186 protein-coding genes and 1 pseudogene (1 of these 187 running past the window's edge) are annotated in these 203,600 nt (G+C 62.5%); 90 read left to right on the top strand and 97 right to left on the bottom strand.

Features of this window, described 5'->3' with window-relative positions:
- Together HT585_RS17675 and HT585_RS17670 are read left to right on the top strand one after the other, a co-directional pair.
- Positions 1 to 1,196 (top strand): calcium-binding protein (locus HT585_RS17675; protein WP_176354141.1); only part of this gene is annotated, 1,196 nt, incomplete at its 5' end.
- 46 nt (positions 1,197 to 1,242) lie between these two features.
- On the top strand, positions 1,243 to 2,568 hold the full coding sequence (locus tag HT585_RS17670; protein WP_176354140.1) for an HlyD family type I secretion periplasmic adaptor subunit: 1,326 nt from the start codon (positions 1,243 to 1,245) through the stop codon (positions 2,566 to 2,568).
- A gap of 117 nt (positions 2,569 to 2,685) precedes the next feature.
- On the opposite strand, the gene HT585_RS17665 is transcribed toward HT585_RS17670, so the two are convergent.
- Positions 2,686 to 2,922: a sulfurtransferase TusA family protein gene (locus tag HT585_RS17665; protein ID WP_176354139.1), complete on the bottom strand. Its 237-nt coding sequence runs from the start codon at positions 2,920 to 2,922 to the stop codon at positions 2,686 to 2,688.
- A gap of 113 nt (positions 2,923 to 3,035) precedes the next feature.
- On the opposite strand from HT585_RS17665, the gene HT585_RS17660 reads away from it, so the two are divergent.
- Entirely contained in the window at positions 3,036 to 3,197 is a 162-nt protein-coding gene (locus HT585_RS17660) for a helix-turn-helix transcriptional regulator (protein WP_176354138.1), read from the top strand.
- A gap of 54 nt (positions 3,198 to 3,251) precedes the next feature.
- Here HT585_RS17660 and HT585_RS17655 read toward each other — a convergent pair whose 3' ends face one another.
- Positions 3,252 to 4,484, bottom strand: coding sequence for a benzoate/H(+) symporter BenE family transporter (locus HT585_RS17655; protein ID WP_176354137.1), 1,233 nt, complete (start codon positions 4,482 to 4,484; stop codon positions 3,252 to 3,254).
- Between the two features lie 112 nt (positions 4,485 to 4,596).
- Between HT585_RS17655 and pdxR (HT585_RS17650) the strand changes: the two genes are divergently transcribed.
- The 3 genes from pdxR (HT585_RS17650) (at position 4,597) to HT585_RS17640 (ending at position 13,830) form a co-directional block, all read left to right on the top strand.
- Positions 4,597 to 6,087 (top strand): MocR-like pyridoxine biosynthesis transcription factor PdxR, encoded by a 1,491-nt coding sequence (gene pdxR / locus HT585_RS17650; RefSeq protein WP_176354136.1) that lies wholly within the window; start codon positions 4,597 to 4,599, stop codon positions 6,085 to 6,087.
- A 510-nt stretch (positions 6,088 to 6,597) separates the two neighbouring features.
- The gene (locus HT585_RS17645) at positions 6,598 to 7,581 is read left to right on the top strand and encodes an AraC-like ligand-binding domain-containing protein (RefSeq protein WP_176354135.1); all 984 of its coding nucleotides are present in this window, start codon (positions 6,598 to 6,600) and stop codon (positions 7,579 to 7,581) included.
- A gap of 183 nt (positions 7,582 to 7,764) precedes the next feature.
- A complete protein-coding gene (locus tag HT585_RS17640; RefSeq protein ID WP_176354134.1) occupies positions 7,765 to 13,830 on the top strand; it encodes a putative Ig domain-containing protein in 6,066 nt (2,021 codons plus the stop codon).
- A gap of 36 nt (positions 13,831 to 13,866) precedes the next feature.
- Here the strand turns inward: HT585_RS17640 and HT585_RS17635 are convergent, their stop codons facing one another.
- Entirely contained in the window at positions 13,867 to 14,805 is a 939-nt protein-coding gene (locus HT585_RS17635) for an AraC family transcriptional regulator (RefSeq protein WP_176354133.1), read from the bottom strand.
- Positions 14,806 to 14,927: 122 nt separating this feature from the next.
- On the opposite strand from HT585_RS17635, the gene HT585_RS17630 reads away from it, so the two are divergent.
- Positions 14,928 to 16,115 carry an MFS transporter gene (locus HT585_RS17630; protein WP_343214018.1) on the top strand — a complete coding sequence of 396 codons (1,188 nt, stop codon included), beginning with the start codon at positions 14,928 to 14,930 and terminating at the stop codon, positions 16,113 to 16,115.
- Between the two features lie 121 nt (positions 16,116 to 16,236).
- Here the strand turns inward: HT585_RS17630 and HT585_RS17625 are convergent, their stop codons facing one another.
- Positions 16,237 to 16,854, bottom strand: coding sequence for a cysteine hydrolase family protein (locus HT585_RS17625; protein ID WP_176354131.1), 618 nt, complete (start codon positions 16,852 to 16,854; stop codon positions 16,237 to 16,239).
- A 126-nt stretch (positions 16,855 to 16,980) separates the two neighbouring features.
- On the opposite strand from HT585_RS17625, the gene HT585_RS17620 reads away from it, so the two are divergent.
- The gene (locus tag HT585_RS17620; protein ID WP_176354130.1) at positions 16,981 to 18,009 is read left to right on the top strand and encodes a GlxA family transcriptional regulator; all 1,029 of its coding nucleotides are present in this window, start codon (positions 16,981 to 16,983) and stop codon (positions 18,007 to 18,009) included.
- A 144-nt stretch (positions 18,010 to 18,153) separates the two neighbouring features.
- Here HT585_RS17620 and HT585_RS17615 read toward each other — a convergent pair whose 3' ends face one another.
- Entirely contained in the window at positions 18,154 to 19,431 is a 1,278-nt protein-coding gene (locus HT585_RS17615; RefSeq protein WP_176354129.1) for a DUF2254 domain-containing protein, read from the bottom strand.
- Positions 19,432 to 19,760: 329 nt separating this feature from the next.
- On the opposite strand from HT585_RS17615, the gene HT585_RS17610 reads away from it, so the two are divergent.
- A complete protein-coding gene (locus tag HT585_RS17610) occupies positions 19,761 to 20,783 on the top strand; it encodes an LLM class flavin-dependent oxidoreductase (RefSeq protein WP_176354128.1) in 1,023 nt (340 codons plus the stop codon).
- 132 nt (positions 20,784 to 20,915) lie between these two features.
- On the opposite strand, the gene HT585_RS17605 is transcribed toward HT585_RS17610, so the two are convergent.
- Positions 20,916 to 21,347, bottom strand: a complete 432-nt coding sequence (locus HT585_RS17605; RefSeq protein WP_176354127.1) for an OsmC family protein — start codon at positions 21,345 to 21,347, stop codon at positions 20,916 to 20,918.
- 242 nt (positions 21,348 to 21,589) lie between these two features.
- On the opposite strand from HT585_RS17605, the gene HT585_RS17600 reads away from it, so the two are divergent.
- Together HT585_RS17600 and HT585_RS17595 are read left to right on the top strand one after the other, a co-directional pair.
- Positions 21,590 to 22,948, top strand: a complete 1,359-nt coding sequence (locus tag HT585_RS17600) for a cation:dicarboxylate symporter family transporter (protein ID WP_176354126.1) — start codon at positions 21,590 to 21,592, stop codon at positions 22,946 to 22,948.
- A gap of 595 nt (positions 22,949 to 23,543) precedes the next feature.
- On the top strand, positions 23,544 to 23,990 hold the full coding sequence (locus tag HT585_RS17595; RefSeq protein ID WP_176354125.1) for a GNAT family N-acetyltransferase: 447 nt from the start codon (positions 23,544 to 23,546) through the stop codon (positions 23,988 to 23,990).
- Positions 23,991 to 24,155: 165 nt separating this feature from the next.
- Here the strand turns inward: HT585_RS17595 and HT585_RS17590 are convergent, their stop codons facing one another.
- Positions 24,156 to 24,374 carry a hypothetical protein gene (locus HT585_RS17590; protein ID WP_173421179.1) on the bottom strand — a complete coding sequence of 73 codons (219 nt, stop codon included), beginning with the start codon at positions 24,372 to 24,374 and terminating at the stop codon, positions 24,156 to 24,158.
- A gap of 32 nt (positions 24,375 to 24,406) precedes the next feature.
- Positions 24,407 to 26,356 carry a hypothetical protein gene (locus tag HT585_RS17585; protein ID WP_176354124.1) on the bottom strand — a complete coding sequence of 650 codons (1,950 nt, stop codon included), beginning with the start codon at positions 26,354 to 26,356 and terminating at the stop codon, positions 24,407 to 24,409.
- A gap of 392 nt (positions 26,357 to 26,748) precedes the next feature.
- On the opposite strand from HT585_RS17585, the gene HT585_RS17580 reads away from it, so the two are divergent.
- Together HT585_RS17580 and HT585_RS17575 are read left to right on the top strand one after the other, a co-directional pair.
- Entirely contained in the window at positions 26,749 to 27,249 is a 501-nt protein-coding gene (locus HT585_RS17580) for a response regulator transcription factor (RefSeq protein WP_176354123.1), read from the top strand.
- Between the two features lie 27 nt (positions 27,250 to 27,276).
- Positions 27,277 to 27,525, top strand: coding sequence for a helix-turn-helix domain-containing protein (locus tag HT585_RS17575; protein ID WP_343214017.1), 249 nt, complete (start codon positions 27,277 to 27,279; stop codon positions 27,523 to 27,525).
- Positions 27,526 to 27,557: 32 nt separating this feature from the next.
- On the opposite strand, the gene HT585_RS17570 is transcribed toward HT585_RS17575, so the two are convergent.
- The gene (locus HT585_RS17570; RefSeq protein WP_246707721.1) at positions 27,558 to 27,893 is read right to left on the bottom strand and encodes a hypothetical protein; all 336 of its coding nucleotides are present in this window, start codon (positions 27,891 to 27,893) and stop codon (positions 27,558 to 27,560) included.
- 226 nt (positions 27,894 to 28,119) lie between these two features.
- Between HT585_RS17570 and HT585_RS17565 the strand changes: the two genes are divergently transcribed.
- Positions 28,120 to 28,557, top strand: coding sequence for a hypothetical protein (locus HT585_RS17565; protein ID WP_176354121.1), 438 nt, complete (start codon positions 28,120 to 28,122; stop codon positions 28,555 to 28,557).
- A 191-nt stretch (positions 28,558 to 28,748) separates the two neighbouring features.
- Here the strand turns inward: HT585_RS17565 and HT585_RS17560 are convergent, their stop codons facing one another.
- From HT585_RS17560 to HT585_RS17525, 8 genes are all read right to left on the bottom strand, one after another.
- Positions 28,749 to 29,963: a CaiB/BaiF CoA transferase family protein gene (locus tag HT585_RS17560; protein ID WP_176354120.1), complete on the bottom strand. Its 1,215-nt coding sequence runs from the start codon at positions 29,961 to 29,963 to the stop codon at positions 28,749 to 28,751.
- Positions 29,960 to 31,015 (bottom strand): ABC transporter ATP-binding protein, encoded by a 1,056-nt coding sequence (locus tag HT585_RS17555; protein WP_176354119.1) that lies wholly within the window; start codon positions 31,013 to 31,015, stop codon positions 29,960 to 29,962. The genes HT585_RS17560 and HT585_RS17555 overlap by 4 nt, the downstream gene beginning before the upstream one ends.
- Positions 31,016 to 31,100: 85 nt before the next feature.
- Positions 31,101 to 33,209 (bottom strand): ADP-ribosylglycohydrolase family protein, encoded by a 2,109-nt coding sequence (locus HT585_RS17550; protein ID WP_246707720.1) that lies wholly within the window; start codon positions 33,207 to 33,209, stop codon positions 31,101 to 31,103.
- Positions 33,210 to 33,226: 17 nt separating this feature from the next.
- Positions 33,227 to 34,411, bottom strand: a complete 1,185-nt coding sequence (locus tag HT585_RS17545; RefSeq protein ID WP_176354118.1) for an ADP-ribosylglycohydrolase family protein — start codon at positions 34,409 to 34,411, stop codon at positions 33,227 to 33,229.
- Positions 34,398 to 35,822, bottom strand: coding sequence for an extracellular solute-binding protein (locus tag HT585_RS17540; RefSeq protein ID WP_246707719.1), 1,425 nt, complete (start codon positions 35,820 to 35,822; stop codon positions 34,398 to 34,400). Before HT585_RS17540 ends, HT585_RS17545 begins: the two co-directional genes overlap by 14 nt.
- A gap of 46 nt (positions 35,823 to 35,868) precedes the next feature.
- Positions 35,869 to 36,765, bottom strand: a complete 897-nt coding sequence (locus tag HT585_RS17535) for a carbohydrate ABC transporter permease (protein ID WP_053247821.1) — start codon at positions 36,763 to 36,765, stop codon at positions 35,869 to 35,871.
- Positions 36,765 to 37,742: an ABC transporter permease gene (locus HT585_RS17530; protein ID WP_176354117.1), complete on the bottom strand. Its 978-nt coding sequence runs from the start codon at positions 37,740 to 37,742 to the stop codon at positions 36,765 to 36,767. The genes HT585_RS17535 and HT585_RS17530 overlap by 1 nt, the downstream gene beginning before the upstream one ends.
- Before the next feature lie 3 nt (positions 37,743 to 37,745).
- On the bottom strand, positions 37,746 to 38,792 hold the full coding sequence (locus HT585_RS17525; protein ID WP_176354116.1) for a LacI family DNA-binding transcriptional regulator: 1,047 nt from the start codon (positions 38,790 to 38,792) through the stop codon (positions 37,746 to 37,748).
- Between the two features lie 687 nt (positions 38,793 to 39,479).
- Here HT585_RS17525 and HT585_RS17520 point away from each other — a divergent pair.
- From HT585_RS17520 to HT585_RS17440, 17 genes are all read left to right on the top strand, one after another.
- Entirely contained in the window at positions 39,480 to 40,298 is an 819-nt protein-coding gene (locus tag HT585_RS17520) for a hypothetical protein (protein WP_176354115.1), read from the top strand.
- Between the two features lie 61 nt (positions 40,299 to 40,359).
- The gene (gene nspC / locus HT585_RS17515; RefSeq protein WP_176354114.1) at positions 40,360 to 41,457 is read left to right on the top strand and encodes a carboxynorspermidine decarboxylase; all 1,098 of its coding nucleotides are present in this window, start codon (positions 40,360 to 40,362) and stop codon (positions 41,455 to 41,457) included.
- A gap of 64 nt (positions 41,458 to 41,521) precedes the next feature.
- Complete coding sequence (locus tag HT585_RS17510) at positions 41,522 to 42,763, top strand: saccharopine dehydrogenase family protein (protein WP_176354113.1); 1,242 nt, start codon at positions 41,522 to 41,524, stop codon at positions 42,761 to 42,763.
- 301 nt (positions 42,764 to 43,064) lie between these two features.
- On the top strand, positions 43,065 to 44,390 hold the full coding sequence (locus tag HT585_RS17505) for an ABC transporter substrate-binding protein (RefSeq protein WP_176354112.1): 1,326 nt from the start codon (positions 43,065 to 43,067) through the stop codon (positions 44,388 to 44,390).
- Between the two features lie 96 nt (positions 44,391 to 44,486).
- Positions 44,487 to 45,443 carry a carbohydrate ABC transporter permease gene (locus HT585_RS17500; protein ID WP_176354111.1) on the top strand — a complete coding sequence of 319 codons (957 nt, stop codon included), beginning with the start codon at positions 44,487 to 44,489 and terminating at the stop codon, positions 45,441 to 45,443.
- The gene (locus tag HT585_RS17495) at positions 45,440 to 46,393 is read left to right on the top strand and encodes a carbohydrate ABC transporter permease (protein WP_176354110.1); all 954 of its coding nucleotides are present in this window, start codon (positions 45,440 to 45,442) and stop codon (positions 46,391 to 46,393) included. The genes HT585_RS17500 and HT585_RS17495 overlap by 4 nt, the downstream gene beginning before the upstream one ends.
- Positions 46,390 to 46,602 carry a hypothetical protein gene (locus tag HT585_RS17490; protein WP_176354109.1) on the top strand — a complete coding sequence of 71 codons (213 nt, stop codon included), beginning with the start codon at positions 46,390 to 46,392 and terminating at the stop codon, positions 46,600 to 46,602. Before HT585_RS17495 ends, HT585_RS17490 begins: the two co-directional genes overlap by 4 nt.
- A 3-nt stretch (positions 46,603 to 46,605) precedes the next feature.
- The gene (locus tag HT585_RS17485; protein ID WP_176354108.1) at positions 46,606 to 47,703 is read left to right on the top strand and encodes an ABC transporter ATP-binding protein; all 1,098 of its coding nucleotides are present in this window, start codon (positions 46,606 to 46,608) and stop codon (positions 47,701 to 47,703) included.
- On the top strand, positions 47,696 to 48,703 hold the full coding sequence (locus tag HT585_RS17480) for an ABC transporter ATP-binding protein (RefSeq protein WP_176354107.1): 1,008 nt from the start codon (positions 47,696 to 47,698) through the stop codon (positions 48,701 to 48,703). Before HT585_RS17485 ends, HT585_RS17480 begins: the two co-directional genes overlap by 8 nt.
- Before the next feature lie 55 nt (positions 48,704 to 48,758).
- Positions 48,759 to 50,399 carry a dihydroxyacetone kinase subunit DhaK gene (locus HT585_RS17475; protein ID WP_176354106.1) on the top strand — a complete coding sequence of 547 codons (1,641 nt, stop codon included), beginning with the start codon at positions 48,759 to 48,761 and terminating at the stop codon, positions 50,397 to 50,399.
- A 27-nt stretch (positions 50,400 to 50,426) separates the two neighbouring features.
- Positions 50,427 to 51,041, top strand: a complete 615-nt coding sequence (gene dhaL / locus HT585_RS17470; RefSeq protein WP_176354105.1) for a dihydroxyacetone kinase subunit DhaL — start codon at positions 50,427 to 50,429, stop codon at positions 51,039 to 51,041.
- On the top strand, positions 51,038 to 51,436 hold the full coding sequence (gene dhaM / locus HT585_RS17465) for a dihydroxyacetone kinase phosphoryl donor subunit DhaM (RefSeq protein ID WP_176354104.1): 399 nt from the start codon (positions 51,038 to 51,040) through the stop codon (positions 51,434 to 51,436). The genes dhaL and dhaM overlap by 4 nt, the downstream gene beginning before the upstream one ends.
- Positions 51,436 to 51,777, top strand: coding sequence for an HPr family phosphocarrier protein (locus HT585_RS17460; protein WP_176354103.1), 342 nt, complete (start codon positions 51,436 to 51,438; stop codon positions 51,775 to 51,777). The genes dhaM and HT585_RS17460 overlap by 1 nt, the downstream gene beginning before the upstream one ends.
- Positions 51,761 to 53,353, top strand: a complete 1,593-nt coding sequence (locus HT585_RS17455; protein WP_176354102.1) for a putative PEP-binding protein — start codon at positions 51,761 to 51,763, stop codon at positions 53,351 to 53,353. Before HT585_RS17460 ends, HT585_RS17455 begins: the two co-directional genes overlap by 17 nt.
- 1 nt (position 53,354) lies before the next feature.
- Positions 53,355 to 53,765 (top strand): hypothetical protein, encoded by a 411-nt coding sequence (locus HT585_RS17450; RefSeq protein ID WP_176354101.1) that lies wholly within the window; start codon positions 53,355 to 53,357, stop codon positions 53,763 to 53,765.
- A 60-nt stretch (positions 53,766 to 53,825) separates the two neighbouring features.
- Positions 53,826 to 54,818, top strand: a complete 993-nt coding sequence (locus tag HT585_RS17445) for a dihydroxyacetone kinase subunit DhaK (RefSeq protein ID WP_176354100.1) — start codon at positions 53,826 to 53,828, stop codon at positions 54,816 to 54,818.
- A 169-nt stretch (positions 54,819 to 54,987) separates the two neighbouring features.
- On the top strand, positions 54,988 to 55,380 hold the full coding sequence (locus HT585_RS17440) for a hypothetical protein (RefSeq protein WP_176354099.1): 393 nt from the start codon (positions 54,988 to 54,990) through the stop codon (positions 55,378 to 55,380).
- Between the two features lie 106 nt (positions 55,381 to 55,486).
- On the opposite strand, the gene HT585_RS17435 is transcribed toward HT585_RS17440, so the two are convergent.
- The gene (locus tag HT585_RS17435; protein WP_176354098.1) at positions 55,487 to 56,395 is read right to left on the bottom strand and encodes a LysR family transcriptional regulator; all 909 of its coding nucleotides are present in this window, start codon (positions 56,393 to 56,395) and stop codon (positions 55,487 to 55,489) included.
- 164 nt (positions 56,396 to 56,559) lie between these two features.
- Between HT585_RS17435 and HT585_RS17430 the strand changes: the two genes are divergently transcribed.
- Together HT585_RS17430 and pepT are read left to right on the top strand one after the other, a co-directional pair.
- Entirely contained in the window at positions 56,560 to 58,101 is a 1,542-nt protein-coding gene (locus HT585_RS17430; protein ID WP_425513754.1) for an MFS transporter, read from the top strand.
- 137 nt (positions 58,102 to 58,238) lie between these two features.
- Positions 58,239 to 59,471: a peptidase T gene (gene pepT / locus HT585_RS17425; protein ID WP_176354096.1), complete on the top strand. Its 1,233-nt coding sequence runs from the start codon at positions 58,239 to 58,241 to the stop codon at positions 59,469 to 59,471.
- 130 nt (positions 59,472 to 59,601) lie between these two features.
- Here the strand turns inward: pepT and abc-f are convergent, their stop codons facing one another.
- The 20 genes from abc-f to HT585_RS17325 all read right to left on the bottom strand — a co-directional run bounded on the left by abc-f (position 59,602) and on the right by HT585_RS17325 (position 83,333).
- A complete protein-coding gene (abc-f, locus tag HT585_RS17420) occupies positions 59,602 to 61,224 on the bottom strand; it encodes a ribosomal protection-like ABC-F family protein (protein WP_176354095.1) in 1,623 nt (540 codons plus the stop codon).
- Positions 61,225 to 61,368: 144 nt separating this feature from the next.
- Entirely contained in the window at positions 61,369 to 63,399 is a 2,031-nt protein-coding gene (locus tag HT585_RS17415) for a beta-N-acetylhexosaminidase (protein WP_425513753.1), read from the bottom strand.
- An 11-nt stretch (positions 63,400 to 63,410) separates the two neighbouring features.
- Entirely contained in the window at positions 63,411 to 63,887 is a 477-nt protein-coding gene (locus tag HT585_RS17410; RefSeq protein WP_176354093.1) for a GNAT family N-acetyltransferase, read from the bottom strand.
- A 346-nt stretch (positions 63,888 to 64,233) separates the two neighbouring features.
- Positions 64,234 to 65,589 (bottom strand): aspartate aminotransferase family protein, encoded by a 1,356-nt coding sequence (locus HT585_RS17405; RefSeq protein ID WP_176354092.1) that lies wholly within the window; start codon positions 65,587 to 65,589, stop codon positions 64,234 to 64,236.
- Between the two features lie 22 nt (positions 65,590 to 65,611).
- Positions 65,612 to 66,055, bottom strand: coding sequence for a GNAT family N-acetyltransferase (locus tag HT585_RS17400; protein WP_176354091.1), 444 nt, complete (start codon positions 66,053 to 66,055; stop codon positions 65,612 to 65,614).
- A gap of 54 nt (positions 66,056 to 66,109) precedes the next feature.
- Positions 66,110 to 68,065, bottom strand: coding sequence for a hydantoinase B/oxoprolinase family protein (locus tag HT585_RS17395; protein ID WP_176354090.1), 1,956 nt, complete (start codon positions 68,063 to 68,065; stop codon positions 66,110 to 66,112).
- A complete protein-coding gene (locus HT585_RS17390; protein ID WP_176354089.1) occupies positions 68,058 to 70,097 on the bottom strand; it encodes a hydantoinase/oxoprolinase family protein in 2,040 nt (679 codons plus the stop codon). Before HT585_RS17390 ends, HT585_RS17395 begins: the two co-directional genes overlap by 8 nt.
- Before the next feature lie 107 nt (positions 70,098 to 70,204).
- Entirely contained in the window at positions 70,205 to 71,176 is a 972-nt protein-coding gene (locus tag HT585_RS17385) for an AraC-like ligand-binding domain-containing protein (RefSeq protein ID WP_176354088.1), read from the bottom strand.
- A 214-nt stretch (positions 71,177 to 71,390) separates the two neighbouring features.
- On the bottom strand, positions 71,391 to 72,758 hold the full coding sequence (locus HT585_RS17380) for an amidase (protein ID WP_176354087.1): 1,368 nt from the start codon (positions 72,756 to 72,758) through the stop codon (positions 71,391 to 71,393).
- An 11-nt stretch (positions 72,759 to 72,769) separates the two neighbouring features.
- Positions 72,770 to 73,990 (bottom strand): ABC transporter substrate-binding protein, encoded by a 1,221-nt coding sequence (locus tag HT585_RS17375; RefSeq protein WP_176354086.1) that lies wholly within the window; start codon positions 73,988 to 73,990, stop codon positions 72,770 to 72,772.
- Positions 73,990 to 75,066 carry a CobW family GTP-binding protein gene (locus tag HT585_RS17370; protein ID WP_176354085.1) on the bottom strand — a complete coding sequence of 359 codons (1,077 nt, stop codon included), beginning with the start codon at positions 75,064 to 75,066 and terminating at the stop codon, positions 73,990 to 73,992. The genes HT585_RS17375 and HT585_RS17370 overlap by 1 nt, the downstream gene beginning before the upstream one ends.
- Positions 75,059 to 75,391 carry a hypothetical protein gene (locus tag HT585_RS17365; RefSeq protein WP_176354084.1) on the bottom strand — a complete coding sequence of 111 codons (333 nt, stop codon included), beginning with the start codon at positions 75,389 to 75,391 and terminating at the stop codon, positions 75,059 to 75,061. The genes HT585_RS17370 and HT585_RS17365 overlap by 8 nt, the downstream gene beginning before the upstream one ends.
- 61 nt (positions 75,392 to 75,452) lie before the next feature.
- Positions 75,453 to 76,334, bottom strand: coding sequence for a polysaccharide deacetylase family protein (locus HT585_RS17360; protein ID WP_176354083.1), 882 nt, complete (start codon positions 76,332 to 76,334; stop codon positions 75,453 to 75,455).
- 34 nt (positions 76,335 to 76,368) lie between these two features.
- A complete protein-coding gene (locus HT585_RS17355; RefSeq protein WP_176354082.1) occupies positions 76,369 to 77,475 on the bottom strand; it encodes an ABC transporter ATP-binding protein in 1,107 nt (368 codons plus the stop codon).
- 125 nt (positions 77,476 to 77,600) lie between these two features.
- Entirely contained in the window at positions 77,601 to 78,833 is a 1,233-nt protein-coding gene (locus HT585_RS17350; RefSeq protein WP_176354081.1) for an ABC transporter substrate-binding protein, read from the bottom strand.
- Positions 78,834 to 78,911: 78 nt separating this feature from the next.
- Positions 78,912 to 79,685, bottom strand: a complete 774-nt coding sequence (locus HT585_RS17345) for an SDR family NAD(P)-dependent oxidoreductase (protein WP_176354080.1) — start codon at positions 79,683 to 79,685, stop codon at positions 78,912 to 78,914.
- Between the two features lie 14 nt (positions 79,686 to 79,699).
- A complete protein-coding gene (locus HT585_RS17340; RefSeq protein WP_176354079.1) occupies positions 79,700 to 80,449 on the bottom strand; it encodes an SDR family NAD(P)-dependent oxidoreductase in 750 nt (249 codons plus the stop codon).
- Positions 80,449 to 81,294: an ABC transporter permease gene (locus tag HT585_RS17335; protein ID WP_077501675.1), complete on the bottom strand. Its 846-nt coding sequence runs from the start codon at positions 81,292 to 81,294 to the stop codon at positions 80,449 to 80,451. The genes HT585_RS17340 and HT585_RS17335 overlap by 1 nt, the downstream gene beginning before the upstream one ends.
- A 2-nt stretch (positions 81,295 to 81,296) precedes the next feature.
- Entirely contained in the window at positions 81,297 to 82,187 is an 891-nt protein-coding gene (locus HT585_RS17330) for an ABC transporter permease (protein WP_425513763.1), read from the bottom strand.
- A gap of 69 nt (positions 82,188 to 82,256) precedes the next feature.
- On the bottom strand, positions 82,257 to 83,333 hold the full coding sequence (locus tag HT585_RS17325) for an ABC transporter ATP-binding protein (RefSeq protein WP_176354077.1): 1,077 nt from the start codon (positions 83,331 to 83,333) through the stop codon (positions 82,257 to 82,259).
- A 576-nt stretch (positions 83,334 to 83,909) separates the two neighbouring features.
- On the opposite strand from HT585_RS17325, the gene HT585_RS17320 reads away from it, so the two are divergent.
- On the top strand, positions 83,910 to 84,920 hold the full coding sequence (locus HT585_RS17320) for a GntR family transcriptional regulator (protein WP_176354076.1): 1,011 nt from the start codon (positions 83,910 to 83,912) through the stop codon (positions 84,918 to 84,920).
- 93 nt (positions 84,921 to 85,013) lie between these two features.
- On the opposite strand, the gene HT585_RS17315 is transcribed toward HT585_RS17320, so the two are convergent.
- From HT585_RS17315 to HT585_RS17295, 5 genes are read right to left on the bottom strand one after another with little or no spacing between them, the layout of a single operon-like run.
- On the bottom strand, positions 85,014 to 85,985 hold the full coding sequence (locus HT585_RS17315) for a 5-oxoprolinase subunit C family protein (RefSeq protein WP_176354075.1): 972 nt from the start codon (positions 85,983 to 85,985) through the stop codon (positions 85,014 to 85,016).
- A complete protein-coding gene (locus HT585_RS17310; protein WP_176354074.1) occupies positions 85,975 to 86,850 on the bottom strand; it encodes a 5-oxoprolinase subunit B family protein in 876 nt (291 codons plus the stop codon). Before HT585_RS17310 ends, HT585_RS17315 begins: the two co-directional genes overlap by 11 nt.
- The gene (locus HT585_RS17305; protein ID WP_176354073.1) at positions 86,850 to 88,235 is read right to left on the bottom strand and encodes an acetyl-CoA carboxylase biotin carboxylase subunit; all 1,386 of its coding nucleotides are present in this window, start codon (positions 88,233 to 88,235) and stop codon (positions 86,850 to 86,852) included. Before HT585_RS17305 ends, HT585_RS17310 begins: the two co-directional genes overlap by 1 nt.
- Positions 88,232 to 88,474: an acetyl-CoA carboxylase gene (locus HT585_RS17300; protein WP_176354072.1), complete on the bottom strand. Its 243-nt coding sequence runs from the start codon at positions 88,472 to 88,474 to the stop codon at positions 88,232 to 88,234. Before HT585_RS17300 ends, HT585_RS17305 begins: the two co-directional genes overlap by 4 nt.
- Positions 88,475 to 88,490: 16 nt before the next feature.
- Complete coding sequence (locus tag HT585_RS17295) at positions 88,491 to 89,267, bottom strand: 5-oxoprolinase subunit PxpA (protein ID WP_176354071.1); 777 nt, start codon at positions 89,265 to 89,267, stop codon at positions 88,491 to 88,493.
- Between the two features lie 287 nt (positions 89,268 to 89,554).
- Here HT585_RS17295 and HT585_RS17290 point away from each other — a divergent pair, with 287 nt between their 5' ends.
- Complete coding sequence (locus tag HT585_RS17290) at positions 89,555 to 90,481, top strand: LysR family transcriptional regulator (RefSeq protein ID WP_176354070.1); 927 nt, start codon at positions 89,555 to 89,557, stop codon at positions 90,479 to 90,481.
- Positions 90,482 to 90,505: 24 nt separating this feature from the next.
- Here HT585_RS17290 and proC read toward each other — a convergent pair whose 3' ends face one another.
- Genes proC through HT585_RS17260 form a run of 6 tightly spaced genes read right to left on the bottom strand, consistent with a single transcriptional unit; the run spans position 90,506 to position 97,688 of the window.
- A complete protein-coding gene (proC, locus tag HT585_RS17285) occupies positions 90,506 to 91,327 on the bottom strand; it encodes a pyrroline-5-carboxylate reductase (protein WP_176354069.1) in 822 nt (273 codons plus the stop codon).
- A gap of 48 nt (positions 91,328 to 91,375) precedes the next feature.
- Complete coding sequence (locus HT585_RS17280; protein ID WP_176354068.1) at positions 91,376 to 92,908, bottom strand: AMP-binding protein; 1,533 nt, start codon at positions 92,906 to 92,908, stop codon at positions 91,376 to 91,378.
- A gap of 21 nt (positions 92,909 to 92,929) precedes the next feature.
- A complete protein-coding gene (locus HT585_RS17275; protein WP_176354067.1) occupies positions 92,930 to 94,696 on the bottom strand; it encodes an ABC transporter permease subunit in 1,767 nt (588 codons plus the stop codon).
- The gene (locus HT585_RS17270) at positions 94,693 to 95,772 is read right to left on the bottom strand and encodes an ABC transporter ATP-binding protein (RefSeq protein WP_176354066.1); all 1,080 of its coding nucleotides are present in this window, start codon (positions 95,770 to 95,772) and stop codon (positions 94,693 to 94,695) included. The genes HT585_RS17275 and HT585_RS17270 overlap by 4 nt, the downstream gene beginning before the upstream one ends.
- 11 nt (positions 95,773 to 95,783) lie before the next feature.
- Positions 95,784 to 96,860, bottom strand: coding sequence for a polyamine ABC transporter substrate-binding protein (locus HT585_RS17265; RefSeq protein ID WP_176354065.1), 1,077 nt, complete (start codon positions 96,858 to 96,860; stop codon positions 95,784 to 95,786).
- A 57-nt stretch (positions 96,861 to 96,917) separates the two neighbouring features.
- Positions 96,918 to 97,688: an enoyl-CoA hydratase/isomerase family protein gene (locus tag HT585_RS17260; RefSeq protein ID WP_176354064.1), complete on the bottom strand. Its 771-nt coding sequence runs from the start codon at positions 97,686 to 97,688 to the stop codon at positions 96,918 to 96,920.
- A gap of 148 nt (positions 97,689 to 97,836) precedes the next feature.
- Between HT585_RS17260 and HT585_RS17255 the strand changes: the two genes are divergently transcribed.
- Complete coding sequence (locus tag HT585_RS17255; protein WP_176354063.1) at positions 97,837 to 98,661, top strand: IclR family transcriptional regulator; 825 nt, start codon at positions 97,837 to 97,839, stop codon at positions 98,659 to 98,661.
- A gap of 352 nt (positions 98,662 to 99,013) precedes the next feature.
- Complete coding sequence (locus HT585_RS17250) at positions 99,014 to 100,168, top strand: amidohydrolase (protein WP_176354062.1); 1,155 nt, start codon at positions 99,014 to 99,016, stop codon at positions 100,166 to 100,168.
- Between the two features lie 313 nt (positions 100,169 to 100,481).
- Here HT585_RS17250 and HT585_RS17245 read toward each other — a convergent pair whose 3' ends face one another.
- From HT585_RS17245 to repA, 5 genes are all read right to left on the bottom strand, one after another.
- Positions 100,482 to 101,636 carry an RHE_PE00001 family protein gene (locus HT585_RS17245; RefSeq protein ID WP_176354061.1) on the bottom strand — a complete coding sequence of 385 codons (1,155 nt, stop codon included), beginning with the start codon at positions 101,634 to 101,636 and terminating at the stop codon, positions 100,482 to 100,484.
- A gap of 1,969 nt (positions 101,637 to 103,605) precedes the next feature.
- A complete protein-coding gene (locus HT585_RS17240; protein ID WP_210270438.1) occupies positions 103,606 to 103,947 on the bottom strand; it encodes a hypothetical protein in 342 nt (113 codons plus the stop codon).
- Positions 103,948 to 104,406: 459 nt separating this feature from the next.
- Complete coding sequence (gene repC / locus HT585_RS17235) at positions 104,407 to 105,702, bottom strand: plasmid replication protein RepC (RefSeq protein WP_176354060.1); 1,296 nt, start codon at positions 105,700 to 105,702, stop codon at positions 104,407 to 104,409.
- Between the two features lie 155 nt (positions 105,703 to 105,857).
- Entirely contained in the window at positions 105,858 to 106,853 is a 996-nt protein-coding gene (repB, locus tag HT585_RS17230) for a plasmid partitioning protein RepB (protein ID WP_176354059.1), read from the bottom strand.
- Between the two features lie 3 nt (positions 106,854 to 106,856).
- On the bottom strand, positions 106,857 to 108,053 hold the full coding sequence (repA, locus tag HT585_RS17225) for a plasmid partitioning protein RepA (RefSeq protein ID WP_176354058.1): 1,197 nt from the start codon (positions 108,051 to 108,053) through the stop codon (positions 106,857 to 106,859).
- Positions 108,054 to 108,471: 418 nt separating this feature from the next.
- Here repA and HT585_RS17220 point away from each other — a divergent pair, with 418 nt between their 5' ends.
- Positions 108,472 to 108,651 carry a hypothetical protein gene (locus tag HT585_RS17220; RefSeq protein WP_176354057.1) on the top strand — a complete coding sequence of 60 codons (180 nt, stop codon included), beginning with the start codon at positions 108,472 to 108,474 and terminating at the stop codon, positions 108,649 to 108,651.
- Between the two features lie 428 nt (positions 108,652 to 109,079).
- Here HT585_RS17220 and HT585_RS17215 read toward each other — a convergent pair whose 3' ends face one another.
- Entirely contained in the window at positions 109,080 to 109,310 is a 231-nt protein-coding gene (locus HT585_RS17215; protein WP_176354056.1) for a hypothetical protein, read from the bottom strand.
- Between HT585_RS17215 and hutC the strand changes: the two genes are divergently transcribed.
- The gene (gene hutC / locus HT585_RS17210) at positions 109,221 to 109,976 is read left to right on the top strand and encodes a histidine utilization transcriptional repressor HutC (RefSeq protein ID WP_176354229.1); all 756 of its coding nucleotides are present in this window, start codon (positions 109,221 to 109,223) and stop codon (positions 109,974 to 109,976) included. The two genes, HT585_RS17215 and hutC, sit on opposite strands and share 90 nt — an antisense overlap.
- 169 nt (positions 109,977 to 110,145) lie before the next feature.
- Positions 110,146 to 110,808, top strand: coding sequence for an alpha/beta hydrolase family protein (locus HT585_RS17205; protein WP_246707718.1), 663 nt, complete (start codon positions 110,146 to 110,148; stop codon positions 110,806 to 110,808).
- A 46-nt stretch (positions 110,809 to 110,854) separates the two neighbouring features.
- On the opposite strand, the gene HT585_RS17200 is transcribed toward HT585_RS17205, so the two are convergent.
- The 5 genes from HT585_RS17200 to HT585_RS31765 form a co-directional block, all read right to left on the bottom strand.
- Positions 110,855 to 112,096, bottom strand: a complete 1,242-nt coding sequence (locus HT585_RS17200; RefSeq protein ID WP_176354055.1) for an adenylate/guanylate cyclase domain-containing protein — start codon at positions 112,094 to 112,096, stop codon at positions 110,855 to 110,857.
- Positions 112,097 to 112,287: 191 nt separating this feature from the next.
- On the bottom strand, positions 112,288 to 113,757 hold the full coding sequence (locus HT585_RS17195) for a sensor histidine kinase (protein ID WP_176354054.1): 1,470 nt from the start codon (positions 113,755 to 113,757) through the stop codon (positions 112,288 to 112,290).
- Entirely contained in the window at positions 113,754 to 114,428 is a 675-nt protein-coding gene (locus HT585_RS17190) for a response regulator (RefSeq protein ID WP_173421255.1), read from the bottom strand. The genes HT585_RS17195 and HT585_RS17190 overlap by 4 nt, the downstream gene beginning before the upstream one ends.
- Positions 114,429 to 114,515: 87 nt before the next feature.
- Complete coding sequence (locus HT585_RS17185) at positions 114,516 to 114,899, bottom strand: hypothetical protein (protein ID WP_176354053.1); 384 nt, start codon at positions 114,897 to 114,899, stop codon at positions 114,516 to 114,518.
- 97 nt (positions 114,900 to 114,996) lie between these two features.
- A complete protein-coding gene (locus HT585_RS31765; protein ID WP_246707717.1) occupies positions 114,997 to 115,476 on the bottom strand; it encodes a hypothetical protein in 480 nt (159 codons plus the stop codon).
- Between the two features lie 364 nt (positions 115,477 to 115,840).
- Between HT585_RS31765 and HT585_RS17175 the strand changes: the two genes are divergently transcribed.
- The 10 genes from HT585_RS17175 to HT585_RS17130 all read left to right on the top strand — a co-directional run bounded on the left by HT585_RS17175 (position 115,841) and on the right by HT585_RS17130 (position 128,073).
- Entirely contained in the window at positions 115,841 to 116,365 is a 525-nt protein-coding gene (locus HT585_RS17175) for an RNA polymerase sigma factor (RefSeq protein WP_176354052.1), read from the top strand.
- Positions 116,362 to 117,354 (top strand): FecR family protein, encoded by a 993-nt coding sequence (locus HT585_RS17170; protein WP_176354051.1) that lies wholly within the window; start codon positions 116,362 to 116,364, stop codon positions 117,352 to 117,354. Before HT585_RS17175 ends, HT585_RS17170 begins: the two co-directional genes overlap by 4 nt.
- Before the next feature lie 93 nt (positions 117,355 to 117,447).
- Positions 117,448 to 119,940 (top strand): TonB-dependent receptor, encoded by a 2,493-nt coding sequence (locus HT585_RS17165; protein WP_246707715.1) that lies wholly within the window; start codon positions 117,448 to 117,450, stop codon positions 119,938 to 119,940.
- A gap of 314 nt (positions 119,941 to 120,254) precedes the next feature.
- Positions 120,255 to 121,391 carry a transporter substrate-binding protein gene (locus HT585_RS17160; RefSeq protein ID WP_176354225.1) on the top strand — a complete coding sequence of 379 codons (1,137 nt, stop codon included), beginning with the start codon at positions 120,255 to 120,257 and terminating at the stop codon, positions 121,389 to 121,391.
- Positions 121,388 to 121,969, top strand: coding sequence for an ANTAR domain-containing response regulator (locus HT585_RS17155; RefSeq protein WP_176354050.1), 582 nt, complete (start codon positions 121,388 to 121,390; stop codon positions 121,967 to 121,969). The genes HT585_RS17160 and HT585_RS17155 overlap by 4 nt, the downstream gene beginning before the upstream one ends.
- The gene (locus tag HT585_RS17150; protein WP_176354049.1) at positions 121,969 to 122,817 is read left to right on the top strand and encodes an ABC transporter permease; all 849 of its coding nucleotides are present in this window, start codon (positions 121,969 to 121,971) and stop codon (positions 122,815 to 122,817) included. The genes HT585_RS17155 and HT585_RS17150 overlap by 1 nt, the downstream gene beginning before the upstream one ends.
- A 1-nt stretch (position 122,818) precedes the next feature.
- Positions 122,819 to 123,739: an ABC transporter permease gene (locus HT585_RS17145; protein ID WP_176354048.1), complete on the top strand. Its 921-nt coding sequence runs from the start codon at positions 122,819 to 122,821 to the stop codon at positions 123,737 to 123,739.
- A 30-nt stretch (positions 123,740 to 123,769) separates the two neighbouring features.
- Positions 123,770 to 125,389: an ABC transporter substrate-binding protein gene (locus HT585_RS17140; RefSeq protein WP_176354047.1), complete on the top strand. Its 1,620-nt coding sequence runs from the start codon at positions 123,770 to 123,772 to the stop codon at positions 125,387 to 125,389.
- 60 nt (positions 125,390 to 125,449) lie between these two features.
- A complete protein-coding gene (locus tag HT585_RS17135; RefSeq protein ID WP_176354046.1) occupies positions 125,450 to 126,394 on the top strand; it encodes an acetamidase/formamidase family protein in 945 nt (314 codons plus the stop codon).
- The gene (locus tag HT585_RS17130) at positions 126,391 to 128,073 is read left to right on the top strand and encodes a dipeptide ABC transporter ATP-binding protein (protein ID WP_176354045.1); all 1,683 of its coding nucleotides are present in this window, start codon (positions 126,391 to 126,393) and stop codon (positions 128,071 to 128,073) included. Before HT585_RS17135 ends, HT585_RS17130 begins: the two co-directional genes overlap by 4 nt.
- A gap of 407 nt (positions 128,074 to 128,480) precedes the next feature.
- Here HT585_RS17130 and HT585_RS17125 read toward each other — a convergent pair whose 3' ends face one another.
- The 6 genes from HT585_RS17125 to HT585_RS17100 form a co-directional block, all read right to left on the bottom strand.
- On the bottom strand, positions 128,481 to 128,687 hold the full coding sequence (locus HT585_RS17125; protein ID WP_176354044.1) for a hypothetical protein: 207 nt from the start codon (positions 128,685 to 128,687) through the stop codon (positions 128,481 to 128,483).
- Between the two features lie 236 nt (positions 128,688 to 128,923).
- On the bottom strand, positions 128,924 to 129,421 hold the full coding sequence (locus tag HT585_RS17120; protein WP_176354043.1) for a DUF1801 domain-containing protein: 498 nt from the start codon (positions 129,419 to 129,421) through the stop codon (positions 128,924 to 128,926).
- A gap of 14 nt (positions 129,422 to 129,435) precedes the next feature.
- Entirely contained in the window at positions 129,436 to 129,645 is a 210-nt protein-coding gene (locus HT585_RS17115; RefSeq protein WP_176354042.1) for a hypothetical protein, read from the bottom strand.
- A 76-nt stretch (positions 129,646 to 129,721) separates the two neighbouring features.
- Positions 129,722 to 130,132, bottom strand: a complete 411-nt coding sequence (locus tag HT585_RS17110) for an SRPBCC family protein (RefSeq protein ID WP_176354041.1) — start codon at positions 130,130 to 130,132, stop codon at positions 129,722 to 129,724.
- Positions 130,129 to 130,452: an ArsR/SmtB family transcription factor gene (locus HT585_RS17105; protein ID WP_176354040.1), complete on the bottom strand. Its 324-nt coding sequence runs from the start codon at positions 130,450 to 130,452 to the stop codon at positions 130,129 to 130,131. Before HT585_RS17105 ends, HT585_RS17110 begins: the two co-directional genes overlap by 4 nt.
- 180 nt (positions 130,453 to 130,632) lie before the next feature.
- The gene (locus HT585_RS17100) at positions 130,633 to 131,037 is read right to left on the bottom strand and encodes a VOC family protein (RefSeq protein ID WP_176354039.1); all 405 of its coding nucleotides are present in this window, start codon (positions 131,035 to 131,037) and stop codon (positions 130,633 to 130,635) included.
- Between the two features lie 186 nt (positions 131,038 to 131,223).
- Here HT585_RS17100 and HT585_RS17095 point away from each other — a divergent pair, with 186 nt between their 5' ends.
- A complete protein-coding gene (locus HT585_RS17095) occupies positions 131,224 to 131,982 on the top strand; it encodes an APH(3'') family aminoglycoside O-phosphotransferase (protein ID WP_176354224.1) in 759 nt (252 codons plus the stop codon).
- Positions 131,983 to 132,143: 161 nt separating this feature from the next.
- Here the strand turns inward: HT585_RS17095 and HT585_RS17090 are convergent, their stop codons facing one another.
- From HT585_RS17090 to HT585_RS32205, 4 genes are all read right to left on the bottom strand, one after another.
- Positions 132,144 to 132,404 carry a DUF1127 domain-containing protein gene (locus HT585_RS17090; protein ID WP_246707710.1) on the bottom strand — a complete coding sequence of 87 codons (261 nt, stop codon included), beginning with the start codon at positions 132,402 to 132,404 and terminating at the stop codon, positions 132,144 to 132,146.
- Positions 132,405 to 132,967: 563 nt separating this feature from the next.
- On the bottom strand, positions 132,968 to 133,456 hold the full coding sequence (locus HT585_RS17085) for a GlcG/HbpS family heme-binding protein (protein ID WP_176354038.1): 489 nt from the start codon (positions 133,454 to 133,456) through the stop codon (positions 132,968 to 132,970).
- A gap of 117 nt (positions 133,457 to 133,573) precedes the next feature.
- Complete coding sequence (locus HT585_RS17080; protein ID WP_176354037.1) at positions 133,574 to 134,173, bottom strand: response regulator; 600 nt, start codon at positions 134,171 to 134,173, stop codon at positions 133,574 to 133,576.
- The gene (locus HT585_RS32205; RefSeq protein WP_176354036.1) at positions 134,170 to 135,777 is read right to left on the bottom strand and encodes an ATP-binding protein; all 1,608 of its coding nucleotides are present in this window, start codon (positions 135,775 to 135,777) and stop codon (positions 134,170 to 134,172) included. Before HT585_RS32205 ends, HT585_RS17080 begins: the two co-directional genes overlap by 4 nt.
- 367 nt (positions 135,778 to 136,144) lie before the next feature.
- Here HT585_RS32205 and HT585_RS17070 point away from each other — a divergent pair, with 367 nt between their 5' ends.
- Complete coding sequence (locus tag HT585_RS17070; protein ID WP_176354035.1) at positions 136,145 to 136,450, top strand: hypothetical protein; 306 nt, start codon at positions 136,145 to 136,147, stop codon at positions 136,448 to 136,450.
- A gap of 56 nt (positions 136,451 to 136,506) precedes the next feature.
- On the opposite strand, the gene HT585_RS17065 is transcribed toward HT585_RS17070, so the two are convergent.
- From HT585_RS17065 to uxuA, 3 genes are all read right to left on the bottom strand, one after another.
- The gene (locus HT585_RS17065) at positions 136,507 to 137,028 is read right to left on the bottom strand and encodes a ribonuclease H family protein (RefSeq protein ID WP_246707784.1); all 522 of its coding nucleotides are present in this window, start codon (positions 137,026 to 137,028) and stop codon (positions 136,507 to 136,509) included.
- Between the two features lie 75 nt (positions 137,029 to 137,103).
- Positions 137,104 to 137,796 (bottom strand): RraA family protein, encoded by a 693-nt coding sequence (locus HT585_RS17060; protein ID WP_176354033.1) that lies wholly within the window; start codon positions 137,794 to 137,796, stop codon positions 137,104 to 137,106.
- Positions 137,793 to 138,998 (bottom strand): mannonate dehydratase, encoded by a 1,206-nt coding sequence (gene uxuA / locus HT585_RS17055; RefSeq protein ID WP_176354223.1) that lies wholly within the window; start codon positions 138,996 to 138,998, stop codon positions 137,793 to 137,795. Before uxuA ends, HT585_RS17060 begins: the two co-directional genes overlap by 4 nt.
- A gap of 206 nt (positions 138,999 to 139,204) precedes the next feature.
- Here uxuA and HT585_RS17050 point away from each other — a divergent pair, with 206 nt between their 5' ends.
- From HT585_RS17050 to HT585_RS17015, 8 genes are all read left to right on the top strand, one after another.
- Positions 139,205 to 139,960: an FCD domain-containing protein gene (locus tag HT585_RS17050; protein ID WP_176354032.1), complete on the top strand. Its 756-nt coding sequence runs from the start codon at positions 139,205 to 139,207 to the stop codon at positions 139,958 to 139,960.
- Between the two features lie 92 nt (positions 139,961 to 140,052).
- On the top strand, positions 140,053 to 141,018 hold the full coding sequence (locus HT585_RS17045; protein WP_176354031.1) for a substrate-binding domain-containing protein: 966 nt from the start codon (positions 140,053 to 140,055) through the stop codon (positions 141,016 to 141,018).
- A gap of 61 nt (positions 141,019 to 141,079) precedes the next feature.
- The gene (locus HT585_RS17040; protein WP_176354030.1) at positions 141,080 to 142,615 is read left to right on the top strand and encodes a sugar ABC transporter ATP-binding protein; all 1,536 of its coding nucleotides are present in this window, start codon (positions 141,080 to 141,082) and stop codon (positions 142,613 to 142,615) included.
- Positions 142,612 to 143,604 (top strand): ABC transporter permease, encoded by a 993-nt coding sequence (locus HT585_RS17035; protein WP_176354029.1) that lies wholly within the window; start codon positions 142,612 to 142,614, stop codon positions 143,602 to 143,604. The genes HT585_RS17040 and HT585_RS17035 overlap by 4 nt, the downstream gene beginning before the upstream one ends.
- 18 nt (positions 143,605 to 143,622) lie before the next feature.
- Positions 143,623 to 144,408 carry an SDR family NAD(P)-dependent oxidoreductase gene (locus tag HT585_RS17030; protein ID WP_176354028.1) on the top strand — a complete coding sequence of 262 codons (786 nt, stop codon included), beginning with the start codon at positions 143,623 to 143,625 and terminating at the stop codon, positions 144,406 to 144,408.
- A 20-nt stretch (positions 144,409 to 144,428) separates the two neighbouring features.
- Positions 144,429 to 145,547 (top strand): mannonate dehydratase, encoded by a 1,119-nt coding sequence (locus tag HT585_RS17025; RefSeq protein WP_176354027.1) that lies wholly within the window; start codon positions 144,429 to 144,431, stop codon positions 145,545 to 145,547.
- Between the two features lie 9 nt (positions 145,548 to 145,556).
- Positions 145,557 to 146,459, top strand: coding sequence for an SMP-30/gluconolactonase/LRE family protein (locus HT585_RS17020; protein WP_176354026.1), 903 nt, complete (start codon positions 145,557 to 145,559; stop codon positions 146,457 to 146,459).
- 47 nt (positions 146,460 to 146,506) lie between these two features.
- Positions 146,507 to 147,475 (top strand): hypothetical protein, encoded by a 969-nt coding sequence (locus HT585_RS17015; protein WP_343214014.1) that lies wholly within the window; start codon positions 146,507 to 146,509, stop codon positions 147,473 to 147,475.
- A 98-nt stretch (positions 147,476 to 147,573) separates the two neighbouring features.
- Here HT585_RS17015 and HT585_RS17010 read toward each other — a convergent pair whose 3' ends face one another.
- The 7 genes from HT585_RS17010 to HT585_RS16980 form a co-directional block, all read right to left on the bottom strand.
- Entirely contained in the window at positions 147,574 to 148,281 is a 708-nt protein-coding gene (locus tag HT585_RS17010) for a response regulator transcription factor (protein ID WP_176354025.1), read from the bottom strand.
- A gap of 200 nt (positions 148,282 to 148,481) precedes the next feature.
- A complete protein-coding gene (locus HT585_RS17005) occupies positions 148,482 to 149,072 on the bottom strand; it encodes a 3'-5' exonuclease (RefSeq protein ID WP_176354024.1) in 591 nt (196 codons plus the stop codon).
- Positions 149,073 to 149,350: 278 nt separating this feature from the next.
- Positions 149,351 to 150,118 (bottom strand): DUF899 domain-containing protein, encoded by a 768-nt coding sequence (locus HT585_RS17000; RefSeq protein WP_176354023.1) that lies wholly within the window; start codon positions 150,116 to 150,118, stop codon positions 149,351 to 149,353.
- A 163-nt stretch (positions 150,119 to 150,281) separates the two neighbouring features.
- On the bottom strand, positions 150,282 to 151,055 hold the full coding sequence (locus HT585_RS16995) for a MurR/RpiR family transcriptional regulator (protein ID WP_210270435.1): 774 nt from the start codon (positions 151,053 to 151,055) through the stop codon (positions 150,282 to 150,284).
- Positions 151,056 to 151,219: 164 nt separating this feature from the next.
- Positions 151,220 to 151,996: a sulfite exporter TauE/SafE family protein gene (locus HT585_RS16990; protein WP_176354021.1), complete on the bottom strand. Its 777-nt coding sequence runs from the start codon at positions 151,994 to 151,996 to the stop codon at positions 151,220 to 151,222.
- A 97-nt stretch (positions 151,997 to 152,093) separates the two neighbouring features.
- Positions 152,094 to 152,915 carry an MBL fold metallo-hydrolase gene (locus HT585_RS16985; RefSeq protein ID WP_343214013.1) on the bottom strand — a complete coding sequence of 274 codons (822 nt, stop codon included), beginning with the start codon at positions 152,913 to 152,915 and terminating at the stop codon, positions 152,094 to 152,096.
- A 60-nt stretch (positions 152,916 to 152,975) separates the two neighbouring features.
- Positions 152,976 to 154,457: an aminotransferase class V-fold PLP-dependent enzyme gene (locus HT585_RS16980; RefSeq protein WP_425513752.1), complete on the bottom strand. Its 1,482-nt coding sequence runs from the start codon at positions 154,455 to 154,457 to the stop codon at positions 152,976 to 152,978.
- 95 nt (positions 154,458 to 154,552) lie between these two features.
- Here HT585_RS16980 and HT585_RS16975 point away from each other — a divergent pair, with 95 nt between their 5' ends.
- The gene (locus HT585_RS16975; RefSeq protein ID WP_176354019.1) at positions 154,553 to 155,038 is read left to right on the top strand and encodes an Lrp/AsnC family transcriptional regulator; all 486 of its coding nucleotides are present in this window, start codon (positions 154,553 to 154,555) and stop codon (positions 155,036 to 155,038) included.
- 60 nt (positions 155,039 to 155,098) lie between these two features.
- On the opposite strand, the gene HT585_RS16970 is transcribed toward HT585_RS16975, so the two are convergent.
- Positions 155,099 to 156,007, bottom strand: a complete 909-nt coding sequence (locus HT585_RS16970; RefSeq protein ID WP_176354018.1) for a LysR family transcriptional regulator — start codon at positions 156,005 to 156,007, stop codon at positions 155,099 to 155,101.
- Positions 156,008 to 156,118: 111 nt separating this feature from the next.
- On the opposite strand from HT585_RS16970, the gene ilvD reads away from it, so the two are divergent.
- The 3 genes from ilvD to HT585_RS16955 all read left to right on the top strand — a co-directional run bounded on the left by ilvD (position 156,119) and on the right by HT585_RS16955 (position 163,454).
- Positions 156,119 to 157,792, top strand: a complete 1,674-nt coding sequence (gene ilvD, locus HT585_RS16965) for a dihydroxy-acid dehydratase (protein ID WP_176354017.1) — start codon at positions 156,119 to 156,121, stop codon at positions 157,790 to 157,792.
- Positions 157,793 to 158,187: 395 nt separating this feature from the next.
- Positions 158,188 to 162,519, top strand: coding sequence for a cadherin-like beta sandwich domain-containing protein (locus tag HT585_RS16960; RefSeq protein ID WP_246707783.1), 4,332 nt, complete (start codon positions 158,188 to 158,190; stop codon positions 162,517 to 162,519).
- 530 nt (positions 162,520 to 163,049) lie between these two features.
- Positions 163,050 to 163,454 carry a ribosomal maturation YjgA family protein gene (locus HT585_RS16955; protein WP_176354015.1) on the top strand — a complete coding sequence of 135 codons (405 nt, stop codon included), beginning with the start codon at positions 163,050 to 163,052 and terminating at the stop codon, positions 163,452 to 163,454.
- On the opposite strand, the gene HT585_RS16950 is transcribed toward HT585_RS16955, so the two are convergent.
- The gene (locus tag HT585_RS16950; protein ID WP_176354014.1) at positions 163,455 to 164,036 is read right to left on the bottom strand and encodes a TetR/AcrR family transcriptional regulator; all 582 of its coding nucleotides are present in this window, start codon (positions 164,034 to 164,036) and stop codon (positions 163,455 to 163,457) included.
- Positions 164,037 to 164,166: 130 nt separating this feature from the next.
- Here HT585_RS16950 and HT585_RS16945 point away from each other — a divergent pair, with 130 nt between their 5' ends.
- Positions 164,167 to 165,372 (top strand): MFS transporter, encoded by a 1,206-nt coding sequence (locus HT585_RS16945; protein WP_176354013.1) that lies wholly within the window; start codon positions 164,167 to 164,169, stop codon positions 165,370 to 165,372.
- A 175-nt stretch (positions 165,373 to 165,547) separates the two neighbouring features.
- Here the strand turns inward: HT585_RS16945 and HT585_RS16940 are convergent, their stop codons facing one another.
- The 4 genes from HT585_RS16940 to HT585_RS16925 all read right to left on the bottom strand — a co-directional run bounded on the left by HT585_RS16940 (position 165,548) and on the right by HT585_RS16925 (position 169,148).
- Entirely contained in the window at positions 165,548 to 165,787 is a 240-nt protein-coding gene (locus HT585_RS16940; protein WP_176354012.1) for a tautomerase family protein, read from the bottom strand.
- Positions 165,788 to 165,898: 111 nt separating this feature from the next.
- Positions 165,899 to 166,612, bottom strand: a complete 714-nt coding sequence (locus HT585_RS16935) for an SDR family NAD(P)-dependent oxidoreductase (RefSeq protein WP_176354011.1) — start codon at positions 166,610 to 166,612, stop codon at positions 165,899 to 165,901.
- Positions 166,613 to 166,752: 140 nt separating this feature from the next.
- Positions 166,753 to 167,685 (bottom strand): LysR family transcriptional regulator, encoded by a 933-nt coding sequence (locus HT585_RS16930; RefSeq protein ID WP_176354010.1) that lies wholly within the window; start codon positions 167,683 to 167,685, stop codon positions 166,753 to 166,755.
- Between the two features lie 140 nt (positions 167,686 to 167,825).
- Positions 167,826 to 169,148 (bottom strand): MFS transporter, encoded by a 1,323-nt coding sequence (locus tag HT585_RS16925; RefSeq protein ID WP_176354009.1) that lies wholly within the window; start codon positions 169,146 to 169,148, stop codon positions 167,826 to 167,828.
- Between the two features lie 264 nt (positions 169,149 to 169,412).
- Here HT585_RS16925 and cyoA point away from each other — a divergent pair, with 264 nt between their 5' ends.
- Genes cyoA through HT585_RS16900 form a run of 5 tightly spaced genes read left to right on the top strand, consistent with a single transcriptional unit; the run spans position 169,413 to position 174,433 of the window.
- Positions 169,413 to 170,606: a ubiquinol oxidase subunit II gene (cyoA, locus tag HT585_RS16920; RefSeq protein WP_176354008.1), complete on the top strand. Its 1,194-nt coding sequence runs from the start codon at positions 169,413 to 169,415 to the stop codon at positions 170,604 to 170,606.
- A 31-nt stretch (positions 170,607 to 170,637) separates the two neighbouring features.
- Positions 170,638 to 172,641 carry a cytochrome o ubiquinol oxidase subunit I gene (cyoB, locus tag HT585_RS16915; protein ID WP_176354007.1) on the top strand — a complete coding sequence of 668 codons (2,004 nt, stop codon included), beginning with the start codon at positions 170,638 to 170,640 and terminating at the stop codon, positions 172,639 to 172,641.
- Between the two features lies 1 nt (position 172,642).
- Complete coding sequence (cyoC, locus tag HT585_RS16910) at positions 172,643 to 173,266, top strand: cytochrome o ubiquinol oxidase subunit III (RefSeq protein ID WP_176354006.1); 624 nt, start codon at positions 172,643 to 172,645, stop codon at positions 173,264 to 173,266.
- Positions 173,263 to 173,670 carry a cytochrome o ubiquinol oxidase subunit IV gene (gene cyoD, locus HT585_RS16905; RefSeq protein ID WP_176354005.1) on the top strand — a complete coding sequence of 136 codons (408 nt, stop codon included), beginning with the start codon at positions 173,263 to 173,265 and terminating at the stop codon, positions 173,668 to 173,670. Before cyoC ends, cyoD begins: the two co-directional genes overlap by 4 nt.
- A gap of 22 nt (positions 173,671 to 173,692) precedes the next feature.
- Positions 173,693 to 174,433, top strand: coding sequence for an SURF1 family protein (locus HT585_RS16900; protein WP_176354004.1), 741 nt, complete (start codon positions 173,693 to 173,695; stop codon positions 174,431 to 174,433).
- A 43-nt stretch (positions 174,434 to 174,476) separates the two neighbouring features.
- Here HT585_RS16900 and HT585_RS16895 read toward each other — a convergent pair whose 3' ends face one another.
- Both HT585_RS16895 and HT585_RS16890 read right to left on the bottom strand, forming a co-directional pair.
- Positions 174,477 to 175,046: a class I SAM-dependent methyltransferase gene (locus tag HT585_RS16895; RefSeq protein WP_176354003.1), complete on the bottom strand. Its 570-nt coding sequence runs from the start codon at positions 175,044 to 175,046 to the stop codon at positions 174,477 to 174,479.
- Positions 175,047 to 175,103: 57 nt separating this feature from the next.
- Positions 175,104 to 175,730, bottom strand: a complete 627-nt coding sequence (locus HT585_RS16890) for a Crp/Fnr family transcriptional regulator (protein ID WP_176354002.1) — start codon at positions 175,728 to 175,730, stop codon at positions 175,104 to 175,106.
- Positions 175,731 to 175,781: 51 nt separating this feature from the next.
- On the opposite strand from HT585_RS16890, the gene HT585_RS16885 reads away from it, so the two are divergent.
- Positions 175,782 to 176,498 (top strand): SDR family NAD(P)-dependent oxidoreductase, encoded by a 717-nt coding sequence (locus HT585_RS16885; RefSeq protein WP_176354001.1) that lies wholly within the window; start codon positions 175,782 to 175,784, stop codon positions 176,496 to 176,498.
- A gap of 290 nt (positions 176,499 to 176,788) precedes the next feature.
- Here the strand turns inward: HT585_RS16885 and HT585_RS16880 are convergent, their stop codons facing one another.
- Together HT585_RS16880 and HT585_RS16875 are read right to left on the bottom strand one after the other, a co-directional pair.
- Complete coding sequence (locus HT585_RS16880; protein ID WP_176354000.1) at positions 176,789 to 177,139, bottom strand: hypothetical protein; 351 nt, start codon at positions 177,137 to 177,139, stop codon at positions 176,789 to 176,791.
- Positions 177,140 to 177,498: 359 nt separating this feature from the next.
- A complete protein-coding gene (locus HT585_RS16875; RefSeq protein WP_176353999.1) occupies positions 177,499 to 177,837 on the bottom strand; it encodes a hypothetical protein in 339 nt (112 codons plus the stop codon).
- 351 nt (positions 177,838 to 178,188) lie between these two features.
- On the opposite strand from HT585_RS16875, the gene minC reads away from it, so the two are divergent.
- The 4 genes from minC (at position 178,189) to HT585_RS16855 (ending at position 181,281) form a co-directional block, all read left to right on the top strand.
- Positions 178,189 to 178,932: a septum site-determining protein MinC gene (gene minC / locus HT585_RS16870; protein WP_176353998.1), complete on the top strand. Its 744-nt coding sequence runs from the start codon at positions 178,189 to 178,191 to the stop codon at positions 178,930 to 178,932.
- 32 nt (positions 178,933 to 178,964) lie between these two features.
- Positions 178,965 to 179,780 carry a septum site-determining protein MinD gene (gene minD, locus HT585_RS16865; RefSeq protein ID WP_077501525.1) on the top strand — a complete coding sequence of 272 codons (816 nt, stop codon included), beginning with the start codon at positions 178,965 to 178,967 and terminating at the stop codon, positions 179,778 to 179,780.
- Entirely contained in the window at positions 179,777 to 180,040 is a 264-nt protein-coding gene (gene minE, locus HT585_RS16860; protein ID WP_077501524.1) for a cell division topological specificity factor MinE, read from the top strand. The genes minD and minE overlap by 4 nt, the downstream gene beginning before the upstream one ends.
- 140 nt (positions 180,041 to 180,180) lie before the next feature.
- Positions 180,181 to 181,281, top strand: a complete 1,101-nt coding sequence (locus HT585_RS16855) for an NAD(P)/FAD-dependent oxidoreductase (RefSeq protein WP_176353997.1) — start codon at positions 180,181 to 180,183, stop codon at positions 181,279 to 181,281.
- On the opposite strand, the gene pdxR (HT585_RS16850) is transcribed toward HT585_RS16855, so the two are convergent.
- Complete coding sequence (pdxR, locus tag HT585_RS16850; RefSeq protein WP_246707709.1) at positions 181,278 to 182,771, bottom strand: MocR-like pyridoxine biosynthesis transcription factor PdxR; 1,494 nt, start codon at positions 182,769 to 182,771, stop codon at positions 181,278 to 181,280. The two genes, HT585_RS16855 and pdxR (HT585_RS16850), sit on opposite strands and share 4 nt — an antisense overlap.
- Before the next feature lie 74 nt (positions 182,772 to 182,845).
- Between pdxR (HT585_RS16850) and HT585_RS16845 the strand changes: the two genes are divergently transcribed.
- The 4 genes from HT585_RS16845 (at position 182,846) to HT585_RS16830 (ending at position 185,809) form a co-directional block, all read left to right on the top strand.
- A complete protein-coding gene (locus HT585_RS16845) occupies positions 182,846 to 183,484 on the top strand; it encodes an FMN-binding negative transcriptional regulator (protein ID WP_176353996.1) in 639 nt (212 codons plus the stop codon).
- Positions 183,485 to 183,493: 9 nt separating this feature from the next.
- Positions 183,494 to 184,057 carry a GNAT family N-acetyltransferase gene (locus HT585_RS16840; protein WP_176353995.1) on the top strand — a complete coding sequence of 188 codons (564 nt, stop codon included), beginning with the start codon at positions 183,494 to 183,496 and terminating at the stop codon, positions 184,055 to 184,057.
- 130 nt (positions 184,058 to 184,187) lie between these two features.
- Positions 184,188 to 185,330 (top strand): Acg family FMN-binding oxidoreductase, encoded by a 1,143-nt coding sequence (locus tag HT585_RS16835; protein WP_176353994.1) that lies wholly within the window; start codon positions 184,188 to 184,190, stop codon positions 185,328 to 185,330.
- Between the two features lie 20 nt (positions 185,331 to 185,350).
- A complete protein-coding gene (locus HT585_RS16830) occupies positions 185,351 to 185,809 on the top strand; it encodes a MarR family winged helix-turn-helix transcriptional regulator (protein ID WP_176353993.1) in 459 nt (152 codons plus the stop codon).
- A 21-nt stretch (positions 185,810 to 185,830) separates the two neighbouring features.
- Here HT585_RS16830 and HT585_RS16825 read toward each other — a convergent pair whose 3' ends face one another.
- On the bottom strand, positions 185,831 to 186,733 hold the full coding sequence (locus HT585_RS16825) for a LysR family transcriptional regulator (protein WP_176353992.1): 903 nt from the start codon (positions 186,731 to 186,733) through the stop codon (positions 185,831 to 185,833).
- A 194-nt stretch (positions 186,734 to 186,927) separates the two neighbouring features.
- Here HT585_RS16825 and HT585_RS32200 point away from each other — a divergent pair, with 194 nt between their 5' ends.
- Positions 186,928 to 188,655 carry an amidohydrolase family protein gene (locus tag HT585_RS32200; protein ID WP_176353991.1) on the top strand — a complete coding sequence of 576 codons (1,728 nt, stop codon included), beginning with the start codon at positions 186,928 to 186,930 and terminating at the stop codon, positions 188,653 to 188,655.
- A 163-nt stretch (positions 188,656 to 188,818) separates the two neighbouring features.
- Positions 188,819 to 189,529: a YczE/YyaS/YitT family protein gene (locus tag HT585_RS16815; protein WP_176353990.1), complete on the top strand. Its 711-nt coding sequence runs from the start codon at positions 188,819 to 188,821 to the stop codon at positions 189,527 to 189,529.
- Positions 189,530 to 189,601: 72 nt separating this feature from the next.
- On the opposite strand, the gene HT585_RS16810 is transcribed toward HT585_RS16815, so the two are convergent.
- The 3 genes from HT585_RS16810 to HT585_RS16800 all read right to left on the bottom strand — a co-directional run bounded on the left by HT585_RS16810 (position 189,602) and on the right by HT585_RS16800 (position 192,906).
- The gene (locus HT585_RS16810; RefSeq protein WP_176353989.1) at positions 189,602 to 189,988 is read right to left on the bottom strand and encodes a YciI family protein; all 387 of its coding nucleotides are present in this window, start codon (positions 189,986 to 189,988) and stop codon (positions 189,602 to 189,604) included.
- A gap of 105 nt (positions 189,989 to 190,093) precedes the next feature.
- Positions 190,094 to 191,053 carry an HD-GYP domain-containing protein gene (locus tag HT585_RS16805; RefSeq protein WP_176353988.1) on the bottom strand — a complete coding sequence of 320 codons (960 nt, stop codon included), beginning with the start codon at positions 191,051 to 191,053 and terminating at the stop codon, positions 190,094 to 190,096.
- 62 nt (positions 191,054 to 191,115) lie between these two features.
- The gene (locus HT585_RS16800) at positions 191,116 to 192,906 is read right to left on the bottom strand and encodes a methyl-accepting chemotaxis protein (protein WP_176353987.1); all 1,791 of its coding nucleotides are present in this window, start codon (positions 192,904 to 192,906) and stop codon (positions 191,116 to 191,118) included.
- 333 nt (positions 192,907 to 193,239) lie between these two features.
- On the opposite strand from HT585_RS16800, the pseudogene HT585_RS16795 reads away from it, so the two are divergent.
- Together HT585_RS16795 and HT585_RS16790 are read left to right on the top strand one after the other, a co-directional pair.
- A pseudogene (locus tag HT585_RS16795) lies at positions 193,240 to 193,374 on the top strand (MOFRL family protein); the annotation flags it as partial.
- Positions 193,375 to 193,489: 115 nt separating this feature from the next.
- Complete coding sequence (locus HT585_RS16790) at positions 193,490 to 193,663, top strand: hypothetical protein (protein ID WP_176353986.1); 174 nt, start codon at positions 193,490 to 193,492, stop codon at positions 193,661 to 193,663.
- Between the two features lie 127 nt (positions 193,664 to 193,790).
- On the opposite strand, the gene HT585_RS16785 is transcribed toward HT585_RS16790, so the two are convergent.
- On the bottom strand, positions 193,791 to 194,741 hold the full coding sequence (locus HT585_RS16785) for an alpha/beta fold hydrolase (protein WP_343214011.1): 951 nt from the start codon (positions 194,739 to 194,741) through the stop codon (positions 193,791 to 193,793).
- A gap of 235 nt (positions 194,742 to 194,976) precedes the next feature.
- On the opposite strand from HT585_RS16785, the gene HT585_RS16780 reads away from it, so the two are divergent.
- From HT585_RS16780 to HT585_RS16750, 7 genes are all read left to right on the top strand, one after another.
- Positions 194,977 to 196,191 (top strand): ROK family protein, encoded by a 1,215-nt coding sequence (locus HT585_RS16780; protein ID WP_176353985.1) that lies wholly within the window; start codon positions 194,977 to 194,979, stop codon positions 196,189 to 196,191.
- A complete protein-coding gene (locus HT585_RS16775; RefSeq protein ID WP_176353984.1) occupies positions 196,188 to 197,447 on the top strand; it encodes a M20 family metallopeptidase in 1,260 nt (419 codons plus the stop codon). The genes HT585_RS16780 and HT585_RS16775 overlap by 4 nt, the downstream gene beginning before the upstream one ends.
- A 35-nt stretch (positions 197,448 to 197,482) precedes the next feature.
- The gene (locus HT585_RS16770) at positions 197,483 to 198,541 is read left to right on the top strand and encodes a substrate-binding domain-containing protein (protein WP_210270431.1); all 1,059 of its coding nucleotides are present in this window, start codon (positions 197,483 to 197,485) and stop codon (positions 198,539 to 198,541) included.
- A 65-nt stretch (positions 198,542 to 198,606) separates the two neighbouring features.
- The gene (locus tag HT585_RS16765) at positions 198,607 to 199,671 is read left to right on the top strand and encodes a substrate-binding domain-containing protein (protein WP_246707707.1); all 1,065 of its coding nucleotides are present in this window, start codon (positions 198,607 to 198,609) and stop codon (positions 199,669 to 199,671) included.
- 51 nt (positions 199,672 to 199,722) lie between these two features.
- Positions 199,723 to 200,700, top strand: a complete 978-nt coding sequence (locus HT585_RS16760) for an ABC transporter permease (protein ID WP_176353983.1) — start codon at positions 199,723 to 199,725, stop codon at positions 200,698 to 200,700.
- Positions 200,701 to 200,713: 13 nt separating this feature from the next.
- Complete coding sequence (locus HT585_RS16755) at positions 200,714 to 201,913, top strand: alanine racemase (RefSeq protein WP_176353982.1); 1,200 nt, start codon at positions 200,714 to 200,716, stop codon at positions 201,911 to 201,913.
- A 10-nt stretch (positions 201,914 to 201,923) separates the two neighbouring features.
- Complete coding sequence (locus HT585_RS16750; RefSeq protein WP_176353981.1) at positions 201,924 to 202,685, top strand: ATP-binding cassette domain-containing protein; 762 nt, start codon at positions 201,924 to 201,926, stop codon at positions 202,683 to 202,685.
- Positions 202,686 to 202,898: 213 nt separating this feature from the next.
- On the opposite strand, the gene HT585_RS16745 is transcribed toward HT585_RS16750, so the two are convergent.
- On the bottom strand, positions 202,899 to 203,600 hold the 3' portion of the coding sequence (locus HT585_RS16745) for a sugar ABC transporter substrate-binding protein (RefSeq protein ID WP_176353980.1). The gene runs 231 nt beyond the window's last position; only the last 702 of its 933 coding nucleotides appear in the window; the start codon falls outside the window, past its right edge; the stop codon is at positions 202,899 to 202,901.

The following is a 203,600-nucleotide window of genomic DNA, read 5'->3' as shown; positions in this document are numbered from 1 at the left end:
ACCTCGAAGCCGGCACGGCGTCAGGCGAAGAGATCGGCTCCGACACGCTCGACAGCATCGAGGCGGTCATCGCCGGCGCCGGTGACGACCAGATCTCCGGCGACAGCCAGAACAACACCCTCATCGGCAATGACGGCGACGACACCATCGACGGGCGCGACGGCAACGACACGCTGGCCGGCGGAAACGGAAACGATACCGTCAAAGGCGGAAACGGAAACGACACCGTCCTCGTTCAGGCCCGCGCCGACGACAGCGGTGGCGATGATGGCGATCACGCGGATGACGACGGAGACGACATCTATTGCGGTGGTGACGGCATCGACACCCTCGACATGTCGAGCCTCATCCAGACCGTTCTGGCCGATATCGAGGCCGGCATCGCAGAAGGCGAGGAGATCGGCGAGGATCGCATCGAGGGTTTCGAAATCATCCTCGGCGGGCGGGGCGACGACAGGATTTCCGGCGGGCGCGGCGACGATCTGCTGGCCGGCGGCTGGGGCGAGGACCGGCTGCGCGGCCGCGACGGCGACGACATTCTCGTCGGGGGGGCCGGGGACGACGAATTGGAGGGCGACGACGGGAACGACACGTTCCTCGTCATCGTCGTCCCCGGCTCCGATGATGGCGACGACGAGATCGACGGAGACGACGGCCGCGACACCTACGACGCTTCGGCAGCGATGCAGGCCGTGGTGATCGACCTCGACCGTGGCACGGCCGAAGGGGTCGAGATCGGCTCGGACCTTTTGACCTCGATCGAAGGTGCTGTCGGCGGCAAGGGCGACGACGTGCTCGTCGCCGGCAATGCCGTCAACTTCCTCGCCGGCGGCGACGGCGCCGACATCTTCGTCTTCCGCACGACCGCGTCGCTGGCCAATGACGGCAGCGGCCGCGACGAGATCCGCGACTTTGAGGTCGGCGACCGCGTCGACCTGTCGAAGATCGCCGAAGCCATCGGCGGGCTCGTCTTCGACGGACTGCTGGAGGACGGGCAAGCACGGGAGGTGCACCAGATCACCTTCTATCACGAGACCTTCGGCGACGGCGAGCGCACGGTCGTTCGCGCCGTCGTCGACCTCGAACGCGATGAGGATCTGCAGTTCCTGATCGCCGGCCGTCACGAGCTCACCGAACAGGACTTTATCCTGGCAGCAACCGAAAACCCGGCGGACCAGTCGAGAGACACCGTCTGAACAACCACAGAACCCAGTCGTCACGCGTTATCGGGAGAAGAAGACCATGAAGACCACGGACAAGAGCACGACAGAGGCGGCCGCCATGACAGTCCCACCGCCGGAAAAACCGCAGTTCGGCATCACCTCGCGCATCGCCGTGTCGGCGATCTTTGCCGCCACTCTGGTGTTCGGCGTCGGCGGCTGGGCCGCCCAGGCGAAGCTGTCGGGCGCCGTCATCACCCAGGGCCAGGTCGCCGTCTCCCAGCAGGTCAAGCTGATCCAGCACCGCGACGGCGGCATCGTCTCGGCCATCCCCGTCAAGAACGGCACCCATGTCCGGAAGGGCGACGTGCTGCTGCAGCTCGACGAGACCCAGACCCGGGTCGAGCTGTCGATCGTGCGCGGCCAGCTGCAGCAGTTCTACGCCATGCGCGCCCGGCTGACGGCCGAACGCGACGGCGACGCCAAAGTCTCCTTCGGCGAGTTCGATATTCCAGAGGTGCTCAAAGCCAGCGAAGTGAAGCTGTTCGAGGCCAATCGCCGGATGATCACCAGCCAGGAAGAGCAGATGCGGCTGCAGATCGGCCAGTTCGAGGAACAGATCCGTGGCCTCAAGGCCCAGACCGGTTCCAGCGACAAGGAGAAGGAGATCGTCGAGAAGGAGATCACCAAGCTCGATACGCTTCTGAAGAGCGGCCTGGTGCCGGTCTCCGAACATCGCGACCTGTTGCGCCAGATGGCCCGCATCGACGGCTCCAAGGGGGAACTGCTGGCGCGCATCGCCGAGGCGCTCGGCCAGATCAGCGAGCTGCGCATCAAGCTGATGTCGATCGACCAGAACAACCGCAAGGAAACGCAAGGGCAGATCGTCGGGCTTGAGGCCAAGATCGCCGAACTGACGGAACGGGCGGTGGCGGCAAAGGACCGGCTGTCGCGCATGGAAGTGCGCGCCCCCGTCGACGGTCTCGTCTATGACCTGCAGGTCCACACCATCGGCGGCATCATCGCGCCCGGTGCCACGGCCATGTCGATCGTGCCCGAGGGCGAGGACCTGACGGTGGAGATCCGCATCCCGCCTGTCGACATCGACCGCATCGCGCCCGGCCAGAAGAGCCGCATGCGCTTTACCGTCTTCAACCAGCGAACGACCCCCGAACTCGACGGCCGCATCGACGTCATCGCCGCCGCCACCACGCTCGACCGCAACACCGGACAGCCGTTCTATCTCGCAACCGTCGAGATCACCGAACCGCTCGCCAAGCTCGGCGGCCGCAAGCTCATGCCCGGTATGCCCGTCGAAGTCTTCGTCCAGACCGACGAGAGAACCGCGATCTCATACCTCACGAAACCATTCACAGACCAGATGCTCAGGGCATTCCGCGAGGAGTGAAGGAAGGGCGTCGATCGGAAGCAGATAAAAGGGATGAAGCCGATAGCTCGGCTTCATCCCTGTTCCTTGACGCGCGGGCGCTGTCAGTCTGGAGGAGAGCCGACGGCGCCTTGTGCTTCAGGCGCCCTTGCGGATCAGGAAGCGGTGACCGCCCTCAGCGGCGCAAGCCGCCTCGAGGCTATGGCCGTCCTCCCGGCAGAAATGCGGGATATCGATCACTGCCATCGGATCGGTCGTCTCAATCTCGAGCAGTGCGCCTGCGGCCATGGAGGCGATGCGCTTGCGGGCCTTCAAAACGGGAAGGGGGCACTTAAGCCCCCTGAGGTCGTAGACCGTCTTTCCTTCGTCAGGCATCAATTGCCCCAGATCTTCCAGAACGGGCGCTTCTTCTGCGGTTCTTCCACCGCAATGGGTGCTTCGGTCGTTGGCGCGACGCCCGCTTCGCAGATCGGGAGGCGGGACGCCCGATGCAGCAGAACAGCATCTTCCTGCTCTCATCCAACTTCAATCGCGAGTTCAGGCGCGTGACCGGCATGAACCCGACCGAGTGGCGGGCAAAGCGCACGGCTCGCCCCGCTGAAGCGGCCGAGTTAGCGCAAATGGTCGACGATCGACTTGCGACGTCATGAGGACGGTTGCACGCCACATGGGTATGGATTGAGCTGGTGAAAGCCGGCACGACATCACTCGGCCGCACCCTCGATGGCAACCCGTTTGCCACCGTCTCGACGCGGCAGGCGGCCGTTCAGCACGATGGACGCGACAACACCGATCACGAGCCCCCAGAACGCGCCGCCGATCCCGAGCAGGCTGATGTTCGCGGCCGAAGCGAGGAAGGTAATCAACGCTGCCTCACGCGATTTCGGATCGGCCAAGGCACCGGCGAGACTGCCGCCGATCGTGCCCAGCAGCGCAAGCCCGGCCAAGGTGGTGATAAAAGTTGCCGGCAATGCCATGAACACCGCCGCAAGCGTCACGCCGAACACGCCGACAAGAACGTAAGAGAGGCCCGCTGCGATCCCCGCCACCCAACGCTTGGTCGGCTCTTCGTGCGCCTCCTTGCCGGTCGCGATTGCCGCGGTGATGGCCGCAATGTTGAAGGCGTGAGAACCGAATGGCGCCATGACAAGCGAACCCAGGCCCGTTACCGTCAAGACCGGGTTGGCGCTGGTCTTGAAGCCATCGTTGCGCAGAACCAGCATGCCCGGCATGTATTGCCCGGTCAGGGTGATCAGAAACAGCGGCAGCGCCACGCTCAGAAGCGCATTCAGCGAGAATTGCGGCATGGTGAACACCGGCGCGGCCAGCTTCAACTGCAGCCCGGAAAGATCGACGCGACCCTGCATAGCCAGGAACACAAGGCCGAGCACCAATATGCCGACCACGGCATAGCGTGCGGTAAAGCGCTTCAACAGCACATAGGCAAAGATGAGAAGCCCGACCAGCAGCGGATCGACCGTCGCGCCACCAAAAGCCCCGATGCCGAATTGCAGTAATATACCCGCGAGCAGCCCTGAGGCGATGCCGGGCGGGATCAGCTTGATGACCCTGTCGAAACAGCCCGACAGACCCAATGCGACGAAGGCAGCTGCCGAGATCAGATAGGCACCCACCGCTTCCGCATAGGGCGTGGTCGCAAGCGCCGTCACGAGGAATGCCGCCGCCGGTGTCGACCAGGCTGTGATGATCGGCTCGCGATAGCGCCAGCTCAGAAACAGTCCGGTCAGACCGACCCCGATGGAAACAGACCACACCCACGATGCGGTCAGTTCCGGGCTCAGACCCGCGACTTTTGCGGCCTGGAAGACCAGGATGAAGGTTCCGCCATAGTTGACGATGACGGAGATCAGTCCGGCGACAATCGGATGCGTGAGGTCACTTAAACGGAAGAGCGATGGTGACGAGGTATGCGACATGATCCGGTTCAATCTCCTGAAAGTCTCTGGCGCCGGGTGAGGATGCGGCTTGACTTCTAATCGACAAATGGACTGATAGTGCCATCCACTTCTCCGTTGACGGCCAGACCATTTGTTCAAGCACTCCCAATTGGAAACCGTGAAGGCTTGGCTTGCCCATCCCACGCACGCAGAGCTGCCCCTCCACGCACGGATTCAGCGGGCAGTCAGGCAACTCATCGTCGATGGTGCGCTTGGGCCCGGCAAACCGCTGCCGGCATCGCGTGCACTTGCCATATCACTGAGTGTATCCCGCGACACGGTCGAGGCCGCCTATTCCCAACTCCATGCCGAGGGCTTTATCGATCGACGGGTGGGAAGCGGCAGTTTCGTCGCCGAGGTGAAAGCATTCTCCACGGGCCAAAGGGTTGCGCGGCGAGATGCGCTTGAGCGCCACAAGGAGCCGAGCCTCAGCAAGCGCGGCGCCGCCATGTCCCGCAGCGGCGGCGTCCGCGAACAACTCATACCCCGGCCATTCGCCCCGGGTGTGCCGGAGACGCGCAGCTTTCCGCTTTCGCTTTGGGAGCGTCTGGAGCGCCAAGTGCTGAAGGAAACGGGTACACAGGCTCTCCTTCACGGAGATCCACAAGGCGCAGAACCGCTTCGGCGCGCGATTGCCGACTATGTCAACCTGGAACGGGGTGCTCGCGCCAGCGCCGACCGTGTGCTGGTTCTCACGAGTTCACAACAGGCAATGGCGCTGTGCGCCACCATGCTGCTCGATCCCGGCGAAAGCATCTTTATCGAAGATCCGGCATACTACGGCGCGCGCAAGGCATTCGACGCCGCTGGTCTGGAATGTGTTCCAATTCCCGTGGACGATCAGGGCATCATGGTCGAAGGGATCTTGAGCCAACCGCACAAGGCCAAGGCGGTTTTCCTGACGCCTTCGCATCAGTTTCCGACAGGTGCGACGCTTGCGCTCGATCGACGACTTGCCCTCATCGAATGGGCGGGGAAGCATCAGACCTGGATCATCGAGGACGACTACGACAGCGAGTTCCACTATGCCGGAAAACCAACGGCCAGCATGCAGGGCCTCGACCCTCATGACCGGACCATTTACATCGGCACCTTCACCAAATCGCTCTTTCCCGGGTTGCGGATCGGCTATGTCGTGCTGCCTCCACAATTGGTCAACCCGATGACCGTCGCACGGACATTGCTTGACGGCCACACCGCTTCGATGGCGCAACTGACACTCGCCCGGTTCATGGAAGGCGGACATTTCGGCGCTTATGTTCGCGCCATGCGCAGCATCTACTCCGAGCGGCTCGATACGCTTGCCGGCCTTGTGCGAACACATCTTTCCGCATTCGTAGAGCCGCGGATTCCGATCGGCGGCCTGCAGATGCCGTGCGTGCTGACCTGCGGCCTGCCAGAGTGCACGGCGATCGACGCGGCGCGACGCGTCGGCGTCGAGCTGCTGGGCCTGTCGCGGCTTTATGCCTCAGGCGATGGCAAGGCCGGGTTCCTGATGGGATTCGCCGCCTATACGCCGATCGAGCTTGACGTCGCGGTCAGAAAGCTTGCAGGCGCTCTTAGGGCCGCAAAGAGCCCATAGAACTTTCCGGGAAAAGTGCGGAGCGGTTTTCCGTCAAAAGCAGTACGGCAATCCGGCAAACAGAGCTGAAGTGCGCCGCAACGGTATGCGCGCCGCAGTCTGCCTTCATCTGCAAGACGTTTATCGCAAAGAATCTTTTTCACCCTGTGGCTGAAATGTTCTCGCAAGAACATCCAGCTACCTCTGGAGAGCCGTGCGTTCAGAAGAACGCGTAAGGACGCTCTAGCTCTTTGATTCCAGAACATCTTATCCGCCTTCGGTGGTTCCACTTGAAGGCGGGATGCTCTAGTGTTTAGCTTCCAGCCAGCGAGAGTCGCGACGTGAGCGGATGTATTCAGGAGTTGTGGTAGACATGCTCGGATAAGCCAATTGCCAGTTGTCAATTCATGACCATCAGTGCAGCGCAAAGAACGAAGTTTTCCGACCATGTCATTTGATGCAACGTCAAGCTTGGGCTCTTCGCCTATCGATCACTTCGGATTACCGCGCTCTCGATTCGACACGACAACCATGCGGCAGCAAGACGCCCATTTGATGTGGCGCGAGTCGATCGGCGTTCTTTTTGACACGCGCCTTCGCGGTCCGTCCGACGAACCTTTCTTTGCCAGCGTCGATGCGGCCCTGATCGGAGGTGTCGGGGTCGCGCGCACTCGATCGAGCGGTCAGGACTTCGACCGGTCCCGCTACAAGATCGCCCGGGACGGCATGGACGGGTATCTCGTGCAGTTCTATCTCAATGGCCAAAGCGGCAGCCGCGGCGGCTCCGACAGCATTGCCCGCCCCGGCGACCTCTACGTGATCGATATGGCGCAGCCGCTCGCCACATCCACCATCGATCATGAGCATCTCAGCCTCGTCATTCCGCGCCAGATGCTGGCCCCCCGTCTGAAGCGCCCGGACGACAATCATGAATTGGTCCTGCCGGCGAGTATGCCGCTGGTTTCGCTGCTGAGGGACACGCTCGGCAGCCTGCACAAACAGCTGGATCATATCTCTGTCGGCGACGCGGAAGCGGTCCTGTCTCCGCTGCTTGATCTTGCCGGCGCTGCGATCAACAGCCAGACGAGCGAGGGCAATGCAGCAAGCGTCGGCCATGCGCTGTCGATCGCGGTCAGGCGCTATATAACCGACCACTTGCTCGAACCCGATCTGACCGTGGAGCGTGTCATGGGCGCATTCGGTCTGTCGCGCCGAACGGTCTACCGGCTTCTGGAGCTGGTTGGGGGATTTTCGGTTTTCCTGGCGCAGCAACGGCTGCGCCGCGCCTTCATAAATCTGCGAGCGCCGGAATACAGGCACGTTGCAATCGCAGACCTCGCCTCAGCGCATGGTTTTACCAACGCGGCAAATTTCAGCCGTGCGTTTCGGCGGGAATTCGGCATGTCGCCGCGGGAGCTGCGGCATCTTTCGGCGCATCATCCCACCCTGCTGAAATCCGCGCCTGGTCTGTCGGCGACCGACTGGTCGCAATGGATCGGCTTGATCGGGCGATAGGGACCTGCACTGCAAGCGGTAGGTGCGGCGTCGAGACCGCCGATTTGGCGGTAAATGCCGGGTCATTGGCACGGGGTGCGCATTTCCACACCTGACCGCCTCCACCAATTGAAGACGGCACTTTCTCCGAGCTAACACGAAGCGCGCCTGCCATGGCGCGGTTTTTGTTGAGAGAAATCCGTCATGACAAGCTACCTATCGGCCACCGCCGCACGTTCCCGCAGCCCGGCCGTTCGTAGGGCAAGCGGCGGCAGCACCTCGGCGATGCTGTCTGACGACATCGTCCAACGAATGTGCGTCGCCACGCCGGTGGAGGCGTTGCCGAAGGCTGAAAGGTTGCGCCGGTTCTGGCGCAATCAGATCCGGCTGCTGACGGCCCTGGTCTTCCTTCTTTCCAGCCTCGTGGCCGTGGCGGGAGAAGCGTTCGCTGCGTCGAAAGGGTGTGAGGATATCGTTGCCGACCTGAACGGGAAGGACGTCCTAGCTCTCTCGAAGACCTACCCCAAGAGTGATTTTCTAACGACGGACCGGCTTCATATCGATTTGATCCGCAATCCATCCTACTGGGACATCGCGTACTTCACCGCGATCTCTGAAACTGGCGTCGGATACTTCATGACCAGTTATGAAGCCGGTGTTGTAACTGGCAATGAATCCGCATCGATTTCCGGACAAAACCTCGTTGACGGTGGAATCTATGTCGAATTCATAAACCAAAGCCCGACAACCGTTCCCTGGCGAATGGACGTCGTCTGCGTTACGAAGAGCAACCCGCTGGACGCCGCACTTTCCGGTCTCGCCCTGTCGAGCGGCAACCTCGAGCCGGCCTTCGACACCAATACCCTGACCTATACGGCCACGGTGGCCAACGGCGTTTCCACCCTCGGCGTGACACCGTCAACGCCCGGAACCACCGCGACGGTGAAGATCAACGGGGTCAGCGCCGTATCGGGCACATCGACCGCCGTGCCACTCAATGTTGGCGACAACACACTCACCATTGCCGTGACGACCGAGGACCGCACGGTCACGCGGACCTATCGGGTGGTCGTCACGCGCAGCGCACCTCCCACGATCACCGGCGTCACGCCGTCGATTGGAAGCAGTGCCGGTGGACAATCCGTGACCATCACCGGTACCAACTTCATCGGTGTGAGTACCGTTACGTTCGGCGGCACGCCTGCCACCACGTTCACCGTCGACAGCACCACCCAGATTACCGCCACCGTGCCGCCACGAACCGCCGGACCGGCCAATGTGACCGTGACGACCGTCGGCAACAGCTCTGTGACGCGCGCGAACGGCTATACCTACGTCGCCCCGCCAATCGTCACCGCCGTCAAGCCGCTCGACACACCGGCACGAACCTACGCGATCGGCGCCACGCTGCTGTTCGACGTGGAGTTCGATCAGCACATCGCCAGCAACGGGGGGCCGTACCTGAAGGCTGTCTTTGGGGCTGTCGAGCGGCGGATCAACCTGATCGGCGCCGTCTTTAACATCATGACGTTTTCCTACACTGTTGCCGAAAACGACCTCGACGAAGACGGAATCGCAATCTCGTCAATGGCGCGCGGGGGGGCAACGATCACGGACTACAACCGCCTAGTGGATGCAGATATCACACTGCGCAACATTGCCGATACATCAGGCATCAGGATCGACGGCGTCCGGCCCACGGTAACGTCAATCAACCCCACCGCGACAGCCGCCACCTTCGACGTCACGTTTTCCGAACCGGTCACGGCCGTGGACATCGGCAAGTTCACCCTGGCGAAAACAGGAACCGCGCAAGGCACGATCGACAGTGTGTCGGGATCGGGATCGACCTATCAGGTGCAGATCGCGAATGTTTCGGGAGAAGGTACCTTGGCGCTCGGCCTGTCCGCCAGCACCGGGATCAAGGACTTCGCCGGCAACGAGATGACCAAGGCGTACACCGGCGGCACGCCGATGATCGTCGCGCCGCCTTCCAGCGATGCCAGCCTCTCGGGCATTGGCTTATCGCATGGCACGCTCGCTCCAGCCTTCGACGCTGCTACGACAAGCTACACGGTCTCGGTGGGAAACAGCGTTGCCACCATCGCCGTCACTCCGGCGAGCACACATTCGGGCGCCGTCGTCTCGGTCAACGGAACTGTCGTCACGGCGCCGGGCAGCCTTCCCGTCAACCTCCAGGTCGGCGACAACGCCGTAAGCATCGTGGTTACGGCGCAGGACGCCGTCACGAAGACGACCTACGACATCGTCGTCACTCGCGCGGGCGCAGCTCCGGACGCACCGACAGCCGTCAGCGCTGTGCCGGGTGACGGCGAGGCAACAGTCAGCTTCACCGCCCCTATGAACGCGGGCACCACGCCGATCAGCAGCTACACCGTGACGTCTGATCCAGGTGGTGCCGTGGCAACCGGCGGATCGAGTCCCATAACCGTGAAGGGCCTTGCCAACGGCACGGTCTACACCTTCACAGTCACGGCCACCAACAGCATCGGCCCCGGTCCGGCCTCCGATCCGTCCGGTTCGGTCACACCAAAGCCTGCTCCGGTTGCCAACGCCGTGAGTGCGACGGTTGCGGCGAACTCCACGGCCAATCCGATGACGCTCAGCCTCAGTGGCGGCGCGGCGGACACGCTGGCCATCGGCACCCAGCCGACGCACGGTGCGGCTGCGGTTTCGGGACTGGCGATCACCTACACCCCGACACCTGGCTACTCCGGTTCCGACAGCTTCACCTATACCGCCACCAACACCACCGGCACGTCCGCCGCCGCGACCGTGACGATAACCGTTTCTGCGCCGACCCTGACCTTCTCGCCGCCAGCTGGCGCCCTACCGGGCGGAACCGCCGCGACCGCTTATGGTGGCGCTACCGTCACGGCCGCAGCCGGCACCGCGCCCTACACCTATACCGTCAACGGCACGCTGCCGGACGGCCTGACGCTCGATCCTGCGTCCGGTCTTATTTCGGGAACGCCGACGACCGCCGGAGACTACACCTTCACGATCACGGCCACCGACGCCAACAACGCCACGGGGACGGCAGCCTACTTGATCGCGATTGCGGTCCAGGCACCGACCGCCGGCGATGTGAGCGCAACGGTTGCAGCGAACTCCGCGGCGAACCCGATCACGCTCGATCTCGGCGGCGGCACCGCCGATACGCTGGCCATCGGCACGCAGCCGACGCACGGCGCGGCTGCAGTGTCGGGACTTGCGATCACCTATACACCGACGCCTGGATACTCCGGCTCCGACAGCTTCACCTACACCGCCACCAACGCCACGGGTACGTCGAATGCGGCGACCGTGACCATCACCGTTTCTGCGCCGACCCTCAGCTTCTCGCCGGTAGCCGGCGCCTTGCCCGGCGGGACCGCCAAAACCGCCTACAGCGGCGTCACGGTCGCGGCATCGGCCGGCACCGCACCCTACATCTATGGCGTAACCGGCACGCTGCCGGACGGGCTGACGCTCGACCCAGCGTCCGGTCTCATATCGGGAACGCCGACGACCGCCGGAGACTACAATTTCACCATCACGGCCACCGACGCCAACAACGCCACGGGGACGGCAGCCTATTCGATCGCCATTGCGGTCGAGGCACCGACCGCCGGCAATGTGAGCGCAACGGTCGCAGCGAACTCAACGGCCAACCCCGTCACACCAGATCTCGGCGGCGGGACCGCCGATACGCTGACCATCGGCACGCAGGCGACGCACGGCACGGCTTCGGTGTCGGGACTGGCGATCACCTATACCCCGACACCGGGCTATTCCGGCACCGACAGCTTCACCTACACCGCCACCAACGCCACCGGCACGTCTGCCGCCGCGACCGTGACGATCACCGTCACCGCCCCCACCCTCAGCTTCTCGCCCTCAGCCGGCACGTTGACCGCGGGTATCGTCGGGACAGCCTATGACGTCATAGTCGCCGCGTCGGCCGGCACCGCGCCCTATCGCTATGCCGTGGCTTCAGGCGCACTGCCTGCGGACCTCGCGCTCGATGGCGTCACCGGTCGCATCTCGGGGATGCCGACGACGGCCGGAAGCTACAATTTCACCGTGACGGCGACCGACGCCAACAACGCAACGGGAACCGCAAGCTACTCGATCGCCATCGCCATCCAGGCACCGATAGCCAACGATGTGCGTGCGACCGTCGCAGCAAACTCCGCGGCCAACCCGATCACGCTCGATCTTAGCGGCGGCGCAGCTGATTCCGTGGCCGTCAGCGCCCAGCCGGCGCACGGCATCGCCGCCGTGTCGGGACTGGCGATCACCTACACCCCCACACCGGGCTACTCCGGTTCCGACAGCTTCACCTATGTGGGCACCAACGCCACCGGCACCTCGCCTGCCGCAACGGTGGCGATCACGGTGACAGCACCGACGCTCACCTTCTCCCCGCCGGCTGGCGCGCTGGCGAGCGGAACTGCCGGAACCGCCTATGGCGGCGGCGCCGTCACCGCCTCGGCCGGAACCGCGCCCTATCGCTATGCGGTCACATCGGGCCAGCTTCCTGCGGGCCTCGCGCTCGACGGCGCCACCGGCGCGATCACCGGCATCCCGACCCGGGCCGGCAACCACGATTTTACCGTGACGGCAACCGATGCCAACAACGCTGCGGGAACCGCGCGCTATTCGATTGCGATTGCGGCCGCTCCAGTCGATTTCACCTTCGAGCCACCCGCTGGAACGCTCCCGGAAGCCATGGCCGGCGAGAACTACAGCCAGCCGATTGCCGCCAAGGGCGGAACCGGCCCAATGCTCTATCGCCTTGCATCCGGCGCTTTGCCCAACGGCATGGTCCTCAACGTTTCAACCGGTCAGCTGACCGGCCCGTTGGCTGCCGACGCCGGAGGCAGTTACACGTTCACGATCGAGGTACGCGACAGCAACGGCGCAACGGGAACGGCGAGCTATAGCGTTAAGGTCCAGGCCCGCACGATCACGGTCTCCGACAAGGTGGTCGATGTCCCTGCCGGGTCGGCACCGCCTGATGTCTATCTCAATCGCGGTGCCACCGGCGGTCCGTTCACCGCGGCCGAGGCGACCTTTGTCGAGCCGGCCCAAGCTGGAACGGCGTCCATCATCCAGGGCGAACTGGCACAGGTCGGTCCGGTCGCCGCCCCGGTTGGCTGGTATCTGAAGTTCACGCCCAACAGGGCCTATTCCGGCCAGGTGCGCGTCGGCTTCCGCATGGTCAGTGCGCTCGGTACCTCCAACACCGGGACCGTGACCTACAATCTCGCCTTCGATGCGTCCAACCACGCCGCGGAGATCGACGCGCTCGTGCGTGACTTCGTGCGGACGCGGCAGAACCTGATCGCCTCGACCATCAAGGTGCCGGGCCTCATCGACCGGCGGCGGATGGCCGCGGGAACGGACACGGTGACCACGCGTATGACACCTTCCACCGATGGCGTCACACTCGGCTTTTCCACCAGCCTTGCCCAGATGGAGGCCGCGCGCGACAGGGCCGATGGCGTTGACCAGGCTGAAACCTCGCCCTTCAACATCTGGCTCGACAGCACGTTCCTGATGCACCGCCGCAAGGACGACGACGACAGGTGGGGCAACTTCGGCATGGTCTCGCTCGGCGCAGACTATCTTCTGTCGGAGAAGGCGCTGCTCGGCCTGTCCTTCCACTATGACCGGATGACCGACCCGACCGACGAGGATGCGGAGCTTTCCGGCAATGGCTGGCTGGCCGGTCCCTATGCCTCCTTCGAACTCGGCAAGGGCATCTTCTGGGATTCGAGCCTGCTCTATGGCGGCTCGTCCAACACCATCGACACGACTGCCTTTGACGGCACGTTCGACACGCGCCGCTTGCTGCTGGACACTTCGGTCAAGGGGCAATGGCAACTGGACGATACAACCGTGTTTACGCCGGCGCTGCGGGCCGTCTACTTTTCCGAGACGGTTGACGACTATGGAGTGAAAAATGGCGCCGGTGACATCGTCGACCTCAAGGGCTTCACCGAAGAGCAGTTGCGGGTCAGCCTGAGGGCGGAGATTGCCCGGCAATTCACCCTCGAGAACGACATGACACTGATACCCAAGCTTGCCGGCACGGTCGGCTATTCCGGGCTTGATGGCGCGGGCGTGTTCGGCTCGCTTTCGGCCGCGCTATCGCTGCAAACTGCGCAGAGCTGGGCGATCGACACGGGACTTTTGTTCAACATCGAAGGTGACGGCGAGACATCTGCCGGTGCAAAGGTCGGCATCAGCGGGCGGTTCTGATCCCGGGCGACCGGGGTCAGGGGATATCGGATCGTCTCAGGAAGCCAGCTTCTCCCTGGCCGAGGTCTTGCTTCGATAGTGGCTTGGCGGCGCCCCGATGATCTTGCGGAAGGCGCGGCTGAACGAGGCCTCGGAATCATAGCCGAGGCGGCCTGCGACAAGGGCCACCCTCTGCCCTTCCTGCAGCCATTGATGCGCCTGGTGCATGCGCATGCGCGCCACATAGCGCGCCGGTGTTTCGCCCATGATGTCGACGAAACGCTGCGCGAAGCCCGAGCGCGAAGCGCCCATCAGCTTGGCCAGTTCGGGCACGCTCCAATCCCGTGCAGGCTCAAGGTGGATGGCGGCGAGCACACGACCGAGTTCCGGATTGCGCACAGCCGCCAGCCAGCCGGTCGCCGTGCCGCAGCCATGCTCCACCCAGGTTCGAATGAGGGTCGCGGTCAGCACGTCGGCGAGCCGCGCAAGAATGCCGCCCGAGCCGACCCGCTGCATTTGCGCTTCACGCAGCATGGCATCGAGAAGCGGCGGGATCGACGGCTCGCTTGCGGCAAGATCGCTGGTGCGCATGACGGCCGGCATCAGTTGCAGGAGTGGATGCAGGCGATCGACATTGAACTGCATCACCGCATAGAAGATGAGGTTTTTGCTGTCCGTCGACGGGCACTGCACGTCGATGATGCCGTCACACAGCTGCCGTCTCGGCAGGTCGGCGATCGACACCGGCGCAATGCCCGGCTTGCTGGCCAGCACATGCGCATCGCCTCTGGGCAACAGAACCGCATCGCCTTGCGCAAGTTCGATCCATTCGCCATCCGGCGCCCGAAGGTGGGCGGAACCTGAAGCGAGAAAGTGGAACCGCGCGGGCTCCTGCGCCGGATAGGCCGTCGCCCAGGGCGCGCACGGTTGGCAACGCCCGTATTCGACACCGTCGAGCCGCAGCCCACGCAAGATTTCCGTCAATGCATCGCTCATGAGCCCACCGGCAAATTTGGAGAAACGGCACAGTCTTTTGGATTTTCTAGCATAGAAACTCCTGAAGATCCCACCTATTTTCGCCATCAACAATTGCGGAGATCAAGAATATGGATGGCTTGGTGACAAAATCAGCGGCCTCGACGGACGACCAGAGCCGAGCGCGATGGGGTGCCGTGGTGTCCCTTTCGCTTGGAGTTTTCGGCCTGGTGACGGCAGAGTTTCTGCCGGCAAGCCTGCTGACGCCGATGTCGGCGGATCTCGGGGTCAGCGTCGGGGCGGCCGGGCAATCGGTGACGACGACCGCCGTCGTCGCGGCGGTCGCCGGTCCGGCAATCGTCGTCTACACGGGACGGTTCGACCGGCGAACGGTTCTTCTGGCTTTGACAGGCCTGCTCGTCGTTTCAAGCCTGATGGCGGGTTTTGCGCCGAACCTTCCCTTCCTGCTTGCGGCGCGCGTCCTGCTCGGCGTTGCGCTCGGCGGCTTCTGGGCCATGTCGCTGGCGCTCGCCATGCGGCTGGTTCCCGGCAGGCTGATGCCCCGCGCCATGGCGATCGTCATGTCAGGCGTATCGATCGCAACAGTGTGCGCCGCACCCGTTGGTGCGTGGATCGGCGCCACGCTCGGCTGGCGCTATGCGTTCCTGCTTGCAGCCGCAGTCGGAGTGATCACCTTTATCGTCCAGGCACTGACCGTTCCATCGTTGCCCCCAATCGGCACCACCAGCCTCGCGACGATTGCCAGAGTTCTCAGGCGCCCGGCGATCCGGCTCGGTCTTGCTACGATCCTGCTGGTTGTCACCGGCCACTTTGCCGGCTTCACCTATATCCGCCCCTATCTCGAACAGGTGCCGCGATTTGACGTCGAGATGATCACCGCGATCCTTCTCGCCTTCGGTATCGGCGGTTTCTTCGGCAACATCGCCGGAGGTTTCCTGGCGGAGCGCAACACGCGGCTTGCCATGATGCTGGCGGCTGTCGGTATCACCGCCACGGCTCTTCTTCTCGCCGTCGGTGGCGTGCTGCCGGCCATTGCCGCTGCAGCGACGGCCGCCTGGGGTTTCGCCTTCGGCGCTCTGCCCGTCAGCGTCCAGTCTTTCATCAGTCGCGCTGCCGGCGACGAGGCGGAAGGTGCCGGTGCTGCGACGCTGACGACATTCCAGATCGCCATCTCGACGGGGGCAATCCTCGGCGGCGTGATCGTCGAACTCCAGGGACCTGCCGGCGTGTTCCTGTTCGCCGCACTGGCTGCGCTGTTGGGCGCCTCGCTCGTTGCGATGTCTCGCAAGGTGGCCCTCCAGCCGGGCTGAGTTGAAAGCCCAACCGGTTGGCGGCCGAGATCCCGCATTTCTGCAGGGTCGGGACGGCCGCCAACCGCGTTCTTCACCTGCCCGCAGCACGCGTCGCCAAAGGCGGCGGATTGCCAACGCCTCATTTGCCCGAAAGCGGCAGAGCCAGGAGGCGATCGGTCGTGACGATGTCGCCGAAGGTGTCGTCAATCGAGGCCAGAGCTGCGCGGTGCAGAGCGACGTGGCTGACGGTGTTGCCATCCGCCATATCGAGGTCGCGCGTGGCGCAAGCGTCGTCGGCGACGATCACATTGTAGCCGAGCGGCACGGCATCGCGGGCGGCACCGGTAACGCAGGCATGGGTCATCAGACCCGCGATGATCAACGTATCGATGCCGGCCTCTTTCAGCTGCCGGTCGATGTCGGTGGTCGGAAACACACTGACCGACGTTTTGCGCACCACCGAATGATGGGCGGACGGCTGGATTGCCTCGTGAAACCGGGAGGTCTCGCTATCCTCGGCAAAGATAGGGCTTCCGGCCGGTGTCACGTGCTGCACGTGGTAAACTTTCATGCCGTCCTCATCGGCGCGGTCGATAAGGCGCTTGGCGTTGCCCAGCGCCTTCGCACCATCCGGGATCGGCATCCGGCCGCTGAAATATTCGTTCTGAAAGTCGATGACCAGCAGGGCGGTCTTGGCCGGATCGATACTTTGCGGTGCTGTCGCTCCAGCGATGGCACGGATGGTTGGGTGCTGCATGACGGGAAAGTCCTTTCACGTTGTTGATGGCGCAAAAATCCCGCACGCGGCGCTTTCGCGAAAGTGGCCGAAATGACAATATATGCTAGGTTCTGGCCAACTCCGCGGAACGGGATACCAGCACCGATGCACACCATCGCCGTCATCGCCTTTGAAGGCATCAGCGCCTTCCACCTCTCGGTGCCCTGCATCGTGTTCGGCGACGAAATGCTGAAGCTCGGAGTGCCCCGCTACCGGCTGCTGATCTGCGGCGAGAACATCGGTTCTATTCCCACCGGCTCCGGCTTCCGCATCGAGGTGACGCATGATCTCAGCCACCTGGGCGAGGCCGACACCGTCATCGTACCGGCCTGGCGGGATCCGGACGAGCGGCCGCCCGAGGCGTTGTTGCAGAGCCTGAAGGCGGCACACGCACGCGGCGCGCGGCTGGTCGGCCTGTGTCTTGGCACCTTCGTCCTGGGGGAAGCCGGAGTGCTTGACGGGCGCCCGGCCTCCACCCATTGGGCCTGGGCCGAGGAGTTCCAACGACATTACCCGCAGGTCGCCCTCGATCAGGATGCGCTCTACGTCGATGATGGCGACATTCTCACATCGGCCGGGACAGCCGCCGCAATGGATTGCTGCCTGCATATCGTGCGCCGCGATCATGGAGCGGAAATTGCCAACCGCATTGCGCGACGACTGGTCGTGGCGCCGCATCGCCATGGCGGCCAGACCCAATATATCGAGAAGCCAATACCGGCGGCCGTCAGCGAAGTGCAGCTCGGCGCGACGATCAACTGGGCCATCGCGCATCTGGACGAGCCACTGTCGCTCGAAAAGCTGGCGGCGCGAGCCGGAATGAGCCTGCGCAGCTTCACCCGGCACTTCCGAAAGGCGACCGGTACGACGTTCACGCAATGGCTGCTCAACCAGCGACTGGCGACCGCGCAGCGCCTGCTTGAAACCGGCTCCTGCCCGATCGAACGGGTCGCAGAGATGGCGGGATTCGGCTCCACCGTCTCGCTGCGCCAGCACTTTACCCGCGCCTTCTCCATCTCGCCGGCAAGCTACCGCCGGCAGTTCAGGAAGAGACCTGAATCAGCTGGGCATCGCGGCCACCGCTTTCCACTCCGCCATGACCTCGAGGCGGCGGATATGGATGCCGAGCGCTGAGTGTCTGGTGGGGCGATGGTGCGCCTTGCGGCGGTACGTGCTCATTCAAAAGCCTGGTCAAAAACGGCTGGCGGCCTTTATGGTCTGGACGATTTCATCGAGAACATGCCCCGGTCGAAGGCGATGCGGACGCGCGAACGTCAGTCATGCTTTAGGGGAGCCTCCCAGCCCCTGCGTATCGGCAATGTGCGCGAGCGCCGCATCCTCCGGCAACAGGTAGACTTTGTCGATCGTCTGGTCGAGCAGGTTGCGTTCTATGCTCAACGAACCCTTCCGGCTTTCCGGCAGCACCGCTTCGAGGTCGTCGATCATCGCGTGCAGCCTCCTTGCGATCTGTAGATTTTCCGCTCCATAGATCCGGATTTCCCGACACGTAAGCTGCACGAAATCCTCCCAGTTCGGCGTCGGAAACACCACGCGAAGACGTCCCTGGGCGTCACGGACGTATTCGTTGCGCAGTTCGCGCGCACCAACACTGCGTAGCAGTCTCTGCAATTGATCGATGGCGAGCACCGCTGTCGTCGGGTCGTTGATCGCCTTTGAAAGCGCCTTGGTGGCGATGTCGACGATAACCCTGAAGGCGAAGGTCGGATCCTGCTCGATGGTTCGCTCTCGGCCGAAGACGACGCTGGCGCGAAGGTCCTTGGCGGGTATTTCCTTGGCGCCACCATACAAGCGGAACAGCGGTTGCCCGTATGAGACAAAGTCGCCGACGCGCGCAGCAAGCTCGATCACGCCGTCCGCTCGATGCGCTTGAATGGTCAGGGCCTTCACGTCGACAGCAAGAACGATGTCCGAAGAACCGACATGCAACACGACGCTTCCCGGCTTCTCTCGCGGCTGGTCCGGTTGTGGTTGTTCGTCAACATCCGACAACCGGCCGGGATACACCGCCTCGATAACGGCAAAGCCCTGCTCGGCCACGCGATGGATGATGCTGACGGGACGCAATAGCCGGGCGGAATAATCGATGAAATAGAGAAAGGCGGCCAACGACAGAACGCCCAGGATCCCCGAGATCCACATGATGGGAGACGGAGCCGACGTACTGACACGGCTGATCGCCCCGATGGCAAAAAGCAGGGTGAAGATGAACAGGCCGACGGTGAAACGGATCACGTTATCGCGCAGCAGGGTTGTCGCGATGATACGCGGCGTAAGCTGCCCGCTCGCAATCTGTATGGCGACGAGCAGGGAGCCGAACGTGAAGACGATGAACGAAAGCGCCAGGCTGATGATCGCCTGCATCGCTGCAACCGTACCCTCGGTCTCCAAGGGCCACAGCGGCACCCATTCCGTCCACTGTTCGAATACAAGCACAGCGCGGAAGAAGGCTTGCTGCAAGACGAGCGCGAAAAATGGCACGACCCACAGAGAGGACCGCATGTAGCTCTTCAGCGCGTACAACTTGTTCCAGCGCATTGGGCCTCATTCCTCTCGCCTGGCCCTTAGAGCCGGGAACGGTCAGATCTGCTACAAGGGGCGCCGTACGCCATGAACTCCGGCTAAAGGGCGATCGGCGCAAGCGACCTGCCTGGATCCAATATATACCATGCTGCGCCGTCGGAAAGCGCACCCACGTGGCCCGCGACAGGCACGGCGTCAGGCTGCGGCTTCTCCCCGAGGTTGGTGCCACATGGTGGTCCGTGAGCAGATCGGAAACACAGCGTTCGGCCTGCAGTGACTGTCGCGCGGCCCGGTCTTATGCCATCTAAGATAGTAACAATGACACATTCCCAGGCGGCGCTATCGTGAAGAAAATCGGATTCCTTTCCTTCGGCCATTGGACCCCATCCTCCCAGTCGCAGACCCGCTCCGCCGGCGACGCGCTTTTGCAGTCGATCGACCTTGCGGTTGCTGCCGAAGAACTCGGCGCGGACGGCGCCTATTTCCGCGTGCATCATTTCGCCCGGCAGTTGGCCTCTCCGTTCCCGCTGCTGGCCGCCGTCGGCGCACGCACGAAGCGCATCGAGATCGGCACGGCCGTCATCGACATGCGCTATGAAAACCCGCTCTACATGGCTGAAGATGCCGGTGCCGCGGACCTGATATCGGGTTCTCGCCTGCAGCTCGGTCTCAGCCGCGGATCGCCCGAGCAGGTGATCGATGGCTGGCGCTATTTCGGCTACGTACCGCAGGACGGCACATCGGATGCGGATATGGGCCGCAGCCACGCGGAAGTGTTTCTCGAAGCGCTGAAAGGCAACGGCTTCGGCCAACCGAACCCGCGGCCCATGTTCCCGAACCCGCCGGGCCTGCTGCGGCTCGAGCCCCATTCAGACGGTCTGCGCGACCGCATCTGGTGGGGCTCAAGCTCGAATGCCACCGCCGTCTGGGCGGCAAAGCTCGGCATGAACCTGCAGAGTTCCACGCTGAAGGACGACGAGACCGGCGAGCCCTTCCACGTGCAGCAAGCCGCACAGATCCGCGCCTATCGGCAGGCGTGGAAGGAAGCGGGCCACGCCCGCACGCCCCGGGTTTCCGTCAGCCGCAGCATCTTTGCGATCGTCGATGATCGTGATCGCGCCTATTTCGGCCAGAGCGGCAAGGAGCAGGACACGATCGGCTTCATCGACGAAAACACGAGGGCTATCTTCGGGAGGTCCTACGCCGCCGAGCCGGACGTGCTGATCAAGCAACTTGCCGGCGATGAAGCGGTGGCGGAAGCCGATACGCTGCTGTTGACCGTCCCCAACCAGCTCGGCGTCGACTACAACGCCCACGTGATTGAAGCGATCCTCAAGCACGTCGCTCCCGCGCTTGGCTGGCGCTGAGCGACAGGACGCTGTCGTCGCGGCGCGCCTATCTATCCGCGATAGGCTGCCGCCTCACGTCCGCTCCCACGCTCATGCCCGGCTGATCCCGATCACGCCAGGGCGATCCGATCGTCGCCGGGCTGACGTCTCTCATCCCAGGCTGACGTCGAGTGTGATGGGAACAGCACCAAGCGCCTTCGACACCGGGCATCCCGCTTTCGCCTTGTTGGCGAGCTCGGTGAATTTCGTCAGATCCGCGCCCGGCACACGCCCCTTCAGGGACAGATGGATCGCGGTGATCGCAAAGCCGTCGGCGACGGATTCGAGCGTGACCTTGGCGGTGGTCTCCATGCTGTCGGCCGTGAGGCCGGCCTCACCTAAAATCAAAGACAAGGCCATGGTAAAGCAGCCGGCGTGCGCTGCGCCAATAAGCTCCTCCGGGTTGGTACCGGGTACGCCTTCGAAACGCGTAGCAAAGCCGTAGGGATACTCCTTGAGCGCGCCACTCTGCGTCGAAATCTGGCCTTTGCCGTCCTTGAGGCCGCCAGCCCATTTTGCCTGTCCTGTGCGATTGATCTGCATGCTCCGTCTCCTCCGGGTGAAATCCACGGACTTCAGATAGGGCAGTGATGTCGGATTGCTATGAGACAGACATGCGCCACGATCGACATCAGCCGATTTCGCCGACCGGGAAAATTATTCCACCCATGATTGCTCCCGAGCCAAACGGTTGCTTATACTCCTTTGCAACCTGGACTAATTTGCCCTCGTTGCGGATGCTGCCTCCCTGACGCTCCGCTCCATCAATCAATCGAGTGTAAATCGTGTCCCAAGCTACAATCAAATCCCCGCCGAAGCCGTTTTTCCTGTCGTTCGGCTTCCAGGTTCTCGCTGCCATGGTCATCGGACTGTTGCTTGGCCTTGTCGCCCGCAACATGGGCGTCGACGCGGCCGGCAACCCCAACTGGCTGACCGTGACGCTTCAGACGATCGGCAGCATCTTCGTGCAGCTTCTGCGCGCCCTGGTCCCGCCGCTCGTCTTTACCGCGATCGTTGCCTCCATCGCCAATCTGGCGACGCTGCAGAACGCGGCAAAGCTGGTCTGGCAAACGCTTCTGTGGTTCGCGATCACCTCGCTCATCGCCGTTGTCATTGCGATAGCGCTCGGCCTCATCATCCAGCCCGGCATCGGCTCGGCCGTGTCGCAGGAAGCTGCCAAGGCCCCGTCCTATGCCGGCTCATGGCTCGATTTCCTGAAAGGCCTGGTCCCCGCCAACATCCTGGGCCTGGAGGCAAGTACCAAGCTGACGGAGGGAAGTGCCAGCACGTCGCTGAACTTCAACGTGCTGCAGATCCTCGTCGTCTCGATCGTGTTCGGCGCAGCGGCACTGAAAGCCGGTGACGCCGCCAAGCCCTTTCTCGCCTTCAACCAGTCGCTGCTCGTCATCGTCCGCAAGATCCTGTGGTGGGTCATTCGGCTGACGCCGATCGGCACGATCGGCCTGCTCGGCCGCGCCGTGGCGCAATATGGCTGGGGAACGCTGGCGCAGCTCGGCTGGTACGCAGCGGCAATCTACATCGGGCTCGCCATCGTGCTATTCGTCGTCTATCCCGCGCTTTTGATCGCGCATGGCCTGAAGCCCTCGCGCTTCTTCGCCGGCGCCTGGCCGGCCATCCAGCTTGCTTTCGTATCGCGGTCTTCGGTCGGCACCCTGCCGGTCACCGAAGCGGTCACTGAAAAGAGCCTCGGCGTGCCGCGCGAATATGCGGCCTTTGCCGTGCCGCTCGGCGCCACGACCAAGATGGACGGGTGCGCTGCGATCTACCCGGCAATCTCGGCGATCTTCATCGCCCAGTTTTTTGGGGTGCCGCTCGGCATCCAGGAGTATGTGCTGATCGTCTTCGTCTCGGTGCTCGGCTCGGCGGCGACCGCCGGCCTGACCGGCGCCACCGTCATGCTGACGCTCACCCTGTCGACGCTCGGGCTTCCGCTTGAGGGCGTCGGCCTGCTGCTCGCGATCGACCCGATCCTCGATATGGGACGCACCGCCGTCAACGTCGCCGGACAGGCGCTGGTGCCGACGATCGTTGCCAAGCGCGAAGGCATTCTCGACGAGGCCGTGTACAATGCCGGGAAGTCGATTGAAGATCCGGAGACGGACGCCGCTCTTCAGGCCGCCTGATTTCTTCAGTCAGCACCATTGGAGCAACAGACCACGGAGGCCGGCATTCTTGCCGGCCTTTTTGCGTCCGGTGGCAGACGACTCGGTGCATGCCGAGTGGGGCACGTCATCCGCTGCTGAAACCGACCAAGCGGGGTCCCGATAGCCCTGTGTTCGCGACCAACCTTCGGAAGTCGTGGGGTGGAACCCACGCAAACCCGAGCGCCCTCAGCAGCCCCCCGCCTCGCACCTCTGTCCGCAGGCAGAGACATTCGCCGTCTCGCTGGCAGATACTGATGCGAGGCACACAGCATGAGACAGACCGACCATTCATTTCTTCGAGGAAGATGACTGTTGAAGCCCATAGCCATGCATCGCCATCTCCACGATGTCTTCGGGTTGCAGCAATCCCTGCTGGAGTTGAGAGATCAAGACCGACCGTCGCTGACAACACCCTGCTTTCAATCAGTGCGTTTTAAGTGCAACCAACAATACCGTAGAGTTGTTATTTTCGGAAGATTGGAATACTCAATAGCCGACACTTCGCAGCAGCGCGTTACAATTCTCACCTTGGATCAATGCCGATTTGAGGAAATACAGTCGAAGCGGAGCCTGGATGCCGGTCATCTTTCAACGGATACATGAGGACCACGCGTCACAGGCAGCGACGATCATCGTGCAGGCTTACGTAGAGCCGCCTTGGAATGAAAAGTGGTCGCTGGAGGGGGCGACATCACGCATGGGCGAATTGTCGACCACGCCGGGCTGGATGGGGGTCGGAGCCCTTGAGGCCGGACAATTGCTCGGTTTTGCCATCGGCCTCCCGCACACATCGGCTTCCGGCAAGGGCCTCTACATACCCGAGATCGCCGTCCTTCCATCTCATCAAGGCAGAGGCATTGGAAAGCGGCTGCTTAAGCTGCTCGAAGCAGAAGCTCACGACGCCGGTTTTTCAAGTGCCTGGCTCTTGTCGCAAAGCCAGGGAGCCGCCGCGGAATACTACAAGGCCAGCGACTACAAACAGGTTGGGAACTTGAGGGTCTACTCGAAGTCCATGGCGTAGCTCGAGAGGGTAGCGACCCGGTCGACAAGTTCCCTGCCACCCCGATCTCCATTCGAAGATCAGGCAGCGGACATCGAGAGGCGACGCCACCACAAAACCGAGGCAGCCGTCGCCACCGCCCGAATTGGTCGGCAGCGAGCGAGCCCTGCATTCACACGCCAGCGCTTACCCCTCGTAGTGGCCCGACGACGCTGCGGCAGCCGATTTGACGACCAGCGCCACATCAGCACCCTTGATGACGCTCACCCCTGTTGCACGCAGATCCGCAACCGTCTTCAGTCCGCCTGACTTTGGCGTTTCAAGAGGCTCGACACTGCGAGCGTCCAGATCGACCACCCAAAGTCCCTTTTCACCTTCGATGCCGATCACAACAACTTTGGTCATTCATTTTCCCCTCTCGCCATGGATCGCTCCGTTTAAAATCCCGCCTTCTTCAAGCCGTCTCGATAGAGGTCCCTGTGCCATTGCTCCTTGCTCGGAACAGCCGCAAGCCATGTATCCAGATCGAAGTTGGGGTTGGCTTCGCGCACCCGGCGAACAAAGACACGCGCCTTGTCCTTCTGGTCCAACATTGCCCAGTTCGCGGCCGAGAGCCTGTCGGCAAGGCTCGGATCGGCCATACGGCCGATATAGTCGAGCGAGGTCTCGAATTGGCTCAGCGCGTAGTTTGCGCCCGCCGCGGTCCAGAGATAGGAGTCCGGGCTCAACGGATTGAGCTCGATCGCCCGCTCGATCTTCAGCAACGCCTTGCTGGGAAGCGAACAATGGACGAGCGTATCCGCATGATCGGCAATGATATCGGCGTAGTGTGGACCCAACGTCTCGGCCAGTTCCATCGCCTCGGCGCTTTCATCGAATGCGCCCTGCAAGAGCTTGGCGACGCCAAGCTCGCGGTAGCCATCGGCCATGTTCCGGCGCGCATCGATTGCGCGCACCGCAAACCCCTCGGCGGCTTTCAGCAGCTCGATGTCGCCCCTTGCGGTCAGTAGCCATTCCTTGGAATAGGTTCTGGCGATCGAACTCAGCGCCGGGGCAAAATCGGTACTGGCGTGGAGAGCCGTCTTCATCTCCTTGCGCGCACGCCGAAGGTCGGGCAGCGTGAGCCGGTTCAGGTGCCGTCTTCCCACGAGATAACTATGGTACGCCGCCGGGTTCAGCTCCCTGTAAAGGCGTGTCGCTTCGTGCCGTTCGATTTCACTTGAAACCGAAAGCGCGATATTACGCGCGATCGCGCGACGGGCAGCGACGAGGTCGGGCTGGCTCAGGCTGAACCGTTCTGCCCACACGACCTCATTGTCGGGGAAGAAGACAAGCTGAACGAACAACGTTCCTTCGCTCGTCTGATTGCTGATCCGGCTGTCGAGGATGTAATTGAGAGCGTGGCGTTGAAAGAAATCGGCCTGGTCTTCGAGCTGATGTCCAATCTGGACGGCGGAATGGTGGGCGATGACCTGAAGACTGTTGAACGCGCAAAAACCGATCGTTATGTCCTCGATCAAGGCGTTTGCGATGAAGCGGCTGTCCGGGCGCCCGATATGATCGCTCGGAGGCAACAGCACCAAACGCGGTACCGCGTGCCGGCGCATGTCGCCAGCTTCGGCATGAGGGCGTTGCTCTGATATTCTGACGAGAGGAGGATGAACCTGTGCACTTGCTGCTGTTTGCCGGGTGTCCCGGTTCACCGTGGCGTTGACCAGGTCGGCACCTCGTGCCAGCGCGTTGCTCCTCTTCTCCAAAATTCTGCGAAGCTGGTCGACCTCTTCTTCGGCGTTGAAGACTTCGACAAGCAACTGGAGAGTGTCCGGATCGGCGCGTTCCGCCCCGATCAACAGGATGCCGGCATCCTTGAGAATTTCAGCGTCTTCGTCGGAGCGCGCCGCTCGCGACACCCTCCTCAGCAGCGCTTTGAGAAGGGTATTCTGGCGGTCTTTCTGCTCGGCAAACCATCCGTAGAAGTCACGGCTCTGGCAGCCGACAGGCCCCAGGAACGAGCGATGCATCAGCGTGGTGAGATTGCGCAACTGGTGCAAGGGGTCGGCCGTATCCACATCGGCAACCCAGATCATGTCCGACGACACCGCCAACCGCTCGACGTGAATCATATTGCTGGAAAAGGAGAGGAAATGTGCACCGAGTTCGTCCTGGCGCAGCTTTATCCGTGAAATCATCTTGCGCATGTTGACGAGGGAAACGGCGTTGTCCTCGTCTCCCCACAGGAATGAGGCCATCGCGGCGCGATGCTCGGCCCCTTCCCTGGTCGTCAGCAAATAGGCCAGAAGCAACAAACCTTTTTCGGGATAGGCAACCTGCCGCTCCTCTGAATCAACGAGCTTCAAGCCGCCAAAGGTTTGCAGAAAGAACTTCATTTGTACCTTTGGGCCGTTCCGCCAATATTGATCAGCACCGTTGCGCCATAAGAAGACCCAACGGCAGTGCGTAAGCCTTTCGGCCTGTCATTTAGGGAGCGTGTGGACAAACGATTGCGAGACGGAGTTTGTCGCAATATCGCGCAGAATTCAACCGGGAACTCACGCGAGGCAAAGCATAGGTTGCCATCGCGTCCCGACATCGCTCGGTCCTCTGACGGCAGCTATTGCATGCTCCATTTCAGGCTTGGTTCCAATTTGCGATGCAACGACGAAAAACGACTTTCTGCCATGGGCCGAATGACCGCGGCGTCACTGTCATTTCGCCTTGTTTTCGGGGAACGCCGGCCACCGCAAATCATCTCACGCCCTTTTCGACGACGCGCACGCTTATGACGACAAAAGCCATTTTTTCACAAGCCGCAAACGCGCAGGATCCGCGCGCGGCGGCTATCAGCGTCGTCCTGGTCGAGGACGACCACGATCTGCGGCATGGCATTGCCGACTACTTGAGGCTGCAAGCGATCGATGTCACGGATGTCGCATCGGGCATCGGTTTCTACACGGCTCTGAACCACAACGATTTCGACGAGGCGATCCTTGATGTCAACCTGCCCGACGTCAGCGGTTTCGAACTCGCGCGCGCGGCCTCTTCAGGCAAACGCATGGGAGTGATCATGTTGACCGCGCGCGCCAATCGCGAGGATCGCATAAACGGATATGAGCATGGTGCCGACCTCTACCTGACCAAGCCCGTGGATGGCGAGGAACTGGCGCTCGCCATCGGCAACCTGGCCCGGCGCATCCGAGCCATTGCAACACCCGCAGCACATGCCGCAAGCAGCAAAGGCCCCTCGGCGACGACGCAGCAGACCTGGCTTCTGGAACTGTAGCAACGCCGGCTGATCGCGCCGGCTGGTGTGTTGATCCAGCTTTCAGGACGGGAAGCCATGTTGATGGAACACCTTGCCAGCGCCGCAGGCGCGACCGTTTCGCGCGGTGCCATCGACACCCTCCTCGGCCACACCCATTCCGACCCGGAGAGCCGCCGCCTCGATGCCGCACTTCGGCGATTGCGGATGAAAGCCCGCGCGGCCGGCGTTGATCTGCCTCTGCACATCGTCCACGCCGCCGGGGTGCGCTTCGTTGGAACATTGACGGTCGTGTGAGCCGGATCGGCTGCCCGGCCGCCGCGCCGCACTTATGCGTTAGACGATCCGGCCGGGTCGCCGGTTGGCGGCAACGCGGTTTCTGGTTCTTCGGGCGCATGCCCCTTCTCCAGCTCAGCAACCTCTAGGCGCCCCCAGGCTGCGGCTCGATCCATCAGCAATCGCATCTCGGCGTTGAGGGCATGGGATCGTCGGATCTGATCGGCGTGGGCGACATTGGTGCGTGGATCGTAGAAACGGCCGATGTCTTCATCTGTGGCACGCCTGGCCTGTTCGAGTGCCGCCCGCAGCGCGGACAGCTCGGCCTTTGCCACGAAGTATCGTCTCATCGCGTCGATGAGTTCGCGGTCGCGCGCCTTCGTCTTCATGGATGCCTCCCTTGCAATAGGCAGTCGGCGTGATCCCACAAGATGGCAAAATCTGGGTCCTGCCCCAACGATAGGCATGTTGCCTGTGGACGCAACGTCGTCGCGCCATCTCGACGGCGGACCACACAAGGCGTCATCGTGATTGGACTTCAGGTCCGACAAGAGTCACGCTCACACTAGGGAAAAGGGTTGGCGCAGCGCATCTATCGTCCAAATGGAGGCGACAATGAAGCACCATACACGCGAGCAATTGCAGGTCTTCGCGCAGATCGAACCGGACGTCCGTCCGCTGAACATGTCCCACAGCGAGCGCCTGGAACGCTGGGCAGAGCTTCTCGAGCAGAGCCCGAGCCACCATCTGGCGACGCTCTATGAAACCGAGCACCAGTCGGCCGCCGTGCGCGATACCTTGCGCAGCGACGGCTCGCCAATTTCCGTGGCGTTCAACGACCCGATGCTGCGAGCCGCCGGCCTGCAAGACGATACCTACGGCGAGGCGCTCCGGTTCTTCGGGCTGCGCGACTGGCAGCTTCACGGCGTGATCTGCTACTGCCACTTCGGTGCAACGGTGAACGCCGCGACGGCAGCCGGGCTCGTCCGGTCGATTCTGAGCGGCGAACGCAGCGGCCTGCTGGCCCGTATGCGCGCGTTGTTCTTCGGCTGACACTGGCCGGAAGCTCGCGACACTGCGGACGCCGACGCGGAGGGCAGCTGGCAACTCACCGAGGCTTGCGCTGTCGGCCGGGTGCATGGCCGTCCACGCCCCTGTGACGGTGCGGGCAATGCCCCGCGCCGCAGGTCTACGCCATGTCAGATCTGCCTGAGAACCCAGCGGCCCTCCATGCCGACAGGGGTTTACCCACCGGCATCCGTGATCGCAGCGACCGTCGCTGGAGAGAGCCCGATCTCCGCCAGCACCTCGGCTGTGTGTTCCCCGAGCGCCGGCGCCGGCCGCCGGAAGCGCCCCGGCGTTGCGGACAGGCGCGGCACGATGTTGTGCATGGGCAACGTTCCGTGCTCTGCATCGTCGAGCGATACGATTACCTCGCGCTCGGAAAAATGCGCGTCCTCGGTCGCGTCGGCAATGTTATAGATCGGCCCGACCGTAGCGCCACTGTCACGCATGGTGGCAAGGGCTTCATCGTGGGAGCGGACGGCAAACCAGGCGCCGATCGCCTCGTCGACGAGATCGCGGTGCTTGAGGCGCTCGCTGTTGGAGCGGAAGCGCGGATCGTCGTTCATGTCGGCGCGGCCGATGATCTCGAAGATCCGCCTTGCGACAGCCGGCGTCGAACCTGAGAGCGCCACGTATTTGCCGTCGGCGCAGCGATAAACGTTGCGCGGGCAGGCGGTATTCGAGGCGCTGCCGATACGCTCCTTAACGGTTCCGTTGAGCGCGTAGATAGCGGCCTCGGGACCGAGCACCGAGAAGATCGGCTCCAGCAGCGACAGGTCGATGACCTGTCCGCGCGCCCGGCCCTTCTCGCGCGCAAACAGCGCCGTCATCGTCGCCGACATGCCGTAGACGCCGGCGATCATGTCGGCAAGCGCGAGTGGAGGCAGCACCGGCTCGCGATCGGGAAACCCGGTACGATAAGCGTAGCCGCTCATGCCTTCGACGATGGTGCCGAAGCCTGGAAATTCAGCGTATGGCCCGGTCTGGCCGAAGCCGGACACGCGGACCACCACGAGGTCTGGATTGCGTGCCATAAGCGCGTCCGGTCCGAAGCCCATCTTCTCCAGCGTTCCCGGGCGGAAATTCTCGATGAAGACGTCGGCCGTCGCAATCAGCGCCCAGAGCGCCTCGCGATCGGCATCCTCGCGCAGGTTGAGGACCACCGAGCGCTTGTTGCGCCCATAGGTCTTCCAGAACAGCGACAGGCCTTCGTCCTTCCACTCACGCAGGGGATCGCCCGCCGGCGGCTCGATCTTGATGACGTCGGCGCCGAAATCGGCCAGCTGCAGCGACAGCATGTTGCCGGCAACCAGACGCGACAGGTCAAGCACCTTGATCCCATCCAGCGGCCCTTCGGCATCGGGATCCCAGTGCTTTCTGGCGAAATCGCTCATTGGATGCGCCCGCCCGTCTTCTCGTCGAACAGCAACACATTGGCCGTGTCGAAGCCGATTGTCACCTTCGCGCCCGACTGCAGAAGGGCGCTTTCTCCAAGGACCATGGTGACGTCGGTGACTCCGATCCGAAGCATCACTTCCTGCGCGTCCCCTGTCGGCTCGACCAGCATCACCTCGGCAGCAATGCCGCTGTCGGCAAGGTGGATATGCTGCGGGCGGATGCCGTAGACGATCTTGCGCCCCGAAGCGAGCCCATGACCTTCAGGCAACGGCAGCCGGGCGCCATCGGCAAGCCGCAGCGTCTGACCGTCCACTTCGCCGCGCAAAAGGTTGATTTCGGGCGAGCCGATGAAGCTGGCAACGAACAGGTTCTGCGGGTTTTTATAGAGGTCGAGCGGCGGCCCCATCTGCTCGATCTTTCCGCCGTTCAGGACGACGATCTTGTCGGCCATGGTCATGGCTTCCGTCTGGTCGTGGGTGACGTAGATCGTCGTCTTGCCAAGGCGCTGATGCAGCTTCTTGATCTCGCCGCGCATCTTCACCCGAAGCTTGGCGTCGAGGTTGGAAAGCGGCTCGTCGAAGAGGAAGGCGCGCGGATCGCGCACGATGGCGCGACCCATCGCCACGCGCTGGCGCTGTCCGCCCGACAGTTCGCGCGGTAGCCGTTCGAGCAGATGTCCCAGCCCGAGGATGTCGGCTGCTTCATCGACACGACGCTTGATTTCGCTCTTCGACACGCCGGCAAGCTTCAGCGCGAAGCTCATATTGTCGGCGACCTTCATGTGCGGATAGAGCGCATAGCTCTGGAACACCATAGCAAGGTCACGTTCCTTGGCCGGCATGTCGTTGACGATGCGGCCGCCGATGGTAATCTCGCCGGCGCTGATGTCTTCGAGCCCGGCGATCATGCGCAAGAGCGTCGACTTACCGCAGCCGGACGGGCCGACGAGGACGACGAATTCGCCGCTGCCCATGTCGAGCGAAATATCGTCGAGCACCGACATACTGCCGTAGCTCTTGCCCACGTTCCTGAGTTCGATCTCGGACATGGTTTCTCCTCCCACTTGATACGCCGATGCGGTTCCTGGCTCCCCGCCGGCCCGTTTCACGGACCGGCGGGGGAATCAAGACCGATCAGGCGGCCTCGACAATCTCGATGGTTCCAACGCTCATGCGACCAAGCGCGCCGAGGCGAAGCCCGGCCATGCCATAAACGAACTGGTCGTCCCGCGCTTCGATCAGCGGCTTGCCGTCGATCGCGAAGGACAATGAATCGCCCTTGAGGGTGAACGCGAAGCCGTAGCTCTTGCCAAGCTCGCGCTTGAACGGGGCACGCGCAAGAACCGTGGTGCCGAAATCCTCCTTGAGGATCACGACCTCGTCGCCATCGAAGCCTGCGGCATAGAACCGGCTGGTGCCTTGCACGCGGGCCGTAACCAGCTGCGAAGGGCCCGCGAGCGGCTTGACATCCGCCAGGACTTTGACATCGCGGGCGTAATAATGGCCCGTCCACATGTCGGCGTCATTGGCCGTATGCGCATGGATGCGCCCATCCTGCAGCGTCCAGTGACCGCGGTTCCAGGTAAAGCGCGAGATCGCGCCCCATTCCTGCACTTCGCCCTTGGGATCGATGACGGTGTGACCCGCGCCCTCGACCTTGAAATCGGCGAGGAACAGGCGGCCGAGAAATTTCAGACGACCGAAATATTCGACCTGAATACCGATCTCGTCGATCGCTTCGGCGCCTTCCGGCACGGTGAATTCGTAGTCCTGCCAACCCTCATGGTTGGGCACCTGCCACGCGCCGGTTTCCTCGATCGTGCCGGACATGGCCCTGCGGATATAGGGAGCAACGCGCAGGTTGCCGTCGCCATTCCACGGATCGAGCCACAGCTTGAACGACACCGTCTGGCCGGCATCGACCAGCGGCGAGAACATCGGGCGGTAGCGCTCGTCGTCGAAATCGGAGCGACGATAGAAGGGCTTCCAGAAGATGCGTCCGCCCTGGCCACGCTCGAGCCGGTCGAGCTGGATCTCGAGCGAGCCGCGCGAACCTTCGGCCTGTTTGTCGGTCGAGCCCTTGAGGCTGATCTGGTTGAAGCCTTCGGTGCGGAAGCCGTGGGTCGAACCGGGCAGGTCGAAATCGAAGCGGACGCCACGGCGGGTGAAGTCTTCCAGCCAGAGCGCCGGCACGTCGTCACCGCGCAGCTGCAGCGCCAGCACCGTCAGTTCCCGGGCAAAGGACGGGATGTCGACGATATTGATCGAGCCGACGACGCCGGAGGCGACGATGAAGTCGTTGATCGGCTTTCTGTACTTGTCCCAGCCCGGCTGAAGCCCCTGGAAGGTGCCGACGATCGCTCCGGCATTGCCGGCGTTGCAGTCGGTGTCCCAGCCGGCCATGGTGGCGATCTCGGCAGTGCGCGGCAGATCGCCTTCGCCGTAGAGGATCGCCATGACGGTGACGCCGGCATTCGGAATGATGTGGCAGACGCCGGGATAGCGGTCATAGCCCCAATCGGCCGTCAGCATGTCGCGGCAGGCGCGCCAGTTGCCGGGATTAGCCTTGTGGAAATCGATCACCGCCTGCGCCACGCGGGCGTACGTCGATTTCGCATCGATGGTCGCCATGGCGGCGGCGATCACCTCGGCGATCGAGGTCGCCTCGAAAGCCCTAGCGATGGCGGCAGCGCAGAAGCGCGCGCCGTTCAGGCCGTCGCCGTCATGGGCAACGCTTGCGGCGCGAGCCGAAGCATCGGCTGCCTTCTGCGGCTCGCCCGGATGCACCCAGCCCCAGCTGTCGATGAAGATCTGCCCGCCGATCTGTTCGGCGACCGTCGCGCCGTTCTGGGCGATCGATCCGGACTGCGGTGCGGGAATGCCGGCACGCAGGTTGCGATAGGCGGTGTGCTCGGTCGAAACGCCGAAGCCGCCCCACCAGTACATGCCATGCTCTTCGGCGGCATAGTTCACCCAGGTCTTGCCGACATCGGCAGCACTCGCCGTCAGGCCATAGTCGCGCAGCGCTCGGATGAAATAGACCGGGCCGTTGGTGTCGTCGTCAGCGGCGAAGTTCTTGAAATCGCGCAGATACTGGGTGACTTCGCCATAGGTTTTCTGGACGCGCTCATAGCTCCAGATCGTCGGTTCGACCGGGGCGCCCAGGCGAACGCCAATGGCCTTGCCGATGAAACCGGCATAGATCTTCTCGTAAATCGTCTCTTTGCTGAGCTTGGGCATCATGCGTCTTTCGTTATCGATCAGAATGTGAGGGCGGCGCGGAAGCTGGTCCGCCGGTCGGCCGCCGCCTGGTCGGCGGCAAGCATGGTCGTTACCACTTCGGTAAAGCGGTCGGCCGAAGCGGTAAGGTCGAGCCTGTTGGCGCGGTCGAGCAGCGCGTGGTCGGCGGCGTCGATGACGCCTTCGCCGTGCATCGCACCGAGGATCGCACCGGCCATGACGCCGATGGAGTCGGTATCTCGACCGGAATTGATGCCGTCCTCGATCGAGCGGCGGAAATCTCCGTCGTTGAACAGGCAGAAACCGAGCGCCAGCGGCAGTTCTTCGATCGAGCCGAGGCGGCTTGGCTGATAGGCAGCCGTCAGGCGACCGGCCTTGGCGGGTGTGTGGTTGACGTCGTCGCCCATGGGAGAATAGGGCGCGATCGCGGCATGGAAGGCTGCAACGACCGTTGCGTGGTCGGCACCTTGCGCCTTCAGTGTGCGCGCGATTTCAGCGATGTCGGCAATGGCGTTGCGCGTGCCGTCCTTGGCAAGCGCCAGAACGGCCTCGATCACGCCTTCGATATCTGTGCCGGGCACGAAGGCCGCGGCAACCGCGGCGGCAAACACGCCGGCCGCTTCAAGCCCGAAGCTTTCCTGATGGCCCGAAGCGAACGCGATAGCCTCGTCATAGGCGGCCTTCGGATCGCATGCGTTGACGACGCCGATCGGCGCCACATACATCGCGGCACCGCAATTGACCATGTTGCCGATGCCACCCTGGCGCGGATCGCACGAGGTCAACTGATGGCGCTGGAAGATCCATTTTTCCGGATAGAACAGCCGCTCGATCAGCATCGCTTCGCGCTGCAGCTCCGGCACGTAGCGCGGCACCCAGGCGATCTGCCGGACCATGCCATCTGCCATGTCCCAGGCATCGAGATGCCGGCCGACCTCGCCATAGATATCCATCAGGCAGAGCGTCATCAGCGTATCGTCGGTGACGATGCCGTTGCCGCGCACCCGGCCGTTGCGGGCGGTCGCATCGAGCGACATCTTGTGCCACTCGGTGTCCAGCGACTTCACACGGCCATATCGCTGCGCGATTTCGGCGGCCGGCAATTTTTCGACCGGCGCCCCCATGGCGTCGCCGAGTGCGACGCCATGGATGAGCGCGCGGACCCTCCCTTTGAGGGAGAGCCCTTGAACGCTACTTTTCTGCATCGAGAACAGTCCTTGCATACTCGTTGAGACGTTTTCCGCCAGCCGCTTCCCACTCCGCGACATACTGGTCCCACTGATCCATCTTGGCGGCGCCGGAGATGAACTTGTAGACCCAGGACCGGTAGACGTTTTCGGTGGCGTCGAGATCGGCGGCGTAGTCGGCCGGCCAGACGAAGGTGTTGTCCGGCTTGAAGTCCTTCTGGATCGTCGCCAGCGACTGCTGGGCCGCTTCCGACTGCCAGACGACTGGCGGGGTCCAGTTGGCCGCGACCATGAAGCGGGCGTACCAGGTGGCGATCTTGTCGGTGACCTTATAAGCGTCGCCGTCCTTGGTGTATTCCTGGCCCTCGAAGCCGAGTCGATCGAACATCTGGCCTTCCGGGCTTGCCATGAAGTCGAGCAGCTTCATCACTTCGGCCTTGTGCTCCGAGACGGAGGAGATCGCAAAGCCGCGCGATTCCTTCGAGACGTCGACGGCGGCGAGGCCCTGGCCACCCGGTCCCTTCGGCGGCGCCAGAAGCACGAGCTCGGTGCCCGGATGAACCTGGCGCATCTTGCCGCCATAGATGTCGATGACCTCGCCGGAGGAGCCGAAGATCACGCCGGCCCGGCCGGTGTAGAACTTGTCTTCCTTCACGTCGAACTTGGTGGTGATGTACTCGGGATCATAGAGCCCCTGCTCACGCAGCGATGCGTAGAAGGCGATCTTGTCTTTCTCCTGGCTCGTGATGCGCGCATGCACCCACTCGCCGCCTGCATTCTTCATCCAGGTGCCGGTGATGCCGAAGGCCTGGTTGAAGATGGAATCGAGCTCGTTGGTGTTGTCAGCCGTGGTCACGCCATAGCTGTCGGCGACGCCGTTGCCGTCGAGGTCACCGTCCTTGATCGCCTTGAACAGGGTGACATAGTCTTCGACGGTTTCAGGCGCCTTGAGGCCGGTCTTTTCCAGCCAGTCCTTGCGGATCACCGGCTGCGGCCCGCGCACCGGATAGACGTAGAGCAGATAGGGATAGTTCTTCAGGCGCTCGACATTGTGCGGCCACAGCGCGTCTTTCAGGTACTTGGTGTCGGCCAGCATCGGGCCGAGATCCTCGAGCACGCCCTGCTCGACCATCTTGGCGTCGCCGCCCTGGAAATAGATCAGGTCCGGGATGTCTCCCGAGAGCAGCATGACAGACAGCTTGTCGGCATAGCCGGAAGACGGCAGGTCGACGAGTTCGATGTCGAGATCGGTGCCCTGCGCCCGAAGCGCGTCCTCAATGCGCTGCAGGTGCTTGACGTCGTCGGGGTTGGACGGCGTGAAGTCCTTGGACACCACCCGGATCTTGACCGGTTCGGCCATTGTCGGGGCGGCCGCACCAAGGCTGAGCGCCAGGGCAGTCGAGGCCAGCAGGACCATTTTTCTAAGCATTTCGTCTCCTCCGTTTTGATAGGCTTCTTTGTTGGAACGTGTCTCGTCACCCCTTGAGCGCGCCGCTCATGGTTCCCTTGGTGAAGAATTTGAGGATCAGCGGATAGATCGCCAGGATCGGCACGATGGTGAGCAGGATCATGCCGGCTTTCAGCGACCGCAGATCGATCTGGCTGGCGCCTGTGTTGTTGCTGGCGTTGTTGGCGCCGACGATGGCGACCTTGTCTCCATCGATGACGAACTGGCGCAGCACCACCTGCAACGGCCATTTGCCCTGGTCGTTCAGATAGATCATCGCGCGGAAGAACTCGTTCCAGTGAAAGACGAGATAGAACAGCGAGATGGTCGCAAGCGCCGGCTTGGCGAGCGGCAGAACCAGGTGCCAGAAAACCTGGAACGGGTTGGCGCCATCGAGTTCGGCGGCTTCCAGCAGTTCCTTCGGGATCTCTTCGAAGAAGCGGATGAGGATGATCAGGTACCAGGCATTGACCGCCTTGAAGAGGATCACCGACCAGTAGCTGTCGAGCAGACCTAAGCGCTTGTTGACGAAATAGTCGGGGATGATGCCCGGCTCGAACACGATGGTGACGAGAACGAGGATGAAGAGCGCCTTTCGCCCCGGCAGGCCGGGCCTGGAAAGTCCCCAGGCCATCAGTGCCGTGCCGACGACGCCGATCACGGTGCTGACGGCGGTGATGAAAATGGAGTTGAAGATGCCGCGCTGCACATTGGGGTGCTGAAGCAGAACACTCCAGACCTCGAAGGAGAACCCTCGGGGGATGATGGTCAGCCCGCTCATGCCCGGCACCTTTGCCGGCTCGGAGAGCGAGACGGCGAGCAGGTTGAGGATCGGCTGGACCGTGACGACGACGAGCAGCAGCAGCGTCGAGACGATGATCGCATATTCGATGCGTTCGATCGGGGTCTTGCGCGACAGGGCCATTACCAGACTCCCTTTCCGGTCAGACGCTTGGAAACGAAATGGGCGATCACGATCATCATCGTGCCGAGCACCGCCTTGAAAAGGCCGGCGGCCGTTGCCAGCGAGTATTCGCCGGTCTGGAGCCCGATGCGGTAGACATAGGTATCGACGATATCGATCTTGCTGCGCACCACGTCGTTGGAGAGGTTGATCACCTGGTTAAGGTCGGCGTTGAGGAACATGCCGGCATTGAGGATGAACAGCGTCGCAATGGTCGGCACGATGCCCGGCAGCGTGACGTGCCTGATCTTCTGCCAGCGGTTGGCGCCGTCGATCTCGGCGGCATCATAGAGCTGCTGGTCGATGGCGATGATGGCTGCAAGATAGAGCAGGCTGTCCCAGCCGGCCGAACGCCAGATTTCGGTAAAGACCAGTACCCAGCGGATCGCGCCGGTATCGGTCATGAACGACCGTGGCGCCATGCCGGCCATGCCCATGAGATTGTTGACGGCGCCGTCGGTCGGCGACAGCGCTGCAATGAAGATACCGGCGATCACCACCCAGGACAGGAAATGCGGCAGGTAGATCGCCGACTGGATGAACTTGCGCAGCGACCCACCGCGAACCTCGTTCAACAACAGCGCGACGATGATCGGCACCGGTAGGAAGAACACCATCTTCATGGCCGAGATGATCAGCGTGTTGGCGAGCACCTGCCAGAACACCGGCGAGGAGAACAGCACCTGGAAATGCTTGATGCCCACCCAGATGTTGGGCGGCACGATGCGTACCTGCTCGAAGGCGATGCGCGCCTCCCAGATCGGCAGATAATGGAAGACGAGGAAGAACAGGATGCCCGGCGCCATCATGACGTAATAGGGCCACCAGCGCCGCCAGCCATCGGCGGCGACGGCCATGCGTCCCTGCCTGCGGCCCGCACTCGATTTGGGAACGTTCCCAAATTTAGGCGACATCACCGCCTCGTCACGATTGGTCATTGCTTACCCCCTCCCGGAGCTTGCTGCGCGTCTGGGCTGGTCGAGCGACACATCAGCCAATGAGCCTCGCTCGATCAGCCGGCATGGCATGAACACCCGCCCATGTTCGGGCCGGCCGGCGATTTCATCGAACAGGCAGTCGACGGCGCGCACGCCGATTTCGCGCCCGGGCTTGGCGACTGTCGTCAGTCCCGGCCAGGAAAATGCGCCGGCGGGAATGCCGTCGAAACCGAGGATCGATACATCCTCCGGGCATCGAAGCCCGGCTTCACGCACGGCAACCATGGCGCCGAGCGCCATCAGATCGTTGGCGGCAAAGACCGCGAGGTGGCCGACCCGGTCGCGCTGAAGGAGCCGCATCATCGCCGTGCGCCCGCCTTCAACGGTGTATTCGCCGTCTTCCATCGGCAGCGCCGCCGGGTCGATGTCGCGCTCGACGCAATGCTCGTGGAAGGTCCGCAGAAACCGGGCCCGTGCGATGCGCGACTTCGGCCCGAGGATAAGGGCTGGCGCGTGATGCCCCTTGGACACCAGATGGTCCATGCCAAGTCTGACCGCCTGGGCGATATCGGAACCGACGGAAGAATTGGCCGGGAACCGTTCCGCACTCGAGCCGATCAGCACGAAAGGCAGTCCGAACCTGTCGAGGTCATCGAAGCTGTCGGCGACCGGATTGATGATGGCACCATCGACCCTCGCCTGCCGCAGCGCCCGCAGGTGGCTGGCCTCGCGGCCATGATCCCAATCCGAGGAAAACACCAGGAGAGAGGCCCCGTTTTCAGCCGCGCGGTCCTGCGCGCCACGCGCGACCTCGGCCCAGAACGGGTTGGTGATATCGGGAATGACAAGGCCAAGCAGGCCGGTGCGCCCTGAGCGCATGCCGACGGCGAGATCGTTGCGCTCATAGCCGACGGCACGGGCAGCCTCAAGCACACGCTCACGCGCCTCGTCCGTAACATTGGACGCGCCGGAGAGTGCCCGGCCGGCGGTGCTCTTGGACACCCCTGCCTTGCGCGCGACGTCGATGATCGTCGGCCGCCTCCGCTGCATCACACACGCCCTCCCATGGCATGAACTCGTGGGAACGTTACCACGGAGAATTCGAGTCCGCAAGTCCACACGATTTTGGATGTGGTCTTGCCGGTCCTGCTGAGGTGTCAAAAAGAAAAAGGCCACCGTTCAGACGGCGGCCTCAAATTGAGAGGTGTATAACCTCCAGAGGGAACATCGCTATCGCAGCCGGGAGGATGGCTGCACATCAAGCGACCCACATACTTTGACAGGTCAGCGCCCGGTCCTCAATCAATGCAAAACCATGACTGCGGCCGGAGCGGGATCGCTCTTCCAACAATCGCTCGGCAACCGCGATTTTTTGCTACGCCTCCAGGTCTCGGGCATTTTGCGGCCATGGCAGCGCCTGTTCGTGAAACAGTACCGACAACCGAAACGCACCCGCAGCGTGCGGCGGTTGCGCACATCCGGCCCATTGCCTTGACATATGCGCCGTCGCATTTACGATAGCGGCATGCTGATCGTGACTTCATATGCCCTTCGAGAACCCGTGCGCCTCAAAGCGGGATCGTAACCCGGCCGCGGCTTTTACCGTGCGCGACCGGGGCATGTCACGCCATCCCAGCTACCTCCCTGCGAGCTGAGACGATGAAACCGGTTGCCGCTTCGCGCCGCTCCAAGCGCACTTCCTGATAGCGAGCAGACCCTAGCTCTCGACAGCATGTAATGAAAAATCTCCCGCAAACTGATAGCTGGCGCACCGGCCGGTTTACCGCGTTCGACATCGCAACCGCACTCGGAGAAAGCCGGGCGGCGCTTGCCGATCTCTTCAATTGCGACGCGCTGAAGAGCGCGCGGCGAACTGTTTGCACAGACAAACCAGGATATTTCGAACTCGACGCGGCAGCGCGGGCCAGCCTCGCCATCAGCCATTCCCTTTGGCGCCACACCGGCCTGACGCCTCGCGTGACCGAGCAGGCGCTTTCCAACTGGCCGCAGATCGCCATGTCGGTTGCCCGTATTGTCGACTTCGAGCCTGAGACATCGACCGACACCGACTCAAGCCTTGAGCCGGCCCCCGCCGCCGACCCTCTCCAGTTCTACGGGCGCTTATCTGGAGAGCCGCTCCCGGTCGCCACGCTCGACGACTATATCGATCTGATCGATGGGCGGTATCTGCTGTGGCGCAGGCCGAAGTGCGACCCGCATGGGATCGCGGCTGCCATCCACGCCAGCCAGGAACGCCTTCGCCTCGACCCGCAGGATGCCGCCGCGCAAGCGGATTTTCTTGAGGCTGCAGCCGTCTTGAGGCGATCATCCAAACACGAAAAGATCTGGCTTGGCTCAATCAGAGGCGAAGCGTTCTGTCCGACGCCGGCCGCAAACCAGACGTCGATGCCCGAACAACTACCCACCGCACCGATGATAGGCGAGGCAGCCAATGTCGCAACACTGGCCACGAATTATCGCTTCAAAAGCTCGGTCAATATCTCGCTTGCCGCCCGCGCCATGAAACGACGGGCGCTGGGGCTGGCGGTCGGATAGCCCTCCGCCTCTCCACCTGCAGTCCCGACATTTGAAACACTTTGAAGACGCAAGGCACATCATGATCCAGACCCCCTACTACCTGATCGACAAGGCAAAGCTGCTTCGCAACATGGAGAAGATCGCCTACGTGCGCGAAAAATCGGGCGCCAAGGCACTGCTCGCGCTCAAATGCTTCGCCACCTGGTCGGTGTTCGACATGATGCGCGAATACATTGATGGCACGACGTCCTCCTCACTCTACGAGGTGCGGCTCGGGCGCGAGAAATTCGGCGGCGAAACCCATGCCTACAGTGTCGCCTACGGTGACAACGAAATCGACGAGGTGATCGGGCACGCCGACAAGATCATCTTCAACTCGATCGGCCAACTCGATCGTTTCGCCGACAAGGCATCCGGCATCGCCCGCGGCCTGCGTCTCAATCCCGGAATGAGCTCGTCCAGTTTCGACCTCGCCGACCCTGCCCGCCCCTTCAGCCGGCTCGGCGAATGGGATGCGGCGCAGATCGAAACTGCGATGGACCGCATCAGCGGCTTCATGATCCACAACAACTGCGAAAACAGGGATTTCGACCTGTTCGACCGGATGCTGTCGGAGATCGAGGAAAAGTTCGGCACCCTGCTTTCGCGTGCCGAGTGGATCAGCCTTGGCGGCGGTATTCATTTCACCGGCGACGATTATCCGGTCGATGCCTTCTGCGAGCGCCTGAAGGCGTTTTCCGGCCGTCATGGCGTTCAGGTCTATCTGGAGCCCGGCGAAGCCGCGATCACCCGCAGCACGACGCTTGAGACCACCGTTCTCGATACGCTCAACAACGGCAAGGATCTCGCCATCGTCGACAGCTCGATCGAAGCGCACATGCTCGACCTCTTGATCTACCGCGAAAGTGCCAAGGTCGAGCCGAATGCTGGACCGCACAGCATCATGGTCTGCGGCAAGTCGTGCCTCGCCGGCGATATCTTCGGCGAGTTCCGCTTTTCCGAACCGTTGAAGGTCGGCGACCGCGTCTCGTTCCAGGATGCGGCCGGCTACACCATGGTCAAGAAGAACTGGTTCAACGGCGTCGGCATGCCATCGATCGCCATCAGAGATCTTGACGGCAACGTCAGGCTCGTCCGCGAATTTTCCTTCGCCGACTACGAACAGAGCCTCTCCTAGGCTCGTCAAACGGAACCTGTCCCAGGCTCCTCTAACCCCAGAGAAAAAGGAAAAATCACCCGAAATGAAAAAGAACGTTCTCATCATCGGCGCCGGTGGCGTGGCTCAGGTCGTGGCGCACAAGTGCGCACAGAACTGCGATGTACTGGGAGACATCCATATCGCATCCAGAACGGTCGAAAAGTGCCGCGCGATCGTCGCCTCGGTCCGCGAAAAGAAGAGCCTGAAGACCGACGTGACGCTCGAAGCCCATGCGCTCGACGCCATGGATGTCGAGGCGACCAAGGCGCTGATCGAAAAGACCAAAGCCGGCATCGTCATCAATGTCGGGTCCGCCTTCGTCAACATGTCGGTCCTGCGCGCCTGCATGGATACCGGTGCTGCCTACATGGACACCGCGATCCACGAAGACCCGAAGAAGATCTGCGAAACGCCGCCGTGGTACGGAAACTACGAATGGAAGTGCGCGCAGGAATGCAAGGAAAAGGGCGTCACCGCCATCCTCGGCGTCGGCTTCGACCCGGGCGTTGTCAATGCCTATGCGCGTCTCGCCAAGGATGAGTATTTTGACAAGGTCACCGCCGTCGATATCGTCGACATCAATGCCGGCAGCCACGGCAAGTACTTCGCCACCAACTTCGACCCGGAAATCAACTTCCGCGAATTTACCGGCGTTGTCTATTCCTGGCAGAACGGCCAGTGGCAGACCAATTCGATGTTCGAGGTCGGCAAGGAATATGACCTGCCCGTGGTCGGCAAATGCAAGGCCTACATGACCGGCCACGACGAGGTTCATTCGCTGGCAAAGCATATGGACGGCGCCGACGTGCGCTTCTGGATGGGCTTTGGCGATCACTACATCAATGTCTTCACCGTCTTGAAGAACCTGGGCCTCCTGTCCGAGCAGCCGGTAAAGACGGCCGAAGGGCTCGAGGTCGTGCCGCTGAAGGTGGTGAAGGCCGTGCTGCCGGATCCGTCGTCGCTGGCACCGAACTATCAGGGCAAGACCTGCATCGGCGACTTCGTGAAGGGCATGAAGGATGGCGTTGAGCGCGAAGTCTTCATCTACAACGTGGCCGATCATAAGGAAGCCTTCGAAGAAGTGGGGTCACAGGGCATTTCCTACACCGCCGGCGTTCCGCCGGTTGCCGCCGCGATGCTGATTGCATCGGGCGAGTGGGATGTGAAGCAGATGGTCAACGTCGAGGAGCTGCCGCCGCGTCCGTTCCTCGACATCCTCAACCGGATCGGGCTTCCGACCCGCATCAAGGATGCCGATGGCGACCGCGCATTGACGTTCTCCTGAGCCCCTAAACCTCAATCTCCGGCCGTCTGTCCGTTTCCGACAGCCTGCCGACCCAAGCACGAGGCCCGGTCGCCGTGAGGTGACCGGGCCTCGTCGCTTTTCTCCCCTGCCTTTCGTGCTGCGCTTGTCCGCTGCCCTGTGTGCAACGCAGCAACGATTGCCGCTTGCGTTGTTTATAAAAATGCTGTTCACTAAACATATTGCTAAACATGATACGTGAGGAGTTCATGTGAGCTTTCATTGAAGTCGATTTTGTTTCGACGCTGGCGGGGAGCCGGCTTTTCAGTTCTGGGAGGAACTCATGCAGATGAAATTGAAAGCCCTTCTCGGGCTCGCCTCGGCGCTTGCCTTGTCGTCAGCCTTGCCGAATGCGGCCAAGGCCGAACAACTGACACTGTGCTGGGCCGCCTGGGACCCGGCCAATGCCCTGGTCGAACTGTCCAAGGATTTCACCGCCAAGACCAAGATCGACATGAAGTTCGAGTTCGTGCCCTGGACCAGCTACGCCGACCGCTTTCTCAACGAACTCAATTCCCAAGGTAAACTCTGCGACCTGATCATCGGCGACAGCCAATGGATCGGGGGTGCTGCGGAGAACGGCCATTACGTCAAGCTCAACGAGTTCTTCGACAAGGAAGGCATCAAGATGGATGACTTCGTGCCGGCGACCGTTGTCGGCTACTCCGAATGGCCGAAGAACACGCCGAATTACTGGGCGCTGCCGGCAATGGGCGACGTCGTCGGCTGGACCTATCGCAAGGACTGGTTCGAAAAGCCGGAACTGCAGAAGGAATTCAAGGAGAAATACGGCTGGGATCTCGGCCCGCCAAAAACCTACGACCAGCTGAAGCAGATCGCCGAGTTCTTCCAGAAGCGCGAAGTGGACGGCAAGACCGTCTATGGTGCCTCGATTTATACCGAGCGCGGCTCTGAAGGCATCACCATGGGTGTCACCAACGTGCTCTACGACTGGGGTTTCCAGTATGAAAACCCGAAGAAGCCCTACGAGATGGAAGGCTTCGTCAATTCTCCCGACGCGGTGAAGGGCCTCGAATTCTACAAGGCGCTCTACGATTGCTGCACACCGCCCGGCAGCTCCAACGTCTACATGGTCGAATCCGCCGATGCCTTCAAATCGGGGCAGGTGGCAATGCAGATGAACTTCGCCTTCACCTGGCCCGGTCTCTACAAGGACGAGAAGGTCGGCGGCGATCGCATCGGCTTCTTCCCCAATCCGGCCGAAAAAGCACATTTCGCCCAACTCGGCGGACAGGGCATATCGGTCGTGTCCTACTCTGAAAAGCGCGATGCAGCGCTGCAATACATCAAGTGGTTCGCCCAGCCTGACGTGCAGGCCAAGTGGTGGGAACTCGGCGGCTACTCCTGCCTGAAGGCCGTCGTCAACGCACCGGGCTTTGCCTCCAGCCAGCCCTATGCCCAGGCGTTCCTCGACTCCATGGCGATCGTCAAGGATTTCTGGGCCGAACCGAGCTACGCCTCCCTGCTCCAGGACATGCAGAAACGCGTTCACAACTATGTCGTCGCCGGCAACGGCACCGCACAGGAAGCGCTCGACGGCCTGGTGAAGGACTGGACCGAGGTCTTCGAGGAAGACGGCAAGATCTAGTCCCAGGCGAAGCCAGGACCCCTTGCCCCTGGGCGGCCCGATCGGCATTGCGGCCGGGCCGCCGCGACATCCCGACCCAAAAGACCAGGTGATACCTTGACCCTTTCCCATTCCTCCATCGCCGAGACGGCCGCGATGGCAACGCCGGCGCCGATCGCCCGGCGGGTGCGCGGCCTCTCCGACAGGGCGATCGCCTGGGCTTTCATCGCCCCCGCCATCACCCTGCTGCTGGCGATCAACATTTTTCCGCTGCTCTGGGCAATCTATCTGTCCTTCACCAACTATCGCGCCAATCGCCCGAACGCAGTCGTCGAAGGCGTCGGCCTCAGGAACTACGAACGCGTCCTGACCGACCCCGATATCTGGCAGGCGATGCAGACGACGGCCCATTTCGTCTTCTGGACGATCGTGCTGCAGACCGTCATCGGCTTTGCGCTCGCCTATCTCATCGACCGCAAGTTTCGCGGCCACGCCTTCTGGACGACGGTCATCCTGATCCCAATGATGCTGTCGCCGGCCGTCGTCGGCAATTTCTGGCGCTTCCTCTACGAGCCGCAGATCGGGCTGTTCGCCTATGCCGCCTCGATGGTCACCGGCATTCCGACCTCGGAAATCCGGATGCTCGGCGACGTCACGCTGGCGCCCTGGGCGATCATCATCGTCGATACCTGGATGTGGACGCCCTACGTGATGTTGATCTGCCTCGCCGGGCTGCGCTCGATCCCCGATTACATCTACGAGGCCGCCGAAGTCGATCGCGCCTCCGGCTGGCGACAGTTCTGGTCGATCACCGTGCCGATGGCCCTTCCCTTCATCATGCTCGCCGTTCTGTTCCGCGGCATCGAGAACTTCAAGATGTTCGACATGGTGACGCTGTTGACCGGCGGCGGGCCTGGATCCGTCACCGAGGTGGCCTCGATCACGCTCAAGCGTACGGCCTTCGAGAGCTGGGCGACCGGCCGGGCCTCCGCCTTCGCGATCATTCTTTTCGTTGCGGTGTTCGGCCTTGCCAACATCTACGTCAAAGCCCTCAACAAGGTGAAACAACGATGAGCTCCGCCAACACCGCCCATTCGGTCGTCGCGCCGAGCCACACCAGCAAACGCGTGGCCGGCACGATCGTCATCGTCTACGCCCTGATCACGCTGATCCCGCTCGTCTGGATCTTCCTGACCAGCATCAAGTCGCCACCGGATTCGATCAGCTATCCGCCCAAGATCGTCTTTACGCCGACTCTGGAGGGCTATTGCAACCTGTTCACCACCCGGACACGGCAGACGCCCGATTACATCGTCGCCCTGCCGGAACCGACCAGCACCTGCGACGAGGTCACGCGCAAGCGCAACATGGTCATCGCCGGTCCGTCGAACTTCCTGCCGCGCTTCGTCAATTCGCTGGTGATCGCGTTCGGCTCAACCTTCCTTGCCGTTTTCCTCGGAACGCTGGCGGCCTACGGCTTTTCACGCTTCAAGGTGCCGCTTGCCGACGACCTGCTGTTCTTCATCCTGTCGACGCGCATGATGCCGCCGATCGCCGTCGCGATCCCGATCTACCTGATGTACCGCGAGCTTGGCCTGTCCGACACTGCACTGGGCATGATCCTGCTCTACACCGCCGTCAACGTCTCGCTCGCCGTATGGCTGCTGAAAGGCTTCATCGACGAAATCCCGCGGGAATACGAGGAAGCGGCGATGATCGACGGCTATACCCGGCTGCAGGCGTTTCGAAAGGTGGTTCTGCCGCAGGCGACCACCGGTATCGCCGCAACCGCCATATTCTGCCTGATCTTTGCGTGGAACGAATATGCCTTCGCGGCCCTCCTGACCTCAGGCCAGGCGCAGACCGCACCGCCGTTCATCCCGACGATCATCGGTGAAGGCGGCCAGGACTGGCCGGCCGTTGCGGCGGGCACGACCATCTTCTTGGTCCCGATCCTGGTTTTCACCATTCTCCTTCGCAAGCAATTGCTGCGCGGCATCACCTTTGGAGCGGTGCGCAAATGACAGACCTGAACCGGACACCCACCAACACCTCTCCAAGGCGGCCGTTCTTCTTCCGGCGCGGCCCGATGGAAACCATCGCAACCGTGCTGATCGCCACCGGCTTCCTGATGCTGTTCCAGCCGTTTGCCCTGGTGCTCTACACCTATTCGCTCGTGACGCTGCTCGCAGGTACGGTGATGTTCATCATCGTTTCGAAATTTCCGGAGTGACCGATGGCCGAGATCAGAATTGAAAACCTGCGCAAGGAATTCGCCGATTTCGTCGCGGTCAAGGATTCGAGCTTCGTCGTCAACGACGGCGAGTTCCTGGCGCTTCTCGGACCCTCCGGATGCGGCAAGACGACGACGCTGCGCATGATCGCCGGGCTTGAGCTGCCGACGAGCGGCAAGATCTACCTCGACGGCGAGGACGTCACTTTCAACCGGGCCAGCGCCCGCGACATTGCCTTCGTCTTCCAGCTCTTTGCGCTCTACCCGCATATGAACGTGCGCAAGAACATCGGTTTCCCGCTCTTATCTCAAGGCATGCCAAGAGCGGAAATCCGAGAGCGCGTCGAAGAGACCGCTCGGCTGCTGCAGATCGGCCATATCCTCGACCGCTCCGTTTCCGGCCTTGCCGGCGGCGACCGTCAGCGCGTCGCTCTCGGCCGGGCGATCGTCCGGCGGCCGAAATGCTTCCTGATGGACGAACCTCTCGGCACGCTCGATGCGGAGTTTCGCGAGGTGATGGTTCACGAACTGAGAGAGCTGCACAATCGCGTGCACGCGACGACCGTCTATGTCACCCACGACCAGCATGAAGCCATGGCCATGGCCGACAAGATCGCGGTGATGAACCATGGGGTCATCGAGCAGTTCGGAACGCCGCAGGAAATCTACCGCAAGCCCGCGAGCATGTATGTCGCCGACTTCATCGGCTCGCCGCCGATGAACTTCCTGCGCTTCACATCCGGACTGAGAAGGGGTGCATCCGCAGTTTCGCTCAACGGGGTCGACGTCATCGTGCCGGAGATCCACCAGGATGTCGCAGTCGGTGAACTCGCGCTCGGCGTGCGGCCGGAGCATATCCGCTTCAGCGATGCCTCACCGCTGCGCGGCGCCGTCTACGGCAGCGAGTATCTCGGCACCAACCAGGTCGTGGCCATCGAAACCGGCAGCGGGTTGATCAAGGCGCGCGTGCCGGCAAACCGGAATTTCCATATCGGCGAAACCGTCGGGCTGGAGTTCACCCCCGCCAACCTCGCGCTCTTCGACTGCAAGTCCGGGCGCGCGGTCGCCTCGTCGCTTTATTCGGGAGGCCAGCATGGCTGACGTTGTTCTCAAAGGTCTCAACAAGCGCTTCGGCGACAACCAGGCCATAAGCAGTCTCGATCTGGCGATCCGTGACGGGGAATTCGTCGTGCTCCTGGGCCCGACAGGGGCCGGCAAGACGACGACGCTTCGGCTCATCGCCGGCCTGGAAAAGCCGGATACCGGCCGCATCGAGATCGGCGGTCGGGATGTCGCCGGTCAGGCGCCGGCCGAACGGGATGTGGCGTTCGTCTTCCAGCAATATTCGCTTTACCCACACATGACGGTTTACGAAAACCTGGCCTTCCCCCTTAAGGCACCGGTCCGCAAACTGTCCATCGACGAGATCGACCGGCGGGTGCGCGAGATTGCCCGCATGGTGCGGATCGACCACAAGCTGGAAAACCGCTCGACGCGGCTTTCCGGCGGCGAGATGCAGCGCGTGGCGATCGGTCGCGCTCTGGTGCGCAGGCCGTCGATCTATCTCATGGACGAGCCCCTCTCCTCGCTCGACGCCAAGCTGCGCTCGGAATTGCGGCTGGAGCTCAAACGCATCCAGAAGGAACTGGGCTCGACGCTGCTCTACGTCACCCACGACCAGGTGGAGGCGATGACCATGGCCGACCGCATCGGCATTCTGGCGGAGGGAAAGCTGATGCAGGTCGGCACCCCGCGGGAGATCTACTCCAACCCCGCCAACCTGCATGTGGCGGCCCGGCTCGGTCAGCCGCACATCAACCTGTTGCCGGCCGACCTGCTCGAAGGCGCCAGACCGCCCGCGGGCACGAAGACGGTCGGGGCAAGAACCGAACATCTCGAGATCGCCGTCAGCCAGAATGCCAATGCGCAGGTCGACTGGATCGAGCATCTGGGCGACCAGAACCACCTGCACATCCGCGTCCGCGATCACAAGCTCGTCACCCTCGCCGATCCCTATATCGAGATCAGGCCGGGCGACCGGATCAATCTGACGCTTCGCGATCCGCTCTACTTCGATGCGGGTGGACAACGGCTCGCCTGAGCCGCAAAGGTCAAACAAAGACGGCATGCAACGACAAACAGACGGGTATCATTCCATGAAACATTTCTTCAATCGTCGGGAAAACATCGTCACCGAAGCGGTCGACGGTCTGCTTTTGACCAGCGGCGCCGGGCGCCTTGCCCGTCTGGATACCTTCCCCGAGATCAAGGTGATCCTGCGTGCCGACTGGGACAAGTCGAAGGTGGCGATCATTTCCGGCGGCGGCGCCGGCCACGAACCGTCGCATGCCGGTTTCGTCGGCAAGGGCATGCTTACGGCGGCGGTGTCGGGCGAAATCTTCGCCTCGCCGAGCGTCGATGCTGTGCTGACGGCGATCCGGGCCGTCACCGGTCCGAAGGGCGCCTTGCTGATCGTCAAGAACTACACCGGCGACCGGCTGAATTTCGGCCTTGCGGCGGAAAAGGCGCGGGCCGAAGGCTTCGACGTCGAAATGGTCATCGTCGCCGACGATATCGCGATACCGGACATCAACCAGCCGCGCGGCGTCGCGGGCACGTTGTTCGTCCACAAGATCGCCGGCTTTCATGCCGAGGCCGGCGAGGATCTGCCATCGGTCGCAGCCCACGCCGCAAGCGCCGCCGGCGACATCATTTCGCTCGGCATGTCGCTCAGCACCTGCAGCGTGCCCGGCCAGGCGCACGAAGATCGCCTCGGCGAGGCTGAGGGCGAGCTTGGGCTCGGCATCCACGGCGAGCCGGGCGTCGAACGCATCGCGCTCCAGCCGATCGCCGATATCGTTGCCACGATGACTGCTCGGCTTTCGGCCGCTCAGCGCAAGACCGGGCCACACGCGCTGTTGATCAACAACCTCGGCGCCGTACCACCGCTCGAAATGAGCGTCATTGCCAATGCCGTCCTGTCGTCCCCGTTTACCGCCAGCGTCAAGCTGATCGTCGGGCCGGCGCCGATGATGACGGCGCTCAACATGAACGGTTTCTCGCTCTCGCTCATTCCATTGGACGACAGCCGCGAGACGGCGCTCGCGGCAGCGGTCGGACCGCATGCCTGGACTCCTGTTGTCGAACGCCACGCCATCCTGGTGCTTCCCGCACCGAAGGTCGCCGCCAGATCCAATGGCGCGGTTGCGGCCAGCGACGACGAACGCACGGGCAGGCTGATCGCGGCGCTCTGCGAACATCTGGTTTCGCTCGAGGGTGAACTCAACAGGCTCGACGGCCGCGTCGGTGACGGCGACACGGGCTCGACAGTGGCCACCGGCGCGCGCAGCGTGCTTGCCAGGCTTTCGGATCTGCCGCTGAAGCAGCCGGCAGCAACGCTTGCCTCGATCGGTGATATCCTCAGCACCAGTATGGGCGGCTCAAGTGGTGTGCTTCTGTCGATCTTCTTCACCGCCGCCGCCAAGGCGATGACGGAAAAGCCGGATATCGCCGACGCACTTCTTGCCGGGCTCGACCGGATGACGTTCTATGGTGGCGCCGAGGTCGGCGATCGCACCATGGTCGACGCGCTTGCACCGGCACTCAGGGCCCTGACGTCGGGCAGCGTTGCGGCGGCGGCCGAAGCTGCGGCCGCCGGCGCGGAATCGACCAGGACCATGAAGAAGGCCAAGGCCGGACGCGCCTCCTATATTGGCGAGAAGGATCTCGAAGGCGTGCCGGATCCGGGCGCGGTGGCGGTGGCCGGCGTGTTCGAGGTCGCGGCGGCCATGGCATAAGGCGACGAAGCGGCTGGGAGGGCGCTGGTGCACACGGAACCGCTGCTGATTGCAGGATTGATCGAAGTTTGCCGCGCGACCATCGCGGCCAACAGCGAACATCTCTGTGCGCTCGATCGCGCCATCGGCGACGGAGACCATGGCACCAACATGCAGCGCGGCTGCGAGGCGGTCAGCGCCGAGGAAGCCAATCTCTCCAGCCTGCCTTTGCCCGATGCCGTGGAGAAGATCGGCCTGACCCTGGTGATGAACATCGGCGGCGCCGCCGGGCCGCTCTATGGCACATTGCTGATGGAAATGGGCCGCGAACTTCGGGCGGAGGAATCCGGTGGCGCGTTTCCGATCATCCTGAAGCGCGCCATCGATGCGGTGGCGCGGCGTGGCCGGGCAACCGCCGGCGACAAGACCCTGCTCGACGTGCTCTATCCGGTGCAGGATGCGCTTGCACACCGCTCCCGGCTGTCGGATATAGCCCGCCGGGCCGAACTGTCCGCCAACGACACCGCCCCGATGAAGGCAATGCGCGGCCGCGCCGCCTATCTCGGGGATCGCTCGATCGGGCATGTCGATCCCGGCGCATCGAGTTGTGCCTTACTGACCATGGCCATTTGCCGATACCTTGAGGAGAACCGTCCGGAATGACCACAACGACCGTGAACGTGGGCATCGTCATCGTCTCCCACTCGCCTCTCGTGGCGCGGGGCATCGCCGACATGGTCAGGCAGATGGTTGGCGATAGCGTGCCGCTTGCCTGGTCCGGCGGCAATGTTCACGGAGAACTCGGCACGGATGCGACCGGCATTCTCCGGGCGATCGAAAGCGCCTGGTCGGAGGCCGGCGTTGCCGTCTTCGTCGATCTCGGCGGCGCCGAGACCAACAGCGAAATGGCCATCGAAATGTTGGGCTCGCCCCGTTCTGCCAGGGTGTCGATTTGCAACGCGCCGCTTGTCGAGGGTGCGGTCATGGCCGCGGCCGAAGCTTCGGGCGGCGCCTCGCTTTCGAAGGTCGTCGCGACCGCCGAGGAGCTATCGCCCTGATGAGCGGATCGAGACTAACCATAGGAGAGGGCGAGCCATTGGCTGCCAAGTGCCAGACGGAAATCGAGGTCAAGCATGGCGTAGGGCTGCATGCGCGCCCCTCTGTGACCTTTACCCGGCTTGCGAAGTCATTTCCCTGCTCGATCGAAGTCGCCGTCAACGGCAGCGACATCTGGCTGAACGGCAAAAGCATCATCAAGATCATGGGCGCGAGGATCAGGAAGGGCTCGATCCTCAGGATCCGGGCGGATGGGATTCTCGCCGAGGAAGCAATCCGCGCGCTCAAGGAACTCATCGAGCGAAACTTCGATGAAGATAAGAAGCATGGCCGAACCGCTTAAGCTCCAGGCGACGGGCGCCTCCCCCGGTATCGCATCCGGCCAGGTCTATCTCGCGGAAAGATCGGCATTGGTCTCCATGCCTGTTGCGCCAGGCGCGTCCGGCCCGGGCACCCTGGCGGATGCCGTCGAGACCGCGATCGCGGCGCTTCAGCATCTTGCCGATCGGGTCGACGGCGAAAGCAGGGATATCATCGACTTCCAGATCGAGGTACTGCGCGATCCTACGATTGCCGAAATGACCGAAAAACGCGTCAGCGCCGGAGAGCACACTGTCTTCGCCTGGGTGGCCGCCATCGATGCCCATATTGCCGAACTCGAGGACGCCGATGAGGAAGAGGTGCGCGCCCGCGCCGTCGATATCCTCGATATCAAGAACCGCGTGCTAGGCAACCTGTCCGGCACGCCGGTCGAAGACTTTCCAGCCGGCTCGATCTTCGTCGGCAAGGACATCGAGCCAAGCCGGTTCCTCGGCCATGACTGGTCCAGGGGCGGCGGCATTGTGCTTTTTGGCGGCAGTGCTTCGGGTCACGTCGCGCTTTTGGCCCGGGCGAAGTTCATCCCGATGGTGGTCGGTTGCGGGCGATTTGATGTCGCCACCGACAGCCAGGTGCGGATCGACGGCGATGCCGGCACGGTCTTTCTCGATACGCAAGCAGAGGGCATATCGTCTGCGCCGGCTCGCGGGCAGTCACGCACCGATGCGGCTGCCATTAACCATGGCAAGCTGCAAACATCCGACGGCGTCCCCATCCTGTTGTCGATCAATGTCAACGACCCCTGGGAGATCGCCAGCATCGATGCGGCGACGGCTGCGGGTATCGGATTGTTGCGCTCGGAATTCGCCGTGCGCTCGCTTGCGGATACTGCCAACGAAGACAAGCAGTTCCAGATCTATCGGCGCGCGCTGGAATGGGCGGGTGGCAAGCCCGTGACGATCCGCATGCTCGACATAGGCGGGGACAAGCCGCTTGCGGGCCTTGAAGACGATTCAGGCGCCATGGGTATGCGTGGTATCCGGCTGCTGCTCGCGCGGCCGGAAATCGCACGCGTTCAGGTGCGTGCCCTCTTGCGTGCAGCCCCTTTCGGCAACCTGCGTGTGCTGCTGCCGATGGTGACCTTTCCTTCCGAGATCGACGACATGCGGCGGATCTTTGCCGAGGAAACCGGGCTGCTGCTTCGCCGCAAAATAGCCCATCGCCTTCCGCAGATCGGCATGATGGTCGAAGTACCTGCCGCAGCCCTGATGCTCGACACATTCGACAACGCCGAGTTCTTTTCGTTTGGCACAAACGATCTTGCGCAATACTTGGCTGCCTCCGCGCGCGACGGGTCCGACCTCAGCGCCTATCGCGATAAGGCCGCTCCGGCCGTCGTGCGCCTTATTACCCAGGCGATGACACTCGCCGCCGGCAAGCCCGTCAGTATTTGCGGGGATATGGCCGGCGATCCATCCGCCCTGCCCGCACTGCTTGCGGCGGGGCTCAGACATTTTTCCGTGGCGCCGGCACAACGTCCCGCGATAGGATCGGCGCTTGTCGGATTGAACGCCGACGGGACCAGGGCAGCCGGAGACTAGTATGGCGCGCGAAGACAACGAAGACGCCATCATCGCCTACAAATCCATCCTGGCGCAGATCATCGACAACCGGCCATCCGGGACGCGCCAGCGGCTTGCGACCGAGCTTGGAAAACACCGCAGCTTCGTCACGCAGATCACCAGCCCGACCTACGCGACGCCGCTGCCGGCTCGCCATCTCGCGACGATCTTTCGCGTCTGCCATTTCAGCGCTGCCGAGCAGGAGCGGTTCCTTGCCGCCTATCAGAATGCGCATCCGGGAAAATTGCCGGAGCTCGGGTCGTCGGAAAAGCTGCGTCACCTGTCCCTGATGGTCCCCGATTTTGGTGACGAGCGGCGGAACCGGTTGCTGGAGGAAGCAATCTCCGAACTCGTGCAGAAGATCGCCGCGATCTCGGGTGGGTCGGAATGAGGTCCATATGCAGGCTACGCTGCTGAGCGGTAAACCAGTCGTCGCCTTGGGAGGGGCCTGATGAAGAAGTTTATGAACACCGCGGAAACCATGGCGGCCGAAAGCGTCGAAGGCTTCGTGCGTGCCCATGAGTCGTTCGTCGTGTTCGGAGCGGACCGAAAATGCGTTCGCCGGCGGCAGTTGCAGCCCGGAAAGGTCGCCGTCATCTCCGGCGGCGGCGCCGGCCACGAGCCGATGCACATCGGCTTCGTCGGCCAGGGCATGCTGGACGCCGCCTGCGTCGGCCATGTCTTCACCTCGCCGACGCCGAGCCAGATCATCAGCGCCATTGAAGAGACGGATAGTGGCCAAGGCTGCCTGCTGATCGTCAAGAATTACGACGGCGACATCATGAACTTCGAGATGGCGATCGAGATGGCGGCGGGCCGCCACGACATCGAAACCGTGATCGTTGCCGACGACATCGAAACGGCACGGGTCGGCGAAGGGCGTGGGCGGCGCGGCGTTGCCGGAACGCTCGTCATTGAAAAATTGCTTGGCGCGGCCGCCGAGCAGGGCATGCCCTTGCAGGCGTTGAAGCGGCTCGGAGATGGATTGAGCACCCGGATACGATCGATGGGCGTCGCACTCAACGGCGTGACGGTTCCACACACGCAACGCACCACCTTCGCGCTCGGCGCCGGGGAAATGGAAGTCGGGATCGGCATCCATGGCGAACCGGGGCATTCCAGGCAACCCTTCACGGCGTCGGACGCAATCGTCCACCAACTCTGCGAAACAATTGTCGGCGACATCGCGATGAAGCCCGGCGCCAAGGCGCTGCTCTTCGTCAACGGCCTCGGCGGAACTCCACCTGCCGAGCTTTATCTGGCTTACAACGCCGCCCGCCGTTTCATGGAGAAGCGGGGCATTGAAATCGAGCGCTCGCTCGTCGGGACCTATGTCACGTCGCTCGACATGCAGGGCCTGTCGATCACGCTCGCTCTCCTCACCACGGAGGAGCTGCAATTGTGGGATTTCCCCGTAATCACCGCTGCGCTGCGCTGGTCGTAAACCGGAGCCTTAGGGCCGTCGGTTACGGATGGAAATTGGCGGTCCCTGCCGATTGGTCCGCATAGGCTCCATGCAATCGCTGACGGACGAAACGCTTCATTAACGCGATTCACTTAGCTGCCCGTACCCCGGCGCCTCGCCGGCTAACCACGTATGAGTTGCAAGTGACATGCCCCCATTGACAGCCCCGGTTCACAATTTTCATCAAAAGATTGCATCGTTTTGCGAGCTGCGGCTCGCCCGCGCCCTGCCCAAGCACGACTACGACAACCTCCGCCATTACATGCTTGATTTCGTGACCCGGCGCGCAATGCCGCCCCAGACCGGCAACAAGCTCGACTGGAAGGAAATCGGCCTCGCCTGCGATCTGGATGAAGACAGCCTGCGGATCACCAAACGCCTCGCCAAACACGGCTTCGAGGCCATCATCCGCTGGCTGAAGGGGCCGAGCGCCAGCAAACCCGACAGAAAGCCACCGACCGGCCAGGGCTGGGTCAAGGCGCCGGCCGCACCGGCGCGCAGGATCGGTCTTGAACAAAGGCGTTTCGCCACCACGCGGTGATTTTCAGCCCAAGGCGTCCCCGAAGCCGTTCGCAAAGGCAGGGACGCTCCGACGACTAAAGGCGGCGGGCGCGACCCCCCAAAAAAATCAGACGCGCCCGCAGCACTCAGGACGCCGCAAGTTCGATCTTCGGCCAGGTTTTTTGCGCCGATATCTCGGGTTCATTTGCGACTGCGTGCCGCTCGCGGAAGGCGGCGGCAAGAGTTTGCAGAGCCTTACGGGAACGCGCATCGGTCAACGTCGAATGCAGAACGATCTCCGAGGACGGAAGTGGCGGCAGGCCAAACTGTTTGCTGACTTCGACCGTGTCGGAGGGCGCAAGCCGACAGGAGAAGGGCCCCACGGCGAGCCCCGCCGAGACGGCGGCGTTGACCGCGGTCGACACGCCGACGAACACCTCCACCCAGGGAACGCCAGCCCCATCGAGCGCACGCGTTGCGATATCGCGCACACCGCAAAGCGGCGCCAGCGCTGCCAACCGCAGCGGCTCGCCCGGCGCGCGCTTGAACCCGGGGGACGCGAACCAGCCGAAATGTTCCGGCCCGAGCGTCTCGCCGTCACGCCGATCCTCGTCGCGGCGGATGATGACGGCATCCAGTTCCCCGCGGTCGAAAGCGCCAAGCAGGTTTCGCGATGTTTCGAGCCTGACCTCGATGCACAGCCCCGGGTCATGGGCGTAGAGGCGCGCCAGCAATGTCGGCACTTCCGGCCCGGCGACATGCGCGGCGATGCCGAGGCCGAAGCGGCGACGCGTGGACGACAGCCCGGCCAGCGCCCGCTCGTGGGCCGCAAGGAACTCGCGCGCGCCTTCGATGAAGACGGCACCCTGTGCCGAAAGACGAACCTGCCTTGGGGTGCGTTCAAGCAGCCTGACGCCGAGCCGGTCTTCAAGCCGTTTCAGCTTGACGCTGATCGCGCCTTGTGTGCTGCCGAGGAACTCCGCCGCCCGGGTAAAGCTCTGGAAATCGGCAATCGCGACAAAGGCCTGTACCGCATCCACATCCAGTGTCGTCATTGCAACCATCCTATTTTGTTATCTCTGAAATAGCTATCCATACAATTCAGTTGTGATCAAGGTCCAATTATGGTGCCCCGGTCCGCAAGCGATATCAATTCGGGCGGAGCATGTGGAAGGATCTGCCCGGTTCTCCACAAGGCCCGCCGCAGCACTGAAAGATCATGAGAATGAACGAACCCACCAACCGCCGCAGCGGGCTGGCACTGGCAGCCGTCTGCCTCTCCACCGCGATGTTCGGCCTGGAGATATCGAGTATCCCGGCGATCCTGCCAACGCTGGAGCAGGTCCTCGGCGCGGATTTCAAACAGCTGCAATGGATCATGAACGCCTACACCATCGCAGTCACGGCCGTGCTGATGGCTGCGGGAACGCTGGCCGATCGCTACGGCCGCAAGCGCATCTTCGTCGCCGGCATCGTCGCCTTCGGCATCGCCTCGCTGATCTGCGGGCTGACCGATGACGCCTCGGTGCTGATCGTTGCCCGCTTTCTCCAGGGCATGGCCGGCGGCGTGATGCTGATCTGCCAGATCGCCGTTCTTTCGCACCAGTTCCCGTCCGGCCGTGAGCGCGGCATCGCCTTCAGCTGGTGGGGCATCATCTTTGGTATCGGCCTCGGCTTTGGCCCGATCGTGGGCGGCGCAACGGTTGCACTTCTGAGCTGGGAATGGGTGTTTCTCGTTCACGCCGTGCTCGCGGTCGTGGCGGTGGCGCTCGCGCTCGCAGGCGTGCAGGAATCTCGTGACCCTGGTGCCGAGCGCCTCGACGTCGCCGGCATCGTCACGTTGTCGGCCACGGTCTTCTGCCTTGCCTATTTCATCACGCAAGGCCCTGAACTCGGTTTTGCTAGCCCGACCGCACTGTCGATCCTTGGCCTAGCCATCCTCAGCCTGATCGGCTTCGTCATCGCCGAAAAGATGAGCGCCCGGCCCATGTTCGATTTTTCGGTGTTCCGCGTCCGCAGCTTCTCCGGTGCGCTGTTCGGTTCGATGGGCATGAACATCAGCTTCTGGCCGTTCATGATTTATCTGCCGATCTGGTTTCAGGCCGGTCTCGGCTATGACGGCGTCACCGCGAGCGTGGCACTTCTCGCCTACACGCTTCCCCCGCTGGTCGTTCCGCCCTTTGCCGAGCGCCTGATGCTGCGCTTCCGTCCGGGGATCGTCATCCCCGCCGGCCTCTTCACGATCGGTCTCGGTTTCCTGATGATGAAGATCGGCAGCGGCCATGCCGACGCCAGCTGGATGACGATGCTGCCGGGATGCATGGTCGCGGGCATCGGTCTCGGCCTGACAAACACCACCGTCACCAACGCCGCGACCGGCGCTGTTGCCGCCGAGCGGGTCGGCATGGCCTCGGGCATAGACACCAGTGCGCGGATGATTTCGCTAGCGATCAACATCGCCCTTATGGGCCTGATATTGGTCGAAGGCGTACTGTCCTCGCTGCGAAGCTCATTTGTCGGGCAGATGACCGCGACCGAACTGCGCAGCCTCGCGGAAAAGATTTCCGCAGGCGGCACGCTGAACTCCGACTACGGCGTGTCGCAGAACGTCATCCATGCGGCCCTCAGTGAGGGATTCGGCTGGGTCATGCTCTACGGCATGGTCGGCGTCTGGCTGTCGGCGGCCGCAAGCCTGCTCGTCTTCGGTCTCCGCCCGAAGGCGGAAACGGCGCTCTCCTGTTCAACGGCAGAATCCTCGTAAGGCAGGCGTCACTTCGCAAGTCCTTCTTCGCCGCGTCGACAAAACCAGTCGGCGCGGCGAAAAGTCCATTCACGGCGGCATCCGCGATGCGCTATAGCGAGACTATCGTTGACGCAGACATATTGGACACATTGCCCATGACCGACACTGTTATCGATCGCTTCCTTCGCTACGTCGTTATCGACACCCAATCGGATGCCAAGTCGAAGACCACGCCCACCACCGAGAAGCAGAAGACCCTCGGCCGATTGCTGGTCGAAGAGCTGCTGGCAATGGGCGTATCGGACGCGCATCTCGACGAATACGGCTATGTCTACGCCACCATTCCGTCGAACGTCGACAAGCCGGTTCCGGTCATCTGCTTCTGCTCGCACATGGACACCGCCCCCGATTTCACCGGCACCAACGTCAAGCCGCAGATCATCAGGAATTACCAGGGCGGTGACATCAGGCTCACTGGCGATCCGCAGCAGGTCATTCGCGTCAGCGAGCACCCGGTTCTGCTCGACCAGATCGGCAACGACATCATCACAACAGACGGCACGACGCTTCTGGGTGCGGACGACAAGGCCGGCGTTGCCGAGATCATGGCAGCCGCCCAGGTCCTGATGGCCAATCCGGATATCAAGCACGGCACCATCCGCATCCTCTTCACGCCCGACGAGGAAGTCGGCCGCGGCGCCGACAAGGTCGACCTGAAGAAGCTCGGCGCCCAGTTCGGCTACACCATCGACGGTGAGACCGCCGGCCATATTGAGGATGAGACCTTCTCCGCCGACGGCGTCGAGATCACCATATCGGGCGTTGCCATCCATCCGGGCTTTGCCAAGGGCAAGATGGAAAACGCCATCAAGATCGCCGGTGCCATCATCGACCGCCTGCCGAAGGACATCGCCCCTGAGAGCACCGAGGGCCGCGAAGGGTTCATTCACCCGACCGGCGTCACCGGAACGATGGAAAAGGCCAGTCTCAGCCTGATCGTGCGCGATTTCGAGGACGAGGGCCTTGCGACCAAGGAGGCACTGATCGAAGGCATCGTGAAGCAAGTGATCACCGCCTATCCGGGCTCGTCCTACACCTTCGAGGTCAAGCAGCAGTATCGCAACATGAAGTCGATCCTCTCCCGCAACCCGGAGATTACCGACAATGCGCTCGAGGCAGTGCGTCGCGCCGGCATGACGCCGGTGCGCGGCAGCATTCGCGGCGGCACCGACGGCTCGCGCCTGTCGTTCATGGGTCTGCCCTGCCCCAACATCTTTGCTGGCGGCCATGCCTTCCACTCGCCGCTGGAATGGGTGAGCCGGCAGGACATGGAACGGGCCGTCAAGACACTGGTCGAGCTGGCAAAAGTCTGGGAAGAGCGCGCCTGACGCCGGCCATCCGAACCGTCGCAACGGTTTCGAGATAAGGTCATCAACAAAGAAAGGGCCGAAGCACACAACGCGCTTCGGCCCCTGTCGTCTAGGATTACTGTCGCGGCAAGACCGCGACGGATCGAAATCAGCTGCGCAGGCCCGGCGCTTCCTGGCCGGTGCGGGCCACATATTCAGTATAGCCGCCGCCATACTGGTGCACGCCGTCGGGCGTCAGCTCCAGCACGCGATTGGACAGCGCCGCCAGGAAATGGCGGTCGTGCGAGACGAACAGCATCGTGCCCTCATACTGTTCCAGCGCCTTGATCAGCATTTCCTTGGTGTCGAGGTCAAGGTGGTTGGTGGGCTCGTCGAGCACCAGCAGGTTCGGCGGGTCGAACAGCATCATCGCCATGACCAGCCGTGCCTTCTCGCCGCCCGAAAGCACCCGGCAGCGCTTCTCGACGTCGTCGCCGGAAAAGCCGAAGCAGCCCGCAAGCGCGCGGAGCGGCCCTTGGCCTGCCTGCGGGAAGGCGTCTTCCAGCGACTGGAACACCGTGCGCTCGCCATCGAGCAGGTCCATGGCGTGCTGGGCGAAGTAGCCCATCTTCACGCTGGCACCGAGCGCGACGCTGCCCTCGTCCGGATCCGTCGAACCCGTCACCAGCTTCAACAGCGTGGACTTGCCGGCGCCGTTGATGCCCATGATGCACCAGCGCTCGCGGCGGCGCACCATGAAGTCGAGGCCTTCATAGATGCTGCGCTCGCCGTACTTCTTGTGCACGTTCTTGATGTTGATGACGTCTTCACCCGAGCGCGGCGCCGGGCGGAATTCGAACGACACGGCTTGCCGGCGCTTGGGCGGCTCGACCCGATCGATCTTGTCGAGCTTCTTTACCCGGCTCTGCACCTGGGCTGCGTGTGAGGCGCGCGCCTTGAAGCGCTCGATGAACTTGATTTCCTTGGCGAGCATCGCCTGCTGGCGTTCGAACTGCGCCAGCTGGTGCTTTTCGTTCTGCGCCCGCTGCTGCTCGTAGAAGGCATAGTCGCCGGAATAGCTGTTGAGCTGACCACCGTCGATCTCGACCACCTTGGTGATGATCCGGTTCATGAACTCGCGGTCGTGCGAGGTCATCAGCAGCGCACCTTCGTAGCCCTTGAGGAAGGCCTCGAGCCAGATCAGGCTTTCGAGATCCAGATGGTTGCTCGGTTCGTCGAGCAGCATCACGTCAGGGCGCATCAAAAGGATGCGGGCGAGCGCGACGCGCATCTTCCAGCCGCCCGAAAGCGCGCCCACGTCGCCGTCCATCATCTCCTGGGAGAAGCTGAGGCCCGCCAGGACTTCGCGCGCGCGGCCTTCGAGCGCATAACCGTCGAGTTCTTCGTAGCGTGCCTGCACCTCGCCGTAGCGCTCGATGATCGCGTCCATCTCGTCCAAACGATCCGGATCGACCATGGCCGCTTCAAGTTCGTGCAGTTCGGCGGCAACGGTGCTGACCGGCCCGGCACCGTTCATCACCTCGGCCACGGCGCTGCCGCCCGACATCTCGCCGACATCCTGGTTGAAGTAACCGATCGTTACGCCCTTATCGACGGCGACCTGGCCTTCGTCCGGCACCTCTTCGCCCGTGATCATCCGGAAGAGAGACGTCTTGCCCGCGCCGTTGGGGCCGACGAGACCGACCTTCTCGCCCTTGTTGAGGGCGGCGGATGCCTCGATGAAGAGGATCCGGTGGCTGAGCTGCTTGCTGATATTCTCGATACGAATCATAATTTGGGGGCCCGAAACGTTGCGGCGCCCTTATGTCACGGGTGACGGCCGCGCCGCAAACGTTGATTCGCGGCGTCTGCCCCCTCAAAAATGCAAGGGGGACGAGGCATCGCATTGCCTTGATGCCCCGTTCGACTGCGCGAGTTAATGCTCGGAGTAGAAGCCGTAGAGAACCGGCATCAGCCCGACCAGTGCCTCGAAGCGTTTGAAATTCTTGCGCTCCGGACGGGTCCAGCCGGTTTCGGCCAGCGCCGACAGCCGCGGAAACACCAGACGGTCGAACACGCCGCGATCAGTCATTGGCTCGGACCAGATGCAGCATTGCAGTCCGCGCAGATGTTTCTTCTGCGCTTCCGTCCAGCCCTCTATCGGATCGAACAAATAGAGTTTTTCCGGGTCCGACCAGCCGGCCCAGCTACCACCGGGCTCCGACCAGGCCGGGCTGTTGGCCATGTCGAGATAGTAGACCTGCCCGGGGCAGACGACGATGTCGTAGCCTTCACCGGCAAGCTCGGCATTGGCCTCGACAGTCCGCCAACCAAAGAGCAGCGACTTTTCCTTGTCGATCACGTTGCCATGAGCGGCCTCCTGCCAGCCGCCAGTGACGCAGCCACGGCTTGCCAGGAACCCCTGCACGCGGGCGAGAAACTCCGCCTGCAGCACGGCCGCCCCCGATCCGTCGATCTCGTCGGCGCCATGGGTGTTGGTGACGACGTTCAGCCGTTTGGCGTGTGCCGCCGCCATCTCGTCGCCGGCGACGGTCCGCAGACGTTCAAGCGCCTGCGGCGAACCCGACCAGGCGCCGAGCGGCACCTCGTCGGCACCGACATGGATGATCTTCGACGGGAAGAGCTCGATCAGTTCGTCGAAGACGACTTCGAGCACGCGATAGGTTTCCTCACGCACCGGGTTCAGGCAATTGTCCGGAAAACCCTGCACGGAATAATAGCTGCCGGCCTCCTCGGGATCGCGCAGCTCGGGAATGGCCTGCAGCATCGCGAAGGAATGGCCGGGGACGTCGATCTCCGGCATCACCTCGATACCCAGGGTCGCGGCAAGTGCGACGATCTCGCGGACGGCGGCCTTGGTGTAGTAGCCACCGGTGACATCAGGGCCGGAGCCGAGCAGCGGCGGGATCTTGCGACCATGGCCGCGCCACGCACCGATTTCGGTCAATGCCGGATAGGCATCGATCTCGATCCGCCAGGCCTCGTCGTCGGAGAGGTGCCAGTGGAAGCGGTTGAGCTTGTTCCAGGCCATCAGCCGCAGGAACCGCGAGACCTCTGAGGTGCTGTAGAATTGGCGGGCAACGTCGAGATGGGTGCCGCGCCAGCCGAGCGCCGGCTCGTCCCGGATATCGCCGCCGGCCGGAAACAGGAACGTTGCAGGGTGGAGGCGTGCGCCGCGCAGGATCTGGCCGAGCGTGATCAGGCCGTAGAGAAGGCCGGCGCGCGTGCCGCCGGTTATCGCGACGCCGGCTGGCGAAAAGCGGATGACGTAGCCTTCCTGCGCAAGGTCACCTGCGAGCGCGAGCGTTGCCGGAAGGCCGCCTTCCGCGACCGGGCGCACAATTCCTTCGACCGGAAACAGGCTGGCCGTGAGGTCCGAGAACACCTGCGCTGCGGCCTCGGCCTCCGGCCCCTCCGGCGTTAGATCGAGCCCAAGCGGCGGCGTCAGGCGACCGGAGACGGATACTTCCTGCGGCCAGGGCACGATGGAAACGGCGACCGGTGCGACCTTCGGCACGGGATAGATGACCGCGCCGCGCTTCAGCTCGGCATTGTCGCCGTGCGCGCGCGACGGCACGACGGAGATCGGCGCCGTGCTGCCATCGGCAAGCACGAGATAGGCGGAATTGGCGCCATCGGTCCAGTGCTGCGGCGCGAAGCTCATGCCATGTGCCTTGACGGTCCACGTACTTCCCGGCTGAAGCACCAGGTCGGCCGGCGGCGCGAACTCGGAGTGGTTGGAAAGCCGGCTCAGCAATGTCCCGCCTTCGACGACGGCAGCCGGGTCGATGCGGGCAGGCCCGGAAACGCAGAGCCGAAAATCCCTAAGCGGGCGATCGGAGGCGTTCGTCAATGTCAGCGCGTAAACCGCTTGGGTATCCGTCTTTGCCGGCGTCCAGAGTGTTTCCAGCCGAAATTGCGGTTTGGTAGCGATCGTCATCATCATCTCCAGCAGGGCTAATCGTCGATCTTGAGCATGCCGGCATAAATGCCCGGCGCGGAATTGGGGATCGGCATCGCAGCGACGGTCTTCTCGTAGAACTCCGACGGCCCGACATCGCCGATGATGGCATAGGCGTACCCCATCGTCTTCAAATCGAGCAATGAGGCAAGGAGCAGCGCATGCCCAATGCCTTCCCCGCGTGCCGTTTCATCGACGCCGGTCGGGCCGAAGAACCCACGCGCGATCGACTCGTGGCAGGCAAAGCCGACAAGATCTCCGTTTCGCGTGGCGAGAAAGCAGGTCGGAGGCTGACGCGCGAACGCGACGGCGGTCTCGCCGGCCCAGCCCGCACCGAATTTTTGCCTGACCCACGCGGTCACCAGTTCGAACTCCGGCGCCAAGGCGCGCCGGATCGTCACCCCGGCCGCATCCATCCGCTGGTCGAGTTCCGGCCTTGGTCTAAGTAGAGATAGATTGACGAGATAATCCATTGAGAACCCTGCGACGTTGGAAAGAGGCTGGCGCGCACCGGATGCCGGCCAGCAGCCTGGGGATGTCCAGGCATGGCAACCGAACCTCCTTGTCTGCCGACATGACGAACTCTCCTCAAGTCCTGATGGCACACCATTAAGTCAATAAATTTGACTTAATGCTATTACCAGGATCGGAGACCTGTCAATCGGCGTCCTCCAGCAACAAGCAGGGATAGGTCCGCAACCGCACAGAAGATGCGCCGGCGAACGTCAACCGTCGCCAGCGAGGATCTTCCTTCGATGAAAGTTTGGCAGTCTTCTCGCCTGGGAGCCGACGCCCAGATGCGGGCCCACAGGCGGGCCGTTACGCGGGGGGCGCGCGACCAAGTTCGCCAAGGCTCGCCTCGACGATATCGAACATCTCATCGATCTCGGCCGCCGCTATGATCATCGGCGGGCAGAAGGCGATGGAATCGCCGATGTTGCGGCAGATCAGGCCGTTCTTCTGCAGGATCGCTGCCGCCCGCGCGCCGGTTGCGCCAGCGGCCGCACCATCCGCCGCCTCAAGCTCAAGCGCACCGATAAGCCCGATACCCCGCGCCTCGACGGCAAGCGGATGGCGCTCCAGCGCATTGAGCCGGCTAAGGAAATGCGGCGCAAGACGGCGGACGTTGCCGACCAGATCCTTCTCTTCGATGATCGCGAGATTTTCGAGCGATACGGCAGCGGCGACCGGATGGCCGCTCGCGGTAAATCCGTGCCCGATCGCGCCGATCCGGTCGGCCTCATTGGCGATCGGATCGTAGACACTGTCGTTGATCATGAGCGCCGCAATCGGCTGGTAGGACGACGACAGCTGTTTGGAAAGTGTCATGATATCAGGGCGAATGCTGAAGGTCTGCGACCCGAACATGTGGCCGGTGCGCCCGAAGCCGCAAATCACCTCGTCCGCGATCAGCAGGATGTCGTATTTGCGCAGCACGTCCTGGATCGCCTCCCAATAGCCCTCCGGCGGAACGATGACGCCGCCGGCCCCCATGACCGGCTCGCCGATGAAGGCGGCGATCGTCTCGGGCCCTTCCTCGAGGATGAGCGCTTCGAGTTCCTCTGCGCAGCAGCGCGAAAAGGCAAGCTCGTCCTGACCGGGTTCGGCTCCAGTGCGATAATGCGGGCAGGTCGTGTGCAGGATGTTGGCAAACGGCAGGTCGAAGGAGCGATGATTGTTGGGCAGACCCGTCAGGCTGGCGCTCAGCGCCGTCACACCGTGATAGCCCTTGATGCGCGAAATGATCTTCTTCTTTTCCGGCTTTCCAAGGGCGTTGGAGCGATACCAGACCAATTTGATCGCGGTGTCGTTGGCCTCGGACCCGGAGTTGGCGAAATAGACCTTCGACATCGGAACCGGCGCCATGCCGACCAGCTTCTCGGCCAGATCCGCCACCGGTCCATGCGATTTCTGCGAGAAGGTGTGGTAATAGGGCAGCCTTGCCATCTGCCTGCGCGCCACCTCGACCAGCCGCTTTTCGCCGAAGCCAACCGCCACGCTCCAGAGCCCGGCCATACCTTCAATGTAGCGCTTGCCGCTGTTGTCGAAGACGTGAATGCCTTCACCGCGGTCGATGATCAGCGGCCCTTCCCGTTCCAGTTTGCGCGGGTTGGTGTAGGAATGGAGATGGTAGGCCATGTCCCGCGCTTCGGTGGAATTGGGCTGTGCGGTCATCGGCGTCTCCCGTTTCGATGCGTTACAGGGCAATATCATAAGTCAGCCAATCCGTTCTGGTGGCCAGCTGATCGTAGAGCCCCCGTGCGCGATAATTGTTGTCGCGCGTGATCCAGCGGAGGACCGACCAGCCACGCTCTCGTCCGATGTCGGCAACGGACCGGATCAAAGCAGGTGCTGCGCCGTACCCGCGGGCTTCGGGCGTAACGAAGAGGTCGTCGAGAAAGCCGCCCCGCGCGGCCATCAGCGGCCGGATGTATTCGCGAAAGTGGGTCAGGCCAATCGGGCGGCCGGAGCCATCGAGCGCCAGCCGGCATTCGAGTGCACCCTCGCGGATCCAGCCCCAGACCCGATCCCGCATCTCATCGGTCTGGTCGACGCCATAGAAGGCGGCAAATCCCGCGTGGAGTTCGTTCCATGCGGACCTGTCGGCCTCCGTGGCCGCGACGATCGTAACACCTGCCATGCCGTTCTCCCGTTTTCGGGTGGACGCACCGCCCACCCACCAAGCATGCCCTTCTTATTGCCAGCCAGCCGCCGAGCGCTTGCGATACATGTCGCGAAACTGTTCGGTGGAGACGGGCAGCGGATCGCCGGTGTCCCAGTCGAGGATGACGGCGTGGTGGCGCACCGCATCGAGCGCGTCGATCTCGCCCGCCTTGAACCGCGCAGAGATCTCGGCCGGATCCGTCTCCAGCCACCCCCGGCGATCAGCTCTGATCTGTCGCCGCAGTTCGGTTGTCGCCGCCGCATCGATCTCGTAGGCGCAGATTTCCGGATCGACAGGGTTGATGACGACGCCGTAGTCTTTTGCCGCCCTCTCGACCGAGACGTAATCGTCCATGACGTCAACAAGAACCCGCTGCGGATCGCGCTCCAGCGGGTCACCGAAGCCGCCACCGCCGGCGGTCGGGCGCGAGAAGACGTCGCCTGCTTCGATTGCCACGTCGGAGAAGGTGGCGCCGAGCCATTCCTTCTTGCCGGTCTTCTCGCGGGTCAGCGTCAACCCGTGCGGCATGGAGGGCAACCCGCCCTCGATGCCCCAGACGATGGCGCGCTCGCGGTCGCAGATATAGGAAATGACAGTGTTTTCGGCTTCAAGCATGCGGGATGTCTTCAGCACCCCGGCGCCGCCGCGCCATTTTCCGGGGCCGGCCGAATCCGTCAGTACCTCGAACTGCGTCGTCAGGATCGGGTTTGCCCGTTCCTGTCCTTCGACCGGCTGGGCCATCAGTCCGGTTCCGAAGCAGGCGGTCGTCACGTTGCAACCGTCCATGCCGTTGCGTCCGCCCCAGCCGCCCGGCAGCCAGTCGTAGAACATGAAGATCGGTTTTTCCGACGCCCGCGCGTCGCGTCCGCCGGTCAGGAGATATTCGAGATTAAAGGCGCACGCGATCGCCCGTTCAGGGATGATCTTCGACCAGATCTCATAGATCGCGTTCATGATCTTCTCGAAGGGCATGAGGAAACCGGTGACGGCCACCGGCCATTTGGCGTCAACGATCGAGCCTTCGGGAGCGATGATCTCGAACACCCGGTAGAAGCCACTGTTGAGCGGCAGGTCGGGGAAGAAGGTCTTCATGCCGGCCGCCACCGCCGAGAAGGTGGCGCCGAAGGCCGAGTTGTAGATCGAGCCGATGGTCGGATGGCTGCCGGTAAAGTCGTAGATTGCCCGGTCGCCCTTGATCGTCAGCTTGACCCTGATCGGGATCATGCCTTCGCTGCCGGCCGGATCGCGGTCGATGAAGTCCTGCGTTTCCCACTCGCCGTCGGGCAGCGCGGCGATGCGCTGGCGCATGGCGCGTTCGACATAATCCTGCACTGCGCCAAGCCCCTGCTTCACCGTGCCCTCGCCGTACTTGCCGACCAGCCGCAGGATCTCGCGCTCGCAGACCTGGGTTGCCTGGGCCTGGGCATGAATGTCGCCGATGATCGAGGCCGGGTCGCGGGTGTTGGAGGCGATCAGGTGGGCGACGTCCTTGCAGAACCGTCCCTTGTCGAACAGCCGGATCGGCGTGATGCGCATGCCCTCCTTGAACATTTCCTTGGCCGAAACGTCGAACGAACCAGGCACGCTGCCGCCCAGATCCGACCAATGGCCGTTCGACTGGCTGAAGGCGATGATCCTGCCATCGACGAAGATCGGCCGGACCAATCGGACGTCGTTGAAGTGGGTGCCGCCGGCATAGGGGTCGTTGATGGCGTAGACGTCGCCCGGATGCATGTCACCGTCGAAGGCACGGATGACGTCCTTGCAGGTGAAATGCAGCGTGCCGACATGGACGGCGATGTCCTGGTTGCCCTGGGCTGCGGAATTGCCCTCGGCGTCGTGCAGGGCGCTCGAAAAGTCGCGGTTGTAGATGACGAAGGAGTAGCAGGTTCTGAGGATCTGCTCGGCCATCTGGTCGACGCTGGTGATGAAGGAGTTCTTCAGGACCTCGAAGGTCACCGGGTCCAGGTTTTGCTGTTCAGACATTCGATTCACCTTCGATACGGATGATGATGTTGAGATAGGTGTCTACCTCCGCGGTCGTTTCCGGCGGGACGACGACGGTAGAATCGAGCTGTTCGACAATGGCGGGACCCTTGAAGACGAAGCCTGCGGGCAGCGTCTCGCGCTCGTAGACGGGTGTATCGACCGCGGCGTCAGCTGCAAACCAGACGCTGCGCCGCGTCTTCGGCTGAGGGATCAGTCCGGTCGGCTCGTGCTTTGCGAGAGATGCCTTCGGCACCATGCCGACGGCCTTGAGATTGATGCGGAACAGGCTGACGGGTGTCTCGTCGCGGCGGAAATTGTATTCGCGCTGATGCTCGCGGTGGAAGGCCTCGACCAGCGGGGCGATGTCGGTGACCGGCGCGGGTGCGGCGACGGCAAGCGACCGCCACTGCCCGAGATACATCATGTCGATGCTGCGCTGCAGCAGCACATCCTTGTCGGCCACACCTTCGTGCGCGAGCCGTTCCAGCGCTTCCTGTTCGAGGCGTACGAAGGCGTCTTCGATTGCGGTTGCGTCGGCATCGTTAGCCGGCTTCAGATAACTCTCGGAAAAATCGTGCTGCATGTCGACGAGCAGGCAGCCGAGCGCCGAGGTAACGCCGGGGTTCGGCGGAACGATGACGGCCGGGATCGACAGTTCGCGGGCGATTGCCGCGCCATGCAGGGCGCCTGCACCGCCGAAGGCAACCAGCGCAAAGTCGCGCGGGTCGTAGCCGCGGCTGATCGAGATCAGCCGTACCGCGTCCGACATATTGGCATTGGCGACGCGAATGATGGCATCGGCGGCCGAATGCGGCTCCAGCCCGAACGGCTCGGCCACGCCTTCACGGACGGCTTCAAACGCCAGGTCCGCATCGAGCGTAATCTTGCCGCCGGCAAGGCTGGTGCCGAGACGGCCGAGCACGACATTGGCATCGGTGTTGGTCGGCTGGCGGTTGCCTTTGGCGTAGCAGGCAGGTCCCGGATTGGCGCCAGCCGATTGCGGACCGTTGCGCAGCGAGCCTGCCTCATCGGTCCAGGCGAGCGAACCGCCGCCGGCACCGATGGTCAGAACTTCAATGGACGAAAACCGGATCGGGTAGCCGAACTCGATGAACCAGTCCTTGGTGATGCGCGACTGGCCGTCATAGGCAAGCGACACGTCGGTCGAGGTGCCGCCCATATCGAGGCCGATCGAGTTTCGGAAGCCGCAGAGCTCGGCGATGTACTTGCTGGCGATCGCGCCGGCGGCGATGCCGGAGCCGGCCAGCCGTGCGGCGAAATCCTCGACGCTCTTCGGCGTCATCACCCCGCCGCCAGTGTGGAGCAGCAGTAGGTCGCGCACATAGCCGTCCTGCTGCAGCCGCTTGCCGAGCCTCGAGGTGTAGTCGACAACGACAGGGCTGAGCGCCGCATTGGCAACCGTGGTCGAGAACCGCTCATGCTCGAAGATTTCGGGCAGGACTTCGGACGAGGTCGATACCGGCACGCCGGGCATTACCTCCATCAGGATCTCCTTCATCCGCCGCTCGTTGGCACCGTTCATGAAGGCGTTCATGAAGCAGACGGCGACAGCCGCGACATTGCGGCGCTTGAGAATACGGGCGACTTCGCGGGCCTCGTCCTCGTCGAGCGTGGCGACGATCCCCCCTTGCGCATCAACACGCTCTGTCACCACCAACCGGTCGCGCCGCGGCACATAGGGCGGCACCACGTCCTTGTAGGTATCCCAGAGGTCTTCCTTGTTGGCCCGGCGGATCTCGATCACGTCGCGAAAACCACGGGTACACACCATCGCCGTGCGCGGCAGGCGCCGCGTGATCAGAGCGTTGGTGGCAACGGTGGTGCCATGCGAAAACAGCGCCACTTTCGATAGATCGATGCCGGCCTTTTCGACGCCGGACATGATGCCGTCGATCGGATCGGCGGAGGAAGAGGTCTTTTCGACCCGGATCCGGCCCGTGGTCTCGTCCATGATGCAGATGTCGGTAAAGGTGCCACCGACATCGACCGCAACGCGAAGGTTCTGCAAGGTTCGTCTCCTGTCTTCGATTCATTGAAAAGCGGGCAAGGCTTCGCCCACAGCCGGGTCAGGCGTGCGCTCACCTCATATCTGTCTGGATTCTGTCGCCCGTCGGCTCAGCCGGAGCCGCTCGGGCTCAGCAGGCTGTAGCGCTCCCGCGCCTCGCTCGGGCTGTAGCCGAAATGCGCCTTGTAGTGGCGGCTGAACTGCGCGTGGTCGCTGAAGCCCAGCGCATAGGCGATTTCCGAAACCAGCTTGCGGCAGGAGGGATCGCGCAGCATCTCATCCGAGCGCAAAAGCCGCTGGACCCGGATCCAGTGGCAGACGGACGTGCCCTGCCGTTTCATCAGCTGATGCAGATAGCGCACCGAGATGCCGCAGGCATCGGCAATCGCCTGCGGCCCGAGATCAGCTCGGGCAAGGTTGGCGCGAACATAGCTTTCGACGCGGTGAAGGTGGCCGACCTGAACCGAGCCGGCGTCCGACATCAGCATGCGCTCGTCGGAGATAAGCGACATCGCAAGGATATCGACCAGGTGTTTGCCGGTCATGTCGCGGGCCGGCGCATCCATTTCGACAAGCCGTGGTGCGACCAACCGGATCATGTCGACGAACAATGCGCCGGTGCCCCGGGTGGAATCGAAGCTCAGCGACGCGATACGTTCGGGCAGGCCGACACGCGGGCGCAGCGTCGCGATCGGCACCTTCAGCACCCAGAGCGTATTCTTCGCGGTATAGCTGAACTCATATGGCAGATGGCTGCGCTCGACGAGGAAGGCGCCCGGCTTGCAGCGCACCGCCTTGCCGCTCTGTTCGAAACTGATCTCCGCTTTCTCCGGCACGGTGATCAAGTAGCTTTCTTCGCGCTCATGCAAGAGGTGCCGCTTCTGCCGGCGGTAGAGGAGCCCATCTGAATCGAGCCGCGACAGCGATACCGCTCCGAGATCCCAGACGTTCAAGTCCCCGGAAAACGCCGCCGCGTTCTGGAAGCGCAGGTCGAGCGGAAAGTAGGTGCTCGATACCGCCTCGTCCCAATACCGCTTGCGCTCGAGCGCAGCCGTGCCTGCCGTGGAATAACTCACGTCCATGCGAAGCTCCCATTCCGTCCGCTTCGGCTGTTCCCGTGTTGCCGAGGCGACGGCCGATTGCGGCCCATTGTTCCCATCGGTCGCCTTGGATGTCGCAGCCTCTTCAGGGCCTTTGCGACCGGCGTTTCCGGAGGTCTTCAAGCAGTAGACTATGCCTTTCGCCCTCCGGCTAGTCGCAAAGTGCGCTTGCTCTTGTCGCTGGGCGTAATGAAGCTCAATCGGCCCGAACCACCGCTTCAGCGCCAAGCGCCATGGACAGCAGATGCGCGTCGTGATGCGGCTGGGCGGAGAGCAGCAGGCCGACCGGCATGCCGGCCTCGCCAGTGCCGCAGGGCAGCGAGACGCCGCACCAGTCGAGAAAATTGCCGATCGACGTGTTGCGCAAGGTCCGGGCGTTGGTGTCGACGAACAAGGCATCGTCATCGAGAAGCGGCGCTGTCGGAGGTGCTACATGGGCAACCGTCGGATAGGCGATCAGTTCGTTCGGCCCAACGCTTTTGGCGATTTCGGCGATGAGTGCCTCGCGTGCATCGAGCGTGGCGATGTAATCGGAAAGACTGATCTTTTGCCCGAACCGCGCCCGCGCCACGACGCGCCGGTCCATCATTGCGGCCTGCGGGCCTTCGAGCCGGCCTCTATGCAGGGCGTAGGCTTCGGCCGTCACCAAAGGGCCATGGCGCTCCATGGTCTCGAAGATGCGCTCGAACGCCTGAAACGATTGGCGGCGCACCTGGGCGCCAGCTCGCTGCAGCCGGCCGATTGCCGCCTCGAAAGCGGAGACGACCCCATCTTCGGCACCGTCGAACACCACCGTCGTCGGCACCACGATCGACAGGCCCTCGAGGCTGCCGCGACGGATTTCAGGCGCCGGCAGGCCACGCATCGCCGCGTCGACCCAGACGGCATCCTGGACCGAGCGGCAGAGAGGGCCGAGCGAATCCAGGCTCTTGGCGAGTGGAAAGACGCCGCGCATGGAATAGCGTCCACGCGTCGCCTTGTAGCCGACGATGCCGTTGAAGGTTGCGGGGATGCGGATCGACCCGCCAGTATCCGTGCCGATCGATACCGGCACGAGATCGGCGGCAACCGCGGCGCCGGAACCGGAGGACGAGCCGCCCGGCAGCCGATCGACTTGGGGCGAGCGCGGATTGCGCGGCGTGCCGTAATGCGGGTTGATACCGAGCCCGGAAAAGGCGAACTCGCTCATGTTGACCCGGCCGACACTGACCATGCCGGCATGGCCGAGCGCAGTGACCACGGCCGCGTCGTCCTGTGCCGCCGGCGCATCTTTCAGAACAACCGATCCCGCCGTCGTCGGCACGCCCGATATGGCAAACAGGTCCTTCCAGGCGACCGGAATGCCGTCGAGAAGCCCGAGCGGACGGCCGGCGGCGATGCGCCGTGCGGAAGCCTCCGCCTCGCGCATCGCCCGCTCCGGCAGGACCATGGTGAAAATCGCCTGGTCGTCATGGTTGCGGATCCGCTGAAGCGTCCAACCCGTCAGGTCGCGCGGATCGAGTGCACCGGATTGCAGCAGCGCAGACAACTGCGCGATCGACCGTCCGCCAAGATCCTGAATCATCGCATTTCCCTCTATCGCTCGACCAGCTGCATCCAGCGGCGAACCAGATAATTGTGCTCGTCCATGGTGGTGTTCCAGACCGCGATGCAGTTGGCGCGCTGCCAATAGGAGCCGCCGCTGCGAACCGATCCCGCCCGGATGCGCATGGTGCCGTCGGGCCCCGGCAGGTCGTTGGCCGCCGGCAGGCCGCCATACCAGTAGTCCCACTCGGCCACCGACATGAACTGCCGCGAGCGCTCCGGCGTGGAGATGTAGTAGCCCTGGCGCGCGACAACCGAACCCGGCCAGCCGGAGATCCACCAGTTAAGGTACTCGTAGGCGACGTCGCGCATGCGACCCGACAGATGACGCGCGAGGCACAAGCCCCCATGCCAGGCGCGATAGCCTTCAGCCGGCACCGCCTGTTCGACCGGAACGCCCTGGCCGTTGAGAATGCTGATGCCGGTCGACCACATGCTCTGGATATCGGTCTCGCCGCGCACCATCAGCCGCGCCGCATCTTCCGCCGTGCGCCAGAAGGCGCGGAAATAGCCGTTCTTCTTGCGCTCTTCGAGCAGGCCGATCAGCCGGTCGATCTCGTCGACCGTCATGGCGCCGATATTGTCGAACGACATCAGCCCGGACGCCTGCGCGGCAAGGGCGGCATCGAAGATGCCGATCGCCGGCTCGTCGACCAGGGCCGCACGTCCCGCCCAGCGCTCGTCGAGCAACGCCGCCCAGCTGTTCATCGACACCGTATTGGGGGCGACGTCGGTCCTGTAGGCGAAGCTGTCGAAATTATGCGTCGTCGGCAGCATCGAGATCGTGCTCGACGGCGTGTCGCCGAGTTCTAGATTGGGCTGCACGAACAGTTTCTTGACCGGTGCATCCCCCTGCCCCAGCCGGGCATTCGGGCCGATATGGCCGGTTTTCGTCAGGTCGTTGATCTCGTCCCAAAGCGCAATACGGCCGATCTCGATCGGCTGGATCGCCCGCCAGTACCAGACGATATCGAGGTTGTGGAAACACTGGTCGTAGATGTCATAGCTGTCAGGCTCCTGCGCCGCCTTGTGCTGGGTCGTCAGGAAGTCGTTGTTATCGAACACCACCTCGATGCCGAGATCGGCCTCGGCGCGAACCCGCAGTTCCTCCAGCAGCGAGATCGCCGTGCCGAGGACACGGAGGCGCGGGCGCCCTTCGAGATGAAGAGCTGGTGTCGCTGTTGCCGTTTGGTCAGGCTGGTGTTTGTTCATCACGACGACTGACGTTCCTGAAGGCTGCGTTGCGGGACGGCCGCGTCCTCGACGGGCGACCGATCGAGGGCAAAGGCCGTAAACGACCGTTTCAGCAGCTCGACATCCAGACCGTCAACAATAAACACGATGCGCGAACGGCGATCCCCGTCCGGCCAGCGCTCCATATGCACAGGCGTATGCACCAGATGCTGAACGCCGTGAATGGCGACTGGGCGTTCCTCGCCGGCAATGTTGAGAATGCCCTTCACCCGCAACACCCTGTCGCCGTGCCGGTTCAGCAGCATCGTTAGCCAGATACCGAAGGCGGTCCAGTCGACGGCATGCTCCACCGTCATCACGAAAGAGGTCACTGCCGACTGATGCACGCCGCCGTCAGCCGTTGCCAGTTGAACCGGTGCTTCGCAATAAAAGCCGCTTGTCGATTGCAGCGCCGCTGCGCGCAGGCTGAGGTCTTCATCGACGAGGTCGGCCAGATCGAAGGACGGATCGGTCGCGGTCAGCAGCGGTGCATCCGGATTGATGCTGCGGAGTTTCTCGACAAGACCCGACACATCGACGGCCAGCGCCAGGTCGGCCTTGGTGACAACAAGGCGGTCGGCAACCGCCGCCTGGCGATTGGATTCGACATAGGTGCCGAGCTGACGGAGCCCGTTGACCGCATCGATGGTGGTGATGACGTTGCCTGGGCGAAAATGATGACGCAGAACCGGATCGGATTTGATCGTCGACAGGACCGGGAACGGATCGGCAAGCCCGGTGCTTTCGACAACGATCCGGCGGAAGAGCGGAACCAGGCCTCGCTCGCGCTTTGAGTGCAGGTCCTTGATCGCATCGGCCAGTTCGCCGCGTACCGTACAGCAGAGACAGCCCGATTGCAGCAGCACCATCGTGTCGTCGATGCGCTCGACCAGATGATGGTCGAGACCGACTTCTCCAAATTCGTTGATGAGGACAGCGGCGTCCGAAAGAGCGGGGTCGGCGAGCAGACGCGCAAGCAGCGTCGTCTTGCCGGAGCCGAGGAAGCCCGTGAGCAGGTTGATGGGGGTCAACAATGGGATCTGCGGCTCAGCCATCGATCGCGACCTCCGCAGCGGCAATCATGCCGGGATCGAGCGGGTCGCAGGGGCGGCCGCAGAGCCGTTCGGCCGCCGGCCAGAGATGGCCGAGGTCTTCGATGATCTCGCTCTTGCCGGTGCGGGTGGCAAGCACGAAGGATGCACCCTGCCAATCGGAAATACTCAGGCCGAAAGGCGCCAGCATCGTATTGGCGATACGCACCCGGTTGGCACGCTCGCGCCTTCGGTCGATGCGCTCGACATTGCGGGTGTAGACGCCCGGCCGCGCCACCGCATCGGCCCAATGTTCGTTGCCTCCAAGGACGCCGCAGAGAGAGCACATGGCGTGATCCAATCGCTTAAAAAGAGGCGGGGACGGCACCTGGACCGCCCCCGTCAGTTGCTCACTTCTTGCGCGGGAAGCGCTTGGCAAAATCGTCGGCGATCTCGTTCATGGTCACGAACTTCACGCCCGGATGCTTGATCATGTGGGCATAGAGCCGCTCCAGCATCATCAGCACCTGCGGGCGACCGGCAACGTCGGGATGGATGGTAATCGGAAACACCGCATAGTCCATCTCGCGGTAGACCCAGTCGAACTGGTCGCGCCAGATCTGCTCGATGTCGTGCGGATTGACGAAGCCGTGGCTGTTCGGCGACTTCTTGATGAACATCATCGGCGGAAGGTCATCGAGATACCAGGATGCCGGGATTTCGATAAGATCGGTCTCCTTGCCGCGCGTGAGCGGCACCATCCAGTCGGACGGCTTCTTGGAGTAGTCGATCTTGGTCCACTTGTCGCCGACGCGCACATAGTAGGGCGTGAAGTCGTTGTGCATCAGCGAGTGGTCGTACTTGATGCCGCGCTCCAGCAACAGCTCATTGGTGACGTTGGAAAACTCCCACCACGGCGCCACATAGCCGGTCGGACGCTTGCCCGAGAGCTTGGTGACGAGATCGATGCACTTGTCGAGGACTTCGGTCTCCTGCTCGCGCGTCATGGCGATCGGGTTTTCATGGGTGTAGCCGTGAATGCCGATTTCGTGGCCGGCATCGGCGACGGCGTGCATCTGCTCCGGGAAGGTCTCGATCGAGTGGCCGGGAATGAACCAGGTGGTCTTGATGCCGAAGCGCTCGAACAGCTTCAAGAGGCGCGGGCTGCCGACCTCGCCCGCAAACAGGCCGCGCGAGATATCGTCAGGCGAATCCTCGCCCCCATAGGATCCGAGCCAGCCGGCGACCGCATCGACGTCGATGCCGAAGCTGCAGAGGATTTCCTTGGCCATGGTATGTCTCCTTCGTGTTTTATCGTTCAAAAGGTCAAGCTGGGATGACGGTGGCTTCGCCCGGCTGCCAGCTCAGAAGGATGTCGGCGCCGACGGGGAAGGCATCGGGCTGGTACTTGTCGACATGGGCTTCGAGCGAGACCGTGCGGCCGTCGGCCAATGCTGCCGTCAGATGGGATACGTGGCCGACCACATCGAAGCGGCTGACGCTGGCGCCGACGACGTTACCGCCGACCGTGTGCGCAATCTGGTCACGCGAAACCAGAGCGGCGGGGTGCACCTCGATCGCTTCGGCCGGGATGACGACGTTGACCCTCGATTTCCTGGCGAGCGTGCCGTTCGGTCGACCGGAAAGCTGACCGAGCGGCGTCGAAACCAGCGTCCGGTCATCCGATGCGCCGTCGACCTCGCCCTGGAAGATCGTGTTGTTGCCGATGAACTGGGCGACGAACGCCGTGTTCGGCCGGGTGTAAAGCTGGTGCGGCGGGCTGATCTGCTCGACCTTGCCCTGGTTCATCACCACGATGCGGTCGGAGAGCGCCAGTGCCTCGGACTGGGCATGAGTGACGAAGACGAAGGTGACGCCGAGCGTCTTCTGCAAAAGTTTCAGTTCGTTCTGGATCGCCTTGCGCAGGTTGGCGTCGAGCGCGCCGAGCGGTTCGTCGAGCAGCAGGATATCCGGCTCGACCACAAGCCCGCGTGCGAGCGCGATGCGCTGGCGTTGGCCGCCCGACAACCGGTCGGGCTTTTTCTCGGCGATATCCTCGAGCCCGAGCGTCGCCAGGATCCGGTCGACCTTGGCGTCGCGTTCCGCCTTTGCCATGCCCTTGACGTCAAGCCCGTAGCCGACATTGCGCCGTACGGTCATGTGGGGAAAGAGCGCGTAGCTCTGGAAGATCATCGACGTCGGCCGGTGTTCCGGCCGGATGTCGTTCATGCGCTTGCCCTTGATCAGCATCTCGCCGGAGGAGATCGTTTCGAAGCCGGCGATCATGCGCAGCGTCGTCGTCTTGCCGCAGCCGGACGGCCCGAGGAACGCGATGAACTCGCCCTTGGAGACCGACAGGTTGAAATCGATCACGGCGGGCGTGCCGTTGTCATAGACCTTGCCGACAGTATTGAGTTCGAGGTCGAAGATCATCGTGGCTCTCCGGAGCTTGCTGGAAATTCTGGCATCGGGCGGGCGGCCACACGGTTGCCCGTGCAAGGGCCGCGCCCTGTTTGCTGACAGCCGGGAGGCGTTTGCCTCCCGGCTGTCTTCCTTCGTCAGGCGTTGAGGAACTCGTCCCACTTCTGGATCAGGTGGTCGTATTCATCCGGCCACTGGTGCCAGTAGGCGACGTTCTTGGCGCGCTCTTCGAGCGAGCCGCCGTCACGCAGGTCGCCTTCCTTGATGCCGCGCTCCTCGGCGCCGACCCAAGGCTTGCCCTCGTACCAGAAGGCATATTTTTCCGGCGCCATGACATTCTTGATATTCGTCGACGGCGAGTAGTAGCCCTGCTCGGAAACGGTGATGCCGGGCTCGCCCGAGAGCCAGTAGTCGGCATAGGCGACAACAGCGTCCTTGTTGGCCGTGCCGGCAATCATCGCCGGGCCGATCGCCCAGCCGCGATAGCCTTCCTTCGGCACGGCGTAGCGGCAGGGCTTGCCCTGCGCCTTGACGGCCATGACCGCCGGCTGCCAGGCGTCGCAGACGACCATTTCGCCCGATGCCATCAGGTTGACGAGCTCGCCGAAATCGCCCCAGAGCGCGCGGAACTGACCTTCCTTCTTCTTGGAGATCAGGAACTTTGCAGCTTCGTCGATCTCGGCCGCCGTCGCATTGCCGGGGTTCTTGACGTCGGAAAGGCCGAGCGAATTCATCGCCATCATCGCCTGGCCGATGGCAATCAGCGGATCGGTGTTGATGCCGGACTTGCCCTTCCACTTCGGATCGAAGATCGCGGTCCAGCTGTTGGCCTCTTCGGCGGAAAGCACATCGGGATTGTAGCCGATGGAATCGTAGTTATAGACGGCCGGGACCATGTTCAGCGCCGTCTGGCTTTCGTCGGTCCAGATCTGGCCGACGATCTGGGCGGACCGATCCCACTTGTCGCTGGCGGTTGTGAAGGTATCGCGGATGTTGGCCCAGTTCTTCAGCGCCGAAGCCTGAACCGGCTCCACATTGTTGGTCATGACGATCGAGGGCAGACGCTCGGCGATGATTTCCCAGCAATCATAGTCCTTGGAGCCGGAGAGGATCTTCGTCTGGGCATCCGGGAAGGTCGCGGCCGTTCCGGAGGTGCCGCCGACGCCGGCCGCTGCCTTGAACTGCTCGAGAATGCGCTCCTGAACGGTGACCGAAAGACCGATAGTGCGCAGCTGCTGGCCTGCCAGATCGGCGGCCTGCGCGAAGGCGGCCCGAGACGACAGGAACGGTGTGCCTCCGCCCATGGCAAGCGCCATCATCCCTGCGGACCGTTTGAGGAGGGAGCGGCGATTGATTTCCAGATTTGGCATTGTCTCTTCTCCAGTTGTTGTTGTTCCCCGGAGCCCGTTTGCCACGCGCCCCATGTTCATTAACCGCGTGAAGCGGCGCTAGTAGCGCCCCACCAGGAGGCCCCCATCCACGACCAGAACCTGGCCGGTCATGTATCTCGCGCTGTCGGATGCCAGGAATGCGATGACGTCAGCGATATCCTCCGGCGTCCCGAGCCGTTTCATCGGAATGAAGGCGGCAGCCGCCTCGGCGCCCTCCGGCCCCAGCGAGTTTTCCTCCGAGAGCAGCTGCGCCGTGCGGATGTAGCCAGGTGCGACCCCGTTGACGCGAACGCCGTGGCCGGCAAGCTCGACCGCAAGCCCGCGCACCAGTCCGATCACGCCGGACTTGGCGGCGGAATAGTGCACATGCTCGTCCCAGCCATAGGCAACGCCCATGATCGAGGAGAGCGCGACGATGCTGCCCTCGCCGCGTCGCCGCATGCCGGGAGCAACAGCGCGCGCGAGACGGAAGATGCCCTTCAAGTCGATGTCGAAGGTCAGGTCCCACTTGTCGTCGGTCAGCGCGGCAAGCGGGGTGCGATGGGCAATGCCGGCATTGGCGACGACGACGTCGATGCGGCCGTGGCGCTTTTCCAGGTCGGCGACCAGCGCATCGGTCGCCGATGTCGAGCGGACGTCGTAATAGGAAAATTCGGCGGAACCGCCGGCCTGTCGGATCGCCTCGACCGTCGCCGATGCCTCGCGCTCGAGAATGTCGGTGACGACGACGTGGTCGCCCTTGGCGGCAAAGGCTTGGGCGGCGGCCTGACCGATGCCGATGGCGGCACCGGTGACGATGACAATGCGGGGCGTCTTGGGAGGATTTGGCATGTTCATCTTTCCTGTCAGAGCATCACGTCGCCGGAATTCGGCCCGAGCGTCTGGCCGACGAACAGGCTTGCCGAGGGAGACGCCAGAAACGAAACGGTCGCGGCGATTTCGTCCGGCTCGCCGAAGCGGCCGAGCGGCAGCTGCGCCTTCTTGGCGTCTCGCCAATCCTTAGAAAGCCCCATCACCAGCGGCGTATTTATCGGGCCCGGGGCGACCGCATTGACCCGAACGCCGCGGCTGGACACCTCGCGCGCCAGCGCCTTGGTCATGCCGATGATCGCGGCCTTCGCGGACGAGTAGTGCACGAGCTCGACGCCGCCGATCTGACCGAGTTGCGAGGCCATGTTGACGATCACGCCTTCGCCGCGGGTGAGCATTGCCGGCAGCACCGCCTTGGTCATCAGGAAGGTGCCACGCACATGCACCGCGAACATCCGGTCGAAATCGGCAACCTCGAGATTTTCGAACAGCGCCTGATGGGCGATGCCGGCATTGTTGACCAGCAGTGCCACGGGGCCGTGCAACTGTGCCGCCTTCTCCACCGTCGCCGTGACATCGGCTTCGCTGGACACGTCGCCTGATATCGCCGTCGCCACACCGCCGGCGGCCGCGATCTCGCCTGCAACCGCTTCCGAGCTTTCAGCCGAGAGATCATTGACGACGACGGCATAGCCGTCGGCCGCCAGCCGCAGAGCGATGGCCCGGCCGATGCCGGAGCCGGCGCCGGTGACGATCGCTGCGCCGAGTGGGGGAGACCCAGCCATCACGCCTCCTCCTGGATCGCGATACGCTTGGCGCGGCGCACCGACAGCATCATCAGCGCCGCATAGGTGCCGAGCAGAGCGAAGGAGAACAGCGTCGTCAGCACGCCAAAGGCAAAGACGTTCGGATGCACTTCGACGGAGAAGGTGCCGTAGATCGCCAGCGGCAAAGTCAGGTCGCGGCCGGAGGCGAAGAGCGTGCGCGAAAACTCGTCATAGGAGAGCGTGAAGGCGAAGAGCATGGCGGAGAGAACGCCGGGGAAGATCAATGGGAACGTCACCTTGCGGAAGGTGCGCGCCGGCGTGACGCCGAGCGACCAGGACGCTTCCTCCATGCTCGGGTCGAACCGGTTGAAGATCGCCAGCATCACCAGGAAGGCGAAGGGGAACGTATAGACCACGTGGAGAACGAAGGCGGTGCTCCACCAGTGGCGATCGATGCCGAGCGTGTTGGCAACGAGCGCCATGCCGAGACCGACGAGCACGCCCGGCACCATCATGCCGAGAACGATGAGGTAGAAGACCACGCCCGAGCCGCGGAACTTGCGGCGGAAGGCTTGCGCTGCCGTGACGCCCAGCACCGTCGAGACGATCATGGTCATCACCGCGAGCCCGAGCGAGCGAACCAGAGCCTGCTCGATCGGCAGCGGCGCGATGCGCGACGGCGGCGTCAGGCCGAAGAGGTGCTTGTACCAATAGGTTGACCATTCGATGATCGGGAACTGCGGGCCGCCCTCCGGTCCCGTCTGGAAGGACAGGATGGCGAGCACGACGAGCGGGCCGTAGAGGAAGACGAGGAAGAGCGCGGTATAGGCGCCAAGGCCGGTTTTGATGCCGCTGGCATTCATGATCAGAGCTCCTTCCTGAGATCGACGATCCTGAGCAGTGCGGCCACAACCGCGCCCATCAGGATGGTAAGCACGACGCCGGCGACCGCCGCGAAGGCCCATTTCAGCGAACCGACCTGGGTGACGATGATGTTTCCGAGCAGGTTGACCTTGCGGCCCGACAGGGCGGCCGAGGTCGCGAATTCACCGAGGACCATGACCGAGACGAAGATCGCACCGACAACCACGCCCGGCATCGACAGCGGCAGGATGATCGTGCGGAAGATCCGCCAGAAGCCGGCACCCAAATCCTGGGCGGCCTCGATGATCGACGTGTCGATGCGGCCGAGCATGAAGGCGATCGGCCCGACCATGAACACGCAGTAGATCTGGGTCATGCCGATGATCACCGACAGTTCGGAAAACAGCAGCACCTCGATCGGTGCGTCGGTGATCCCGAGGTTCATCAGGATCATGTTGATCGCGCCCTCCTTGCCGAGCATCGGGCGCCAGGCGAGAACGCGGATCAGGAACGAGGTCCAGAAGGGGATAACGCACAGAACCAGGAGCACCGTCTGCAGTGCCTTGTTCTTCACGAACAGCCCGACGAAAAGGGCGGCGGGATAGCCGACCACCACTGTGGCGACGAGCACGATCAACCAGATGCGCACCGTGGTCCACAGCGCACCGAGATAGGTGTCGCTGGTGAAGAAGGTGACCCAGCTCTTCAGCGTCAGCGTCGGCTCGATGGTGAAGGTCGTCTGCGTCCAGAAGGACACATAGACCATCATCAGCATGGGCAGGACGAGGAAGAGGCTCATCCAGATGACACCGGGTGCCAGCAGCCAAAGCGCCTTGCCCGGTGACTTCTTCTCGACGACGGGTTCTGTTTCCGTCTGCTCCGCAACGGCCATCATGCTCATCTCTCATTCTCCGGGCGGGAACGGTGCGGCGCACAAGCGCCGGGTTTTGCGAAAACGGGTTCAGGCATAGACAAGGGCGTCCTCGCGCTTCCAAACGAGCGCGTAGCGGCCCTGTTCGGCATAGGTTTCGGGCGCGGCATGGCTGAGGTGGCTCTCGACTTCGAAAACCTTGCCGTCATCGAGCGCAAAGAAGGAATTGACCGCGGCACCGGAATATTCGCTTGCGACGAAATTGGCCTCGATCCGGATCTCGTCCTCGGCAATGGCAGTGTCGCGCGGGCGGACCGAAACCCGATCGTAGCGGATCGCATAGGCAGGCGATGCCGCCCGCGTCGGCGCTGACGCGCCAAGTGCAAATCGCCCGACACCGCCGACGAAAGCGCCGCCTTCGATGCGTCCTGCAAAAAGGTTGTAGCAGTTGAGAAAGCGGGCAACGGCCGGAGACGCGGGCCTGTTGTAGACGGTATCGGAATCGGCCGACTGGGCGATGCGGCCGCTTTCGAGCACCAGGACCGTGTCACCCATGCCGAGAGCCTCGGCCTCGCTGCCGGTGACATGCAGGAAGGTGACGCCGCAGCGCTCGCGGATCGCCCTCAACTCCGCCCGCATGCGGGCGCGCAGATTGGCGTCGAGCGCGCCGAGCGGCTCGTCGAGAAGCACCATGCGCGGCTCGGTGACCAGCGTGCGCGCGAGCGCGACGCGCTGGCGCTGGCCGCCTGAGATCTGGGTAACCGCCCTGCCCTCGAGGCCGGACAGTCCGACGAGGCTGATGATATCGCGCACCCTGGCGTCGACGATGCGTCGGTCGGTGACAGGATCGACATCCCTGTTTTCCAGGCCGAAGGCGATGTTCTGCGCGACGGACAGATGTGGAAAGAGCGCAAAGTTCTGGAAGACGAAGCCGATGCCGCGCTGGTGCGGCGCCACGGTGTCGATGCGCTTGCCGTCAAACAGGATCGCGCCTGCATCCGGATGCTCGAAACCGGCAATGACTCTTAGGAGCGTCGTCTTGCCGGATCCGCTCGGCCCGAGAAGCGAGATATAGGCATCGCCGGGCAAGGCGAGATCGATGCCGTTGAGCGCGCGCATGTCGCCGTAGGCTTTGGTGATGCTCTTGAGCTGAAGGACCGTCGACATTGGTTTCCTGCCAGTTTGCCGCCGAGACGCTCACCACCCAAAGCTTCGCCATCGCCGGAGCCAACGAGACATCCGAACGGACATGCGATTGCTGTCGCGCATGGTCACATGCGCGTCGGGAAGGAAGGTCCTTTGCGGTTCAAAAAATAAGTTCCACCTGCACGCTTCTTCTGAGCGCTTGCATGTCACGAACAATGACATGAATGATTTTTGTATGCAATAGACTTTTATTCGTCTTTTATCTCGACGTGAAATGCGCCATCATCCCGACACGCCATCGCAGACGCCGGCCTCGGCCGGAAAATGCGCCGGACAATCATATATACCGTGCAATCTGCAGTTCCTACACGCTCCAGCGCACCATATAGAAGCAACTTGCAGGGCTCCAACGGCACCCACCTTTGCCGGATCCGTCGTCACGTATCACGCTGCTCTTGGCGATGCATGACAGGCAATCGCACATTTAATTTGCCATCTCGTATGCAAAATGCATTTATTTTCAGCTGTCACATTCCCCGGCAAGTGGCGTAAAGAAAGAGGATAAAATTGCCAGCCAAACGGAAGACGCCCGATCGCATGAGCGAGCCACGCCTCGGCCAGAATACCCAGCGCCGCTACGAAATTGCCGAGGACGTTCTGCGCAGCAATATCGCCGACGGCATCCTGCCGGCCGGTCTTGTTCTGCTTGAAGGGCCGATCGCCGAGATACTGCAGATCTCGCGGGCGCCGGTTCAGCGCGCGCTGCTGCAATTGGAAAGCGACGGCCTGGTCCACCGCTTCAAGGGGCGCGGCTATCTGGTCGGACCGCCCGGTCGGGCGATCGAACCCAACCGCACCGACATCAAGTCGCTCGGGCTCACCATCCCGCAGCATGCCGACGAGGCACTGCAAAGCCGCTCGTCCTGGGAACGCATCTACACCGAGATCGAGAACGACGTCGCCGGCTGCGTCATCTTCGGCCAGTACCGCATCATCGAAAACGAACTCGCCAACCACTTCAGCGTCAGCCGCACCGTCGTGCGCGACGTGCTGACACGGCTGCGCGAACGCGGGCTGGTGCGCAAGAACCAAAGCTCGCACTGGATCGCCGGCCCGCTGACGGCCCAGACCGTCAAGGACCATTTCATGCTGCGCCGTCTGCTCGAGCCGCAGGCGCTTGCCCTCGGCGCCAGCCATATCGACAGGGATCGGCTTGCTGTCTTGTTTAGCCGGCTCAGCGAACTCGACAGCGCGCAATCGGCCGACGCCTGGCAGAGCCTCGAGGACATCCGCGCGCAGTTTACCGAGTGCTGCGTGCTGGCCATGCCGAACGAGCGGCTGCGCGAACTGATCCGCAACAACTTGCTTCCGGTCACCGCGACGGAACGGCTGCTGCGGCAGCTCGGCCTTCCGGGCGATCCCGCGGTGATCGCGGAAATCCGGCTGATCGTGGAATTGATGACGCGTGGTGCGACCGCGGCGGCGGCAGCGATGCTGGAGAACCACATCGACGCCTCGATGAACCGGACGATCGCGCAGATGAAAATCGTCGCGATCATTCCGGGTCCGAGCGTCACCGCGGCGTATCTGACCCGCGTCGTCGAATAGGCGAGCGCCTTCGGTGGCGTTGTTGAGCGCGGCTACCGATTTTCCCTTTCGATGCCCACGCTCCATCCTGCCCTCCGTCTCCTCCGTTTCCGCTCAGCGCAGCGACGCGCGCAGCGCTTCCAGCCGGTCGTTTTCCTCAGCCCGCGCCGCCAGTGCCTCATCCATCGTCACCTCGATGAAGCGCGTCGGCGTATGCGGCTGCATCTGGCCGATCAGATCCATGTCGGCGGAGATCACGGTTCCAAGCATGAAGTAGCCGCCGCCGGACACCGCGTCGCGATGCAGGATGATCGGCTCGGTTCCACCGGGAACCTGGATGGAGCCGTAGGGGTAGCAGCTGTCGACGATGTTGGACGGGTCGGAGCCGGCGCCGAACGGCTGCTCGCGCTCGACGAAGGAAAGCTTGCGACCACCGCGGAAACGGTAGCCCATGCGGTCTGCTTCCGGCGCCACCTTCCATTCGTCGGCAAAGAAGCTCTGCTTGGCCTCGTCGGAGAGCCGATCCCAGTAGAGACCGGGCAGGACGCGCAATGCCACGAGTGCCGCAGGCAGGCGCCGCAATTGCTCAGCCACCGAACGGGCTTCACCGGACCCGTTGGCTGCGCCAATCGGCAGTTCGTCGCCGGCGGCAAGCGGCCGGCCCTTGTAGCCGCCGAGCGCGCCGATCGGATAGGTCGAGCGGCTGCCAAGCGCCAGCGGCACGTCGATGCTGCCCGCAACGGCAATGTAGATGCGGGCGCCGGATTTGAGGAAATCGAAGGTCAGCGTCTGTCCGGCGCGAACGGGGAAGGCCGTCCACCCGGGCTGCTCGACCCCGTCGACCTTTGCCGGCATGTCCGCTCCGGTCACCGCAACCAGCGTGTCTTCGGTGAATTCGAGCTTGGGCCCGAGAAACACCGCCTCGAGGCCCGCCGCACCCTCGTCGTTGCCGACGAGCAGATTGGCGGCACGCATCGCATAGCGATCCATCGCGCCCCCAAGCGGAATGCCAAGATGAAAATAACCCGGACGGCCGAGGTCCTGGACGGTGGTCGCAAGACCGTGATGCAGCACCTTAATGGTCATTGATCATGCCCTCCAGCCGGGTGTTGTAGCCAGTGATATCCTTCTGGAACTCGCGCAGATCGAAGCTGACCTCGCGAACCGGCGGGCTGAACCGCCCCTTGTCGACATCTTCGACCGCCTGGTCGTAGGCATCGCGATCGATCGGCTTGAACTTGACGATGTCGCCCGGCCGAAAGAACACCATGAACTCGCGGAGATAGCTGGTGGTCTGGGTCGGGTCGAAGATCGGCATCGGCGTGATGCCGAACATCTGATAGCCACCGGCACCGCGCACCGAATAGATGCAGCCGAAGCAACCACCATGGCCGACGGTCAGCCGCGGTGTATCCGTGCGCGGGCGCAGATATTTCGGCACCTGGATCTGCCGTTGCCTTTCGACCATCTGGTACATGAACGGCAGGCCGGCAACGAAGCCGACCATCGACACGAACCAGGGCGAGCCCGAATGAGCGGCGACGAAATCGTCGACGTCGCCGTAGCCGTTGATGCGCGCGGCATAGTCGAGGTCGGTTCCCGACGGTTCCTGATGGCGCTCGCGAAAACGCATCAGTGTCTCGTGCGTCCAGGGGTCGTTATAGAAGACCGGAATTTCGACGATGCGGGTGCGGATGACGGGCTCGGCCCGTTCGGCAGCGCCCTCGATGGCGCGCACTTCCCTCAGCACGTCATCGGGCTTGATCTGATCCGGGTCGAACTTGATCTGGAACGACGCATTGGCCGGGCAGATCTCGGTGATGCCCTTGATGCCGCTCTCCTTGACGCCGTTGGCCATGGAGAGGCTCTTGAAGAAGGCTTCCAACGACATCTCGTCGCTGCATTCGACGAACAGATGCTCGTCGCCTCCGAACGTATATCGTGTCGGCATCACGCGACCTCCGCGGCACGGCCGCCATCGGCGGCGAATTCAGTTTCAAGCCATGTCTCGAGAAAGCGGGTATGAAAGGCGCCCTTGGCGATCTGCGCATCTGCAGCCAAGGCTCGATGCAACGGGATCGTCGTCGGCACGCCCTTGATCTTCAGTTGCGACAGCGCCTGTGAAAGACGCGCCAGGCACGCGGTGCGATCCTCTCCCCAGACGATCAGCTTGCCGAGCAATGAATCGTAGAACGGCGGGATGACGTACCCCTCGTAGAGCATCGTGTCGAAGCGAATGCCCTCGCCTTCCGGCACGTCGAGCCTTTCGATCCTGCCCGGCGCCGGCATAAAGCCGCGCCTCGGGTCCTCGGCATTGATCCGGCACTCGATGGCATGGCCCTTGACGGCTATGTCGGACTGGACAACCGAGAGCGAAGCGCCGGCGGCGATACGGAACATCTCCTCGACCAGATCGATGCCGGTGATCATCTCGGTCACCGGATGCTCCACCTGGATGCGGGTGTTGACCTCGATGAAGTAGAATTCGCGGGTCTCGTCGTCGTAGAGATATTCGACCGTACCTGCCCCACGGTAACCGACGGAACGCGCCAGCGCGACGGCGCTGTCGCAGAGCTTCTGCCTCACCTCGGGCGGGACCAGGAAGGACGGTGCTTCTTCCCAGACTTTCTGCCGGCGCCGCTGCAGCGAGCATTCGCGCTCATAGCAATGCACGACATCCATACCGTCGCCGAGGATCTGCACCTCGACGTGGCGGGCGCGGGTGATGACCTTTTCCAGATAGAGGCCGCCATCTCCAAAGGATGCCAGCGCTTCGGCGGACGCCTGCGGAAACTGCGTTTCGAGTTCGGCCGGATCGTTGGCGATACGGATACCGCGGCCACCGCCGCCGGCTGCCGCCTTGATCATCACGGGAAAGCCGGTGCGCTCTGTTACGGCAAGCGCTTCCGTCAGGCTGGAAATCCGGCCGTCGCTGCCCGGAACCGTCGGCACGCCGGCCTTTTCGGCAACGGTGCGGGCGGCGACCTTGTCACCCAGCAGCCGAATGGCGTCGCCGGACGGACCGATGAAGATGAGGCCGGCGGCAACCACCGCATCGGCGAAGTCGCCATTTTCCGACAGGAAACCGTAGCCGGGATGAACCGCATCGACATTGGCGCGCTTGGCTGCCGCAATCACCGCTTCGATGTTGAGATAGGATTTTTTTGGCGCCGGCGGCCCGATCTCGATCGCCTCGTCGGCGAGCTTGACGGCCAGCATGTCGGCGTCGGCGGCGCTATAGACCTGGACCGTACGGATACCGAGCGCCTTGGCGGCGCGGATGATGCGGACGGCGATTTCGCCGCGATTGGCAACGAGAACCGAGCGCAGTTTCATTGCTCGACCTCGGCGATCACCTGGCCGGCCATGACAGGCTCTTCATTGTCGACGAGAAAGCGGATGTTGCCGCCGGCCACGCCGGCCTGGATCTCCTGAAAAGTCTTCATGACTTCGATCAGGCCGATGGCGTCGCTGGAAGAGACCGCGTCACCATCCGTCTTGAAGGGCGGGACATCCGGAGCAGGCGAGCGATAGAAGGTTCCTGGAAGGGGCGATCGGATTTCGTGCTTGCTCATGGTTGCCTCCGCTATGTTATCTGGTTTTGACCTGAGAGACGGGAGCGATGCGAATGCCCTCGGCACTCAGCGCCTCCCGCATGAGGCGCACGATATCGAGCGCGCCCAGCGTATCGGAATGAAAGCAGATGGATTCGAACGGCACATCGACGTCGGCGCCAGTGACAGTGCGCACCCGGCCTTCCCGGCAGGCGCGGACGACCTTGCGGGCGATTGCCGCGGCATCCGGCCGACCGGCATCGCGAGTAAAGACGATCGAGCCGCTGTCGTCATAATCGCGGTCGGCGTAGAACTCGCGAATGACGGGCTGGCCGACTTCCTGGGCTGCAAGCTCCGTCGCCGATCCGGCCATGCAGAAGACGAAGGCATTCGGCGCGACCGTGCGCATGTATTGCATGAAGATCTGCGAAAGCTCGCGATTGACCGCCATCTCCATGTAGAGCGCGCCGTGCGGCTTCACATGCTGCAGGGGCGCGCCGTGACGGCGGGCGAATTCGCGGATCGCACCGACCTGGTAGACCATGTCGTTGACGAGTTCGCGGGCAGTGCCCGCAATCCTGCGGCGGCCGAAACCCTGCAGGTCGCGATAGCCGGGATGGGCGCCGATGCCGACGCCATGTTCGGCGGCAAGCCGAACAGTCTCATCCATCAGGTTGGGATCGCCGGCATGGAAACCGGCAGCGATGTTGGCGGAGCTGATCAGCGGCATCAGCGTCGCATCGTCCGTATCGCCGATGCGCCAGCGACCGAACGCTTCTCCCATGTCGCAATTGATATCGACGACGTCGAGCAATGCCTCATCCCTCTGTTGCAGGTCGCTCTCCTGGAGATTGCTCTCCCGGCAACCCTGACCTCTGGAGAAACGCTAGGGTGAAACACGGCATTTGAAAAATTCTATTTTCATATGGCTTGAATCTGATTTTCAGAATTCGCAGTTGCAAAAACCCCGCTTGAAAATTAGCGTCTTTAGAATGACTTGCGGAGGAATGCCTGAGGAATGGCCAGCTGGCTGCTCAAAGGCGCGGCAGGCTTTCTGATTTTCGAAGCCATCGTATCAAATAATCAGATGGGAAATGCGCCATGTCGATCAGCCTTCGCCAGCTTCGCTATTTCGTAGCAACCGCCGAGCTTGGCCAGATATCGCAGGCGGCGATCGATCTTTCGATCTCCCAATCCGCAGTGACCACGGCTATCAAAGAGCTGGAGCGCATCGTCGGCGCCAACCTGTTTTTGCGCACGCCGAGCGGCATGGACCTGACGATGGCGGGGCGGGAGTTCCTCTCGCACGCCTACGAGATCCTGAAGAAGGTGGACGAGGCGACGCATCTCAACGTCGTCAGCAGCGCCGTCGAGGGTACGCTGGCGATCGCCGCCACCTATACCGTCATCGGCTATTTCTTGCCGCAGCACATCGAACGGCTGCGGCGTCTGTTTCCAAAACTGGAACTGCAGCTGTTCGAACTGAAGCGGGAATCGATTGAAGAGGGACTGCTCACCAACCGCTACGACATGGCGGTGCTCCTGACCTCGAATATCCTCAATCCGGCACTGACGACAGAAAAGCTGATGAGTTCGACGCGGCGGCTCTGGGTGCCCGCCCAGCATCCGCTGCTGCAGCGCGACAGCGTCGGCTTTCGCGAGATCGCCGAGGAACCCTACATCATGCTGACGGTCGACGAAGCCGCCCACTCGTCGCTGAAATACTGGAGCACTTCGACCTATCAGCCGCGCGTCATTCTTCGGACTTCGTCGGTAGAGGCGGTGCGCTCGCTGGTCGCCAACGGCCAGGGCGTCGCCATCCTGTCCGACATGGTCCACCGCCCCTGGTCGCTCGAGGGCAGGCGCATCGAGACGATCAACGTGCGCGATCCCGTGCCTGCCATGGATGTCGGCCTTGCCTGGCGGCGCGGCGCGGACTTCACGCCGCCGATGCAGGCGCTGCGCTCCTATTTCCAACAGACGTTTCATCTTCCCGGCGTGCGCGACGCGTCGTTTACCACGCCCTGACACGGGTGCATCTTCGGCTGGCGATCAGGTAGGTATTGCAAGTTCCAGCGCCCGGCGATGCGCCGCTTCAGCGGCCCGTTTCACCAGATCGGCCAGTCCCGGCTCGGTCATGAGGACCTCAAGGGCGGCAGCCGTCGTGCCGTTCGGGCTGGTTACCTGCTGGCGCAGCTCTGCCGGCGAAAAGGCGCTGGTGCTGGCGAGAGCGGCAGCGCCACCAACGGTCTGCTTTGCCAAGGCGAGAGCAGTCTCCGCCGACAGACCAACGGCAACGCCCGCATCTGCCAGACACTCGATGAAATGGAAGAGATAGGCCGGCCCAGAGCCGGATATCGCCGTTGCCGCATCGACGAGCCTTTCCTCCGTCAACCAGTGAACGCTGCCGACGGCCCCTAGAAGGTCGGTTACATACGCCAACTGACCGTCGTCGGTATGCGCGTTTGCAAAGGCAGCAATCACCCCCTTGCCGATCGATGCCGGCATGTTGGGCATGGCGCGAACGATCGCAGCTTCGCCAAGCGTTGTCTCGAAGGTCGAGATCGGCACGCCGGCGGCGATGCTGACAAACACCGCGGCGTCCGTGAACCGGTGGTATGCGCCAAGCATCGAGCCGACGATCTGCGGTTTTACGGCGATAATGACGGCGTGCGGACGCAAGGCAGCCGGCAAGCCGGCCGCATCGTCATAAACCGTTGCGCCACGAGCGACTGCACGTTGGCGAAGAGGTTCCCCAGGCTCGACCACATGAATGCCGGCCGCAGGAATACCGGCCCTATCAACCCAGCCTTCGAGCAGGGCAAAGCCCATGTTGCCGCAGCCGACCAGCACGATTTCGCCTGAGTGATCCATCGCGTCGCTTTCCTTCATTCGTTGTGTCGGCGTAAAACACCGCAGCCCTTACTGCCGTGCCAGTCGATCCCAGCAATCGTCGAGGGCAGCAGGCAGCCGATGCTTCATGATGCGCTGGCTGGGCGTGCGCTCGAACTCGTCGACGACGGCGATGTAGCGTGGGTTCTGGTAGGGCGCGAGCCGATGGGCGAGCCATCCCGACAGGTCGATCGGATCGATGGCGCTACCCGGCTTCGGTTTGACGAAGAGCTTGATATCCTGCTCGCCGACATCGGCGGCGACGCCGATCATGGCGCAATCCTCAACCGCTGGATAGGCGGCGGCAACGTGCTCTACCTCCCAGGCGGAAACGTTCTCGCCCTTGCAGCGGACGCTGTCGGTCAGCCGCCCATGGAACCAGAGATTGCCGTCGGCATCGAAGGAACCGGAATCGCCGGTGTGCAGCGCACCGTTGCGCAGGGCCTTTTCGGTCGCTTCCGGATTGCGAAGGTAGCCCTTGAACAGGGCGCCCTCAAGCGACGTGCGCACGACGATCTCGCCCTTGTCGCCTGTCGGCACCGGCTCGCCCTTTTCATCGAGGATATCGACCGAGAACCAGGGCATCGGTTGCCCGACGGCACCGACGACACCGGTGGCGTTGCAGGTGGTGATGCTGGAGGCTTCGGTCATGCCGTAGCACTCGCGCATCTCGACGCCGAAGCGTTCCTTGAACAGGGGCCAGACCTCCTTCGGGCAGCCACCGCCCCAAGCGATCCGCACTGGATGGTCGTGATCCCGCTCGCTTTCGGGCTGCTTCAAAAGGATCTGCAGGATGCCGCCGAGATAGTGGATGTGGGTTGCGCCGTATCTGCGCACCTGATCCCAGAAGCGGCTGGCACTGAACTTGTCGACCATGGCAAGCGACAGGTCCTCGATGATCGGCAGCACGATCAGCTGCGCACCGCCGATATGATAGAGCGGCTCCCAGACGAAGAAGACATCGCCGGGGCCGGCGACCGAAAGCGTCCGCACCGCTTCGCCGGCGAGCCGGATCATGCCGTGGGTCACCAGCACGCCCTTCGGCCGACCGGTGGTGCCGGAGGTATACATGATCGCAAACAGATCGTCGGCGGCAGGCGGCTCCTCGCCGAAGGCGGCGCCCGACGACAGGATTGTCTCGAGAGAAGCCGCACCGGTCTGTTCGCCCGCGAGAATGAGCCCGGCCGTTGGCAACACGGCACCGCTTTCGCCGATCGTATCGGCAAGCTCCGCGTCGCAGATGATGACGCCCGGCTCGCAATGCTCCAGAATGTAGCGCAGGCCTTCGCCGCGCTGCTGGGCGTTGACCGGCACCCAGACGACGCCCGCCTTGGCAAGACCGAAGAGGACGGCAAGCGACAGGCGCGAATTGCGCATCATGACAGCGGCACGATCGCCGGATTTCAGGCCGCGTTGGCGAAGCTCGGCGGCAAGCGCCGAGGACATCGCGTCAAGGGCGGCAAAGGTGATCGGCTCGCCGTTGAAACGGGCGAACACCTGTTCCGGTTTGCGGGCAGCCTTGGTCGTGAAGCTTCCGAGGAAGCCTTCGAGAGAAACGGTCATGGGAGGATCTCGGATAAGGAGTCAGGTGGAGCGGCGGAGTTTTTCCGCCGCCAGGAGAAGTGTTGTCACGACGATGAAGACGACAACCGAAACCGCCGCGAGCGTCGGATTGAGCTGAAGGATCATGTCGTCCCACATCTGCTTCGGCAGGGTCGTCTTGACGCCGCCGCTGACGAAGATCGCTACGGTCAGCTCGTCGAACGAGGTGATGAAAGCAAAGAGGAACGCTGCCGTCAGGCCGCTCTTGATCAGCGGCACGGTCACGAACCGCAGCGCCTGGACCCGGTTTGCCCCGAGCGTAGCCGCAGCCTGGTCGAGCCGCCAGTCATAGCTCTTCAGCACCGCGGCGATGGCCACGAAGGCAAAGGGCAGCGCCAGAACCGTGTGCCCGATCACCAGGCCGAGGTCGGTGGCAACAAGGCCCATCTGGGCGAAGAGATAGAACAGGCCGACGGCGATGACGATGCGCGGCACGATCATCGGCGCCAGGAAGAAGGCGAAGATGATGCCGCGCCAGCGCGAGCGCGAGCGGGCAAGTGCCAGCGCCGCGGAGCCGCCGATCACCGTTGCAACGATGGCGGTCGCGAAGGCGACACCGAACGAGCGGATGGTGGCTGCCACCCAGAGGTCGGAGGTGAAGTAGGTCCGGAACCATTCCAGGCCGTAACCCGGCGGCGGGAACTCGAGGAACTGCGAGCTGGTAAAGGCGATCGGCAGGACGACGAGCGTCGGCAGCATCAGGAAGGCGAACATCATGAGGCTGTAGATGCCGAGCATGCGGCTCGAAACCGCCGGCCCCAGCAAAGCGTGACTGCCGGACGCAACGGCGCTGCTGATGCTTGCGACCCGGTCGAGGATCGCCAGACCGAGGGCGCGCAGGAAACCGGTTTTGCCGGCCTTGCCGTCGGACGGTTCACCCGAGAGGCTGGAAAGGCCGAAGACCCGATCGTAAACCCAGCACGTGATCAGGGCTGCTGCCAGCATCATGGCGGCGAGAGCGCCTGCGAAGGCCCAATTCAGGATTTCCTGGACCTGCACGATGATCAACTGCGCCAGCATCGTCTGCTGACGGCCGCCAAGCAGCGCCGGAACGATGAAGAAACCGAGCGAGGAGATGAAGGTCAGCAGGCCGGCAGCCGCAGCGCCCGGAAGCGAGAGCGGGAAATAGACGAGCCAGAAGCCCTTTGCAGGGGTCGCACCCAGCGTCCCCGATGCCTGCGTCAGCCGGCGATCGATGCCGGTCATGACCGGCAGCATGGTGAGGATGGCGAGCGGAACCATGGCATGGACCATGCCGATCATCACGCCGAGTTCGTTGTGCAAGAGCTCGAGCGGCTGGCTGAGCAGACCCGATCCAAGGCCGATCTGGTTGATAACGCCGGTACGGCCGAGCACAATGACCCACGCAAAACTCTTGACGAGGTAACTCGTCCAGAACGGCACCATGACGAGCAGGATCATCGTCCCTCGCGTCCGGTCCGGCAGACGCGACAGCCAGTAGGCGAGCGGATAGCCGAGCACGAGCGAGAAGAGCGTCGTCAGTCCGGCGATGCGGAAAGTGATCAGGAGAACACGGAAGTAGACGTCGGTCTCGAAGATCCGCCCATAGTGGCTCGCGGTCATCGCACCGGTGTCGGCGTCCTCGAGGCTGAGGCCCATCAGCCTCGCAACCGGGACGAGGAAGAAGATCAGCAAGAAAGCGATACCCGGCACGGCCAGCCAAAGCGGACCGAAACGGAAGCGGTTGGGACGCGCGGCGCGCGCTGGGGTCACGGCCGTGGCGGTCATGGCGTCACCAACACGGCCGCTTCGGGCGCCCAGCTCAGCCTGATGGTTTCGCCAATGCTCGGCAACGGCTTGCCGGGAAGGACACGAACAGTGACCAGTTCGCCGGCCGTGATGTCGACAAGCAGACGGGTTTCCGATCCCGCATAGACAACCTCTGCCACCCGCCCGCTGATCTCGTTTGCACCGGTCGAGCCGAGTTCGAGATGCTCCGGCCGCACCACCAACGCCATCTCGGCATTGTTGGAAAGACCGGTGCCATCGATCCGGTAGCGGCCGCTTTCGGTTGAAAGATGGGCGACACCGCCGGAGCCAATCTCGACGCGGCCGCGGAAGATGTTGGAGATGCCGATGAAATCGGCGGCAAAGGCGGTGCGCGGCCGGCTGTAGATCTCCTGCGGCGGGCCGATCTGCTCGACCATGGCGTGGTTCATCAGGCAGATGCGGTCGGACAGCGCCAGCGCCTCCTCCTGATCGTGCGTCACATAGATGATCGTGGCGCCGGTCTGCCGGTGCAGCCGCTTGATCTCGAACTGCATGTGTTCGCGCAGCTTTTTGTCGAGCGCGCCCAGCGGCTCGTCCATCAGGATGATCGAGGGCTGATAGACGAAGCAGCGTGCGAGCGCCACGCGCTGTTGCTGCCCGCCCGATAGCTCGCGCGGGAACCGCCCGGCCAGATGGCCGAGCTGCACCATATCAAGAGCACCCTTGACCTGCCTGTCGACCTCGGCACGGCTCTTGCCACGCATCTTCAAGGGAAAGCCGATGTTCTCGGCCACCGTCAGATGCGGAAACAGGGCGTAATGCTGGAAGACCAGGCCGATGTCGCGCTTGTGCACCGGCGTGTCCGTCTCGTTGCTGCCGTCGACGAACAGCCGGCCCTCCGTCGGCAAGACCAGCCCGCTGATCATCTGCAGCAAGGTGGTCTTGCCGGAGCCCGAAGGCCCGAGAAGCGTCAGGAACTCGCCGGGCTGGACCGCGACGTGCGTGGGCTTGAGAGCAACGGTGGCGCCGTAGCTCTTGGCCAATCCGTCGACGAGAAGTTTCGGGCGAGTGGCTTGTTCGGGCTTCGCGAGCATCTAATTTCCCCTTAACCCAGGATCCAGGCGTTGAAGCGCTCGGTCATCTCGGAGCGGTTGGCGCTCCACCAGTCTTCGCGCGCGATGGTCATGACCTTGAGATTGGCCTCGGAGGTTGGAAGCGCCGCGGCGCGTTCTGCCGGGATGTGCTCATAGGCCTTCAGGTTGGTCGGGCCGTAGGCGAGGAACTCGGTAAACAGCGCCTGCTGCTTCGGATCGGCGCAGAAACGGACGAACTGCCGGGCAATATCGGCGCGCGGCGAGCCCTTGGGAATGCCCCAGCCCTCGATCGAATAAAGTCCCTGGTTCCAGCCGATCTTGACCGGCGCACCGCCGTCGATGACCGCCTGGGCGCGCGCGTTCCACAGCGCGATCAGGTCGACTTCGCCGCTCTGGATCAGCTGGCTCGACTGCGCCCCGCCGGTCCACCAGACATCGACATGCGGCTTGATCCTTTCGAGGCTGGCATAGGCGCGTTCGATGTCGAGCGGGTAAAGCTCGGCGAGCGGGACGCCATCGGCAAGCAGCGCCTGTTCCAGCGTATCGATCGGGTTCTTGCGCAAGGCGCGACGGCCCGGGAATTTCTCGACATTCCAGAAATCGGCCCAGGAGCTTGGGCCGTTGGCGGCATCGAAGCGGTCGGTGCGATAGGCCATGATCGTGGAGTAGACGTCGACGCCAAGCCACAGTTCGGTGAGCGCGTCGGGCATCAGTCCGGGCACGTCGGCTGCCGGCAGGTTGATCGGCTCGAGCAGGTCGCGCTTTTCCAGAATGTCGCGGGCGGACAGCGTCAGCGTGCAGACGTCCCAGCTGTAGGATTGCGTCTCGACCATCGCGCGAAACTGCGCGGTAGGCTCGGCATCGCGGGCAACATTGATGACCTTGATGCCGGTCGCCTGTTCGAAGGGATCGTAGAATGCCTTGCGGTATCCCGGGCTGTAGGGACCGCCTGGATCGGCGACGGTCAGGGCTTCGGCGGCAAATGCGGACCGCGTGAAGACGGCAGGCGCGGCCAGGGCAACGCCCAGGCCTCCGCCGATTTTCAGAAGGCTGCGGCGATCAATCAGTATGCGTTTGTCGTTGGTCATTGTTCTACCCTCTTGTATTGGATTACGCGCCGCCTCCCATAAGCGGCCTGGCCCTTGTCAGGCCTTGCTTGCCGCACGCCGTGCGAGAAACTGTTCCATCATCCGCGCCGGCTCGCCGGAGGCGTAGGCTTCGCGCTGGATGCGGGCGCCGGCTTCGAGGCAGTCGCGGAAACCAGCCTCTGTCATCTCCCTGAAGCGCTGTTTGTCAAGGCGCATGGCGACCGGCGGCTTGGCGGCGAGTTCATGTGCCAGCGAGAGCGCTTCGTCCATGACGCGTTCCTGCGGCACGATGCGGTTGATGATGCCGATGGCCTGGCATTCTTCCGATTGCATCAGCCGGCCGCTCAGCGTCAGGTCGATGGTGCGGGAAAGACCGATCATCTCACGCATCATCCAGGGGCCTGTGGTGCTGGCGATGCCGGAGTTGATTTCCGGCTGGCCCATGCGCACGCCCGGATGCGCAATGCGGAAATCGCACAGAAGCGCCACCTGGAACGCGGAACCAGCGGCCACGCCATTGAGCGCGGCAATCAGCGGCTTCGACAGCGAGCGCATCGCATCATAGAGCCGCTCCCATTCGCCCACCCACTCCTGGCCGCGGGCGCCATCGAACGTGCGGGTCTCGTTCAGGTCCTGGCCGGCGCTGAAAGCCCGGTCGCCGGCGCCTGTGAGGATAATGGCGCGGACCGCCTCGTCTTCTTCGAAGGCCTTGAAGGCAGCAACCAGCTGCTGGCGCATCGGGCTGTGCCAGGCATTGAGGATTTCGGGGCGGTTCAGCGTGATGATGCCGACCTCGCCACGCCGTTCGGTCAGAATGAAGCGGTCCATGATTCTCTCCGTTGCAATGAAACAACTATTGCAATGCGATAATTGTTATGTCATAGTGTGATTATGTTTATTTTAGCTGTCAAGCACCTTTTCCTGGGCTTGGCGATTCTGTTATCGATATGTGGGAAACCGCAGGGGCCGGGGATACATGGCGCGCAAGGTAAGCAAGGCTACGACAGACGAAAACGAAACGTCGGGAGAAGACCGCGATCCCTTGCTGGTGCAGTCGGTGGAGAAGGCCTTCAGGGTTCTGAGAGCCTTTGACGGCCGCCGCCCCAACCTCAGCCTGTCACAGATCGCCGAGGAAACCGGGCTCGACATGAGCGCCGCCCAGCGGTTCACGCATACGCTCGCCAAGCTCGGCTATCTCGGCAAGAACCCGGACACCAAGCGCTTTGAGCTGACGGTGAAAGCGCTCGATTTCGGCTATCACTACACCCGCGCCAGCGGCTTCGTCGAACGCGGCATGCCCTATCTCCTGCACCTGAGCAAAGCGACGGAGGAGACGGTCAACCTCACCGTGCTCGACGACACCGACATCGTTTTCGTATCGCGCTTCATGAGCCGCCACGTGCTCAACAACGACGTCATCACCGGCACGCGGCTACCGGCCTATTGCACGGCACCGGGTATCGCCATCCTCTCGGGTCTGCCGGAGGACGCCGCGCACGCGATTCTGGAAAAATCGGATCTCTACCCGTTTACGCCCCATACGACCTGGGACATCGGCGCGCTGAAGACGAAGCTGAAACAATCGGCAACCCAGGGCTACGCCACGGCCTTCGAGGAGTACTTTCACGGTGACCTGTCGATCGCGGCCCCGGTGCTGGATGCCAACGGCACGCCCTACGGCGCGATCAACATCGCGGTGTCGCGCAGCCGCTATACGCCCGAAGAAACCGAAGAACGGTTTGCCCCGCTGGTGACCGCCGCCGCGCGTTCGATCTCGCTTGTCGGCGGCGCCCGGAGATAGGTGTTGAGCGCCGGGCCGATGCCTTAAGCCATGCCCTGCGCCTCGTGCCGGATGATTTCCCCCAACCGGCGGGCCTCCCGGCCGGCACCGTCAGGATCGGGATAGACCAGATACATCACCCTCGACGCACCCTCTTCATTCTCACCTTCACGGCCGCAGAGCGGTGTGTTGAGAAGACCGCAGCGCGGACGCTCCAGAGTTTTGTTTCCCGAGCATCCTGTCCCCTTCGGTGAATCCACCTGAAGAGCGGGATGCTCTGGACAGAGCCGAAACGCCACTTCACATTCGCTGCTTAGACCGAGGCCAGCTCCGCGATACGCCGCGGGCGATATTCTAGCTTGGGATGTTGGGCATGTTTTTGAATGGTGGCGAACTGGACGAGATCACCGTGTTTCGGCGCGAACTTCACCGCAGGCCGGAGCTATCCGGCCAAGAGGTCGAGACCGCGAGGACGGTGACCCAAGCGCTGCGGTCGCGCGAACCGGACGCGATCGTCACCAACCTCGGCGGACACGGTTTAGCCGCCGTCTATCAAGGAACGGCCGACGGTCCGACCGTCATGATCCGCGCCGAACTCGATGCTCTGCCGATCGAAGAGCTTTCGTCCCTGCCACACCGATCCGAAATCCTCGGCAAGGGACACCTCTGCGGACATGACGGCCACACGGCAATCCTGATGGCTCTTGCCAAAGGTCTCTCCCACAGGAGACCGGCACGCGGTCGAGCCATCCTGCTTTTCCAACCGGCCGAAGAGAATGGAGCTGGGGCCGCCGCCGTTTTGGCCGACCCGAAATTCGAAACGCTGAAACCGGATTTCGTGTTTTCGCTGCACAACTTTCCCGGCCTGCCGCTGGGGCACGTCGCCCTGGTGGAAGGTCCGGTCAATTGCGCCTCGCGCGGCATGAAGATCGTGCTTTCCGGCAAGACGTCGCATGCCTCCTGCCCGGAGGATGGCATCCCCCCGACCTTCGCCGTGGCCAGGCTTTTGGAGGAACTGACCGCCCTGGGGGCCGGCGGACGCCTCGACGCCGACTTCACGCTGGTAACGGTGACCCATGCGCGCCTTGGCGAACCCGCCTTCGGCATCAGCCCCGGCCGCGCCGAGATCTGGGCGACCTTGCGCACGCTGACCGACGCGCAAATGGCCGCCCTGGTAGAGAGCGCCGAAGCTCTGGTCCATAAACACGCGGAGGCCGGTGGTCTCGCATCGTCGATCAGCTACGAGGACATCTTCCATCAATGCAGCAACGCGCCGGAGGCCGTCGACGAACTGCGTCGTGCCCTTGCCGAAGAAGAGATCAGCCATGACAAAGGCGCGTCGACGCTGCCGATGAACGCATCGGAGGATTTCGGCCTGTTCGGGCGTGTCGCCCCCTCGGCCATGTTCTTTCTGGGGGCCGGCGAAAACCATCCTCGTCTGCACAATCCCGACTACGACTTTCCCGATGCTCTGATCGCGGTGGGTGCCCGTGCCTTTATGCGGACGATCCGCAACCTACTCGGTTAAAGTGTCGTGCAAAAGTGTTCCGCGATATTCCGATGACGAGATGCGTCAAAACAAGACCTTAATGCGCATCAAGCGAATCTGAAGGATCGCGACGCGCTTAAGTCGCCGATAGCCGGAGGCCGAACGCGATCATTGCGGCCATGCGAGTGAGAACCGACCGGCAGATCGTGCCGGCGCAATCCGGGCCGGCAACTGCCATTGTCGACCTATCGTTTAAGGTTTAGTCGCCGTCTCAACGAGCGAGAACTGCCGCGGGCAAAATTTGGCGAGACCCGACATTATGATCGGCAACGTTTGCCGACGCTGCGGTCGGCTACAAGATGCCCCAGCCGCGATAACGCCCCCTGCCTGTCATCTCCTTGGCGCCGAGTTCGCGAACCAGGTTGAGCGCACCCCTTTGGGTGACGCCCACATGCCGCGCGACAAGCCCAGCCGATACGATCGGCCGGGACAACAGAAGCTCGATCAGGCTCGGCAGGCTGCTGTTTGAACGGCGGTGGCGCACGCGCATTTCCATCTGCGTCTTGGCTAGGAACAGCCGATCCAGTTCCTTGAGACCAAGGTCTCCCGTGAGAACCTGAGCTTCGAGAAAAGCCCTCAGCCGCACCTCCTGCTCTTTCGATCGGCGTCGCTCGTGGCGGATTGTCTTCAGGCCGGTGTTGAAGCAGAGCAGATGCGACGTCACCTTGCCGCGGGCGCGCAGGTAAGCGCCGACGAGCAACCCTCCGAGCCAATGTTGCCTGCGAAGCGGCTCGATCTGTTCCCAGGCATCGAAAAGCATCGCGGCCCCAAGGCAGGCCGGCAACCGATCAGCCGCCGGGATCAACGACCGCCATGCGTCGAGCCGCGCCCCCTCATCCCACTCGTCATCGAAAAGCAGCCCCAGCTGCCCCTTGGGCTCCGGCGCGGATGGGCGCTCCGGTCCGCCAAATCCAGTCTCACCGAGTTCGCCCGCCTGCTCGTCAAGCAGGCGCTGCGACCGTTCGATCGCCGCGTCGATCTCAGCAAATTCGAGTGATAGCGGGTTCTCATCCGCATCGTCGTCAATGGCGACGTCTTCTTCTTCCACCGCCTCGGTCGGATGGCCCCTGTCCGCATCACCCGACGCAATCCCGCCAGCAACCTGCTCGCCTCGAAGAACCCCGAGACCGACGCTCGACAGAGCCCAATCCGGATCGGACAGCCAGATCCGGCGGCGCGTTCGCAGGATCACGTGCGCAATCGTCAACTCGTGCGTCGGGGTCCGGGCATCCATATGCGCATCATGCAGCACGAGGTCCTCGACGTGGACGAGTTCACCGGCGACCCAGAGGGCACTGGCGGCATCGAAGAACTGACCGCGCTCGCGGAATCCCTCGGCGACCGGGTGGCGACCGGCGCGCTCATCCAGCCGCGCGAGGCGATCTTCCGCGTCGATGGACGCAGAATACAGCGTCTGCGGGACTGAATTGGGGATATCGTATCGCATTACAATCACACGTTATTTTCGCCAAACGGAAGGAAGTCGGACGTTTTCTTCCGACACATAAGATGCGTCGTTTTACCGAATGTAGCAGTGATTGTCGTCGGTTTTCTGTGTCGATCAAACCGGAGGGCCAGATTGGCCGCCGTGGCGTTGCGATTGAGCGTGAATCGGGCTCGAATCGAACGATTTGACAGTGTCATTGTACGCTCTTGCCGGGCATTCGCAACGCATGACAGCCGACTTGACCAGGATAACACCTGCATCCTTTCTATTCCGGTAACAGCTCTAAAAGAGGCAAGAAGGGGTGCTGGCAGCGATTGGCTGACGCTCCCGCGCAAAGCGGACGGGGTTGGGAGAAGACAAAATCGGAGTCACAGATCTGTTGAGCCTGTAGGCAAGCGCAACAGGTGAGTGACGGCCGTGTTGACAGCTGTCAACTGTTGCCGGCGATACCGGAGTAGCATGATCACGCCAATTCTGGCGCACTCCGACAACAAGGAAGGTGGCCCGATGCCAGAGCCCACCCGGGAACTTCGTTACAAATGATTGCGCAACGCCACTCAGCCACAGGCGCCGCACATGCCATCACGACCGCTGGCGTTTCTCCAGAGGGGTGCTGCTGCGCCGGACAATAAAGGCGCCTTAGCCTTTACCAGGCGATGGGTCGCCCACTACCGCTCCCCAGTTCATGGCATCTACGGCGTCCCGAACAGCATCATTTCGCAGACACTCTGTCTATTCCGCGGCGAGTTGACAGCTGTCAACGGCATCCACTGTGGCCTGAAACGTCTAGAAGGAGGCGCGCCCCTCCGACGATGAGATCACAGACGACCGCAACCTCTACCAGCCTACCGGCGGCGGTAGATCTTCGTGAGGATGGGATCCTGCGCATGTTTACAGACGGAGCTAGCAAATGCCGTCACCGAAGCCCTCGCACGAAGCGGCACGGATCTCCGTCTAATCAGGGCAAACTGCCCGCTCCACGGAAGCAATCGAAGTGACAATCAATACTTAGCTCAATGTTGTTCCACAGCCGGGTTAGAGTCTTGCCCGCGTCACATTGTCCAACATCGATCAATGATCCATTGCTCGTGCGCTTTCTACGGCACTGCCGCCCAGGCCTGACCGCCAGGCGCGCAATCCAATGGCGCATATAGGTGTCGTTGTCTCAGCCAAACCGAACGTTGGCTGCTTCGAGAAGCCAGGGCATTGACGGAAAACGCGAGCCTCGTTTCATTGGGTTGAAATCCAGATGGATGCGGCCAGAACTGTTGACAGCTGTCAACACGCCGGGTGACTGCTGCAGGCGCAGCCCAACTGTCCGCCAGTGCAGGTCCGCAGTATCGTTTCGCCCCCTGGTATGTATCAACCTTTCTCCGCGTGCGGATCTTCCGCGCAGGCTCTGCACGCAGAACGTCCGATAGGCCGGGTGGCGCACAACGTCCGATCTCAATCGACTGATGCCGCTCAGCTGGTACCGAAGTCGGCTCGTCTTGCGTCGATCACCATAAGCAGGCGGAGGCTTCAGGTGAGGGAAGTTATCGCCGCTTTAGCTTCCTTTGGAGCGCCGTCTCGCTTGCCAGATAAGGGCTTATAAAGTCTGTCTTCCAGCGCACGCTTTGCGCTCTTGAACGGTAGAGGGCTCCGTAAAAAACCGAAAAGTCTGCCATCCAACTTGCAACAGTCGTTCCCACCGCCAACCGCGGCGCACTCTCCCTGAGCGGACATCCAACCTCTGCCGGCGACTACTCTACGGTCCCGCTGGCCAAAGTTCCGTATAGGATCGCAACCTTGGGCCACGCTATGCGCTGAGGAACAGGATGCAGAAGACTTGCCCAAGAGCGTCAGCGAGGCTGAGCTAGATGCCCTCTAGCTACTCGGCGACGCCGGATGGTTGCCGCAACGTCAAATCGTTATGGCTCCGGACCGAGTTCCATGGGTGGCTCTCGCTCACCGACAGTGTAACGCGCGTCTATCTGCGACGGTCGATACGCCGCATATCGACAATTCTGCCGTCGATTTGACGAACACCGATTTCGAAGCGGGTATTGCCACGCCATGCGCGATAGACAAAAAACCTGCCTCGGCAGTCAACCCGACGAATATCACGGAAGCCACGATTGCGGAGCAACCGTTCTCCCTGACTACACGTAATGCCGCGACCGCTATTGAGGCTGGTGCCGACCCCGATGTTGATGTTGATATTGGTTTGAGCGCTGGCCTTGCCTGGAACGGCCACCGGCGAGGCGACGACCGCCAGAGAAATCATCAGCGAGACGAACGAAGATCGAAGTATCGTCCTGTTGAAATACATAATCGCCCCCAAGGTTGACGAATGTCAGCGCTAAAACTGCGCGCAGAGAGAAGTTACGCGCAGGCCTTGTTCAAACGCAAGGCAAATTGATGCGCCTCACAACCGCGCATCTGACCTGCCTAATGAGCTCGGCGAATCAACGCTCGCAGTTGCTGCCGAAGTGCCATCTGGGAGGTCGCGAGGTTCAGATGGGGCAATTTTCTTCTTCCGACAATCAAGAAGCGTTATGATCTGTCGGGACGCCAGGTTCACTATCTGCATCGCTCAAAATAGCCACGTCGCTACGTGGGGCACACTTCGATCATCAGACCGGTGAGAACCTCACCACTCATGCAAACGATGGACGCACGTCTGCCGCAGCGGAACAGTTATAATGCGTTCGCTGTGTTGAACTCCGGGCGCGGGTCAACATCGGTTGACAGCTGTCAACCGGAGCAAAAACCAAACCAAGCTTCGAGGTCAGCTGGCTAGCGACACGTTGCCAGGATGGGATCGCAGCAACGCCATAATCATCGGACCGACGGCAAACTCCTTCCGGAGTGAACGGCGGGTCAGATCGCGCAAGTAACCGCCAGCTGACGCAATGTGCGTCGAACGCTGCAGAATACATGCAAGCACCGCGGCTGCCGTTTCTGGGCCGAGTACCCGGCAAGCTTCGTCATGTGCACCTTGGCTGACATTCAGCATGGAGCGCACGACCACGGCTGCTGTCATCAGATCACGCCAGGAGCGGATTTCGCCGCCAGGGCCATAATCGATGATATCAGGGCAAGCCTTCAGCACAGTCGATAGAGGGAAAGCCTGTGTGGAGTGACGCTGCTCAGTCGGCATCGGCTCGGGCTTGTCGGCAAAGTTGGTCCTGACGATTTCGCTAACCGATGGTTCATCGAGAACAACACTTTCTCCGCCGTTCGATCTCAAACCTGCCTGAGTGTCGTTTCCTAAGCCCTGTTCAGATTCAGTAGGAGAGTCTGGATATGAACTCTGTATGTGGCAGCCATTTTGGCTATCATTGGTGCCCAGTTTTCGCAAATTTATCAGTTTTTCCAATTGGTTGAGAACTTCCGCGCGCAAGACGCCGAGTTTGCCGAGCACATGTTCGATTTCAGCAAGCGTTGGTTTCCTTGGAAGGGGCTCAACGGCGAGCAGGTAACGTTGCTGAAGGTCGTCGCAATCGGATACGGGATCGGTTTCGCGCAGAACTTCGATGAGCTTGGAAAGGTCGCGGCGGCAGAGGCTGAGACGCTCACGTGCGAGCTGCGTCTCCTGGCGGGCGAGGGCGATGTCGGCTGCTGCTGTCTGCAGTTCGCGGGCGCGTGCGAGCAGCGGAGAAAGGTCGAACCCGAAGGCGTCGCCGATCGACCCCTTTGTGTCTCGGCGGGCGTAGCGTTTGCCATTGGGACTGTCCTTGCGCAGGATGAGGCCAGCTTCCACCAAGGCTGCCAGATGACGGCGCAAGGTCGTGCCCGCCATGCCGTGCGTGCGCAGTGCTAATTGGTTGTTCGACGGAAAAACCACCAGGCCTTTGCCGCTGGTCAGCTCGACCTTCGGATAGAAGCTGAGCAATGCATTGAGCACGGCCAAGGCACGGTCGGACACACCGACGATCGCCTTGGCTTCGCAGACAGTCCGAAACAGTTTCCATTTATCGATCGACTGATGCGAATCGATTTCGCTCGCGACGACTTGGCTTGCGAACATGCCAAGCGTCATCGCGCGCCGCCCAAAGGGCGTCGTCACATTTCCACGCTCCATCTTTCTTCACCTTTTCAAAGGCAAAAGAAGTTCGTTCGCCGAAACGACGTTAAAAACGCTTGACAGTGATTCGCGGAAATGGGATTCTCTAGTTGCTACACGAGAGAAGGGTTTCCGCAGCGCCAGTCGTTCGGAAGCCTTTTTCTTTTGCTCTGTTAGTCTCCTGTTTCCTCTTGATATTCGAGGTACAGAGATTTGAGCCTCTGCCTCACGAAATCTGCAAAGCCCGGCGCGGCCTTCTTGTTGAAGGAAAGCGTCGTTTCGCTGTTTGTCTCCCGGATGCGTACGGGCCGGGTATCATCCGGCGCCACCCACGCGACTGCCTGGCTCCTGGTCTTTACCGTGCTCAGGAATGCAAACAGTGTCTCGAACCGTTGATCGCTCTCGCGGGCCAGGAAATCTGATCGGCGTGCGTAACCATGGGCTTCTGTGCGCTTGTCGTCATTGGCCACGAGATCGGCGAGTTCGGTCCATCGCCGCCGCCCGATGGATGGTGCCGCGCCGATTGCCTCGATGAGGTCGACCGGAAGCCGGCGTACGATCGCGATCATTTTCGACAGGGCCGCCTTATCGACGCCCAGCGATGACATGATGACATCACGCGAAAAGTCTCGGTCCTCTAGACGAGCGGCAAATAGCGAACGCTCGATAAACGAGAGGTCGGTGCGCGCGTTGTTTTCCTGGCCTTGCGAGATCACCAGCTGCTCGTCGCTGAGATCGCGAACGACAGCCCTGACTTTACTACCGAGTTCTCGCATGGCGGTCAGGCGACGATGTCCATAGGCTACCTGGTAGCGCCCATCTTCGCTTGGATGCGGGCGAACCAGGATCGGCACCTGTTGTCCGTGGTCCCGGATCTGCTGAAGAAGCGACTGCTCGGCTTCGGCTGCAACGCCGAGACGATCGGCGACAAAGGAAGCATCGACGAGCGCCGGATCGAGCTCGATAATTGCCAGACCTTCGGCGAGCTGGCGTTCCAGCTCCTGCGCGCGCTCTACCTTCTGCGTAATGTTGGAAAGCGAGCGTGTAATACCGCCGATCGGGCTCGAGGGCCGCTGGCCGGGACTGAGGCCGACGAGGCCAGCCAGCGGGCGGTCCTCGCCGTCTGCGACGTGGTTGTCTGAAACACCGATGAGGTTCTTGCGGGCCACGGCTTATTTCCTTCCCCACACTTTGCGCAGGAGTTCCTCGATCTCGCCATTGACGAGCGTCAGGGAATCCATTGCGCGGTCGTAAGTGCCGCGGACAAACTGCGACCGCTCGACCTCATAGAGCGTCTGTTTTGTTACGCCGGCATCGGAAACGGCCGTCGATTTGACCATGGCGTTGTGCAGCATTCGGTTGCCGAAGATCGATCGCATGAAGCCGGTCATCTGGCTCTGCGGACCGTCATTCGGCTCGAACCGGGTCACGAGATAGCGCATCCAGTCGTAGCTGGTTCGGCCGCCGGCATCTTCGACGACGCGCATCAACTCGCTCGTCATCGAGAGAAACTGGGACATGGACATGACGTCGAGCATCTGCGGATGCACGGTAATCAGCACCGATGTCGCAGCGCACAGCGCCGACATGGTGAGAAAACCGAGCTGCGGCGGGCAATCGATGATGACGATGTCGTAAAAACTCTCGATATCGGCAAGCACATCGCCGATCCGCGCGAAAAACATGGTTTCGGCCGAGCCGCTGGTCATCGCCTTCGGCGTCTCGTGCTCGAATTCCATGAGTTCAAGGTTGCCGGGGACCAGGTGAAGGTTGGGCATATGGGTCGAGCGGACGATCTCGGCGACTGGCCGCGGATTTTCATAGCGAATGGCGCCGTACAGCGTTTCGGATTCACCGACGTCCAGTTCCGGCTGGTGGCCGAAGAGCGCCGAAAGCGAGGCCTGCGGATCGAGATCGATCGCAAGCGTCCGGTAGCCCCGAAGCGCCAGATATTGCGCAAGATGTGCCGAGGTCGTTGTTTTGGCCGACCCACCCTTGAAGTTCATGACCGAGATGACCTGCAGTCTCTCGTCGCCGCGGCGATGCGGTACGTATTTTCCCGCCTTGCCGCCCTCGTCCAGAACACGACGAATGCGCTCGATATCGGAGACCGCATACATGCGCCGCCCGTTTGACAACGGCTCGGGGCCATGGCCCTCTGAAGCGATCTGGCGCAGATAGCCTTCGCCGATTCCGATAAAGGCGGCTGCTTCGGCCGGGCTGAAAAGACGCAACGTCTTTTGCATTTGCGGCGGGAAGATCTTCTTCTGGTGCTGCTGGAGCTGATGCGCGAGTTCCAAGGCATCGGCAGCCAGGAGCGTTGGTAAATGCTCCTGCACATCGAGGCCATGGATTTTATGCTGCAACATCGAGTTCTCCAAAAACTGCGCAAAAATTGTCATATCGGGGCAATATGCGCAGATGCACTATGATCCGATTCGGTGTGAATGTACAAATGGATAGCCGAAAGCATGTATAAGTGCTCCAAGCACCAGTGAACGCGCCGGAGAAGTCATCAGTTGTCCGCGGACAACTCCGGTGATGTCGACCGGAAAGCCGTCATCGAGAACCGATCGCACCTCCGCAGAATAGCACCGCCACGGGTGCCATCGGACCAGGTGTATAAGGTCCGAAAGGAGGTCGCGACACCGCCCGGCTGAATTGCCCACCGCGGCTGAAATGATCGCTATTAGAATATGGATTTAGTCGACTATTGACAGGGAGCCGGATTGTGGCAAGATCGTGATGCGATGACGATGATGTCAGGCGGACTGGAAGGGATGCAACATGTTCTATCTCGGCGGGATGACGCTTGGCTACCTGGAGCCTCCAGCACCGAAGGCGGTCGTGCAGGCGGTCAAGCCACGCATCGAATTGACGCCGCGCGAGCCGGCGAACGATCGTGAGCGCGAGCGCGAACAGGAATGGGCCCGGGCCTTTCTGACCCCGTGGCACCTGTTCTACTGACACGAGGGCTGCATGCACGAACGGTGATCATCGGCCTTACTGTTTCTCGAAAGCAGTCCGCGATCCACGGCGTGTTCCTGCGAAACGCGGGAAGGCAGATGCCGTCATAGGCGGTTACCGAGTTGCGATTCTGACCACACGAGGCGCGAGGTTGACAGCTGTCAACGCTTGGCAATCTTATGGCCTTGGCAGCCGAGCTCGACGAAGCAAGCCCTATCGCGGCGACACCACCCGGTGTACTAGGCGCTCAGGTTGAGCCGATATCAGAAATAATTGAAAGAATTACAATAGGTTACGCCGTAACCGTTCCGACCGGCGGCTGCCGGTCATGCTTGTCGGCGCGATGAATCCACCAATGACCCGTCAGCGGGCTGCCACGGTCAAGCGCTCGTGACGATGCGAGTATGGAAGCACGGATGGCTTACGCGTCAACCGGCGCCTGTCGGTGCGGTGAGGTCGGCCGATAGCGAAGCTTTGGTGGAAAAGCAGGAAAGGGCAAGGGGAGGGCTGTCGCGACGCTGGGAAATGTTTAAGCTCGCTGGAGACAGAAAGCCACCGAGGGTGCCAACATTTCGAGCGATCAGCCAGCCGACGAAACAGGCAACCAAACCCAATCGCTTTCGTTGCACCAACGAATCCTCGGGGACGTTGAAGGTCATATTCTCTCTGGCGCGTGGCCGCCCGGCCACCGTATCCCGTTCGAACATGAATTGACCGAACAATACGGTTGCTCGCGCATGACCGTGAACAAGGCGTTGACCGAACTGGTCAAGCGCGGGCTGATCGAACGTCGACGCAAATCCGGAAGCTACGTCACATTTCCCCACGTGCAATCGGCGGTAATGGAAATCCATGACGTCAAGCTGGAGGTTCAATCCCTTGGATTGGAGTACAGTTTCCAGCTCGATGAACGCCATATCCGCAAGGCCGAGAGCAGGGATGCGGATCGCCTCGATCTACCGCCGTCTGCAAGACTGCTTGAGGTCACCTGCCGGCATTTCGCCGGCGGCCGGCCTTTCTGCTTCGAGGAGCGGCTTATCAGCCTCGCGGCGGTTCCCGAAGCCGAGACGGAACTCTTTGAAACGTCAGCGCCCGGTTCCTGGTTGCTGGGCAAGGTGCCTTGGAGCACGGCTGAGCATCGCATCAGAGCCGTTGGCGCAGGCCGAGGCGCGGCGCAGGCGCTTGATATTTCGAGCGGGGCGGCTTGTCTTGTGATCGAGAGACGCACCTGGAGTGGCCGCGCGCCGGTAACCCATGTTCGATTGACCTATCCCGGCGATAGGCATGAACTGGTGGCGCAATTCGCGCCAAGCCCGCTCGGCTAGAGTAGTCTGCCTTCAGATTGAAGGCCGGAAATATGGCCGAGAATCAAAGTGCTGGTGTCCTTGGAACGTTCCTCTGAACGCGTTGCGATCCAGAAGAATGCGCTCAAGCGGCTGGCGAGCCAGCCCGGCCGATGAACGGACGCTGGTGCCGGGTTTGACGTTAGGCTGAATGTCGCTGGCGGAAGGTGACGAGAGGGAAGAGACCATGCTGTTTGATGGGCCGGAAGATGCAGCCGTCACCATCCTGCTTGCGCACGGCGCCGGCGCGCCGATGGATTCCGCATCGATGACTGCCTGTGCCAAAGCGCTTGCCGCCGAAGGCTTTCGGGTCGTTCGGTTTGAGTTCGACTATATGGCAGCGCGCCGATCCGGTGGCCGCAAGCCGTCACCCCGTGCCGAAACGCTCAATCCGGAGTTCAAGGCTGCGGTAGAGACCCTTGGCGCCACCGGCGCGTTGCTGATCGGCGGCAAATCAATGGGCGGGCGCGTCGCCAGCATGATTGCCGATGAGCTCTACGCGCAGGGGAAAATCATCGGCCTGCTTTGCCTTGGCTACCCTTTCCACCCGCCGGGAAAGCCAGGGCAGCTGCGCACCAAACACCTCGAAGACCTGAAGACGCCGACATTGATCTGCCAGGGCACACGCGACGAATTCGGCACGCGCGAGGAGGCGCTCGGATATCAGCTGTCCGATGCTATAGAAGTTCTATGGCTGGAGGACGGCGACCATGATCTTAAACCGCGCAAGACGATCTCAGGCTATTCCGCTGCGGACCACCTGAAAACAATGGCGCAGGCCGTCGCGCGCCGGGTGGGCGGGCTTCTGGAGTAGACGACGGCTGCCATCCCTCGTGCAGGGCCGCGAGCCTCGATACTGATCATTCCGCCGCTTGAGCGGTTCCGGACGAAAATGCGAAGACGTCGATCGGGTCATCGAGCCCCTTTACGGCAAAGGCGCCCAAATGCTCCATTTCGCGGGTGCGTCCCGCCAGTTCGACGAAGGCGCGTGACAAGAGCACCGGACGTTTGGCCGTCTTGGTCAGGCTTTCCAGCCGCGACGCGATATTGACGGCCGGACCGATCACTGTGAAGTCGAGCCGACGGCGCGAGCCGATATTGCCATACATCACGTCGCCGACGTGGACGCCGATGCCGTAGCCCAGCGCTTCGCGGCCTCTCGCCAGGTTCTCCTGGTTCAAGGTGGCGATCGCGGCCTCCGCTTCGCCGATGGCCTGCAGGAGGTTTTCACTGGCTTGGGCATTGCTGAGCGGAAAAATCGCCAGCAGGCCGTCGCCCATGAATTTCAGGATCTCGCCGCCATGCCGCTCGATCGGCTCGGACATGGCGTCGAAATAGCCGTTGAGAAGCTCGATCACGTCATCCCGCGGCCAGAGGTCGGAGAGTTTGGTGAAGTCGCGAAGGTCGCAGATCAGGATCGCGGCGCTGACGGTCACACCGCTTCCGCGTGTCGTCGCCCCGGCAAGGATCTGTTCGCTTGCATGCGGCCCGACATAGGTTTCCAGCAGCGTTCGCGCCATCCGGTTCTTTAGCCGGATTTCGCTGACAAGTGCCAGGACCGGCAGCAAGCCGGTAAGCATTTCGAGATGGGCCGCCTCGAAACCACCCTTGCGGTCGCTGGAGAAGGTCACGACATGGCGTTTGCCGAGCGTGTGTTCCAGTGGCAAGGCGAGGTATTCGGTCAGGCCGTCGGCGCGCAGTTCGTCATAGAGCGCGTTCGGCACGTCGTCATCGGCCGTCGCCTCGAGATCTTTGCGAACTTCGCTGGCGCCATTGTTGATCGCGTAGAGCGGGCTGTTGAGATATTGGGACGTGTCTTCGACGCCATAGTCGTACATGCGGATGTCCGCCTCCGACAGTCCCTTGCGCCAGAGGATGCGGGCGCCGAGCCATTGCGGGTGATGGATCCGGAAGTGCAGCGTTGAGCGCGCAAGCGGTACGCCCGCCTCCACCAACCGCTCACACAGATCCACGAAGATATTGTCGATGAAGCGTTGGTCGCGGGTCTCGGTGACCAACCAGTCGAGAATCTTTCTGCTCTCCATTGGCAGGGCGCCGCTTTCATCCAGCGCTCCGGCCATGGCCTGGGATGAAGTCTGCATCGCAATTCTCCACTCTGCTCTGACGGGCCTGCTGTTGTCGAAACGGGAGCTCTCGGGAAAGCCGGCCGTGAAACGTCGCGACATATGTGGACCATCGGCCGGCTCTTGATAAGGCCCAGGGCGAAAAGTGATCTGAAAAGTTGAGAGGCCGCCGGTGCCGGTTCACGTTTTCCACCGCCGCCCGGCGCCGTTCACGCGCTGGCGGTCGACAGGATCGCCGGATGATTAACGTCGAGAACCGGCAATTGCAGCCTTATCCGTGCGCCGGACCAGGAGCCGTAGAGGATGTCGATGCGGCCGCCATGCAGCCGGGCGATCTCACGGGCCAGATTGAGCCCGAGGCCGGCACCGCTCGAACGCGGGCGCAAACGATAGAATGGTTCGAAGACACGCTCCCTTTCGTCGTGGGGAATGCCGGGACCGTCATCATGAACTTCGATGCCGCCTCGTGCATCGACTAGAACGGTTATGGTTCCGCGGTTGCCACCATGCTCGACGGCATTGCGCAGGAGGTTGGCAACGGCCTGTTCAATCTGCTGCACATGAATGCTTGTTGGCACTGGCTTTGTTGCTTCCGCCTCGAAGGCCAGTTCGTAGCCGGCTTCGAAAGCAAGAGGCGCGAAATCGGCGGCAAGCGTTTTGGCCAGCGCAACGAGGTCAACGACCTCGCGGCTACCAGCGCTATGCTCAAGCACCTGGCGTTCCAGAAGCTGTTGCGCCAGATGCGATAGCCGCTCGATATCTTTCCGCAGCCGTGCGCTCTGCGGATCTTCCTGCAGCAGTTCAGCGCGGGTGCGAAGGATGGCGATCGGCGTGCGCAGCTCGTGTGCCGCGTCGGTCAGGAAGCGATTGCGTTGGTCGTAACCTTCGTCCAGACGGGAAAGCGCGTTGTTGAAAGCATGCACCATCGGGGCGATCTCCGTCGGAACCTGGGCCGTTTCCAGCTGCACCGCGCGATTGTCTATGTCGATCCTCCCGGCCTGGTCGGCCGTCGCAACGAGACCGGCAAGCGACCGCCGAACGACAGCCGGCGTGGTGACCAGCGTGGCGACCCCCATGACCACAATGATCGGCAGCAGCAGGCAAAGGATAAGGAGCGCCAGGACCGGCAGCACGCGCAGCCAGTCAGGATTGCCGTTGGCATCCTTTGCCATGTCGGCATTGACGCTGATCTCGACTTCGAGCCCGTCATTCTCGTCGCGCGACGAGATCGAGGAGGTAAGAATCTGCACCGGGCCGACGTCGGTGTCGACATTGGCAAGCGCTGCTTCCGGCCTCCGGTCGCCCTCATCGAACCGCAAGGTCGCGCGACCGATGTTCTTCAAGAGCTCGCCGCCAGCCGCTTCATATGCCGCGGGGATGCTGCCTTCCTGGACAAAATGTCCATCAGCATCGCGGATCACGAACCAGAGATTGGGAAAATCCTCCCGAAACGCGCGGAGTTCCTCGGTGTCGCGCACCAGCAAGCCGCCGTTCTCGTCTCGGGCCACGGCCTCGGACAGGTGCTTTATGGCCGCCTCGTTGTCGATGATCAGGCGAGGCTGGGCAATCATCAGGATCGCAACCAAGAGAACGATCAAGGCGACGAAGGACGCCGCCTGTAGCAGGATGAGGCGGCGCACCAGCACCCATTGAAGCGAGCGTGGGCGAGATTTTTTCATGCCGTGGCGCGCAGCAGGTAGCCGAGGTTGCGGATTGCTCTGATCTCGACACCGGCCGCAACCTCCTCGAGCTTTCGCCGCAGCCGCGAGAGATGGGAATCAAGCGCATTGGAATCGATCTCATCTTCCATCGCATAGACGGAATCTTCCAGGGTCGCGCGCAGCACGGTGCGACCCGGCCGGCGCATCAGCGCTTCCAGTGCCAGCCTTTCGCGCCGCAACAGGTCCAGCGGCTTGTCGTCGACGACAGCCTCGCGATGGCGGAAATCATAAGTTAGGCGGCCGACCAGGATCTGGTCGGACTTAAGCGTGACGGGGCGGCGACCAAGCGCCCGAAGCCGCGCCATCAGCTCCTCGACCGCAAACGGCTTGGCGAGATAGTCGTCGGCGCCGCCATCGAGCCCGGTGACGCGGTCGTTGATGGTGCCGAGCGCCGTCAGCATCATGATCGGCGCCTCGACGCGCAACGCGCGCAGCTTCGGAATGAGGCTCAGACCCTCGCCGTCGGGCAGGCGGCGATCGAGCACGATCACATCGTAGGACCAGAGCTCGACCACGGCCTCGGCATCGGCGAGCGTGGAAACATGATCGACGATCACCTGACGACGCTCGAGCGCGGTCTTCAGGGCCGATGCCATTTCGGGCTCGTCCTCTAGCAGCAAGATGCGCATGCCGATCTCTCCTGATTGCGGTTCCGGATGGCCGGTGACCGCGGTGCCGAATGCATCATTTCTCAAATTGCGTTTGAGTTGAAGCGCTCACTCGCATTCGAGCTTCGGTTGACGGAAATTGGTGACGTACCAGCGGCCGCCCTGCTGGCGGGCGTAGAATGTGTAGAAGCATTCCTGTTCTTCCACATAGCCCGGCGTTACGTATTCTTCATAACGCTGGCCGCGGCGCGTGTCGCGGATCTCGCCGCTGGTCGAGCCGGAAACGACATTGGTGGAGATCTTGCGCCACTGGTAGGCGCGCTGATCCCAGCCAAGGTCGAGCACTGCGCTCGGCGGCCCGTAGTCGATGATGACCGATTCCACCGGTTGGCCGATATAGTTCTTCATCTCGGTGGAGGCGCAGCCGGTCAGAATGACGGTTGCGGTGGTGGCGATGACGGCGAAAGCGCCGCGCGCGTTGTAGAAGGGCATGTCTGATCCCGGGTTCGAATTGTCTGCCCCGGAGCTAATCTGCCAAGATTACATAGACATTGCGGTCGTCTTCGAGCATTGCGCCACGCTGTCGGCGTCAGGCGGCCCGGTTGGCGGGAGCATCGTCGATACTGGCATAGACCAGTCCCGGCTGGACGATCCACTCGCCCTGCCTCAGTGACTGCACGTCCGGTCCGCCACCAGCGTTGCGCGCGGCCACGCCGACGAACCGATAACGAAGCCCGCTGTCGTCGGTTACCGTTTCGCGGATCGGCCGCCCGGCGAGGTATCCGACGACCTGCCCTTCGAAGCGCACATTCGCCAGGATGAAATACTCGGTGGGCAAGTTCCGGCTCTGCTTCGTAGCGAGCTTGAATGCGCTTCTGATCTTCATCGCGTGAGACTCGTCGTAGGTTTTTCGTTTGCTCTTCAAGGCACCGCTTCGGGCATGCGTGCCGGGTAAAGAGAAGGCGGCCGTCTGAAGCCACCTGAAAGCGGCATGAGCATGGCAAAAGCGTTCGAGTTTGCGCTCGTTCGTCATTTCGCTGCGTAGCTTTTCATCCAGGAACGGCGGCAACCACGCACAGAGCCTAATCCGCCCATCCATAGAAAATCGCTTGGGAAGACGAGGCTTGGGCATAAGGAAAGCGTAAAGCGCCGCGCTCAGGTGAGGGCCGGGCAGTGCGTTTCGGCCGGTTGGGCGGTCTTGGCGCAGGATGCTTGACGGATCGTCGTCGAGAGGGTTTTCGGCTCGTATGCGGCACCAGACAGACGGAGGGGAGCGACGAACAGGTACGGCGCGATAAAAGATGAGTGTTATGCTCATATTTGTTGTGTGCGTTGCAGGGACGCGCTAATGAACGCCGCGGCCGGCTTTCTGCCGACGCATTGCCGTCCATCCTCTTCCCGCCGGCCAGTCCGGATCCGCCCTGAAAACAGACATGTCAGAGAAATCAGCTTCGCATTTGATGCTCGACGACGCGATCGTGGCCTACTACGACGAGCTCTGCACGATGACGCGGCGGCGCGGCCACGCGCCGGCAACGGCAAACGACGTCGTTCACGAACTCTATGTGCGACTGGTGGATCGTCGCACGTCGCTTGAGGGAAAATCGTCTTTGCGCGCGTTTCTGCGCCGCGCCTGCGCCAATCTCGGCATCGACCGGCTGCGCCGCGATCGTTTCGAACTGAAGCTTTTCTCCGGCAGCGAAGAAGAAGCGCTTGCCGTTGCCAGCGATATCGCCGCCCCCGATGCCAACATCGACCTTCGCCGCAGGCTGCATATTCTGAAAACGGCGATCATGGAGATGTCGTTGCAAAGACGGCGCGTTTTTCTCGCAAATCGGATCGGCAATCTGAGCTCCGACGAAATTGCGATGCGCACGGGCATCAACCGCAACATGGTGGACCGACATCTGCGCAAGGCCTACCTGCATTGCCTGGATCGTCTGGAGGACACGGTATGACCACCGTTGGCGACCACCATCTCCCGAGCGACGCCGTCAATCGCAACCGCAAGGCATTCGAAAAACGGGTGCGAGAGCAGGCGGTGGACTGGCTTGTGCGTCTGACAGGCGACCCTTTCAATGAAGAGCTGCAGCTGGCGTTTGAACGATGGAGCGCCGAAGACCCTCGCCATGCCGAGATCTTTGCCCGGGCGCAAAGGGCGGTCGGTGACGCCACTCTACTGATCAGGCGTGAGCCGGAGTTTGCTCAAAGAGCAGTAGCGGCATCCGAAAACCGTCGAAAAACCCCTGCATCGCTTGCGATCATTCTCGCTGCCAGCGCCGGCGCCTTTCTCGCGCTCGACGGGGCAATGTGGATGCGCGCCGACGTCATCGCCGACAAGGGCGAGAGACCGATCCTGAGACTTGACGATGGCTCGACGCTGCAGCTCAACGCTCAATCGGCTGTCGCCTACCACTTCACCCCAGGCGAACGCCGGATCGTTCTGTTGCGTGGCGAGGCATTCGTTCAGGTCGCGGCCGACAAGGACAGGCCATTCGTCGTCGAGGCTGGCGCAGGAACGACGACGGCGCTCGGAACGGCCTTCGACGTCAACCTGACCGACGACGGGGCCAGCGTCACGGTGCTTGAGCACGCCGTGTCGGTCGCGACAGATGCGGCGACACCGCCGCGCCGCGTCGAGATCAACCAGCAGGTGAGCTACAACCACGAGGGAAGGCTCGGTGACATCAAACCGGTCGACCCGCTGTTGGCGACCGCATGGCGCGACGGGCGTCTCGTCTTTGACGGGCGCACCATCTCTTCGGTCGTCGGGGAAATCGGTCGTTACATCCCGGGCAAGGTCCTGATCGCCGACGCTGCCGTCGGCTCTCGACGGGTGTCCGGCAGCTTCGATCTCTCCGATCCGGTCATTGCGTTGGAGGGTCTTGCCGACGCCTTCAACATCAAGGTCAACCGGATTGGACCCTACATCACGATCCTGCGCTAAAAATCGCGACGAGGTGTCCCTGTATGGGGACCTCATTCGTCCAGAAACCAGACCCGGCCCTTTCGCGGTCATCTTCAATTGTCTGGAATCATCATGCCATATTCGAATGCGACCGGCGGACGCCGCCACTCCGGAATTTTCAAGCTGCTGATGGCAGGCACTGTGGTTGCCTTTGCGGCCACAGGTGCGGTTGCCCAGGACGCGTCGGTGCACCATGTCGACGTGCCCGCCGGCAAGCTGACCGCCGCCGTCAACCGCCTGGCCACACAGCTCAAGCTGCAGGTCGTGTTCGACAGCTCGGTTGCGTCAGGCGTGAGAACATCGGGCCTTTCCGGGGAGATGACGGCGGATGAGGCGCTCTCGCGTCTTTTGAGCGGAACCGGCGTCCGATACCGGTTCCTCGGCGGGTCGACGGTGAAGCTCATGGGTGCCACCGAAGCCTCGGAGCCGGTTGACGTCGAGGGTACGAAACTGGCGCCGATCGTCGTGCGCGGCGATGCCAATCGCGGCGACCGGGCGCCGAATGTCGCCATTCTCGATGCCGAGGACATCGAGAAGGCGCAAGCTTCGAGCCTCCCGGAATTGCTGCAGAAAACCCCCGGTGTATCGATGGGCGGTGGCGTGCGCATCGAAGGACAGACACTCGCCATCCGCGGCTTCGCCCGACAGTCCGATGTCAGGATCATTCTCGACGGCGCACCGAAGAATTTCGAGAAATACGACCAGGGCACGGTCTTCATCGAGCCCGAACTGCTGAAGCGCGTCGAGATCGAAAAAGGCGCGACGTCGGTGCGTTACGGCAACGGCGGCTTCGGCGGCACCGTGCTGATGGAAACCACGGACGCGGCCGACATGCTGCGGCCGGGCGAAGAGTGGGGCGTCTGGGCCAAGTCCGGCTTCCAGAGCGCCAACAAGCAGTTTCTCGAAACCGGTGCGCTCTACGGCAAGTCGGATTTCGGCGGCCCGGTGACCTACGATGGACTTCTGGCGGCGACATGGCGCAAGAGCGACGACATGCGTGTCGGCGGCGGCGAAATCTACAACTATTCCAATTCGAAGCTCACGACGCTGCTTGCCAATATCGGTGCCGAGTACGACGGCCACGAGATCAGAGGCACGGTCGCCTACGGCCAGAACGACAACTGGGGGCCGGTGGCTGCCATTCGCGGCCAGTCGGCGCCATCGGATTTCAACATCACGCGCTACGGCTACAAGGAAGCAATGCGTCGCCTGCTCACCTGGCGCGAGATCGAGGATTTCACCTCGACGCTGAACTACAGCTATACCGGCGACAGCGACCTGGTGAACTACCGCATGATGGCGAGCTTCGCGCAGACCAGCCAGCACGCGACGCGCCCCGATATTCCTGGGCTCAACCCCAGCGCATCCGTCGGCGGCTATGAAAACGATGCCGCCTATACCGACATCAAGTTCGAGGCGGAAAACACCTCCAACGTCACGCTCGGCGGCCTGTCGCACAGCCTGAACTACGGCGTCCAGTACTTCGATCATGACCGCGACATCTGGATGTACGACATCGCCAACCGCACCCAGGCGCAATACAACTACGGCTATTATGCCCCCTGGTTCATGCCGGAAGGCACCCAGAAAACGTTCGCGGCCTTCGTCCGCGACAGGATCGAACTCACCGACACTTTGACCGTGACGCCGGGCCTGCGCTATGATCACATCCGTTCTAAAGGAGTGCCAAACGAAGCGCCGCGCTTCAACAATCCGCTGGCCGGACACGATTATTCTGCCGTCTCGCACCAGGGCGTGACGCCGGCGATCAGCCTCTCGTGGGAAGCAACGCCGTCGGTGCGGTTCTTTGCCGATTGGGCGTATGCGATGCGCGTGCCCAACATCGACGAGATCTACTCGACGCAGAGCGTGCAGACCAAGGCCTCTGGCACCAGCCGCGATCTCGACGTCGAGCGCAACAGCACCTTCAACATCGGCGTCGACATGAGCTTCAACGACGTGCTGATGACCGACGACATGCTGTCGACCCGCATTTCGCTCTACAACAACCACGTTTCCAATCCGGTCACACGCCGGTTTGGTAGCGTCAATCTCACCGGTGTCTCGGGCAACGTGCCGTTCTACTGGAACACGCCGTCCTATAATATCCGCGGCATCGAGCTGCAATCGCACTACGAGACCGAGCGCATGTTCGCCGATCTCGGCGTCTCCTGGATGACGGGCGAGCGCACCGGTGCTGTCAACAATGTCTGGGGTCCCGACACCTACATCAATGATCTGGCACCCCTGACCGCGATTGCTACCGCCGGGATCAAGGTCCCTGATCGGGACCTTGCCTTCGGCTGGACCGGCACCTTCGTCGGCGACCAGAACCGCACGCCCTACAATCAGGGCGGCCAGACCTATGCCCGCCCGCCGAGCGCCGGCTATGCGGTGCACGGCCTGTTCCTCGACTGGACGCCGACATCGGGCCTCATGGAGGGCGGCGAGGTGCATCTTGCCGTCGACAACATCTTCGACAAGTACTACGAGCCCTATCTCAGCGACGGGATCTCGGCGATGCCCGGCCGGAATTTCAAGATCGCCATCAGCCGGAAGTTCTGATCCTCCGACTGCATTCGACTGGTCCGCGGTAGCGGACTGGTTGCGCTTCACGACATTGCACATCCTCAGGACGTTGGGCGAAGCGCTTTGCTGTCGGGTTCCGTCCGCCCCGGTGCGTAAAGTTGCGCACGGAGCGTCGCATCCTTGTCAATCCTTGCTTGACAGAGGTCCGTTGCCCGTATCTTAATCTTGTCTACGGATTGAGCAGTTCAATCCATTTCACATGACCCCTATGGTCGACGGGCAGTTTCGCCCCATGATGCCCCATCTCCGATGGGAAACGCGTCATGGGGTTTTTGGTTTTTGGCAGGTCCATGCGTGACGCGGTGAAGATCGGTATCCTCTACTCGACAACCGGCCCCTACGGGACGATGGGCCGCGACTGCCGCGATGGCGCCGAGCTGGCGATCGATGAGATCACGGCGCGTTATCCCGGCCGCATCGAGCCTGTATTCATCGACCCGCATGCCAATATCGATCAGTACCTCGAAGGCGCGCGCACGCTGCTGCGCGATCAGGGCTGCCGGCATATCGTCGGCACGATCACGTCGCTGGCGCGCAAGGAGGTCATCCCGCTCGTCGAAAAGCATGACGGGTTGCTCTGGTACATGTGCCCTTACGAGGGCTTCGAGGCCAACGACAACGTCATCTATACCGGCGGCTGTCCGAACCAGCATCTGCTGCCGCTGCTCGACTATCTCCTGCCGCGCTTTGGTCGTCGCCCCTATCTCGTTGGTGCCAACTATGTTTGGGGCTGGGAAATGAACCGGCTCGCCCGCGAACTGATCGAGGAGGCGGGCGGATCGGTGCTCGGCGAACGCTACCTGCCGCTTGAGGAAACGGCAGTCGAGCGCATCGTCGCCGAGATCGAACAGCGGCGGCCGAGCTTCATCCTCAACAATCTCGTCGGCCCGTCGAGCTATGCCTTTCATGCCGCGATCCGGGCACTTGGCGAGCGCGATCCCGCCTTCCGCCCGGAAAATTGCCCTGTCGTCAGCTGTGATCTGCAGGAATGCGAGCTGACCGATATCGGTCTTGGCGTGGCGACCGGCCAGCTCTGTGCCGCCGCCTATTTCGACACCGTGGCCTCCGCTGAAAACGCGGCATTCAAGGCCGAGGTGAGCGCGCGTTTCGGCGCGTCGCGCCGGATTTCCAGCGTCTTTGCCAGCGCTTATGCCGCCGTCAAGCTCTGTGCCGAGGCGATCATCGATGCCGGCACCGACGATCCGGCGACCGTGTCCAGCCTGCTTTGCACAGCACCGCGCTCGACCGTTCTCGGTCCGCTCCGGATCGATGCCGAAACCCGCCACGCGGCACTTCCTTTTCACCTCGGTCGCATTAACGACGAGGGTGGCTTCGACATTATCGCTTCCGAGCCCGCCATCGTTGCCGACCCGTATCTGACAGGCCGGCGCACGCGCAAGCCACCCCAGCTCCGGATCGTCTCATGAGGGAAACACCGAATTTCGCCGGCTGGCGCGCCACGATCCTCCATCGTGAGGATGCAACGACGGAACGCCTCACCCGCCAGTTGAAACTTTTCGGCTTTCACGTTCATGTTCAATGGACGCCGCTTGCCGCCGATAATCTGCCCGATCTCATTCTGGTCGATGCCGATCAGGGCTGGACCGGGTTGTTGCCCTGGACCGACGCGCGCGCGCCGCGCCCGCTCGTGGCCCTGCTCGGGTCCGAAGCACCCGGCCGTGTCGCCTGGGCGATGGATCAGGGTGCCTCCGCCATCATCGCCAAACCGCTGGCGTCATCGGCCGTCTATCCCGCGCTGGTCATGGCGCTTGCCATCCATCGCGAGCGCCAGAGCGTCATCGACAAGATCGCCCATTTGGAAGAACGGGTGCGCATGCGTCCGCTGGTCCATGCCGCCGTTCAAAAGATCAGCAGTGTCCGCAGGCTCGATGAAGAAGAGGCCTATCGCATCCTGCGCAACTGCGCCATGCAGCGGCGGCTGTCGATGGAGCAGGTCGCAGCCTCGATTGTGGGTGGCGCCGAGCCGCTACCGGAGGCAGGCTGATGGAAGCATTGAAAGCCATGGTCCGCCAGCCGGCAGCCCTGTTCGGCCTGATCGTCGTTGCCCTTGTGGTGTTCCTCGCAGTTGCCGCCCCCTTGATTGCGCCCTACAGCCCGGATGAGCAGATGTTCGACGGGTTGACGCTGGAGGGCGCGCCGCTGCCGCCGAGCGCGCAGTTCCTGCTCGGCACCGACACGCTCGGGCGCGATCTGTTCTCGCGGCTTCTCTACGGCGCCCGCACCTCGCTCGTCATCGGCCTCGTTGCCAACGGTATCGCGGTGACGATCGGGCTACTGATCGGCATTCTCTCCGGCTATATGCGCGGCATCGTCGGCGGCGCGCTGATGCGCTTCACCGATCTGATGATGGCCTTTCCGGCGTTGCTCTTGGCCATCGTTCTCGCAGCATTGTTGCGCCCCAGTCTCTGGATCGTCGCCATGGTGATCGCGCTCGTCAACTGGGTGCAGGTGGCGCGCATCGTCTACACCGAAACACGCGGGCTGGTGGAGCGCGACTTCATCCTGGCCGAGCGCTCGCTTGGCGCCGGGCATGGCCGCATCCTCTTTCATCACATCCTGCCGCATCTGATCCCGACGGCGATCGTCTGGGGAACGCTCGGCATCGCCACAACAGTGCTGCTCGAAGCGACGCTCTCCTTTCTCGGCATCGGCGTGCAGCCGCCGACACCGTCCTGGGGCAATATCATCTTCGAAAGCCAGAGCTATTTTCAGGCCGCTCCCTGGCTGGTCTTCATCCCCGGTGCCGTCATCCTCTTGACCGCTCTCTCCTTCAATCTGGTCGGCGATGCGCTTCGCGACATACTCGACCCGACGCAGCGGGGGAGGGGCTGAGATGGTTTTCCTGCTGCTTCGCCGTCTGGTGCAGACCGCGCTCATTCTCTTAGGCGTTGCCGCCATCACCTTCCTGCTGCTCTATGCGCTTCCCGCGGATCCCGCCCGCATGATCGCCGGCCGCAGTGCCACGGCGCAGACGGTCGCCAACATCCGGCGAGAACTCGGCCTCGACCAGCCCTTGCTCGTGCAGTTCTGGAGCTATCTGCAGGGCCTGTTTCAGGGCGACCTCGGCCGGTCCTACGCGCAGAAGACCGATGTCGGCGCGCTGATCGCCGCCCGGCTGCCGGCGACGCTGATCCTGATGGCGGCGGGTATCGCCGTAGAGGTGGTGCTCGGCGTGTTCCTCGGTGTGCTCGCGGCCGTCCGTCGTGGCGGTTTCGTCGATCGCTTCGTCATGATGGCGTCGTTCGTCGGCGTCTCGGCGCCGCAGTTCGTTGCGGCACTGCTGCTGCTCTACGTCTTCGCCGTCACGCTCGCCTGGTTCCCGATGAGCGGCTTTGGCACGCCGGCCCATGTGGTGCTGCCGGCGCTGACGCTCGGTGTTCTCGGTGCCGGCTGGTATGCGCGCATGGTGCGCTCGGCGATGATCGACGTACTCAACCAGGATTATGTCCGCACCGCCCGGGCAAAAGGCCTGTCGTCGGCCCGCATCATCTTTCGCCACGCATTGCCCAACGCGCTGTTGCCGATCATCGCCATGATCGGCATCGATATCGGCCAGTTCATGAGCGGCGTCGTCGTGGTCGAGGCCGTCTATGGCTGGCCCGGCATCGGCCAGCTCGCCTGGCAGGCGATCCAGCAGGTCGACATTCCAATCATCATGGGGGTGACGCTCGTTTCGGCGCTCGCGATCGTGCTCGGCAATCTGCTTGCCGACATTCTCGCGCCGCTCGTCGATCCACGCATTCGCGCCCGTTAAATCATGCAGCAACCAACAAGGGGAACAACAATGTTCAAACGCTGGCTTCGAAATTCAACCGTCGCGACGGCGCTGGTGCTCGCGCCACTGCCTGCCTTTGCGCAGGACGCGCCAAAGCAGGGCGGCGACATCGTCATCACCTACAAGGACGACATCGCCACGCTCGATCCGGCCATCGGCTACGATTGGGTCAACTGGTCGATGATCAAGAGCCTGTTTTCGCGGCTGATGGACTATACGCCGGGCACCACCGAGCTTGTGCCGTCGCTTGCCGAGAGCTTCGAGGTCGCGCCCGACGGCCTGACCTACACGTTCAAGCTTCGCAAGGGCGCCAAGTTTACCAACGGTCGTGAGATCGTCGCCTCCGACGTGAAATACTCGATCGAGCGCGCGGTCGATCCGAAGACGCAAGGGCCGGGCGCCGGCTTCTTCGGCGCCATCAAGGGCTTCGATGATGTCACCGGCGGCAAGACGACGACGCTCGAAGGCATCGAGGCACCGGATGCCGCAACCGTGGTCTTCCACCTGTCGCGCCCCGATGCCACCTTCCTGCATGTTCTCGCCGTCAACTTCGCCTCCGTCGTGCCGAAGGAAGCGGTCGAGGCTGCCGCGGGCGATTTCGGCAAGAAGCCGGTCGGCTCCGGCACCTTCATCCTGAAAGATTGGACCGTCGGCCAGAGCCTGACCTTCGAGCGCAATCCGGATTATTTCATCAAGGACATGCCGCGCATCGACAAGTTCACCGTCGAGGTTGGCCAGGAGCCGCTGGTCGCGCTTCTGCGCCTGCAGAAGGGTGAGGTCGACATCGCCGGCGACGGCATTCCGCCGGCAAAGTTCCTCGAGATCAAGAACTCGCCCGAGGGCGCCGAGATCATCGTCGACGGTCAGCAACTGCATACCGGCTACGTGACGCTCAACACCAAGGTCAAACCCTTCGACGACGTCAAGGTGCGCCAGGCCGTCAACATGGCGATCAACAAGGAACGCATCACCCGCATCCTCAACGGTCGCGCCACGCCCGCCAACCAGCCGCTGCCGCCGCTGATGCCGGGCTACGACAAGGGCTTCACCGGTTACGCCTTCGACGTCGAAAAGGCGAAGGCCTTGCTCGCCGAAGCCGGTCACCCCGATGGTTTCGAAACGATCCTCTATTCCACCAACACCGATCCGCAGCCGCGCATCGCCCAGGCGATTCAGCAGGATCTGGCAGCCGTCGGCATCAAGGCCGAGGTCCGGGCACTCGCCCAGGCCAACGTGATTGCTGCCGGCGGCACCGAAGGCGAAGCACCGATGATCTGGTCGGGCGGCATGGCCTGGATCGCCGACTTCCCGGATCCGTCCAATTTCTACGGGCCGATCCTCGGTTGCTCCGGCGCGGTTCAGGGTGGCTGGAACTGGTCGTGGTACTGCAACGAGGCGCTCGACAAGCGTGCGGTTGAAGCCGACTCCATGTCCGATCCGGCCAAGGCCGGCGAGCGCCAGGCGGCCTGGGGCAAGATCTTCACCGACATCATGGCGGACGCGCCCTGGGTGCCGGTGACCAACGAACGCCGCGTCGTTGCCAAGTCGCCACGCATGGGCGGCGCCGGCGAGATCTACGTCGATCCGACCCGCGTCATCAACTACGACGCGATCTACGTGAAGCAATAAGCCCTCGGGCTCTCCGGGCCTCGATGTCCGGGGAGCCCCTTATCATCTGGGGAGAGAAAAATGTGCGTTGCCTGCACCCATACCATTCACCGCGCCAAGCATCATTTCGGCTGGAACCGCGATTTTGAACCGACATTGATCGCCAAGCCGGGCGAAACCATTCATTTCGAGTGCCTGGATTCGTCGGGCGGACAGTTGCGTGCGGGCTCGACGCTCGAGACGCTGGCAAAGCTCGATTTCAACCGGATCAACCCGGTCACCGGCCCGGTCTATGTCGAGGGTGCGGCACCCGGCGACGCGCTGAAGGTTACGATCCGCCGCTTCGTACCCTCGGGCGTCGGCTGGACCGCCAATATTCCGGGCTTCGGTCTGCTTGCCGACCAGTTCAGCGAGCCGGCGCTGCATATGTGGTCCTATGAGGCCAGCACCATGGCGCCGGCGCTTTATGGCCCCGGCGGGCGCGTTCCGTTGAAGCCGTTTGCCGGTACGATCGGTGTGGCGCCGGCCGAACCGGGACTGCATTCCGTCGTGCCGCCGCGCCGGGTCGGCGGCAATCTCGACATTCGCGACCTGACGTCAGGCGTCACGCTCTATCTGCCCGTCGAGGTCGAGGGCGCGCTGTTTTCGATCGGCGACACGCACGCAGCCCAGGGCGACGGCGAAGTCTGCGGCACCGCCATCGAGAGCCAGATGGAGGTCGAGGCCACTATCGAGCTGGTGAAGGATGCGCGTCTCGCGAGCCCGCGCTTCACAACGCCGGGGCCAGTGACCCGCCATCTTGATGCTGCCGGCTACGAAGTGACGACCGGCATCGGCCCCGATCTGATGACGGGCGCCCGAGAAAGCCTGATGCGCATGATCGACCTGCTCGGTGCCGAGCATGGATTGAGCCCGGTCGATGCCTATCTGCTCTGCTCGGTCTGCGGCGATCTCCGGATCAGCGAGATCGTTGACGCCCCGAACTGGGTCGTGTCCTTCTATTTCCCAAGGATCGTCTTTTCGTGACAGCATCCCCATCCGCATCCCCGCCGGTTCTCAGTGTCGACAGGTTGTGCGTCGACGCACGAACGCCCGAAGGCGCCAGGCGCGTGCTCGACGAGGTCAGCTTCGACCTGAAGCTCGGCGAAACGCTGTGCATTGCCGGCGAAAGCGGATCGGGAAAGTCGGTCACGTCGCTGGCCATCATGGGGTTGTTGCCGAAGGCTTCTCTGCGAATTGCCTCCGGCAGCATCGAACTCGAGGGCCGTGAGCTTTCGCGCCTTTCGAACTCCGCGATGCGTAGCGTGCGCGGCGGCGATGTCGCCATGGTGTTTCAGGAGCCGATGACCTCGCTCAACCCTGTCATGTCGATCGGCGCGCAGCTGACCGAGGCGATCCGCGAGCACCAGGGCTCGGAAGGGATTTCGGCCGAGGCGGTGGCGCTGCGGATGCTCGATGCCGTGCACATCACCGAGCCGGCGCGGCGGTTGACGCAATACCCGCACGAACTCTCCGGCGGCATGCGCCAGCGCGTGATGATCGCCATGGCGCTCTCCTGCCGGCCGAAGGTGCTGATCGCCGACGAGCCGACGACGGCGCTCGACGTGACGGTGCAGGCGCAGATCCTGAAGCTGATGAAGGAACTGAAGCAGGAGTTCGGCGCCTCGATCATCCTGATCACCCATGACATGGGCGTGGTCGCGCAGATGGCCGACCGGGTCGTCATCATGCAGCATGGCAGGGTCGTGGAGCAGGGCGGGGTGCTGCCGATCTTCGAAACGCCAAAGGCACCCTATACGCGTGAGCTTCTGGCGGCGGTGCCGAGATTGGGCGCCTATGCCGGCACCGACGGCCCACCGCGGGTGGGCTCCGAGCCCCTGGCCGGGAACCCGGAGACGGCAAGCCCCGTGCTCTCGGTGCGCGGCCTTGAGGTTTACTACGGCAAGAAAGCCGGTTGGTTCTCGAAGGTCAAGGAGAGCCGGCCGGCGGTCAGCGACGTGTCCTTCGAGATCCTGCCAGGCCAGACCCTAGGGCTCGTCGGCGAAAGCGGGTCGGGCAAGTCGACCACCGGCAAGGCGGTACTTGGGCTGGTCCCGTTCAGCGGCGAGGTTCTCGTCGACGGGCGCGACATCGGTCCGCTCAGCCAGCGCCAGATGCGGCCGGTGCGGCGCTCGGCGCAGATGATCTTCCAGGACCCCTATGCCTCGCTCGATCCGCGCATGGCGGTGGGTGCTGCGATCGCCGAGCCGATGATCATCCACGGTATCGGCAACAGAAGCGAGCAGGACGATCGGGTTGCCGACCTTCTTCGGCGCGTCGGGCTCGGACCGGATGCGGCCAGCCGCTACCCGCACGAGTTTTCCGGTGGCCAGCGCCAGCGCATCTGCATCGCCCGGGCGCTTGCCGTCAATCCGAAGCTGATCGTTGCCGACGAAAGCGTTGCTGCGCTCGACGTCTCGGTGCGCGCCCGCGTGCTGGACCTGATGCTGGAACTGCAGGAGACGATGGGCCTCGCCTATCTCTTCGTCTCTCACGATATGGCTGTGATCGAGCGCATGTCGCACCACGTTGCAGTGATGCGTGGCGGCCGGATCGTCGAGATGGGCACGCGCCGCGCCGTGTTCGAAGACCCCAAGGAGCCCTATACACGAGCACTCATGGCGGCGGTCCCTATTCCCGATCCGGCGTTGCGGGCGGTTGCGTAGCCGGACACGTCGGGCGGTTCTTCGGCAGCGATTGCCGCTTCGGCGCGCGAACACCTGCCCACCGTAGAGTTCGGCGCCCCATGCCTGGTTGCTCCAGCCGTGATCGACAACGCCCTGAATGCGTCCAGCTAGGATTGCTGAACGCAGAAGATTCCGAAGTTGAGAGCAAGCAGCCCGAGAAGCGTAGCCAGGAAACTTCCCAGGGCGGCGAGGGTCCTCTCGCCGATGGGCTTTCCACGATGCTTGCGAGAGAAGATGCTGGCGATCGCAACGCCCAGGGATATGCCGGCAACAGCCGGCATGGACATCAGTTGCATCGTGGATCCTGTTTGACGGTGCGAAAGTTATGGAACCTGCGCGGTGATCTCGATCGGAGCGGCGGCCGTTAGCCTGCTGGCTTCAATTGTTCACCGGCCGACGCCGCGGCCGCGAAGCCGCAGCGCGCCTTCGAGTGCATCTTTCACCTGCTGCGCGCGGCGCAGTCCCGGGGATTGGGTTTCACCCGCGGCCTCGATGGCGTTTTGCGCATGGGAGATGGCGATGTTGATTTCGGCATCGCTGACCGATCGATCGAGCGCCAGCGCTTGCGCGGCGGCCTCATTTTCCATTGACATCATGTCACTCCATCAAATCACCCGGCATCGGGCAAATCACCCAGCATCGGGTGAGGAGCGTGTACTTAGGTGAAGCCCCGCGCGTTCCCAAGCCTGTCGGACGGCTGCATTCTCGCTATGCTTAATGGCGCGTTAACGCTGCCGGGCTTTGCCTGAGCATGCAGGCGCGCGCGGCGGCATTGGCACACGACCGGCGCTCCCGTGCATCCGCGTCCGGTTGCGCCGCCGGCCGATTGTCACATGCGCTCGCCGGACAATTGGCTGGCTTGCCCTACCCAGTCGGCGAATTGTTCTTCATCGAGGTCGTCGTTCTCGCGAATGTCGAGATAGCGCACGTCCTTCTGCTTCGACTGGCCGGGCGGGACCGGATCGAGTGACGCGCCGCGGAAGAACGCCACCTTGATGTACTTGGTGAAGACATGGATGCCGAGGAAAAAGCCCTCGCCCTCAAGACCATAGAGGGGAGAGTTCCATTTCACAGCCTTGCAGACGTCGGGAACGGCGCGTTCGATCAGCGTGTCGAGGCGCCGTCCGACATCGCTCTTCCAGCCCGGCATCGCTGCGATGTAAGCCTGGACAAGGGCGTCGCCATAGCCCTTGGCGATCTGCGGATTGCCGCCGGACAGCAGTGGGACTTCGCCGGACGCGACCGGAGCCGCACTGTCCGTTTTGGCTTTCCTGACGGTCGGCTTCTCCGATGGCGTTGTGGGCTTTATGGTTGTCTTACCGGCCATGCCGCGCGCTCCTATCAGACCGTGCGCCGTCCGCCGAGATAGGGCAGCACGAACATGTAGAGGCCGGTGGCCAGCAGGACCGCAAGCGGAAACAGCGGCAGGAAATAGACCCACTCGGCCGGTTGCTTCCCCATTCCCAGGGTGGCGAAGATGGCGCAGACCACCACCGCAAACACAAAAGACGTCCAGCGGTGGACCTGTCGAATGCAATTGTTCCAGTTCATTGCCATGTCCTTCAATTACCTGCCGGAACGGATCGGATGATCCGCACGGCACGAACCCGCCGTGCGGGACAGATCATCAGTCCAACCGCTCCAAGACTTGCTCGAGGGCGGAAAGGTACCTTGGCCATCCAGCCTGCGCACCGTGATAGTAGGGCTGCTGGTCCGGCCGGAAGCCGGATTGCTCCATGCGCAGGTGGGTGCCGGCACCCGTCGGTGTCAGCGTCCAGGTGACGACGCTCTTCAGGTCCTTGGTGTCCCAGGTGTAGGACAGCGACTTGTTGGCTTCGACCGCCTGCACCTGGCAGTCGACCGAGCCCCAGTCGGCCGTGAGATTGAAACGGTGTCCCTGGTCTGGCCTGAAGTTGTTCTTCATCAGCCATTCCTCGATCAGGTGCGGCTGGGTCAGCGCGCGCCAGATCTTCTCCGCCGGATAGGGCACCTCCCGTTCGACGACGACGGTGAGCGTTTCGGTTGCAGTTTCGATCATTGATCCATCCTTTTGAGCAGGTCTTCAAGGTCGTCAAAACGGTTCTGCCAGAATCCGGTCATCTCTTTTGCCCAGCCGACGAGCGGGTCAAGCGCGCCGAGTTCAGCGCGGTAATGCGTCAGCCGGCCCTCGTGCCGATCCTTGACCAGGCCGGCACGCTTCAGGACGCCCAGATGTTTGGAAACGGCCGGCTGCGAAATCCCCGCATGCGCCGTCAGCGCCCCGACGGTCTGGTCGCCTTCGCGGCAGAGTCGTTCGAAAATGGCCCGCCGCGTTGGATCGGCAAGGGTCTTGAACAGGATTTCGTGCGGTAGCGGCATGGCAATTCAATAACTCGCTGGCTATGGGTTTAATCCATAACTGGCGAGCTATGATTAAGTCAATCCCCAATCATGGGAAAGCGGCGGTCTGAACTCGGACACTTCAACGTTCGCCACGATCGCGGGATCGACAGGCACGAACGTCACATCCTGTTGCGGCGTCTTGTCTTCGGCTGCCGCTCAGGCCCTGCCATCCGTAAACTGAACAAGATCCCAGAGATTGCCGTAGAGGTCCTTGAAGACCGCGACAGTCCCGTAAGGTGCTTCCTTGGGTTCCCTCACGAATTCGACGCCTCGCGCCGCCAAAGCCTTGTAGTCGCGCCAGAAGTCGTCGGTGCGCAGGAAGAGAAAGACCCGGCCTCCCGCCTGGTCGCCGACATAGTCCTGCTGATGGGCATTGGAAGCGCGCGCAAGAAGCAACGAGGTATTGCCGTCGCCTGCAGGCTTGACGACGACCCAGCGCTTGTCCTGCTCCGGCTGATAGCTATCCTCGACCAGTACGAAATTCAGCGTGTTCACATAGAAATTGATCGCTTCGTCGTAGTCACGGACGACAAGAGCGATGAGTGCGAGCGCCTGGTTCATTTCTGCCCCTTGTCCTGTGTTGGAGCCTTGCCGCGCCGCCGACATTCATCTGTCGAGCAGCGTCGGTCAGTCCATGGTTGCAATCTTTGCTGGCGGCGCCCAACTAACACAAGCCGTTTCAAGACAGTGGGAGCCGCCGCCGTGAGTTGGACACAGGAATTGCTCGGGCGTTTGCCCTTCGAATGGATGCCTGTCGTGGCCGGTGAGTCCGGAGATTTCGTCTACCGGCGCGGCGACGGCCGCGCCTATGCCAAGGTCGCAACGGCTGCTCGCTCCGAAGAGCTTTCCGGGGAACGCGACCGGCTCCTGTGGTTGCACGGCAACGGCATTCTGGTCCCCGAAGTGATCGATTGGCAAATAATGGAGGACGGTGCGTGCCTGATCATGTCGGCAATCGAAGGTGTTCCCGCGGTGGATCTTCCGGCTTCCGACCTGCTCCATGCCTGGCCGTCCATGGCGCAGCAGCTCGGTTTCCTCCATGCGCTGGATGCCGACCAATGCCCCTTTGACCGTGGCCTGGCGACGATGTTCGCGCGCGCGGCAGACGTGGTCGGGCGCAATGCCGTCAATCGTGATTTCCTTTCGGATGATGACCGGGAGACGCCCGCGATAGACTTGTTGGCACGGGTGGAGCGGGAACTTGCAGTTCGCCTCGAGCAGGAGGCAAGGGACCGCGTGGTCTGCCACGGCGACCCTTGCATGCCGAACTTCATGATCGACCCCCAAACCCTCCGCTGCACCGGCATGATCGATCTCGGGCGTCTGGGAACGGCGGACCGCTACTCAGACCTGGCGCTGATGACCGCCAACGCCCGCGAAATCTGGGCGGGGCCGGCTCAGGAGCAGCGGGCGCGCGCAATCCTCTTCGAGACGCTCGGCATTGCCGCACCCGATCGCGCGCGTCTGGATTTCTATCTGCGTCTCGATCCCCTGACATGGGGCTGATTTGGACCGCAGGTGCGAGCCCGCTGCGTGGTACCTGGTGCTCGGCACGCGGTTGCGGCCCTTTTAGCAAGGGCAGGTCACGGGCGACTGGGGTCGCGCCCGTGTTGCATGAGCGGCATCAACCGTCTCACCCTGACGGGTTTGACGGTTGATGCACCACGTCAGTTAATACGGACGGCCGGAGCCCACCGCGGCGATGCCCAGGCAGCGATCCAGGGGTCGTCGGGCGGTTCGTCGATTTCGGGAAGCCCGATATCGCGGCGCATCCGGTTGGAGAGGCCGGTCGCCTGGTTGACCAGCCGGTGATGCCGCCAGGCCGCCCGAACGAGGCCGGTCGCTGTTTTCCAGATGCCGAACGTACGGCACAGGTCGTCGAGGGCTGCCGGCAGAGTGCCGGCAACAGGCAAAGATGTCTCACGCATGTGTTTATCCCGACGCTGCGACGCGATCGGGTCCTCTAAAAGTTGATTTGGGCTTGGACGCGATTCGTCGCGTCATGGGCCGGTAACGTTAGGTCAGTTGGGAAATGCCGGGCCGTTGAAGGCCAGCGTTCAGGCGCTTTGTGAACCCGACGGGGCAAAGCAGGATGCACGGTGCATCCCGAGTACAGCAACGGCTCCACCAGAAGTGCGCATATTAAAGAGAGTATATGTCATCTCACGCCTCCTTCAGTGTGTGTTGCAGACAATGTAACGTCTCATGGGATTGCCGGAACGGCAAGGCGCAATTTCGAATTGCAATTATATCGTCAGGGATATGTTGCTCGTCGGCAACATGTTACTGTCCCGGTCTGTCGGCAAACCTGTGCGCACTCGGCGGCACCGTTCCGATCCAGAGCATCTTGGTTGTCGTAGGTCGCCTCAGCGCCATTGGTCGGTGCCGGGCCACCCGTCATAGCCGACACGCTTCCGCCCCAGGGCGGTGCAACCGTCCTGGGGGATCGCGACGATCTTGGCCGGGAGAGCCGGCCACCGGTGGTTCCAGATTACTTCAGCTGCCCGGCAGCTTTTTCGATGGCAGCGGCAGCGCAGGCCTCATCGAGATTGCCGCCGGGAGCGCCACCCACGCCGATCGCGCCGATGGTGACGTCGCCGGCCTTGATCGGGACGCCGCCCGCGAGCACCAGGAAGCCTTCGATGTTGACCAGCTCGGCGGCTGCCGGGTTCTTGGCGACGTTCTCGGCCATTTTCGAGGTCGGCGTCCGCGAAGATGCGGACGTGAACGCCTTGGCACGCGCCGCTTCAACCGTATGAGGGCCCGCATTGTCGGCGCGCACGAGCGCGCGCAGCACGCCGGCGCGATCGACCACCGCTGCCGTCACGTTGAACTTGTCGGCGGCGCAGGCCTGAACGGCATTCACGGCGATCTCGACGGCAAGGCTCGACGGGATGTTCTTTTCGGTGAGCAGCTCGGCCCTTGCGGTGCCGCCGACGACGACGAGTGCGCAAGCCGTTGCGAGAAGGGTCTTGATCATGGCGTGGTTCCTATCCTTGTTCCGGAGGAAGCGGTTCGCTTTTTCCGAAACCAGAACTACCCAATCGACGCCGCCAGCAGAATCCGCGGAGCCACCACCTCGCATAGGTAGGATCACCTATGCCGAACCCTTATCCGCCAATGTCAGCCGCACGAATTCGGCGACCGAGCTGGTGCCGAGCTTGTCGGCGATCTTCGCCCGGTGCGCATCGATGGTTCTCGCTGAGATGTTGAGCGCTTCTGCAATTTCCTTGCTCGCCCAGCCAAGAGCGACCATGTCGAGCACTTCGCGCTCGCGTTCGGTCAGCCGTGCAAGCTGCTGCCGTGCCTCGCGCTTTTCGAGCCGCGCGTCGAAACTGGCGAATGCCTGTTGCAGCGCCTCCACCAGCACCTCGCCGTCAACCGGCTTGGTCAGGAAGTCTTGGATGCCCGCCTTGAAGGCCCGCCGGCAGGCCGCGACGTCGCCGTGTCCTGTGATCATGATCGTCGGCCAGTCAATGCCGCGTTCGACGAGTTTTGCGTGCAGCTGCAATCCGGAGACGAGCGGCATACGCAGGTCGACGATCAGGCATCCCGGTTTCTCCTCGTCGATATGGGACAGGAAAGCCTGGGGATCGCCGAAGGTTTCGACGGTGATGCCGTAGGTGCTCAGCAGAAAGGCGAGCGCTGCGCGCACGGCCTCATCATCGTCGATCAGATAGACCCGGAATTTGCTCACGGCCTCTCCTGCTTGTGCGTACGCGGCAGCGTAATGGTAAAACAAGCCCCGCCACCGGGTGCGTTTTCGGCGTCTATTCCGCCGTCGACGCGCTGGATCAGCGTCTCACACAGCGAGAGCCCCAGACCCATGCCGTCGGCCTTGGTCGTAAAAAAGGGATGGAACAGCTTGGGAAAGGCGCTTGCGGCAATCCCCGGTCCATTGTCGCGAACGACGATCTTTGCTTCGCCGCCGACGGCACCCGTCTCGATCTCGATCTGCGGCCCGACGGTCTGCGCGCCTTCCAGCGCGTCGGCGGCGTTACGGATCAGATTGTGCAGCACCTGCTCCAGCTCGATCGGGTCGACGTCGGCCTCAGGCGCTTCCTTCGTCAGGTCGAGCTTCAACTGGATGCCGCGCCGCTCGAGGTCGGCGCCTGTCAGCGCTGCAATTTCGGCAACGATGCCGTTTATTGCGCTTGTGACGGGTTCCGGCGCCCGATTGGAAGCATAATCGCGCATCCGCCTCAGCATCTCGCCCGCCCGTTTCGCCTCGCGGACATTGACTTCCAGCGCCTCGGAGATCAGCCCGATATCGGGCCTGTCGGTGCCGGCCAGTCTGAGGGCTGCCTGGCTGCGGCTCAGCATCGCCGTCAGGGGCTGCGTCAGTTCATGCGCGATGCCTGATGCCAGCTCCCCCATGGCGTTGACGCGCGAGGCATGTGCGAGAAGCGCCTGACGCTCCTGCAGCAGCGCCCGGGCTTCAGCCTCCTGCGTCGACTTTAGGGATTTCTGGGCGGCAGTCCGCTGGCGTAGCGCGAACATCAGCGCAAAGGACGCCAGTCCGGCCATGGCGGCGAAGCCGATCAGCTGGCGCATCGGCAACAATGCTTCGGTCGACATCGGGCGGTCGAGCGACAGCGAGATCTTTTGGCTGCCACTGTCGATGGTCGATTCGAAATGGGAAGGGGCGACGAAGGACGCGGTGGCACTCGCCGTCTCCTCGGCCGGCAGATCGACCAGGAGATGGCTGTGGAGCGTCAATCGCATATGGGCCCAAAGCGGCCGCTCCTCCGGCTCAAGCAAGTGGCGGGCATCGATTGAAAGCACAAGCGCGGCGTCCGACGGCGCTTGCGCCCTTTTGGCGAGGAGATACCGTCCGTTCCGGCCGGCATAGGCCTCGACCTTGCCGCGTTGCTGCCCTTTGATGGCGTCGCGCAGCGGCGAGAGGTCTTCGCCCCCGTCGGCGGGGACTTCGATCATCGGGACAAGCGCATCGTTGCTTCGGGTTGTCGCGGTTGCGCCCAGGCCAGCTTTGTCGTCCAGCGAGACAAGCGCGAGCCAGGCGATGCGCGGATAAAACCGCGCAACGCTCTCCATCACCTGGCGGGTGGCATTCAGCCGGGCCGGATCGGTGTTATCGGCAAGCGCGATCAGGCTGGTCATATGGGCGTCGTGCTGTGCCGCGCGCTGGGATATCAGCCGGTGCAAGGTTCGCCCCGCGACGATCAGTTCATCGCTTAGGCGCTGCCGAGACGCTTCGACGGAATAGAGAGCAAAGGCAAGAACCGCCGCAAGCCATAGCGCGATACCGAACAGCCAAGATTTCAGGAGGCCGTCGCTCACGTCGGCAGATCCAGCGTCACGGGTGGCGCGACAGGTCCGCCTGCGGTTTCTTCGGCCCGATCCAGCGCGTGCAAGGGAAAATGAGCGGTCAAATCGAACATGTCTCTCTTGGCGGACTAACGCATCTCCAACCCGATGATCTGCTCCGGAAAGGTCGGGGCCGCCCGATCTCATAGCACGCACGCACAAAGATGAAACCCGGCAGGGCACCGGTCTGCGCCCGCCGCCCGCCTGCGCCTGCCATGCAGTCGCCGCATGGCCGACATGATTTGCTAATGGACGCTGCGATCTCCATATCTACACTAACACCTGAATTCGACGTGATGCCAGCGCTGCAGCTTATCCTGCCGGGCGCGAAGGAGATGACATGATCGATATCCCAAAGACGTTGGAAGACATGAGCATGCGCGAACGGTGCGGCATGCTGGAGACGGTCGCCTGTGCGCTGGAGGCTGTCGCCGAAGAGGCGGAAGACCTGGGCGACATCCGTTTCGCGGCCCACTCGAAATGCGTCGCCTGCACGATCCGCGGATATACCGACAACTTCGCGGCGCAGGATATCAAGTCCGCCGAGCTTCTTCTCGAATTGGGCATCACCCTGGTCCATCTGTCTTCGACGCGATCAGCCGGTGCCGAGGACACGATGTCCCACAATGCGCACGTCTTTCACTAGCGGTTCCGGGCAATGTCGCCATGGCGCGACCGTGCTGGCGAAAGACACTTGCGGTATCAGCGGGCGCCGTTCCGGGCAGACTGCCGCCCAAATGCCGCAAGCCTATCTGCACGCTCGTTGCCGACGAGCCCGGAATGGCCCTTGCACCAGGCGACTGCCAGTTCGGGGTTGCTAGAGAGCTGAAGGTCGATCGCTACCCAAAGCTCGGCATTCGCGATTGTCCGGCTTCGGACCTTCGCATTCGGGACAATCTTCTTCCAGCCGTTGTTCTTCCAGATCTGGCGCCAGCTGTTGCAGCCATTGACCGCATAGACGCAATCGGACCAGACAGTTGCGCGTTCGGCAGGCGCATTGCCGTTGAGCCACAGCGCTGCCTTCAGCAGCGCCGTCAGCTCCATCGTGTTGTCGGCGGAACGCCGGGCGCCGCCGAACTCGGACGCGATCTCTGCACCATCGTGATAGACGACAAATGCCCAGCCGCCCTCTCCGGACCTCGGATCATACGAGCCATCGGTGAAGACGTGTAAGCCTGCGGAGGAAGGCTGCGCCTCGACCGCATACGTGTGCGAGTTGAGCATGGTGAAGGCGTCGTTCATTTCGGTGGTCTGATCCTGTGTGCAGTTTTGCCCATGTCTACCAGACGCGCTTGCCGACTACATCACGCCGAAGCGCTCGAACGCCTCAACCGTGCTCATGCCGGCCTCAATCGCCAGACGAACCTTGTTTTCCGTCTCGGCCTTCTCAAAGGCGAGGGCGATCGCCTCCTGTTCCGCCTCGCGCGGGATGACGAGAACGCCGTCGCGATCGCCAAAGAGAATATCGCCCGGCCGGATGCGAATGCCGCCGATCTCGATCGGGACGGCATAGTCGACCACCTTGCCGCGCGGGCCCTGATCCTGCGCATAGGACCCGTAGCAGAACGTCGGAAAATCCAGGGCCAGGATGCCGCCGCTGTCCCGGCAGTAACCGTCGCAGATCGCGCCTGCTGCCTTCAACTGGATCGCGCGCGTCGACATCAGCTCGCCCCAGACGGCATAGCGGGGTGAGGAGCCTGCACAAACGTAGATTTCATTGGGCTTCAGGCTGTCGAGCGCGTGGAACATCAGACCGAAGGGTTTGGCGCTGATCTCGGCATGGCCGCTGGTGCCCGCGGTCGCAAAGAAATCTGCCTCCAGCACCGGCATCGCGCGACCGATCGCCACCATGTCATCGCGCAGAGCCTTGATCCGCGGCGGCAGGAACTGATGCTGCAGACCCATCGTATCAAGTATGTCGCCGACCACGGCGGTAAAGAGCCGGCTGCGCATTGCGGCGAACAAGGCGGCATCGTCCTCAAAAGGCTTCATCGTGTCACCTGTTTGGTCTGTGCGGCCTTGACCGCTGAAATGCCCTGCATCACGCCGCGGATTTCGGCGAGACCCTTGAGACGGCCGATCAGCGAGTAGCCGGGATTGATCCTTTCCTTGCCGATGTCATCGGCAAGAAGATGCCCATGGTCGGGGCGGACGGGGATCTGCCAGTCGTCGCGTCCCTCCACGTGGCGACGCTCCTGCTCTTCGAGGAGGGCGAGGATGACGGCCGGGATATCGCTCGACCCACCGAGATGGTCGGCCTCATGAAACGACCCATCCGCTTCGCGCTGGACGTTGCGCAGATGGGCGAAATGGATGCGTGGGCCGAACTCGCGCACCATTTCGGGCAGGTCGTTCTCGGCGCGGGTGCCGTAGGACCCGGTGCAGAAGGTCAGGCCATTGGCGGGGCTGTTCGCGGCTGCCAGGATACGGCGCGCATCCTGCGCCGTGGAAACGATCCGAGGCAGGCCATAAAGCGGGAAGGCTGGATCGTCGGGGTGGATGCAGAGCCTTACCCCGATCTCCTCCGCAACGGGCACGATCTCGCGCAGGAAGTGGGCGAGGTTTTCATGCAGATCTTCTGCGGTGACGCCGTCATACTCCGCCAGCGCTCCGAGGAAGCCGACGCGATCGAATTTGCGCTCCGATGCCGGCAGGCCGGCAATCAGATTGCGTTCGATCCGGTCGATCTTTGCAGGCGGCATCGCAGCAAAGCGAGCCTGTGCCGTTTCGATCTGAGCCGGCGAATAGCTTTGCTCGACGCCCGGCCGCTTCAGCACGAACAGATCGTAGGCGGCAAAATCGATGGCATCGAAACGCAGCGCATATCCGCCCGTCGGCAAGGGATGCATGAGTTCGGTACGGGTCCAGTCGACCACCGGCATGAAATTGTAGCAGACCGTGCGTATGCCGCAGCGCGAAAGCGCTCGCATCGTGTCCTTGTACCAGCCGATGTAGCGGGCGCTGTCCGACGATCTGAGCTTGATCGAATTGTGCACCGGGATGCTCTCGACCACGCTCCAGCGCAGACCCGCCGTCTCGATTAGCGCCTTGTGCTTCAGGATCTGATCGTCGGACCAGGGCGAGCCGTCATAGACGTGATGGAGCGCGGTGACGATGCCCGTCGCGCCGGCCTGCCTGATATGACTGAGCGGCACCGGATCATCCGGTCCATACCAGCGAAAGCATTCTTCCATCGGCCTCATCTCTTCAACTCCTGGGGTCCCGGTGACGATCTTTATTGTTGGACCAGATGAGGCATTAAGAGATGCAGGAAACGAAAATTCAAGTGAAAAGAGGCAAGTAATGCCAAATTGTTCCAAGTAATGTCGAATCTTCAGCGAAGCGCTTGACTTGTTTTTCAATCTGGACCAACAAATAGAGCGGCACACAGGAGGAGAGCGTGGCGCACAATTCCGCAAAACCGGAGCATTCGACAGGTGTCGAGCCGGCCGAGGTCGGCAAGACGTCGGCAGTCGATAGGCTCGTCGAGCAGATCAGGGATCTGATCGCCGAACGCGGTCTCGGTATTGGCGACGCGCTGCCGACCGAGCGCGATCTCGGCGAACAGTTTCAGGCCGGTCGGAACACCGTTCGCGAAGCGCTCCAGGTTCTTCGCGCCTATGGGCTGGTCGAGACGCGACCCAAGGTCGGCGCCGTCATCAGCGGCGGTCACGGCGAGGCGATCCGCCGGCTCTTTGCCTTTCACAACGGCATATCGCCCGATTCCTTTCGCGATCTTCAGGGCTTCCGCCGCATCATCGAGACCGGCGTCGGCGACCACATCATTCTTCATGCAAGCGAGGCCGACCTCGACAGGCTGGAAGCGGCCAACAGCCGGATCCGGACGGCTGAGAGCGTCGAGGAGGCGGCTCGCTACGACTACGAGTTCCACGAGGCGATCGTCGAGCTCTCCGGCAACCGGACGACGCTCGCCGCCTACCGGATGATGCGCAGCGTCATCGAGGAAGTCATGCGCCTCGGCAAGGCGGAGCGGCCGGTGCAATCGGCGACCTACGAGGCCCATGCCGAAATCATCGGTGCGCTGAGAGCGCGCGACCGGATTGCCTATGCCTATCTCATGAGCCGCCATCTCGAGTTCGGCCTCAAATTCGTCGGTGCGCCATCGGGTGCCCAATCCGCCACGACCAAGACCTAGGCGGTCGTATCGTTTCCAGCATTCAGTCAGCACCGGCCCCTATGCCCGCGGGTCCGGCCATACGATCAAGGGCATCGGGGAGGAGACCCAAAATGATCAATGCAAAACGCCACGTCCTGACGCTCGCAGCCCTTCTGGTGAGCGTCAGCTTCGCACCCAATGCCGTTCTTGCCGACGGCAAGGCCATCGCCGGCATCGTCTTCCAACAGGACCAGTATTTCCGTGGCATCCAGATCGGCATGGAGAAGGCGGCGGAAGCGGCCGGCGACGAACTGCTCGCCGGAAACAGCGACAGCAAGCTCGAAAAGGAAGCCCAGCTGATCGACACCTATATCGCCCGCGGCGTCAACTCGATCGTGGTCGCGCCGCTGTCGGCCGACGCCTCGGTTCCAGCCCTCAAGAAAGCGCGCGATGCCGGCATCACCGTCGTTACCTATGGCACGTCTGCCAATGGCGACGTCGCCCAGGCGACGGTGACGAGCTCGGACCGGGATATCGGCATCGGCACCGGCGAGGCGGCCGCGCCGTTTCTGAAAACCCTCGGCAATGGCGAGAAGGTCAAGATCGGCACGCTCGCCTTCAAGGCGCTGTTGCCGGAGCAGTCGAACGCGCGCGTGGACGGCTTCCTGCACGTGGTCTCCGACCAGGTGGAGATCGTCGCCCAGCAGGATGCGTGGCTCGCTGAAAAGGCGCTGGCCGTTGCCAGCGACATGCTGACCGCCAACCCGGATATCAAGGTGATCTATGCCGCCAATGAAGGCGGCACAATCGGCGCCGTCCAGGCGGTGAAGAAGGCCGGGCTCGAGGGCAAGGTGTTCGTCTTCGGCACCGACGGTTCCGAACAACTCGCCAACATGCTTCTCGACAAGGACAACGTGCTGCAGGCGACGACGGCGCAGCAGCCGCTCGAGGTCGGCAAGCAGGCGATCGAGGCCGCACAGAAGCTGCTGGAAGGCAAGACGTTCGAAACGAAGGTCAATGTTCCCGTCCTTCCGCTGACGCGTGCGAATGCCGACGGCGTCGCCGCCTACAAGGAAGGTCTGAAGGCTCTGAAGTGAGGTCGCGGGGCGGGGCCATTCGGCCCTGCCCACCATTTGCCGCGCCAACCGGAAAACACGGATGACCTATTCACAGCCCCAGACAGACGCCGCTCAAGGGCGGCTCGAATTCCGATCCGTCACGAAGCGTTACGGCCCGACGGTTGCCCTGTCGGAGTTTACCCATGACTTCGCCCCGGGGCGCGTTCATGCCCTGATGGGAAAGAACGGTTCCGGCAAGTCGACGCTGATCAAGCTTCTCGCCGGCGTGACCGAGCCGACCTCGGGCACGATCAGTGTCAACGGGAAAGACCAGTCCTTTACCTCGCCGCACGATGCGTTCGATGCCGGTATCGTGACCGTGCACCAGGAACTGTCGCTGGTCCCGGAACTCTCCGTCGGCGAGAACATCTTTCTTGGTCGCCTGCCGCATGTCAGGCGTGCCGGCTTTCGCGTCGTCGACTGGAAGGGCTTGCATCGCCGCGCGACCGAGCTTCTGTCCGACATGGGGCTTTCGATCGATTCCCGCCAACCGGTCTCGGCGCTGAGCGTCGGGCAGCAGCAGGTGGTCGAGATCGTCAAGGCGATGTCCTTCAACCCGTCGATCCTGCTCTTGGACGAACCGACATCGGCGCTCGCCTCGAAAGAGGTCAAGCAGCTCTTCGCGTTGATCGAGCGGTTGCGGGCACGCGGCGTGACGATGATCTACATCACCCACCGCATGAGCGAGCTCTTCGAAATCGCCGACACATGTACCGTCATCCGCGACGGTCACTACATCGGTGCAGTCGAGATGCGCACGACCTCGCCCTCCGAAATCGTCGGCATGATGTTCGGCGCCGCCGCCCGCGCGACGCGTCCGCCACGCCAGACGATCGACAGGGTAAAGCCACTTCTCGAAGTGCGCGGCCTGACCCGGGCAGGCCACTTCAACGATGTCTCCTTCGACCTTTATCGCGGTGAAATCCTCGGGATCGCCGGTCTGCTCGGCTCGGGCCGGACAGAGCTTATGCGCGCGATCTTCGGTGCAGACCGGATCGACGCCGGCACGGTGCACCTTGAAGGGCGATCGATGACGGGAGCGACGCCGAGCCAGATGCGTGCGGCCGGCCTTGGCTATACGCCGGAGAACCGCAAGGAGGTCGGCCTCGTGCAATCGCTGCCGACCGGCGACAATCTCTGCATGGCAAGTCTCGGGCCTATCGCCCGCGGCGGGCTGATCTCGCGTCGCCGCGAACAGCCGTTTATCGACCGCCAGATCGCCGACCTGCACATCAAGTGCGGCGATCCGGAGCTGCCGGTGTCTTCGCTATCGGGCGGAAACCAGCAGAAGGTGGTGATCGGCAAGTGGCTGAACACGGCTCCTTCGGTGATGTTCTTCGACGAGCCAAGCCGTGGGGTCGACGTTCAGGCCAAGCGACAGATCTTCGACATCATCTGGCAAAAGGCATCGGACGGCCTTTCAAGCATCTTCGTTTCGACTGAGCTCGAGGAGGTCCTCGAAGTGGCTGACCGCATTCTGGTGATGCACCACGGCAATGTGGTTGCCGAGGTGGACCCCACCCGCACCGATCTTACCCAACTCTACGGCCTATGCATGGAAGGGGCCTCCCAATGACACTTGTCAGCCAATCCGCAGAAGACAGGGGGCAGAACGTCTCGCTGCGCCTCATCAAGACCTATCCGATGGAGATCATCCTGGCGGCGCTGGTCCTGTTCCTCATCCTGATGGCGCCGGGCTTTGCCTCCACTGCCAACATCCTCAACGTGCTGCGCACGGTGGCGATGCTGGGGATCATCGCCTTCGGCATGACTGCGGTGATCATTTCCGGCGAGATCGATCTTTCTGTCGGCGCCGGGGTCGCACTCGCGGGATGCATCGTCGCCTGGTTTGCCGACGCCTACACGGATGCAATCGGCGGCTGGAGTGCTGTCATCCTCGGCTTTGCCGTCGCGCTTACCGTCGGCTTTTCGCTCGGCTATCTCACCGGCCGCTTCCGGCAATGGTTCAACGTGCCGACCTTCATTACCACGCTGGCGCTCTTTGCCGCCCTTCGCGGTGTCGCCAACCTGATTACCGGCGGGTTTCCGTTGTCGACCTTTCCGGCCGGTTTCGATTTCCTCGGCGGTGGCTACCTCTTCGGCATTCCCTTCCCCGTCTATATTTTTGCGCTCACCTTCGCGGGGATGCACTTCCTGATGAAATACACCAGCTTCGGCCGCGAGGTGTACGCCGTCGGCGGCAACATGGAGGCAGCGCGGCTTTCGGGCATCGACATCTGGAAAGTCAAGGCGCTGACGCTTGGGCTCACCGGCGCGCTGACGGCGATTTCGGGCACTCTGATTGCCTCGCAGATCGGTGCCGGCACCGGCACGACCGCAACCGGCATGGAGCTTGATGTGATCGCGGCCGTCATCATCGGCGGCACCTCCCTCTTCGGCGGCAAGGGTCGCATCTGGGGAACCCTGATCGGCGTGCTTTTCCTCGGCTGTATCTCCAACGGCATGACGCTGATGAATGTCAGCGAATACTGGCAGTACGTCGTGCGCGGCGGGATCATCCTAGGCGCCGTGCTTCTCAACCAGGTGCTGGAACGTGTGCGCTAACGGAATTTGGAGCCGACCATGACTGAATTTGCAGGAAAAATAGCGCTCATCACCGGAACCTCCGGCATCGGGCTGGCATCGGCGATCAGGCTTGCCTCGGCCGGTGCAAAGGTCCTTGCCTGCGGCAACGATGCGGCGGCCAACCAGACGCTCGACCGGATCGCGAGCGAGCGCGGCCTGGCAATGGCCTCCCGATTGACCGATGTGTCCGTGGAGGCAGATGTGGCGGCTGCCGTCGCGGATGTCGTGTCGCGCCATGGCGGGCTCGACATTGTCGTCAACGCCGCCGCCGTCCATCCCTTCGGGACCGTGCTCGACACCAGCTTCGAGACCTGGAATCGGTGCTTGTCCGTCAATGTCGGCTCGATCTACCTGACGGGGCGTTTCGCCATCCCCGAGATGAGCAAGCGCGGCGGCGGGGCGATCGTCAACATCTCCTCGGTCCAGGGCCACGCCTGCCAGCAGAACGTGGCCGCCTATGTCGCCACCAAGGGCGCGATCCACGCGCTGACCCGTGCGATGGCGCTTGACCATGCCGACGTCAGGGTGCGGGTGAATTCCGTCAGCCCCGGTTCCGTGCGCACGCCGCTGTTGTCGCTGGCCGCGCGCACCTATGGCGGCGAGGGCGTCAGCGAAGCGGAAGCCTTCGCCCGTTTCGGCGCTGCCCACCCGGTCGGCCGCATCGGCGAGCCGGAAGAGGTCGCCGAGCTCGTTGCCTATCTCGCCTCCGATCGTGCCGGCTTCATCACCGGATCGGACTTCCGCATCGACGGCGGGCTCACCGCCGGCATCGGCGTGAAATAATCGCACAGGGAAAGAACAAGATGAAAATCGGCCTTGGCCTCTATCGTGAACAGCTCACGCCCGACAACTACCGCTTCGCGCTCCAGTCCGGCGCGACCCACGTCGTTGCGCACCTGACCAATTATTTCGCCGGCAAAGATCCGAAGATCGACAGCGGCGACAACGGCGGCTGGGGCGATTGCTCCACCGACCGCCTCTGGACCTATGAGGAGCTGTCGGCCCTTGTTCAGGACGTGCGTTCCGCCGGGCTCGAGCTTGCCGCGATCGAGAATTTTTCGCCGCGCTTCTGGCACGACATCCTGCTCGACGGGCCTGAGCGCGGCGCGCAGATCGAGGCGCTGAAGCAACTGATCCGCGATGCCGGACGCGCTGGCGTGCCTTGCATCGGCTACAATTTCTCGCTCGCCGGTGTTTATGGCTGGACGCGCGGTCCCTATGCCCGCGGCGGTGCCGAATCCGTCGGCTTCGGCGTCGAGGACGCGCCGGGTGCCGTGCCCGATCCGGATGCGCCGATCCCCGACGGCATGGTCTGGAATATGCGCTATCGGCGCGGCGTGCCAGGCGCCAAACCCATATCGGTCACCCACGCCGAGATCTGGGATCGTCTCTCGCGGTTTCTGAAAGAGGTCGTTCCGGTCGCCGAGGAAGCGGGCGTCATGCTCGGGGCTCACCCGGACGATCCGCCCGCGGACGTACTGCGTGGCACGGCGCGTCTCGTCAACCGGCCGGAGAAATACGATCGGCTGATGTCGATCATCGATTCTCCGTCCAACGGGCTGGAGCTGTGCCTCGGCTCGCTGCAGGAAATGCCGGGCGGCGATATCTACGAGCATGTCCGTCGTTTCGCGCGCTCGGGCCGCATCGGCTACATCCACTTCCGCAATGTCAGGGGCAAGATGCCGCGCTACGTCGAAACCTTTGTCGACGAAGGCGATATCGACATGGCCGAGATCGTGCGGATCCTGCGCGACGAGAACTATCAGGGCGTGATGATCCCCGACCATACGCCGGCCATGACCTGTGCGGCCTCTTGGCATGCGGGCAAGGCCTTTGCACTCGGCTACATGCGTGCGCTGGTGCAGAACGCCCACGCCCTCGGGCCGTCGCGGTCGCTTGTCCACGATATGGCGGCCGAATAGGAGGCGCGGATGGAGAGGTCCGTCACCTGCGTCGCCCCGGTCGGCGACAAATGCGGCGAGGGCGCCGTCTGGTCGGCATCCGAGCAGGCACTCTACTGGAGCGACATCAATCGCTTCCTCGTCCACCGCTATGATGAGGCGAGCGGCTCGGTCCGCTCCTGGCTGTTCGACGAGCCGGTCGTGGCGGTCTCGCTGACCGACGAACCCGGCCGGTTCCTTCTGGCGCTCGCTTCCAAGCTCGTCTGGTGGTGGCCGGAAGGCGACCGGCGCGAGGATCAAGGCTTCCGCTTGCCCAGTTACCCGCGCGTGCGCCTGAATGACGGGCGCGCCGATCCGGCGGGAAATTTCTGGGTCGGGTCGATGAAGAACAACGTGCTGCCCGATGGCGAGCTTGGCGAGACGGCGGCAGGCGAGGGCATTCTCTACCGCATCGCGCCGGATGGAGCGGTGAGCGAATGGCGACGCGGGCTCGGCATTTCCAACACGCTCTGCTGGAGCCCCGATCGCAGAACTTTCTATTTCGCCGACACGCTCGCAAACAAGATCTACGCCTTTGACTACGCAGTGGCCGATGGCTCGATCTCGAACGAACGGCCCTTCCTTGCCGATTTCTCCCGCGGTTCGCCGGATGGCTCGGCGATGGACAGCGACGGCTATCTCTGGAACTGCCGTTTCGGCGGCGGATGCATCGCGCGCCTGTCGCCTGAAGGTGCTGTCGCGGAGGTGATCGAAATGCCGGTCACCAATATCACGACCTGTACCTTTGGCGGCGCCGACCTGAAGACGCTCTACGTCACGACGGCCAGCATCCTCTCAAAGCCTGGGGAACGGCTTGCCGGCAGCCTGTTTGCCCTGGAAGTCGAGACCCCTGGACTGGCGGAAAACCGCTTTGGCAGCACGGTTTCGACATGATGGAGACGACAAGGCGCGGCCTGGCTTGGGCGCACGGATGTCTGGCGGTGCAGTCCCTCGGCGGCATGCTGGGGCCGGTCACCTTCCTGTTGCCCGATGGGCGGCAGGTCAGCCCGCTGCATGTCGCGCCCTGGGGTCAGGACCCGAACCGAGCGACGCTGCCGCCGATCCTTCGGGAATTGCGCGGCGAGTGGCCCTGCGTGCCCTTCGGCAGCGACGGTTCACGCCCGCTGCCGAAAGGTTGGTCAGACGCAGGCGAGACTTTTGCCGGCGCCGACGTGCCGCACGGCCACGGGTCGAACGTGCATTGGAGCTGGGGCGACTGCGACGAGCGGCAGGTCAATTTGACGTGCAGCTATCCCGACGGTCATCCGGTGCGCCAATTGTGCCGGCGCATCGTCCCGGACCCGCAGGCCGCCGCTATCGATATCACGCTCGAAATCGAGGTGCGGCGACCCTGCAGGTTGCCCATCGGCCTGCACCCCACCTTCCGTCTGACGCCGCGCGCCCGATCCGTCAGGCTCGAACCCGGAAGGTATGACGAGGTGCGCAGCTTTCCCGGCGATGTGGAGCCGGACGCTGGCCTGTTTGCGCCGGGTCGACAATGGTCGACCCTCGATGGCGTTGATGCCCGCGATGGCAGCCTTATCGACGGCGGGTCGGTGCCGCTTGACCGCAATGCCGAAGAATTGCTGCAGCTTGTCGGTATCGATGGCGTGGTCGCCCTGCACTATCGTGACGAGGGGTTTCGCGCGCGGCTTGAATGGCAGAAAGAGCATTTCCCCAGTCTGCTGCTCTGGTACAGCAATCGCGGCCGGACGGCCTATCCTTGGGAGGGCAAACATCTGGCCCTCGGCGTTGAGCCGGTCTGCGCGGCCTTCGACCTCGGTCCAGCCGTGTCGACGGCCGACAACCCGGTGGCTTCACCGACCGCCCCGACCTCGCTGTCCTTCCATCCGGATCAGCCATTCATCACGCGCTACCGGCTCTCGGTTGAAGCCGCAGCCTTGGGCTGAAAACGCCCCCGTCTCGTCAATATCCTGACAAAGAAGTCGCGATGTCCCGTTGGTTTGTCCGCGCTCGACAGGCGAACTTCGGGGCCTGCCGACCGGGTTCACGTCAGTGCGAGAGTGTCCGTGAACCTGATACCGATGTTCTGGATGCCGACCACGGGCGGCTCCAATCCGGCATCGATAATCTTCTGGCGTAACCGCCGCAGAGCGGCGTCAAGGCCACGGCTTTCCGCACTCTGTGTTCCGTATTTCATGGCATCTGCAAGCACGTGGCGCGAAACCGGTTTTCCGTCCAGTCCGGCAAACTGTTCGACGAGCAAGGTTTCCCTTCCCGTCAGTTCGATGTTGCGGCCGTTTGGCGCCGTCAGGCGTCGCATTCGCACATTCAACCGCCGGGGCTGTCGCACGGCTTCCTGCGTTGCCGTTTCGAAAGCCCGGATGCGACAAACCAGATTTCGCACGGCGAGCAACAGTTCCTGGCCGGCTACCGGCTTTGTCATGTAGAGGTCGGCGCCTTCGGCGTAGCCGCGAATGCGGTCCGCCGGGCGGGTGCGGGCAGTGAGCATGATGACGCCTGGTCGCGTACGATCCGGCGAAAGGCTGGCGGCAAGCTCAAATCCGTTCGCATCCGGCAGGTTCAGGTCGAGAATTGCCACGTCGAAACGCTCCGCGCGCATCGCCCTGTGGAAGGCTGTGCCGCAGTTGGCTTCCACGACCTCGATGCCGTTGAGCCGCAGGTATTCGGCAAGCCCTTCGCGCAACTCGTTATCATCTTCGACCAGCAGAACGCGTGCGCATGGAACGGACATCTTTTGCGGAGGCGGAAGCGCCCGTCATGGAGGGGTCGCGGTGGCGTTTTCAGTCGCTGCCTTCTGGCCGCTTTTCCGTGCATTGTCCAGTGAGCAGGCTTCGTCGGTTGATCCGCAGAATTGCTATTTCATGCCCCATGGGTCGCACTGTGGTCGTGGCCGCATTGGTGCCTTTGCCGGGCGGACTGACTGTCGGCCGATCACTTCTTGCGGCAGGTACAGGGGTCGTAGCCGTTGGCAAACAATCGGCCGGCCCTCATGCCAATCGCCGTCGGTACGTCGCTGACCTGCGGAACACGCAGAGATCGGGCAATTGCAATTGCCGCCTCGGCGCAGATGGCCGCATCTTCGGCAGCGTTGTGATGGGCGAAGGTCAATCCGAGATGGCCGGCCAGGATGTTGAGCTTGTGCGATCCGAGATGCGGCCAGACCTTTTGCGCCATCTTCACAGAACAGAGATAGGACAGGTCCGGGTAATCCTGCCGGTAGAGATCGAGACAAGAACGCCAGACGCTAAAATCGAAGGCGGCATTGTGGGCGATCATGGTCGCGCCCCGAAAGTCGTCGGCGAACTCGTCCATCACCTCGGGAAACTCGCCCGCATCTTCGACATGTTCCGGACGAATGCCGTGAATGGCGATGTTGAAGGAGGAAAAGCGCATTGTCTTCGGGCGGATCAGCCGTTCCTCGACCCGCACGACACGATCATCCTCGATCCATGCCAGACCGACGGAGCAGGCGCTGCCGCGCTGCTCGTTGGCGGTTTCGAAATCGATGGCGATAGTCTTCAAGGCATTCTTCCGGCTGGTCTTGTGCAGCAGGACCGAGGCGCTGCAGCACCCTTCGCCCGTCCCGTTGAACGCGCGACGAATGCCTTAGCGGTATGCGAGCGATTCGGCAAAGCTCGTGGAGTTTTGGCGCGACAAACGCGCGAGTGCGAGGATACGGCCGGTCCGGCCCGGGCCCGATGTCATACCCTGCACTTTTGGACCCTTTCCGATAGTGCGCGCATCAACGGCCGGCAAAACGCCTGTCGTGTGCGATCGGCACGCTCATGGCGTCTCGTTTTTTACTGGTCCCGGAACGCCGCTTCGCCTGCTTCCGACACTTCGACCCATTTCTTGTCCGGCTCGGCGTCCACACCATAGTTGTCGTTCCAGTTCCACCATTTGTAGGTCGGCGTCTGCGGATAGCCGGGAGGCGAATCCTCCCAGATTTCCTGCCGGCCGAGCGGCGTGATGTCGAGATAGTTCCAGGTGCCCCCCATCTGTTCGTCGCCGCGGTTGTTGATGAAGTAGGTGCGGAATACGCGCTCGCCGTCGCGGTAGAACACGTTGGTGCCGTGCCATTCGGCGACCCCGAAGTCGGCTTCGAAATCATCGGTGACGGTGAACCACGGGATCTCCCAGCCCATGCGCGCCTTGAGCCGCGCGATATCGACCTGCGGCGCGCGCGAAACGAAGACAAGCGTGGTGTTACGCGCGTTGAGGTGGGCGATGTGAGCAACCTGGTCGGCGACCATGGAGCACCCTCTGCAGGCATGATCGGGCCAGCCGAAAACGCCCGGTTCGAAGAAGGCACGGTAGACGATCAACTGGCGCCGGCCGGCAAACAGGTCGGCGAGGCTGGCTCTGCCTGCAGGGCCGTCGAAGGCATAGGCCTTCTCCACGGTCATCCACGGCATGCGCCGGCGTTCGGCGGCAAGAGCGTCGCGGGCGCGAGTCTGGGCCTTTTCCTTCACCAGCAGCTGCTGGCGGGCTTCTTCCCAGGCCCGTGGCGACACGACCGGTGGTGTCAGCATGGCGGGGTGTCCGCCTTTTTCCGCAGATGTCGTCATGGCGTTTGAAACCTCCTCGTTGGCGCGGGCGTCTTCGCCCGAGATTGCTCTGGAGGCAGTTTCGCACCGGAACCGGTCCTATGGGAGTAACAAGTATGACGGCATTGCGGTTGCCGGCGGGGCAGGCCCAGGGCATCACAGCAAGGACCTGACCGGGGAGGGTTCAATCGGTCTTGCCGAGTTCAGGAGCCAGCAGCGCGATGAGAACGTCCAGCATCACATACATGGGCGCGCGGCCGGTCGGAACGATGAGTGGCCCCGCGGATGTGCGGTAGGCATTGAGATTGATGTTCCCGTCGGCAAGCGAGGCGACGATGGAGCCGCCAGGACAGATGGCGACGACGCGCGCGCCCGATTTCTTGGCGATCTCGATGTTGGAAATCAGATAGCTGGTGTGGCCGGAAAAGGAGAGGACGAACAGCACATCTGAGGGGGAGAGGCGTGCCGCCGAAACCATCTGCAATGTCGGATCGGAATAGGCGACGCTCGCGATCCCGAGGCAGGCCATGCGATGCAGGGCTTCGCCTGCCAGGAAGCCGGATCCACCATAGCCATAGACGTCGATCCTGCGGGCACGCGCCAGAAGGCTTACCGCGCGACGCAGGGAATCGAGGTCGAGGTCATGCCGCGTCTCCCGCAACGCTTCCGCCGCGCGATTGAAGATGTCGTCCACCATGCCGGCGAACGGATCGGTTCCGCTTTCGGCGATGGTCGCGGTGGACTGGCGGACGGCAAGCTGGTGGGCAAGTTTCAGGCGGAAATCCGGAAGGCCGTCGCAGTCGAACCTGCGGCAGAAGCGGATGATCGAGGGTTCGCTGACCTTGACGACGCGCGCAGCATCCGTGATCGCCGTGCTCGGCGTGTCCAGGATCGCTTCCGCGATCCTGCGCTCGGCGGGCGTAAACTGGGGCAGGGATTGCCTGATCAAATCCAGCATGGGACCCATCGTACCGACGTCTCGGAGGCTCGTGTCATGAGGCGTCATTCGCACATGCGGAATACAACCTGACGTCGGCTAGGTGACAGACATTGTTCTCTGTGGGGAATTGTCCTGCGGCGCCAGAGTGCCGCCGAAACGCTCTCCGGCACGCGCCAGCGATCCTACCGCAAGGCATAAAGCGCCAGACCGATTGCGACGGCGAAGGTGAGTGCCGCAAACAGGAGATTCAACGTGGATTGATACCTGCTGAAGCTGTGGGCGGTGCGGCAACCCGTGAGCGCGCCAAGTGCTCCGCCGCCGATGAATGAAAAAGCGAGCGGCCAGTCAACGAGGCCGGAGAATGTGTAGCTTGCCCCGGTCGTCAGGCCGAACGCGGAAATGGCGACCAGTGATGTGGCGACTGCGTTGATCGTCGGCATGCCGGTGGAAACCATCAGGCCCGGCACGATCAGGAACCCGCCACCGATCCCGAAGAAGCCGGAGACGATGCCGGTTCCAGCTCCGAAGGAGAGCACTTTTGGCGCGTTTCTCGGCGTGCAACTGGATGCCGGATCGCCGACCATGTGACGTCGTCGCAGCATGGTGAGGCTGACGACAGCCATCAGCGCCGCGAACAGCAGCAGGAGCCTTTGTCCATCCAGGGCCTTGCCGAGCGTTGCGCCGATCCATGCGCCGCCAATGCCGGTAATGCAGTACATCGCGGCGCAGCGCCATTTCACCGTGCCGTGTCGCGCATGCATCGCCAGTCCCGACAGCGCGTTCACCGCAACCGCGACGGCGCTGGTCCCGATCGCCACATGCACGTTGCTGACCCCGACGACCTGGACGAGAAGGGGGACGGCCAGGATCGAACCACCGCCGCCAAACAATCCCAGGCTGAAACCGACGAGACCGCCGCACAGTGCTGCCAGGACGAACTGGACGACGTCTGGCGTCATCGTGTCCAGCCCCGTCGAGCGTGAAACGACGATATCGGCGATGCATCCGGGCCGGTGGAAAGCCCTGTTGCCGAGCGTTGTCTCGAAGGGAAAGGCGTCAGGACCATGCTGCGCCTCGCAGCGCGTCGATCGGGAATTTCAGGTAGCGCCGGCCGTTTTTCTCGGGCTCCGGAAGCCGGCCACCGTTGATGTTGACCTGCAGGGCGTGGAGGATGAGCTTGGGCATCGGCAGCGTTCTATCCCGTCCCTCGCGGAACGCGACGAACTCGCTTTCGCAGGCATAGCGCGTCAAATGGATGTTATCCGCCTTCTGCAGGGCGACAGTGCTTTCCCAGCGCGGTTCCCGGCCGCCTGGCTGATAATCGTGGCCGACGAAGATGCGGGTGTCGTCAGGCAGAGCCATGATATCGCGGATGCTCGCCCACAGCGCGTTGGCGCTGCCGCCGGGGAAATCGGTGCGCGCAGTTCCGCTGTCCGGCATGAACACCGTGTCGTGCACGAAGGCCGCGTCGCCGACGATATAGGTGATCGATGCCAGCGTATGGCCCGGCGAGAACATCACCCCGGCCTCGAGACTGCCGATCCGGAACGTGTCGCCGCGATCAAACAGCCGGTCCCATTGCGATCCGTCCGTTTTCAGGCCTGGCCAGTTGTAGATGTCGGCCCACAGTTTCTGGACATCGGTGATATGCGCGCCGATGGCCGTGGGTGCGCCGGTCTTGGCCTTCAGGTAGGCGGAGGCCGAAAAATGGTCGGCATGCGGATGGGTATCCAGGATCCACTGGATGTCCAGGTTTTGCGCGCGAACAAAGTCGAGCAGCCGATCGGCGTTGGCCGTCGCTATCGCGCCCGACTTCTCGTCGAAGTCCAGTACCGGATCGATGATCGCGCAGGCGCGCGTTTTCGGATCGCTGACCACATATTGGACGGACCAGGTTCGCGGATCGAAGAAAGCCGCAATGTCGGGCCTCGTCATCGCTCACGCCCCTATTGCAAGGGCTGCGCGCGGGAAGAAAATGGCGCGTGCCGGATCGAAATCATAGTGCTGCTCGTAGCTGACCGCGTCGGTTGCAAGCTGTGCCACGGCCTCGAGGATGAACGCCACTTCCTCATCTGAAAGAAGAACGCTGAAGTTCAGTCGGACAAAACCCGGCTTCAGCATTTCCTGTCCTGAAAGGATGGCCTCACGCAGGCGCTGCGACTCTTTGTCGTCGATGCCGAGCAGTCGGTGCACATAGGGTCCGGCGCAGGCGCAGCCGCCGCGTGCCTGGATGCCGAAGCGATCGCTGAGCATGCGGGTCACCAGTTGCTGGTGGACATGGCCGCCCTTGCCGTCCCTGACGCGGAAGGAAAAGATCGGCAACCGCTTCGGTCCGAGAGGACCAAGCAGTTCCAGTCGCTCGTTGCCGCACCACGCGGCGATTGCGCGGCGGGTCAGCTCGGCATTTCGCGCCTGCATTGCCTCGGCGCCGATCGCCTCCTTGACGAGAAAGGCGAGTGCCGCGCGGATATCGCCGACGACGTTCGGCGTGCCGGCCTCCTCGCGTGCCTCGAGGCTTTGGGTGTAGTCATGGCCGGTCGGCGAAACGAACTTCACGGTGCCGCCGCCGGGCCACGAGGGTGTGGTCGTGACAGCCGCGTCGCGTCGCAGGATCAGGACGCCCGACGTGCCGGGCCCGCCGATGAACTTGTGCGGCGAGACGACCACGGCATCGATTGCCGCGTCCTTGTCGGGCGACATGTCGATCGGCAGGTAGGGGCCGGCGCCGGCATAGTCCCACACCATCTTTGCACCTGCGGCCTTGGAAATCCGGGTGACGGCTGCAACATCGGTGACGATGCCCGTGACATTGGAGGCGGCGGAGAAAGCGCAAACCGTGAGATCGGCCGGTTGCTTCAGCGCTTCCTCGAGTGCGACGAGATCCGGCCCACCCGCTGGACATTCGGCAATCTCGACCACCTCGGCGCCGCTTTCGCGCCAGGGCAGGATGTTGGAATGATGCTCATAGGGGCCGATTAGGATGCGCACGCGCCGCCCAGTGGAGACCGCCTCGGTGACCCCCAGCAGATTAACAAGCCGATTGATGCCGGCCGTAGCACCGGAGCCGGCGAAGATCACGGCATGCTCTGGCCCGGCCCCGCAGCAGTCGGCGATCACCGCGCGCGCATCGCGCCGCAGCCGGGTCATCGCGCCGCCACAGTAGGACGCCTCGGTGTGGCTGTTGGCGTAGTAGGGCAGTACCTGTTCGAGAATGAATTGCTCGATCTGCATCAATGCCCGGCCGGAGGCGACATAGTCGGCATAGACGAGGTTCTTGACGCCGAAGGGACCCTCGATTTTGGCAGTCTTGCCGACCAGCCCCGCCCGCAGCGCCGCGATTGTATCGTCGCCGGCAAGGCTTTCCCGAAACGCATCGAGCGGGCCGCTCATGCGTGGCTGGCGTGGGCACGGCATCGTCATCGTTTCCTCCCGGGTCGGACAGACGATAAGTCTAATCGATCGGTTGCATGCAAACCTCATCATTCTTATGCTGGAACGAGTCTAATTCGGGTCATATGATCGGTAAAATGGAAAAGATTGACGATATTGATATGCGGATTCTGTCCTGCCTGCAAAAGGACGGCACGATGTCGCAGCGTGATTTGGCCGACCGAGTCGGCCTGTCGCAGAATGCTTGCTGGCGGCGCCTTCAGCGGCTGAATGCCAGCGGACTGGTGCTCGGCACCCATGCCGCGATCGATGTCGCTGCGCTCGGCTTCGACCTCACGGTGTTCGTGATGATCCGCACCCGCCACCATTCCAAGGAATGGGCCGACAGTTTCCGCACGCATGTCGAGCGGCTGCCCGAGGTAACGGACCTCTACCGGATCGGCGGCGACTGGGATTATCTGATCAAGGTGGTGACACGCGGAATGGCCGGCTATGACGCCTTCTATCAGAAGCTCATCACCGATTTCGACCTGATGACGGTCACCGGCTTCTTCTCGATGGAAACCATCATCAGCAATCGCATGCCGGACCTGCGCGGTCTCGTGCGGTAGCGTTCCGCGACATTCCAGAGACGCCGTTGCGCTTCAGTCCGATCGGCAGAAGCCGCATTCTCAATCGCTATCGGCCGCCACCGCCGCGGCAAGGAACGTTTCGAGGGCCGGATTCTGGTCTGCACTGCGCCAAGCAAGGCCGGTCTCGACCTCCGGCACGCGGCCTGCCAGGGGCAAATAGGTTGCGCCGCGCCGCTGAAGATTGGTCATGGTTAGGGGGACCAGAGCGACACCAAGCCCGGATGCGACCAGACCGACGATCGTCTGCATCTGGATGGCCTCCTGGTGGGTCGAGAATGCCATTCCGTGCTCGGCGAAATATCCCGAGACGATGTCATGAAAGGCCGGTGCAGCCCGTCGCGGAAAGAGGATAAGGGGTGCCTTGAAGAAGTCGGCCGGCTCCAGAGCGCTTCCGGCAAAGCCCATTCGTCCCTCCTCGGTCCAGGCCGTGGGCACCGCAGCGATCAGCGGTTCGCGCAAGAGTGGCCGGTAGGAAAGTGTCGGATGGAGGGACGCCCGGCTGGGGGCGATGATCAGCCCGACATCGATCTCTTCATCGAGCAGAGCATCAATCTGGAGATCGCTGGTCGCTTCGCGCATCGTCAATTCCACATGCGGATAGGCCGCGCGATAGCGGCTGACCATGGAGGGCAGCACGCTGTAGTCGGCTGTGCTGACGAAGGAGAGACGCAGAACCCCGATCTCGCCGCGCGACAGCCTTCTTGCGGTGCCGGCAAGGCCGTTCGCGCCGTCGAGCACCTGGCGAACGTGGGCGAGCCATTGCCTGCCGACAGATGTCAGCTCCACGCTCCGCTTGGTGCGCTTGAAGAGCTGCACGTTCAGTTCCTTCTCCAATGCCTGGATCGATTGGCTGAGCGGCGGCTGGGTCATGTTGAGGCGCGTGGCCGCGCGGCCGAAATGCAGTTCTTCAGCGACGGCGGCGAACTGGCGAAGTTGTCTCAAATCCATAATTCGGTCCGGATTGATATGCTCTGCGACTTATTCTGGCGTCAAAAGTATATTTCACAAGCCTCATGAAGGCCAGTAAACTCGCCCTCGAACCAAAAGAGGGAGCATGCAATGGCCTACAACGAGCGATCGAAACACATCACGCAAGGCGTCGCACGGTCCCCCAACCGGGCGATGTATTATGCACTCGGCTACGAGAAGGCCGATTTCGCTAAGCCGATGATCGGCATTGCCAACGGTCATTCGACGATCACGCCCTGCAATGCTGGGCTGCAACCGCTGGCGGATGCCGCGGTGGCTGCCATCAAGGCTGCCGGCGCCAATCCGCAGGTCTTTGGGACGCCGACGATCTCCGACGGCATGTCGATGGGCACCGAAGGGATGAAATATTCGCTTGTGTCACGCGAAGTCATTGCCGACTGCGTCGAAACGTCGGTGCAGGGACAGTGGATGGACGGCGTGCTTGTGCTCGGCGGCTGCGACAAGAACATGCCGGGCGGCATGATCGGCATCCTGCGGGCCAATGCTCCGGCGATCTACGTCTACGGCGGCACGATCAAGCCCGGTCACTGGAAGGGGCAAAGCCTTTCCGTCGTCTCCGCCTTCGAGGCCGTCGGCGCCTTCATGGCCGGCAAGATGAGCGTGGAGGATTTCGAGGGCATCGAACGCAATGCCTGTCCGTCGACCGGCTCCTGCGGCGGCATGTACACCGCCAATACCATGAGTTCCTCCTTCGAGGCGCTCGGCATGTCGCTTCTCTATTCGTCCAATATGGCCAACCCCGATCAGGAGAAATTGGACAGCGCTGCTCAATCGGCCCGTGTCCTGGTCGAAGCGGTCAAGAAGGGCATCAAGCCCCGGGACATCGTCACGCGCAAGTCGATCGAAAATGCCGTCGCCCTGATCATGGCAACCGGCGGATCGACCAATGCGGTGCTGCACTACCTCGCGATCGCGCATGCGGCGGAGGTCGAGTGGACACTCGACGACTTCGAGCGCGTCCGCCGCAACGTGCCTGTCCTCTGCGACCTCAAACCGTCGGGCCGGTACATGGCCATCGATCTGCATCGAGCGGGCGGCGTGCCGCAGGTGTTGAAGATCCTTCTGAATGCGGGTCTGCTGCACGGCGACTGTCTGACGATCACGGGCAGGACGATCGGCGAAGAGCTTGCAGCCGTTCCGGACCAGCCACGGACGGACCAGGAGGTTATCCGGCCCTACGAAAGACCGATCTACCGCGAGGGCCACCTGGCGGTGCTGAAGGGGAACCTGGCCGAAGGTGGCGCTGTGGCGAAGATCAGCGGCCTGAAGAGCCCTGTCATGAGCGGGCCCGCGCGGGTCTTCGAGGACGAACAATCGGCGATGGACGCGATCCTGTCGGACAGGATCAGGCCGGGCGACATCCTCGTGCTTCGCTACCTCGGGCCGAAAGGCGGTCCCGGAATGCCCGAAATGCTCGCGCCGACGTCGGCCATCATCGGCAGGGGCCTCGGCGACAGCGTCGGGCTCATCACCGACGGCCGCTTTTCCGGGGGCACCTGGGGCATGGTCGTCGGCCACGTCACGCCGGAAGCTTTCGAGGGCGGTACGATCGCGCTGGTGGAAGAGAGCGACCGCATCGTCATCGACGCCCATCAACAACTGCTGCAACTCGATGTCGACCCGAAAGAACTGGCACGGCGACGCGCCCTGTGGCGGCAGCCGGAACCCCGCTACAAACGCGGCGTACTGGCAAAGTTTGCAGCCCTGGCCCGACCGGCCAACGAGGGGGCGGTGACCGGGTGAAGCTACCGCAAACCGCCGCCATCCGACGCCGGGTTTGCGAAGGCTCCATGCTGTTGTCTCCACTATGTGAAGCGGCATCGGTCATTTAGGCCGATGCTCCCAGGCAAGACCTGGGGCTGCTTTGCCGCCAGCTCCAAGAACCAGGCACTTTTTGCCCAGCCGACGGCGCGCGGGGCAGCAGTCCCTATTCGTTAAAAGGCGGTTAACGATAGGAAAATGCGACTTTACGTATATTTGAAATGGGGGTTGGCCCGCTCCTGCCCAATTGCTAGTTGTGCGCCGGGAAGCCCGCTGGTGATTCATGCGGGAGGGGTAAGATCTTGTCGCGTTTTGTTTCTGTTCTGTGGGCGTTGTTTGCTCTGTTTGTCGTTGCGTTAGGGGTGCCACAGGTGGCGATGGCGGCTCCTTCGGCTGGTTGCACGGCGATCAACTCGACCTGGGGCGCGGGTAAGACGCTCGCGGCCGGAGCGGAGCTATGGGATGAGTCGCTGGTGATGAACGCCGGTGAAGTGATCACGTATCGCGCGACAACTTCCGGTAGCTTGAATGCCGCCAATGATCGCTATAGCGGAGGGGGGTTCGCGCTTTACACGGAAGAAGGCTCCCCGCCAAACTACGGCGTTATCGTCGAAGAGTACGGAACATCGGTCAGCGAACTCGACCTGACCGGCACGCACACCGTGCCCGCCGGTGGCAAGTACGTAGTCTATGCCTGGAGTAACTTCAGTGGTGCTACGGCGCAGGCAACGGTCAGTTGCTCGTGGCCGCCGTCGGCGGATGCGACCTTGCAAAGCCTCGCGCTGAGCGCCGGCGCGCTGGATCCGGCTTTTACGTCGGGCGAGATGACCTATACGGCCTCTGTTCCCAACACGACAGCGTCGGTGAAAGTGACACCCAAGGTCACCGACACCGGGGCCACGATCACGGTCAACGGCGTGGCGGTTACGTCAGGGGACGCCTCCGGCTCGATCCCGCTCGACGTCGGCGAGAACACACTGACGACGGTGGTGACGGCCGAAGACGGCACGACGACAAAGACCTATACCGTGACGGTGACCCGCGCGCGTTCGGCGAATGCTGATCTGTCCGCCCTGAGCTTAAGCGCAGGCACGCTGTCCCCCTCGTTTGCCTCTGGTACGACCGGCTATACGGCCTCGGTGCCGAATGCGACGACGTCACTGACTTTGACCCCGACGATCAGCGATGCGAATGCTACGGTCACAGTCAACGGCACGTCGGTTACATCAGGAGCCCCTTCCGGATTGATCGCGCTTGCCGTGGGCGACAATGTCGTAACGACCGTCGTCACCGCCCACGATGGCACGACCAAGGCCTATACCGTGACGGTAACCCGTGCGGCCTCTTCCAATTCCGACCTGTCCGGCCTGAGCATGAGCGCCGGTGCGCTCTCGCCCGCCTTCGCTTCCGCGACGACCGCCTACACCTCCTCGGTCGCCAATGCGACGGCATCGTTGACCGTGACGCCCACGGTCAGCGACACGACGGCAACGGTTACCGTCAACGGCGCAGTGGTCGCTTCCGGTTCGGCCTCCGGGCCAATCGCGCTTGCGGTCGGCAACAACGTCGTCACGACCGTGGTCACGGCTCAGGATGGCACGACGAAGACCTACACCGTCACGATAGCGCGTGCGCCGTCGGCGAATGCCGATCTGTCGAGCCTCAGCCTGAGCGCTGGTACGCTCTCTCCCGCGTTTTCTTCCGGCACGACGACCTACACGTCCTCGGTCCCCAATGCGACGACGTCGCTGACGGTGACGCCCGGGGCAAGCGATGCGACGGCGACGATCACTGTCAATGGTGTGGCAGTCGCTTCGGGCACTGCCTCCGGCCCGATCGCGCTTGCCGTCGGCGACAATGTCGTGACGGCGGTCGTTACCGCGCAGGATGGTACGACGGTGAACACCTACACGGTGACCGTGACCCGCGCCGCATCGTCGAATGCCGACCTGTCCGGGCTTTCGCTGTCCGCAGGCACGCTGTCGCCGGCGTTTGCGACCGGCACGACGACCTACACGTCCTCGGTCCCCAACGCGACGACGTCGCTGACGGTGACGCCCGCGGTGAGCGATCCACTGGCGACGATCACGGTCAATGGCGTGGCTGTCGCATCGGGCGCAGCGTCCGGTACGATCTCGCTTTCGGTCGGCCCCAACACGCTGACCACGATCGTGACGGCCGCGGACGGCACGACGAACACTTACACGGTCACGGTGACGCGCGCGCCGTCGACGAATGCCGGCCTGTCCGGCCTGTCGCTCAGCAGCGGTACGCTGTCTCCGGCGTTTGCGACGGGCACGATGGCCTACACGGCCTCGGTCCCCAATGCGACGACCTCCTTGACGCTGACGCCGACCGCAAGCGATCCGACGGCGTCCATCACCGTCAACGGGGTGACAGTCGCGTCGGGTGCTGCCTCGGCCTCCGTAACGCTTTCAGTCGGCAGCAATGTCATCACGACGGTGGTAACGGCTCAGGATGGTACGACGCAGACGAGCTATACGCTGACGGTCACCCGTGCAGCTTCGGCGAACTCAGAGCTGTCGGGCTTGAGCCTGAGCAACGGCACGCTGTCGCCGGCTTTCGCATCGGGCACGACGTCCTACACGGCGTCTGTTTCCAACTCGACGACGTCGCTGGCGGTGACACCGCAGACAAGCGACGCAACAGCGACGGTAGCGGTCAACGGCGTGGCCGTCGCTTCGGGTGCCGCGTCCGGAGCGATCGCGCTTGCGGTCGGTTCCAACACGGTGACGACGGTGGTCACGGCCGAGGACGGCACGACGCAGACGAGCTACACTGTTATCGTGACCCGTGCGCTTGCCGCTTCGAGCGACGCCAGCCTCTCGGGCCTGTCGTTGAGCAGCGGCTCGCTGTCCCCGGTCTTTTCGGCGGGCTCGACGTCCTATACCGCTTCGGTTCCCAATGCGACGACGTCGTTGACGGTGACACCTGTTGTCAGCGACGCGGCGGCGACGGTCACCGTCAACGGGGTGGCGGTCGCGTCGGGTGCGGCGTCCGGTCCGATTTCGCTCGCCGTCGGTTCGAACACGGTGACCGCGGTCGTGACGGCTGAGGACGGCTCCGTGAACACCTATGCGGTCACGGTCACCCGGGCAGCACCTGTTGCCACATTCGCATTCACGCCGGCGGCAGGACCTCTTCCGCAGGCCATGGCCGGCGAGAAATATGTCCAGCCGATATCCGCCACCGGCGGCAGCGGCGCCCTGCTCTATGCCGTCAGCGCAGGCACGCTGCCCAAGGGCATGGTCCTCAACGTTTCGACGGGCGAATTGACCGGGCCGCTCAGCGAGGATGCCGAGGTCACGGACTACAGCTTCACGATTTCCGTCACCGACGCCGCCGGCAGTTCGGCGAGCGCCGCCTATACGCTGAAGGTCACGGCGCGTGAGGTCAGCGCCCCCGACCAGACCGTCAACGTTCCCGCGGGCTCATCACCGCCAAACGTCTACCTGAATGGCGGGGCGACGGGGGGACCGTTCAGCGATGCCCAAGTCCTGACCGTGACGCCTGCCAACGCCGGAAAGGCGGAGATCATCGAGGGTGAACTCGCTCAGGTCGGTGCATTCGCGCCGGTCGGCTATTATCTCAAGTTCACACCGGCCCCTGCTTTCTCGGGGCAGGTCAAGATCGCCTACCAGCTGACGGCCGCCGCCGGCTCCTCCAATGTCGGGGTGATCACCTACAATTTGAGCTTCGATGCGGATGCCGTCGTCGGCGAGATCGATAGCCTCGTGCGAGGCTTTGTTCAGGCCCGGCAAAATCTCCTGGCGTCGAGCATCCAGGTGCCGGGCCTTCTGGATCGGAGACGGATGCTGACTGCAGCCGATCCGGTGACGATGCGCGTGTCCCCTTCGAGGGACGGGGTCGGCATGAGCTTTGCCACCAGCCTGGCACAGCTCGAAGCGGCGAGAAATGCGGCGGATGGTATCGAGGGCGGCGAAGTTTCGCCGTTGAACGTCTGGCTCGATGCTACGATGATGCTTCACAACCGCGAACAGAATGACGATCGCTGGGGCGGTTTTGGCCTGTTTTCGGTGGGCGTCGACTATCTTCTCAACGAGAAGGCGTTGGTCGGCTTCTCTCTCCACGTCGATCATATGACCGATCCGACGAAAGATGACGCCGAGATCCGCGGTACCGGCTGGCTTGCCGGCCCATATACCTCGCTCGAGCTCACGACGGGCATCTTCTTCAATGCCAGCCTTCTCTATGGCGGCTCCGACAACGACATCGACACCGCTTTCTTCGATGGTTCATTCGATAGCAGTCGCTGGATGTGGGACAGCTCCATTACCGGCCAATGGGATCTGGATGAGGATACGATCGTCACACCCAAGCTGCGCGCCGTCTATCTGAATGAGGATGTCGACGACTACGGTGTCCGGAATGACGCTGGTGGCGAGGTTGGTCTCGAGGGCTTCGCGCTCGAACAGTTCCGGGTGAGCCTCGGAGCAGAGATCGAGCGGCAGTTTACGCTGGAGAACGAGATGGCGCTCAAGCCACGGGTCGGTGCTTCGGCCGGATATTCCGGTCTCGATGGCAGCGGCATGTTCGGCTCGGTGCTGGCGGGCGTGTCGCTACAGGCAAACGAGGCCTGGGTCGTCGACGCAATGCTGCGCGCCACCGTCGAAGGGGATGGCGAAGCCTATGTCGGCGCGCGCGTCGGGGTCGGTGGCCGGTTCTAGCACGGCCCTCCAACGTTCAGACGAGATAGGCCATTTTTCCTCAGCCGCTGTCGTTTCGACAGCGGCTGTTCCATTGGTTTCGGGCTCCGGGCCACTTCGAGGAAATGCGGTCGTCGGACCGCACATTCCGCCTAATGCTCAATCGCACATTGCCAGCCTCCGCCGCCTTGCGCCCAAGGCTTGCAACGCCGTTCCAAAGGGCCTTCATACCCTCAATTTGCACTGGACACACGGCTTTAACTTGACTAGCAAACTCATGAAATTGCCACGGGGCCGTCGGCACTCGGGTCAACCGCCCACCGGCGTGCCAGTCAAGGGAGTGATCCATGTCCAGCCGTCTGGCATCCGCGACGATTTCGCGCTCGCCGATGATGATCCGGCATTTCTTTCTGCACGTGAAACGGCTCGCATTGTGCCGCGGCTGTTCCGGACTTGCGCAGCCTGAGGCAGCAGAATTGCTGCTCGCGACGGCGTCCATTGCTTTGCTTCGCCGCTCGACAGGCAGGTAGCGTCCCGTTACATCGCTTGCCATGCAACTTCATTTCGATCGCACGACTTTCGTGTTTTCCATCCTGCTGCTCGTCATCCTCGTTCTGCTGGCAACCCGTGGGGCCGGCTGGGGATGGGTTCGCGGTTTTTCCGGCGACGTCCTTGCCGTCATTTGGGTTTACTGCACGCTCGGCTCAATCGTGAAGGCTCGACCTCAACTGCTCGCCAGCGTCGCCTTCCTGCTGGGTGTGACCATCGAGTTTGCCCAGTATCTGGCGGCCATGCTCGATATCCGTATTGCCAATCCGATCATGAGGATCGTGATCGGCGCTACGCCGGACTGGTGGGATATGCTCGCCTATGGGCTCGGCGCGGTCATCGTCCTTGGTCTAGCGACGCTCAAGCGCTTCCGGCAACGGCGCTCTATCACAGACGTTAAACTCTGATCAGGTGGGTTCGCCGACCGACGCAGGCGAAATCAGCTGCATTGCGCCGGACACCAGACGTGTGACATGGGCCGCATCCGGCGCCTCCCCAAAGAGGATACGGTACATGATGGGCGAGACGACCCGGTCCATGACGTCGTCGACGTCGGGAAAGGCTTCGCCACGATCTTTCGCGCGCCCAGCGATCAGCTCGATCTGCTGTTTGGTGAAGTTGCAGCACTGATAGGCGCCGCTGCCATCCTGCGCCGCCAGCACGTCGCGTATCATTTCGCGGCCGGGCGTTGAGGACATTTCTTCGGCATATTGCTCGGCCCAGGCCAGGAGATCCTTTCCGCCTTCTCCGGTATCGACCGGCTCCATGTCGGGTTTCAGCCGCTCGACAGCGACATCCGCCAGCAGTTCCTGAATGTCGCCCCAGCGGCGGTATATGGTCGACGGCGTGACGCCTGCCTCCGTGGCGATCACAGGAATGGTGATTTCCCCGCGCTCCATTCTCGTCATCAGCGCCTGGACGGCGCCGTGCACCGACGCCTGCACCCTGGCGCTCCGCCCTCCCGGGCGCAGACCTTCCCTGCTTGCCATAGACCTTCCTTCCGTCCGCTGCGTGTGGATCAGAAACGCTCACAGCATCATAAACGCAAATTATTTGCTTTTGTCTCTGTTGGTTCCTATATCGCCTAAACGCAATAAATTAGCGTTAAAGGCTATATAGATGTTCTCCTCTGCCAATTCCAGTGAGAGTGGCTCTCCCGCCGCCAACCCCATCGCGTTTCACGCAGTGACACTTGCCACCTTCTTCGGCGCGTCGGCGGCGCCGACGCCGCTCTACCGCATCTACCAGGAGAGCTTTGCAGCCTCGCCTGCGATGATGACCGGGATCTTCGCGGTCTATGCCTTTGCACTACTTTCGGCTCTGCTGATTGCCGGGTCGATATCCGACCACCTCGGCCGGAAACCGGTGATCTTCGGTGCGCTGCTGCTCGAAATCGCGGCGATGGCGCTCTTCGTCGTTGCCGATGCACCGTCCTGGCTGGTTGCGGCGCGCATCGTGCAGGGTCTTGCGACCGGTATCGCCGGCGCCTCGATCGGCGCGGCGCTGGTCGACGTCGATCGGGTGAAGGGCCAACTCGTCAATTCGCTGGCGCCACTGATCGGCATGGCCGTCGGCGCCTTGGGAACCAGTGCTCTCATTCAGTACGGGCCATTTCCGCTGCATCTCGTTTATGGCCTGCTGCTGATCGGCTTTGTCTTGCTGGCAGCGGCGATATGGCTGACGCCGGAGACGGGCGGAAAACGCTTGGGCGCGCTCTCCTCGCTCAAGCCGACGATCGCCATTCCGGCCCAGATCAAGCGGCCGCTTGCGCTGGTGACGCCGATCAACATAGCCAACTGGGCGCTTGGCGGCTTCTATCTCTCGCTGATGCCGTCGCTGGTCGCGTCCGTCACCGGCAGCAGGACACCCTTGACCGGTGGTGCCGTTGTCGCTGCCTTGATGGCGGCGGGCGCCATCAGCGTCTTCCTGCGCCGCGCCTGCGCTCCCCGGTCGAACGTGACCTTCGGTGTTTCGGCAACGACGATCGGCATGCTTGTCGTGGTTGCCGGCACGCATCTCGCAAACGTCCCTGTCATCATCTTCGGCACCTTGCTTACCGGCGCCGGCTTTGGCACCAGCTTTCTCGGCATCATGGGCTCGATCATGCCGCTCGCCAGGGCTGATGAGCGTGCCGGGCTGCTGTCGGCCTTCTACATCCAGAGCTACCTCGCCTTCAGCCTGCCGGCGATGGCCGCAGGGTTCCTGGCAAAGACGCTGGGTTTCCAGGCAACGACCGACATCTACGCGGCCGTCATCATCGTCACGGCCGTCGCAGGGTTGGTGGCAAGCCGCGAGCGACGGGTCGAGGTGTCGGTGGTTTCATGACCGATCGTCGCCAGCGCTGGCAACCGTGGGAACGCAGAAAGCCGTTCTCGATTGAACCGTTCGTGTGGACGGAAGAACGAACGCGGCCAGCGTTTATTCCATGGCTATGAAAAGCGCCGGCGCCGTTGCCGCCGCCGGCGCTTTTAGGGCAGTGCCGGGATCTGGCGCCAAGGCGTCAGGAATTCGCCGTCGCAGAGCGTTGAGCCCGATATTGCGCGGTCGGAATGCCGCCCCAACCCCAATTGTCGAGTTCGACTTCCTCGATAATGACATAGGTCGATTCAAGCGGCTTGTTGAGCACGTTCAGCAGCACGTCACTGACGCCGCTGATGATGGCCGCCTTCTCTTCTGCTGATACCGACTTGCGATCGGCGGACGTTCCTTCACGTGTGACCTGTACGGTGACGATAGGCATGGCAGTCTCCATTTTTGGAAAGTGTTCAGTCTTTGGCGGGGCACTTGCTTCCTTCACTGTCGGCCGCGCCTTATGCTGGCGCAGCCAAGGTCGAAGCCAGCACCGACGCGGTCACCAGCGCCCGGCGTTCTGCCCGCCATCGACGTGGAGGATCTCGCCCGTGACGAAGTTGGCCGTTTCCAGATAGAGCACGGCATCGACAATATCGCCGATCTCACCCATTCGGCCGACCGGATGGAGCGCCGCCAGCGCCGCATGGGTCTCGGGCGCATGCATCGGCGTCTTGATGATGCCCGGCGAGACGGCGTTGACGCGGACGCCGGTCTTTGAAAACTCCATGGCAAGCGACTGAGTCACCGCATTGAGCCCGCCCTTGGTCAGCGAGGCGAGTGCTGCCGGCAGGCCGGCGATCGGCTGATTGACGAGGCTGGTGGTGATGCTGACGATGTGACCCGAGCCTTGTTTCAGCATCTGCGCGGCGGCGCGCTGCGTGATGTGGAAGAAGCCGGCGACATTCACACCCAGGTTGTCGTCGTAATCCGCCAGGGTGAACTCGGTAAACGGCTTTGACAGAAAGATGCCGGCATTGTTGACCAGCGAATCGATGCGGCCGAAGCGCTCCAGCGCCACTCTTACGATCCGCTCGGCGGTTTCAGGCTTGGCGATGTCGCCCTGAACGGTCGCGATGTCGGGATCGTTGCTCTCCTTGATTGACCGGGACGTGGCAACCACGCGGTAGTTGCGGCTGCGGTAGGCTTGTACCAATGCGGCACCGATGCCTTGCGATGCGCCGGTTATGACGACGACTTTCTGCTCCATGCTCATGATCTTGATCCTTTTCAGCTGCAGCGACCGCTCTCGGCGATCGCCCTACGCCCTCGGCGTTGGTGCGACTGTTTTAGATCCATTCCGAAATCGGTAGAATATTCACAGTTTGGCGAACATCCATGCGTGAAACGGCATAATCAAGTGAGTGTTCCGGCCTCGAGGGCTAAGCGTGCAAACTCCGCTCGCAGGGTCGGAGCGGCAAAGTCGACAAAAGCGCGCACTTTCGGCACGGACATGCGGCCATGCGGCGCCAGCAGATGGACGGGCAGGGGTGGATGTTCGGCATCGGCCAGCACGATCTTGAGCCGCCCGTTCCTCATGTGCTCCGCCACATGATAGGAATAGAGCCTGGTCAACCCCTTGCCCGATGCAGCCGAATCCGCTGCGGCGCGCACACTATTGACGATGCAACGCGGTGTGAGGTGAACCGTTCGGGGGATGGTCGAACCCTTGGCCGGGGTGAAGGTCCAGCTCTCAAGACCGAAGTTGCTGAAGGCGACGATCCGGTGTCCTGCGAGATCCGCGGGTTCCTCGATCGGCGGGTGGTTTGCAAGATAGTCGGGCGAAGCGACGACGACGCGCCTGACATCGCCGCCGAGGCGGGTGGCGATATTGGATGAATCGGCCAGGTGGCCGATGCGCAAGGCTATATCGATGCCTTCGTCAACGAGATTGACGAACCGATCGAGCAGGAGGACCCGGACCGAGACCTCCGGATAGAGGTCCAGGAACCGATCGACGATCGGACGCAGCACCTCTTCGCTGACGATCGGCGGCGCCGATATGGTCAATGTGCCGCGCGGCGCTGCACGCTCGCCACCGGCAAGCATATCGGCCTCCTCAAGGTCGGTGAGGACGCGTCGGCAGGCGGCCGCATAGCGCTCGCCTGCTTCGCTCAGCTTCAGGCTGCGGGTGGTGCGGTGCAAAAGCTCGACGCCAACGTGGGATTCGAGGAAGCCCAGCGCCCGGCTGACCGCTGTCGGTGACCGGTTCAGCCGCCGCGCGGCGCCGGCGAGGCTGCCCTCGTCGATCGCGGTGACGAATACCTTCATGGCGTCGATACGATCCATTCTGCCGAACTCCGGTGCAATTGTAGCCAATTTGGCACTATTCGCTCGCGGATTGGCAAGAGTAAAGGCGCGCCTCAAATGCTGCGCGTCACCGCCACAATGGCTGGTGCACAAGAGGGGCCGCTTGAAGCGCCGTGCCGTCAGTTCTGGTCGAGCGCTTTCGTCAGGCTCAGTGCCACCAGCGTGCAGATCGCACCGGAGATCAGATAACCGCCGATGAAGACGATGCCGAAGCTGGTTGCAAGCCCAAGCGCCACCAGCGGCGCAAAGGCGGCTCCGACGAGCCAGGCCAGATCCGAGGTGAGCGCCGCGCCGGTATAGCGGTAATACTGGGTGAAGCGTGAGGAAACGGCGCCGGAAGCCTGGCCGAAGGTCAGGCCGAGAACGGCAAAGCCGATCAGGATATAGGCATCCTGTCCGGCCCCGCCGGCGTCAAGCAGGAAGGGTGCGGAGAAGCTGAAGATGGCGATCAGCGTCGCGCCGAGCATCAGCTCGTTGCGGCGGCCGATCCGGTCGGCGATCAGACCCGACACCACGATGCCGACGACGCCGACGGCGGCACCTGCCACCTGAACCAGAAGGAAGCGGGCAGCCGACTGTCCGCCATTGAGGATGACCCAGCTCAGCGGAAAGATCGTCACCAGATGGAACATCGCAAAGCTGGCGAGCGGTACGAAGGCGCCGAGTACCACGTCGACCGCATGTTTGCTCAGCATTTCGAATACCGGGCGGGCCTGCAGCTCCTGTGCGTCCATCGCCGCGCCGAACTCCTTGCTCCCGACGATACGCAGGCGCGCAAACAGCGCCACGACGTTGATCGCAAACGCGACGAAGAAGGGATAGCGCCAGCCCCAGGAAAGGAAATCCTCCTCGGAGAGATTGGCGACGAAGTAGCAGAAGATGATGCTGGCGAGCGCGAAGCCGATGGGCGCGCCGAGCTGTGGGATCATTGCGTACCAGCCGCGGTGGTTCGGGGGCGCGTTGAGGTTGAGCAGCGACGCCAGCCCGTCCCAGGCGCCGCCGAGCGCGAACCCCTGGCCCAATCTGAACAGCGCCAGCAGCGCCACCGCCCAGAAGCCTATGGTCTCAAAGCCCGGCAGGAAGGCGATCGATGCCGTCGAACCTCCGAGGATCACAAGCGCGATCGTCAGCTTGGTGCCGCGGCCGTAGTTGCGGTCGATCCACATGAAAACCAGCGAGCCGACGGGGCGCGCGATGAAGGCCAGCGGAAAGATCGCGAACGACAACAATGTGGCCGCCACCGGATTGGGCGCAAAGGGGAAGATGAGCTTTGGAAAAACCAGGATCGAGCCGAGGCCGTAGACGAAGAAGTCGAAGAACTCCGACATGCGGCCGATAACCACGCCGATGGCGATGCTGCCCGGCGACAAAGGCTTGTCGTCATGGATGCGACGGGCGTCCCGCTCAAGGCCTGAGGACGTAGGATTGACGACCGAGCTCATGAATTCCTCCCGGCGATTTGTGCCGCCTCGTCGAAATGTTGATCAATCAACGCCCGAGATCAAGGAAGCGGCGAAAAAAAACGTGGACTCACCGGCATCTTCCCAATGGTCAGCCGGCGAGGATGCACTAGATTGGGCATTTGCGGACGTCGCTGTCTATTCTGCTGCGATGCGACAGAATGCTGCAGTGCGACGAACAACCTCATTCCGCCGAGCCCGATACGCGACTAGTGCCGAATAGACAAAACGCAAATGGAGCCCGAAATGCCCACTCCATTGAAGCTCGCCGGACGATCGGCCGCTCTTCTATCGACGCTCGCCCTTGCCGGGTGCGACATGGTCGTGATGTCGCCCTCCGGCGATATCGCGGCGCAGCAGCGCGATCTGATCGTCGTTTCGACGATCCTGATGCTGATCATCATCGTGCCGGTGCTTTTCCTGACGCTGTTTTTCGCCTGGCGCTACCGCCAATCCAACACTTCTGCCAAGTACGATCCGGAATGGCATCATTCCACCGGCCTTGAAGTGGTCATCTGGTCTGCGCCGCTGGCAATCATCATCGCGCTCGGGGCCGTCACCTGGATCAGCACTCACAAGCTCGATCCCTACCGGCCGCTCGACCGGATCGACGCCGACAGGCCTGTGCCTGCCGACATCAAGCCTCTGACCGTCGAGGTGGTGGCGCTCGACTGGAAATGGCTGTTCTTCTATCCGGATTACGGTATCGCCACGGTCAACGAGATGGCGGCACCCGTCGACGTGCCGATCAATTTCAAGCTCACCGCCTCCTCGGTGATGAACTCCTTCTACGTGCCGGCGCTGGCCGGCATGATCTACACGATGCCTGGGATGCAGACCCGGCTGCACGCCGTCATCAACAAGAAGGGCGAGTATGAAGGGCTGTCGTCGAACTACAGCGGCGACGGTTTTTCGCACATGCGCTTCAAGTTTCATGGGCTCGACCAGGGCGGCTTCGATCAGTGGGTCGCAAGGGTAAAGAGCAACGGCACCATGCTCAACCGCGACGCCTACCTGAAGCTTGAGAAGCCCAGCACCAAGGAACCGGTCCGCTACTTTTCAAACGTCGAGGATGGGCTTTTTGAAGCAGTACTGAACATGTGCGTGCGTCCCGGCCAGATGTGCATGAGGGACATGATGCACATCGACATGATGGGCGGCGGGGGCGTCGAAAGCCACGAGAACCGCGCCAAGCTCGAGCACGACAACCGCCATGCGGGCGAGACCGGCCAGGCGGGTGAGGCTGCACCCGGCGCCACTTTCCCGGCAACGGGCAATCCGTCGAAAAGCGAAGAGCCGGCCGAAGGCATCGACCAAAAACCGCAGTCGATGAACCACGATATGCACAACATGCACGGCGATCAGAAGCCGCCCGCCGAGAGCCGGGACGGTCCGGCGCCGGCGCAGTTGAACAATTCCGGCACCACCGCTCAGCCCTGAAGCCGCATTTCAAGAGAATTTGGATAGCCCTATGTTCGGTAGCACCAACCTCACACAATTCATCTTCGGGCGGCTCACCTGGGAGGCGATCCCCTATCACGAGCCGATCCTGGTCGCGACCTTCGTCGCCGTTGCGATCGGCGGCATCGCCGTCCTGGCGCTGATCACCAAGTACAGGCTCTGGGGCTATCTCTGGCACGAGTGGTTCACGTCGGTCGATCACAAGAAGATCGGCATCATGTACGTGATCCTGGCGCTGGTCATGCTGATGCGCGGCTTTGCCGACGCGATCATGATGCGCCTGCAGCAGGCGATCGCCTTCAACGGCAACGAGGGCTATCTCAACCCGCATCACTACGACCAGATCTTCACCGCCCATGGCGTGATCATGATCTTCTTCATGGCCATGCCCTTCGTGACCGGCCTGATGAACTATGTGGTGCCGCTGCAGATCGGCGCGCGCGACGTTTCCTTCCCGTTCCTCAACAATTTCTCGTTCTGGATGACCACGGCCGGTGCTGTGATCATCATGATGTCGCTGTTCGTCGGCGAGTTCGCGCGCACCGGATGGCTTGCCTATCCGCCGCTTTCGGGCGCCGATTACAGTCCGGGCGTCGGGGTGGACTATTACATTTGGGGCCTGCAGGTGGCGGGTGTGGGGACGACGTTGTCGGGCATCAACCTGATCGCGACTATCGTCAAGTTGCGCGCGCCGGGCATGACGTTGATGAAGATGCCGGTCTTCACCTGGACGTCGCTCTGCACCAACATCCTTATCGTCGCCACCTTCCCGATCCTGACGGCGACGCTGGCGCTGCTCTCGCTCGACCGCTACGCCGGCACCAACTTCTTCACCAACGACCTTGGTGGCAACCCCATGATGTATGTGAACCTCATCTGGATCTGGGGCCACCCGGAGGTCTACATCCTGATCCTGCCCGCCTTCGGCATCTTCTCGGAAGTCGTTGCCACCTTCTGCGGCAAGCGTCTCTTCGGCTACGCTTCAATGGTCTACGCGACCTGCGTGATCATGATCCTGTCCTATCTCGTCTGGCTGCATCACTTCTTCACCATGGGGTCGGGTGCGTCGGTCAACGCCTTCTTCGGCATCACCACGATGATCATCTCGATCCCGACCGGGGCGAAGATGTTCAACTGGCTCTTCACCATGTATCGCGGCCGCATCCGCTACGAAGTGCCGATGCTGTGGACCGTCGGCTTCATGGTCACATTCGTCGTCGGCGGCATGACCGGCGTCATGCTGGCGATCCCGCCGGCCGACTTCGTGCTGCACAACTCGCTGTTCCTGATCGCCCACTTCCACAACGTCATCATCGGCGGCGTCGTGTTCGGTCTGATGGCAGGTCTCGTCTACTGGTGGCCGAAGGCCTTCGGCTACAAGCTCGATCCGTTCTGGGGCAAGATGAGCTTCTGGTTCTGGCAGATCGGCTTCTTCTTCGCCTTCATGCCGCTCTACGTGCTCGGCCTGATGGGCGTTACCCGCCGCGTCAGCCAGTTCGAGGACCCCTCGCTGCAGATCTGGTTCGTCATCGCTGCGTTCGGCGCGGTGCTGATCGCGCTCGGTATTGCCTCGTTCGTCGTCCAGCTCGTCGTCAGCTACCTGAGACGCGACCAGCTGCGCGACACCACAGGCGATCCGTGGAACGCCCGTACCCTGGAATGGTCGACGTCCTCGCCGCCGCCGGAGTACAACTTCGCCTTCACCCCGGTCGTGCACGATCATGACAGCTGGTACGACATGAAGAACCGCGGCTACGAGCGCCCGCTCGGCGGCTTCAAGCCGATCCATATGCCGAAGAACACCGGCACGGGCGTCATCCTGGCCGGCATCAGCGTCGCGCTCGCCTTCGCGCTGATCTGGTACATCTGGTGGCTGGTGGTCGTCTCGTTCGTTGCCATCCTCGTCGTGGCGATCGGCCACACGTTCAACTACAGCAGGGATTTCTACATCCCCGCCGAGACCGTGACGGCAACAGAGGACGCCCGGTCCGAACTTCTGGCGGAGCGCAGCTGAGATGACCAACGCGACCCAAACCGAAGCAGCCAAAGCGCCGCAGTTCTACCTCGAGGAAGAGCACCATCCCGAAGGCAGCACCATGCTGGGCTTCTGGATCTACCTGATGAGCGACTGCCTCATCTTCGCCGTGCTGTTTGCCACCCATGGCGTGCTCGGTCGCAACTATGCGGCTGGCCCGTCGCCGGCCGATCTGTTCGATCTGCCGCTCGTCGCCATCAACACGGCGATGCTGCTGTTCTCCTCGATCACCTACGGTTTTGCCATGCTCCAGATGGAGCGCAACGCCAAGATGGAGACGATCTTCTGGCTCGGCGTCACCGCCGTGTTCGGGCTCTCGTTTCTCGGTCTCGAACTCTACGAGTTCTATCACCTGATCCAGGAGGGTGCAGGCCCGACACGCAGCGCCTTCCTGTCGTCGTTCTTCACGCTCGTCGGCACCCACGGCCTGCACGTCACTTTCGGCATCATCTGGATCGTGACGATGATGGTGCAGGTCAGGTTGCACGGACTGATCCCGGAAAACCGCCGCAGGCTGATGTGCCTGTCGATGTTCTGGCACTTCCTCGACGTCATCTGGATCGGCGTCTTCTCCTTCGTCTATCTGATCGGAGTCATCGGATGAGCTCACAGCCACACAGCCTCGCCCATGAAGATGCTCATGAGGCCCATCACGGCCACAGTCACGGCCATGAAGCGGGCCATGGCTCGCTCCGTAGCTACATGATCGGCTTTGCGCTTTCCGTCGTCCTGACCGCCATTCCCTTCGCGCTGGTGATGAGCGGCGCGCTCGACAGCAAGGTGGCGACGGCGGTTGTCGTCATGGGTCTCGGCGCCATCCAGATCGTCGTGCACATGATCTTCTTCCTGCACATGAACCAGCGCTCGGAAGGCGGCTGGACGATGATGGCGCTGATCTTCACCCTCATCATCGTCGGTATCGCGCTCGCCGGTTCGCTCTGGGTCATGCATCACCTCAACGTCAACATGATGCCGATGACAAACGAGATGATGAAGAACATGCCGTGACGACTCTTTGACGGCTACGGCGATGGACGACCGATCGGCAGAGACAAGGACGGGGGCAGAAGCCTCCCGCTCGCGTGTCGTTCTGACGGTCGCCTTGTCGGTGCTGATGGCGGCTTTCATCGCTCTCGGCACCTGGCAGGTGAAGCGGCTTTTCTGGAAGCTCGACCTGATCGCGCGGGTCGACGCCCGGGTTCTTGCCGAACCGGTGCCGGCTCCAGCCCAATCGGAATGGCCTGGCATCAGCGCGGACAAGGACGAATATCGCCGGGTCACTGCGATGGGTGTTTTCGCGCATGACAAGGAGGCCCTGGTCCAGGCTGTTACCGAACGCGGCGCCGGTTTCTGGGTGCTCACGCCGATGGTCGTCGACGACCACACGACCATCCTAATCAACCGTGGTTTTGTGCCAGCGGATCGACGCGATGCTGCGGCACGCCCGGGAAGTCAATTGCCTGGGGCTGGCCGGGTCACCGGCCTTCTTCGCATGACCGAGCCGGATGGCGGTTTCCTGCGCTCCAACGACCCGGCCACCAGGCGGTGGTATTCGCGCGATGTCGATGCGATCGCCAGAGCGCAGGGACTGGTGGATGTCGCCCCCTATTTCATCGATGCAGACGCCACGCCCAATCCCGGCGGCCTGCCGGTCGGCGGCTTGACCGTGGTCAACTTCCGCAACAGCCACCTCGTCTACGCGGCAACCTGGTATGTGCTGGCCCTGATGAGCGCTGCGGGCATCGTGGTCGTCCGTCGCGTGCGCAGGTGAGCCGCGAACAGCTTCGAGCGCGCGCCCTGGTCCGTCCGCCCTGTTACGCCGGACGGCGGGACAGCTGGTAGACGCTGGCCGGCGGGAGATTGAGCGGCACCCAGCGCAGGAACGACGCCTCGAGGCGAAGTACTTCGAGCAGCGCAGCCGGCACGGGGCAACGCGGTCCGTAAGTGAACTGGAAGAGGCAACCGTCATTGGCAAGGTGCCGAAAGACCGCCTCAAGGATATCGCGAACCGCTTGTCTCGGCATGGAGAGCAGCGGCAGGCCGCTGATGGCGGCGCCGATCTTGCGTGTTGCCGGCAGCCGCAAGTGCTGCGCATCACCCTCGATCAGTGTAGCCTCGGGAAAACGGCCCCGCAGCAACGCGGCAAAGGCCGGATTTCGTTCCACCAGAACCAGTTGGTCCTGTCGGACACCATTTTGCAGAAGTGCGCGCGTGAAAATGCCGGTTCCGGGGCCAAGCTCCAGGACGTCACCGGTGTACCGACTGATTTCGGTGGTCATGGCTGCAGCCAATCGCGTGCTTGAGGGGGCGATAGCGGCGACTTCCAATGGCTTTGTCAGCCATGAGCGCAGGAAGAGCAGGGTGTCCGATGCGGTATTGGTCAAGGTGTTGCTCCCGTTGTTGAACCGGAGCAGGTATTGCGCCTTGCAGCGCCGCAAGCATTAACCCGGGTTAAGTCTGGTATCCGCTTCCTCGCGAACGCGCTTGGCGATGCGGCTGAGGCCGACCGGCGTGATGCCGAGATAGCCTGCAAGGTCCTTCTGGGGTGCCCGTAAGACCAGATCCGGTTCCTCGGCGATCAGCGACCGGTAGCGTTCCTCCGGATCGAGTGTCAGGAACTGGCGCTCTCGGCGCTCCTTGCGTTCGGCAAGGATCATCAGGGCGTTGCGCAGCATCCGCGACCAGCCGAGATCGATGTCGACCAGTGCTTGCAGCGTCGCGAACGGAATTCTCTCCAGACGACAGGCTTCGATGGCGACTGCGGAAAAAGTAGCGCGTCCCATCGGCAGCAAGGCCGAAAGACTTGCGAAGAACCGCCCTTCGGCAGCGAAGGATTTGATCCATTCCTCACCGTCGGCGCGAAGGTAGGTGAGCTTAACCAGGCCGGTCTCGATCACATAGATGTAGGGATGCGGCTCGTCCTGGTCGAAAATCGTCTCTCCGGGCTTCACCGGGCGAACATGAATTGCTTCGGCCAGGCGCTCCGTGTTCGCAAGCGATTGCCCTGCAATGCGCTCGAACAGCGAAATCGCTGCGCCTTTCGGGTGCTTAACCTCGGTTAATGCCATTCGCTTCCACTTGCTCCAGGCTCGATTGTTCAATCAACGGGAATTGATAACATGGCACGATACGTCGTCACTGGGGCAAGTTCCGGAATAGGTCTGGAGATCGCCCTGCAACTGGCTGCAAAAGGTCATGGCGTCGTTGCGCTTGGCCGGGACAGGGAGCGGCTGAGAGGCTTGGCGCAACGTGATGAACGGATAGAGGTGCGGCTGCTGGATATCCGCGACCAGGCGGCTGTTGCCGCCCTTGGTGGCGAATTGGCGGAAGCAGATGTCATCGATGGTCTCATCAACAACGCAGCGATCCAGCATAACGTCAGGCTCGATGAACCACACTACGGCATCGAACAGATCGTCGCCGAAGTCGAGACCAATCTTGTCGCGCCCATCATCCTGTCGCGGCTGCTTTTACCGAACACGCCGGCGCGCCCGTTCGTGATCGTCAATATCGGCTCTGCCCTTGCGTGCTATCCAAAGGCGACGTCGGCAGTCTACAGCGCCACGAAAGCGGGCTTGCGCATGTTTTCGGATGCTCTTCGGGTACAATACCAGCAGACCTCCGTCAGAGTGGTGGATGTGGTGTTGCCGTTGGTCGAGACGCCGATGACCGCTGGGCGCGGCCGCGGCAAAATCACCGCCAACACGGCCGCTGCGGCAATCGTACGCGCTCTGGAGCCCGGCAGGTCGCGGGTTCATGTCGGCAAGGCGAAGCTGTTGAAGCTGTTGCAATTCATCGCTCCGCCTGTCGCTGCCGCGATCATCAGAAAGCTCTGAGTCGTGATTTGAGCAGGCGTTTCGAAGATGCCGATGCCAGCCGCCACGGGCTCGCTCGACGTGCAAGCCAGGCGTCAGGTTCCGACCGGTCCAGAACGTCACGGACGGCTCGGCCGCCAAACCATGTCCGTTGGGGCCCTCTTCCATTTGGCCGGTTCGAAATCCGATGCGTTTCGTCAAAGAGTCCGGCCGCACGACAGAAGCCCGCATCTGGTCCGCCGGAAACGGGTCAACGGCAACGCGCGCCATCGGTCTTGACAAGACGAGCGATGGCGCGCGTGCCTTCGGTCTTACTTGAGGTACAGGGTCAGGCTGCCGTCGGCTGCCTGTTCAGCCCCGACAATGTTGTTGAGTTCGACATTCTGGGCCTTGAGCTTGGCGACAAGATCCTTGTTGCCGTCGACCGCCTTGTGCAGGGCGGCAAGCTGGGCGGGTGTCGCCTGGTCGATCCAGGTTCTGGTCTCGCTCAACTTGTCCAAGGTGTCGATATTGACCACCGTGAACTTGTCGCCCTTGAAACTGTGTACCGTCTGTTCGATTTGTGCCGGCCAGTTCATGGTCGTGCTTGCCGCGTAGGAGATGCCGCCGAAGGTCATGGCGGAAAGCGCTGCGATAATGGAGAGCTTTGCGATGCGGTTCATGATCATGCTCCTTTGTTGTGTGCAGCATCCCGCATGTGCGCCAGGCCAAGGTGAACCCCATCGAGCCGTCGGTAAACGGATCGCATTGGTTGACACAGGTCCTTTGCGGGCGTTTTCGCCCACACTGAAGATGCCGGGTTGTTTCGACTGGTCGGGACAGTGGTTCTCCAGCAACCGGTGCTGGTTTGTGCCGTTCCGATCACTGAAAAATGGTAGTCAATCGTGACATTTTGGTGGCGCAAGTCACTGGAATATAATTACAAATTCTTCATACTCTCATCGGAGATCGGAAGCCGGTTACGATCGCCAGGCCGCCCCGGGGCCGGTTGTTTCTGAGACATACCCGACGAGACGGACGGTCATTTCGCCGTGAAGAACGTCAAGAGGACCTTACCCTTCTCGCCGAGCAGGCACACGAACCGATCCGCCTTACCGGCCGTGCCGTTACGCTCGATATAGGCCTCTCCGAGGATCACTGTTTTGACCGAAACGTCTTCGACCTTTGTGTCGGCGGCGGTGATCGCGAGGCTTTCCGGGTCCAGCACCAACCCCGTAATGTCGGCGGAATGTTCCTGAAGCGCGACAAGGCCGGTCGATTTGCAGGCGGTGACTGCTGGATCCTCGGGGGTCTGGGCGACTGCGGGGGCAGCGCAAGGGAATGACAAGAGCAATGCGACGATGATGTGTTTGGGCGCCATCTAAGGGAATCACCTTCCGTTTGCGAGATGCGACGACCTCCGCCGCACCACTTAACGTCGTTGGGTTGCATTCGGTTCCCAGATGGGGACTGCTGCAGCGTGCAAGCGCACGGTGGTGAGCAGCCGGAGCCAGAAAAAATTCAAGGTATCGACCGGCCGGCGTTGCAGGACCCTTTCGTGTCCAAAGGGCGATCGGGACGGGATTCCGGACGGCGTGCGGGCGGCGTCGGGCACGGCCAGAGAACGCATTGCCAAGCCTTCTCCGAGCCCATCTGCGAGAAGCGACAGCTCGTCGTTAACCTTTTGTTAACCATCCGTCGCCTAGATCCCGTCAACGAAAAATTAACGAAGATGATCAAAGTGCTAACAGACGCTCGTTCGATCCGTATCAAGGGCCGCTCGTTCCTGAGCCTGGCGCTGTCGCCCGAGCTGCCGCTCGATTCGTGGCTGACGCGGCTCGACGATCTGGCCGCCCGCTCGGCCGGGTTTTTTCTTGGTCGACCCGTTGTCCTCGACATCGTCGATCTCGAGATCGACCGGCCGCAGCTGAAGGGCCTGCTCGCAGAACTCGCCAGCAGAAACGTTCGGGTCCTCGGTATCGAGGGCGGGCGTCCATCGCTGTTCGAGCCGGGCATGCCGCCATCGATGCGGGGCGGCCGGCCGGCACCGGATTTCGAGGCGGCTGCGGGTGAATTGATCGCCGGAGAGCCAAGGGCGCCTGACACGGTCTCCGTCGTCGGCCAGGAAACACCGGCGGCGCGGGCGACGGCTTCGATCATCGTTCGCGAACCGGTGCGTTCCGGCCAGTCGGTGATCTTTCCGGAAGGCGACGTCACCGTGATCGGCTCGGTCGCATCGGGTGCGGAAATCATCGCCGGCGGTTCGATTCATATCTACGGGGCGCTCCGCGGGCGGGCGCTTGCGGGTTCGGTCGGCAACACCTCGGCGCGCATCTTCTGCAGGCGGCTCGAGGCGGAATTGCTGGCCATCGACGGCGTCTACAAGACCGCCGACGACATGGCGGCCGAGCTTCGCGGACAATCGGTGCAGCTTTGGCTCGAGGACGACTCGATCATGGCAGAGAGACTTAACTGAGCCGGATGCCGGACAGGAAACAGGAGCGGAAGATGGCGAAAGTAGTTGTTGTTACATCGGGCAAAGGCGGCGTCGGCAAGACGACGTCGACCGCTGCTCTCGGCGCAGCACTCGCGCAGCGCAACGAGAAGACCGTCGTCGTCGATTTCGATGTCGGCCTGCGCAATCTCGACCTCGTCATGGGTGCCGAGCGCCGGGTCGTTTACGACATGGTCAACGTCATCCAGGGCGACGCCAAGCTGCCGCAGGCGCTGATCCGCGACAAGCGCCTGGACACGCTGTTCCTGCTGCCGGCATCGCAGACCCGCGACAAGGACAGCCTGACGCCGGAAGGCGTGGAGCGGGTCATCAACGACCTGAAGAAGCATTTCGACTGGATCATCTGCGACAGCCCGGCCGGCATCGAGCGCGGTGCAACGCTTGCCATGCGCCATGCCGACATGGCGGTGATTGTCACCAATCCGGAAGTTTCCTCGGTTCGCGACTCCGACCGGATCATCGGCCTGCTCGATGCCAAGACCGAAAAGGCCGAGCGCGGCGAACGCGTCGAGAAGCACCTGCTTCTGACCCGCTATGACGCGCTGCGCGCCGAGCGCGGCGACATGCTGAAGGTCGAAGATGTGCTCGAAATCCTGTCGATCCCGCTTCTCGGCATCGTTCCCGAGAGCATGGACGTGCTCAGGGCATCCAACATCGGCGCGCCGGTGACGCTCGCCGACAGCAAGTCTGCCCCGGCGCTCGCCTATCTCGACGCCGCCCGCCGGCTTGCTGGCGAAACCGTGCCGATGACCATCCCGGGCGAAAAGCGCGGTCTGTTCGGCAAGATCTTCGGACGGAGGGCAGCATGAGCATTTTCCGTTTCTTCAAGAAGCAGACCTCGGCCCCGACCGCGCGCGAGCGACTGCAGGTGCTGCTGGCGCATGAGCGGGCTTCCGTCGGCCAATCCGATCTCGTCGCCATCCTCAGGGAAGAGATCCTTGCGGTCATCTCCAAGCACGTCCAGATCGACGACGACAAGGTCACCGTCAAGATGGATCGCGGCGAGCACGTGACGACGCTGGAAGTCGACATCGAGATCCCGCTCGCGGCAAGCGCTCGGGCGGCCTGAAAAACGGCTCCATAGTCCGAGATCCCAAACAGTACGGGCCGTCGACGGCCCGTACTGTCTGACGCATTCCGCGATCCTGTGGTACCGCATCATCGTCAAGGACGCGTCATACGTCGTGCGCGCTGTTGTCGGGGTCTGCCATGTCTCTTGAACATGTGGAATGCATTGTCGCGGGAGCCGGGGTCGTAGGCCTCGCCGTCGCTCGCGCGCTCGCGCAAGCCGGCCGCGGTGTCATCCTGCTCGAGGCGGCGGATCGCATCGGCAGCGAAACATCTTCGCGCAACAGCGAAGTCATCCATGCCGGGATCTATTATCCACCGGGCAGCCTGATGGCGCGGCTGTGCGTCGAGGGTCGGACGCTGCTTTATGCCTATTGCCGCGAACGGGGCATCCCCCATCGACAGTGCGGCAAGCTGATCGTCGCGACCTCAGCCGCCGAGCTGGAGCATTTGCCCGATATCGCCGCCCAGGCGGCACGAAATGGCGTGCCTGACCTCCGGCAGATCTCAGCAGCCGAAGCGCGTGCGCTTGAACCGGCGCTGGCGACGACCGGCGCACTCCTGTCGCCGTCGACGGGCATCATCGACAGCCATGCCTATATGCTGTCGCTACTGGGCGACGCCGAGAATGCCGGTGCGGTCCTTGCGCTCAACAGCCCGGTCGAAGGCGGCAATGTCACGGGCGGCGGCATCGTCGTTAAGGTCGGCGGTGCCGAACCGATGAGCCTTGCCTGCCGCCTGTTCGTCAACGCCGCTGGCCTTGCCGCGCCGAAGGTGGCGCGGCTGATCGAGGGCATGCCGAAGGCACGCGTGCCGAAGGCGTATTACGCCAAGGGCGACTATTTCTCGCATGTCGGCAAAGCGCCGTTTTCGCGATTGATCTATCCGGTGCCGGTCAAAGGCGGTCTCGGCATCCATCTGACGCTCGACATGGCCGGGCAAGCGCGCTTCGGGCCTGATATCGAGTGGATCGAGACGTTGACCTATGACGTCGATCCGACGAAAGCTGCGTCGTTCTATGCCGGCGTGCGGCGCTACTATCCAGATCTGAAAGACGGCGCGCTGGTCCCTGCCTATTCCGGCATCCGGCCGAAGATCGTGCCGCCCGAGGTGGCAAGCCAGGACTTCGACGTTCAAGGGCCAGGCGTGCACGGCGTGCCCGGCCTGATCAACCTGTTCGGCATCGAATCGCCTGGCCTGACCGCTTCCCTGGCGCTGGCGAGGCTGGTGGCGGAAATCTAGATTTGGGCGGCTTCACCGTCGCTTGAGCCGGACAAGAGCGCTTCGAAACCGTGAACGGCCAACGCCAGCTTCTCCGCACCGCGGCGCAATTCATCCGGTGTCAGCGCGGCATAGCCAAGGACCAGGCCGGCGAGGTCCGGCTTGCGTTCGAGATAGAGCGGCGACACCGGGTAGATGCCAATCCTTGCCTCCTGGGCGGCTTCGATCAGTCGCGCCTCGTGCTGTGCGCCGATATCACGGAACCAGACGACGACATGCAGCCCGGCCGATGTGCCGACGATATCGATCTTTTCGCCAAAGCATGATGTCAGGGTCGAGATCAACGCGGCCCGACGGTCCGCATTGGACCGACGCATCTTGCGGACATGGCGCTCGTATGCGCCACTTTCCAACAGGATCGTGAGCGCCTCCTGCTCAAGGGTCGGGCTGTGACGGTCGGCGAGCTGCTTGCTCCTGGTGAAGACGTCGATCAACGGCCGGGGAACGACGAGGTAGCCGAGCCGGAGGGCCGGCGAAAGCGTCTTCGACACGGTGCCGACATAGATGACCCGGTCCTGATCCGATTGAAACAGCGGCGGTATCGGCTTGACATCGTAACGGTACTCGCCGTCGTAGTCGTCCTCGACGACATAGGCTCCCGCCGCATAGGCCCATGTGAGCAGCGCCTCCCGCCGGCTTTGCGGCAAGACGCCGCCCAGCGGAAACTGGTGGCTCGGCGTCACATAGGCGAGTGCCGATTGTCCCTGGCGCGGCAGGTCTTCCACAACAAGCCCGGCGTCGTCGCAGGAAACGGCGATGATATCAGCGCCGACGGCGGCCATGATGTTGCGCGCCATGGCGTAACACGGGTTCTCAATGACGACGCGGTCGCCGTTGTCGACGAGGACGCGGGCGCACAGATCGAGTGCCTGCTGCGAGCCGGACACGACGATGATCTGATCGCTGCCGCAGCGAATGCCGCGCGCCCTCCAGAGATAGCTCTGAAGGTGTTGTCTCAACAACGCGGAGCCCGCCGGGTGCTCGTAGAACAGGCTCCCGCGACGGCGCAGCAGCGCAGCATTCATCGCCCGCCGCCACAGCAATGTCGGAAAGTCGGCGGCAGCGATATCGCCATAGCGAAAATCGAACTCCAGCCCCGGCCGGCTCGCGGCATATTGGATCGGAAGCTCCATCAGTCGGGCGGCATAGGCAGACATCGGCCGTTGGGTCCATTGCAGTGACGGCCCCCGATGCTGCGTCTTTTCTCCGGCGATATACGAGACGAGCGACGCTGCGCCCTGATGGCTGCTGATATAGCCCTCGGAGACAAGCTGGTCGAACGCCGCCGTGATCGTCGTGCGCGACACGCCCAGTTCTACGGCAAGCGCGCGGCTCGACGGCAGCCTGTCGCCGGGAGCGTAGATTCCGGCGCTGATCTGTTCGCGCAAGTCGAGGTAGATACGGCGGGCAGCGCCCGTGCGTCTCGATCCCGCACTGTTCAACTGGCCCAATGAAAATCTCCGGAACTGGACGTTTATTTCGTGCCAGTTAACGCCGATGCTCTGCGCAGTTCAAGGAGAGATCGATGTACACGCCGCCAGCTTTCGTGGTCGACGACACCAGTGAAATCCACGCGATGATGCGGGCATGCCGCATCGCCAGCTTCATTACCGCGACGGCTGAAGGGCCTGTGGCGACGCCGCTGCCGATGTTTCTCGACGCGGACGAAGGTGAAAGTGGCACCCTCTACGCCCATCTCGCCCGCCCGAATTCGCAGTGGAAAATGCCTGTGATCGGCGACGGGCTCGCTGTCTTCATGGGCCCCGACGCCTATATCAGGCCGGCCTGGTATGCCGCGAAAGCCGAACATGGAAAAGTGGTTCCGACGTGGAACTACACCGCCGTTCAGGCGAAGGGGCCGGTCGAATTCTTCGATGATCCGGCGCGGCTGCTTGATATCGTCATACGGCTGACCGACGTCCACGAGCGTGCGACTTCAAACCCATGGTCTGTCAGCGATGCCCCGCCGGCATTCATCGCCGCGCAATTGCGTGGCATCGTCGGGATCCGAATGCCGATCACGCACCTGACCGGCAAGCGCAAGCTCAGCCAGAACCGCTCCGAAGCCGACAGAGTTGGCGTGAGCAGGGGCCTCTCGGAAAGCCGCCGCGATTTTGACCGCGCCATCGCCGATATGATCCCCGTTCCATCCTCGTCATCGTGAGACACATGCATGTTCAGACCTGATTTCAATCCGCAGCCGACGCTGCGTGGCGTGGCCATTCATCTTAGGCCCCTGGGACTAGGCGATCTCGAGGGGTTGTATTCGGCCGCAAGTGACCCCGACGTCTGGGCAGGACATCCGGCAACGGACCGCTACAAGCGCGAAAAGTTCGAACCCTATTTCGCCACGTTGCTGGCGAGCGCAGCGACGCTTGCCGCCATCGATCGGCGGACCGGCGAGATCATCGGATGCTCGCGTTACTACGTCGCTCCCGACATGCCGGACAGCGTCTCGATCGGCTTCACCTTCCTCAACAACGCCTATTGGGGTGGCGGCACCAACTTCGAGCTGAAGCGGCTGATGCTCGGCCATGCCTTCGGCGTTTACACCGATGTCTGGTTTCACATCGCGCCGACAAACATCCGCTCGCAGAAGGCGACGGTGAAGCTCGGTGCTGCGCATGTCTACGACGCGACACTGGACCTTTCGGGCACGCCGTCGCCCTGGATGTGCTTCCGCCTGAAACAGGATGATTGGAACCGGGTCGTTGCGGCCAGGGCCGGCGGCATGTGATGCGCGTCTGACGATGGTCGCGCTTTTTCTCATCCCAAACGAGTGAAGGCGTCTCTTGAACGGTTGCTCCGATTGACTTTGGTTCGATGTCGTACTATTTGGTTTGATGTCGAATTAGATGGAGCCAATCATGAAGCGACGACAGTTCTTGGCCGTGTTGGGTGGCGGTGTCGTCTTGGCGGCCGCTGGTGCATCCACGGCATTTCTGCTGACCCGTCGGCCCGATCGAGCCTTGGCGCCGTGGATGCTGGCTGGAGCAGGTGACCAAGAGCCAAGGCGCAGGGCGCTTTCCTACGCGATCCTGGCGCCCAACCCCCACAACCGGCAACCATGGCTCGTTGATCTCCGTGTCCGGGATCAGGTAACCCTCTATGTCGATGCGACCCGCCTTTTGCCCGAGACCGACCCCTACAACCGGCAGATCACCATCGGGCTCGGCTGCTTCATCGAGCAGATGGCCATTGCCGCCTCCACCCAGAATTACAGGCTGGACGTTTCCCTCTTTCCTGAAGGGAGCGATGCGCAGGCGCTCGACGGCCGCCCGGTCGCGGTCATCCGTTTCGAGCAGGATCCGACGATCGGCGCAGATCCGCTCTTTGCGCAGATTTTGGCGCGCCGGTCGCTGAAGGAGCCATTCGATCTGACCAAACCCGTGCCTGGGGAGGTGCTTGGCGCCCTTGGTGCGTCCGTCCGCCATGGCGCGCTGGCGCGATCAAGCAACGATCAGGCCGTGGTGGCGACCCTGAGGGAGATGACCCATGCGGCCCTTGAACTGGAGATCGGCACGGAACGCACCTACAGGGAAAGCGTCGATCTCCTGAGGATCGGCAAAGCCGAAATCGAGGCCAGTCCCGATGGAATCGACCTCGGCGGACCGCTGTTCGATGGGCTTGCGGCATTGGGGCAACTGAGCCGCGAGCAGGCGCTCGACACGACATCCACGGCCTTTGCGCAAGGACGAGCGGCGCTCTTGGCCAACTCGGACACCGCCATGGCCCATATCTGGCTGACGACATCAGGCAACAGCCGCGCCGAGCAGATTGCCGCGGGCCGTGATTGGGTCCGGATCAATCTCACCGCCACCGCGCTTGGAACAGGCCTGCAGCCGCTCAGCCAGACATTGCAGGAATTCCCTGAGATGAGCTGGTATTACCGGCAGGTGCACAAAATGCTGTCGCCGGAAGGCGGAACCGTTCAAATGCTGGGCCGGCTCGGTTATGCTGCCCCAGTCGAGCCCAGCCCGAGATGGCCGCTGGATACCAGGATCATCTGAACGCGGCTGGAGCATAGGCCTTGGACGACGACACCCTTATCTTCACATTCTTCAATGAAATCGGCATCGTCAGCCAGTTGTCCCAGGCATTCCTAAACCGCCACCTTCCGGATGGGCTGCACAGTTCGCACTTTGCCACCCTGAACCACCTTTACCGCGTCGGCAACGGCACGACGCCGCTTGCGATCGCCAATGCCATGCAGGTCACGAAGGCGACGATGACGCACACATTGGCGGTGCTGGAAAAACGCGAGCTGGTCGAGATCAGGGCAAACCCTAGCGACGGCCGCTCGAAGACAGTTTTTCTGACGCCGGCCGGCCGGGCATTCCGTCTGGCGGCGATCGGCGACGTGACGGCTGCAATGGCAACTGTCGCGTCGCTGTTCGATCGCGCCGCGCTGGAAGCCAGCCTCCCCACATTGCAGCGTGTCCGCAAGATCCTCGACGCCGAGCGCGCCCATCGCTCGGGCGGCGATTGACAGCGCCGGTCCGGCGGCCCGTCACTCCGTCGTCGCTCGCAAAGCGCGCATGATTTCCTCGGCAAACATCGCGGTGGCGAGACCATGGCTGCGTTTTTCGCGCTGGACGAGCGAAAGCACGTTCTTTCCGAAGGTGCGCTCGCGGATCTGCAGATAGGTGAGCACGCCGTTGCGCTGCTCCTCGGCAATATCGAACTTGCTGAGGAAGGCGATGCCGTCGCCGGCAGCAGCAAGGCATTTCATCGCTTCGATCGAGTTGGTCAGGAACGCCGGCTCGACGGTCAGACCGGCATTTGCAAAGGCGTCGGCGACGATCCCATGGATCAGCATCGACTTGTCGGCGAAAATCAGCGGATAGGGTTCGCAGTGGGCGAGCGGCAGCGAGTCGAGCCCGACGAGGGGATGTTCGGGCGAGACCACGGCGCCGAGCCGGGTATCCATCTTCCACAGCGTCTCGAGTTGCGGCGAGGGCGGCAGGTTGAAGGCGAGGCCGAGGTCGGCCTCGCCGTCGACAACCGCCTGGACGATGTCGTGAATGAACATCACCCGGATCGAAATCTTCAGCCGCGGATGGCGGGCGCAGAAGTTGGCCGCTGCCTTCGGCACGATGCCGCCGGCAAGGCCGTTCATGGTGGCGATGATCACCTCGCCGCTCTGCAGCGCCTTCAGGTCGCGGATCTCGGCCTCGACCTGGCTGTACTCCTTGATCGTCCGGCGCACATGCGCAACGAGGATTTCGCCGGCCGGCGTCAGCCGCAACCCTCTCGGCAGCCTTTCAAACAGGGGCTCGCCGATCATCTCTTCCAGCTGCAGCACATGCTTGTTGATCGCCGACGCGGCCACGTTCAGCCGTTCGCCGGCGGCGCGGATGGAGCCTGAGCGGGCGACTTCGTCGATGTAGCGCAGCACGCGCGAGTGCAACATACCCAGTCTCCTCCAATTCAAGCGCTCTCGAAAAGAGTACGCTGCGCGCAGAAAATACTGCTTTTCGGAAGCGGTGCAATAACTTCTTATGGCCTTCGACAACGAGGAGAGATCGGCGCGGGCGCTGCCCCGGTGAAGGCTTGAGCACCCGGCTCTGCCCATGCCGACGAGACTTGCAAGTGGAGGAAAGACGCGTGAACAAAACCGAAGCCGTGCACTACGACAAAGTGCGCGCCATCTTTGATATCCTGAACGGAAAGAAGGAGGCGGACCTTCTTCTGAAGAACCTCAACATCCTCGATGTGCATGGCGAAACCGTCTACCAGGGATCTATCCTCGTCTATGACAAGCGCATCGTTGCGCTCAATCCCGATGAGACGATCCTGAAAGTGAAGGATGTTTTCGACGGCAAAGGGCTATACGCGATCCCCGGCCTGATCGACGCGCACATCCATTTCGAATCCCAGCTGGCGCATCCGACGGCACTGGCCGAAGCGATGGTTCCCTGCGGCACGACGACGATCTATGCCGAATGCCTGGATCTCCTGAGTGCGGCGGGCGATGAGGGCGTTGCGGCGGCCGAAAGCCTGTTCAAGGACTACGACAAGCTGCCCTATCGGCTTTATGCCTTCGCTCCGGGCAAGAAGACGGCGGCGTCCGTCACCGAGGCTGTCTTGAAGATGGAACCGGTCATCGGCCTCGGTGAGTTCGAGCACTTCACCTACAGTTCGGGCGATGACGACGATTTCCGCAAGGCGGCCTGGGTGCGCGCCAAGGGCGGCTTCATGAACGGCCACTGGGGCGTAACCGCGCTTTCCGACATGGTCCTGAACTATCTGCCGGCGATCGGCGTGTCGAACAATCACGACGTCTGGAATGAGAAGGACATCGAAAAGAGCATCCGTTACGGTTTTCCGACGCACATCAAGTTCGGCGTCGGCAGCAGCGAGGTGATCAAGATCCTGCTGCGCGCCATCGTCGACCGCAAATGGCCGACCGACAATTTCATGCTGTGCACCGACAACATATCGGTCGAGCGCTTGCTGACCATGGGTCACATGGACTGGATCATCTCGCTCTGCGCCGAGATGGGCTTCAACCCGATCCACGCGATCAAGATGGCCACCTACAACACGGCGCGGTCGTTCCACATGGAGGACCGGATCGGTTCGCTTACCCCCGGCCGCTTCGCCGACATCGTGCTCACCGACAGCCTGTCGAAGATAAATCCGCTCTACGTGTTCAAAGATGGCGAGCTGGTCGCAAAAGATCGCAAGCTGCTGAAGAACGCCGACATCGATTATTCCGGCATGTGCAAGAAGGGTGTGCCCGGGCTTGACGACCTGACGTCGGGTCAGCTCGACATCGTGCCTCTGGAAGTCTCGCAAGACGGAAGCCAGGCCAAGGTCTATCTGTTCGACGTCTACGGCCGTGGACACGCAAAGTTCTACCAGGAGGTCTGGGTGCCACTGCGGGACGGCAAGGTGGTTGCCGAGTATGAGGGTGCAACACTGAGCCGGCTGTCGGTGGTCCAGCGTTATGCCGATGGCAAACGGCACGTGGTCAACGGCCTGTTCAAGGGCGTCCATGTGGAGCGCGGCGCGGTTGCCACCTTCTGGCCGGCGCCAAAGCCCTACTTCGTCGTCGTCGGCCAGGACAGCGCGGAAATGTGCCATTGCCTCAAGCGGGTCGATGCCTATGCCGGTGCCTGCATCGTCACGGAGAACAGGGACGACAAGGCCGTCATGCCGCTCGAGATTTATGGCGTAATGGCGAACATGAGCGTATCCGAACTGACCGCTGCTGCCGGCGCCATCGATGCGGCCCTTGAGGAGATGGGCAACCGCAATGAAGGCGAACCGGTCGTGAACAAGCTTCTGAGCCTGTTCATCTCGCTGCACAGGTTCCGATTGATGGCCTGATGGCCGGTGGAGGGAACGAGGCAGGCGCTGTGGCGCCTGTCGATGAGGGCGCGTGGATCGACCGAGAGGAGTCCGGGACATCCACGAAATCACGACACGACATGCCCGCAGCCGTTGAAATGGCGGTAGCGAAAGGGCAACAGAACATCTGGGGAGGAAAGTAATGGGACAGAAGACGGACGAGGCCGAAATCGTCGATACCGGCAGCCTGACCAGGCGATGGATCATGTATGTGGTGGGCATTTACGTGCTCACCTTCGGGGTCAGCCTGGCGATCCGAGCCGGTATCGGTGTGTCGCCGCTGAGCAGTCTGACGCGGACCATGACGCTGGTCTATCCGCCGTTGAGCCAGGGCACCTACAATTTCATCACCGAACTGATCATGCTGGCACTGACCTATCTGGTGCTACCCAAGGATTTCAGGTTGAAGAGCTTCGCATCGCTGCTTCCGGCCTTTGCGCTCGCGGTGTTCCTCGATTTCAATCTGAGCATGACCGAGTTTGTCAAGCTCGACGTCTACTATGCGAAGGTCGCTCTTCTCGTGTTCGCGGACGCGGCGCTCGCCTATGGCCTGTTCCTGATGATCCGGGCCAACCTGGTGCTCATGCCGATGGACATGTTCGTGAACACGCTCTGCAAGCGCACAGGCTGGAAGTGGGGCAATATCAAGACCGGCTATGACTGCGCGCTGCTGGTCGTGTCGGCCGGCATCGGTCTCGCCTTCCTGGCTGACATCCCCTTCATCCGCGAAGGCACTGTGCTCAATGCAGTCCTGGTCGGCCAGTACATCAGGCTCTATTTCTTCCTCTACAAGAAGATGCAGGCGAGGAAAACCGCTCCCTCATCGAGTGGGCTCGAGCCGGCCGCCAAGTAGGATAGGCACCGCAGGTGCAACAGAAGGGGCTCTCCATCCCGGAGAGCCCCGTCGTTTACCGTAAGTTATGACTTACGATTGCTGCTCCGTGAATCCCAGCGGCGCACCGGGAAGAAACAGCGAAATCGGCCGGATTTCATAGACCGCAGTCGGGTTGGCGCGGCGCAGTTCGCGGGCCGCGGCAACGGCTGCCTCAAGCGTTGGAAAGTCCACGACGTAGAAGCCGAGCAACTGCTCCTTGGTTTCGGCAAAGGGGCCATCGATGACGATACCTTCGCCATTGCCTCTCAGCGTCACGGCGCGCTCCGTGGGGCCAAGCCGTGCCGCCGGACCCAAGGATTTTTCGCGCACGAGGCGATCGTTGACCTGCAGAAGGTCGGTCATCAACGCGGCGTCTTCTTCCTTCGACCAGGATTCGACCACTCCCTCTTCGTGATAGGCGAGGATGGCGTAGTACATGAAGCAGCTCCCTTTTGCGCCGTGGGTTTTTGCTCATCCAAGCAACCGTGGGATGGTGTCTGGCATGGGCCTCGCCGCGACTATATGGCCGGATCGGCGCGCAGACTACGGACTTGAAGGCTTCAGCCGAAGGAATGGTTCCAGGCTTTCGACAAATTCGCAGAGAAGTTCGCGGTCGAAATGGCCCCTCGAGCCAAACATCATCTGAACCGTCTCGGCAGGTGTCCACGCGCGCTTATAGGGCCGGAGCGTCGTCATAGCGTCATAGACGTCGCAAATGGCAGCAATCCGCACCGGCATGCTGAGCTGGTCGCCGCGAAGACGGTCGGGGTAGCCGCCGCCGTCGGCATGCTCGTGATGATGAAGACAAACATCCAGCACCGTCTCATCGACGTCGCCATTGGCGCTGAGCAGGTCGTAGCCTCGCCGGGTGTGTGTGCGAATTTGCGCGATCTCCTGATCGTCAAGCCGTTCCGTCTTGTTCAGCAGCCCCTTCGGCAACAGCAGCTTGCCGATATCGTGAAGCAATCCGCTCAATCCCAGGATCTGAACAGCGCGTTCGTCGAGCTTCAACCAGCGACCAAAATGGACCATCAAACCGCTGACGGCGATCGAATGCAGGAAAGTGTATTCGTCCTTCTTCTTCAGTCGGCTGATGCCGATCAAGGCGATCGGGTTGTGCTCTACGGCCGACGCGATTTTCTCGACGGCTTCCTCCGCCTGGCCGAGCGCAACCGTTCCGCCCATGCGGGCATCGGTAAACACGCCGGCGAGCAGGTGTTTCGTTTGATCGATCGTTCGCGAAACCGCCCTGGTTTCGGCAGCGGTAATAGCGCTCCGGGCCGCACTGCCGAAAGGCGGCGCGTCCCGTGTTCGGCCGGCAATGTCGCAACCTTTCTGCACGTCGATGAGAACACTGATGACATTGCTGGCACGGACACGATCAACCTCCAGCTCCGTACTCAACAGGAAGCCGCGCCGCAGGCCCGCTGCCGTGGTCCCGCCTTCAAGCTCCTCGACGAACATGCCGAGCCGGACCTGATGTCGTCGTATTCGCTTGTGCATTCCTCTCCTGAATTGCTCGTCAAATCATGAAACGGCGTGGCCGGTGCGAACCTCGGATATGATCAGAATTCTCTCCAGTCATCGGCGAGCACTACATTGCCACGAACGGCCGCGGTCATTCTCGCAGCCGCGCTGCGCGCGGGGAGCAAGGCGGGTCTCGACAGGGTCGCCGCGACACCCCGGGCAGCCTCTTTGGATGTGGTGTTCGCACCAATATTGAACTGACTGAGGAGCTGGAAAAGGGCGTCGGCTTCGCTCGACAGACGACGGGCGGCGGCAGTAGACGCCTCGACCATTGCGGCGTTCTGTTGCGTGCCCTGATCCATGACGTTGACGGCCTGATTGATCTCCTTCAGGCCCGTCGCCTGCTCCTTCGATGCGTCGACGATGGCTGCGACATTGCCATTGACTTGAAGGACCTGCGTGACGATCTCTTCGAGCACCGCTCCTGTCTGCCCGACAAGCGTTGCGCCGTTCTTCACGTGACCGTTGGATGCGGTGATCAAAGCCTTGATTTCCTTGGCGGCCTTTGCCGAGCGCTGGGCGAGTTCGCGCACCTCCTGCGCCACGACGGCAAAGCCCTTGCCGGCATCGCCAGCGCGGGCGGCTTCCACGCCGGCGTTGAGCGCCAGCAGGTTGGTCTGGAATGCGATTTCGTCTATGACGCCGATAATGTTGGAGATCTCTGCCGATGAGCTCTCTATCCGTCCCATCGCCTCGACGGCGCTGCGCATCACCGAGCCGGACTGTTCAGCGTTCTGGCGGGTCTTGCGCACCAGCTCTCCGGCGTCCTCCGCGCGCCGGCTGGAATCGCTGACCGTGGTGGTGATCTCTTCGAGAGCCGCGGCCGTTTCTTCGACCGATGCCGCCTGTTGTTCCGTGCGTTTCGACAGATCATCGCAGGCAGCGCGAACCTGCTGCGCACCTACTGCAATCGCGCTCGCGTTTTCGGCGACGGTCTGCATCGCGTTCTTCAGCTTGGCAGCCGCTGTGTTGAAGTCGACCCGCAGCGTGTCGAGTGTCGGGATGAACGCCGTATCCAGGGTTTGCGTCAGGTCGCCATCGGAGAGGGATTGCAATGCACGGGCAAGTACCTCCACGTTGCTGACACGACCGGTGACGTCGGTTGCGAACTTCACCACCTTGAACACCTTGCCGTTCATGTCGAAAATCGGATTGTAGGACGCCTGGATGTACACCTTGCGGCCGCCCTTGCCGAGCCGCATGAATTCGTCGGTCACGAACTCGCCACTGGCCAGCCTCTGCCAGAAGCGGCGATAAGCCTCGCTGGCGGTGTAGTCCGGGTCGCAGAACATCGAATGGTGTCTGCCCTGGATTTCGCAAAGCGCGTAGCCGAGTGTCGCCAGGAAGTTCTCGTTGGCGGCCAGGATTTCACCTGATGTCGTGAATTCGATGACAGCCTGCGCTCGCGAAAGTGCGGCAAGCTTGCCGGCATCTTCCGCACTCCGGCGCTTGTGTTCGGTGATATCGGTTGCAAGCTTGATAACCTTGTAGGGCTTGCCGGCTCTGAAGACCGGATTGTACGACGCTTCAATCCAGATCTCCTTGCCGCCCTTGCCGACGCGTTTGTACTGTCGGCGGTCGAATTCGCCGCGGGCAAGCTTTGCCCAGAAGGCGCGATAGTCGGCCGATGCCGCTTCGACCGGGTCGACAAAGAGCCGATGGTGTTGCCCCACGATCTCCCCAAGCTCGTAGCCCAAGACGGCGCAGAAGTTCGCGTTCGCATCCAGGATCCGGCCGGTGAGGTCGAACTCGATCATCGCCTGGGAGCGGGACATTGCGTCGCGCACAGCCTTGGCCTCGGAGCCGAAGGCTACCGAAAAACGTTTCATCTTGAATGTCCTTTGTCGAGCACGACCCGCAGCCGTGGCGACGACAGCTCTCATTCGAAGAGAGATCTGCCGCACAGCTAAACGCACATCATCGCAAACGGGATTGCCATCGGCGCATCATGCGCATGCGCAACCCCCAGATTTTGCCTGGCTATATTTTGCATTCACAAATTAACGCTGCGTTAATCCAGAAACGACGACCGAAGATCGTTCCGATTATTTACGGGTCAACGATCTTCGCTTGCGGGGGACGCAAATTGCAAGATGGCACAGGCAAAGCCGGCTTGATCGGGCGTAGGAAGCTGACGCGCGCAAAAGGTTCTTGGTCTCGATGCTGGGGAACATCTCGCCAAAAATGATGCCTACAGCTTCTTCGAACGGCTCGGCGATCTGATCGTCACCGGCCCGACCAGGACGAACGTCAACGATTTCCGTGCCGTGTTCATCGAAGCAGGGGACTTCACGTGAAAGGCGTCACGCTTCAACAAACTGTCGCACAGGAAAGGTATCGCAGACCGCGAAGCAATCCTGATGTCCGCGTTCGCCCGTGGTGGCGTCGACGTTTGATGGGTATGACATGCGCATGTCTCGAATTCTGGCCGGACTGATCGAACGGCACGATGAGCTGGAACTCAAACTCGACTTTCTCGAGTGCACTAGCACCGCCATGAGCGATGATGGCACCCTCACAGAGCTGCGGCACTCGCTGAAGGAAATCCGACGCGACATTGCCCGCAACAGAACCCGTTGCCGCTGAAGGCTGCCGGCGGCAACGGCATTGCTTGCTCCTTGCCTTTGGCGACGCAAAGCGAAGCGAGGGAGTGCGGCACGCAAAGCGTTGGAACCTGCGTGCTGCCAAGAAAATGACGACAGGCATGCCGCTTTTATGTCGTGTGCCTCGTGATGGCAGCAAGGATGATGCCCCAATCGTTGCCATGGAGTTCGTGGCCGCCGCCGGGGATCGCAAGAAATTCGGATCCGGCCACCGCAGCGGCAATCGCCATCCCATGTTCGACCGAGAAGATCGGGTCGGTGGTGCCGTGAATGACCAGGAGCGGTGTCTCGAGCGATTTGAGTTTGCCTTTGACGCTATCCCCGCCTTGAAGCATGAAATGGTTGGTGGCGGAGAGCAGCCCGCCCGAACGGTCGTAGTCCCGCTCGATGAAGGCACGGATGCGGTCCGGATCGTGGGCGCGCGCGGTGCTCGCGATCATCCGGGCATCCCTGGTCATGAAGTCGATCACCTGGGCCCGATCCGACCAGTCGAGGTTTTCGGCTGACGCGGCGTGTTCCATATAGGCCGCACTTATCGGCGGGAGCTCAAGCCCAAGGCCGATCGGCGTCGTGCTGACAAGCGTCAGCGACGACACGCGTTTTGGCGCTGACAGCGCCACGATCTGGGCGATCATGCCACCAAGCGACATGCCGACGATGTTGGCAGCGGCAATGCCATAGGCATCGAGCACGGCAACCGCATCGCCGGCCATGTCGTCCATCGAATAGGGCGGATTGCCCGGAGCATACTTGGTCGAAAGCCCGGTGTCGCGGTTGTCGTAGCGGATCACGTAGCGGCCGCTTGCCGCCAGCTTGCGGCAGAAAGCATCCGGCCACCACAACATCGAAGCCATCGCGCCCATGATCAAAAGCACGGGCGGCGCAGCCGGATCGCCAAAGGCCTCCGTCGCGATCGTGACGCCGTTGGCGCTGACGATCTTCTCAGACTTCATGTCGGCCATGGCGTCGCTCCTCGAAATTGTGGCCGCCGCGGCCAGGGCTGCTCCTGCGAGCAGGAACTGGCGTCGGTTTGGCATGTGGGTCTCTAACGTGCTTTTCATCTTCGTCTCCCTCGCGATATCGAACGTCGGCATGGGCAGATATTAAGGCGTGCGAATTTCCGGCTCGAGAGAGAGATTGGACAAAATCGGGGCATTCGCGCCACTAAACCGATCCGCAGCTCAAGGAATGATGCTGCAGAAACGATGCGGCTGGCGCCACCGCCTGCGCAAAACATTTGACAAACGGTCTGACCTGATAATAAGTTCGGTAACAGAACGAATTAAAGAGGGTGCCGTGAGCGACAGTCTTCGTATCTCCAGAAAGTTCTCTCAGCGCTCCGTCATGGAGGCGATTGTCCAGGGTGGGCCAATATCTCGCGCCTCCATCGCCAAGCAGACAGGTCTCTCCAAGCAGACGATCTCGGAAATCGTGCGTGCGCTAGAGGTGGAGGGCTGGGTCAAGGAGACCGGTCGAACCAGTGGTCATGTCGGACGCACAGCCGTGACGTACGAGCTGGTCTATGACGCCGCCTACATTGTCGCGGTCGATCTCGGCGGCACGAAGGTGAGGGTGGCGATCACCGACCTGGCTTGCCAGATCTTTGCTGAAGATACCGAGCCGACGGACCCGCGCGGTGGCCAGTACATCGTCGACCAGATCGTAAAGCTCGCCTTTCAGGCAGCCTCGCGCCAGCGAATTGCCCGCAAGAAGATACGTCTTGCCGTCGTCGGTGTTCCGGGCGCGCCGGATGCCCAGACCGGCCGGGTTCTGCTTGCGCCAAACATTGCCGGCTTCGACAAGATGGACGTGGTTGCGGCGTTCGAGCGCGCGTTCGGTTTCGACGCCATGCTTGAGAATGACGTCAATCTGGCCGTGCTGGGCGAGAACTGGCTCGGACAAGGCCAGGGCATCGACAATCTGGCCTATGTGGCGCTCGGCACGGGCGTCGGCAGCGGCCTGATGGTTGGTGGGCAACTCGTTCGCGGCGCCATCAATGCGGCAGGCGAGCTAGGGTTTCTTCCGCTTGGCGCCGATCCGTTCGAGGCGGAGTCGCTGCGAACGGGCGCATTCGAGCGCGCCGTCGCATCCCATGGCATGGCGGACCGTTATGCAGCGCTGTCGGGCAGGGTCATCAGCGTGCCGGCGATCTTCGAGAACGCGCAGAATGGCGATGAGGCAGCACTCGCCGTTCTGGATGAGACGGCCCGATACCTCGTTCGGGGCATCGGAGCGATCGCCGCAATCGCCAATCCGGAAAAAGTCATTCTTGGCGGCTCGATCGGCCTCAGGCCGGAGATACTTGAGCGGGTCAAGGCGTTTCTGCCGCAATGCTTCCCCTATCCCGTCAACGTCGAGACGGGGGAGCTTGGATCGCGCGCGGCCATCATTGGGGCTGCTGCGATCGGCCTTGGTCAATTGCACAACACGCTGTTCGGCGTCGACGCGCCGGACGGCCGGATTTCATTGCCGCGGGCCAGCATGACCGCGCTGCAGGAGGCTGTACGATGACGGTGCCGAACGACCTGGTCGCCCGCCTGACAGAGGCTCTGGATCGTGACGCGGCGATCGCGCTTTTCCGCGGCGCCATCGGGCGCCAGAGCATCACCGGCAACGAGGCCAATTTCGTTGCCTATCTGCGCGAAAAAATGTCGGGCCTTGGTCTGAACAACCTTGAGACGGCAGAATTCCTGCCGGGTCGGCCGAACATCTGGGGCGAACGGAAGGGTGCGGGTGATGGTCCGCGGCTGCTGTTTGTCGGCCACACCGATACGGTGCATGTCGACGGATGGCGGGAGCACTGGGCCGGCACGGAACGGGAAGACCCTTTTGCTGCGCCGATCATCGACGGCGCGGTCTGGGGGCGTGGCTCCGGCGACCTGAAGGCCGGCATTTCGGCCTCGCTTGCAGCACTTTCGTTGCTGGACATGGCGTCGATAAACCTTCGCGGCGATGTCGCCTTCGCCTTCATCGGCGACGAGGAGAGCGGTGAGCCGGATACCGGCGTCTCGGCGGGCATCAAGGATCTCGTTTCGCGTATCGAAGCGGGTGCAATCGCCCGGCCCGATTTCGTCGTCTATGTCGAGCCGACACGGCTCTCGGTCTATCCCGCGCAGATCGGCTTTTTCATCGCCGACATTACCATCACCGGCAAGTCTGCCTATTTCGGCGTGCCCGAACTCGGCAAGGATGCGTTGCGCGCCAGCCACGCGGTGATGAGTGCCTTGTGGAAGCATTCCGACGAGATCGCCGCCCGTGCCGAACACAAGCATGTCGGGCGCAGTTTCCTGCTGATCACCGGTTTGGCCGGTGGCGGATACATCGCTGTGCCCGAGCGCTGCACGCTGTCGCTGATCCGCAAGCTTCTGCCGGGGGAATCCCTGGATACGGCCGCGGCCGAAATCGAAGCGGCCGTGCGCTCCGCCGTCACCGATCCCGAAATCAAGGTCGAGTTCGCCTACCCGGCGGGCCGCGACCATGCACTCGGCGGAACGGCGGCCGAGATCGATGAAGGCCGCGCCGAGGTCGGTTTGCTGTCGGCCTCGATGGCCGAGGCGTTGAGTGGGCGAGGGGTGATCGAGGGCGCGCCGTTCTGGTCGGAGTCCCCGTTCTTCGTCAATCGTCTCGGTGTGCCGGCGGTCTATTGCGCGCCGGGTGATATCCGCAATTGCCATACTTACGAGGAGCGGGTCGAGGTGGAGGAATACCTCGCCGGCGTCGTCGGGTTTGCCGCGTTCATCGCCCGCTACTGCGGCGTGACCGCTTGAACTGCCACCCCTAGAGGAGAAAAGGGAGAAAGAGCATGCTGAACAAGATCATTGCGGCGGCGATTGCCGGAGGGCTGATGTTCGCCGCCAGCCCGTCCAATGCGCAGACGGTCGGGCCATCCGGTGAAGCGGCGACGCCGAGCGCCGACGTGACGCTGTCTGACGCCGACATCGCCGCACTGACGGGCAAAGGCTACAAGGCAGCCCTCCTGTGGCACACATCTTCCGATTTCACCAATGCGGTCTCAGCCGGCGCGAAAGACGAGTTCACGCGGGCGGGTGTCGAGGTGGCGGTAACGACCGACGCCGGGTTTGACGCAGCCCGTCAGCGCAGTGACATCGAAACGGCGCTGGCCGCCAAGCCCAACGTCATCCTTGCCCTGCCGCTCGATCCGGTCACATCCGCCGAAGCGTTCCGCCAGGCCGTCACGGATGGCACCAAGCTGGTCTTCCTGTCCAACGTGCCAAGCGGTTACAAGCAGGGCACTGATTATGCCTCGATCGTCACCGACGACCTTTTCCAGATGGGCAAACAGGCGGCCGATGCGCTCGCCAAGGGGATCGGCGGCAAGGGCAAGGTCGGCTACATCTTTCATGACGCCAGCTACTATGTGACGAACCAGCGCGATCAGGCGTTCAAATCGACGATCGAGAAGGATTATCCCGATATCAAGATCGTTGCCGAGCAAGGTATTTCCGATCCGGCGCGGGCCGAGGAACTTGCAAGCGCCATGCTGCTGCAGAATCCGGATCTCGACGGTATCTACGTCACTTGGGCAGAGCCTGCCGACGGCGTCCTGTCGGCGCTGCGCGCCAACGGCAATACCAAGACCAAGATCGTGACGCTTGACCTGGCCGAACCGGTTGCGCTCGACATGGTCAAGGGCGGTAGCGTCACTGCGCTCGTGGCCGACAAGGCCTATGAGCTCGGTCGCGCCATGGCTGCTGCAGGATTGAAGTCGCTGCTCGGTCAGCCAACGCCTGCCTTTGTCGTCGCTCCCGCTCTCACCGTCACCAAGGAAAACGTCTCGGACGGCTGGAAGCAGTCGCTTAACCGCGATGCGCCGCAGTCGGTGCTCGACGCGGCAAAATAAGTCTCGGTCCCGGCGGCGCTCGCCGTCGCCGGGGTCGCTGGATCCGTCTTAAGGGAGGAAGATCGATGCGTAAGGAAGTTACAAGGCTGGCCCTGCTGGCGACGATGTGGGCGACGACCAGTGTTTACGCGGCGGATGGCGTCACAACGGGTCCGCACGGGGAGAAGCCGACGCCGGCTGCGAGCGTGACGCTGACCGCGGCGGAAGAAACCCAGATCAAGGATGGAAAATTTACCGCCGCGCTCGTTTGGCACGAGATGAGTGAATATACCAACGCCGTCAACAACGGTGCGCAGGACGAGTTCAAGCGTCTTGGCATCGAGGTCGTTGCGCAGACCGACGCGGGCTTCGATGCCGCTCGACAGAAGGCTGACGTCGAAACCGTTCTTGCGAAAAATCCTTCGATCATCGTTTCTTTGCCCGTCGATCCGGCAACCGCAGCCGTCGTCTACGACCCCGCACGGACAGCCGGCACCAAACTCGCCTTCGTCGACAACTCTCCGGCCGGCTACGTGCACGGCAAGGACTATGTGACGATCGTCTCGGACGACCTGTTCCAGATGGGCAACAAGGCAGCGATCGCCATGGCCCACGCGCTCGGCAACAAGGGCAAGATCGGCTACATCTATCACGATGCCGATTTCTACGTCACCAACCAGCGCGACGGCGCGTTCAAAGCGACGATCGGGCAGGACTATCCCGACATGCAGATCGTCGCCGAAGCCGGCATGGCTGATCCGGCCCGCAGCGAGGAGATCGCGCAGGGCATGATCACGCAGAACCCTGATCTCGACGGCATCTATGTCACCTGGGCCGAACCGGCCCTCAGTGTTCTCTCAAGCCTGCGTGGGGCGGGGAACACACATACGAAAATCGTGACCCTGGATCTCAATGAACCTGCGGCTCTCGACATGGTCAAGGGCGGCAATGTCGCCGCGCTCGTCGCCGACGAGGCCTACAACATCGGGGTGACCGTTGCCCGTGCCGCTGCCGGTTCTCTGGTCGGCAAGTCGTCGCAGCCGTTCCTGGTCGTCGATTCCCTGGCCGTGACCAAGGACACCGTTGCCGACGGTTGGAAGAAGTCCCTCAACAAGGACGTTCCTGCCACCATCGCCGATGCGTTGAAGTGATGCCTGCCGCAGGGAGCGCCTGTCTCCCTGCTGCCCTCTGGAGGAAATAGGATGCCCAGTGCCAATACCGCTGCGTCAGGCAGGCCGAATGGCTTTGCCAACCGCATAAACCTGCAACAATACGTCGTCTACTTCGGCTTTCTGGCGATTTTCCTGTTCTTTGCCATCGTGCTGAGAGACAGCGGCTTTCTGACCGTGCGCAACCTGTCGAACATCGTGCTGCAGACCGCACCGGCGACGATCATGGCGATTGGCCTGGTCTTCGTCATGTCGGCGGGAGAAATCGACCTGTCGATCGGCTCGACCGTGGCGGTCTCGGCCCTTGCCGCAGCCGTGACGATGAACGACTACGGGCTTGTTGCCGGCGTGCTCGCCGGGCTCGGCGCCGGCTTGCTGGTCGGGTTGCTGAACGGCGCGCTGGTCGCATATGTGAAGCTGCCCTCGTTCCTGGTCACCCTGGCGACACTGGGGCTTTTTGCTGGCGTGTCGCGCTCGATGACCGATCTTCGGTCGATTCCGGTTACGAACGGCACCTTCACCGGCTTTTTCGGCTCGGGTGCATTCCTCGGCATCCCCTCGCTGATCTGGTGGACGGCGATCGCCGTCGCCATCGGTCATCTCATCTATCGTGAAACCCGTTTCGGCGCGCATGTGCTTGCCGTCGGCGACAACAGCCGTGCAGCGGGCGTGTCCGGCATCAGCGTGCCACGCATCCGGCTCACCGTTCTGATGATCAGCGGCGGCCTCGCCGGCCTTGCCGGTCTGCTCTACGCCGGCCGTCTGCAGGCGGCGAAGTACACGCTCGGCGAGACCGATCTCATGACGGTCATCGCGGCCGTCATCGTCGGCGGCACGCTGCTCAATGGCGGCAAGGGCTCGATCATCGGGGCATTGGTCGGCTCGCTTATGATGGGCATGTTGAACAATGGACTGATCCTGATGGGCCTGTCCGTCTCCGACCAGATGATCGTTCGTGGTCTCATCATTCTTGCGGCGGTCGCGGTATCGCTGCGCGAAAAATCCCGCTGAAGGAAGATCCACCATGTTTCTCGACGTTTTGCGCCGCCGCAACCCTGCCTTCATCGAGGCTGCAATGGCCCTGCATCAGCAGGGTAAAATCCCTGCCAACGCCTACGTGCTCGACCTTGACGCGGTCGAGCGCAATGCCCGCATTCTAAGCGATGAAGCGCATCGCCTGGGGTTGAAGACCTTCGCGATGACGAAGCAGGTCGGCCGGGCCAGCTCTTTTTGCCGGGCGGTTAAGCGCGGTGGTATCGAGAGGGCCGTGGCGGTGGATATGGCTTGCGCGCGGGCAACGCACAATGCCGGTCTGAAGCTTGCGCACCTTGGCCATCTGCAGCAGGTCGCACGCCATGAAGCGGCAGCGGCCGCCAAGCGCTTCGAACCTGAATACTGGACGGTCTTCAACGACACGAAGGCTGCAGAAGCGTCGGCGGGTGCGAAGGCTGCAGGGCGGACGCAGGGTCTGCTCGCGCGTATTCGCGCCGAGGGAGATACGTTTTACCGCGGCCATGAAGGGGGATACGATGCCAGCGAGGTCGCCGCTGTCGCTGACCGGCTGGATGCGCTTGATGGTGGTCGCTTTGCCGGCATCACCACTTTTCCCGCCCTGCTCTTTGATCTCGCCACACGCAAGGTTCTGCCGACGCACAATCTTGCCACCCTTTCGAGAGCGGCGGAGGCTCTGGCCAGGGCCGGTCGCAAGGACATCGAGGTCAATGCCCCTGGAACCACGTCGAGCGTCATGCTGGCCGCGCTTGCCGAGGCAGGTGCTACGCAATGCGAACCGGGCAACGGCCTGCACGGTACGACCGCTTTGCATGCGATGGAGGACCTTCCGGAAATCCCGGCTGTGCTCTATCTGACCGAGGTGTCGCATCTGTCGGGCGGCAAGGCCTATTGTTTTGGCGGCGGTTTCTACATCGACCCGGTGTTCCCGCCCTATGACGTCAAGGCGATCGTCGGCGCTGAGCCTACGACGGCTGCCGATGCGCTGCGCAGTGTCGAAGTGCCGCCGCCTTCGGCCATCGACTACTATGCGATGATCGACGCCAGCGGTGCTGCCGCACCCAAGCCCGGCGACACTGCTGTGTTCGGCTTCCGCGGCCAGGCTTTCGTTACTCGCGCCTATGTCGTGGGCGTGTCCGGCATCGCCAAGGGCGAGCCGGTGGTCGAAACAATTGAAAACGGGTTCGGCGAAACCGCCGCCTGGCCGGTTTAGGAGGATGAGCATGACTGTGAATGCAGAAGCCACACAGGGTGCGCCGGTCCTTCGGCTGCAAGACATTCGCAAGTCCTTCGGCGGCATCGTTGCCATCGAGAACTTTTCGCTCGAAGTCTATCCCGGCGAGATCGTCGCGCTTGTCGGCGATAACGGTGCCGGCAAGTCCACGCTGATCAAGATCATTTCCGGCGTTCATCCGCCGACATCCGGAACGATGACGATCGAGGGCGAAACGGTGACCATGTCGAACGCCACGATGGCGCGGGCACACGGCATCGAGGTCGTCTATCAGGATCTCGCCCTTGCCGATCAGCAGAGCGTCTACATGAACATGTTCCTTGGCCGCGAGCCGACAAACCGCTTCGGCCTTTTGGACCGTCGCCGGATGATCGATGAGACCGAAAAGCTCGTGAAGGAGCTGGATGTCCGCATCCCTTCAGCCCATGCGACGATCCGGGATCTCTCCGGCGGGCAGCGCCAGGGCGTGGCGATCGCGCGCGCCACCCATTGGGCAAGCAAGCTCATTCTGCTGGATGAGCCGACGGCAGCGCTCGGGGTTGCCGAAACGGCCAAGGTCGAGGAAATCGTGCAGTCGCTGAAGAGCCGCAACATCGGCGTGCTGATCATCAGCCATAGTCTCGACCAGGTGTTCAAATTGTCGGACCGCATCTGTGTCCTGCGACGCGGCAAGCAGATCGGCGTCCGGGAAACGGCCAAGACCGACAAGAACGAGATCATCGCGATGATCACGGGTCTGCAGCACAGCTAGCCGGAAAGCCGGCGGCGATAAACAGGGCTGAGTGGATCTCCGCGACGGGTCAGCCAGAGTGAGGGCCGGTTCGTGATGGGCGCCGTGGTTTGGGCCGCAAGTCGTCCCAGTTTTTGAACCCTGACGGCACGCAGCCAAACCGCATGCAAAAACAGGGCCCAGCTCGGCCGGGCCCTGTCGAGTGTGCACATGTCTTCAAAAGACCGGTAATGCTTACGGCTGGTAGTCGGCCGGAGCGATGATCTTGCTGAAGTCGTAGGAGGCGACCTTCTCCCGAGTGACCAGCAGCGCCGGTGCTTCGATCCGGCCGAGCACCTTGCCGCCCTCGATCGCGGCCGTGGCTTCGCGCATCGCGTCGCGGCCCATCGAAACCGCGGGCTGCAGCGACGCGCAGGTCAGCGTGCCGTTGTCGAGCGCTGCGCGTGCCTCGTCGTTCAGGTTCGAGGTTGAAACCTTGAACTTGTCCATCGCCTTGGCTTCGTCGAGCGACTTGATCGATTCCACCGCCATCGTGTCGGCTGCGGTGAAGATGCCGTGCATGCCGGGATAGGCCTTGGCCCATTCGGCGACAGCAACGCCGGCATCCTTCGTGCCGCCGGCTTTTTCCGCGACGATCTTGATGTCGGGGAAGTCGGCCTCGATGGTGTTCTTGAAGCCGGTGACGCGAAGCTTCGCCCAGATCTCGTCCGGGCCGGCGAAAAGGCCGACTTCGCCCTTGCCGCCGATCGCACGGCCAAGGCAAATGCCCTGTAGTCGGCCCATGCCGATGTTGTCGGCACCGACGAAGGACGTCAGCCGGTCGGACTTCGGTGGAACCGAAAGCGCGATAACGGGGATGCCCTTGTCGATGGCTTCTTCCACGGCCGGTGCAACGGCCACGGCATCGGCAGCACCGATGATAATGGCAGCAACCTT

The sequence above is a fragment of the Ensifer oleiphilus genome (assembly GCF_013371465.1).
Lineage (GTDB): Bacteria > Pseudomonadota > Alphaproteobacteria > Rhizobiales > Rhizobiaceae > Ensifer > Ensifer oleiphilus.
Note: the sequence above shows the minus strand (reverse complement) of the source record. Positions and strands in the feature narration are given on the sequence as shown.

Bases quoted from the DNA above. Each gene is read 5' to 3' on its own strand.
- HT585_RS17485 (WP_176354108.1), top strand. From the start codon at position 46,606: ATGGCCGAGATCAGAATTGAAAACCTGCGCAAGGAATTCGCCGATTTC.
- HT585_RS16890 (WP_176354002.1), bottom strand. From the start codon at position 175,730: ATGGCATTAACCGAGGTTAAGCACCCGAAAGGCGCAGCGATTTCGCTG.
- repA (WP_176354058.1), bottom strand. From the start codon at position 108,053: ATGTTGCAGCATAAAATCCATGGCCTCGATGTGCAGGAGCATTTACCA.
- HT585_RS17460 (WP_176354103.1), top strand. From the start codon at position 51,436: ATGAGCGGATCGAGACTAACCATAGGAGAGGGCGAGCCATTGGCTGCC.
- HT585_RS17400 (WP_176354091.1), bottom strand. From the start codon at position 66,055: ATGGCAGGTGTTACGATCGTCGCGGCCACGGAGGCCGACAGGTCCGCA.
- HT585_RS17430 (WP_425513754.1), top strand. From the start codon at position 56,560: ATGAGAATGAACGAACCCACCAACCGCCGCAGCGGGCTGGCACTGGCA.
- pepT (WP_176354096.1), top strand. From the start codon at position 58,239: ATGACCGACACTGTTATCGATCGCTTCCTTCGCTACGTCGTTATCGAC.
- HT585_RS17035 (WP_176354029.1), top strand. From the start codon at position 142,612: ATGACACTTGTCAGCCAATCCGCAGAAGACAGGGGGCAGAACGTCTCG.
- HT585_RS17145 (WP_176354048.1), top strand. From the start codon at position 122,819: ATGGTTTTCCTGCTGCTTCGCCGTCTGGTGCAGACCGCGCTCATTCTC.
- HT585_RS17330 (WP_425513763.1), bottom strand. From the start codon at position 82,187: ATGGCCGTTGCGGAGCAGACGGAAACAGAACCCGTCGTCGAGAAGAAG.
- HT585_RS17325 (WP_176354077.1), bottom strand. From the start codon at position 83,333: ATGTCGACGGTCCTTCAGCTCAAGAGCATCACCAAAGCCTACGGCGAC.
- HT585_RS17555 (WP_176354119.1), bottom strand. From the start codon at position 31,015: ATGTCCGAGATCGAACTCAGGAACGTGGGCAAGAGCTACGGCAGTATG.
- HT585_RS17565 (WP_176354121.1), top strand. From the start codon at position 28,120: ATGAAGCACCATACACGCGAGCAATTGCAGGTCTTCGCGCAGATCGAA.
- HT585_RS17290 (WP_176354070.1), top strand. From the start codon at position 89,555: ATGTCGATCAGCCTTCGCCAGCTTCGCTATTTCGTAGCAACCGCCGAG.
- HT585_RS17280 (WP_176354068.1), bottom strand. From the start codon at position 92,908: ATGACCGTTTCTCTCGAAGGCTTCCTCGGAAGCTTCACGACCAAGGCT.
- HT585_RS17445 (WP_176354100.1), top strand. From the start codon at position 53,826: ATGAAGAAGTTTATGAACACCGCGGAAACCATGGCGGCCGAAAGCGTC.
- HT585_RS17255 (WP_176354063.1), top strand. From the start codon at position 97,837: ATGGCGCGCAAGGTAAGCAAGGCTACGACAGACGAAAACGAAACGTCG.
- HT585_RS16785 (WP_343214011.1), bottom strand. From the start codon at position 194,741: ATGAAAAGCACGTTAGAGACCCACATGCCAAACCGACGCCAGTTCCTG.
- HT585_RS17635 (WP_176354133.1), bottom strand. From the start codon at position 14,805: ATGAGCGATGCATTGACGGAAATCTTGCGTGGGCTGCGGCTCGACGGT.
- nspC (WP_176354114.1), top strand. From the start codon at position 40,360: ATGATCCAGACCCCCTACTACCTGATCGACAAGGCAAAGCTGCTTCGC.
- HT585_RS16790 (WP_176353986.1), top strand. From the start codon at position 193,490: ATGTCTCGAATTCTGGCCGGACTGATCGAACGGCACGATGAGCTGGAA.
- cyoB (WP_176354007.1), top strand. From the start codon at position 170,638: ATGTTCGGTAGCACCAACCTCACACAATTCATCTTCGGGCGGCTCACC.
- HT585_RS17505 (WP_176354112.1), top strand. From the start codon at position 43,065: ATGCAGATGAAATTGAAAGCCCTTCTCGGGCTCGCCTCGGCGCTTGCC.
- HT585_RS17415 (WP_425513753.1), bottom strand. From the start codon at position 63,399: ATGATGATGACGATCGCTACCAAACCGCAATTTCGGCTGGAAACACTC.
- HT585_RS17155 (WP_176354050.1), top strand. From the start codon at position 121,388: ATGAGGGAAACACCGAATTTCGCCGGCTGGCGCGCCACGATCCTCCAT.
- HT585_RS16810 (WP_176353989.1), bottom strand. From the start codon at position 189,988: ATGTACTACGCCATCCTCGCCTATCACGAAGAGGGAGTGGTCGAATCC.
- HT585_RS17480 (WP_176354107.1), top strand. From the start codon at position 47,696: ATGGCTGACGTTGTTCTCAAAGGTCTCAACAAGCGCTTCGGCGACAAC.
- HT585_RS16765 (WP_246707707.1), top strand. From the start codon at position 198,607: ATGCGTAAGGAAGTTACAAGGCTGGCCCTGCTGGCGACGATGTGGGCG.
- HT585_RS17205 (WP_246707718.1), top strand. From the start codon at position 110,146: ATGTCGCTGGCGGAAGGTGACGAGAGGGAAGAGACCATGCTGTTTGAT.
- HT585_RS17365 (WP_176354084.1), bottom strand. From the start codon at position 75,391: ATGTGCTCTCTCTGCGGCGTCCTTGGAGGCAACGAACATTGGGCCGAT.
- HT585_RS17065 (WP_246707784.1), bottom strand. From the start codon at position 137,028: ATGCTCAACTCGCACACGTATGCGGTCGAGGCGCAGCCTTCCTCCGCA.
- HT585_RS16840 (WP_176353995.1), top strand. From the start codon at position 183,494: ATGTTCAGACCTGATTTCAATCCGCAGCCGACGCTGCGTGGCGTGGCC.
- HT585_RS16955 (WP_176354015.1), top strand. From the start codon at position 163,050: ATGCAACTTCATTTCGATCGCACGACTTTCGTGTTTTCCATCCTGCTG.
- HT585_RS17190 (WP_173421255.1), bottom strand. From the start codon at position 114,428: ATGCGCATCTTGCTGCTAGAGGACGAGCCCGAAATGGCATCGGCCCTG.
- HT585_RS17670 (WP_176354140.1), top strand. From the start codon at position 1,243: ATGAAGACCACGGACAAGAGCACGACAGAGGCGGCCGCCATGACAGTC.
- HT585_RS17380 (WP_176354087.1), bottom strand. From the start codon at position 72,758: ATGATTCAGGATCTTGGCGGACGGTCGATCGCGCAGTTGTCTGCGCTG.
- HT585_RS17350 (WP_176354081.1), bottom strand. From the start codon at position 78,833: ATGCCAAATCTGGAAATCAATCGCCGCTCCCTCCTCAAACGGTCCGCA.
- HT585_RS17405 (WP_176354092.1), bottom strand. From the start codon at position 65,589: ATGACCGCACAGCCCAATTCCACCGAAGCGCGGGACATGGCCTACCAT.
- HT585_RS17175 (WP_176354052.1), top strand. From the start codon at position 115,841: ATGTCAGAGAAATCAGCTTCGCATTTGATGCTCGACGACGCGATCGTG.
- HT585_RS17595 (WP_176354125.1), top strand. From the start codon at position 23,544: ATGCCGGTCATCTTTCAACGGATACATGAGGACCACGCGTCACAGGCA.
- HT585_RS16760 (WP_176353983.1), top strand. From the start codon at position 199,723: ATGCCCAGTGCCAATACCGCTGCGTCAGGCAGGCCGAATGGCTTTGCC.
- HT585_RS17030 (WP_176354028.1), top strand. From the start codon at position 143,623: ATGACTGAATTTGCAGGAAAAATAGCGCTCATCACCGGAACCTCCGGC.
- HT585_RS16875 (WP_176353999.1), bottom strand. From the start codon at position 177,837: ATGGCGCCCAAACACATCATCGTCGCATTGCTCTTGTCATTCCCTTGC.
- proC (WP_176354069.1), bottom strand. From the start codon at position 91,327: ATGGATCACTCAGGCGAAATCGTGCTGGTCGGCTGCGGCAACATGGGC.
- HT585_RS17240 (WP_210270438.1), bottom strand. From the start codon at position 103,947: ATGTATTTCAACAGGACGATACTTCGATCTTCGTTCGTCTCGCTGATG.
- HT585_RS16930 (WP_176354010.1), bottom strand. From the start codon at position 167,685: ATGGATCGTATCGACGCCATGAAGGTATTCGTCACCGCGATCGACGAG.
- HT585_RS17530 (WP_176354117.1), bottom strand. From the start codon at position 37,742: ATGACCAATCGTGACGAGGCGGTGATGTCGCCTAAATTTGGGAACGTT.
- HT585_RS17270 (WP_176354066.1), bottom strand. From the start codon at position 95,772: ATGCTCGCGAAGCCCGAACAAGCCACTCGCCCGAAACTTCTCGTCGAC.
- HT585_RS17215 (WP_176354056.1), bottom strand. From the start codon at position 109,310: ATGACCTTCAACGTCCCCGAGGATTCGTTGGTGCAACGAAAGCGATTG.
- HT585_RS17000 (WP_176354023.1), bottom strand. From the start codon at position 150,118: ATGACGACATCTGCGGAAAAAGGCGGACACCCCGCCATGCTGACACCA.
- HT585_RS17185 (WP_176354053.1), bottom strand. From the start codon at position 114,899: ATGCCCTTCTACAACGCGCGCGGCGCTTTCGCCGTCATCGCCACCACC.
- HT585_RS17275 (WP_176354067.1), bottom strand. From the start codon at position 94,696: ATGACCGCCACGGCCGTGACCCCAGCGCGCGCCGCGCGTCCCAACCGC.
- HT585_RS17580 (WP_176354123.1), top strand. From the start codon at position 26,749: ATGACGACAAAAGCCATTTTTTCACAAGCCGCAAACGCGCAGGATCCG.
- HT585_RS17410 (WP_176354093.1), bottom strand. From the start codon at position 63,887: ATGGATTATCTCGTCAATCTATCTCTACTTAGACCAAGGCCGGAACTC.
- uxuA (WP_176354223.1), bottom strand. From the start codon at position 138,998: ATGGAAGAATGCTTTCGCTGGTATGGACCGGATGATCCGGTGCCGCTC.
- HT585_RS17360 (WP_176354083.1), bottom strand. From the start codon at position 76,334: ATGGCCAAGGAAATCCTCTGCAGCTTCGGCATCGACGTCGATGCGGTC.
- HT585_RS16970 (WP_176354018.1), bottom strand. From the start codon at position 156,007: ATGGATTTGAGACAACTTCGCCAGTTCGCCGCCGTCGCTGAAGAACTG.
- HT585_RS17195 (WP_176354054.1), bottom strand. From the start codon at position 113,757: ATGAAAAAATCTCGCCCACGCTCGCTTCAATGGGTGCTGGTGCGCCGC.
- HT585_RS17490 (WP_176354109.1), top strand. From the start codon at position 46,390: ATGACAGACCTGAACCGGACACCCACCAACACCTCTCCAAGGCGGCCG.
- HT585_RS16815 (WP_176353990.1), top strand. From the start codon at position 188,819: ATGGGACAGAAGACGGACGAGGCCGAAATCGTCGATACCGGCAGCCTG.
- HT585_RS16925 (WP_176354009.1), bottom strand. From the start codon at position 169,148: ATGAGCTCGGTCGTCAATCCTACGTCCTCAGGCCTTGAGCGGGACGCC.
- HT585_RS17535 (WP_053247821.1), bottom strand. From the start codon at position 36,765: ATGGCCCTGTCGCGCAAGACCCCGATCGAACGCATCGAATATGCGATC.
- HT585_RS17085 (WP_176354038.1), bottom strand. From the start codon at position 133,456: ATGATCAAGACCCTTCTCGCAACGGCTTGCGCACTCGTCGTCGTCGGC.
- HT585_RS17520 (WP_176354115.1), top strand. From the start codon at position 39,480: ATGAAAAATCTCCCGCAAACTGATAGCTGGCGCACCGGCCGGTTTACC.
- HT585_RS17165 (WP_246707715.1), top strand. From the start codon at position 117,448: ATGCCATATTCGAATGCGACCGGCGGACGCCGCCACTCCGGAATTTTC.
- HT585_RS17120 (WP_176354043.1), bottom strand. From the start codon at position 129,421: ATGGCCGGTAAGACAACCATAAAGCCCACAACGCCATCGGAGAAGCCG.
- HT585_RS17105 (WP_176354040.1), bottom strand. From the start codon at position 130,452: ATGCCGCTACCGCACGAAATCCTGTTCAAGACCCTTGCCGATCCAACG.
- HT585_RS17045 (WP_176354031.1), top strand. From the start codon at position 140,053: ATGATCAATGCAAAACGCCACGTCCTGACGCTCGCAGCCCTTCTGGTG.
- HT585_RS17525 (WP_176354116.1), bottom strand. From the start codon at position 38,792: ATGCAGCGGAGGCGGCCGACGATCATCGACGTCGCGCGCAAGGCAGGG.
- HT585_RS16935 (WP_176354011.1), bottom strand. From the start codon at position 166,612: ATGAGCATGGAGCAGAAAGTCGTCGTCATAACCGGCGCATCGCAAGGC.
- HT585_RS17260 (WP_176354064.1), bottom strand. From the start codon at position 97,688: ATGGACCGCTTCATTCTGACCGAACGGCGTGGCGAGGTCGGCATCATC.
- HT585_RS16940 (WP_176354012.1), bottom strand. From the start codon at position 165,787: ATGCCTATCGTCACCGTACAGGTCACACGTGAAGGAACGTCCGCCGAT.
- HT585_RS17510 (WP_176354113.1), top strand. From the start codon at position 41,522: ATGAAAAAGAACGTTCTCATCATCGGCGCCGGTGGCGTGGCTCAGGTC.
- HT585_RS17615 (WP_176354129.1), bottom strand. From the start codon at position 19,431: ATGCGCTGGAACAAGTTGTACGCGCTGAAGAGCTACATGCGGTCCTCT.
- HT585_RS17340 (WP_176354079.1), bottom strand. From the start codon at position 80,449: ATGGCTGGGTCTCCCCCACTCGGCGCAGCGATCGTCACCGGCGCCGGC.
- HT585_RS17645 (WP_176354135.1), top strand. From the start codon at position 6,598: ATGCGGCAGCAAGACGCCCATTTGATGTGGCGCGAGTCGATCGGCGTT.
- HT585_RS17305 (WP_176354073.1), bottom strand. From the start codon at position 88,235: ATGAAACTGCGCTCGGTTCTCGTTGCCAATCGCGGCGAAATCGCCGTC.
- HT585_RS17545 (WP_176354118.1), bottom strand. From the start codon at position 34,411: ATGCAGAAAAGTAGCGTTCAAGGGCTCTCCCTCAAAGGGAGGGTCCGC.
- HT585_RS17095 (WP_176354224.1), top strand. From the start codon at position 131,224: ATGCCTGTCGTGGCCGGTGAGTCCGGAGATTTCGTCTACCGGCGCGGC.
- HT585_RS16835 (WP_176353994.1), top strand. From the start codon at position 184,188: ATGAAGCGACGACAGTTCTTGGCCGTGTTGGGTGGCGGTGTCGTCTTG.
- HT585_RS16995 (WP_210270435.1), bottom strand. From the start codon at position 151,055: ATGCTGGATTTGATCAGGCAATCCCTGCCCCAGTTTACGCCCGCCGAG.
- HT585_RS17300 (WP_176354072.1), bottom strand. From the start codon at position 88,474: ATGAGCAAGCACGAAATCCGATCGCCCCTTCCAGGAACCTTCTATCGC.
- HT585_RS16775 (WP_176353984.1), top strand. From the start codon at position 196,188: ATGACGGTGCCGAACGACCTGGTCGCCCGCCTGACAGAGGCTCTGGAT.
- HT585_RS17220 (WP_176354057.1), top strand. From the start codon at position 108,472: ATGTTCTATCTCGGCGGGATGACGCTTGGCTACCTGGAGCCTCCAGCA.
- HT585_RS17435 (WP_176354098.1), bottom strand. From the start codon at position 56,395: ATGACGACACTGGATGTGGATGCGGTACAGGCCTTTGTCGCGATTGCC.
- HT585_RS17310 (WP_176354074.1), bottom strand. From the start codon at position 86,850: ATGCCGACACGATATACGTTCGGAGGCGACGAGCATCTGTTCGTCGAA.
- HT585_RS17010 (WP_176354025.1), bottom strand. From the start codon at position 148,281: ATGTCCGTTCCATGCGCACGCGTTCTGCTGGTCGAAGATGATAACGAG.
- HT585_RS17140 (WP_176354047.1), top strand. From the start codon at position 123,770: ATGTTCAAACGCTGGCTTCGAAATTCAACCGTCGCGACGGCGCTGGTG.
- HT585_RS16805 (WP_176353988.1), bottom strand. From the start codon at position 191,053: ATGCACAAGCGAATACGACGACATCAGGTCCGGCTCGGCATGTTCGTC.
- HT585_RS17475 (WP_176354106.1), top strand. From the start codon at position 48,759: ATGAAACATTTCTTCAATCGTCGGGAAAACATCGTCACCGAAGCGGTC.
- HT585_RS17345 (WP_176354080.1), bottom strand. From the start codon at position 79,685: ATGCCAAATCCTCCCAAGACGCCCCGCATTGTCATCGTCACCGGTGCC.
- HT585_RS17370 (WP_176354085.1), bottom strand. From the start codon at position 75,066: ATGGCTGAGCCGCAGATCCCATTGTTGACCCCCATCAACCTGCTCACG.
- cyoC (WP_176354006.1), top strand. From the start codon at position 172,643: ATGACCAACGCGACCCAAACCGAAGCAGCCAAAGCGCCGCAGTTCTAC.
- HT585_RS16990 (WP_176354021.1), bottom strand. From the start codon at position 151,996: ATGACGCCAGACGTCGTCCAGTTCGTCCTGGCAGCACTGTGCGGCGGT.
- HT585_RS16855 (WP_176353997.1), top strand. From the start codon at position 180,181: ATGTCTCTTGAACATGTGGAATGCATTGTCGCGGGAGCCGGGGTCGTA.
- HT585_RS16975 (WP_176354019.1), top strand. From the start codon at position 154,553: ATGATCGGTAAAATGGAAAAGATTGACGATATTGATATGCGGATTCTG.
- HT585_RS16885 (WP_176354001.1), top strand. From the start codon at position 175,782: ATGGCACGATACGTCGTCACTGGGGCAAGTTCCGGAATAGGTCTGGAG.
- minD (WP_077501525.1), top strand. From the start codon at position 178,965: ATGGCGAAAGTAGTTGTTGTTACATCGGGCAAAGGCGGCGTCGGCAAG.
- HT585_RS17560 (WP_176354120.1), bottom strand. From the start codon at position 29,963: ATGAGCGATTTCGCCAGAAAGCACTGGGATCCCGATGCCGAAGGGCCG.
- HT585_RS17605 (WP_176354127.1), bottom strand. From the start codon at position 21,347: ATGCAGATCAATCGCACAGGACAGGCAAAATGGGCTGGCGGCCTCAAG.
- HT585_RS17115 (WP_176354042.1), bottom strand. From the start codon at position 129,645: ATGAACTGGAACAATTGCATTCGACAGGTCCACCGCTGGACGTCTTTT.
- HT585_RS17060 (WP_176354033.1), bottom strand. From the start codon at position 137,796: ATGAAGCCTTTTGAGGACGATGCCGCCTTGTTCGCCGCAATGCGCAGC.
- HT585_RS17495 (WP_176354110.1), top strand. From the start codon at position 45,440: ATGAGCTCCGCCAACACCGCCCATTCGGTCGTCGCGCCGAGCCACACC.
- HT585_RS17100 (WP_176354039.1), bottom strand. From the start codon at position 131,037: ATGAACCAGGCGCTCGCACTCATCGCTCTTGTCGTCCGTGACTACGAC.
- HT585_RS17550 (WP_246707720.1), bottom strand. From the start codon at position 33,209: ATGATGCCCAAGCTCAGCAAAGAGACGATTTACGAGAAGATCTATGCC.
- minC (WP_176353998.1), top strand. From the start codon at position 178,189: ATGATCAAAGTGCTAACAGACGCTCGTTCGATCCGTATCAAGGGCCGC.
- HT585_RS16945 (WP_176354013.1), top strand. From the start codon at position 164,167: ATGTTCTCCTCTGCCAATTCCAGTGAGAGTGGCTCTCCCGCCGCCAAC.
- HT585_RS17315 (WP_176354075.1), bottom strand. From the start codon at position 85,985: ATGACCATTAAGGTGCTGCATCACGGTCTTGCGACCACCGTCCAGGAC.
- HT585_RS17590 (WP_173421179.1), bottom strand. From the start codon at position 24,374: ATGACCAAAGTTGTTGTGATCGGCATCGAAGGTGAAAAGGGACTTTGG.
- HT585_RS16750 (WP_176353981.1), top strand. From the start codon at position 201,924: ATGACTGTGAATGCAGAAGCCACACAGGGTGCGCCGGTCCTTCGGCTG.
- HT585_RS17355 (WP_176354082.1), bottom strand. From the start codon at position 77,475: ATGATCTTCGACCTCGAACTCAATACTGTCGGCAAGGTCTATGACAAC.
- cyoA (WP_176354008.1), top strand. From the start codon at position 169,413: ATGCCCACTCCATTGAAGCTCGCCGGACGATCGGCCGCTCTTCTATCG.
- HT585_RS17660 (WP_176354138.1), top strand. From the start codon at position 3,036: ATGCAGCAGAACAGCATCTTCCTGCTCTCATCCAACTTCAATCGCGAG.
- HT585_RS17585 (WP_176354124.1), bottom strand. From the start codon at position 26,356: ATGAAGTTCTTTCTGCAAACCTTTGGCGGCTTGAAGCTCGTTGATTCA.
- HT585_RS17440 (WP_176354099.1), top strand. From the start codon at position 54,988: ATGCCCCCATTGACAGCCCCGGTTCACAATTTTCATCAAAAGATTGCA.
- repC (WP_176354060.1), bottom strand. From the start codon at position 105,702: ATGGAGCGTGGAAATGTGACGACGCCCTTTGGGCGGCGCGCGATGACG.
- HT585_RS16900 (WP_176354004.1), top strand. From the start codon at position 173,693: ATGGACGACCGATCGGCAGAGACAAGGACGGGGGCAGAAGCCTCCCGC.
- HT585_RS17020 (WP_176354026.1), top strand. From the start codon at position 145,557: ATGGAGAGGTCCGTCACCTGCGTCGCCCCGGTCGGCGACAAATGCGGC.
- HT585_RS17335 (WP_077501675.1), bottom strand. From the start codon at position 81,294: ATGAATGCCAGCGGCATCAAAACCGGCCTTGGCGCCTATACCGCGCTC.
- HT585_RS17150 (WP_176354049.1), top strand. From the start codon at position 121,969: ATGGAAGCATTGAAAGCCATGGTCCGCCAGCCGGCAGCCCTGTTCGGC.
- HT585_RS17160 (WP_176354225.1), top strand. From the start codon at position 120,255: ATGCGTGACGCGGTGAAGATCGGTATCCTCTACTCGACAACCGGCCCC.
- HT585_RS17655 (WP_176354137.1), bottom strand. From the start codon at position 4,484: ATGTCGCATACCTCGTCACCATCGCTCTTCCGTTTAAGTGACCTCACG.
- HT585_RS17265 (WP_176354065.1), bottom strand. From the start codon at position 96,860: ATGACCAACGACAAACGCATACTGATTGATCGCCGCAGCCTTCTGAAA.
- HT585_RS17450 (WP_176354101.1), top strand. From the start codon at position 53,355: ATGGCGCGCGAAGACAACGAAGACGCCATCATCGCCTACAAATCCATC.
- HT585_RS17640 (WP_176354134.1), top strand. From the start codon at position 7,765: ATGACAAGCTACCTATCGGCCACCGCCGCACGTTCCCGCAGCCCGGCC.
- HT585_RS17135 (WP_176354046.1), top strand. From the start codon at position 125,450: ATGTGCGTTGCCTGCACCCATACCATTCACCGCGCCAAGCATCATTTC.
- HT585_RS17625 (WP_176354131.1), bottom strand. From the start codon at position 16,854: ATGCAGCACCCAACCATCCGTGCCATCGCTGGAGCGACAGCACCGCAA.
- HT585_RS17665 (WP_176354139.1), bottom strand. From the start codon at position 2,922: ATGCCTGACGAAGGAAAGACGGTCTACGACCTCAGGGGGCTTAAGTGC.
- HT585_RS17570 (WP_246707721.1), bottom strand. From the start codon at position 27,893: ATGAAGACGAAGGCGCGCGACCGCGAACTCATCGACGCGATGAGACGA.
- HT585_RS17025 (WP_176354027.1), top strand. From the start codon at position 144,429: ATGAAAATCGGCCTTGGCCTCTATCGTGAACAGCTCACGCCCGACAAC.
- HT585_RS16880 (WP_176354000.1), bottom strand. From the start codon at position 177,139: ATGAACCGCATCGCAAAGCTCTCCATTATCGCAGCGCTTTCCGCCATG.
- HT585_RS17320 (WP_176354076.1), top strand. From the start codon at position 83,910: ATGAGCGAGCCACGCCTCGGCCAGAATACCCAGCGCCGCTACGAAATT.
- HT585_RS17455 (WP_176354102.1), top strand. From the start codon at position 51,761: ATGGCCGAACCGCTTAAGCTCCAGGCGACGGGCGCCTCCCCCGGTATC.
- minE (WP_077501524.1), top strand. From the start codon at position 179,777: ATGAGCATTTTCCGTTTCTTCAAGAAGCAGACCTCGGCCCCGACCGCG.
- HT585_RS17040 (WP_176354030.1), top strand. From the start codon at position 141,080: ATGACCTATTCACAGCCCCAGACAGACGCCGCTCAAGGGCGGCTCGAA.
- HT585_RS17170 (WP_176354051.1), top strand. From the start codon at position 116,362: ATGACCACCGTTGGCGACCACCATCTCCCGAGCGACGCCGTCAATCGC.
- HT585_RS17200 (WP_176354055.1), bottom strand. From the start codon at position 112,096: ATGCAGACTTCATCCCAGGCCATGGCCGGAGCGCTGGATGAAAGCGGC.
- HT585_RS17395 (WP_176354090.1), bottom strand. From the start codon at position 68,065: ATGTCTGAACAGCAAAACCTGGACCCGGTGACCTTCGAGGTCCTGAAG.
- HT585_RS17375 (WP_176354086.1), bottom strand. From the start codon at position 73,990: ATGAACAAACACCAGCCTGACCAAACGGCAACAGCGACACCAGCTCTT.
- ilvD (WP_176354017.1), top strand. From the start codon at position 156,119: ATGGCCTACAACGAGCGATCGAAACACATCACGCAAGGCGTCGCACGG.
- HT585_RS17245 (WP_176354061.1), bottom strand. From the start codon at position 101,636: ATGCGATACGATATCCCCAATTCAGTCCCGCAGACGCTGTATTCTGCG.
- cyoD (WP_176354005.1), top strand. From the start codon at position 173,263: ATGAGCTCACAGCCACACAGCCTCGCCCATGAAGATGCTCATGAGGCC.
- abc-f (WP_176354095.1), bottom strand. From the start codon at position 61,224: ATGATTCGTATCGAGAATATCAGCAAGCAGCTCAGCCACCGGATCCTC.
- HT585_RS17090 (WP_246707710.1), bottom strand. From the start codon at position 132,404: ATGCGTGAGACATCTTTGCCTGTTGCCGGCACTCTGCCGGCAGCCCTC.
- HT585_RS16825 (WP_176353992.1), bottom strand. From the start codon at position 186,733: ATGTTGCACTCGCGCGTGCTGCGCTACATCGACGAAGTCGCCCGCTCA.
- HT585_RS16800 (WP_176353987.1), bottom strand. From the start codon at position 192,906: ATGAAACGTTTTTCGGTAGCCTTCGGCTCCGAGGCCAAGGCTGTGCGC.
- HT585_RS16980 (WP_425513752.1), bottom strand. From the start codon at position 154,457: ATGACGATGCCGTGCCCACGCCAGCCACGCATGAGCGGCCCGCTCGAT.
- HT585_RS17385 (WP_176354088.1), bottom strand. From the start codon at position 71,176: ATGGACGTGAGTTATTCCACGGCAGGCACGGCTGCGCTCGAGCGCAAG.
- HT585_RS17110 (WP_176354041.1), bottom strand. From the start codon at position 130,132: ATGATCGAAACTGCAACCGAAACGCTCACCGTCGTCGTCGAACGGGAG.
- HT585_RS16755 (WP_176353982.1), top strand. From the start codon at position 200,714: ATGTTTCTCGACGTTTTGCGCCGCCGCAACCCTGCCTTCATCGAGGCT.
- HT585_RS17250 (WP_176354062.1), top strand. From the start codon at position 99,014: ATGTTTTTGAATGGTGGCGAACTGGACGAGATCACCGTGTTTCGGCGC.
- HT585_RS16950 (WP_176354014.1), bottom strand. From the start codon at position 164,036: ATGGCAAGCAGGGAAGGTCTGCGCCCGGGAGGGCGGAGCGCCAGGGTG.
- HT585_RS17070 (WP_176354035.1), top strand. From the start codon at position 136,145: ATGATCGATATCCCAAAGACGTTGGAAGACATGAGCATGCGCGAACGG.
- HT585_RS17125 (WP_176354044.1), bottom strand. From the start codon at position 128,687: ATGTCAATGGAAAATGAGGCCGCCGCGCAAGCGCTGGCGCTCGATCGA.
- HT585_RS16845 (WP_176353996.1), top strand. From the start codon at position 182,846: ATGTACACGCCGCCAGCTTTCGTGGTCGACGACACCAGTGAAATCCAC.
- HT585_RS17620 (WP_176354130.1), top strand. From the start codon at position 16,981: ATGCACACCATCGCCGTCATCGCCTTTGAAGGCATCAGCGCCTTCCAC.
- dhaM (WP_176354104.1), top strand. From the start codon at position 51,038: ATGACCACAACGACCGTGAACGTGGGCATCGTCATCGTCTCCCACTCG.
- HT585_RS16960 (WP_246707783.1), top strand. From the start codon at position 158,188: ATGGCGGCTCCTTCGGCTGGTTGCACGGCGATCAACTCGACCTGGGGC.
- HT585_RS17540 (WP_246707719.1), bottom strand. From the start codon at position 35,822: ATGCTTAGAAAAATGGTCCTGCTGGCCTCGACTGCCCTGGCGCTCAGC.
- HT585_RS16770 (WP_210270431.1), top strand. From the start codon at position 197,483: ATGCTGAACAAGATCATTGCGGCGGCGATTGCCGGAGGGCTGATGTTC.